At 62.9% G+C, this 226245-nt stretch carries 216 protein-coding genes, 4 tRNA genes and 3 pseudogenes (1 of these 223 running past the window's edge); 110 read left to right on the forward strand and 113 right to left on the reverse strand.

Features of this window, described 5'->3' with window-relative positions; all coding sequences use genetic code 11:
* A protein-coding gene (gene glmS / locus NATTI_RS0108730) for a glutamine--fructose-6-phosphate transaminase (isomerizing) (protein ID WP_006092607.1) crosses the window boundary here: on the forward strand, nt 1-1023 show its 3' portion. 852 nt of this gene lie to the left of the window's left edge; 1023 of the gene's 1875 nt are visible here — the last part of the coding sequence; the start codon falls outside the window, past its left edge; it ends in the stop codon at nt 1021-1023.
* A gap of 33 nt (nt 1024-1056) precedes the next feature.
* Here glmS and NATTI_RS27475 read toward each other — a convergent pair whose 3' ends face one another.
* From NATTI_RS27475 to NATTI_RS0108745, 3 genes are all read right to left on the reverse strand, one after another.
* Nucleotides 1057-1245, reverse strand: a complete 189-nt coding sequence (locus tag NATTI_RS27475) for a hypothetical protein (protein ID WP_006092606.1) — start codon at nt 1243-1245, stop codon at nt 1057-1059.
* Nucleotides 1246-1376: 131 nt separating this feature from the next.
* On the reverse strand, nt 1377-2486 hold the full coding sequence (wecB, locus tag NATTI_RS0108740; protein WP_006092605.1) for a non-hydrolyzing UDP-N-acetylglucosamine 2-epimerase: 1110 nt from the start codon (nt 2484-2486) through the stop codon (nt 1377-1379).
* Nucleotides 2486-3562, reverse strand: coding sequence for a DUF354 domain-containing protein (locus NATTI_RS0108745; RefSeq protein ID WP_006092604.1), 1077 nt, complete (start codon nt 3560-3562; stop codon nt 2486-2488). The genes wecB and NATTI_RS0108745 overlap by 1 nt, the downstream gene beginning before the upstream one ends.
* 798 nt (nt 3563-4360) lie before the next feature.
* On the opposite strand from NATTI_RS0108745, the gene NATTI_RS0108750 reads away from it, so the two are divergent.
* Nucleotides 4361-5146 carry a 23S rRNA (uridine(2552)-2'-O)-methyltransferase gene (locus tag NATTI_RS0108750; RefSeq protein WP_006092603.1) on the forward strand — a complete coding sequence of 262 codons (786 nt, stop codon included), beginning with the start codon at nt 4361-4363 and terminating at the stop codon, nt 5144-5146.
* A gap of 118 nt (nt 5147-5264) precedes the next feature.
* Here NATTI_RS0108750 and NATTI_RS0108755 read toward each other — a convergent pair whose 3' ends face one another.
* From NATTI_RS0108755 to NATTI_RS0108770, 3 genes are all read right to left on the reverse strand, one after another.
* Complete coding sequence (locus tag NATTI_RS0108755) at nt 5265-5534, reverse strand: hypothetical protein (RefSeq protein ID WP_006092602.1); 270 nt, start codon at nt 5532-5534, stop codon at nt 5265-5267.
* Between the two features lie 49 nt (nt 5535-5583).
* Nucleotides 5584-5766, reverse strand: coding sequence for a ribbon-helix-helix protein, CopG family (locus tag NATTI_RS0108760; RefSeq protein WP_006092601.1), 183 nt, complete (start codon nt 5764-5766; stop codon nt 5584-5586).
* A gap of 142 nt (nt 5767-5908) precedes the next feature.
* The gene (locus tag NATTI_RS0108770) at nt 5909-8242 is read right to left on the reverse strand and encodes a twin-arginine translocase subunit TatC (protein WP_006092600.1); all 2334 of its coding nucleotides are present in this window, start codon (nt 8240-8242) and stop codon (nt 5909-5911) included.
* 142 nt (nt 8243-8384) lie between these two features.
* Between NATTI_RS0108770 and NATTI_RS0108775 the strand changes: the two genes are divergently transcribed.
* Nucleotides 8385-9332, forward strand: coding sequence for a twin-arginine translocase subunit TatC (locus NATTI_RS0108775; protein WP_006092599.1), 948 nt, complete (start codon nt 8385-8387; stop codon nt 9330-9332).
* A gap of 491 nt (nt 9333-9823) precedes the next feature.
* On the forward strand, nt 9824-11968 hold the full coding sequence (nasA, locus tag NATTI_RS0108780) for an assimilatory nitrate reductase NasA (protein WP_049806282.1): 2145 nt from the start codon (nt 9824-9826) through the stop codon (nt 11966-11968).
* A 428-nt stretch (nt 11969-12396) separates the two neighbouring features.
* Here the strand turns inward: nasA and NATTI_RS26485 are convergent, their stop codons facing one another.
* The 5 genes from NATTI_RS26485 to NATTI_RS0108805 all read right to left on the reverse strand — a co-directional run bounded on the left by NATTI_RS26485 (nt 12397) and on the right by NATTI_RS0108805 (nt 14904).
* Nucleotides 12397-12534, reverse strand: coding sequence for a hypothetical protein (locus NATTI_RS26485; protein WP_019991758.1), 138 nt, complete (start codon nt 12532-12534; stop codon nt 12397-12399).
* A 229-nt stretch (nt 12535-12763) separates the two neighbouring features.
* The gene (locus NATTI_RS0108790; protein WP_006092597.1) at nt 12764-13120 is read right to left on the reverse strand and encodes a hypothetical protein; all 357 of its coding nucleotides are present in this window, start codon (nt 13118-13120) and stop codon (nt 12764-12766) included.
* A 251-nt stretch (nt 13121-13371) separates the two neighbouring features.
* Nucleotides 13372-14265, reverse strand: coding sequence for an ATP-dependent sacrificial sulfur transferase LarE (gene larE, locus NATTI_RS0108795; protein WP_006092596.1), 894 nt, complete (start codon nt 14263-14265; stop codon nt 13372-13374).
* A 53-nt stretch (nt 14266-14318) separates the two neighbouring features.
* Nucleotides 14319-14609 carry a hypothetical protein gene (locus tag NATTI_RS0108800; RefSeq protein ID WP_006092595.1) on the reverse strand — a complete coding sequence of 97 codons (291 nt, stop codon included), beginning with the start codon at nt 14607-14609 and terminating at the stop codon, nt 14319-14321.
* 88 nt (nt 14610-14697) lie between these two features.
* The gene (locus tag NATTI_RS0108805) at nt 14698-14904 is read right to left on the reverse strand and encodes a hypothetical protein (RefSeq protein WP_006092594.1); all 207 of its coding nucleotides are present in this window, start codon (nt 14902-14904) and stop codon (nt 14698-14700) included.
* 182 nt (nt 14905-15086) lie between these two features.
* Here NATTI_RS0108805 and NATTI_RS0108810 point away from each other — a divergent pair, with 182 nt between their 5' ends.
* Complete coding sequence (locus NATTI_RS0108810; protein ID WP_006092593.1) at nt 15087-15656, forward strand: DUF6789 family protein; 570 nt, start codon at nt 15087-15089, stop codon at nt 15654-15656.
* Nucleotides 15657-15793: 137 nt separating this feature from the next.
* Nucleotides 15794-16645 (forward strand): hypothetical protein, encoded by an 852-nt coding sequence (locus NATTI_RS0108815; protein WP_006092592.1) that lies wholly within the window; start codon nt 15794-15796, stop codon nt 16643-16645.
* Nucleotides 16646-16948: 303 nt separating this feature from the next.
* On the opposite strand, the gene NATTI_RS0108820 is transcribed toward NATTI_RS0108815, so the two are convergent.
* The 11 genes and pseudogenes from NATTI_RS0108820 to NATTI_RS0108870 all read right to left on the reverse strand — a co-directional run bounded on the left by NATTI_RS0108820 (nt 16949) and on the right by NATTI_RS0108870 (nt 28015).
* Entirely contained in the window at nt 16949-18046 is a 1098-nt protein-coding gene (locus NATTI_RS0108820) for a glutamate-cysteine ligase family protein (protein ID WP_006092591.1), read from the reverse strand.
* A 305-nt stretch (nt 18047-18351) separates the two neighbouring features.
* A complete protein-coding gene (locus tag NATTI_RS0108825) occupies nt 18352-18858 on the reverse strand; it encodes a YciE/YciF ferroxidase family protein (RefSeq protein ID WP_006092590.1) in 507 nt (168 codons plus the stop codon).
* 16 nt (nt 18859-18874) lie between these two features.
* On the reverse strand, nt 18875-19519 hold the full coding sequence (locus NATTI_RS0108830) for a YciE/YciF ferroxidase family protein (RefSeq protein ID WP_006092589.1): 645 nt from the start codon (nt 19517-19519) through the stop codon (nt 18875-18877).
* 26 nt (nt 19520-19545) lie between these two features.
* Nucleotides 19546-19872, reverse strand: a complete 327-nt coding sequence (locus tag NATTI_RS0108835) for a DUF5789 family protein (RefSeq protein ID WP_006092588.1) — start codon at nt 19870-19872, stop codon at nt 19546-19548.
* Between the two features lie 196 nt (nt 19873-20068).
* Nucleotides 20069-20743 carry a hypothetical protein gene (locus NATTI_RS0108840; protein ID WP_006092587.1) on the reverse strand — a complete coding sequence of 225 codons (675 nt, stop codon included), beginning with the start codon at nt 20741-20743 and terminating at the stop codon, nt 20069-20071.
* Nucleotides 20744-20767: 24 nt separating this feature from the next.
* Nucleotides 20768-22114: a glutamate-1-semialdehyde 2,1-aminomutase gene (gene hemL / locus NATTI_RS0108845; protein ID WP_006092586.1), complete on the reverse strand. Its 1347-nt coding sequence runs from the start codon at nt 22112-22114 to the stop codon at nt 20768-20770.
* 144 nt (nt 22115-22258) lie between these two features.
* Complete coding sequence (locus tag NATTI_RS0108850) at nt 22259-22843, reverse strand: PH domain-containing protein (protein ID WP_006092585.1); 585 nt, start codon at nt 22841-22843, stop codon at nt 22259-22261.
* Between the two features lie 118 nt (nt 22844-22961).
* Nucleotides 22962-23312: pseudogene (locus NATTI_RS24975) on the reverse strand (P-II family nitrogen regulator); the annotation flags it as partial.
* A gap of 399 nt (nt 23313-23711) precedes the next feature.
* Complete coding sequence (locus NATTI_RS0108860; protein ID WP_019991760.1) at nt 23712-25433, reverse strand: ammonium transporter; 1722 nt, start codon at nt 25431-25433, stop codon at nt 23712-23714.
* Between the two features lie 415 nt (nt 25434-25848).
* Nucleotides 25849-26880 (reverse strand): porphobilinogen synthase, encoded by a 1032-nt coding sequence (gene hemB, locus NATTI_RS0108865; protein WP_006092582.1) that lies wholly within the window; start codon nt 26878-26880, stop codon nt 25849-25851.
* Nucleotides 26881-26992: 112 nt separating this feature from the next.
* A complete protein-coding gene (locus NATTI_RS0108870) occupies nt 26993-28015 on the reverse strand; it encodes an asparaginase (protein ID WP_006092581.1) in 1023 nt (340 codons plus the stop codon).
* 210 nt (nt 28016-28225) lie between these two features.
* On the opposite strand from NATTI_RS0108870, the gene NATTI_RS0108875 reads away from it, so the two are divergent.
* Together NATTI_RS0108875 and NATTI_RS0108880 are read left to right on the forward strand one after the other, a co-directional pair.
* On the forward strand, nt 28226-29398 hold the full coding sequence (locus tag NATTI_RS0108875; protein ID WP_006092580.1) for an MFS transporter: 1173 nt from the start codon (nt 28226-28228) through the stop codon (nt 29396-29398).
* A 349-nt stretch (nt 29399-29747) separates the two neighbouring features.
* Nucleotides 29748-30071: a 4Fe-4S dicluster domain-containing protein gene (locus NATTI_RS0108880; RefSeq protein WP_006092579.1), complete on the forward strand. Its 324-nt coding sequence runs from the start codon at nt 29748-29750 to the stop codon at nt 30069-30071.
* Between the two features lie 59 nt (nt 30072-30130).
* Here the strand turns inward: NATTI_RS0108880 and NATTI_RS26490 are convergent, their stop codons facing one another.
* Both NATTI_RS26490 and NATTI_RS0108890 read right to left on the reverse strand, forming a co-directional pair.
* A complete protein-coding gene (locus NATTI_RS26490) occupies nt 30131-30295 on the reverse strand; it encodes a DUF6757 family protein (RefSeq protein WP_006092578.1) in 165 nt (54 codons plus the stop codon).
* A 61-nt stretch (nt 30296-30356) separates the two neighbouring features.
* On the reverse strand, nt 30357-31145 hold the full coding sequence (locus NATTI_RS0108890) for a PHP domain-containing protein (RefSeq protein WP_006092577.1): 789 nt from the start codon (nt 31143-31145) through the stop codon (nt 30357-30359).
* Nucleotides 31146-31313: 168 nt separating this feature from the next.
* Between NATTI_RS0108890 and NATTI_RS0108895 the strand changes: the two genes are divergently transcribed.
* The gene (locus tag NATTI_RS0108895; RefSeq protein ID WP_006092576.1) at nt 31314-31601 is read left to right on the forward strand and encodes a DUF5789 family protein; all 288 of its coding nucleotides are present in this window, start codon (nt 31314-31316) and stop codon (nt 31599-31601) included.
* A 177-nt stretch (nt 31602-31778) separates the two neighbouring features.
* Here the strand turns inward: NATTI_RS0108895 and NATTI_RS0108900 are convergent, their stop codons facing one another.
* The 3 genes from NATTI_RS0108900 to NATTI_RS0108910 all read right to left on the reverse strand — a co-directional run bounded on the left by NATTI_RS0108900 (nt 31779) and on the right by NATTI_RS0108910 (nt 35033).
* Nucleotides 31779-32732: a cupredoxin domain-containing protein gene (locus tag NATTI_RS0108900; protein ID WP_006092575.1), complete on the reverse strand. Its 954-nt coding sequence runs from the start codon at nt 32730-32732 to the stop codon at nt 31779-31781.
* 126 nt (nt 32733-32858) lie between these two features.
* Nucleotides 32859-33920 carry a zinc-dependent alcohol dehydrogenase family protein gene (locus NATTI_RS0108905; protein WP_006092574.1) on the reverse strand — a complete coding sequence of 354 codons (1062 nt, stop codon included), beginning with the start codon at nt 33918-33920 and terminating at the stop codon, nt 32859-32861.
* A 105-nt stretch (nt 33921-34025) separates the two neighbouring features.
* On the reverse strand, nt 34026-35033 hold the full coding sequence (locus NATTI_RS0108910; protein ID WP_006092573.1) for a DUF5784 family protein: 1008 nt from the start codon (nt 35031-35033) through the stop codon (nt 34026-34028).
* Nucleotides 35034-35170: 137 nt separating this feature from the next.
* Here NATTI_RS0108910 and NATTI_RS26495 point away from each other — a divergent pair, with 137 nt between their 5' ends.
* On the forward strand, nt 35171-35344 hold the full coding sequence (locus tag NATTI_RS26495; RefSeq protein ID WP_006092572.1) for a DUF5786 family protein: 174 nt from the start codon (nt 35171-35173) through the stop codon (nt 35342-35344).
* A 139-nt stretch (nt 35345-35483) separates the two neighbouring features.
* Here NATTI_RS26495 and NATTI_RS0108920 read toward each other — a convergent pair whose 3' ends face one another.
* The gene (locus NATTI_RS0108920; protein ID WP_006092571.1) at nt 35484-36521 is read right to left on the reverse strand and encodes a YkgJ family cysteine cluster protein; all 1038 of its coding nucleotides are present in this window, start codon (nt 36519-36521) and stop codon (nt 35484-35486) included.
* 92 nt (nt 36522-36613) lie between these two features.
* Between NATTI_RS0108920 and NATTI_RS0108925 the strand changes: the two genes are divergently transcribed.
* A complete protein-coding gene (locus NATTI_RS0108925) occupies nt 36614-36853 on the forward strand; it encodes a DUF7561 family protein (protein WP_006092570.1) in 240 nt (79 codons plus the stop codon).
* 418 nt (nt 36854-37271) lie between these two features.
* Nucleotides 37272-39113, forward strand: coding sequence for a helicase C-terminal domain-containing protein (locus NATTI_RS0108930; RefSeq protein ID WP_006092569.1), 1842 nt, complete (start codon nt 37272-37274; stop codon nt 39111-39113).
* A gap of 92 nt (nt 39114-39205) precedes the next feature.
* Here NATTI_RS0108930 and NATTI_RS27310 read toward each other — a convergent pair whose 3' ends face one another.
* The 5 genes from NATTI_RS27310 to NATTI_RS0108955 all read right to left on the reverse strand — a co-directional run bounded on the left by NATTI_RS27310 (nt 39206) and on the right by NATTI_RS0108955 (nt 46602).
* Entirely contained in the window at nt 39206-39328 is a 123-nt protein-coding gene (locus tag NATTI_RS27310) for a hypothetical protein (protein WP_275040252.1), read from the reverse strand.
* 136 nt (nt 39329-39464) lie between these two features.
* Entirely contained in the window at nt 39465-40352 is an 888-nt protein-coding gene (locus NATTI_RS0108940) for a hypothetical protein (RefSeq protein WP_006092568.1), read from the reverse strand.
* A gap of 86 nt (nt 40353-40438) precedes the next feature.
* Entirely contained in the window at nt 40439-43897 is a 3459-nt protein-coding gene (locus NATTI_RS0108945; RefSeq protein WP_020657236.1) for a S8 family serine peptidase, read from the reverse strand.
* A gap of 355 nt (nt 43898-44252) precedes the next feature.
* The gene (locus tag NATTI_RS0108950) at nt 44253-45470 is read right to left on the reverse strand and encodes a class I SAM-dependent methyltransferase (RefSeq protein ID WP_019991763.1); all 1218 of its coding nucleotides are present in this window, start codon (nt 45468-45470) and stop codon (nt 44253-44255) included.
* Nucleotides 45463-46602, reverse strand: coding sequence for a 60S ribosomal export protein NMD3 (locus NATTI_RS0108955; protein ID WP_006092565.1), 1140 nt, complete (start codon nt 46600-46602; stop codon nt 45463-45465). The genes NATTI_RS0108950 and NATTI_RS0108955 overlap by 8 nt, the downstream gene beginning before the upstream one ends.
* A 490-nt stretch (nt 46603-47092) precedes the next feature.
* On the opposite strand from NATTI_RS0108955, the gene htpX reads away from it, so the two are divergent.
* From htpX to radA, 4 genes are all read left to right on the forward strand, one after another.
* On the forward strand, nt 47093-47977 hold the full coding sequence (htpX, locus tag NATTI_RS0108960) for a zinc metalloprotease HtpX (protein WP_006092564.1): 885 nt from the start codon (nt 47093-47095) through the stop codon (nt 47975-47977).
* Between the two features lie 24 nt (nt 47978-48001).
* Nucleotides 48002-48607 (forward strand): PspA-associated protein PspAB, encoded by a 606-nt coding sequence (gene pspAB, locus NATTI_RS0108965; protein ID WP_006092563.1) that lies wholly within the window; start codon nt 48002-48004, stop codon nt 48605-48607.
* Between the two features lie 289 nt (nt 48608-48896).
* A complete protein-coding gene (locus NATTI_RS0108970; protein ID WP_006092562.1) occupies nt 48897-50084 on the forward strand; it encodes an outer membrane protein assembly factor BamB family protein in 1188 nt (395 codons plus the stop codon).
* Between the two features lie 185 nt (nt 50085-50269).
* Nucleotides 50270-51301 carry a DNA repair and recombination protein RadA gene (gene radA, locus NATTI_RS0108980; RefSeq protein WP_006092561.1) on the forward strand — a complete coding sequence of 344 codons (1032 nt, stop codon included), beginning with the start codon at nt 50270-50272 and terminating at the stop codon, nt 51299-51301.
* A 34-nt stretch (nt 51302-51335) separates the two neighbouring features.
* Here the strand turns inward: radA and NATTI_RS0108985 are convergent, their stop codons facing one another.
* The 6 genes from NATTI_RS0108985 to NATTI_RS0109010 form a co-directional block, all read right to left on the reverse strand.
* Nucleotides 51336-51611 (reverse strand): HalOD1 output domain-containing protein, encoded by a 276-nt coding sequence (locus NATTI_RS0108985; RefSeq protein WP_006092560.1) that lies wholly within the window; start codon nt 51609-51611, stop codon nt 51336-51338.
* A gap of 245 nt (nt 51612-51856) precedes the next feature.
* Nucleotides 51857-52276, reverse strand: coding sequence for an iron-sulfur cluster assembly scaffold protein (locus tag NATTI_RS0108990; protein ID WP_006092559.1), 420 nt, complete (start codon nt 52274-52276; stop codon nt 51857-51859).
* Between the two features lie 203 nt (nt 52277-52479).
* Entirely contained in the window at nt 52480-52725 is a 246-nt protein-coding gene (locus NATTI_RS0108995) for a hypothetical protein (protein WP_006092558.1), read from the reverse strand.
* A 141-nt stretch (nt 52726-52866) separates the two neighbouring features.
* Nucleotides 52867-53505 (reverse strand): HD domain-containing protein, encoded by a 639-nt coding sequence (locus tag NATTI_RS0109000; RefSeq protein WP_006092557.1) that lies wholly within the window; start codon nt 53503-53505, stop codon nt 52867-52869.
* Between the two features lie 158 nt (nt 53506-53663).
* Nucleotides 53664-54119, reverse strand: a complete 456-nt coding sequence (gene arsN2 / locus NATTI_RS0109005) for an arsenic resistance N-acetyltransferase ArsN2 (protein WP_006092556.1) — start codon at nt 54117-54119, stop codon at nt 53664-53666.
* A gap of 219 nt (nt 54120-54338) precedes the next feature.
* A complete protein-coding gene (locus NATTI_RS0109010; protein WP_006092555.1) occupies nt 54339-55583 on the reverse strand; it encodes an aminotransferase class V-fold PLP-dependent enzyme in 1245 nt (414 codons plus the stop codon).
* Nucleotides 55584-56038: 455 nt separating this feature from the next.
* Between NATTI_RS0109010 and NATTI_RS0109015 the strand changes: the two genes are divergently transcribed.
* Nucleotides 56039-57019, forward strand: coding sequence for an ABC transporter ATP-binding protein (locus NATTI_RS0109015; protein WP_006092554.1), 981 nt, complete (start codon nt 56039-56041; stop codon nt 57017-57019).
* On the forward strand, nt 57016-57891 hold the full coding sequence (locus NATTI_RS0109020; RefSeq protein ID WP_006092553.1) for an ABC transporter permease: 876 nt from the start codon (nt 57016-57018) through the stop codon (nt 57889-57891). Before NATTI_RS0109015 ends, NATTI_RS0109020 begins: the two co-directional genes overlap by 4 nt.
* Nucleotides 57892-57915: 24 nt before the next feature.
* On the opposite strand, the gene NATTI_RS0109025 is transcribed toward NATTI_RS0109020, so the two are convergent.
* The 3 genes from NATTI_RS0109025 to NATTI_RS0109035 form a co-directional block, all read right to left on the reverse strand.
* Nucleotides 57916-58206, reverse strand: a complete 291-nt coding sequence (locus NATTI_RS0109025) for a DUF424 domain-containing protein (protein ID WP_006092552.1) — start codon at nt 58204-58206, stop codon at nt 57916-57918.
* Between the two features lie 3 nt (nt 58207-58209).
* Nucleotides 58210-59100: a tetratricopeptide repeat protein gene (locus NATTI_RS0109030; RefSeq protein ID WP_006092551.1), complete on the reverse strand. Its 891-nt coding sequence runs from the start codon at nt 59098-59100 to the stop codon at nt 58210-58212.
* Nucleotides 59101-59181: 81 nt separating this feature from the next.
* Entirely contained in the window at nt 59182-60831 is a 1650-nt protein-coding gene (locus NATTI_RS0109035) for a hydroxysqualene dehydroxylase (RefSeq protein WP_006092550.1), read from the reverse strand.
* A 130-nt stretch (nt 60832-60961) separates the two neighbouring features.
* On the opposite strand from NATTI_RS0109035, the gene thpR reads away from it, so the two are divergent.
* From thpR to NATTI_RS0109065, 5 genes are all read left to right on the forward strand, one after another.
* Complete coding sequence (gene thpR / locus NATTI_RS0109045) at nt 60962-61519, forward strand: RNA 2',3'-cyclic phosphodiesterase (protein WP_006092549.1); 558 nt, start codon at nt 60962-60964, stop codon at nt 61517-61519.
* 252 nt (nt 61520-61771) lie between these two features.
* Nucleotides 61772-62677 carry a hypothetical protein gene (locus NATTI_RS0109050; protein ID WP_006092548.1) on the forward strand — a complete coding sequence of 302 codons (906 nt, stop codon included), beginning with the start codon at nt 61772-61774 and terminating at the stop codon, nt 62675-62677.
* A gap of 78 nt (nt 62678-62755) precedes the next feature.
* Entirely contained in the window at nt 62756-62908 is a 153-nt protein-coding gene (locus NATTI_RS0109055; RefSeq protein ID WP_006092547.1) for a 50S ribosomal protein L39e, read from the forward strand.
* Nucleotides 62909-62910: 2 nt separating this feature from the next.
* On the forward strand, nt 62911-63189 hold the full coding sequence (locus NATTI_RS0109060; RefSeq protein ID WP_006092546.1) for a 50S ribosomal protein L31e: 279 nt from the start codon (nt 62911-62913) through the stop codon (nt 63187-63189).
* Between the two features lie 2 nt (nt 63190-63191).
* Nucleotides 63192-63857 carry a translation initiation factor IF-6 gene (locus NATTI_RS0109065; protein WP_006092545.1) on the forward strand — a complete coding sequence of 222 codons (666 nt, stop codon included), beginning with the start codon at nt 63192-63194 and terminating at the stop codon, nt 63855-63857.
* Between the two features lie 254 nt (nt 63858-64111).
* Here the strand turns inward: NATTI_RS0109065 and NATTI_RS0109075 are convergent, their stop codons facing one another.
* Entirely contained in the window at nt 64112-64423 is a 312-nt protein-coding gene (locus NATTI_RS0109075) for an ASCH domain-containing protein (RefSeq protein ID WP_006092544.1), read from the reverse strand.
* Between the two features lie 110 nt (nt 64424-64533).
* Here NATTI_RS0109075 and NATTI_RS0109080 point away from each other — a divergent pair, with 110 nt between their 5' ends.
* From NATTI_RS0109080 to NATTI_RS0109105, 6 genes and pseudogenes are all read left to right on the forward strand, one after another.
* Nucleotides 64534-65487 (forward strand): DUF6159 family protein, encoded by a 954-nt coding sequence (locus tag NATTI_RS0109080; RefSeq protein ID WP_006092543.1) that lies wholly within the window; start codon nt 64534-64536, stop codon nt 65485-65487.
* An 87-nt stretch (nt 65488-65574) separates the two neighbouring features.
* On the forward strand, nt 65575-65751 hold the full coding sequence (gene rpl18a / locus NATTI_RS0109085; RefSeq protein WP_006092542.1) for a 50S ribosomal protein L18Ae: 177 nt from the start codon (nt 65575-65577) through the stop codon (nt 65749-65751).
* Nucleotides 65748-66203: a prefoldin subunit alpha gene (gene pfdA / locus NATTI_RS0109090; RefSeq protein WP_006092541.1), complete on the forward strand. Its 456-nt coding sequence runs from the start codon at nt 65748-65750 to the stop codon at nt 66201-66203. The genes rpl18a and pfdA overlap by 4 nt, the downstream gene beginning before the upstream one ends.
* Nucleotides 66204-66224: 21 nt before the next feature.
* Entirely contained in the window at nt 66225-67763 is a 1539-nt protein-coding gene (gene ftsY / locus NATTI_RS0109095) for a signal recognition particle-docking protein FtsY (RefSeq protein ID WP_006092540.1), read from the forward strand.
* 145 nt (nt 67764-67908) lie between these two features.
* Nucleotides 67909-68499 carry a hypothetical protein gene (locus tag NATTI_RS0109100; protein ID WP_019991768.1) on the forward strand — a complete coding sequence of 197 codons (591 nt, stop codon included), beginning with the start codon at nt 67909-67911 and terminating at the stop codon, nt 68497-68499.
* 177 nt (nt 68500-68676) lie between these two features.
* Nucleotides 68677-68856 (forward strand): annotated as a pseudogene (locus tag NATTI_RS0109105) (coenzyme F420 hydrogenase); the annotation flags it as partial.
* Nucleotides 68857-68940: 84 nt separating this feature from the next.
* Here NATTI_RS0109105 and NATTI_RS0109110 read toward each other — a convergent pair.
* Nucleotides 68941-69387, reverse strand: coding sequence for a hypothetical protein (locus tag NATTI_RS0109110; protein ID WP_006092537.1), 447 nt, complete (start codon nt 69385-69387; stop codon nt 68941-68943).
* A gap of 154 nt (nt 69388-69541) precedes the next feature.
* On the opposite strand from NATTI_RS0109110, the gene NATTI_RS0109115 reads away from it, so the two are divergent.
* The 5 genes from NATTI_RS0109115 to NATTI_RS0109140 all read left to right on the forward strand — a co-directional run bounded on the left by NATTI_RS0109115 (nt 69542) and on the right by NATTI_RS0109140 (nt 73469).
* Nucleotides 69542-70594 carry a phosphatase PAP2 family protein gene (locus NATTI_RS0109115; RefSeq protein ID WP_019991770.1) on the forward strand — a complete coding sequence of 351 codons (1053 nt, stop codon included), beginning with the start codon at nt 69542-69544 and terminating at the stop codon, nt 70592-70594.
* Between the two features lie 349 nt (nt 70595-70943).
* A complete protein-coding gene (locus NATTI_RS0109125; protein ID WP_006092535.1) occupies nt 70944-71543 on the forward strand; it encodes a GNAT family N-acetyltransferase in 600 nt (199 codons plus the stop codon).
* Nucleotides 71544-71614: 71 nt separating this feature from the next.
* Entirely contained in the window at nt 71615-72283 is a 669-nt protein-coding gene (gene thiE / locus NATTI_RS0109130; RefSeq protein ID WP_006092534.1) for a thiamine phosphate synthase, read from the forward strand.
* Nucleotides 72276-73115, forward strand: coding sequence for a hydroxyethylthiazole kinase (gene thiM / locus NATTI_RS0109135; protein ID WP_006092533.1), 840 nt, complete (start codon nt 72276-72278; stop codon nt 73113-73115). Before thiE ends, thiM begins: the two co-directional genes overlap by 8 nt.
* An 81-nt stretch (nt 73116-73196) precedes the next feature.
* On the forward strand, nt 73197-73469 hold the full coding sequence (locus NATTI_RS0109140; protein ID WP_006092532.1) for a DUF7553 family protein: 273 nt from the start codon (nt 73197-73199) through the stop codon (nt 73467-73469).
* Nucleotides 73470-73496: 27 nt separating this feature from the next.
* Here NATTI_RS0109140 and NATTI_RS0109145 read toward each other — a convergent pair whose 3' ends face one another.
* Nucleotides 73497-74132 (reverse strand): hypothetical protein, encoded by a 636-nt coding sequence (locus NATTI_RS0109145; RefSeq protein ID WP_006092531.1) that lies wholly within the window; start codon nt 74130-74132, stop codon nt 73497-73499.
* A 184-nt stretch (nt 74133-74316) separates the two neighbouring features.
* Between NATTI_RS0109145 and NATTI_RS0109155 the strand changes: the two genes are divergently transcribed.
* Both NATTI_RS0109155 and NATTI_RS0109160 read left to right on the forward strand, forming a co-directional pair.
* Nucleotides 74317-75519 carry a polysaccharide deacetylase family protein gene (locus NATTI_RS0109155; protein ID WP_006092530.1) on the forward strand — a complete coding sequence of 401 codons (1203 nt, stop codon included), beginning with the start codon at nt 74317-74319 and terminating at the stop codon, nt 75517-75519.
* A 150-nt stretch (nt 75520-75669) separates the two neighbouring features.
* Nucleotides 75670-76842: a sensor histidine kinase gene (locus NATTI_RS0109160; RefSeq protein WP_006092529.1), complete on the forward strand. Its 1173-nt coding sequence runs from the start codon at nt 75670-75672 to the stop codon at nt 76840-76842.
* A gap of 395 nt (nt 76843-77237) precedes the next feature.
* On the opposite strand, the gene NATTI_RS0109165 is transcribed toward NATTI_RS0109160, so the two are convergent.
* Nucleotides 77238-78101 (reverse strand): sulfurtransferase, encoded by an 864-nt coding sequence (locus NATTI_RS0109165; RefSeq protein WP_006092528.1) that lies wholly within the window; start codon nt 78099-78101, stop codon nt 77238-77240.
* A gap of 283 nt (nt 78102-78384) precedes the next feature.
* Here NATTI_RS0109165 and NATTI_RS0109170 point away from each other — a divergent pair, with 283 nt between their 5' ends.
* Entirely contained in the window at nt 78385-79182 is a 798-nt protein-coding gene (locus NATTI_RS0109170; RefSeq protein WP_006092527.1) for a sulfurtransferase, read from the forward strand.
* Nucleotides 79183-79374: 192 nt separating this feature from the next.
* Here the strand turns inward: NATTI_RS0109170 and NATTI_RS0109175 are convergent, their stop codons facing one another.
* From NATTI_RS0109175 to NATTI_RS0109185, 3 genes are all read right to left on the reverse strand, one after another.
* Entirely contained in the window at nt 79375-80955 is a 1581-nt protein-coding gene (locus NATTI_RS0109175) for a sensor histidine kinase (RefSeq protein ID WP_006092526.1), read from the reverse strand.
* 32 nt (nt 80956-80987) lie between these two features.
* Complete coding sequence (locus tag NATTI_RS0109180; protein WP_006092525.1) at nt 80988-82427, reverse strand: dihydrolipoyl dehydrogenase; 1440 nt, start codon at nt 82425-82427, stop codon at nt 80988-80990.
* Nucleotides 82428-82508: 81 nt separating this feature from the next.
* Complete coding sequence (locus tag NATTI_RS0109185; RefSeq protein ID WP_006092524.1) at nt 82509-82730, reverse strand: type II toxin-antitoxin system HicB family antitoxin; 222 nt, start codon at nt 82728-82730, stop codon at nt 82509-82511.
* Nucleotides 82731-83286: 556 nt separating this feature from the next.
* Here NATTI_RS0109185 and NATTI_RS0109190 point away from each other — a divergent pair.
* Together NATTI_RS0109190 and NATTI_RS0109195 are read left to right on the forward strand one after the other, a co-directional pair.
* A complete protein-coding gene (locus NATTI_RS0109190) occupies nt 83287-84684 on the forward strand; it encodes a signal recognition particle protein Srp54 (protein WP_006092523.1) in 1398 nt (465 codons plus the stop codon).
* A 116-nt stretch (nt 84685-84800) separates the two neighbouring features.
* Nucleotides 84801-85775, forward strand: coding sequence for a hypothetical protein (locus NATTI_RS0109195; protein WP_006092522.1), 975 nt, complete (start codon nt 84801-84803; stop codon nt 85773-85775).
* A 21-nt stretch (nt 85776-85796) separates the two neighbouring features.
* Here NATTI_RS0109195 and NATTI_RS0109200 read toward each other — a convergent pair whose 3' ends face one another.
* The 3 genes from NATTI_RS0109200 to NATTI_RS0109210 form a co-directional block, all read right to left on the reverse strand.
* Nucleotides 85797-86759, reverse strand: a complete 963-nt coding sequence (locus NATTI_RS0109200) for a CBS domain-containing protein (protein ID WP_006092521.1) — start codon at nt 86757-86759, stop codon at nt 85797-85799.
* Nucleotides 86760-86868: 109 nt separating this feature from the next.
* On the reverse strand, nt 86869-87282 hold the full coding sequence (locus tag NATTI_RS0109205) for an RNA-binding domain-containing protein (protein ID WP_006092520.1): 414 nt from the start codon (nt 87280-87282) through the stop codon (nt 86869-86871).
* Nucleotides 87279-87875 (reverse strand): AAA family ATPase, encoded by a 597-nt coding sequence (locus NATTI_RS0109210; protein WP_006092519.1) that lies wholly within the window; start codon nt 87873-87875, stop codon nt 87279-87281. The genes NATTI_RS0109205 and NATTI_RS0109210 overlap by 4 nt, the downstream gene beginning before the upstream one ends.
* 365 nt (nt 87876-88240) lie before the next feature.
* On the opposite strand from NATTI_RS0109210, the gene NATTI_RS0109215 reads away from it, so the two are divergent.
* The 4 genes from NATTI_RS0109215 (at nt 88241) to NATTI_RS0109230 (ending at nt 91664) form a co-directional block, all read left to right on the forward strand.
* Nucleotides 88241-88579 (forward strand): hypothetical protein, encoded by a 339-nt coding sequence (locus NATTI_RS0109215; protein WP_006092518.1) that lies wholly within the window; start codon nt 88241-88243, stop codon nt 88577-88579.
* A 204-nt stretch (nt 88580-88783) separates the two neighbouring features.
* A complete protein-coding gene (locus NATTI_RS0109220) occupies nt 88784-89161 on the forward strand; it encodes a YccF domain-containing protein (protein WP_027119105.1) in 378 nt (125 codons plus the stop codon).
* A gap of 52 nt (nt 89162-89213) precedes the next feature.
* Nucleotides 89214-89288: transfer RNA gene (locus NATTI_RS0109225), tRNA-Arg, on the forward strand.
* A 588-nt stretch (nt 89289-89876) separates the two neighbouring features.
* Nucleotides 89877-91664 (forward strand): BCCT family transporter, encoded by a 1788-nt coding sequence (locus NATTI_RS0109230; RefSeq protein WP_006092514.1) that lies wholly within the window; start codon nt 89877-89879, stop codon nt 91662-91664.
* A gap of 76 nt (nt 91665-91740) precedes the next feature.
* Here NATTI_RS0109230 and NATTI_RS0109235 read toward each other — a convergent pair whose 3' ends face one another.
* Both NATTI_RS0109235 and NATTI_RS0109245 read right to left on the reverse strand, forming a co-directional pair.
* The gene (locus NATTI_RS0109235) at nt 91741-92193 is read right to left on the reverse strand and encodes a universal stress protein (RefSeq protein WP_006092512.1); all 453 of its coding nucleotides are present in this window, start codon (nt 92191-92193) and stop codon (nt 91741-91743) included.
* A 1122-nt stretch (nt 92194-93315) separates the two neighbouring features.
* On the reverse strand, nt 93316-93627 hold the full coding sequence (locus tag NATTI_RS0109245) for a hypothetical protein (RefSeq protein ID WP_241434417.1): 312 nt from the start codon (nt 93625-93627) through the stop codon (nt 93316-93318).
* A gap of 1011 nt (nt 93628-94638) precedes the next feature.
* On the opposite strand from NATTI_RS0109245, the gene NATTI_RS0109250 reads away from it, so the two are divergent.
* Both NATTI_RS0109250 and NATTI_RS27615 read left to right on the forward strand, forming a co-directional pair.
* Nucleotides 94639-95868 (forward strand): C45 family autoproteolytic acyltransferase/hydolase, encoded by a 1230-nt coding sequence (locus NATTI_RS0109250; protein ID WP_006092508.1) that lies wholly within the window; start codon nt 94639-94641, stop codon nt 95866-95868.
* Between the two features lie 138 nt (nt 95869-96006).
* Nucleotides 96007-96384, forward strand: a complete 378-nt coding sequence (locus NATTI_RS27615) for a DUF7344 domain-containing protein (RefSeq protein WP_006092506.1) — start codon at nt 96007-96009, stop codon at nt 96382-96384.
* Between the two features lie 84 nt (nt 96385-96468).
* Here NATTI_RS27615 and NATTI_RS0109255 read toward each other — a convergent pair whose 3' ends face one another.
* Nucleotides 96469-97548, reverse strand: coding sequence for a glutamate-cysteine ligase family protein (locus tag NATTI_RS0109255; protein WP_006092505.1), 1080 nt, complete (start codon nt 97546-97548; stop codon nt 96469-96471).
* 375 nt (nt 97549-97923) lie between these two features.
* On the opposite strand from NATTI_RS0109255, the gene NATTI_RS0109260 reads away from it, so the two are divergent.
* The 4 genes from NATTI_RS0109260 to NATTI_RS0109275 all read left to right on the forward strand — a co-directional run bounded on the left by NATTI_RS0109260 (nt 97924) and on the right by NATTI_RS0109275 (nt 100473).
* A complete protein-coding gene (locus NATTI_RS0109260) occupies nt 97924-98544 on the forward strand; it encodes an FAD-dependent oxidoreductase (protein ID WP_006092503.1) in 621 nt (206 codons plus the stop codon).
* Between the two features lie 20 nt (nt 98545-98564).
* The gene (locus tag NATTI_RS0109265) at nt 98565-99185 is read left to right on the forward strand and encodes a VOC family protein (RefSeq protein WP_006092501.1); all 621 of its coding nucleotides are present in this window, start codon (nt 98565-98567) and stop codon (nt 99183-99185) included.
* Complete coding sequence (locus NATTI_RS0109270) at nt 99185-99850, forward strand: alpha/beta hydrolase (RefSeq protein ID WP_006092499.1); 666 nt, start codon at nt 99185-99187, stop codon at nt 99848-99850. The genes NATTI_RS0109265 and NATTI_RS0109270 overlap by 1 nt, the downstream gene beginning before the upstream one ends.
* A gap of 98 nt (nt 99851-99948) precedes the next feature.
* A complete protein-coding gene (locus NATTI_RS0109275; protein WP_006092497.1) occupies nt 99949-100473 on the forward strand; it encodes a hypothetical protein in 525 nt (174 codons plus the stop codon).
* A 28-nt stretch (nt 100474-100501) separates the two neighbouring features.
* Here NATTI_RS0109275 and NATTI_RS0109280 read toward each other — a convergent pair whose 3' ends face one another.
* The 3 genes from NATTI_RS0109280 to NATTI_RS0109290 all read right to left on the reverse strand — a co-directional run bounded on the left by NATTI_RS0109280 (nt 100502) and on the right by NATTI_RS0109290 (nt 102494).
* On the reverse strand, nt 100502-100918 hold the full coding sequence (locus NATTI_RS0109280) for a universal stress protein (RefSeq protein WP_006092495.1): 417 nt from the start codon (nt 100916-100918) through the stop codon (nt 100502-100504).
* 227 nt (nt 100919-101145) lie between these two features.
* Nucleotides 101146-102228: an aminopeptidase gene (locus NATTI_RS0109285; protein WP_006092493.1), complete on the reverse strand. Its 1083-nt coding sequence runs from the start codon at nt 102226-102228 to the stop codon at nt 101146-101148.
* Between the two features lie 56 nt (nt 102229-102284).
* Nucleotides 102285-102494, reverse strand: coding sequence for a hypothetical protein (locus NATTI_RS0109290; RefSeq protein ID WP_006092491.1), 210 nt, complete (start codon nt 102492-102494; stop codon nt 102285-102287).
* A 112-nt stretch (nt 102495-102606) separates the two neighbouring features.
* On the opposite strand from NATTI_RS0109290, the gene NATTI_RS0109295 reads away from it, so the two are divergent.
* Nucleotides 102607-103629 (forward strand): threonine aldolase family protein, encoded by a 1023-nt coding sequence (locus NATTI_RS0109295; protein ID WP_006092490.1) that lies wholly within the window; start codon nt 102607-102609, stop codon nt 103627-103629.
* 9 nt (nt 103630-103638) lie between these two features.
* Here the strand turns inward: NATTI_RS0109295 and NATTI_RS27315 are convergent, their stop codons facing one another.
* The 3 genes from NATTI_RS27315 to NATTI_RS0109310 form a co-directional block, all read right to left on the reverse strand.
* A complete protein-coding gene (locus NATTI_RS27315) occupies nt 103639-103767 on the reverse strand; it encodes a DUF7859 family protein (RefSeq protein WP_006092488.1) in 129 nt (42 codons plus the stop codon).
* Between the two features lie 428 nt (nt 103768-104195).
* Nucleotides 104196-104795 (reverse strand): metallophosphoesterase, encoded by a 600-nt coding sequence (locus NATTI_RS0109305; RefSeq protein ID WP_006092487.1) that lies wholly within the window; start codon nt 104793-104795, stop codon nt 104196-104198.
* Between the two features lie 83 nt (nt 104796-104878).
* Nucleotides 104879-105292 carry a hypothetical protein gene (locus NATTI_RS0109310; protein ID WP_006092485.1) on the reverse strand — a complete coding sequence of 138 codons (414 nt, stop codon included), beginning with the start codon at nt 105290-105292 and terminating at the stop codon, nt 104879-104881.
* Between the two features lie 195 nt (nt 105293-105487).
* Between NATTI_RS0109310 and NATTI_RS0109315 the strand changes: the two genes are divergently transcribed.
* The 3 genes from NATTI_RS0109315 (at nt 105488) to NATTI_RS0109325 (ending at nt 108424) form a co-directional block, all read left to right on the forward strand.
* Entirely contained in the window at nt 105488-107638 is a 2151-nt protein-coding gene (locus NATTI_RS0109315) for an ATP-dependent DNA helicase (protein WP_006092483.1), read from the forward strand.
* A 65-nt stretch (nt 107639-107703) separates the two neighbouring features.
* Nucleotides 107704-108021 (forward strand): toxin-antitoxin system TumE family protein, encoded by a 318-nt coding sequence (locus tag NATTI_RS26940; RefSeq protein ID WP_006092482.1) that lies wholly within the window; start codon nt 107704-107706, stop codon nt 108019-108021.
* A complete protein-coding gene (locus tag NATTI_RS0109325) occupies nt 108005-108424 on the forward strand; it encodes an HVO_A0114 family putative DNA-binding protein (protein ID WP_006092480.1) in 420 nt (139 codons plus the stop codon). The genes NATTI_RS26940 and NATTI_RS0109325 overlap by 17 nt, the downstream gene beginning before the upstream one ends.
* A 71-nt stretch (nt 108425-108495) precedes the next feature.
* On the opposite strand, the gene NATTI_RS0109330 is transcribed toward NATTI_RS0109325, so the two are convergent.
* From NATTI_RS0109330 to NATTI_RS0109340, 3 genes are all read right to left on the reverse strand, one after another.
* Entirely contained in the window at nt 108496-108843 is a 348-nt protein-coding gene (locus tag NATTI_RS0109330) for a hypothetical protein (RefSeq protein ID WP_006092479.1), read from the reverse strand.
* A gap of 93 nt (nt 108844-108936) precedes the next feature.
* The gene (locus NATTI_RS0109335) at nt 108937-109437 is read right to left on the reverse strand and encodes a 2'-5' RNA ligase family protein (protein WP_006092478.1); all 501 of its coding nucleotides are present in this window, start codon (nt 109435-109437) and stop codon (nt 108937-108939) included.
* A gap of 66 nt (nt 109438-109503) precedes the next feature.
* Nucleotides 109504-109689 (reverse strand): DUF7554 family protein, encoded by a 186-nt coding sequence (locus NATTI_RS0109340; RefSeq protein WP_006092476.1) that lies wholly within the window; start codon nt 109687-109689, stop codon nt 109504-109506.
* Nucleotides 109690-109777: 88 nt separating this feature from the next.
* Between NATTI_RS0109340 and NATTI_RS0109345 the strand changes: the two genes are divergently transcribed.
* From NATTI_RS0109345 to NATTI_RS0109405, 13 genes are all read left to right on the forward strand, one after another.
* Nucleotides 109778-110884 carry a DUF7343 domain-containing protein gene (locus NATTI_RS0109345; RefSeq protein ID WP_006092475.1) on the forward strand — a complete coding sequence of 369 codons (1107 nt, stop codon included), beginning with the start codon at nt 109778-109780 and terminating at the stop codon, nt 110882-110884.
* A 503-nt stretch (nt 110885-111387) separates the two neighbouring features.
* On the forward strand, nt 111388-112629 hold the full coding sequence (locus NATTI_RS0109350; RefSeq protein ID WP_006092474.1) for an argininosuccinate synthase: 1242 nt from the start codon (nt 111388-111390) through the stop codon (nt 112627-112629).
* A gap of 2 nt (nt 112630-112631) precedes the next feature.
* Entirely contained in the window at nt 112632-114128 is a 1497-nt protein-coding gene (gene argH, locus NATTI_RS0109355) for an argininosuccinate lyase (RefSeq protein ID WP_006092473.1), read from the forward strand.
* A 186-nt stretch (nt 114129-114314) separates the two neighbouring features.
* Complete coding sequence (lysW, locus tag NATTI_RS0109360; protein ID WP_005554620.1) at nt 114315-114479, forward strand: lysine biosynthesis protein LysW; 165 nt, start codon at nt 114315-114317, stop codon at nt 114477-114479.
* Nucleotides 114476-115360, forward strand: coding sequence for a lysine biosynthesis protein LysX (gene lysX / locus NATTI_RS0109365; RefSeq protein WP_006092471.1), 885 nt, complete (start codon nt 114476-114478; stop codon nt 115358-115360). Before lysW ends, lysX begins: the two co-directional genes overlap by 4 nt.
* Complete coding sequence (argC, locus tag NATTI_RS0109370) at nt 115360-116436, forward strand: N-acetyl-gamma-glutamyl-phosphate reductase (protein ID WP_006092470.1); 1077 nt, start codon at nt 115360-115362, stop codon at nt 116434-116436. The genes lysX and argC overlap by 1 nt, the downstream gene beginning before the upstream one ends.
* A complete protein-coding gene (locus NATTI_RS0109375) occupies nt 116437-117303 on the forward strand; it encodes an acetylglutamate/acetylaminoadipate kinase (RefSeq protein WP_019991776.1) in 867 nt (288 codons plus the stop codon). It abuts the gene before it with no gap.
* Nucleotides 117300-118454, forward strand: coding sequence for an aspartate aminotransferase family protein (locus tag NATTI_RS0109380; protein WP_006092458.1), 1155 nt, complete (start codon nt 117300-117302; stop codon nt 118452-118454). Before NATTI_RS0109375 ends, NATTI_RS0109380 begins: the two co-directional genes overlap by 4 nt.
* Nucleotides 118451-119560, forward strand: a complete 1110-nt coding sequence (locus NATTI_RS0109385; RefSeq protein ID WP_027119107.1) for a [LysW]-lysine hydrolase — start codon at nt 118451-118453, stop codon at nt 119558-119560. Before NATTI_RS0109380 ends, NATTI_RS0109385 begins: the two co-directional genes overlap by 4 nt.
* The gene (gene argF / locus NATTI_RS0109390) at nt 119560-120480 is read left to right on the forward strand and encodes an ornithine carbamoyltransferase (protein ID WP_006092455.1); all 921 of its coding nucleotides are present in this window, start codon (nt 119560-119562) and stop codon (nt 120478-120480) included. The genes NATTI_RS0109385 and argF overlap by 1 nt, the downstream gene beginning before the upstream one ends.
* 593 nt (nt 120481-121073) lie before the next feature.
* A complete protein-coding gene (thrC, locus tag NATTI_RS0109395) occupies nt 121074-122333 on the forward strand; it encodes a threonine synthase (protein ID WP_006092454.1) in 1260 nt (419 codons plus the stop codon).
* A gap of 153 nt (nt 122334-122486) precedes the next feature.
* Nucleotides 122487-122849, forward strand: coding sequence for a hypothetical protein (locus NATTI_RS0109400; RefSeq protein ID WP_027119108.1), 363 nt, complete (start codon nt 122487-122489; stop codon nt 122847-122849).
* Between the two features lie 217 nt (nt 122850-123066).
* The gene (locus NATTI_RS0109405) at nt 123067-123966 is read left to right on the forward strand and encodes a transcription initiation factor IIB (protein ID WP_006092451.1); all 900 of its coding nucleotides are present in this window, start codon (nt 123067-123069) and stop codon (nt 123964-123966) included.
* 98 nt (nt 123967-124064) lie between these two features.
* On the opposite strand, the gene NATTI_RS0109410 is transcribed toward NATTI_RS0109405, so the two are convergent.
* The 3 genes from NATTI_RS0109410 to NATTI_RS0109425 all read right to left on the reverse strand — a co-directional run bounded on the left by NATTI_RS0109410 (nt 124065) and on the right by NATTI_RS0109425 (nt 131772).
* A complete protein-coding gene (locus NATTI_RS0109410; RefSeq protein ID WP_006092449.1) occupies nt 124065-129509 on the reverse strand; it encodes an LAGLIDADG family homing endonuclease in 5445 nt (1814 codons plus the stop codon).
* 821 nt (nt 129510-130330) lie between these two features.
* Nucleotides 130331-130987: a DUF502 domain-containing protein gene (locus NATTI_RS0109420; protein ID WP_006092445.1), complete on the reverse strand. Its 657-nt coding sequence runs from the start codon at nt 130985-130987 to the stop codon at nt 130331-130333.
* A gap of 712 nt (nt 130988-131699) precedes the next feature.
* A tRNA-Pro gene (locus NATTI_RS0109425) sits at nt 131700-131772 on the reverse strand.
* Between the two features lie 85 nt (nt 131773-131857).
* Here NATTI_RS0109425 and NATTI_RS0109430 point away from each other — a divergent pair.
* Nucleotides 131858-132112: a pro-sigmaK processing inhibitor BofA family protein gene (locus tag NATTI_RS0109430; protein WP_006092444.1), complete on the forward strand. Its 255-nt coding sequence runs from the start codon at nt 131858-131860 to the stop codon at nt 132110-132112.
* Between the two features lie 48 nt (nt 132113-132160).
* Here NATTI_RS0109430 and NATTI_RS0109435 read toward each other — a convergent pair whose 3' ends face one another.
* The 7 genes from NATTI_RS0109435 to NATTI_RS0109465 form a co-directional block, all read right to left on the reverse strand.
* On the reverse strand, nt 132161-132859 hold the full coding sequence (locus NATTI_RS0109435; RefSeq protein WP_006092443.1) for a DUF7504 family protein: 699 nt from the start codon (nt 132857-132859) through the stop codon (nt 132161-132163).
* Between the two features lie 169 nt (nt 132860-133028).
* Nucleotides 133029-135095: a DEAD/DEAH box helicase gene (locus NATTI_RS0109440; RefSeq protein WP_006092441.1), complete on the reverse strand. Its 2067-nt coding sequence runs from the start codon at nt 135093-135095 to the stop codon at nt 133029-133031.
* Between the two features lie 171 nt (nt 135096-135266).
* Nucleotides 135267-136790 (reverse strand): NAD(P)H-dependent oxidoreductase, encoded by a 1524-nt coding sequence (locus tag NATTI_RS0109445; RefSeq protein WP_006092440.1) that lies wholly within the window; start codon nt 136788-136790, stop codon nt 135267-135269.
* Nucleotides 136791-136980: 190 nt separating this feature from the next.
* Nucleotides 136981-137364, reverse strand: a complete 384-nt coding sequence (locus NATTI_RS0109450; protein ID WP_006092438.1) for a cupin domain-containing protein — start codon at nt 137362-137364, stop codon at nt 136981-136983.
* Between the two features lie 119 nt (nt 137365-137483).
* Nucleotides 137484-137678, reverse strand: coding sequence for a cold-shock protein (locus NATTI_RS0109455; RefSeq protein WP_005554588.1), 195 nt, complete (start codon nt 137676-137678; stop codon nt 137484-137486).
* Between the two features lie 113 nt (nt 137679-137791).
* Nucleotides 137792-138010: a hypothetical protein gene (locus NATTI_RS0109460; protein WP_006092437.1), complete on the reverse strand. Its 219-nt coding sequence runs from the start codon at nt 138008-138010 to the stop codon at nt 137792-137794.
* A 95-nt stretch (nt 138011-138105) separates the two neighbouring features.
* Nucleotides 138106-138801, reverse strand: coding sequence for a carbonic anhydrase (locus NATTI_RS0109465; protein ID WP_006092435.1), 696 nt, complete (start codon nt 138799-138801; stop codon nt 138106-138108).
* A 197-nt stretch (nt 138802-138998) separates the two neighbouring features.
* Here NATTI_RS0109465 and NATTI_RS0109470 point away from each other — a divergent pair, with 197 nt between their 5' ends.
* Nucleotides 138999-140015, forward strand: coding sequence for an NADP-dependent oxidoreductase (locus tag NATTI_RS0109470; protein ID WP_006092433.1), 1017 nt, complete (start codon nt 138999-139001; stop codon nt 140013-140015).
* A 41-nt stretch (nt 140016-140056) separates the two neighbouring features.
* Here NATTI_RS0109470 and NATTI_RS0109475 read toward each other — a convergent pair whose 3' ends face one another.
* The 3 genes from NATTI_RS0109475 to NATTI_RS0109485 form a co-directional block, all read right to left on the reverse strand.
* Nucleotides 140057-140854 (reverse strand): ABC transporter permease, encoded by a 798-nt coding sequence (locus NATTI_RS0109475; protein WP_006092431.1) that lies wholly within the window; start codon nt 140852-140854, stop codon nt 140057-140059.
* Entirely contained in the window at nt 140854-141900 is a 1047-nt protein-coding gene (locus tag NATTI_RS0109480; protein WP_006092429.1) for an ABC transporter ATP-binding protein, read from the reverse strand. Before NATTI_RS0109480 ends, NATTI_RS0109475 begins: the two co-directional genes overlap by 1 nt.
* A gap of 111 nt (nt 141901-142011) precedes the next feature.
* Nucleotides 142012-143193, reverse strand: coding sequence for a CBS domain-containing protein (locus tag NATTI_RS0109485; protein WP_006092428.1), 1182 nt, complete (start codon nt 143191-143193; stop codon nt 142012-142014).
* A gap of 548 nt (nt 143194-143741) precedes the next feature.
* Between NATTI_RS0109485 and NATTI_RS0109490 the strand changes: the two genes are divergently transcribed.
* The 3 genes from NATTI_RS0109490 (at nt 143742) to NATTI_RS0109500 (ending at nt 146195) form a co-directional block, all read left to right on the forward strand.
* The gene (locus NATTI_RS0109490; protein WP_006092426.1) at nt 143742-143972 is read left to right on the forward strand and encodes a helix-turn-helix domain-containing protein; all 231 of its coding nucleotides are present in this window, start codon (nt 143742-143744) and stop codon (nt 143970-143972) included.
* 403 nt (nt 143973-144375) lie between these two features.
* Nucleotides 144376-144906, forward strand: coding sequence for a 50S ribosomal protein L16 (locus NATTI_RS0109495; RefSeq protein ID WP_006092425.1), 531 nt, complete (start codon nt 144376-144378; stop codon nt 144904-144906).
* Between the two features lie 413 nt (nt 144907-145319).
* A complete protein-coding gene (locus NATTI_RS0109500; protein WP_006092423.1) occupies nt 145320-146195 on the forward strand; it encodes an ATP-grasp domain-containing protein in 876 nt (291 codons plus the stop codon).
* A 47-nt stretch (nt 146196-146242) separates the two neighbouring features.
* Here NATTI_RS0109500 and NATTI_RS0109505 read toward each other — a convergent pair whose 3' ends face one another.
* Nucleotides 146243-146641, reverse strand: coding sequence for an Hsp20/alpha crystallin family protein (locus NATTI_RS0109505; RefSeq protein WP_006092421.1), 399 nt, complete (start codon nt 146639-146641; stop codon nt 146243-146245).
* Between the two features lie 118 nt (nt 146642-146759).
* The gene (locus tag NATTI_RS0109510; protein ID WP_006092419.1) at nt 146760-147773 is read right to left on the reverse strand and encodes a type II glyceraldehyde-3-phosphate dehydrogenase; all 1014 of its coding nucleotides are present in this window, start codon (nt 147771-147773) and stop codon (nt 146760-146762) included.
* 183 nt (nt 147774-147956) lie between these two features.
* Here NATTI_RS0109510 and NATTI_RS0109515 point away from each other — a divergent pair, with 183 nt between their 5' ends.
* Nucleotides 147957-148322 carry a DUF7857 domain-containing protein gene (locus tag NATTI_RS0109515; protein WP_006092417.1) on the forward strand — a complete coding sequence of 122 codons (366 nt, stop codon included), beginning with the start codon at nt 147957-147959 and terminating at the stop codon, nt 148320-148322.
* Complete coding sequence (locus tag NATTI_RS0109520) at nt 148319-149017, forward strand: MinD/ParA family ATP-binding protein (RefSeq protein WP_006092416.1); 699 nt, start codon at nt 148319-148321, stop codon at nt 149015-149017. The genes NATTI_RS0109515 and NATTI_RS0109520 overlap by 4 nt, the downstream gene beginning before the upstream one ends.
* Before the next feature lie 90 nt (nt 149018-149107).
* Here NATTI_RS0109520 and NATTI_RS0109525 read toward each other — a convergent pair whose 3' ends face one another.
* Together NATTI_RS0109525 and NATTI_RS0109530 are read right to left on the reverse strand one after the other, a co-directional pair.
* Nucleotides 149108-150400, reverse strand: a complete 1293-nt coding sequence (locus NATTI_RS0109525) for a DUF7125 family protein (RefSeq protein WP_019991779.1) — start codon at nt 150398-150400, stop codon at nt 149108-149110.
* Between the two features lie 98 nt (nt 150401-150498).
* Nucleotides 150499-151374 carry a transcription initiation factor IIB gene (locus NATTI_RS0109530; RefSeq protein WP_006087667.1) on the reverse strand — a complete coding sequence of 292 codons (876 nt, stop codon included), beginning with the start codon at nt 151372-151374 and terminating at the stop codon, nt 150499-150501.
* A 344-nt stretch (nt 151375-151718) separates the two neighbouring features.
* On the opposite strand from NATTI_RS0109530, the gene NATTI_RS0109535 reads away from it, so the two are divergent.
* Nucleotides 151719-152996, forward strand: a complete 1278-nt coding sequence (locus NATTI_RS0109535) for an RNA-guided endonuclease InsQ/TnpB family protein (RefSeq protein ID WP_006087669.1) — start codon at nt 151719-151721, stop codon at nt 152994-152996.
* 44 nt (nt 152997-153040) lie between these two features.
* Here the strand turns inward: NATTI_RS0109535 and NATTI_RS0109540 are convergent, their stop codons facing one another.
* From NATTI_RS0109540 to NATTI_RS0109560, 5 genes are all read right to left on the reverse strand, one after another.
* A complete protein-coding gene (locus tag NATTI_RS0109540; RefSeq protein WP_006087670.1) occupies nt 153041-154756 on the reverse strand; it encodes a hypothetical protein in 1716 nt (571 codons plus the stop codon).
* Nucleotides 154757-154759: 3 nt separating this feature from the next.
* The gene (locus NATTI_RS0109545; protein WP_006087671.1) at nt 154760-156688 is read right to left on the reverse strand and encodes a type II/IV secretion system ATPase subunit; all 1929 of its coding nucleotides are present in this window, start codon (nt 156686-156688) and stop codon (nt 154760-154762) included.
* A gap of 31 nt (nt 156689-156719) precedes the next feature.
* Entirely contained in the window at nt 156720-157184 is a 465-nt protein-coding gene (locus NATTI_RS0109550; RefSeq protein WP_006087672.1) for a DUF7311 family protein, read from the reverse strand.
* Nucleotides 157181-157975, reverse strand: a complete 795-nt coding sequence (locus NATTI_RS0109555) for a prefoldin subunit (protein WP_241434237.1) — start codon at nt 157973-157975, stop codon at nt 157181-157183. Before NATTI_RS0109555 ends, NATTI_RS0109550 begins: the two co-directional genes overlap by 4 nt.
* A gap of 80 nt (nt 157976-158055) precedes the next feature.
* Entirely contained in the window at nt 158056-159117 is a 1062-nt protein-coding gene (locus NATTI_RS0109560) for an ATP-binding protein (protein WP_019991780.1), read from the reverse strand.
* A 75-nt stretch (nt 159118-159192) separates the two neighbouring features.
* Here NATTI_RS0109560 and NATTI_RS0109565 point away from each other — a divergent pair, with 75 nt between their 5' ends.
* The 4 genes from NATTI_RS0109565 to NATTI_RS0109590 all read left to right on the forward strand — a co-directional run bounded on the left by NATTI_RS0109565 (nt 159193) and on the right by NATTI_RS0109590 (nt 164760).
* Nucleotides 159193-159738 (forward strand): DUF7382 domain-containing protein, encoded by a 546-nt coding sequence (locus NATTI_RS0109565; protein ID WP_006087675.1) that lies wholly within the window; start codon nt 159193-159195, stop codon nt 159736-159738.
* A 1010-nt stretch (nt 159739-160748) separates the two neighbouring features.
* Nucleotides 160749-162029 (forward strand): CARDB domain-containing protein, encoded by a 1281-nt coding sequence (locus NATTI_RS0109580; protein ID WP_006087677.1) that lies wholly within the window; start codon nt 160749-160751, stop codon nt 162027-162029.
* 186 nt (nt 162030-162215) lie between these two features.
* Complete coding sequence (locus tag NATTI_RS0109585) at nt 162216-163517, forward strand: hypothetical protein (protein WP_006087678.1); 1302 nt, start codon at nt 162216-162218, stop codon at nt 163515-163517.
* A gap of 1 nt (nt 163518) precedes the next feature.
* The gene (locus NATTI_RS0109590) at nt 163519-164760 is read left to right on the forward strand and encodes a TrkA C-terminal domain-containing protein (protein ID WP_006087679.1); all 1242 of its coding nucleotides are present in this window, start codon (nt 163519-163521) and stop codon (nt 164758-164760) included.
* Between the two features lie 78 nt (nt 164761-164838).
* Here the strand turns inward: NATTI_RS0109590 and NATTI_RS0109595 are convergent, their stop codons facing one another.
* On the reverse strand, nt 164839-165768 hold the full coding sequence (locus NATTI_RS0109595) for a phosphatase PAP2 family protein (RefSeq protein WP_006087680.1): 930 nt from the start codon (nt 165766-165768) through the stop codon (nt 164839-164841).
* Between the two features lie 100 nt (nt 165769-165868).
* On the opposite strand from NATTI_RS0109595, the gene NATTI_RS0109600 reads away from it, so the two are divergent.
* The 6 genes from NATTI_RS0109600 to NATTI_RS0109625 all read left to right on the forward strand — a co-directional run bounded on the left by NATTI_RS0109600 (nt 165869) and on the right by NATTI_RS0109625 (nt 171627).
* The gene (locus NATTI_RS0109600; protein ID WP_006087681.1) at nt 165869-166822 is read left to right on the forward strand and encodes an aminopeptidase; all 954 of its coding nucleotides are present in this window, start codon (nt 165869-165871) and stop codon (nt 166820-166822) included.
* Nucleotides 166823-166936: 114 nt separating this feature from the next.
* Nucleotides 166937-167851 carry a DUF7351 domain-containing protein gene (locus NATTI_RS0109605; protein ID WP_006087682.1) on the forward strand — a complete coding sequence of 305 codons (915 nt, stop codon included), beginning with the start codon at nt 166937-166939 and terminating at the stop codon, nt 167849-167851.
* 216 nt (nt 167852-168067) lie between these two features.
* Nucleotides 168068-169201, forward strand: coding sequence for a M23 family metallopeptidase (locus NATTI_RS0109610; RefSeq protein ID WP_006087683.1), 1134 nt, complete (start codon nt 168068-168070; stop codon nt 169199-169201).
* Between the two features lie 134 nt (nt 169202-169335).
* Complete coding sequence (locus tag NATTI_RS0109615; RefSeq protein WP_006087684.1) at nt 169336-169995, forward strand: HVO_0476 family zinc finger protein; 660 nt, start codon at nt 169336-169338, stop codon at nt 169993-169995.
* A gap of 167 nt (nt 169996-170162) precedes the next feature.
* Complete coding sequence (locus NATTI_RS0109620; protein ID WP_006087685.1) at nt 170163-170813, forward strand: protein-L-isoaspartate(D-aspartate) O-methyltransferase; 651 nt, start codon at nt 170163-170165, stop codon at nt 170811-170813.
* 64 nt (nt 170814-170877) lie between these two features.
* Entirely contained in the window at nt 170878-171627 is a 750-nt protein-coding gene (locus NATTI_RS0109625; protein WP_006087686.1) for a protein-L-isoaspartate O-methyltransferase family protein, read from the forward strand.
* Nucleotides 171628-172290: 663 nt separating this feature from the next.
* On the opposite strand, the gene NATTI_RS0109630 is transcribed toward NATTI_RS0109625, so the two are convergent.
* The 4 genes from NATTI_RS0109630 to NATTI_RS0109645 all read right to left on the reverse strand — a co-directional run bounded on the left by NATTI_RS0109630 (nt 172291) and on the right by NATTI_RS0109645 (nt 175782).
* Nucleotides 172291-174396: a bacterio-opsin activator domain-containing protein gene (locus NATTI_RS0109630; RefSeq protein WP_006087687.1), complete on the reverse strand. Its 2106-nt coding sequence runs from the start codon at nt 174394-174396 to the stop codon at nt 172291-172293.
* 104 nt (nt 174397-174500) lie between these two features.
* Nucleotides 174501-174914, reverse strand: a complete 414-nt coding sequence (locus tag NATTI_RS0109635; RefSeq protein ID WP_006087688.1) for a group I intron-associated PD-(D/E)XK endonuclease — start codon at nt 174912-174914, stop codon at nt 174501-174503.
* A gap of 339 nt (nt 174915-175253) precedes the next feature.
* A tRNA-Asp gene (locus tag NATTI_RS0109640) sits at nt 175254-175326 on the reverse strand.
* A 383-nt stretch (nt 175327-175709) separates the two neighbouring features.
* Nucleotides 175710-175782: transfer RNA gene (locus NATTI_RS0109645), tRNA-Asp, on the reverse strand.
* A 312-nt stretch (nt 175783-176094) separates the two neighbouring features.
* Between NATTI_RS0109645 and NATTI_RS0109650 the strand changes: the two genes are divergently transcribed.
* From NATTI_RS0109650 to NATTI_RS0109685, 8 genes are all read left to right on the forward strand, one after another.
* Complete coding sequence (locus tag NATTI_RS0109650; RefSeq protein ID WP_006087689.1) at nt 176095-176322, forward strand: DNA-directed RNA polymerase subunit H; 228 nt, start codon at nt 176095-176097, stop codon at nt 176320-176322.
* Complete coding sequence (locus NATTI_RS0109655; RefSeq protein WP_006087690.1) at nt 176323-177897, forward strand: DNA-directed RNA polymerase subunit B''; 1575 nt, start codon at nt 176323-176325, stop codon at nt 177895-177897.
* A gap of 6 nt (nt 177898-177903) precedes the next feature.
* The gene (gene rpoB, locus NATTI_RS0109660) at nt 177904-179733 is read left to right on the forward strand and encodes a DNA-directed RNA polymerase subunit B (protein WP_006087691.1); all 1830 of its coding nucleotides are present in this window, start codon (nt 177904-177906) and stop codon (nt 179731-179733) included.
* Nucleotides 179734-179742: 9 nt separating this feature from the next.
* Entirely contained in the window at nt 179743-182670 is a 2928-nt protein-coding gene (locus tag NATTI_RS0109665) for a DNA-directed RNA polymerase subunit A' (protein ID WP_006087692.1), read from the forward strand.
* Nucleotides 182663-183856: a DNA-directed RNA polymerase subunit A'' gene (gene rpoA2 / locus NATTI_RS0109670; protein ID WP_006087693.1), complete on the forward strand. Its 1194-nt coding sequence runs from the start codon at nt 182663-182665 to the stop codon at nt 183854-183856. The genes NATTI_RS0109665 and rpoA2 overlap by 8 nt, the downstream gene beginning before the upstream one ends.
* Before the next feature lie 3 nt (nt 183857-183859).
* Nucleotides 183860-184303, forward strand: coding sequence for a NusA-like transcription termination signal-binding factor (locus NATTI_RS0109675; RefSeq protein ID WP_006087694.1), 444 nt, complete (start codon nt 183860-183862; stop codon nt 184301-184303).
* Between the two features lie 185 nt (nt 184304-184488).
* Entirely contained in the window at nt 184489-184917 is a 429-nt protein-coding gene (locus NATTI_RS0109680; protein WP_004267302.1) for a 30S ribosomal protein S12, read from the forward strand.
* 2 nt (nt 184918-184919) lie between these two features.
* Nucleotides 184920-185528, forward strand: a complete 609-nt coding sequence (locus NATTI_RS0109685; protein WP_006087695.1) for a 30S ribosomal protein S7 — start codon at nt 184920-184922, stop codon at nt 185526-185528.
* Between the two features lie 73 nt (nt 185529-185601).
* Here the strand turns inward: NATTI_RS0109685 and NATTI_RS25295 are convergent, their stop codons facing one another.
* A complete protein-coding gene (locus NATTI_RS25295; RefSeq protein ID WP_081603628.1) occupies nt 185602-187560 on the reverse strand; it encodes a hypothetical protein in 1959 nt (652 codons plus the stop codon).
* Between the two features lie 251 nt (nt 187561-187811).
* Between NATTI_RS25295 and NATTI_RS0109695 the strand changes: the two genes are divergently transcribed.
* Complete coding sequence (locus NATTI_RS0109695) at nt 187812-188321, forward strand: HalX domain-containing protein (RefSeq protein ID WP_241434238.1); 510 nt, start codon at nt 187812-187814, stop codon at nt 188319-188321.
* Nucleotides 188322-188487: 166 nt separating this feature from the next.
* Nucleotides 188488-188610, forward strand: a complete 123-nt coding sequence (locus NATTI_RS27620) for a DUF7503 family protein (protein ID WP_449289285.1) — start codon at nt 188488-188490, stop codon at nt 188608-188610.
* Between the two features lie 3 nt (nt 188611-188613).
* Here the strand turns inward: NATTI_RS27620 and NATTI_RS25300 are convergent, their stop codons facing one another.
* The 4 genes from NATTI_RS25300 to NATTI_RS0109715 all read right to left on the reverse strand — a co-directional run bounded on the left by NATTI_RS25300 (nt 188614) and on the right by NATTI_RS0109715 (nt 192826).
* Nucleotides 188614-190674, reverse strand: coding sequence for a hypothetical protein (locus NATTI_RS25300; RefSeq protein WP_006087697.1), 2061 nt, complete (start codon nt 190672-190674; stop codon nt 188614-188616).
* An 82-nt stretch (nt 190675-190756) separates the two neighbouring features.
* Nucleotides 190757-191482, reverse strand: coding sequence for a DUF7504 family protein (locus tag NATTI_RS0109700; RefSeq protein WP_006087698.1), 726 nt, complete (start codon nt 191480-191482; stop codon nt 190757-190759).
* Between the two features lie 205 nt (nt 191483-191687).
* Nucleotides 191688-191933, reverse strand: a complete 246-nt coding sequence (locus tag NATTI_RS0109705; protein ID WP_241434239.1) for a hypothetical protein — start codon at nt 191931-191933, stop codon at nt 191688-191690.
* 128 nt (nt 191934-192061) lie between these two features.
* Nucleotides 192062-192826: a DUF5781 family protein gene (locus NATTI_RS0109715; RefSeq protein WP_006087700.1), complete on the reverse strand. Its 765-nt coding sequence runs from the start codon at nt 192824-192826 to the stop codon at nt 192062-192064.
* Between the two features lie 358 nt (nt 192827-193184).
* On the opposite strand from NATTI_RS0109715, the gene NATTI_RS0109725 reads away from it, so the two are divergent.
* Complete coding sequence (locus NATTI_RS0109725) at nt 193185-195371, forward strand: elongation factor EF-2 (RefSeq protein WP_006087701.1); 2187 nt, start codon at nt 193185-193187, stop codon at nt 195369-195371.
* Nucleotides 195372-195852: 481 nt separating this feature from the next.
* Nucleotides 195853-197520: a S8 family serine peptidase gene (locus NATTI_RS0109730; protein ID WP_027119110.1), complete on the forward strand. Its 1668-nt coding sequence runs from the start codon at nt 195853-195855 to the stop codon at nt 197518-197520.
* 45 nt (nt 197521-197565) lie between these two features.
* Here the strand turns inward: NATTI_RS0109730 and NATTI_RS0109735 are convergent, their stop codons facing one another.
* Both NATTI_RS0109735 and serS read right to left on the reverse strand, forming a co-directional pair.
* Entirely contained in the window at nt 197566-198822 is a 1257-nt protein-coding gene (locus NATTI_RS0109735; protein WP_006087703.1) for an RNA-guided endonuclease InsQ/TnpB family protein, read from the reverse strand.
* A 232-nt stretch (nt 198823-199054) separates the two neighbouring features.
* A complete protein-coding gene (gene serS, locus NATTI_RS0109740; RefSeq protein WP_006087704.1) occupies nt 199055-200434 on the reverse strand; it encodes a serine--tRNA ligase in 1380 nt (459 codons plus the stop codon).
* Nucleotides 200435-200577: 143 nt separating this feature from the next.
* Between serS and NATTI_RS0109745 the strand changes: the two genes are divergently transcribed.
* Nucleotides 200578-201786 carry a potassium channel family protein gene (locus tag NATTI_RS0109745; protein ID WP_006087705.1) on the forward strand — a complete coding sequence of 403 codons (1209 nt, stop codon included), beginning with the start codon at nt 200578-200580 and terminating at the stop codon, nt 201784-201786.
* A gap of 54 nt (nt 201787-201840) precedes the next feature.
* Here NATTI_RS0109745 and NATTI_RS26500 read toward each other — a convergent pair whose 3' ends face one another.
* From NATTI_RS26500 to NATTI_RS0109765, 4 genes are all read right to left on the reverse strand, one after another.
* Complete coding sequence (locus NATTI_RS26500; protein WP_019991787.1) at nt 201841-201978, reverse strand: hypothetical protein; 138 nt, start codon at nt 201976-201978, stop codon at nt 201841-201843.
* A gap of 272 nt (nt 201979-202250) precedes the next feature.
* The gene (locus NATTI_RS0109755; protein WP_027119111.1) at nt 202251-202529 is read right to left on the reverse strand and encodes a hypothetical protein; all 279 of its coding nucleotides are present in this window, start codon (nt 202527-202529) and stop codon (nt 202251-202253) included.
* A 62-nt stretch (nt 202530-202591) separates the two neighbouring features.
* Entirely contained in the window at nt 202592-203176 is a 585-nt protein-coding gene (locus NATTI_RS0109760) for a magnesium transporter (protein ID WP_006087708.1), read from the reverse strand.
* Nucleotides 203176-203745, reverse strand: a complete 570-nt coding sequence (locus tag NATTI_RS0109765; protein ID WP_006087709.1) for a magnesium transporter — start codon at nt 203743-203745, stop codon at nt 203176-203178. The genes NATTI_RS0109760 and NATTI_RS0109765 overlap by 1 nt, the downstream gene beginning before the upstream one ends.
* Nucleotides 203746-203811: 66 nt before the next feature.
* On the opposite strand from NATTI_RS0109765, the pseudogene NATTI_RS27480 reads away from it, so the two are divergent.
* From NATTI_RS27480 to NATTI_RS0109775, 3 genes and pseudogenes are all read left to right on the forward strand, one after another.
* Nucleotides 203812-203972 (forward strand): annotated as a pseudogene (locus NATTI_RS27480) (magnesium transporter); the annotation flags it as partial.
* A 101-nt stretch (nt 203973-204073) separates the two neighbouring features.
* Nucleotides 204074-204268 carry a cold-shock protein gene (locus tag NATTI_RS0109770; RefSeq protein WP_006087710.1) on the forward strand — a complete coding sequence of 65 codons (195 nt, stop codon included), beginning with the start codon at nt 204074-204076 and terminating at the stop codon, nt 204266-204268.
* A gap of 265 nt (nt 204269-204533) precedes the next feature.
* Entirely contained in the window at nt 204534-204974 is a 441-nt protein-coding gene (locus NATTI_RS0109775) for a universal stress protein (protein ID WP_006087711.1), read from the forward strand.
* Here the strand turns inward: NATTI_RS0109775 and NATTI_RS0109780 are convergent.
* Nucleotides 204971-205366 (reverse strand): fluoride efflux transporter FluC, encoded by a 396-nt coding sequence (locus NATTI_RS0109780; RefSeq protein ID WP_006087712.1) that lies wholly within the window; start codon nt 205364-205366, stop codon nt 204971-204973. The two genes, NATTI_RS0109775 and NATTI_RS0109780, sit on opposite strands and share 4 nt — an antisense overlap.
* Nucleotides 205363-205773 (reverse strand): fluoride efflux transporter FluC, encoded by a 411-nt coding sequence (locus tag NATTI_RS0109785; RefSeq protein ID WP_006087713.1) that lies wholly within the window; start codon nt 205771-205773, stop codon nt 205363-205365. The genes NATTI_RS0109780 and NATTI_RS0109785 overlap by 4 nt, the downstream gene beginning before the upstream one ends.
* 267 nt (nt 205774-206040) lie before the next feature.
* Between NATTI_RS0109785 and NATTI_RS0109790 the strand changes: the two genes are divergently transcribed.
* Together NATTI_RS0109790 and NATTI_RS0109795 are read left to right on the forward strand one after the other, a co-directional pair.
* Nucleotides 206041-206946 carry a cation diffusion facilitator family transporter gene (locus tag NATTI_RS0109790; protein ID WP_006087714.1) on the forward strand — a complete coding sequence of 302 codons (906 nt, stop codon included), beginning with the start codon at nt 206041-206043 and terminating at the stop codon, nt 206944-206946.
* Nucleotides 206947-207276: 330 nt separating this feature from the next.
* Nucleotides 207277-208557, forward strand: coding sequence for an RNA-guided endonuclease InsQ/TnpB family protein (locus NATTI_RS0109795; RefSeq protein ID WP_006087715.1), 1281 nt, complete (start codon nt 207277-207279; stop codon nt 208555-208557).
* A 54-nt stretch (nt 208558-208611) separates the two neighbouring features.
* On the opposite strand, the gene NATTI_RS0109800 is transcribed toward NATTI_RS0109795, so the two are convergent.
* Nucleotides 208612-209781: a sensor histidine kinase gene (locus tag NATTI_RS0109800; RefSeq protein WP_006087716.1), complete on the reverse strand. Its 1170-nt coding sequence runs from the start codon at nt 209779-209781 to the stop codon at nt 208612-208614.
* A 158-nt stretch (nt 209782-209939) separates the two neighbouring features.
* Between NATTI_RS0109800 and NATTI_RS0109805 the strand changes: the two genes are divergently transcribed.
* Nucleotides 209940-210866 (forward strand): MBL fold metallo-hydrolase, encoded by a 927-nt coding sequence (locus NATTI_RS0109805; RefSeq protein ID WP_006087717.1) that lies wholly within the window; start codon nt 209940-209942, stop codon nt 210864-210866.
* A 331-nt stretch (nt 210867-211197) separates the two neighbouring features.
* Entirely contained in the window at nt 211198-213156 is a 1959-nt protein-coding gene (locus tag NATTI_RS0109810) for an AMP-dependent synthetase/ligase (RefSeq protein ID WP_006087718.1), read from the forward strand.
* A gap of 99 nt (nt 213157-213255) precedes the next feature.
* Here NATTI_RS0109810 and NATTI_RS26765 read toward each other — a convergent pair whose 3' ends face one another.
* The 4 genes from NATTI_RS26765 to NATTI_RS0109830 all read right to left on the reverse strand — a co-directional run bounded on the left by NATTI_RS26765 (nt 213256) and on the right by NATTI_RS0109830 (nt 216315).
* On the reverse strand, nt 213256-213405 hold the full coding sequence (locus tag NATTI_RS26765; RefSeq protein WP_193787770.1) for a hypothetical protein: 150 nt from the start codon (nt 213403-213405) through the stop codon (nt 213256-213258).
* Nucleotides 213406-213507: 102 nt separating this feature from the next.
* The gene (locus NATTI_RS0109820; RefSeq protein WP_027119112.1) at nt 213508-214110 is read right to left on the reverse strand and encodes a magnesium transporter; all 603 of its coding nucleotides are present in this window, start codon (nt 214108-214110) and stop codon (nt 213508-213510) included.
* Between the two features lie 20 nt (nt 214111-214130).
* Nucleotides 214131-214703, reverse strand: coding sequence for a magnesium transporter (locus NATTI_RS0109825; RefSeq protein ID WP_027119113.1), 573 nt, complete (start codon nt 214701-214703; stop codon nt 214131-214133).
* 352 nt (nt 214704-215055) lie between these two features.
* Nucleotides 215056-216315 (reverse strand): magnesium transporter, encoded by a 1260-nt coding sequence (locus NATTI_RS0109830; protein ID WP_006087722.1) that lies wholly within the window; start codon nt 216313-216315, stop codon nt 215056-215058.
* A gap of 140 nt (nt 216316-216455) precedes the next feature.
* Between NATTI_RS0109830 and NATTI_RS0109835 the strand changes: the two genes are divergently transcribed.
* Nucleotides 216456-217652 carry a potassium channel family protein gene (locus tag NATTI_RS0109835; protein WP_006087723.1) on the forward strand — a complete coding sequence of 399 codons (1197 nt, stop codon included), beginning with the start codon at nt 216456-216458 and terminating at the stop codon, nt 217650-217652.
* Nucleotides 217653-217768: 116 nt separating this feature from the next.
* Nucleotides 217769-218041 carry a hypothetical protein gene (locus NATTI_RS0109840; protein WP_006087724.1) on the forward strand — a complete coding sequence of 91 codons (273 nt, stop codon included), beginning with the start codon at nt 217769-217771 and terminating at the stop codon, nt 218039-218041.
* Between the two features lie 411 nt (nt 218042-218452).
* Here the strand turns inward: NATTI_RS0109840 and NATTI_RS0109845 are convergent, their stop codons facing one another.
* A complete protein-coding gene (locus NATTI_RS0109845) occupies nt 218453-219022 on the reverse strand; it encodes a DUF2391 family protein (protein WP_006087725.1) in 570 nt (189 codons plus the stop codon).
* A 171-nt stretch (nt 219023-219193) separates the two neighbouring features.
* On the opposite strand from NATTI_RS0109845, the gene NATTI_RS0109850 reads away from it, so the two are divergent.
* Together NATTI_RS0109850 and NATTI_RS26505 are read left to right on the forward strand one after the other, a co-directional pair.
* Nucleotides 219194-220879, forward strand: a complete 1686-nt coding sequence (locus tag NATTI_RS0109850; RefSeq protein WP_027119114.1) for an aldehyde ferredoxin oxidoreductase family protein — start codon at nt 219194-219196, stop codon at nt 220877-220879.
* 277 nt (nt 220880-221156) lie between these two features.
* Nucleotides 221157-221327 (forward strand): hypothetical protein, encoded by a 171-nt coding sequence (locus NATTI_RS26505; RefSeq protein WP_006087727.1) that lies wholly within the window; start codon nt 221157-221159, stop codon nt 221325-221327.
* 31 nt (nt 221328-221358) lie between these two features.
* On the opposite strand, the gene NATTI_RS0109860 is transcribed toward NATTI_RS26505, so the two are convergent.
* Both NATTI_RS0109860 and NATTI_RS0109865 read right to left on the reverse strand, forming a co-directional pair.
* Entirely contained in the window at nt 221359-221769 is a 411-nt protein-coding gene (locus NATTI_RS0109860; RefSeq protein ID WP_006087728.1) for a hypothetical protein, read from the reverse strand.
* A 423-nt stretch (nt 221770-222192) separates the two neighbouring features.
* A complete protein-coding gene (locus tag NATTI_RS0109865; protein WP_027119115.1) occupies nt 222193-223329 on the reverse strand; it encodes a thiolase family protein in 1137 nt (378 codons plus the stop codon).
* Nucleotides 223330-223499: 170 nt separating this feature from the next.
* Between NATTI_RS0109865 and NATTI_RS0109875 the strand changes: the two genes are divergently transcribed.
* Together NATTI_RS0109875 and NATTI_RS0109880 are read left to right on the forward strand one after the other, a co-directional pair.
* Nucleotides 223500-224255, forward strand: coding sequence for a DUF5806 family protein (locus tag NATTI_RS0109875; protein WP_006087730.1), 756 nt, complete (start codon nt 223500-223502; stop codon nt 224253-224255).
* Between the two features lie 374 nt (nt 224256-224629).
* Nucleotides 224630-225604 (forward strand): hypothetical protein, encoded by a 975-nt coding sequence (locus NATTI_RS0109880; protein WP_006087731.1) that lies wholly within the window; start codon nt 224630-224632, stop codon nt 225602-225604.
* Between the two features lie 49 nt (nt 225605-225653).
* Here NATTI_RS0109880 and NATTI_RS0109885 read toward each other — a convergent pair whose 3' ends face one another.
* On the reverse strand, nt 225654-226151 hold the full coding sequence (locus NATTI_RS0109885) for a DUF7529 family protein (protein WP_006087732.1): 498 nt from the start codon (nt 226149-226151) through the stop codon (nt 225654-225656).
* Nucleotides 226152-226245 lie beyond the last annotated feature (94 nt).

Genomic DNA, 226245 nt, shown 5'->3' on the forward strand with positions numbered 1-226245 from the left:
GCGATTCGGGACTGTCTGCGCGGTCGCATCGAAGAGCTGGGTGCTACCGTCTCGCTTCCCGAACTCGAGGAACTCGAGAGCCCGTCGGCGGTCCAGTTCGTCGCCTGCGGAACGTCTTATCACGCGGGCCTGTTCGGCGAGCGGCTGCTCCAGCGCCGCGGGATCCCCGCCCAGACGTTCGTCGCGAGCGAGTACGACGCCGACCAGCTGCCCGTCGACGAGGAAACGCTCGTCGTCGGCGTCACCCAGAGCGGCGAGACGGCCGACACGATGCGCGCGCTTCGGGGGGCCAACCGCGCCGGTGCCACGACGCTCGCGCTGACCAACGTCGTCGCCAGCTCTGCCGCACGGGAGTGCGACCACGTGCTCTACATCCGGGCCGGCCCGGAGATCAGCGTCGCCGCGACGAAGTCCTTCGCCTCCCAACAGGTCACCCTCTCGTTGCTCGCGACCGCGCTTGCCGAGACCGCGGATCCCTCCTCGTCCGCCTCGCGCGAGCACCTTCGCGAACTCCGGCGGCTTCCAGATTACATCCAGTCCGTACTGGACGATTCGAACGCCCGATCAGTCGCCGAGGCGTTTCTCGAGTCCGACGCTTACTTCTTCATCGGCCGAGGGTACAACGCGCCGGTCGCGCTCGAGGGGGCGTTGAAGCTCAAGGAGATCACGTACCGACACGCCGAGGGGTTCCCGGCCGGCGAGTTGAAACACGGGCCGCTGGCGCTTGTCACGGAGGCAACGCCGGTGTTCGCGGTCGTCTCGAGCCGGGAGAAGACGTCGGCGACGATCGGGAACGTGACGGAGGTGCAGGCTCGCGGAGCGCCGGTCGTCGCGGTGACCGATTCGCCGGAGACGGTCGGCAGCCACGCCGATTTCGTCCTCGAGGTGCCCGAGACGCATCCGGCTGTGATGCCGATCGTTGCGAACGTCCAGCTCCAGCTGGTCGCCTACTGGCTGGCCGACGCGCTCGATCGACCGATCGACAAACCGCGGAACTTGGCAAAGAGCGTCACCGTCCTGTAGCTCATCGTTCGAACGACGAGACGGTGTATCGTCTCAATACTCGTCTACCTCGTCAAGGTGCGCCCGCCCGAGAATCACGACCCGCCTGTCGACGAGACCGAGGTCCGGTGGCCGGTGCTCGAAGCCGAACTCGTACGCGTCGACCCGTCCGTCGTCGTGCCGATTGGCAGTTTCGCGACGGTCGAGATCCTCGAGACGGACGAGACGATCACCGACCTGCACGGGACGGCCGACTCGTCAGACCGTCGTTCCACCCCGCGGCTGCGCTCTACGATCGGAGCAAGGCCGAGGCGATCGAATCGGCCTTCGGCACGGCGCTCGAGGACGCCTGACGGGCAGCTCGCCCGACGATATCAGTCCGACGCCAGCGACTCGACCGCCAACTCCGACTCGGCGGTGTCGACGTGTCGCTGGAGGATATCTGCGATCCGACGGCTGGCTTTCCCGTCGCCGTAGGGTTCGGGCGTCTCCTCGGGCGTCCGATCGCCCCGCAGCGCCTCGCGGATGGCGTCCGCGTCCGCCCCGACGAGTTCGTTCCAGCCGGCGTCGACGGTCTCCGTCCACTCCGTCTCCTCCCGCATGGTCACGCAGGGCGTCTCGAGGAAGAACGCCTCCTTCTGGACGCCGCCGGAGTCCGTCGCGATGCGTTCGGCGGTGTCGAGCAGCCGAACGAAGTCGAGGTAACCCAGCGGTTCGATGATCTCGAGTGCTTCTTCCGCTCGCTCCCGAAGCCCGTACTCCTCGAGTCGGTCGATCGTTCGGGGATGGGCCGGAAACACTACCGGCAACGGCGCATCTGACAGAGCGTCGAGAATGGACTCGAGGTTCGCCCGGGCGTCCGTATTGTGCTGGCGGTGGACCGTCGAGAGGATGAACTCGCCCGCCTCGAGTCCGAGGTCGTCGAGGACGTCCGACCGATCCGCGACCCGCTCGCGAACCTCGAGAATGCTGTCGTACATCACGTCGCCGGTCCAGTAGACGCCCTCGGTGATCCCCTCGGTCGCGAGTGCGTCGACAGCTTGCTCGCTCGGCGCGAAACGGAGATCCGAGGCGTGATCCGTCAGCACGCGGTTGATCTCCTCTGGCATCTCGCGGTTGTGACTGCGCAAGCCGGCTTCGACGTGTGCGACGACCACGTCGCATTTCGAGCCGACGATGGCTCCCGCGAGCGTCGAGTTCGTGTCGCCGTAGAGCAGGATGACATCTGGCTCGGTCTCCTCGACGACGGGTTCGATCTCGGCGATCATCTTCGCGGTCTGGCGGCCGTGGGTGTCCGACTTCACGCCGAGGTTGAAGTCCGGCTCCGGGATACCGAGTTCGTCGAAGAAGACGTCCGACATCTCCTCGTCGTAGTGCTGGCCGGTGTGAACTAACACCTCTTCGCCGACCGCCCGCAGCTCCCGCGAGACGACCGCGGCCTTAATGAACTGCGGCCGAGCGCCGACGATCGAACAGACCCGCATCAGCTCACCTCCGTGACCGGTTTGGCGGTCTGTTTCGGCTGCGTATCGCCGTAGGAGGTCGCGATGTTACAGATCAGCTCCGTCAGGTTGTCCATGTCTGCGACGTACTCGTCTCGCCGCCGTTCCCAGATTTCGGTCGTCGAGTCGTCAGCGAGCAGTTCCCGCGACTGCTCTAAGACCGCCTCGAACTCCTCGAGGTTTCTGATCAGGCCCGCCTCCTCGAGTTCGATGAAGTTCCCCATGTCCGCCTCGCCGACGAACGAGTTCGAACGGATGGCCGGCGTCCCGAGCAGCGCGGCCTCGGTGACCATCGTCTGGGTGTCCGCGACCAGCAGGTCGGCCGCCGCCAGCGCGTCGTGCATCTTCGCGGGATGGAGATCGAACCGCCGTGCCGGAAGGTCGTCGAAGTCGAGCTTGCCGCCCTCGTCGGAGACAAAGATGGTTGCGTGTTCGGAGAGCTCCGAGAGAAGCCGGCGGCGTTGCTCAAGCGAGAACCCCTTCTTCCCAACGTCGTGGTGGCCGTTGAACGCGTTGAGCCGAACGATGGCGTAGGGCTCGTCCGCCCCGACGCCGAGATCGTCCCGGATCGAGGGGTCCGGTTCGAAGACGTCCGGGTGGAGGTAGGCCGACTCCGCGACGCCCGAGAACTTGTAGTGTTTGCTCCCGAGGTCCTTTCGGAACGCACTCGGCGTCAGAATCGCCCGAACGAACGGGCGGGCGACGACGTGATCGAACGATGTCTCAGAATCCAGTACGGCGATCGACGGCGTTCGGGACATCAGGCCGGCAGCAGCCGCGTACGGTCCTTTGCCGAAGATGACGTCCGGGTCGAACTTCCGGACGCGGCGAGCGATGTTGTACAGGTGGGTCGGGAGTTCCCAGGCGAGCGACTGAAGCGATTCGCTTCGCTTGCCGTAGGTTTCGTAGGGGAGATCGTGATACGAGAGGAGCGTTTCGGTAAATTCGTCGCTTCTGGCGAAGACGAGGACGTCGTGGCCGCGGTCCTCGAGCCGTTGGACTGCGTGTTTGTACTGATGGACGTGAGCCGGTGTGTTATTGAAGATCAAACATTTCATTGATACTCACCGCTAGTGGCACTCGTATACCTTCTTTCGTGACACCTTGTTATGGCTGTTGTAAGGCGTGAATGTGTCCAAGATATGAGTTATATATGTGGGAGAAATACGCAGAAATGGTGGTGGAAGACTATCGATTTAGAACGCGTCCGCCTCTGCTCTAACGGACCTAATTAGGGGTTTCAGGGCGTATTAGCTGTGGTGCTGTTCCGGAGCAACCTGGCGAAAACCGGCTGGCGCACTGAGTTATTTCGGGATACTAATATTAAATCTGACAACTAGATGTGTCGGATCTGATTACTTTATTATCAGTATTAGTACTATATGCGGAACGTCGGGTACCGTAAACGAGCCGCTGTACTGTACCACTAAACGGGACGTTGACAGAGATAGTGGACGGTTGTTCGCTGTCGACGGACACTACAGTCCGTTACAGCGGCGGACGGTAACGGCTGCTGGCGTCGGGATCGGTCGACGACCGACCCGGACTCGTGGGAATTCATCGCATGGCTACCGCCGTCGGCGTCCGTTTGGCCCTGCTGTAGCGTGCCGTGTGCGATAGAACGCCGACCCAACTCGGCCGGGATTCGTCCACGCTCGAGAGTCCTCGGTGACAGACACGACTCGTAGCCGACGCGAATCGACTTGGGAATCCGGCGTTCGACGACCGAAGCCGATTGCTCGACGTCGGACGCTATTCGATGTACCTTTCCGGATCGACGGCGTATCTTCTACTATGACCGACAATTCGCCGACCGTTTCCACGCGAACCGTATTCACGGGATGTCTGAGGGAGCTATGACACGAAAAGACGACTACTACAACCGAGCGAAACAGCAGGGCTACCGCAGTCGCGCCGCGTACAAGCTCAAACAGCTCGACGACCTCGAGAACGTCATTGAGGGCCGAGACACGGTCGTCGACCTCGGTGCCGCCCCCGGCGGCTGGCTGCAGGTCGCCGCCGAAAAGGTCGGTCCCCAGGGGACCGTCATCGGGGTCGACCTCCAGCGGATCAAGGACCTCGAGGATCCGGCGCTGGTCGATCAGGTCGAAACCCTCCGCGGGGACATGACCGAGGAGAAAACTCGCGAGCGGGTCGTCGAGGCCGCGGGCGGCAAGGTCGATGCCGTCGTCTCGGACATGGCACCCAACATGTCCGGTGAGTACTCGCTCGACCAGGCTCGGTCGCTGTACCTCGCGCGACAGGCGTTCGAGACCGCTCTCGAACTGCTCGACACCGGCGGCAACTTCGTCGTCAAGGTCTTCGAGGGACCGGACGTCGACGAGTTCCGGGCGGACGTCGAGGAGGAGTTCCAGTACGTTCGCGTTACGTCGCCGAAAGCCAGCCGCGAGGAGTCCTCCGAGATCTTCTTCATCGCGAAGGGACGGCTCACCGCCCCGGTCGCGACGGGCGACGAACTCGAGGTCGAGATCATCGACGTCGGCAGCGAGGGCGACGGCATCGCAAGCGTCGAGGGCTACCGGCTGTTCGTCCCGTCGACCGAGAAGGGCGACGTCGTCACGGTCCGCGTCGAGGACGTTAAACCGAACTTCGGGTTCGCGGAGCCCCTCGAGGACGACTGAGACGGGCTGCTGTACCGTTTTTCCGAAGAACTGCAGGAGGGTCGCGGTTGCTCCGGAACTGACGTGCCGTCGTCCGAACGAGCGCCGAGCGTCGGATCGGAGATCCGACCGTCGCGTACTACTCTTGTTCTCGTTGCTCTGTGCGTTCGTACGTGAGTTCGAACTGCGAGAGCGACTCGTCGGCGGTCGCAACGTAGAGCGCCTCGAGGTGGGCGAACAGTTCGTCGGGCGGCGCGTCGCCGTCCTCGCACGCCTCGCAACTGATCGCGAGTTCGTCGTAACAGTGGCCGATCGCCTCGTGAAGCACGCGCTGGGTGGTCGGCGTGAGCGGCAACTCGACCGTCTGCGGGTCAGCGCCGTCTACTCGTCCGATCGCTGGTGATGTCATACGGGTACAGTCGCGTACCACCGTGTAATAGCTTCCCCAATGGTAATTTCTAGTCGCGTTCGTCGTCCTCGAGTCGATCGTGGCGTTCGTCGATCTCGTCCAAGATATCGAGCGTCTTCCGGATCGAGGCACGGATCGCGTCGCTGCGGTTGACGAACTTGCCGTCGTCGCCGACGTGGTCGTCGAGATCGTCGAGGAGTTCCTGCGGAACTTCGACGCTGATCTTTGGCATACGCGTTATCGTTGGGAACAGGGGTTCTTAACAGTCCGTGGCTGGATGTCGCTCGCGAAAAGTGTCGACGCGATCCCCACGAACGCGAGTTTCCGTCCGATCTCGAGTTCGAATCGCTCCTGTCTCCGTCTGTGACCCGCCGTCACTCCGCCGCGCCGGCATCCGATTCCGGTTCGGGTGCGCTCTTCCCGCCGCCACCGCCGAACAGCCGGCCACCGCCGGTGAGCACGTAGAGGACGGCCAGCCCCAGCATGTAGGTCAGGGCGATCGGAATCGCGACCAGCAACATCGTGAGGATGCCTTTCGGGCTAAGGAAGGCAGCGGCCGTGAAGATCCCGACGACGATCGGTCGCCAGCGCTTGAGCATCGTCCGGTAGCTGACGATGCCACCGATGTGGAACAGCGCCATCGTGACGATGATGTTGAACAGGAAGCCGACGCCGAGGGTGGTGTAGATCACCAGCCACGAGAAGCTGTTGATCCGGTAGGTGACGACCATCCCGTTCTGGACGGCGTCGGTGATGAGATACGAGATGACCATCGGGGCGATCCAGTAGAAGCCGAGGAACAGTCCGACGCCGAAGCCGGCGAAGAGCCCGCCGCCCCAGACGAGGAACACTCGCGGGTCGCCGCGAACGAGGCCACGCTCCTTGGCTGCTGGCCATCCCCAGTACATGATCATCGGGGCGATGGCGATGAAGGCCAGTATCGTACTCACCTTCACCATGAAGATCAGCACCTCGACGGGGTGTAAGGCGATGACCAACCCGAGTTCGCCGATCAGTTCAGGCGTTACCTCGCCCGTCTCGACCGATCCCTCGGTGACCTCGTCCAAAACCTCCGGCGGGACGCGGTCGACGAACTGGGCGAGGATGATACCGAACCCGCCCTGGTAGAGCGCGAGGAACGTGCCACCGAGGACGGCCATGAAGACGCCCACGATGTAGATCGTCTTCGAGGTCAGGCTGTCTACGATGAACGCGAGATCGTAGGCGTAGCCGCCGATATCCTCCTCGGTCGTCTCCTCCTCCGTAAAGGGATCGAGCATTCCGGCGGCCGTACTCGAGAAGAGGCTCTCTTCGTCCTCGCCACCGGACGCGGCCGCGCTTCCGCCCGCTGCGCCGGCCGCACCGTCCGCGCTGTCTCCCTCGCTGGCGTTCGCTTGCCGCTGTTCCTCGAGCCCGTCGTACCGATCGAGGATCGCCTGTGCCTTCTCCCGGTTGTCGTCGTACATCGCTTGCCGGGAGTACTCGAGGGCCGTCTCCTCGTCCATCGCGAGGAAGACCTGCGTCGGGACCTCGTCGATGTCTTCGGCCGCGAGCGTCTCGAAGTCGATGTCCTCGTGATCCTCTGCGCCCCTGATGTCTCCCTCTCGCGGGTAGACCGGGCCCTGTAGTACTTTTATTGTGTAGCCGACGAGGACGAGAAAGCCGACCGATGCGGCAACGATCCCGGCGACGGCAGCGTCACCGAGCAGTCCGTATTCGGCAGCCATAGACTCGAGCCCGAAGGTTCCCTCGGGCCGGAATCCGGACGGAAGCAGCGGATAGACGGACTCCTCGAGGTAGTCGAACCCGCCCTGATTGACGAACGCCGCTGCCGCGACGGCGACGAGCACCAGTCCGCCGCTGAACTGCAGGACTCGCCGTTTCATGAAGCCGGTGCCGGTGTCGAGTTCGGCCGCGCCGCGTCGGCGGATGTTGGCGACGACCTTCGCGAGTCCGAGGCTGAACACGTAGAGGGCGACGAGCGGAATCGCCCACATGATCAGCGTGAACGGATCCGGCGGGGAGAACATCGCGCCGAAGACCGTGATGGCGACGATCGCGTGACGCCACTTGTCTCGGAACGTCTCGTAGGAGACGATCTCGGTGTACGAGAGAACGCTCATCAGCAGCGGAAGCTGTGCGGCCAGCCCAAACGAGAGCGTCAGCAGGGCGATGAACTCGGTAAACTCGGTGATCCCCCAACTCGGGTTGACACCGGCGTCGTGGGCGACGGTTCCGAGGAAGTCGAAGGCGTAGGGGAAGAAGATTGCGTAAGCGTAGAAGAGACCGATACAGAACAGGGTAATCGAGGTCAACGCGAACCCAGCCACGTAACTCTTCGAGACCGGAACGACCGATTCGATACCGCGTTTACGGAGCGCGTCCCGCGAGAAATACAGCAGTGCCGGAATCGCGATGATTATCCCCACGAGCAAACCGATCTTCGCCTGCAAGAGAATAACCTCGAATGGGGTTCGCGTGATGATCTCCGTCGCCTCTGCGACGGTCGGATCCATCTCCGCTTTCGCCGTCGCCTCGAGAAAGCCCCAGATCCATATCCGGAGTGCGTAGAAGGAGCCGACGAAGCCGATGGTGAATACGATGAACACCTTCTGAAGATGGGTCTGCGCGCCAGACAACACTGCGCCGATGGTTTCACGGCCGGTGTTGATTGCTTTGGCCGTATCCTCTCCGACGGCAGAACTCATTTACTGCCTGTGGCTAACTGATATCCAGTTATCAACCTTTCGAGTGCTGGAACGGTAACTGCCGGTTTCGAGACCTTGTCGCTCTCGTGCGGTGTTCGTAAGAAAAAGGCCTATAACCGGTGGCCGTCTGATATTCCGATAGATGTCGGACGAGTCGGTGGACGACAGGGATGGTGAGGATCCCGTCGACGAAGCCGCGGAGCCACGGGAGGCGGACGACGAGCGCCCGCCTTCCGACGAGGATCACGATGGTGAGTCCGATCAACCGGTCGAAACCGACGGTGAGGGCATCGTCGATCGTCCCGACAGTATCGACGAACCCTCCTACCCCGATCCGGACGACGATGTCGGCGGCATCTCGACGCCGCCGGACGACGAGGAGATGCCGCTGGCCGACCACATCGAAGAGATGGTGCTCCGGTTCGCGGTCGTCTTGCTCGTCGGCGCGGCCGGGACCTCGATCGGACTGCTGTTCGCCTCGGACGCGATCAGCTACGTCTGGACGGATATCTTCCCCTACGCGTCCGAAGAGGTGCCGCCGCCGCACGTCTACCACCCGCTCGAGCTATGGCTGACCCGGATCAAGTTCTCGGCGCTGCTGGGGATTATGGTGGCGCTGCCGGTGTTCGTCTACCAATGTTACCTGTTCATGCGACCGGGGCTCTACCCCCACGAGCGCAAGTACTACCTCGCGGCGGTGCCGATGAGTGTCGTCCTCGCCGCGCTCGGAATGCTGTTTTCCTACGTGCTCGTGTTGCCGGTGCTCTTCCAGTACTTCACGTTCTACGCCGAGGGAAGCGCGAACATCGCGTACGCGCTCGGCGAGACGTTCGACCTGGTCATCACGCTGACCGGCTTCCTCGCGATCGTCTTCCAGATTCCGCTGTTCATCATGCTCGCGATCATGATGGGCGTGACGACCCGCCGCTGGCTGGCGCAGAAACGGCTGTACTTCTGGGCAGCCTTCTTCGGGCTCTCCTTTATGTTCACCATGGACCCGACGATGATGGCTCCCATCCTCGTCGCGCTCACCATGATCCTGCTGTTCGAGGGGACGCTGTTCGTCCTGAAGTGGGTCGGGCGGGAGTGACCGTCCGATCTCTCGGCGCGTTGCGTTCGACGTTCGATTGTGAGCCGTCGGTCCCGTTATTTCGGTCGACTCGAGCGGACGGGTTCTGGCGCCAGCTATCGGAGCCACTGAACGTCACTGCAGACTCGATTGCACGAGGGCGTTGCGATCAGTGTGTAATTCGTTTCAGTTGTTGCTGTATCAGCCACCTCTACCGACGAACCGTCTCGTGACGCGTGGACGCCCGTTCGGTCGACCGGCGTCGTCCGATACTCCACCGTCCTGATATTCCTCACATCCATCCGTATATTGTTACAATCCCTTCGTTATCGACTCAAAGAGTATCGTTTGTAAACGATCACCGTTTAGTAGATGCATACGTTCCCTATTTTTGTGAACGAGTGCATGATGTCGGGCCAAACTCTCGGTACTGGGTGTGATTATAAACCCCACACCGCGCGGTTCGAGAGCGGGAGGTGTCGTCCGTGACGGAGCTCGTCCCGACGACGTGTATGCGCTGTGCGGTCGGCTGCGGACACGTTCAGCGAGCCGTCGACCAGGGATACGGCCTTGACGTCGTCCGGGGCGACGGTGCCCACCCGACGAACAACGGACTCGCCTGCCAGCGCGGCATCAGTGAGACCGTCGCTCCCGGCGGCGAGTGGCTGACGCGGCCGCTCGTTCGCCGGGACGGCGAACTGGCCCCGACGACCTGGGAGACTGCCCTCGAGCGCGCCGCAGAGGGGCTCGATACGGCACTCGAGGACGGCCCGGACAGCGTCTCCGTGCTCGGCAGCGGCCAGCAGACCAACGAAGCGGCCTACGCACTCGGCAAACTCGCCCGCGGCGGGTTCGGCACTCGGTACTACGACGCCAACACGACGCTCTGTATGGCGTCGGCCGTCACCGCCTACTACGACGCCTTCGGCAGCGACGCGCCGCCGCCGACCTACGACGATATTCCCGAAGCGAAAACGCACCTCGTCTGGGGAGCCAACCCCGCGGCCGCCCACCCGGTCATGTTCCGGTGGATAAATCACTCGGCCCAACAGGACGGCTCCGAACTGATCGTGGTCGACCCCGTCGGGAGTGTGACCAGCAAGGTTGCCGACCACCACGTCCCCGTCGAACCGGGCGGCGACCTCGACCTCGCCCGCGCGGTCCTCGCCCGCGTCGTCGACACCGACCGCGTCGACGAGGCGTTCGTGGCCGAGGCGACGGAGGGATTCGACGAACTGCGAGCGCAACTTCCCGACGCCGAGACGGCCGCCGAAGCCGCCGGGGTCTCCCTCGCGGACGTCGACCGGATCGCTGACGCGCTCGAGGATCCCACGCTCATCTACTGGGGGATGGGGATCAATCAGAGCGTCAACGGGACGGCGGCGTCGGGCGCGTTAATCGATCTCTGTCTCGCGACGGGAAACCTCCGCCCCGGCTCCGGTCCGTTCTCGTTGACCGGGCAGGCGAACTCGATGGGCACTCGCATCTGCTCGTCGAAGGGAAGCTGGCCAGGCCAGCGCCCCTTCACCGACCCCGAACACCGCGAGGTCGTCGCGGACGCCTGGGACGTTCCCGTCTCGCGACTCCCGGACGATACCGGCCCCGGTCCGGTCGGCATCGTCGACGCGATCGGCGACGATGTCTCGGCCGTCTACGCCGTTGCGACCAATCCCGTCGCTGGCATGCCCGACGCGACGCAGGTTCGCGAGCGACTCGAGGACGCCTTCCTCGTCGTCCAGGACGCCTTCCGGAGCGAAACGGCCGAGTTCGCCGATGTCGTCCTGCCGGCAGCGACGTGGGGCGAATCCGAGGGGACGACGACCAACATGGAACGGACCGTCTCACGCGTGCGCGCTGCGACGGAGACGCCGTCGGGGATCAAGACGGACCTCGAGTTGATCGGCCAGCTCGCCGATCGACTCGTCCCCGACCTGTTCGACGAACCGCTCGAGCCGAAATCGACCTTCGAGGAGTTGGCGGCGCTGACTGCCGGGACGCCCGCCGACCTCTCGGGAATCGACTACGAACGTCTCGAGGCCGAGGTCGCGGTTCGGTGGCCGGTTCCCGAGCCGGACGTCTCGGCCGGCTATCGCTACTACGAGGGACCGCTGGCCGACGGCGGCGAGAGGACTGACGATGCTGGTACCGGTGCTGGCGAGGCCGACGAATCGTGGTCGTTTCCGACCCCTTCCGGCCGCGCGCAGTTCTCGACGGGCGAGGCTCGGCCGCTCCCGGAGCCGACCGACGAGCAGTTCCCGCTGACGCTGACGACGGGGCGGCGACCGGACGCCTACAACACGGGCGTTCGCACTCGCGAGGACGACCCGCCGACGGCGCGCGTCAGTCCCGCGACCGCCGCGGCGCTCACGGACGAACTCGACGACTGGGAGTCGGCCGCGGACGAGGACGGGGCCGACGACGCCGCGAAGTACACGCAGGTTGTCTCCCGCCGAGCCTCGGTCACGGCCCGCGTCGAGGCCGACGAGTCGATTCCCGACGGCGTCGTCTGGCTTCCGATCCACCACCCCGCCGTCAACGATCTCACCGTTTCGGACGTCGATCCGCGATCGAAGGAGCCGAACTTCAAACAGTGTGCGGTGCGACTCGAGGGGTCTCACGAGCGGGAGACCAGGGCCGTCACCGAAGTCAGCACCTGACGGTCCCGCCAACCACGTTGTCTCTGCTCGTATCTCGCGTCGTCTTCGTCGACTAGCGTCTCCGACAGACCACCCGTAGCTCGCCGATTATCGAATTGCAGACCGTTCGGTGGCTGCTTAACTCCAGAGGTGTCTCGAGAGGACGGCGACGCCGTCCGGGGCCAGACGTTCCGCCAGTGGGTGGCTCTTCGCGGAGAGCGAATCCGCGGCCGCTGCGATGGGCGAAGAATCCGCCGCGCCGTCCGACGACTAGCCGACACTATTTTCGATCGATTCGCGCCGTCGCTGTTGCTCTGGTGTAGTATTCCAGCGCTGTTGCTCGCCGATTCGGTACGTCGGTACGGCGGTCGCTACTCCGTGTGGGTAGCGTCTCCGCTGAAAATTGGGTGTTCTCGTCTCCGGTTCGCAACTGCCAGCGCCGTTTCGGCTTACCGGGAGAGTTTGCTGACGAGTCGCTCGAGGGCGGTCGTGAACCCGAGTGTCGGGGTTCCGGGCATGTAGACCGGGACATCGGACTGTTCGGCTGGCTCGGCGACCGTCGGTTCGGTTGGGTCTCTCGTGCTCATACATCCACTTGGTGCCGGGGGTATTTACGTTCTCGCAAATTTACTTTTCGAATCAGAAATCATCAATCGTTATCGAGTAATATTCACACGGTATTGGGTACGTTGGTACGCCGACACTCGGCCGGTCCGAATCGATGGTGACAACGCCGACTGATCGCTCTCGCGGCGGGCGATCCATCGCTCGCTCGAGACGGGCGGAAACGGTCGACGACCGAACCGCGCTCGCTCGTTACCGGTGCTCGCGCGTTCGCTGGTAGGCGTACTCGAGGGCGTCCTCGAGCGATCCCGGGCCGTCGTAACTGGCCGAAAAGAGGTCCATGAACTGGGCTGCGATCCGATCGCAGCGGTTGAAGGTGAGTACGGTTCGGACACGAATCGTTTCGGAGAGGTCGAGACCGGGGTAGGTCGTCGCCGTCAGGGCGTAGCCGGGGTGGTCCTCCCCGTCCAGCGACGCCGGTGCAACCTTCAGCCGCAGGTCACCAGATTCGTGACGATAGGTCCGATACTGCATTTCCCGGTCGATGTCGGCCGGGGTGTACGTCCGACACTCTTCCGCGTTCCACTCGAGCGGCACGTCAGCGTCCATCATCTAATGGTAGCCGTCCTAGTGCCACGTCCGTGTCGAAATACGCAATATTCCCGGACGTTGGTGAAGTAATACCACTACTGGTGGGTTTTCTACGGAGAAGACGATTATATTCTGGAGAACTGTTGGACGAACTCTATCAATTCCGTACGATATCGAAATCGGTTCCGAAAGCAGCGGCGGAACCGTGAGGGAACGCTCACGAATTCGGACGGATCCGCGGGTGAGCAACCGATGATTCGAGGGCCGGCTCAGTCGTCCGTCCGCGACTCCGCGGCGAAGACGTCGTCGACGAGTGGCTCGTCCGTCGCGGACTCGCCATCGCTGTCGGCGGTGTCGGCCGCCGGACTCACGCTTCCAGTCCGGTAGCCGTGGAGGTCCAGCGTCACGTGGTCGAACCCAAGCCCTTCGAGTTCGTCGCGAACCGTTTCGACGAACTCCATCTGGAGCGCCCGCTCGAGTTCGTCGGGAGCGACCTCGATACGCGCGAGGCCGTCGTGGTCGCGGACGCGGAACTGGTCGAATCCCCACTGCCGGAGCAGCGCTTCGGCGCGCTCGACGCGGGTGAGTCGCTCCTCGGTCACCTCGAGCCCCGTGGGAATGCGCGAGGAGAGACAGGCCATCGAGGGTTTGTCGGCGACCGACAGGCCGTACTGCTCGGCGATCGCGCGTACCTCACCCTTCGAGATGTCGTGTGCCAGCAGCGGCGAGTGAACCTCGAGTTCGTCGACCGCCTGGAGTCCGGGTCGGTGGCCCGCGCCGGGATCGTCCGCATTGGTGCCGTCGCAGACGGTCTCGATGTCGAACTCGCGGGCCGTCTCGAGCATCTCACCGAGGCGCATCGTCCGGCAGTGATAGCAGCGATCGTCGTCGTTCTCGACGAAGGCGTCGCTCTCGAGTTCGGAGAAGGCGACGATCTCGTGGCGGATGCCGATTTCCTCGGCGACCCGTCTGGCGTCCTCGAGTTCGGCCTCGGGGAGCGTCTCGCTCCTTGCGGTACAGGCGACCGCGTTCTCACCGAGGGCGTCGTGAGCGAGTGCGGCCACGACGCTCGAGTCCACTCCGCCGGAGAAGGCGACGAGTACCCCGTCCCGATCCGCGAGATCCGCGCGGGCGGACTCGAGTTTCGCCTCGACCGTTGTCATGACCCGTGGTTCGCACTGGACGGGCAAAAGCGCGTTGTCGTCGGATCGCCGAGCTAGACGTTCTGTTCGTGGACTCGATCGAGAATACCGGCATCGGTGATTTCGACGACGCCGGCGTCGTCCAGCACCGCCTGAAACTCGACCGACTCGAAGTACGTGAGCGCCTCCTCGAGGCGGTCGTCTTCGAGCTCTTGAATCACGAGCAGCGTCGTCGGATCGGCCCGCTTTCGGAAGACCTGGGTGCCACACGAGCCGTGGGCCGCGCGGGCGTCGGCGTTCGCTTCGTGGTGGGTTTCCCACCGGTCGTAGTCCTCGATGACATGTTCGGCGTAGAGGTGGACCATCGACCGTCCCTACGGCTACCGGACGGAAAAGACCCGCTCGCGGCGCAGTACTCGCTACTCGCTTACCCGTCGTCGACCGCGTTCGATCTCAGTCGCGTCTGCTCGAGCCGTCGATCGCCGCCTCGAGCGCGTCACGAGCAGCGGCCGGCACCTCGTCGGCGGCCATCCGTTCGTCGAACCGCCAGCGGCGAACACTGGCACCGCGAGCAGTCGACGACGCCCGAACGCGACCCCACAGTTCCGGTCGGACGCCGAGTGTGAGCGTGACGGCTATTGCAAGGAGCCCACAGCTCACGGACAGTCCGGTTCCGTCGACACCCGCGACCGTTCCGGCGAGGTATCGAAGGTAGCCGACGTAGACGCAATAAACACGTTTTGGTCGGATCGTCTCGAGTCGCGTTCCCTCTCGAGCGACCCGTCTACTGCACGCCGGACTGTTAAGTCACTGTTCGTGGTAGAACGCCGCCCGAGAACACCATGTCGCTATCAAATCGATTACGACGGCTGCGGTCGACGAGCGAGTCCAAGGAGGGCCCGGAATCGATGGCCGAGCAGTCGCGAGCGGAACACGCCACCTACGCGGCGATTCGCGGGCTCCAGGCGGGGTTCGTCGCGACGATCATCATGACGGCCTTTCGGCTCCCGATCCTGCGGTCGCTGCCCCCGTCGGCGAACTTCTACTCGCAGTACGTCTCCGGCGGCGACCCGGAGGACCATCCGGTCGCCGGACTGCTCTTGCACTTCGCCTACGGGATTCAGGCGGGGGCCCTCTTTGGCGGGCTGTTCGCGCTTCAGGACGCTGAACGCTCGATCGAACCCGAACAGCGCGGCATCGTCTGGGGATCGATCTACGGAATGGCCCTCTCCGCGTTTGGCTCACAGATCATGCTGAAGGAGGTACTGGATATTCGACTCGAGGCCGACGAACTCGCGCTGTTCCACGCCGGTCACCTCATCTACGGACTCTCCCTCGGCGCGTGGGTCGGCTCCCGCACCGAGGGCGTCGAAGACCCGAAGGAGGACTACGAGTACGACGACGGCAACTGAGTTCACAACCGTTCGCAATCTATCGTGCTTTCTCTAGCAGTTCGGTTCCTCGTCTTACCAACGATTAGCAGTCGTATTACGATGACCCGATTCGGGTCATAACAACCTGTAAACCTCGAAAGCGATGCAGTTCCGGTATGGAAATTGGGGTCGTTCTCGGCGTCATCGCGATCGGGTTCATCCACGGGGTGTTGCCGGACCACGGGTGGCCGATCGCGGCGACGTACGCGCTCGACAAGCAGCGTCGGTGGCTCTACGGTTTCCTCGCGGCGCTGATTCTCGGGGTGGGCCACCTCGTCAGTAGCGTCGTTCTCGTCCTGGCGTACTTTTGGTTCAGTTCCTTCGCCGACTTCGCCGACGGCCCGTGGCTCGGCGTCGTCGCCGGAACCCTGCTGATCCTGCTCGGCATCCACGAGTATCGCCACGGCGGACACGGACTGGACGATCACGAGCACGCACACGGCGGGCACGATCACAGTCACGACGGACACGAGCACGCACACGAAGAGCACGCTCACGACGGGCACAGCCATCACACCGACGGCGGGAGCGAAGCGCACTCGGACCACGGGTACGCACCCAGTGCTCACGACAGCCACGGACACCACGATCACGACGACGACCGGAGCCTCCTCGAGCGCATCCGAAGCGCCCTCCCGGGCGGCGGCGGCCACCAGCACCTCACGGAGAAACACGCCGAGCGCGGACTCCTCGCGCTCGGAACGACCGCACTCGTGCTCGGCTTCGCCCACGAAGAACCGATTCAGATTCTGGCGATCTGTAGCGGCGCCGGGACGGAGCTCTGCCTCGAGTTGATGCTCATCTACTCGCTGGCGGTCATCGTCGCGATCATCCTGCCGACGCTGCTGTTGATCGCGGGGTACGAACACCACCGCAAGCGTATCGAGCGATATACGCCCTATTTGCCGACGATTACGGCCGTCGTGCTGATCGGGATGGGGCTGGCGTTTATTGTCGGCTTCATTTGAGGTTTCTCCCCCGTTCGAGGTGACTCCTACTCAGTTGTCGGAAACCCGACCACGGTTCGAATCGAAGACGAGACACCGTTCTCCAGTTTGCACACCCTGTGTGCCAACCTTTTGCTCTGCGCTCCCTCGCTGTCGCTCGGTCGCTCGGCAAAACGTTGATGAAAAGCACTCCTCCCTCCCCTACGGGTCGGTCGTCGGCCCGCGCGCTTCCTTCGGTCGCTCGCGGTGAGTGCACACTCCTTGCCCTATACTGATCGCAACGCTCACGACTAACCCGAACAGCAAAATCGCACTCCCGTCCCGTTACACCTCGAGCGACTGCACGAGGCGGTCGACGTCCTCTTCGAGCAGACTCGCGTACTCTAATCGCAGGTCGCGGGCGTCACTTTTGGGGACGAACTGCCGGCCGTCGATTCGCGTCGAGATGGGGTGGTAGTCGTCGACGGAAAAGCCCATCCGGTCGAGGTATCTCGTGACCTCGGTCGAGTCGAGCCCGTCGTGCATCGCGGTTTCGGCGAGGTCGCAGGCGGTGTCGAACTCGGGGAGGCTGATGCCGTCGCTCGTGACGTGACCGGTGTTTCTGGGGTCGCTGTCGCGTTCGATTTCCACGGTTGTGTGGTGCAGTTGCTCCATCACGGACTGGAGTTCGTCGGCCAATCGAAGGAGTTGACTCGGCAGCGCGGCGTCCGGCGAGCGCCACTCGACCGTCGGCATCGCCTCGCGCAGACGGATCGGCGTCCAGACGACGTCGTCGGGCGAGAAGTGTTCCTCGACTTCAGATTCGTCGATCCCTTCCTCGAGGGCGGCCTGCTTGAACTCGTCGTAGCGGTTCTCGAGGCGACGGTGCCACTCGCCGACGCTCTCGACGTAGTGCCAGAGCTGGCCGTGTTTGGGGAACTCCTCGTAGCTCTTCTTCCGGTAGCAGTAGGCGCGGGCGCTGCTGGCGATCCGTTCGCCCTGGAAGTACGGCGAGGAGTTGACCAGCGCGAGCGCGGCGTCCAGCGCGATGAGCGTGTTGAGCTGGTCGGTGACGTTTCGCTTCTCGACGTGGATGTGCGTGCCGGCGCAGTACTTCGCGTAGTCGAAGTTCTCGCCGACGACTTCCTTCTGGATCCGGCCGCGTTCGTCGGGTCGGCGCTCGATTTCGTCGCTGTTGATCGGCGTCCCCAGCGGGACGAGCCGTTTGTCAACTCGCCTCGCTCTCGAGAGGACGTCGTCGAGTTCCACGACGAACGTCCGCTGCAGCTCGTCGATCGTCTCACACGGGGGCGTTTTCAGCTCGAACAGCGGCTCGACGAACTCGCGTTCAGTCTGGTCGGAAATCTCCGCCAGTGCGCCCGGGGACGTGAGTTCTCCGTCGGTGTCGATCACCCAGTACTCGACTTCGATGCTCGTATTCATACTCGAGGTGGAATCTGGTCGGCTATCACGGTGTTTCGGCGGCTGCTCTCGTCGCAGGTCAGTTGCACCATTCTGGGGTCGTAGCGGGGGTCGCTACCGTCGGGTTTTCACATAGTTGTACGCGTTTCGTTGAAGTGACGGTGCCTGCAGCCGCTTGCCGTTTCTCCCAGTCGGTACGCCCGCCCGTCGAATCGGTTCGCGGGCCGTCTCGGCTGTCAGCTACTGGCCGTCGTTGCTATAGTAACAACTGAAACGATTTACACACTGATCGCATAGCCGTCATGCGATCAGGTGTGCATTGACTTTCAGTGGCTACTATACGTCTCGTCGGCGGCGACCAGTTCCAGCACCGAGCGCTCGGTTTCGATCGCTTCGAGCGCGTCGAGGGTGGCTCGCTCCTCCTCGAGAATCGCCTCGAGCGGTTCGACGATATCCTCGGCGTAAGCGAGTCGACCGGCGAGGGTGAGCAGCGACTCGTAGGTCCTGATCTCGAGGCGCTCCGAGATGAGGGCGATCTCGAGGGCGGTCGGGATGGCCTCCGGCGACTCCTCGTGCTGTCGCCACGATTCAGCCACGCCGTCGGCGGTTCGCGTTCGACTCGCGCGTGGCTGTCGGCCGAGCGCCTCGAAGAGGCCCTCGAGCCGGACGACGTGCTCTTCGGTCTGCTCGCGGTGGGTCGCGAGCCGGTCGGCGAGGTCGTCGTCAGACGTATTCGCCGCCATTTCGGCCAGCAGTTCGACCTGCGTTCGTTCGACGTAGTACGCGCGCTGGAGCTGATAGCCGAACAGATCTTCGAGCGTTTCGACGTTCATGGATTGGGGTCTCGGATTACGATTGGTCACGCCAGGAGCGGTCGAGCGTTTCCCGCGAAGTGTTGTCGACCGGATGCGCCTCGAGCAGCGTTTCCACGGCCTCGCCGTCGAGCAGCGACTCGAGTTCGCTCCGGACCTGTCGCTCGTCGTCGTAGCTGTCCTGCAGCGCGTCGACGACCTCGCTGGCGCCCTCGATCGCGTTGTCGCCGGTTCGAGACGTCTTCGACGCTCCGCTGGCCTCGAGTTCGGTCGCCAGCGCCATCGTCGTCTCGTAGACCGTACACTCGATCGCCTCGAGTTGCAGGACCGTCTGGATGTAGTACAGCGGTCGAATCGCGTCGTTCAACACGACGTTGTTGAACGCCTCCTTGTCGGCGATCAGGCCGTCGAGTTCCGGAACTGGTCGGCTGTCGGGCTCCGTGTCGAGGGCGTCGAAGGCCCGTTCGATCCGCTCGAGGTGGACCTCGGTGTCCTCGCGGTGGCCGTCGATCACGTACTGGAGTTGCTCGCGACACTCCAGTTCGCGTATGTCGTCGAGCGAGTCGACCGCGACGTCGGTCGAGAGCGTTTTGAGCGCGGACTGTAACGTCTGCTCGATGTAGTACAGCCGTTCTAACTGGGCGACGAGCGCGTCGTGTGGGGTCGTCGATGCGGTACTCATATGCAGGTGGTGTCGACGCTTCGTTCTCAGAACGACTGTTGCATCCGAACCTCGTCGGTATCGTGGGGGCTGTCGCCCCGGTCGCTGTAGCGCGGCCGACCGACGGCGTCGCGCCGGACGCCGTTCAGGATCGCCAACTCGAGTTCGTTCCGGCTCTCGTAGGTCTCGTGACCGGAGGTCTCGAGGACCGTCTCTAGCGTATCCGACTGGTGGGGGTAACTGATCTCGACATCGGCGAACTCCGCCAGCACCTCGTCCGTCGTCAGCGGGAACGTCGTGTCACCGAACAGCTGGCTGACGGCCCCAAGCTCGATCGATCTGGCCTCGTCGCCGGTGTCATCGGTGTGGCTCATCGGCACTCCCTATCAGGATCGATAGTAAAATCCTACAGCCTGCAATCGACTGCGCCGGCCTCGATGTGGCCGACCGGATGGCCGGAACGGGAGTATGCGACGCCACGTCTGGAATAGCCAAACCTCTCTGGACGGCTCGAGCCCGTTACGATCGATGTTGGCTCCGTACCGGGGTTCGTGGTGTCGGTCCCCGTTCTCACGGCAGTTCCATCTCCCGTCGCCGTCGGGTGAGATAGTAGCCCGCGACGACGGGCTGCAACGGCGGAACGAACAGGCTGAGAAACGCGATCCCGAGGTAGAATCCCGGGTTCGGTCGCCACGAGTCTCCGTCGGTACAGACGTAGGCCGCGTCCTGATGGATCGCGATCGGGAACGCGCCGAACGCGATCGCCCCCGCGAGCCCGACGGCGGCCACGAGCAGCCCCGGAATCGTCAGGATGATCGCGATCGTCGCGGCGACGATCCCGAACAGCGTCGTCGCGAGCGAGACCGCCACGACGAGCCACCAGCCCGACCAGCCCGACCGCGTGCCGAACCGTCTGTGCCGACGCGCGAGGTAGACGACGCCCGCGAGCGGCGCCGAGACGAGCGCGAAGGCGGCGTTGAGCCACGGGTTCGGATGCCAGTTCCCGCTCGCCCGCGGCAGCCGGCGGATCCGCCGCGCGTCGAAGAAGATCGCCACGAGCAGTCCGAGCGTCAGAAAGGTGTAGCCGAAGCTACTGACCAGGAGCAAGCCGTACTGCAGCCCGGGAACGCCGGGCTCCGTCTCCCGGATCACGCCGATCAGGCCGACCCCGATCACCGGCGGGAACAGATATAGCAACCGCTCGATGAACCGTGCCCAGTCGATCTCGTCGACGTGCGTTCTCATCTATTTGCCGGCAGGCCGACGGCCTCACAGCGCGTGCTTGTACGCCTCGAGGGTCTCCTCGACGTCGTCTTCGGTGTGCCCGTAGCTGACGAACTGGCACTCGAACTGGTTCTGGGAGAGGAAGACGTTCTGTGCCTTCATCTTCCCCCAGAAGACCCGCCGCCAGCGCTCGGTTTCGGCGTTCTTGACGTCGGCCGCGTTTTTCGGACAGGAGTCATAACGCGGACAGGTAGGGTTCTGCCGGCAGCCCGCCGAACACTGTTCCTCGAGCGAGTCCCGTCCTGGCCCGTCGCGCGTGAAGATCACCTTGAACATACTCGCGGTCCCCGTCACTGTATAGCTCGGGGCCTGATCGGCGAGAACCTCGCTCAGCCCGCTGCGGAGTTGCTCGCCGAGTCCGTCGACGTGCTCGTAGACGTCGTTCTCGGCAGCGAACTGGAGCGTCTCGAGGCCGGCGGCCATCGTCACGGGATGGCCGGAGAAGGTGCCGGCCTGGAAGACGTCGCCCGACGGGGCGAAATGTTCGATAATTTCGGCGCGGCCGCCGATAGCGCCGACGGGGAAGCCGCCGCCGATGATCTTTCCGAACGTCGTCAGGTCGGGCGTCACGCCGAACTCGCTCTGGGCACAGCCCAGACCGCCGACGCGGAAGCCCGTAATCACCTCGTCGAAGATCAACAGGGAGCCGTGTTCGTCCGTAATCTCGCGGAGGAACTCGTGGTAACCTTCCTCGGGATAGACGATACCGTAGTTGCCCAGAATGGGTTCCGTGAGGACGGCTGCGATGTCGTCACCGTGCTCTTCGAACACCTTGCGGATCGCCTCCTCGTCGTTGAACGGCACCGGGAGGGTGTGTTCGGAGAACGACTGCGGAATACCCGCGGAGGAGGGCTGGGGGGTCTCGGCGTCGCCCTCAACCAGCGTCGACTCCTGTGCGCCGTGGTAGCCGCCCTGCATGACGACGATCTTGTTCCGGCCGGTGTAGCCGCGTGCGAGGCGGACGGCGGACGTGGTCGCTTCGGTTCCCGAATTCACGAACCGGATCTTCTCGACGCTCGGGACGTGGCGGACGACGAACTCCGCGAGGTCGACTTCGACTTCCGTTGGCGTCCCGTACATCGGCCCCTCGCTTGCCTTTTGCTGAATGCTCGCCTGCACGGGGTCGGGAAGGTCGTGACCCAGCAGGAGCGGTCCGAGACCCATTACCCAGTCGACGTACCGGTTGCCGTCGGCGTCGATAACGTGTCCGCCGTCGCCCTTCTGGACGAAGAACGGATAGGGTTCGATCGCCGCACGAACCGCCGAGTTCACCCCACCGGGCATAACCGACAGGGCCCGGTCGTACAGGTCGCGTGAGTTGTCGTCGTTCATAGCCGAGCCTAGGCAACGAGACGGGAAAGTAGTACCGAGGTTCGGTCGACGAACGGTGCCGAGACGGTAGTTCAGTATAGTAACAACTGAAACTATTTACACACTGATCGCACAGCTGTCGTGCGATCAGGTGTGCATTGACTTTCAGTGGCTACTATAGTCGCCGGCCTTCCGCTCGGACTGTCGCTGCCGGATCGTGTTCGCTACGTCGTCGTAGTTCGGTACGCCCGAAAGCGACAGCGCATTCGTTCGGCCGAACCCCTGCGGGATCACCGCGTGCGAGACGGCGATCGTCCCGAACCCTCGTCCGCGGCTGAAGGCCGTCGTACTCGTCTGTAGTCCGCGAATGTCTTCCATCCACGTCTCGGTCGTCTTCCTGGCGGTGAATCCCGCGATCACGATGATCCGCCGATCGGTGACGAGGTAGCGGACTCGGTTCCGTCGATACCAGACGTATCCCCCGATCACGAGTCCGGTAACGAGTCCGAGCAACGCCGCCGCTGCGCTCCCACCCGCGATGCCGGCCAACCCGACCAGTCCGGCCAGTCCGCCGACAGCGGCGTGGGCGATCCAGTTCCACCACGTCGGCTGCGCGTCGACGAGGACTTCCTCGCCCTCGAGCAGCGTGAGCGCTCCCGGCGATTCGGACCAATCTGAACGATCCGGGTCGCGGTCGCCCGTCTCGGCTTCGTCGTACGCTAACTCCGATTTATCGCGTTTCCGACTCATTCACTCCTCGTCTCGGAGCCAGATTCAATAAACGTACTGGCAGGTCTGCTCGAGCGTCCCGTCTGACGAACGAAGGGGAGCAAGCACAGTGATCGACGAAGCGGGGATGTGAAGGCGATCAGACGGCGTCCGATCCAGTCTTTCCGGTCCGAACCTGATAGGCGTCGTCGACGGGCAGCACGAAAATTTTCCCGTCGCCCGGTTCGCCGGTGTTCGCGGCCTCGCCGATGGCCTCGACGACCTCTTCGGCGGGGATGTCGGCGACGACGCACTCGATTTTGACCTTCTGGTGGAGGTCGACCGTGTACTCCTCGCCGCGCCACTGCCCTTTTTTCGCGGGTTGGGAGCCGCGACCGGAGACGTTCGTAACCGTCAGCGACGGGGCCCCGACTTCGGCGAGCGCCTCCTTGACCGCACCGAGGCGGTCGGGGCGGATGATCGCGGTGATCAGCTTGAGTTCGCCGTCGTTCGACTCGGTCACCTCGAGACCCCTCCACTCGTCGTCACGTTGCCGTACACTGTGGGATAGCTGTCCGTACGACGCCGTTGCTTGACTCGAGTTATCCGTACAGTCACATCTAGGTCCGACGCCCCATTCCCACGTAAGGGTTCGCGTCGACATTCGGCTGCGACCACGGCTAACTCGGTGCAAACGGTCGACACCCGCTGGATTACCGTCTGAATAAGACGCCAGTGCCGTCCTTTCACAATCGTGGAAGTTCGGGGCTCGTTCCAACCCGTGAGCGCCCGATTGCAGGGGAAACGCTGTCGCTTACAGCCCGTCTCGGTAGTCACTACGGGGATTCTGGGACGCCCACAAAAAGGCGACTGCAAAAGAAACGGCTCTCTGACGACCTCGTTGTCCCGTTCAGACGGCGTCCTGTCCGGTGTTTCCGGTCCGGACCTGGTAGGCGTCGTCGACGGGCAGCACGAAGATTTTGCCGTCACCCGGCTCGCCGGTGTTGGCGGATTCGCCGATGGCCTCGACGACCTCTTCGGCGGGGATGTCGGCGACGACGCACTCGATTTTGACCTTCTGGTGGAGGTCGACCGTGTACTCTTCGCCGCGCCACTGGCCTTTCTTTGCGGGCTGGGAGCCGCGACCGGAGACGTTCGTAACGGTCAGCGACGGCGCGCCGGTCTCAGCGAGGGCCTTCTTGACCGCACCGAGGCGGTCGGGACGGATGATCGCCGTGATCAGCTTGAGTTCGCCGTCGTTCGGCTCGCCACCATCGGTACGGATGATCTTATCGTTACCACCGTCGGTTGCGACGTCAGGCCCACCGAATTCGGGGTAGGTGTCGACGCCGTGTTCGGCGAGGTCGAGTCCGTCGCGTTCGTGGTCGGGCGTGACGCGTGCCTGACCGATTGCCTTGAACGCGCCCCAGACGGCTGCGGTCGCCACGACCGTCCAGATCGTGATGACCGCGACGCCGATGATCTGGGGAGCGAACGCGCTCGCTTCGATAGAGAGGATGCCGCCGGCGATGACGCCGCCGCCGATGGCGGATCCCTCGAGCGACCAGAGCGGGTAGATGATCAGGCCGAGCATTCCCGCGGTCCCGTGGACCGGGAACACTGCACAGACGTCGTCAATTTTGAGCGTCTCGTCGACGAACTTGAAGACGATGGGGAGCTGTGCGCCGGCGAGGAAGCCGATCGCGATCGCACCCATCGGGGTGATGAGGTCCGTCGGACCAGTGACGCCGACGAGTCCGGCGAGCATGCCGTTCGCGACGTAGAGCGTGTCGACTTTCCCGTTCATGAACAGCGAGACGGACGACGCACCGAGCGCGCCGAGCCCCATCCCGAGGGAGGTGACCATCGCAATGCTCCCGACGTAGTCGAAGTCAGCCAGTTCGAACGTTTCGGGGTTGATGACCGTCGCGGCCGTTCCGACGTTGAAGCCGAACCAGCCGAAACAGAGTATCAGCGTCCCCAACACGGCGAACGTCATCGAGTGGCCGGGAATGATGTTGACGCTGCCGTCGTCGTTGTACTTGTCCATACGAGCGCCGAGGATCCAGGCGGCCGTCAGGCCGGCGACGCCGCCGACACCGTGGACGACCATGCCACCCGCGAAGTCAGCGAAGCCGAGATCGGCGAGGATCGGCGTGCCCTCGGGGGCGTACCAGACCATCGCCGCGACGACCGGGTAGATGACTGCGGCGAGCAGAAAGGTGTACGTCACGTACGCGCGGAGTTTCGCGCGACCGGCGACAGCACCGGACACGATCGTGGCGGCGGTCATCGCGAACACCGCGCTGAACAGCCACATCACCCAGTCGAACGATTCCTGTCCGAACATCGTCCAGTCGCTGGATTCGCCGCCACCGAGCGCCGCACCGACGTTGTTCGACAGTCCCATCCCGATGATAAAGAAGACGAAGATGCCGACCGCCCAGGTCAGCATGTTCTTCGTCAACTGGTTCGCGACGTTCTTCGAGCGGACCTGCCCCGCCTCGAGCATCGCGAACCCCGCGTGCATGAAGAAGATCAGGAACGTCACCGTCAACGCCCACATCAGGTTCATCCCCGTCGCAATCGACTCGAGATCAGCCGTCTCCTGAAGCGGTACTGCCTCGATCATGCCTGCCCCTCCATCGATTCTGCCTTACTGTCGCCGTTTTGTAGACGCATGTCCACGTCAGATCTGTTCTGGCTCATGGTTGTCTTCTGAATCACGTCTGATGCGGATGGACTAGCTTCATATAAGGGTTAGCGTTAGCATTTGGCCAATTACCTGGGGGTAATAGGGACAGACGAGAAAATCTAGAGGTGATTTAATGTGTATAAGGCGATACGATTTGGCGATTTTTTCGAGCCATGGTTATATATTCGAGCTTTGTACACCGTGAAAAACTCGAGGCCACTGTCGAGTCGTCGATGACGGTCCGATACGGGGCTTCGCAAGGGAGATTTCGCTCGCGCGCGGCAGATGTTGCCACGCACTCGGCCGAATGTCGACAGGTTGGACGTTCGTCAGAATGCTGACTGAGACGAGGCTACCGATTCCTCGACAGCCCCTGGGCGACGTCCTCCGCGAAGTACGTCAGGATCAGGTCCGCACCCGCGCGTTTGATCGACAGCAGCGACTCGAGCGCTACTTCCTCGAGATCCAGCCACCCCTTCTCGGCGGCGGCGTGGAGCATGGCGTACTCGCCGGAGACGTTGTAGGCGGCGACGGGGTGGTCGAACTCTCGGCGGATGTCCGAGACGATGTCCAGATACGGCAGCGCGGGTTTGACCATCAGCACGTCCGCGCCCTGCTCGACGTCGAGGCGAACCTCGCGCATGGCCTCGCGCGCGTTCGCGGGATCCATCTGGTAGTGTCGTCGGTTACCGAAGGAGGGCGCTCCGTCCGCGGCGTCCCGGAACGGGCCGTAGAACGCGCTCTCGTACTTTGCGGCGTAGCTCATGATCGGCACGTGTTCGAATCCTTCGCGGTCGAGCCCTGCCCGAATCGCACCGACCATCCCGTCCATCATCCCGCTTGGCGCGATCATGTCCGCCCCCGCCGCCGCGTGGGAGACGGCGATCCGATCGAGTGACTCGAGCGTCGCGTCGTTGTCGACGGTCAGGTCTGCGCCGTGGCCGTGTGCGCAGCGTTCGCCGTGCTCGCGGCCCTCGCTGCGGAGTTCCTCCTCGAGCGGGCCGCAGTGGCCGTGGTCCGTGTACTCGCAGAGACAGACGTCGGTGATGACGTACGCGTCGGTTTCGGCGGTGATCTGCCGCGTTGCCTCCTGAATCACGCCGTCGTCGGCCCAGGCGCGGGTCCCCTCGGCGTCTTTCGACTCCGGAATCCCGAAGAGCATGACGGCTTCGACGCCGGTCTCGAGCACCTCCTCGACGCGGGCGACGCTCTCCTCGATCGGGACGCGCTCGTGGCCGGGCATCGAATCGATAGGGAGTCGCTCGTCGCTCGTCGCGTCGACGAAGATAGGGGCGATAAGGTCTGAGGGTTCGAGACTCGTCTCGCTGACGAGTCCGCGAACCCGGTCCTGGCGAAGCCGCCGAGGACGGTGTGTGAGATCCATACGCGAGTATTCGTCGGTGGCTGCAAAAGCGATGCGCTCGACGGGCGAGACGGATGGACATGTTGACGGCGGCCCGACAGACCGTCGTGTAGACGCCTGTAGGACGACCGAATCACGCGATCGAGTCGACGTCCTCGAACGCAGCCCGAACCTGTTCGGTCGGGTTCGATGCCTCGTCGTCAGTCACCGATACTGCAAGTGCGGCCCTGACTCTGGCTTTCCAGGCGGGGAGATCCCCACCCCGGATCGCGCCCGCCTCGAGCAGTGTCTTCGCACCGCCGGGGCCGCCGTACAGTCCGGCCGTCGTTCCGGCGTAACAGCGCGAGGTGAGCACGACGGGCACGCCGCGGTCGATCGCCGTCTCGAGTGCCGCGCCGAGTTCGCCGGTCGTGTTTCCGAGTCCGGTTCCCGCGACGACGATCGCATCGACGCTCGAATTCGACTCGAGTGCGCCTTCGATCTGTCGGCCGTCGACGCCCATCGCGTTCGTCACGAGTTCGACGCGAACGTCGGGATCGACGCGCGCGCCCGGAATGCGTGCCGAGTAGCGTCCCGGTTCGCGCAGGAACCGAACCCCGTTCGGCGTGCGTTCCGCGATCGGGCCTGTACTGGGCGAGTCGAAGGTCTCGAGTTTGCTCGTGTGTCCCTTGACGACCCACCGAGCGGCGTGGACGCTGTCGTTGAACGCGAGATAGCTCCCGCCGGTCTCCCGAAACCGGTCGTGTGCCGCGGCTCGAACGGCCGTCAGCAGGTTCGTCGATCCGTCCGTGCCCAACTGGTCGAACGGCCGCTGTGCGCCCGTAAAGACGACCGGGATTTCGGCGTCGACGACGACGTCGGTGTAGTAGGCGGACTCGGCCATCGTGTCGGTACCGTGGGTGACGACGACGCCGGCGGCGCCCTCGCTTGCGGCGCGTTCGACCGCGTCGACGATTTCCCCCGCGTTCTCGAAGGTCACTTGGAATCCGGAGACCTGACAGACGTCGTCAACGTCGATCTCGGCGTGGTTGGCGATTTCCGGGACTGCGTCGACCAGGTCGTCACCGGATACCGAGGGCGTCTTTCCGGCGTCGTCCCCGCTCGAGGTGCTCGCGATCGTTCCGCCAGTGCTGACGATCCTCACGTGTGGCTGCATACTCGTTCGTGAACGCGACCGAAGAAGTGTCTGTCCGGTTCGATCGACTGCCCGTCTGCGCGACGCTGCTAACGGACGGGTGGGAGCCGCCCCCGATCTCGAGGCGGCCGCTGCCGGAAGCAGTACGCTCATTGACCGCGACTGGTGACGAGTAAACGACTGCACTCACCCGTAGGTGATGCCGACAACGATGGTGATCGAACTCGACTGATGCGCTGGCGATACCGAGACACCGTGCTGGCGCTGTGTACGCTCGCGTTCTTCGCGACGATGGTCGGCCGACTGGTGATCAGTCCCGTCGTTCCGATCATCATCGACGAGTTCGCCGTCTCGAACTCGGTGGTCGGGGTTGCCCTCACGGGGATGTGGATGGCCTACTTCGCCTCGCAGTTTCCCAGCGGGATCCTCGCCGATCGGTTCGGCGAGCGTCCCATCATCCTCGTCGCCATCGGTGGCACGGCCGTCGCGAGCGTGTTCCTCGCGCTCGCGCCGGTCTTCGCCCTCTTCGTGGTCGGCACCGTCGTCCTCGGTGGGGTCGCGGGTCTCCATTACAGCGTCGCGACGACGTTATTGACGCGCACGTACGACGAGATCGGTACCGCAATCGGCGTCCACAACAGCGGCGGTCCCGCGGCCGGGTTGATTGCCCCGCCGATCGCGGCGTGGATCGGCGTCCGGTACGGCTGGCGACCCGCCGTCGCCATCGGGGCCGCGATGGCCGTCCCGGTGTTCGTCCTCTTCGCGTGGCGCGTTCGCCCGACGGAACCACGCCGGCCCGACCAGCCGATGAGCGAACGGCTACAACTCGAGGCCGTGCTCGAACTCCTCTCGCGGCCCCAGATCGCCTTCCCGATTTGTCTGGCCATTGCGGGGGCGTTCGTCTGGCAGGCGACGGCCTCGTTCCTGCCGACGTTTCTCGTCGAACACCGCGGGCAGTCGACCGAACTCGCCGGACTGGTCTTCGGGGGCTACTTCGTGGTGCAGGCGATCACGCAGGTCGGCGTCGGCGCGGCATCGGATCGGTACGGACGCGACGTCGCCACGGCGGGCTGTATGGTCCTCGCGGCGGCCGGCTTCGCGCTCCTGATCGCCGTTCCCGGAACCGTCGCCATCGTCGCCGCTGTGCTATTGGTCGGCACCGGTCTCGGCTGGGGTGCGGCGTTGTTGCCCCGATTCATGGACGTCCTCTCGGAGACCGAACGCGGGGCGGGCTTCGGGCTGATCAGGACCGTTTACGGCTTCATCGGCGCGCTCGGTTCCGTCGCGACCGGACTCCTCGCCGACCTCTTCGGTTGGGGATTCGCTTTCGGCGTTCTCGCCGGATTGCTCGTGCTGGTGTTCGTCGCGCTCGTGGCGAACTGGGTGCTCTCGCTCGGCTACTGATACTGCCGGATAGAAATCAATGAGAAGATCAGTCGCGAAAATCCCGCCATCGGCGCGCCGATGGCGGCGGGACTGTGGCTGATCTTCGAATAGTTCTATCCGGCAGTATGACTCGCGGTTCTCCTCTCGAGGACGGGCCAGGACTGTTGTTACGAGGAAAGTACGTTCCCATCCACTTCACACGAACACGCAATCTGCCTATCCGATCTAACGGAGTAGGCCGGGGATGGTATCGCAGTGACGGTGGACGGAGCGGTGTGAATGCTGTGGCAGGACGTCAGCCTGCCCTTCTTGACGCCCAGCAGGTGTATACTTTTAAGTGTGAGCCGCTCGTTTCAGTCTGCTAGCAATGGCCATAGACCCACAGTTTACCGAGAATCGCGACAAAGTCGACGAACACAACGGGCACGCCGTCTGGGGTCCCGTCGACGAACCGGAGGAACTCGGCATCCACGGCACCCACGTCGCGGTCGATTTCGACCTCTGTATCGCCGACGGTGCCTGTCTCGAGGACTGTCCCGTCGACGTCTTCGAGTGGGTCGACACCCCGGGCCACCCCGAGAGCGAGGAGAAGGCCGATCCCGCGAAGGAGGCCCAGTGTATCGATTGTATGCTCTGCGTAGATGTCTGTCCGGTCGATGCGATCGACGTGGACGCCGGTCGAACGGCCTGAGTCGACCGCGTTGTCCGGTTCGACGAACTACTGCGAACCGTCTGTGAGAGGAGGGTGCGTTATTCGGCTCGATCGACGTCGACTTTCTCCTTCAACGTCTCGAGACCGTCGGCTTCGGCGAGTTCCTGGAGGCGCTCGCGGAAGTGATCCTCACAGAGACCGACCTTGAGGCCTTCGGATTCGGCAGCGAAGGCGGCCTCGCGGTCACAGTAGTGACAGTTCATACTCGCGCTTTGGCACCACGATGCATTGAACCCTCCGCTATCGGCCAAGGCTGTATCAAACTCATTGTATGTCTAGCGCCAGTTGCTCGTACTCTCGTCGCGAGAGACCGGCGATCCCGAGTTCGTGGTCGTGTGCGTCGGTTCCACCGGTCACCAGCAGTTCGTTACGTTCGATCGCCCGCTCGACGAGACGCAGATCGAGGTCGGTGTGCCCGTAGGGGTAGTGTAACTCGACGGCCTCGAGGTCGGGATCGGCCGTCAGCGCGAGCGCGGCGTCGGGGTCGCGATACCGTAACGGATGGGCCAGCGAGACGAGCCGACACGACGCGGTGAGCGCCGCTAACCCCTGCTCGAAGGTGGGCACGTCTCGCGGCACGAAACAGGGGTCGCCGTAGCCGATGAGGCGATCAAACGCGTCCTCGTAGTCGTACTCGACGTCGGGGTGGTCGTCGACCGCCCGGGCGACGTGGGGCCGTCCGAACCCGTCGCCGACGGTGAGACCGAGGTCGACGCCGAGTCGCGTCTCGACGCAGTCGACGATCGCCTGCCCGCGCTCGATTCGATTCGTCTGGATTCGGTCGACGAGGCCCTCGAGATCGCCGGTCGACTCGACGCCGTACCCCAGCAGGTCGACGCGCTCGCCGTGGGGCGTCTCGACGCGGAGTTCGATTCCGCTGACGAGCGTCACGCCCTCGCGCTCGACCATCGGCCCGTCGAGCGGCTGCACCCGATCGTGGTCCGTCAGTGCGACGACATCTACGCCCGCTCGGTTGGCGGCGGCCGGTACGTCCTCGAGTTCGAGGCCCCCGTCCGAGCGCGTCGTGTGGACGTGTAAATCGGCGTACGGCATATCATTCGAGTCGAAGGCCGGCGCTCGTAAAGTCGTTTCTTCCGCTCGTCTTCGAGGGAGGGCAGCCCATGATCTATAATGATCATCTAGGACTCCTAGGTCTACGGTGGAACTAGAAAACGTATATGGACAATGTTTATAATTATCGTTCACGGTAGTTAGCGTGTAATGCTGCTCAATGGCACCGGCGACGTCATCGACGACCACGAGTATCCCGCTACGACCGAGGAAATGATCGAACAGTACGGCGATCGGACCCTCGAACTCCCAAACGGGTCTGAGACGGTCGCGGATGTACTCGCCCGCCTCGAGTCCGAAACCTTCGAGTCCCCGGAGGAGGCCCGATTCGCCGTCTACGGCGCCGTGAGCGACAAGGCCGTCGGCCGCGTCGGCTACAGCGACCGCGACCCGACGCCGGTCGGTAGCCCGTACGCGCCCGACGCCGTTTCGTTCTAACGACCGACGATTTTTCGCGCCGGCTTCTCGCTCACCTCTCACGTACAGTCCCACCTCTCCGTATCAGTCGGCGAAAAACGGAACGTGTCGTATTGCTCGCACACGATTCGACGTGTTCCGTGCGTGACCTCGCTCGGTTCGTGTGCGAGCTAACGGGCTCTGCCGCTCGTACCGATTTCAGAGTTCGAGCTGTTTGTTCGCGTCGTCGATCTCCTCCCAAGAGACCGCCTCCTCCTCGATGATTCGCTCGGGCTCGAGCGCCGAGTCGCCGAGGACGGTCAGCGCGGCACCGACCGGCGGTCGGAGTTCGGGTTCCGCGTCGGGTGGCATCTCCTCGTCGTTCTCGTCGGGCTCTGCTTCGTCCCCGTTCGGTCCGTTCCCGTGGCCGTCGTCGTGTGGTCCGTTCCTGTGGCCGTCGTCGTGTGGTCCGTTCCCACGGCCGTTCGGGTCGTCGTCACGATTTTCGCCGCGTTCGTGGGGCCCATTGCCGTCGTTCGGCATCTCCGCATCGTCGCCGTCCGGTTCGGCCATCGCCTCGGGCTCCGGAACCGGCTCCGCACCGGGCCCCGTCGCCTCACCCGCGACGATCCGCATCACGTGGCCGAAAATCTCGTGCGGACCGCAGTGCATGTCGTACACGCCCGGCTGCTCGAACGTGTAGAGCCAGTAAGCGTTCACCGGCAACACGGGCGAGGAAAACGGCGGAACGTCGTCCGGAACTCGCGGTAACTGTCCCTGTGCGGGGTGGTACGCTGTCACGGAGTGGTGGGGCGTGACGAGTCTGAACTGGACGGTGTCGCCCGGTTCGACGTACAGCCCCGTCGGCTCGAAGAAGAACTCCGGAATCTCGCGGTCTTCGCGGGGTTGAATCATCGCGTCGACGACGTGGTCCGGGTCGACCAGCGGATCGACGTCCATCGCGAGCGCCGAGAAGCCGAACGTGGGGTGGATTCCGTCACCGGACTGGTCCGGCGGAATCTCGTCTTGCTGCAGTGTCGGACCGGCAGCGACCGCGTTCGTTCCCAGCGTCACGGCTGCGCCCGCACCGAGGACTTGCAACAGCCGTCGTCGATCGAGTACCGAGGCAGTCGGTGTCGAATCGCCGTCTGTGGGGTCGTATTCTCCCTTCATGGGGAGTATCACTTCGCCGGGTGTGGAGATAAACATGCCACATGGTACCACGTGACTGTCAGGAACGGAGATAGCTGCGATTGCCCCGTCCGCCGGTCTCCCTCAAGCGGGACGACCGCCCGCCGCTCAGAACTCGTCGATGACCGGAATACCGACCGTCTCGTAGTCGGTCATCGCGGCGAGTTTGTCGCTGACGTCCTCGAGTCCGATCGTCTCCGAGACGACCTTTTCGGGCTCGAGTTTCCCCGTCGAAACCATCCGGAAGATCTCGTCGTAGCGCGTCGGCGGCATGCCCAGCGAGCCGATAAACTCGATCTCCTGCATCGTCATCGCGTCGGTGGGGAGGTGGATCATCCCCTGTTCGTCCTGCGTCGTCAGGCCGACCTGAATGTGCTGGCCGTGGGCGTCGAGGCTGAGCACGGAGTTCTGGCAGGTCGTCGCGATGCCGAGGGCGTCCATCGAAACCTGCGCGCCGCCGTCCGTGATCGCCTGCACTTCGCCGGGCACGTCTTCGATGTCGGCGGCATTGACGCCCTCGACGGCCCCGAGTTCGCGGGCCTTCTCGAGTTTGTCGTCCGTCAGGTCGACGGCGACGACGTTCGCGCCGAGCGCGTCGGCGATGTGGACTGCCGAGAGGCCGACGCCGCCGCAGCCGTGGATCGAGACCCAGTCCCCGGCGCCGATATCCGCACGGTGTGCCAGCGCGTGGAACGAGGTCATGAACCGGCAGCCGAGCCCGGCCATGTCGACCGACGAAACGCCGTCGGGTAGTTCGACGAGATTGTGGTCCGCGGTGGGGACGTGGAGCTGTTCGGCGAACGCCCCTTGCGCTTGCTCGATGAACCCCAGGGGCATCACGTTCTCACAGATATTGGAGTGGCCGCGCTGACACCGCGGACAGGCGCCGTCGCCGAGATTGAACGGGACCGCGACGTGATCGCCCTCGCTGACGCTGTCGACCTCGTCGCCGACGGCGACGACGCGGCCGGCGGGTTCGTGGCCGAGAATCTGTCCCGGCTGCGTCTCGAGATCGAGCCATCCCCAGTCGCCCTGCCAGCCGTGCCAGTCGCTCCGACAGACGCCACAGGCTTCGACTTCGACGACTGCTCCTTCGGGAGCTGGATCTGGGGCGTCGACGTCTTCGATCGAAAGCGGTTCGCCGTGTTCCTCGAGTACTGCGGCTCGCATATCCTGATTGTTGATACCACACACTATATACGTGTCTCTACACTCACAGATCGATGAGACTCGTACTCGAGAGAATGCTCGGAACGAATCGAACTGCAGTCCGCATCAGTTCAACAGGTCGATCGCGTCCTCGAGTTCGAGCGGGACCGATCCCTTCTGGTAGCCTTCGATGTGCCCGTTCGGACGGGCGCGATAGACGACGGCGGGACGGTGACGGACGTCAGGTTGCTCGCCGCGAACGGCGTTCCAGGCGTCGTCGCGGAAACTCGAGCAGTCGACGAAGAGGACGGCGCCACCGCCGTGTTCGGCGAGTTGGCCGTTGGTCTTGGTCTCGGCGGTGTCGCGAACGGCGGCGACGGGACCCGAGGCAGCCCGGTTCGCCGGCGGCTGCGGTCGGGTTACCTCGACGAGGACGTTGGTCTTCGGGTCTTTCGCCCGGAAATCCAGCGAGTGCCCGGTCGTGACTTCGATCTCAGGGACGACGTCGTAGCCGGCGTCGCTGAGGATCTTCGCGGCGATGAACTCGCCCATCGAGGCGCTCATGCGGACGCGATCCACGTGATCGCTGGTCCCCAACTTGCCGGACATGACGTGTCGGTACTCGTCGAGCACGCCGGTCTTGAAGAAGTCCTCGAAGAAACGCGTCGTCTCGCGTCGTCCGGCGTCGGGGAAGCCGGCGGCGTGTTCGCGGAAGAAGGCCCGCGTCGACTCGCGACCATCCTTCGACATAAAGACGGGCAGAAAGTACCACGAGAGATGCGGGTAGTCAGCGAGCCACGGGTCCTCCTCGTGGAGCGTCGCGAGCAGTTCGCGCTGGGTCCATCGGGCGACGTGATAGGGAACCTCCCGCCAGCCGAACTTGTCGGTCCGCCACAGCGAGGAGGGCGTTTCGGTGTTGCCCATCCAGTAGGCCTCCGTATCGTTTCGCGCGAAGAGGGCGATGTCGCCGTTTTGCATCTCGAAGCGATGCGTCTCCCAGTCGGCGCCGATCTCGAATCGCGGTGGGACTGCACGCGCTCCGATGTTCGATCGAAGCGGCTGCAGAATATCCTGTCGGACTTTCTGTTCGCTCCACGCCGAGGGCGAATACCGAAAGCGAAGCGGCCGTGCCACACCCTCACTTCGGTGTGGGAGTCCATACGTGTTACGTGTCCGTGCAGAATTCGAGCGGGGATCGTCTTCCCCGAAGAGAGGGGGGTGAGGGACCGTTACATTAATGTATGTCAGCCACCAACATGAGTGTACTTACCATGTCAATGGGTGCCTATGACGAAGATGAGCACGAGCGCCGCGAGCAGCAAGCCTCGAAGGTCGACACCGATTTCGACGACGAGCGGACGATCTATCACGGCAAAGTCGAGTACGATTCCGGCGAGTCGGCCGAGGAACTGCTCGATCAGTTCGAACGGATGAAGTCGGACTGACGCTGCGGCGCTCGTTCTCCCCGTTCTCATCGGTCACGAGCGACGGCCATCCCACAGCTATCGCGCAAGCCGGCCGCAGGGAGCCGAGAGTCCGGCCCCGCCGTGTCACTCGAGGGCAGCCCAGCGCGGGTCCATCGTGTCACTCGAGTGCGTCCCAGCCCGGCGTCTCCGGTGCTCCGCGAGTTGTTTCGACGTCGGCGGCAACTGCCGGTGAGGGAACCGTTCCGTCCGCGTCTCGACGTCGCCGTTCCCACTCTCGGATCGCCGGACCGACCCACGATTCGGCGCGGCTCTCGTCGACTTCGTCGGCCGAACTGCGCTTGTCGTCGGAGCCGTCGGCCGAACTGCGCTTGTCGCCGGATTCTTCTGCGGGATTGCCGTCAGCACTTGCTGTCTCGAGCGCTCGCGCTTTTCCCCACTCGTAGTGATAATCGGAGGTCACGAGCGTGCCGGGGCTCGAGGCCGCGGCGACGGCGAGACACTCCGCGCGGTCCTCGCTCGTCAGTTCTCCGGTGGCCGTTCGATCGATGACGCCCTCGAGCGTCTCGGGTCGGGGGTGGGCGAAGAGCTTCGCGCCGAGGGCCTGCGTGCCGAGCAGCAGTCCGTCGAGGGCCGCGGGTGCGTCATCCTCGATCAGGCGCTGGCCCTCGAACGCGGCTTCGACGCGCTCGCATTCGGTCTCCTGCTCGAGCGCGAGGTTGTGCGCCGGATAGGAACCACACTCGTCGGGGAACTGCTCGTCGCCGTGGATGCGACACTGCAGCGTTTCCGGGTCGAGGAAGACACAGGCCGGGAGCCACGCGGGCTCCTCGCGGTCGAAGGGATCGACCGGCTTCGGCGGTTTTCGAAGGCCGACGAAAAAGACCGGGCGACCGGCGACGGCGGCGACGCTGTAACCGTCGATCTCGACGCTCTCGCCCGCGTCTCGAGCGCGCCAGAATCGCGGCGTCAGCGCGGGGGCCATTCCCGCCTCGAGAAACCCGCGGACCTCGTCCCGAGTCAACGCGACGAAGTTCGTGTCGTCGTCGAGGGGGGCTCGACTCCCCACGGCGTCGGCGTCGCCGTCGGTATCGAGTCGTGCGCGTCGGTGTCGACGGGCTGTCCCGTCCGTCTCGGCGTCGTGAAACGGCCGCCAGTTCAGACAGCAGCCGGCACAGCCCTCGCAGTTCACCTCCATGTTCGACGGTACCACGACGTGACGTATATACTGTTCACCGGCACGAGACCGGTGGGGGAACGACTTTCACCGTTCGGCACCCAGCTGTGGGTATGGCACGGGACTCCTGTGACGGCTGCGGCCGCACGGTCACGGTCGCCGGCGGCATCGCCAACCTCTGGACGTTCGGCGACGGTGGCGAGGGGACGGCGATGACACTCGAGCTCGCGGACGGAACGGCACACCTGCTCTGTTACCCCTGTATCGAGGTGATCCCCGACGAGCCGACCGCCGAAGACGTCGACCGACTCGAGCAGGTCGACGAGGAGACCTCGCGGCTTCGCGCCGCGTAGTTGTGACTGCAGGTCGGGAGATCGGCCAAAAAATCGTGTGGAGTCGCGGCCGGCCGGCGCTGGTACGTGTGATATGAGCGCGACGCAGAGCCCCGCGAGCGGAGCCGTTCGCCAGCCGACCGCACCTGTCGCGTGAGCCACGACCACTGCGCCATCGGCTGGCGCACGCGGAAGGTGGGAGTCGAACGCCACGAGCGAAGCGCCGTTGGGGCCGAGTGACCGCGACGCGCCTCGCGAACCGATCTTCCGTACCCCATTCGAGGTGCGACATCGTATTCGTAATCGTCCAGCTATCGGCCGGTAGGCACTCCTTTCTCGGTCCGTCTCGAGCCTTCCTTTCGTCTTCGCCCAGACGCCCGTCGTCGATTCGCGAAACGGTTCGGTGCCTTTAGGACGCGGCCGGTCCGTGAGTCGAACGGTGAATCCCGAGCGGATCTTCGAGGAGTTCCCCGCGCCGAGCTACCGCGGGACTCAGGAGCAAGCCCTCCGAGACATTCGCGACGCGTTTGAGGCCGGCAACGACGTCGTGTTGGTGCGTGCGCCGACGGGCAGCGGCAAGTCCCTGCTCGCGCGAGCCGTCGCCGGCTGTGCCCGAAAGATCGACGACGCCGACCCCAGCGACGCGACGGGGGCCTACTACACGACGCCGCAGGTCTCGCAGTTAGACGACGTCGCGGCCGACGATCTGTTGTCGGACCTGAACGTCATCCGCGGGAAATCGAACTACAGCTGTATTCTCCCGGACGAACGCAACACGCCGGTCAATCAGGCCCCCTGTGTCCGCGAGCGGGGCTACGACTGCTCCGTCAAACATCGTTGCCCGTACTTTTCCGACCGAGCGATCGCTTCGAACCGGGATATCGCGGCGATGACGCTCGCCTATTTCATGCAAACCGCCGGCAGCGAAGTGTTCCGTACGCGTGACGTCGTGGTCATCGACGAGGCCCACGGGCTCGCCCAGTGGGCCGAGATGTACGCGACTATCCAACTGGGACCGCGGACCGTCCCGTTCTGGGACGATCTCCGCGTCCCCGAGATCGACTCCCTCGACCGTGCGGTGCGCTATGCGGAGAACCTTGCACAGATCTGCGGCCGCCGGAAAGACGATCTGCTGGCCCAGGACTCGCTGTCGCTCTCGGAGGTGCGCGAACGCGACCGCCTCCAGGAACTCATCGGCGAACTCGACTGGTTCGTCTCGGACTACCGCGACCCGGAGAGTCCGACGACGTGGCTGGTCGATCAGTCCGAGCCCTCGAGCGCCCGCGTCGAGAGCCGCGCCGACGGCGACGAACCCGCGGGCGGCCCCCTCACGATCAAGCCGATGAGTCCCGAGAAGTACCTCAAACACACGGTCTGGGACCGCGGCAACAAGTTCGCGCTGCTGTCGGCGACGATTTTGAACAAGGACGCCTTTTGCCGGCAGGTCGGGCTGAATCCGGAGAACGTCGCACTGGTCGACGTCGAGCACACGTTCCCGGTCGAAAACCGGCCGCTGTACGACGTTACCCAGGGGAAGATGACCTACGAGCACCGATCGGAGACGACGCCGAAGATCGCCCGCACGATCGTTCGGCTCATGCAACACCATCCCGACGAGAAGGGGCTGGTTCACGCCCACTCCTACGACATTCAGGAGCGACTCGCGGACATGCTCTCCGACTTCGGCGTCGGCGATCGCGTCCGGACCCACGACCGCGACGGTCGCGACGCCGCCCTCGACGCCTGGAAGGCCAGCGACGATCCCGACGTCTTCCTCTCGGTGAAGATGGAGGAAGCGCTCGACCTCAAAGGCGACCTCTGTCGGTGGCAGGTCCTCTGTAAGGCACCCTTCCTCAACACGGGCGACTCCCGGGTCGCCCACCGACTCGAGGAGGGCCAGTGGGCTTGGTACTACCGCACCGCCTTGCGAACCATTATCCAGGGCTGTGGTCGCGTCGTCCGCGCGCCCGACGACTACGGCGCGACGTATCTGGCGGACTCGAGCCTGCTCGACCTCTTCGAGCGCGCACGCACGGACATGCCCGACTGGTTCGAAGAACAGGTCGATCGGCTGTCGGAACCCGATCTACCCGAGTTCCAGCCGCAGGCGGCGCTCGCCGACAGCGATGGTGCTGGCGGGGGTAACACAACGTCGAAAACGAGCGAGAACGGCACGTCGACGGCGGACGAACGCTCGCGGAACCGCTCGCGTTCCAGACGGTCGGGACGGTCGTCGTCCGGCTCGAGTCCGCTGGCCGATGTCTGGGATACGGACGGGTGAAAATAGGCGTTCATCGCTCGAGAACTGAACGCCGTTTCGAGTCACACTCTCGCATCGAGCGCCCTCTCGAGTGCGAGGCGAACGCGATGCACTCAGAATGCGGCGAGTGCGCCCCACGCGATCATGGAGGTGATCATGAGGAACGCGAAGCCGAGCGCGATGAACTGGTTCTTGTCCATACGTAGTTCAATTCTCCCCGTCGTTATGAATGTCACGCCCCGCGTCGGCCGAGGAGCGGTCTGAACCCGACGAGAGGGGGGGTAGGCGATTCATACGGTTTGCTGTACCGATGTACCAGTGGGACCGCAGGACGGTCGCGGTCCCTCTGGAAATGACTCACAGTAGACAGTATCAGCGACGGGTCTGACGGACGGTTACACCGACTCCCAGCACGGCGAGTACCGCGACAATCGTGAGAGCGATACCGAATCCTGCCAGTCCGTCACTATCGTCCGTGTCGTTTCCGTCGTCTGCGTTCTCTCCATCGTCGTCGCCGTTGTCGTCACTGCTGTCCGTGTCGTCATCGGTGCCGTCGATGTCGTCGTCCGTGCCGTCAGTGTCATCCGCGCCACCTCCATCGTCGGTGTCCGTCTCACCGTCTCCATCGGTATCGTCGATACCGTTTTCATCCCCGTCTGCTGTGTCATTCCCCTCAGTTTCGGTCGTATTCGTGTGATCGTCGGCTCCGCCGCCGACACCGCTGCTTCCGCCGCTACCCGGGGCCGTCCCACCCGCCGATGACTCGTCGGTTTCGCCGACGACTTCGCCGGCACTGTCCGTTACCAACGAATCGCCGTCGACGAACTCGAGTCCCGAGAGCCCGTCGTCACCGACGGTCATCGTCACCGTCGCGAGCGTCGGTTCGTCGACGCTCTCTGCGCCGACGTTCGACTGGGTCAGGAACACGTGCCCGGTGTCGGCGTCGTGGCTGTGATAACTGACACCACCTAACTCTTCGAACTCGACGCTCTCGACGCTCGCGTCGGTCGGTGTGTAGCTCAGGTTCGCCTGAAAGCCAGCGGTGTCCGCCGCGGTCGACGACACCGTGACGGTAACGATGTCGTCGCTCGAGTCGGTCACCTCGAGCGCCAGCGTCCCGTCCGCACCGGTCGTCGTCAGTTCGCCGTGTGAGTCGCTTTCGGCGGTCGTTGCGTGTGCGCCAGCCGCCATCGCCGTCGTCGCGAGGACGACCACCATGGCGAGGACGAGGAGTCGCTTCGTCGATCTCGTAGTTGTCATTATGTTGATTTGGTGTGTAAATCGGTTCTGTTCAATACTATCCAACACAAAAATCGCCTCACGGCGAGGGGAGAGTGTTTCGCTGGCTATGCCTCGAGTGCGTCTGCGCCGTGGGTAGCGACGATTTCTTCGAGGATGAGCGTGACGTCACCGGCATCGACCTGCCCGTTTCCGTTCATGTCGGCGATCGACTCGTGGAACGTGTCGGTCGGTTCGTCACCGGCGAGATACTGCTGGGTGAGCGTCACGTCGTAGGCGTTGACTGCCCCGTCGGCGTTGACGTCGCCGGGCCAGGCCGTCGAAATCGTGCCGTCGATCGGCAGGATGTCGAGCTCACCGTGTTCGTCGTTAAGGTAGGTGTTCGCCTCGTCGAACGCCAGCGTGGACTGGCCGTCGCTTTCGTTGACGAATTCGAACTCGACCTCGGCGAGCGTCGGGGTCGATTCGTCGCTGGCTTGTGCCTGCGCGATCGAGAACGTCCCGTTGTCGTTGTCGATGTTCGTCACGGGGTCTGCGAAGTCGCCGCCCTCGATTTCGGTGACCTGGACGATGTCCGGATCGAAGTGAACCTGCGTCTCGTATCCAGCGACGGCATCGGCGGACGTGTTGATATCGACGGTCGTCGTGTCGCCGACGGTCCCGATGTGATCTCCATCACCGAACGTCAGCAGGCCGTCCGGCTGTTCGATAATCGTTACGTTGCTGGAGGCGGCGTCATCGTCGCTTGCAACCGTAACGGGAGCCGTTCCGGCGTCACTGACGTTGGTCTCCCACGTCAGCGTGATCGGCATCGTTTCACTCTCCTCGAGTTCGACCGTCGTACTGTCGACCTCGTTGCCTTCGAAGTCGGAGAGCGTCACGGTTTGCGTCTCGTTCTCGGCGCCGACGTTGCTCACGGTGGCGTCGACAATCAGTTCGTCGCCTTCGATCACCGGCTCGTTGGTCTCCGCGATGTCAACCTGGAAACCGGTTCCGAGATCAGTCTGGAGGTATTCGACGGCGTTCGCCAGAATCGTATCGGCGTCGTCGGTGTAGTCGTCGTCACCGACGAACGTGGTGTACCCCAGGTTCGATGCCAGCACCGTGGCACTCTGTTCGTCGACGGCGAACCCGTCGCCGACCGTCGTGTCAGTTTCGGGTATGGCGGTCTCCGCCAGCACGTCGAACTCGGTGTCGTCGAACCAGGTGTGGTCACCGAACGCCGCAGTGTGGAGGTCGACGCTGTCGCCCTCCTCGCCGACACCGTCGAAGATGTCGTGCGTCGCCGTCAGTTCGTAGCCGACCGGCGGCGTGACGAAGTCGTCCTGGAACGTGGTGCCTGGCTCACCCGCGACCTCGGAGTGGACCGGAATCGCGTTACTCTCCTCGCCCCACTGGTCGAGGTAGACGACACCGGTAGCCGCGTCGTCGGTCGCGTCGATGAACGCCTCTGCGTTCGCCTCGTCTATCTGCTGGACGACGATGGCGTCGTAGCCGTTCGTCGCCTCTTCGGCGTCGACGACGGTCGGAGCGTACATCGGCGGTAGCGACTCCTCGAGGGTCGCTGCGATGTCGGCACCGTGCGCGTCGTTGTCGTCGACGACGGCGACGGGAACGTACTCCTCGAACACCATCGTCGGACCGGTGGTGATGACTGCCTCGTCGTCGAGTCCCGTGACGGTGTGCTCGAGCGAGAACTCGCCGTCGGTGTCCGCGGTCGTTTCGACGGTGATCGTCAGTTCGTCGGTGACGGGACCGTCGAGATCGACCGACTCGCCGAACTCGACTTCCTCGCCCTCGACGAACAGGGTCGCGTCGTCGGTTTCGTACTCGCCAGCGATATCGACGGTTACCGTCTCGCCGTTCGCGACATCGAGGGTTACGTCGACCGCATCACCGCCTTCGATGCCGTCGGGTTGTCCGTCGATCAGTTCGGCGTCGAGTCCGTCGGCGAGTTCGAAGTTCTGAACGGTGACTTCTTCCGCTTCGACCGACACGTCGGTACTCGAACTCTCGTAGCCGAACGCGTCGGCGGTCACGGTGTACTCGCCTTCGGCGGCGATCAGGCTGTACTGGCCGTCCGCATCGGTCGTGGTGCTCCCGCCGTCGTCGAGATCGACGGTTGCGCCCTCGATCGGAACGCCGTCGTCGTCGGTGACGGTGCCGTTGACGCCGCTATCGAGGGCGACCAGGTCGGTCGCGGCAGCGACGTCGATGATCCCGTGTCCGTACTCGGTGTTCGGCTCCTCGTCGGGAGCGTGATCCGGCTGCCAGGCGGTTTCTTCCATCGCATCGTACAGCAGTTCGCGGTCGGCGTCACCGCCGGAGGCGGCGCCCATCAGTGCGAAGGCACCGGCTTTGTGTGGCGCAGACATCGACGTTCCGGAGTAGGTGCCGTCGTAGCCACCGCCGGGGACCGCGCTCAGCACGTCGACACCGGGTGCCGCTGCGTCCGGCACGACGTACTCGTCGGGCCAGTAGTCCGGTGCGTCCGGATACGCGCTATCCGTCTCGATGAGTTCGCCGCTGGAGAACGATGCGACCTGTGCGTCTTCGTCGACGGCACCGCTCGCGAAGTTAGGATAGACGTTCCCGGGTGCTCCGCTGACTCCCTGACCGCTGTTTCCGATCGACGAAACCAGCACGACGCCGGCATCTCGAGCGTTTTCGGAGGGCTCGACCATCTCGTTGTCGTAGCCGTCCACGCCGAGACTCATCGTGACGATGTCGGCGTCGGTGTCGTCGACGGCCCACTCCATCCCGGCGATGATTTGAGCGAACGTTCCGCCGCCGGCGTCGTCGAGAACCTTTCCGTGGTGGAGTTCGGCGCCGGGAGCGACACCGTAGGCGGGAACGTCACCGTCGGGATCGTCCGGTCCGACGACGGTTCCGCTCACGTGCGTCCCGTGTCCGTTTCCGTCGTTGGGGTCGCTGTCGATCGGCTCGCCGCTCCCGTCGAACTCGATCCAGTTCCCGTCGTCGATCTCGAGGTCGGGATGGTCGGTGTCGACGCCCGTATCGAGGACTGCCACACCCGCGCCCTCACCCTGGGTCCCGTGTTGGTCCCAGACCTCGGTCGCGTTGATCATGTCGAGCCCGTACGTGACGCTTTCGTTCGTCGGCTCTACCGCCGGCTCATCCGCCGACTCGGCGTCCGTACTGGCGTCGGTATCGCCGTTCTCACCCGTCGTTTCCACGTCGAAGTTCGCGTGGATCGACTCGCCACCGGTGTACCGCAGCACTTCCTCGGGTGACACCTGCGTGGTATCGACCTCGAGGAGGACCGCGTTCGCGATCCAGAACCGGTTGACGTGTTCGACACCGTCCGTCTCTGCGGCCCACCGGACTGTGTCGGTCTGCGTCGCTTGTGCGTGTTGTTGTAACTCGCCGATGGCGTCCGCCGTACTTGCCGAGGCGGCGACGTCGGCGCTCTCGAACCGAACCACCATCTCCGTGGTTCCGTCTGCCTCGTGCAGCGCCTCATCGATTCGGTCTCCTGTGAGTTCGACATCGTCGAGTTTGTCGTCGGCTGCCGATTCCCCGTCGAGCGTCCCGGCTCCTGCCATTGCCGGGAGTGACGTGACCATTAATAGCGCAAATACTACCACTATGCTCCGTCGGAGCGTCGATTTCGATCGTTGTCTGCTCATATGTTAGCTAGTGACTCTATCATTGAATATGATAAGTCACAGTCTTAATCTGAGCCTAACATTAATAAGTAAAAGCTACTGCTATCTGATGGAGAATAACGTCACAAGATTAATTACAATATTATAACTACAATGAACTTAGTAGGGTAGCAAGTCCAAGTACGGCCGAGCCCGGCGTCGAGTATGGCCAGTCGATCGTCGACGATCGCTCTCGAGGCAGATCATCCCTCGTCAAAACGCCGTTTAGAACTAGCTTTGATGTCGACTACCGCTATTCGATCCGGACGTCGAGCACGACGTGTTCGACCCCCGCACTGTGGCTCTTCACGCGCCGCCGGTTGCGTACGTCGAACGTTCGTCCGGCGTCGGTGACCGCCGCCTCGAGTCGCTCCATTGGACGGTCCCACAGTCGCGCGGTCGGCGTCGCCTCGTGATAGTGGACGACGCCGCCGGGGACGAGGGCCTCGAGAGCCGTCGGAAGGAACTCGTGGGCCTCGTCGGTTCGTGTCCCGTGGTCGTCGGCGTCGTCGTCCGCGACAGCCGCGTCCGCGTCGGCGCTTCCGTAGTATCCCATCACGACTCGGTCGGCGTCGATCTCGGTCGCGAGGTCCCGGCAGTCGGTCATGTAGGCGTCGACTCGATCACCGACATCGTTCAGCACGGCGTTCTCGAGCAGGTAGCGAAACGCGGTCGGGTTGATCTCGGTCGCCGTCACCCGCGCCCCGGCGCGGGCCATTGGGAGGGTGAAGTAGCCGATGCCGGCGAACATGTCGAAGACGCACTCGTTGGCCTCGACGATGTCTCCCATTCGGGCGCGTTCAGCTTGATTTCCGGGCGAGAACATCACCGTTGCGGGGTCGAGCCCGTAGCTGGTCCCGTGCTCGGTGTGGATCGTCTCGGTGTCGCGTGCGCCCGCCAGCAGGCGCGTTCGCGGCTCGCGGTGGGTGCCCGCCTCGCCGTTGTTCGCAATCCCCTCGTCGGCCAGCACGCTGTCGGCCTCGCCGTGAAGTTCGAGCAGCGCCTCGCCGAGGGCTTGCTCGTCGGGACAGCCCTCAGGAACGGTCACGAGGATCACCGAGCCGATCACGGCCCACGAGCCCGGCACCGTCTCGAGGTCCGCGTCGCTCCAGCCACGGTCCGCGAGCAGGTCCTCGAGGTTCTGATTGCGGGGTTCGGGCTCGAGCTGGCGAACCACCTCGAGTACGCTGGTTTCTGCCGGCGGCTCGGTGACAGGGAGTGCGACCGTGTCGGGCCCGTCCCCGCGCTCACGGGTCGTTTCACTCCCCATTTTATTCGAGGGGGCCGCTCCGCTTCGCCCTCGCTCTTCGCGCACGCGCCTCGAGTCGTCGTAGACGCCTTCGGCTCGAAGCGACTCGATGGCGGTTTCGGCGCGCGGTTTTTCGACGATGGCGGCGAGGGGCGCGTCGGCTTGCGCCCGCTCGAGGACGTCTTCCGGCGTCGGCTCCGCCGGCGCTTCCTCGTCACTCATCGTCGTCGGGGAGGATGTGCAGTCCGGCGCGACTCTTTAGTACGGGGACGGTCTCCGCGTCCGCATCGAAGTAATTCGGTCGGGCGACCGTTTTCGCCTGATAGGTCTCGGGGTCGAGCACCTGCACGGCGTTCTCGTCCTCGATGGTGACCACCGTGGTTTCGACGGCGTTCTCGAGGTCGCCGAGCCTTCGTGCGTCGGGGGAGTTCCCCTCCTCATAGCTCGCTTCGTAGCGCTCGCCGGTGGTCGCGCGGATGCCCTTGAGGTTGCCGCGGGCGCTGCGGACGATCACCGGCCCCTCATCGTCCTCGTCGAGATCGATGACTTCGCCGGGTCTGTACGGCGGCAGTCGGACGGCGAACGTGACTCGGTAGACCTCGTTGCCGTCGGAGTCTTCCGTGACGAGCGTCTCGGCGTCGTTGACGGTGCCGCCGAACTCCTCGACCATCTTGTTCGAGATCTTCTTCCCGATCTTGTTGGTCGAGACCTTGATGTTCAGGCCGTCGTCGGTCTCGCTCGTCTCCGTGACGAAGGCGTTGCGGTCTCCCGTCTCTTCCATGTCGGCGACGATCTGGTTTGCGATCGCCTTCGCTCGCTCGATCTCTTCGTTCGTCGGCGTACGGTCCTCGGCGCGGATCTGGACGATGCTGGCGTAGTAGTCGCCGGCGATGCGCCCGCAGCGAGTACAGGTCTGGCGGGCGATTCTGACCGGCACCGTCACCTGCTCTTCGACCGGGGTTCCGCGCACCACGCCCGTGAAGTAACAGTGCATCCGGATCGTGTTCGGATCGATCTGCTCGGGTTCGACTTGCCAGGCGACGTCGTCGACGTCGACGTGAACGGCGAGGGCCTCGCTGACTTCTTCGATGGCGACGTCGGTATAATCCTGTGCACCCACGTCGACCCACCGGTTTCCGCGGTAGACGGCCCCGCAGGTGGCACAGACCCGGACGTCGATCCGATCCGGCACGTCCACGAAGTCGAAATCGTCGAAGTAACAGGCGTCACAGAGCTCTACCTCCGCACCCGGCCGAAGCGGATCCGCGGCGTCGGTCTCGCCGTCCGCGTCGCTCGCCGACCGCTCGGGCACCGGATCCCCACAGCGGGGACAGAACGCGCGCGACTCACTCATTGCCGCGATTTGGGGAGTCAGGGAGTTAAACGACGCGCTCTCGTCGCGTCCGTCGATCGGTTCTCCGCCAGCCGGTCGACTGGTTCTCCGCCAGCCGGTCCGCTACCGTTCGTTTCAGCTTTTCTCACGTTCTGCAAACTCCAGACGAAACGAGGGGGTTTGCGGGCGACTACGCGTTTCGGATCGGCTTCGAGAACGCCACTCGAGGCCGTTCGTCCGAATCACCTCGGTCACGATGGAGACGACCCCTCGAGTCGAGAGCCAGGACCGACGCTCAGGCAGGCTGTCAGACACCCGTCAGACGCCGGTCTGTTCCGCCGTGTCAGACGTCGTCACGTCCCAGGGTTTCCATGCGAAACGAGGGGGTTCGCGTAACGATCACAAAATCCGTCATTTCGGAGAGATGTCCGGTCGCTCGAGGATGGTAACCGTTCCATCGATCGAGGGAATCGTCACGGCACTTATTGTATCGGCCCCCTTCAGTGTCTGTATGAACTGGCAGGCGGACTGGGGGTTACGGTTTCGGATGTTCCTGACGATGTTTCTGCTCTTCGCGCTGTACATCGTCTTCGCGGGCGTGATCACCGCCTACATGGGCGGAGGACTCCTCGTCTTCGCGATGCTATTCGGCGGGATGTCGCTGGTCCAGTACTACTACAGCGACACGCTCACCCTCCGCAGCATGGGCGCGAAGACGGTTTCGGCCGAGGAGTACCCCCAACTCCACGGCTCCGTCGAACGCCTCTCCCAGCAGGCCGACCTCCCGAAACCGAAGGTCGCGGTGATGGACTCGAACGTGCCCAACGCCTTCGCGACGGGACGCAACCAGAAGAACGCCGCCGTCGCGGTGACGACGGGACTCATGCGAACGCTCGATCAAGACGAACTCGACGGCGTCATCGCGCACGAACTCGCCCACGTCAAGAACAGGGACATGATGGTGATGACGTTCGCCTCGCTGCTCGCGACGATCGCGTTCATGATCGTCCGCTGGGGGGCCTTCTTCGGCGGCGGCCAGAGCCGCGGCGGCAAGGGCGGCGGCGGGATCATGGTCGCCATCCTCGTCTCCCTGATCGTCTGGATCATCAGCTACCTGCTCATTCGCGCGCTCTCGCGGTACCGCGAGTACTCCGCCGACCGCGGCGCGGCCGCGATCACGGGCAACCCCTCCGCGCTCGCTTCCGCGCTCATGAAAATCTCCGGCGAGATGGACAACGTCCCCAAAAACGACATGCGCGAGGAGGCCGAGATGAACGCGTTCTTCATCATCCCCATCAAGTCCGGCATCGTCGGCCGACTGTTCAGCACGCACCCGCCGACGGAGAACCGCATCGAACAGCTCCGAAGCCTCGAGCAAGAGATGCAATCCTTCTAAGGGTACGCCCCCCTCACACGAGATATGGGACTTCTGGACGGACTCCGTGCCGTACTCGGGCTGCGCGCCGAGACGGACGCCCGACGCGACGCCGACCCCGACGACCTCTTCGGGATGAGCACCGCCTACCTCACGATGGAGGCCGACCTCGGCTACGACTCCCTCGACGTCGGCGCGCTCTGTTTCTCCGGTGTCGACTCGAGTAGCTTTCGCGACGCCGTCGACGAAGTCGAGGCGATCTTAGAGGCCGGCCGCGAGGATACCGGTACCGAATTCGCGGTCACCAGCGACGACCACGGCTACCACTGGGTCGTCCTTGAGGACTCGAACCCCGAGGATCTGATCACGAGCATGCACTTCGCCGCGGACACGTTCATCGAACACGGCTACGGCTCGCGGCTGCTGGCAGCGGTGTTCGCGTACAAAAACCTCGGTGGGACGGCCTACTGGATCTACTCCTTCCGCCGTGGTGCGTTCTACCCCTTCGCTCCCCGTTCCGGACGGGAGCGCGACTCGAGCGCGGAGTTCAAACTCGAGGCGGCCTTAGACGGCGAACTCGAGATCGAACGCGAAAAGGAGTACTGGTACCCGCTGTGGCCGAGTTCGAGCGGCATGCATCCCTGGGAGTAAGTCGAGCAACACCGTTCGTACTGCCCTATCGATCCGTTTGCAATCCGATACCAAACGATGTTGGCATCACCGATATTAGTCTCGCACTCATCCATCGAAGTACGGCAGGAACCTACCACCACATCATCACCAACTGCGCCATACACCAGTTGTTGCCCCTTTTCCTGCCGCCCTTTCACGACCGCCCAGCCGCGGCTCGATTGATCCGATGTGGGGCGATCGAACGGCAGATTCCTCTCGTCGATCGGTGTCGCATCCATTATGTCGGCCCGCTCGGTAGGCCCAGCCAGTGAGCCACTGGAATCAGTTCAAGGGAGACCCGCGACACGCCGGGGTTCGACGCGACCTCGAGGGGCCGGAGCGCGTGACTGAGGCCTGGACGGCGGATCTCGCCGGTTCGGTCGGATCGCCGGTACTCGACCGCGACACCGTCTTCGTCGGGACGAGCGAGGGGAACTGTTACGCCCTCGAGCGCGAGCACGGCCGCGAACGCTGGCGATTCGAGACGACCGCCGCGACCGACGTGGCGCCGGTCGTCACTCACGAGTTGCTGTATTTCGGTGCCGGCGACGTCGTCTACGCACTCGATCCCGCGACCGGTGAGCAGGTCTGGGTGTCGGAGCTGCCAGACGCGACCGAGTCCTCGCTGGCGCTTGCCGGCGGTGTTCTGTTTGTCGGACACGCCGCATGCGTCTCGGCGCTCGAGGCCGACACTGGAGAACTCGTCTGGACTCACGAGACCGACGCGGCGGTTGTCGGCGCGCCGGCGGTCGACAGCGCACGGGACCGGACCAGCAAGCAGGGCTGGGGACAGGGGCCGGACGAGGAGGAGCTGGATCTGTTGTCGCTCGAGGACGCGCAAATGGCCGACGACGCACAACCTCACGACCAGGACCGCGTCTACGTCGGGACCGACGACGAGACGGTGCTCGCGCTCGAGGCCGAGACGGGCGAGGAGCTCTGGGATGCCCCGACCGATGGCGTGATCGTCGACGGACCGACGGTAGTCGACGAGCGCGTCTACGTCGCCGACGAGAGCGGCACGCTCGTCGCGTTGCACGCCGACAGCGGCCAGTCGTGGTTTACCTACCAGATTCAGGAGTCGTTCACCTCGACGCCGACAGTTCTCCCCGAGCTCGATACGACGTTCGTCGGCGCGTCGGACGGCTACCTTCACGTCACCGACACGACGTTCGGCCGGCGCAAACTCCGCGGCTGGCTGTTCGCGAAGAAGGGGGTCGCACTCGACGGCGAGGTCTCCTCGAGTCCCGTCGTCGCCGGCGATATCTGCTGTGTCGGCGACTCCACCGGCTCGCTGTACGGGGTCGATCTCTCCGACGACTGTGACCTCTGCTGGCACTTCGGTCTCGAGGGACCGATCAGGGCGACGCCCGCACTCGCCGAGAACCGGCTGTTCGTCGGCGGTGGCGACCAACTGTACTGCCTCGAGTGGGATCCCGACGAACGGAGACTGTGATCGTCACTGGACGCTCGATCGTTCGGATCACTCGCCCGTCTCCTCGCGTGTCTCGGTCTCGTTCGGTTCGCCTTTTCGGATAAATTTGGTGTCGTGATGACTTTTCACCCCGACGCCACCCGGCACTTTCACTTTCACTTCCCTGTTAACGAGGGTTTATGAGGGGTCCGGCACAAGCACGGAGTATGCCAACAGCAGATCTCGAGACACTCCCTGGCGTCGGACCGGCAACCGCGGAAAAGCTCAGCGAAGCTGGATTCGAGTCCTTCCAGAGTCTCGCCGTCGCGTCTCCCTCCGAACTCTCGAACACGGCCGACGTCGGCGAGTCCACGGCCGCGGACATCGTTCGCGCCGCGCGTGACGCAGCCGACATCGGCGGTTTCGAGACCGGGACCACTGTTCTGGAACGACGGAACGAAATCGGCAAACTGAGCTGGCACATCGACGAGGTCGACGACCTGCTCGGCGGCGGCATCGAAACCCAGTCGATCACCGAAGTCTACGGCGAGTTCGGCTCCGGGAAATCGCAGGTCACCCACCAGATGGCCGTCAACGTCCAGCTTCCCAAGGAGGTCGGCGGGCTCCACGGGAGCGCGATCTTCGTAGACTCCGAGGACACGTTCCGACCCGAGCGGATCGACGACATGGTCCGCGGACTGTCGGACGAAGCCATCAACGCGGCGCTCGAGGACCGAGAGATCGAAGGCTCGGCCGACGACAAGGATGCCGTCGACGAACTTATCGACGACGTCCTCGACAAGATCCATGTCGCGAAGGCGTTCAACTCCAACCACCAGATGCTGCTGGCCGAGAAGGCCAAGGAGTTGGCCAGCGAGCACGAGGACTCGGAGTACCCCGTCCGCCTGCTGGCGGTCGACTCCCTGACGGCCCACTTCCGCGCGGAGTACGTCGGTCGTGGCCAGCTCGCGGACCGACAGCAGAAGCTCAACAAGCACCTGCACGACCTCGACAAGGTCGGAAACCTCTACAACGCCGCCGTGATCGTCACGAACCAGGTCGCCTCGAACCCCGACTCGTTCTTCGGTGACCCGACCCAGCCGATCGGTGGTAACATCCTCGGTCACAAGTCCACGTTCCGGATCTATCTCCGCAAGTCCAAGGGTGACAAGCGGATCGTTCGACTCGTCGACGCGCCGAACCTCGCCGACGGCGAAGGTGTCATGCGCGTCCAGGGCGACGGGCTGAAGCCGGAGTAAGCGACGTCGCTTCGGCGTCGACGGCTGTAGTTCGCTATGCGACTGGTTCTATCGAAACCGTCACCGTCGTTTCGGTGGTGACGTCGACCGTAATCTCGTATCCTACGTAGGCGAAACTCACGCGCCCCGCTCGCGGCTGTCCACCTCGTGTAGGTTCGAACAACGCATCTAACGCTTCCGGATCGATCACGTTCCACAGCGGCGGCAGCGTCAGCGGATCACAGTCCTCGGCCTCGCTCACGGCGTCGACGATCGTTTCGGTAACGGAGGGGGATGCGGGTCGATCTTCGGACAGTGAGTGGACAATCATCGAAATTCGTACGCCGCCGACTAGTAAATAGCTATCTGTAGTCGGCACTTTGCTGGAGATATCGAAATAGTGACTGCCCATGGATGCTTCTGGGAGAGATCAGTTGTCGATCACTGGCTGCCGTCGTTGGGTCGGCAGTCGGCACGAACGTTGCGAAGTTCCGGCACGACGAAAACACGACACTACTGGGTACGAACGGCGCAATTAGACTGTTCGGCCGAACCTCGGCTCCTGGGATCGCGGACTCAGTCCTCAGTCGTCGTCTTCTCGACATCGAGTTCGCCCTGATAGATCTCCGCGCCGTCCTGTGCGACCTTCTCGGCGAGGACGGCACACTTGATCCGCATCGGCGAGATGTCGACGCCGAGCATATCGACCACGTCGTCGCGGTCCATCTCGAGTAGCTCATCGACCGTCGTGCCCGGGAGTTTCGTCGAGAGCATGCTTGCGGAGGCCTGACTGATCGCACAGCCGTCGCCGGAGAACGCGACGCGTTTGATCGTCTCCTCGTCGTCCTCGAGGACGACGTCCATGCGAATCTCGTCGCCACACATCGGGTTCTCGCCGATGTGTGTAAACGTCGGATCCTCGATCTCCCCGTAGTTGCGGGGGTTCTTGTAGTGGTCGAGGATCTGCTGTCTGTACATATCGGAGCCCAGTCCCATTGTTGTGTCCGATTAGACGCGAGAGTTGTAAAAGGGTTCCGGGGACGCGGACGATATCATTCGGCAGTTCCGTCGCGAGACCGTCTGTGTGTACGCGACCGGCGTGAAAACGGTTGCTGGTCGATGCGCCTATCGTCGCAACTGAAACGATTTACACACCCGATCGCAGGATGCGCTCGGTGTGTATTGACGTTCAGTGGCTACTACGAGCCCTGATCGACCGGCGGGTTCCAGTAGCAGGCGTCGACGACGACGGCCACGCCGACGACTGCGGCGACGAGCATCGCCTGGACGAGCGAAACGCTCGAGATGCTCGCCGCGACCAGTGCAACCGCGAACGCAACCGGAACGACCAGCAGCAAGATATCGTACCGGTCGGCCGCGGCGAGAACGCCGATCAGGGTCTCGAATGGATCCCGTTCGGGACGGCCGATCGTATTCTCGTACATCGTTCTCACCTCGGCACCGGCCAATACGACTGCCGGCCAAAAAAATTTGTCGCGGGTTTGTTATTTATAAGGAGACACCAATAGCGGTCTCGAGCCAGATACTTCTCGATCGCCCGGGGTACACCGCGGATCGCTCCCTGCTCACCGCTCGCCGGCGAGTTCCGCGTCGAACTGCGCGACGTACTCGCGAACGAACGCCGCGCGCTCGTCGGCGATCTGGCTACCGACGGTGGTGTACATGCGCTCGGGGAGGTCGAGAATTTTCTTGTGGAGGTGATTGTACTGAGCCCTGCCATCGGCCGTCTCGTCGTCGGCGACCGGCACCGCGGGATCGTAAATCGGCGAGCCGACCTCGCCGCCGTAGGCGAAGACGCGAGCGATGCCGAGTGCCCCAAGGGCGTCGAGGTTGTCCGCATCGCTTACGATCCGTGCCTCGAGCGTTTCGGGTTCGATCGCGTTCGAGTACCGATGCGCGCGAACGCAGTGCTGGACGCGCTCGATCGTCGCCGCGTCGGCCCCGACATCTTCGAGGATCCGGCCGGCTTCCGCGGCCCCCCACGTCGCGTGATCGTCGATCTCGCCGCGATCCTCTCGCTCCCGCCCGATATCGTGGAGGAGGACGGCGAGGCTCACGATTCGGTTGTCGATCGACGCCGGCTCCGGGTGGCGGTCGATCAGCGTCTCCGCGAGCGTCTCGACCCGCTGGACGTGGTGCCAGTCGTGGGCAGGCGGGGCGTCCTCGAAGTACGGGCGGGCGCGGCTTCGGACGGTCTCGAGCATGCCGTCCGTGTTTCGACGAGGCGGGGATAAACGTACAGATCTCGAGCGGTCGCTCGACTGTACTCGAGCGTTGGACTCGTCGAGACTATCTGGCGCGTCGTCGACTGGTCGAACAGTTCGACTCACCGAACGGGACCTCACGTCGTCAACCGGTCCCGTCAGCACTGCTCCGAGAGGTATTTTCGCATACACGTCGCCGACGCGGGGCAGAGATCGTCGAACTGAGTCGTCTCGCGTATTGCGTCCGGCGCGTCGGCTCGCTCGAGTTCCGCGTAGCCGCGCTCCGCGAAGAAGTCGGTGGCGGTCGTCGTGAGCAGATACAGCGTCTCGACGCCGTCGGCTCGAGTCCGCCGTTCCAGCGCGTCACAGAGCGCCGTTCCGAACCCGTTCCCGCGTGCCGACCGTTCCACGACGACCGATCGGAGGAGTCCGTCGGTCCCGCAGGACTCGAGTCCCCCGACACCGACCCGTTCGTCTCCGGCGTAGCCGACGTAGAACCGGGCGGGCGAGGTCCGAACGTCAGCCGACGGCAACTCGTTCGCGTCCAGCAGGGATTCGACGTAGGCGAGTTCACGTTTGTCGGCCCGCCGGAGCGTGAGTGTCGCACCGCTCATAGCAGTCACAACGACGTACCAAAACTAATACCTTCGGCGGAGCCACCGTTCGGTTACTCGCGAACCCGTCGTTCAGGCCCTCTTCTCGCGATCGGCGCTCGCCTACGCGAACAGCTGACGCGCCTGGCGAGAACGAAGTTCTCGCTGGCCTTCGCTCGTTCACTTCGTTCACTCACGAAGACGTCGTCTAACGCGGTTCTCCTCGCGGACAGCGTTCGCTTACGCGAACAGCTGACGCGCGTCGTCGAGGGCGGCGACCAGCTTGTCGACTTCCTCCCGCGTATTGTAGACGTAGAACGACGCTCGAGCCGACGCCGCCACACCAAGTTTGTCGTGCAGCGGCTGCGTACAGTGGTCGCCGGCCCGGACCGCGACCGTGTGGTCGTTCATGATCGAAGCGAGGTCGTGGGCGTGGACGCCCTCGATGTTGAAGCTGACCAGCCCGCCGCGGTCGGGGCCGCCTTCGGGGCCGTAGATCTCGACGTCGCCTTCCGCCTCGAGTTGGTCGTAGGCGTAGGCGGCGAGTTCCTCCTCGTGGGCCCGGATACGGTCCATGCCGATGTTCTCGAGCCAGTCGACCGCCGCGTGGAGGCCGACGGCTTCGGCGATCGGCGGCGTGCCGGGTTCGAACTTCCAGGGGAGGTCGCCCCAGGTGGAGTCCTCGAAGGTGACCTTGCGGATCATGCCGCCACCGTAGAGGTAGGGCTGTAGCTCCTCGAGCAACTCCTGCTTGCCGTAGAGGACGCCGATACCGGTGGGACCGGCCATCTTGTGTCCCGAGAAGGCGTAGAAGTCGGCGTCGATCTCCTCGACATCGACGGGGCGGTTGGGGACGGCCTGGGCGCCGTCGATGAAGGACAGCGCGCCGTGCTCGTGGGCGAGGTCGGTGAGTTCGGAGACGGGGTTGACCGTGCCCAGCGTGTTCGAGACGTGGACGGCGGAGACGATGGCCGCGTCGTCGTCGATCAGTTCCCGGGCGTGATCCATGTCGAGCCGACCGGTGTCGTCGACCCGGATGTACTCGACATCGGCCCCGGTCCGATGGGCGATTTGCTGCCAGGTGACCAGCGAGGCGTGGTGTTCCATCTCCGTCAGAACGACCCGGTCGCCGGGCTCGAGTTCGTTCAGCCCCCACGAGTAGGCCACGAGATTCTCGCTCTCGGTCGTGTTCTTGGTGAAGATGACCTCCTCGCGGCCATCGGCGTTGATGAACTCCGCGACGCGGTCGTGGGCCTCCTCGTAGAGGATCGAGGCCTCCTGGCTGAGATGGTGAATCCCCCGGTGGACGTTGGAATTGGACTCCCGGTAGTAGTCGCTCATCGCGTCGACGACCGCGTCGGGGGTCTGGGTCGTCGCTGCGTTGTCGAGGTAGACGACCTGCTGGCCGTCGAACTCCCGCTCGAGGATGGGAAACTCCTCGCGGATGGCCTCGACGTCGAGCGCCTCGAGATTCTGCTGACTCATTGATTACTAGCAGGAACCCCAGACAAAACACTCCTTCGGTCCGGCGGCACTCGTATCGGTCGAACCGGGTTCGCACGAACCTGTCTCGCCGGATCTGGACCGTTCGAATCCGACGATTTCACCGGACGATTGCGGGGGCGACGAGTGCGTATGCAGTCGGCAAACGGAGGTAGCGACGAGACCGCAAGAGGGGAAACAGGGCGAATGGTTGGTGGGTGGGTGCCTCGGCAGGGAACGTGGCCCGGTCGGTCAAGTGGTCCAGTATCGGTGCCCCGCCGGTTACACTGTCTTCTGGCAACCGACATATCAGTACCTCCAAACTAGTTTGGGACGACGAGGCCGTCGACGAGACGACCGAGTCGGGAGCCCCCTGTCCGTTCTCGAGTCGTCGCGTGTTCTCACCCTGAAATCGTGCCCCCGAAATTAAATACTCGTTCTGTGTGTTATCCAACAAAATGGCTGCGATCGAAACGATCGGACTGACGAAGGAGTACGGTGAGCTTACGGCCGTCAACGATCTCGCCCTCACGGTCGAGGAGGGCGAGGTGTTCGGATTTTTAGGGCCGAACGGCGCGGGGAAGTCGACGACGATCAACATGCTGCTCGATTTTACCCGTCCGAGCGCGGGGTCGGCGACGGTGCTCGGTTACGATGCCCAGCGCGAGGCCGACGACATCAGCCCCCGGGTCGGTGTCCTGCCGGAGGGGTTCGACATCTACCCGCGCCTCTCGGGTCGCCGGCACATCGAGTTCGCGATCGAGACGAAAGACGCCGCCGACGACCCCGATGCACTCCTCGAGCGCGTGGGACTCTCGGCTGACGACGCTGTACGCCCTGCCGGGGACTACTCCAAGGGGATGCGCCAGCGACTCGCGACCGGGATGGCGCTGGTTGGCGATCCCGACGTGTTGATCATGGACGAACCCTCGAGCGGGCTCGATCCCCACGGCATCCGCGAGATGCAAGAACTCGTCCGCTCGGAGGCCGAAGCGGGGACGACCGTCTTCTTCTCGAGTCACATCTTAGAACACGTCGAGGCCGTCTGCGACCGGATCGGCGTGCTAAACGAGGGCGAACTCGTCGCCGTCGATACCATCGAGGGGCTCCGCGAGTCGGTCGGTGGCGGCGGGACGATGGAACTGGTGCTCGCCGATTCCGCCGGCAACTTCCGTGACGCGGTCCGTGCCGTCGACGGGATCAGTGAGGTTACCGCGTCCGGCCGCAGCCTCGAGTGCTCGGTCACCGACCCGGCGGCGAAAGCCGACGCCGTGATCGCACTCGATCGAGCGGGGACGACGGTTCGGGATATGCGGATCGAGGACGTCTCGCTCGAGTCGCTGTTCACGACGCTGACGAACGGCGGCGGCGAGACCGAGGACCGGAGCGCCGACGAACCGGCGAGTTCCGTGGCCGCGAAACCGGAGGCGGCCGAATGACCCAACACATCACCACTGTCGCGCGAAAGGAGTTCGAAGACGCCGGCCGCTCGAAACTGCTCTGGGCGCTGACCGCCCTGCTCGTCGGCCTCGTCACCGTCGGCTACGTCGCGATCTGGTACACGGCAGACGACGTGACGGCCGCCGAGGTGCTCGGTTTCATCGCGCTCCCGCTGCAGACGATCATCCCGATCGCCGCGCTCATCGTCGGTTACATGGCCGTCGTCGGAGAGCGTCGATCGGGCAGCATCAAACTCCTGCTCGGCTTGCCGCCCAACCGGACCGACATCGTGTTCGGGAAACTGCTCGGTCGGATGGCGGTCGTCGCGACGGCCGTCTTCCTCGCGTTCGTCGTCGCGCTGGTTCTGGGCGCGGTGCTGTTCGGTTCTGTCCCGTTCGTCGACTGGCTCGCGTTCGGTGCCATCTCGATACTGTTCGGCGTGTCGTTTGCGGGGCTGGCCGTCGGCGTCTCCGCCGGCGTCTCGACGCGGGGGAAGTCGATGGCAATCGTCGTCGGACTCTACATGCTCGTCCTCGCGCTGTGGGAGCTCGTCACGGCCGGCCCGTACTACCTCATCTACGGCGAGGGACCGCCGGTCGAGGCCGAAGCGTGGTACCTGTTCGTCGGTCAGTTCAACCCGATCACCACCTACACCACGCTGGTCGGCAACGTCGTCGAGGGCGAGGTCTTCCCCTTCATGTTCCAGTACGGACTCGAGGACTTCGAGGCCGCCGGAATGACGCCCGCCGAACGGTACGCGGGCGACGCGCCGTTTTACCTGCAGGACTGGTTCGGCCTCGTCGTCCTGCTGTGCTGGCTGGTCGTGCCCGTCGCGATCGGCTACTATCGGTTCCAGAAGACGGATCTGTAGGCTCCCACCGGCGAGCCTACATGCCTACATTCGCAACAACTGCGCGTGCAGCGTCGACCCCACCTCGAGGACGTTCGCCTCGTCGATAAAGCCCTCCGCGATGGCGAGTTCGACGGCCTCTCGACCGACAATGTTGGCGACGTCCGCTCGAGCGAGGCTGTCGACGACGGCTCCCTCGTCGGCCCCGTCGCCGCCGTAGAACTCCTCCGTGACGGTCAGCGAAATCTCCTCGGTCTCGAACGTCTCGCCGAGGACGTCCTCGTCGCAGACGGCGACCAGCAGCCCTTCCGGCGTCTCTCGTTCGTTGACGATCATTCGTTACTCGAGCCGCCACTCCTCGTCGTCTCGGTCGGAGGCGCGGCCGGGGTCGGTGATGTCGGTCCCGGTTCCGTCTCTGGGACCCTGCTGGCCCGAGCGCCCGTCCGGAACGCCCGCCGAATCGGGCGTGTGGCCCTGTGTCTCTCTGCGCTCGTCTACCATCTCCTGTTCGGCTCGCTCGAGCATCTCGTTTGCCTCCTCGGCGATCTCCTCGGCCTCGTCGTATTCGCCCAGATCCTCGAGGATCTCGGCTTTTTCCTCGAGCACCTTGGCGTTGCGCAGCCCCAGTCGGATCGCGTTGTCGATGCAGTGTAAGGCCTCCTCGGCCAGCCCGCGCTCCGAGAGGAAAAAGGCCCGGTTGAACCAGCCCTCGGCGAAGCGCTCGTCGACCTCGACGGCGCGTTCGGCGTGTTCTAAGGCCTGTGCGGTCTCGCCGAACTCCCAGAGCGCGTAGGCGAGGTTCGTCTCGGCGGTCGCGGCGTGTTCGCTCTCCTCGTCGATTCGGAGCGCTTCTCGGTGGGAGCCGATCGCCTCGTCGTACTCCTCGAGTTCGGCGTGAGCGACGCCCTTGTTGACCCAGGCCTCCTGGGTCGTGCGGTCGTCGTCGGCGAACTGGGCGGCCCGCTCGAAGGCGTCGGTCGCCTGCTCGTAGCGGTTGATCTGCATGTAGTTCAGCCCGACGTCGAGTAGCTCGTCCGCGTCAACGTCGTCGCTGCCGATGTTGTGTTTGTCGAGCGTGTCGGTCACGACCCGCGAATCGACGGGGTCGACCTTCGAGGGGTCGACGCCCAGCTCCGGCGGGTCCAGATCGAACTCGTCGTAGGCGTCGCTGAACCCCTCTCCCTCGGAGAAGCGGTGGTTTCGATCGTCGTCGCCCTCTCGATCAGTCATTGCCGTAGTTGTGGCGGCGACGACTGTTAAGGCCTGCGACACGGCTACCGACTGCCGGCGAAGCGTTGGTCGATGGTCTCCTCAGAGTCGCTTGCTGAGGCGTCTGGTCGCCGTCCGGATCGACTGCGTCGTCGCTGCGGGGTGGGGCAGACCGAGTCGGTATCGGAACTGATCCTGTCGCTTGAACGGCTCGAAGACGGCCGGCTCCTGGAGTTCCCAGCACTGCGGCCTCGATCCCCGATACCGGGCTCGATCGAGGATCGCACTCGCCGCGCGACGCCCGGCTTCGTTGGCGGACTCCATCGAGGCCAGATCGGCGTTCGTTCGCACGTAGTCGCCGGCCAGCGTGAGGTTCCGGACGGCCGTGTCCGCCGCCGGCCGGTTTCGGAGCGAGCCGACGGTGTTGATCAACAGTGGGGATCGGTTCGCAACGCCGTCGTCCGTTTCGACGATCGCCGGATCGAGGAACCAGTCGACCAGCATTTCGTCTGTGAGTCGCGTCCCGGGGCCGGTCAGGTGATCGTCCGACGCGTTCAGGTGCGCTTTCAGCTGCGCCCAGATCTCCTCGGCGATCTCCTCGCGCGTACACGCTCTGGCTGGCTTCTCGTGGACGATTCCGGGCGTCTCCCAGTCGGAGGCGATCACCGAGAGGACGCCCTCGACCGCGTCGGGGCCCCGACTTTCGAGATCGTAGTCGGTCCAGAACTGTCGCTGGGAGATCGACGTCAGCGCCCAGGGGGCGTCGGCGTACACCTGATGGCCTCGCGTCAGTTCGACGTCCTCGCTCAGATAGAACTGGATGCCGTTCATCCAGGCCGTCTCGAGTCGCTCGATGCGGCCCAGTTCCGGCGCGGCCCGGCGCAGTTCGGGCGTGACGAAATTTGGTGCGACGTCGACCGGCACGGCCAGGACGTACTCGTCGGCCGCGATCGTCCGGCCGTCGGCCAGCGCGACGCCGGTGATTCGCCTCCCGTCGAACTCGAGGCCGCGAGCTGGCGCGTTTCGCTGCACGTCGACGCCGAGCGTCTCGAGGTACCGAACCCACGGATCGATCCAGGCGTTGTTCGTCGGCGCGTTCAGGATGCGCTCGGTCGGCCGGCTCGCGTCGAGCTGCCCGAACAGGAGCTGGAGGTAGATGGTCCCGATCGTCCGGGCGCTGCCGACCTCCGGACGAAGCGCCACCAGCGACTGCGTCGCGTACGCGAGTCGGTCGCGGAACTCCTGGGAGCGGTTCTCGGCGTCGATGAACGTCCACCAGGAGACGTCGTCGAGTTCGCCCTCGCGTCGATCGTCGCACGCGGTCAGCAGGTACAGCAGCCGCTCGAGCAGGAATCGAACGTCCGCAGCGGGGAGATCCTCGACGAACGCCGGACGCAGCGCCTCGAGCCACTCGCGAAGCGAGTCGGGGGCGGTGGTAGAGGCGATCCGGTCAACGTCGTCGACCCCCGCGATGAGCGTCGCTTCGGTCTCGACGAGGTTGTCCGCGACGGTCCCGGTACCGTCGGGGATTCGCTCCATCGTATCGACGACGTGCCGGTAGAACGCCGGGAAGAACCGGAAGCCGTGCTCGCCGTGGAGCGGCGCCGGCCCGTCCGCGATCGGCATCGACCGGGCCTTCCCGCCGAACCGGTCGTTCGCCTCGAGGACGGTTACGTCGAACCCGCGCTCAGCGAGTTCGTGGGCCGTCGTGAGTCCCCCGATTCCGCCACCGACGACGGCGATTGCTGTCATTGCCCCAGTGTACGGTTTCTACGCAAATAGCCCGCGTCCCTAACAACGTCAGTCGGCGACGACGGGAAACCGAGCGTCGTCGTGGCCCGGCCTAGCTTCAATACTCGGACGGCCGAACGTTCCCGTGAGCATGCGACTTTTCGTCAGCGTCGACCTGCCCGACGACCTCGCGGAACCGGTTGCCGACCTCCAGACCGAGTTTGGCGACGCGAGCGGCCTGAGTTTCACCGATCCCGAACAAGCCCACCTCACCATGAAGTTCCTCGGCGAGGTCGACGAGGACCGACTCCCGGCCCTCGAGCGCGAACTCGAGGCCGCCGTCGAGGACGCCGACGTCACTCGCTTCACCGCCCGATTCGGCGGGCTGGGGGTTTTCCCGAGTCTCGACTACATCAGCGTCATCTGGCTCGGCGTCGAACGCGGCGGCGAGGAACTCATTCGGCTCCACGAGACGATCGAGGAGCGAACGACCGCGATGGGATTCGAACCGGAGTCTCACGACTTCACACCCCACGTCACGCTCGCGCGCATGGAGCACGCGGGTGGGAAGGATCGCGTCCAGGAACTGGTTCGAGAGCGCGATCCGACGGTCGGGGAAATGACGGTCGACGAAGTCCGGCTGACCGAGAGCACGCTCACCGACGAGGGGCCGATGTACTCGACGCTTGAGTCGTTCCCGCTCGAGTAGCGCCGGTCGTTCCCGCTCGAGACCGTCGAATCTCTCTCGAACGTGGCGCGTACCGACGACCTACGCGCGGCTAGACCGTTCGTACACCGGTCCGGCTGAACAATGCAGGAGGCCCGCTCATAACACCGACCGGTGTAGCGGTTCGTAGACGATGGTGGCTTTCGCCGGTGATCGGCCCTGACTCCTTCGGTTCCCTCGTCCGCGCGACTTCCCGCGAGCACGGACGGGCGACTCGTCTCCCGACGGGAGCTATTGGTCTCGCTCGGCGGGGCGGCCGCCGTCTCGAGCGTCCGTGCCGACCCGCTGAGCGGGCTCGCCAGCGACGATGACGCGCCGCTACACGTCCGCGTCTATCCCCGGCCGGTGCCGCTGTGGGCCTGGACCCGGTACGGTTTCGACGGCGTTCGGGAGGACTGGCCGCCGCCGTTTCGGGACGCGCTTTCGGCCATCGAGGACGCGTTCGAACAGATACTCGCGTACGCCAACGGACGCTCGCGCCTCGAGGGACATGAGGCGGCCGTCGAACGCGGCGACCTCGTTCGGCTGCTGTTTCCGTCGGTCGCCGATCCGTCCGAGGCGGTGGTTCCCTCGCTCGAGACGGTGCTCGAGGGCTTTCGCACGCGACTCGACGAGCGCGACGCGCTGACGGGTTCGACCTGTCACGCCCTGCTGTGCTGGGCTCCGCTGAACCATCGCGTCGGCTACGGCGGGACACTCTCTCCGAACGCGTGGACGGGTAACGTGACGGGACAACCGACCGACACCGGCGACTCGCTGACCGTTGCGAACCTCGGTGCGACCGAGCTCTGGGACTCGCGGGCGGTCACGCGGAACATGGCGATCCACGAGGTCTTGCACACGTTTCTCTCGACCGATGTCGTCGAATCTGTCGTCGGCTCGAGTTGCGATCACGACCTCGGAACCGCGGTGCGGGTCGACGACGAGACGATGCAGGTCTCCCCGATGGCGACCGCCTACGCCGGGCCGGACGAGATCGGCGGCGGCACCCGATTCCACGGCACCGGCTGCTACGATCACGAGGAGTTCCACCGTCACGACGGGTTCGAGGGTGTCGAGAACTGGACGTACACGACCGAACTCAGCGAGGCGACGCTCGAGGCCGTGACGCGCTATCTCGAGACCGGTATCGACGGATAACTGGGCTGAACGGCCCGCTGGACGCGCGTCTCCAAGATGGACAAGATTTTATGCCAGCGTAGGCTACCTGTGGCTACTATGGGTAAGAAAACGAAGGGCAAGAAAAAGCGTCTTGCCAAACTCGAGAACCAGAACAGCCGCGTTCCGGCCTGGGTCATGATGAAGACCGACATGGAAGTGCAGCGAAACCCGAAGCGACGCAACTGGCGGCGCAACGACACTGACGAGTAACGATGAGTGCAAGTGATTTCGAGGAACGCGTCGTTACCGTTCCACTGCGCGATGTCAAGAAGGGCGCGAACCACGAGGCCGCCGACTACGCGATGCGACTCGTTCGCGAACACCTCGCGAAACACTTCGCGGTCGACGAAGAGGCCATCCGACTGGACCCCTCGATCAACGAGGAAATCTGGTCGAACGGCCGTTCAAACCCGCCGCGAAAGCTCCGCGTCCGCGCGGCCCGCTTCGACGAAGAGGGTGAGGCCGTCGTCGAGGCCGAGGTCGCCGAGTAAATTTGCAACGACTCGCCTTTGTTGGGTCGTCGTACATCGGGGTCTTCGCCCGGGCGACCGACTCGTGCGTGCTCGTTCGCCCGGACGTCGACGACGACGTCATCGACGACCTGACCGACGAACTCGAGGTGCCCGCGGTCCCGACGACCGTGGGTGGCTCCTCGACGGTCGGTGCGTTAGCGACGGGTAACGAGAACGGACTCCTCGTCAGTTCGCGCGTCCTCGAGTACGAACGCGAACGACTCGAGGAGGAAGTCGATCTCCCCGTCGCGGAACTGCCGGGGAACATCAACGCCGCGGGGAACGTCGTGCTGGCGAACGACTACGGCGCGTACGTCCACCCCGACCTTCCGCGGGAGACGATCCAGATCGTCAAGGACACCCTCGAGGTGCCCGTCGAACGCGGCGACCTCGCGGGCGTTCGAACCGTTGGGACGGCCGCGGTCACGACGAACACTGGGGTGCTCTGTCACCCGAAATCGACCGACGAGGAACTCGACACGCTCGAGGAAGTCCTCGACGTCCGGGCCGATGTCGGTACCGTCAACTACGGCGCGCCGCTGCTCGGATCGGGCCTGCTCGCCAACGAGTCCGGCTACGTCGTCGGACAGGATACAACCGGACCCGAACTCGGCCGGATCGAGGACGCGCTGGGCTATCTCGAGTAGTTCATTTCGGTCGATATTCGACCGGTTTCGCCATCTCCGTTCCGTTCTCGTCTGGAGTGCTGAGAGTGTCAGGAGCGCCAGTCGTCTCGGACATCTAGTCCAGCCTCGACCGCTCGCTACCGTGGCAACGAGGATCTCCACACCCTCCCCAACCGATTCACTCAGTCACTCCGTTCTTTCGTTCATCCCTCGCGCGATTTCGAGACGCAGTTCGCGGTCGCTCACTGCGTCTCAGCACACGCCATCGCATCGGGCTATTGCTGTTCGAACTGATGCCGGACGATTTCGCTGTCGTCGTCCCACTCGAAGTTGTCGTGGGCGCGCTCGAGCAGGTTGCGATAGCCCTCGAGATCGTCCATCCCTTCGGCCTGGGCGTCTTCGTCGGTCAGATCCCCGAGCGTGCGCTCGGTGATATCGGTTACCTCGAACGTGGTGTCTTCGATCGTGAACGTATCGCCGGGGTCGGCGTACTGATGGCCGCGGTGGATCTGTGTCACATCGCCCTCGAGGGCCTGCGTTTGCATTCGTTCGCTGGGCAGTAGCTCGCCGGGATCGAGTTCGCTCATGTGACTTCGTTCGGCGGCCGCGGTAAAACCGTTTGGCACCGCCCGTGTGACTGTGTCACCGCGTTGCTCTATCGGGAATGTTTATATTGAACGACGGACACGATCCGCGTATGGTCCTCCAATCAGTGTTCGCCCGGTTTCGAACCGGGTTTCGTATCGCGAAGGCGTCGTTCGGCGTGCTTCGCCGCGAGAAGTGGTTGCTCGTCTTTCCGCTGCTGTATGGGCTCACCTGGACGGTGGGACTGGCCCTCCTCGTCGCCGGACTGTTCGTCGCCCTGATCGGCGTGGGGTTCGGGTTAGGTTCCCTAGAGCAGATCGCGTCGGTCTCGGACGGCACGGTCGACGGCGTCGCACAAGTTGCGATGCTCGTACTGTCGTTTCTCGTGATGTTCGTCGCGACGGCCGTCGCGACCTTCTTCAGCGCCGCGTTAGTCCACTCGGTCGGCAGCCTGTTTCACGGCGAACCAACGAGCCTCCGGGCCGGGTTCGCCGGTGCCTGGGAATCCAGGCGGACGATCCTCACGTGGGGTGTCGTCGGTGCGGTCGTCGGCCTCATTTTTCAGGCCCTCGAGAGTCAGGAGGGGTGGGGTGCCCAGATCGTCAGAGCGATCGCCGGCGCGGCGTGGTTCATGATGACGTTCTTTATCGTCCCCGTCATCGTCTTCCAGGGCGGCGGCGTCCGGGAATCGTTGCGCGACAGCGTCAGCCTGTTCCGCGAGACCTGGGGCGAAGCCGGCGGGGTCAGCCTCGGTGTCGGACTCGTAACGGTAACGCTCGGCGTGTTCGTCGTTGCCGCCGGGATCGGTCTGCCGCTGTTGCTGGTCGCGAATCCGGGTTCGGTGCTCGTCTACACGGTCGTCCCGACCGTGCTGTTGCTCGGTGCGCTCGCCGTCGTTCACATCGCCGCGACGGCCATCGCGAAGACCGCGCTCTACCAGTACGCGACCGACGGCGAACTGCCACCGGAGTTCGAGGGCATCGATCCCGACGCGATCGTGCGGCGGAAACGCGACTCGAGCGGACTGACGGGCGGAACCTCGGGACAACAGCCCGGACAGATCTGAACGACGCCGCTTATTCCGGTTCCGTCGGCGGATCGCTGACTCCGACGGAAGGGAAGATTCTTCCGACTGCCTGCCGGAGTGGTAGCCATGAGTCAATTTACGGTCACCGGCCGGTTCAAGAACCGCGACGGATTCGCGGAGTTCGAAACAACGATCGACGCCCAGAACGAGAACGTCGCTCGCGAACACGCACTCTCCCAGCTTGGGAGCCAGCACCGACTCAAGCGGACCGAGATCGACCTCGAGGAGGTCGTCGAACAATGAGTCAGCAGCAACTTCAGCAGCTCTCCCAGGAGCTTCAGGAGATCGAACAGGAGATCGAAGCGCTCGAGGAGAGCGTCGAAGCGATCCAGCAGCAGAAGTCCGAAGCCGACGAAGCGATCGAGGCCCTCGAGACGCTTGAGACCGACTCGACGGTGCAGGTGCCGATCGGCGGCGGCGCGTACCTCCGTGCGGACATCCAGGACATCGACGAAGTGATCGTCGAACTGGGCGCAGACTACGCTGCCGAGTTCGAGCAGGACGGTGCCGTCGACGCCCTCGAGAGCAAGCAGGAAAACCTCGACGATCGCATCGACGAGGTCAACTCCGATATCGCCGAACTCGAGTCCGAGAGCAGCGAACTCGAGCAGCAGGCCCAGCAGATCCAACAGCAGGCGATGCAACAGCAGATGCAGCAGATGCAGGGCCAGCAGGGCCAGGGCCCCGACGAATAACGTCGGCACACCATCCGTACCATGTTCGACAACCTGAAGAAGAAACTCGGGAGCTTCCGCAAAGACGCCGAAGCGGCCGCCGAAGAGAACGTCGAGGAGGTCGACGAAGACGAACTCGAGGAAACGGAGCTCGAAACCGATGCACTCGAGGAGGGTGACGCCGCCGAAGCGGAGAGCACTGCGGCCGAACCTGTCCCGACCGAGAGCGCCGAGTCGGCACCCGAAGACAACGAACTCGAGGACGCCGTCTCTTCAGAAGCCGAGGCCGAACCGTCCGAAGCCGAGGCCGAACCGTCCGAAGCCGAGGTTGACACCGACGGCACGACACCCGAAACGGAGGCGGAAGCCCCAGATGCTACCGACGAGACGGTCGACGACGTCGGCGAACCCGAGCGCGAACTCGAGGCAGAGACCGAACAGCCGACCGAGTCGGTGGACGAGAGCGTCGAGTCGGACCCCGAATCAGTTCCCGAGACAAGCGACACCCAGGACTCGTCCGAGACGGTCGAGTCGTGGGTGACGCAACCGGTTCCGGACGCCGACGAGTCGTCCGACGCCGATCTTGCGGGCGACACCGAGCGAGAATCGGTGGCGATCGACGCGAGTATCGCCACGGACGCGGATGACGACGCATCCGCGGCCGAAGATGCCGATCTCGAGGACGACGGCTCGACCGGGTTCGGAAGCAAGGCGCGCTCGCTCGTCAAGGGGAAGTTCGTCATCGAGGAAGAAGACCTCGAGGGCCCGCTGCACGAACTCGAGATGGCGTTGCTCTCGAGCGACGTGGAGATGGGCGTCGCCGAGGAAATCCTCGACAACATCCGCGACGAACTGGTCGGCGAGACGCGGACGTTCACCACCTCGACGGGCGACGTCGTCGAGGAGGCGTTGAGCGACGCGATCTACGACGTGATCAGCGTCGGGCAGTTCGACTTCGACGAGCGGATCGCCGTCGAGGACAAGCCCGTGACGCTCGTCTTTACCGGCGTCAACGGCGTCGGAAAGACGACCTCGATCGCCAAACTCAGCCGGTACTTCGAGGAGCGAGGCTACTCGACGGTGATGGCCAACGGCGACACCTACCGCGCCGGCGCGAACGAGCAGATTCAGGAGCACGCTGACGCACTCGAGACGAACCTCATCAGCCACCAGCAGGGTGGCGACCCCGCCGCGGTGCTGTACGATGCCGTCGAGTACGCCGAGGCGAACGACATCGACATCGTGCTCGGCGACACAGCGGGTCGGCTCCACACCGACGAAGGGCTGATGGATCAACTCGAGAAGATCGACCGCGTTGTCGATCCGGACATGACGCTGTTCGTCGACGAAGCGGTGGCGGGTCAGGACGCGGTCAACCGTGCCCGCGAGTTCAACGAGGCCGCGGCGATCGATGGCGCGATCCTGACGAAAGCAGACGCCGACTCCAACGGCGGGGCGGCGATTTCGATCGCTCACGTCACCGGCAAGCCGATTCTGTTCCTCGGCGTCGGGCAGGGATACGACGATCTCGTCCGGTTCGATCCCGACGACATGATCGATCGACTGCTCGGTGGCGAGTAGTCGTAGCCGCCGAACGGGGTCCGTTCCCGTCGCAACTCCGGCCCGACCGATCTTCGCTGACACCTACTACTGATTGTGAAAACTCCACACGAGATCCGGGGGCTCAATACGAAACATACATATAATGTATCGCTGACATCTATGTATGCGCACACCCCGATCCCGGCGTGCCCTCCTCTCGGCGGTGCTGCCGTTTACGATGGCATTTGCGGGCTGCTTCGAGGGGCAATTTACGAGCGCAGACAACCCCGAGTCGGAGTTCGTCTCCGAAGACGAGTACGACTGCGCCGATATCGACCGTCCGGGGCCTGACGAGCAAGTTCATACTCACGGCCTCGAGTCGATGCCGTATCCGTCGCCGTCGGATCCGTTGGCCGACGCCGAGGCGTTCGCTCGCGAGTTCGAGGAAGCGTATCGGCACAACAGCTTTCTCGAGGAGTACGGTTCGGCGACGCGAGCGATCGACTTCTCGATCGGGAGTAGTGAACTGGAACGGATCGAGTCGAATCTGGAGTCGGAGTTGGAGCTAGAAGCCGTGCTGGTTTCGATCGTTTACGATCTCTCTACAGAAACCCAGCGGGGACGGTCGACGAACGAGCGCGGCTCCCGCGTCTCCTACTACGTCGACGAACACGTCGCGCTTCGGTCACGGTATCAACACGGAATCGCGAGCGAGCCCGATCCGTTCGACCCAGACCCTCGAGATGCGGGTACTGCCGTCGTCTGTTTCGACTGACTGAACTCGGTCCGAGATCCCGAATCGAGGATACCGGTCGGTGCCAGTGACGTTGGTCGCTCGGCCGCCTCGAGCACTGGGACAACCTATCGAAGACTATTGCTGCTACCGGTGACCTAACACTATCTCGCTGAGTGTACGAAGAACTGCAACGACTACAGTCTCATGGGCGAGCAACCCGACTACCACGATCTCGAGGACAAGTCCGCGGTCGGCAAACCCCAGAGTTGGGACGAGAAGAAGGCCTTCGAGAGCTTAGAGCGACCGTTCGACCCCGACGCGCCGCGCTTTATCGACTACACCGACCACGCCGAGAACTACGGCACGGCGCTGAATCCCCACAATCGGGGGCACTGAACCGACTCTCGTTTCCGTTCTTCGCCCGCGTTCCTCGCTTGGTTTCGTGACCGTGTGCCGGTGGCGACACCGTCTGACGCGACTCTACAGCTCGATCGAGTACGCCGTAATCTCGTCGGCCGACTCGTCGACGGTGACCGTGACCTCCTGACCCTCCGGCTCGAGGAGATCGTTCACCGCGGCTTCCGGCCGCGGTGCGAGCTCGGTCGGGAAAACGAACTCCACCGTCCCGTCATCGGCATCGTGTCGCTCGGCGGTCGCCTGAACGACCTCCTCGTCGCCGAAGTGGATCGTCACCGCGAGGTCCGGTCTGGTCTCGCCCGCCGCAGCGTCCGGCTCGTCCGCGAACGACACGGCCCGAACGCCGTCGCCGCGTTCGAACGCACTCGGACCGTCGGTCGGCACCGATTCGCCGTGTTCGTCGGCGAGGTACGCCTCGAGTCGACCGAAGTACTCGGTCTCGAGGGCTTTCGCTGCGAGCGTGTCGGCCTCCTCGCCGGTCAGTTCCATCAGTTGCGACTGGTCGTCCATATCACACGCGACCACAACCGCCGGGAAAAGAATGGGTGTCGTTACGGTGGCCATGAGGGGGAGATCTGTCCCGTCGGCGCTCGAATCCGAAGTCCCGACCGCCAAGGACGGTACGAGCGACACCGCTTAGTGTCCCATGTCCGTACGGACTGATATGTCCAGAGGAATCGGCGAGTTCGAACCGATACAGGAGGCCATTCCAGAGTGGGCGGCGATCCTGGTCGCCCTCCTCACCCAGTTGGGTGATGTCTGGTTTCTCGCCTTGCTCGTCGGCGTTCTCTACTGGTTCCACCGGCAGAAACGCGAGGACGCGGCCGTCATCATCGGATTGACGATGGCCGGCCTCTCGTTGATCACCGGACTGAAACACGTCTTTAGCTTACCCCGTCCGAGCCAGCCACTCGTCGCGCTCGAGTCCCTGCCCGGTCTGCTCCAGCCGCTGTACGAAGCCACCGCGATGGCCAGCGGCTACGGCTTCCCGAGCGGCCACGCGCTCATGACGACCATCGTCTACTTCTCTCTCGCCAACCGGCTCTCGATCAGCACGCCCCGGCGACGGTTCGCCGGTGCTGCGACCGTCGTCGCGCTCGTCGGCCTCTCTCGAGTCGCGCTGGGTCTCCACTATCTCGTCGACATCGTCGCCGGCGTCGCCGTCGGGCTGACGTTCCTGTTCGTCGCGGAGCGCCTGCTGGCTCGCTACCCGGCCGAACAGGGGACGCTCGCGTTCTCGCTCGCGGTCGTCTCGAGTACGTTCGCACTCGTCGCGAGCAGCCTCGAGCCGGACGCCGTCCTCCTGCTCGGCGCGTCGCTCGGCACGTTCGGCGGCTGGCAGCTCATCAAGCTCGGCCAGGACGTCTTCGCGGTCGATCGTCCTTCGGAAGCGGCCCGACCGGTCGCGTTTAGAGTCGCGCTCGCGGGTGCCGCGTTCGCGCCGTTGGTCGCCGCCCTCGAGTACTTCTATCTCTTTTCCTTGCCCGTCGCGGGCGGGGCGCTCGGGCTGGCACTGGGCGTATTCGTCACGATTCCCGTGTTGACTCACTCCGAGCGCGCCAGCCGGGTCTGGACGGCGCTGGTCTTCTGGCTCACGATGGCTCTGCTCGGACTCCGATATCTGCTTCGACCCTCGACCTGGCGGCGGGGCTACGCCGGCGGTCGACAGGTCGCGGGTCGGGTGCGTCGCTGGATTCGGACGCAAACGTCGAAGTGAGTGGTCGGAAACAGGGTGGTCGAATCGACAGAGAGGCGATGACGGAGGCGAAATCCGTTCGCGTAACGACGCCTACGAAGACGCGCGTTCTGCAGTTGCTGGCGGCAGTGTTGCCACGTCCTCCCCAACCGATTCGCTCACTCACATCGTTCGATCGCTCATCCCTCGCACGACTTCGAGCAGTGGTTCGCTTCTCGAGGCCTCACGGCGTTCGGTCTCGTACCGCTCACCACGGCTCAGCGCGCGCCACTGCGCGTGGTTCGGTTGCACCGAAGCAATAGCGCTGTGACTGACGGCTCTCGAGTCCCGGCTTCGGCGCGTTTATCAATAATCGCCGAAATCCTCTCCCATGGAATCCGACCCTCGTATCCGGATCGCGCGGCCGGCGGACGCGGCCGCCGTTCGGGACATCTACGCGCCGTTCTGCGAATCGTCGGCGGTCACGTTCGAGGAAAGCCCGCCGACCGAATCCGAGATGGCCGACCGAATCGAGTCCACTCTCGAGACCTACCCCTGGCTCGTCTGCGAACTCGAGGGGAGGGTCGCCGGCTACGCCTACGCGGGGACACTTCGCAAGCGCCGAGCCTACCAGTGGACGGTCGAACTCTCGGTGTACGTCGCCGAAAGCGCCCGCGGAGCTGGCGTCGGTCGCGCGCTCTACGAGTCCCTGCTCGCGATCCTCGAGCGCCAGGGCGTCTGCGACGCCTACGCCGTCACGACGGTGCCGAATCCCGAGACCGAACGGTTCCACGAGCGGCTCGGCTTCGAGCGGGTGGTCGACTTCCCCGCGATGGGGTACACGGAGGGTGGTTGGCACGACGTCGCCTGGTGGCGATACTCGGTCGCCGAGAAGCCGGCCGATCCGGAACCGATCGTCCTGCTGCCCGACGTTCGCGACGCTCCGAACTGGGAGTCGCTGGTTCGGCGCGGCGAGACGCGACTCGAGTAGGTGGCTCGAGTGCGACCGTCTCGGTCCGTTCGACCGAAGTCGATTAGTGGTCGAGAACCGCCAGTTCACTCATGAACCCGTCGAACTACGGCACCTACCTCGTCACCCAGCAATCGGTCTCGGAGGGGCGTTCGACCCCCGAAATAGTGCGGGCGGCGATCGACGGCGGCGTCGACGTCGTCCAGCTTCGTGAGAAAGAGACCGAGGCCCGATTCCGGTACGAGCTCGGCCTCGAACTCCGCGAACTGACCGCCGAGGCGGGCGTCGACCTGATCGTCAACGATCGGATTGACATCGCGCAGGCCATCGACGCCGACGGGGTCCACGTGGGCCAGTCGGATCTCCCGGTGACCGTCGCGCGCGATCTGTTCGGACCCGACGCGGTCGTCGGCTGTTCGACCTCGACGGTCGAGGAGGCGCTCGAGGCGGAAGCCGCGGGCGCGGACTACCTCGGTATCGGCGCGGTCTACGGCACGTCCTCGAAGGACGTCGCGGCCGAAGAGAACGGTGTCGGGCCCGAGCGAATTGCCGCCATCGCCGAGGCGGTCTCGATTCCGGTCGTCGGTATCGGCGGCATCACGACCGACAACGCCGCCCCGGTCGTCGAGGCCGGGGCGGTCGGCGTCTCCGTCATCTCCGAAATCACCACGGCCGAGGATCCGCAGGGTACGACCGCCGCGCTCGCGGAAACCGTCGAAACTGCGAAGGGGGTGGCGAACGGATCGACACCCGATGAGTGAGTCACTACCCACTGATACCACCGGCGACGACCTCGCGAACTCCCTGCGGGCGATCGCCGACGGATCGCCGCTCGTCCAGCACCTGACCAACGAAGTGACGATGAACGACGTCGCAAACCTCACGCTCCACTGGGACGCGCTCCCGGTGATGGCCGACTCGCCGGGCGACGCCGGCGAGATGGCCAACGGCGCGTCCGCGATCCTGCTCAACACGGGGCAGGTCCCGGAGACCAAAGTCGAGGCCATGCACGAGGCCGCCGAGACTGCGGCCGAACGCGACGTTCCCATTATCCTGGATCCCGTCGGCGTGGGTGCGACGCCGACTCGAGAAGGGGTCGCCGAGGAGTTGCTCGAGGCCGTCGACTTTTCCGTCATCAAGGGCAACTACGGCGAGATCAGTGCGCTCGCGGGCGTCGAAGCCGAAGTGAAAGGCGTCGAATCCGTCGGCGAGTACGAGGAGATCGAGGACGCGGCTCAGTCGCTCGCCGAATCGACCGGCGCGACGGTCGTCACGAGCGGCGTCGAGGACGTCGTCGCAACCGCGAACGGTGCAGTTCGGCTCTCTGTCGGCCACGAAATGCTCGGCGAGGTCGTCGGCACCGGCTGTATGCTCGGCGCGACCATCGCGTCGTTCCGCGGGGCACTCGAGGACGCCGAGACGGCAGCCGTCCACGGCACGCTCGCCTTCGGCATCGCGGGCGAACTCGCGGCCGAGATGCCCCACGAGGGGCCGGCGAGCTACCGGACGAACTTCCACGACGCCGTGGCCGGCTTCTCGGCCACACAGGCGGCGGAACTGGACCTCGCAGGGCGGGTCGAGCGCGTCGCCTGAGGCGTCCGCACGCGAGGACCGTTTTTCCGCACAGTCGAAACGACTGAAACGGTTTTATCGGCCGCCGGCGAACCACGACGCGTGACCCGACCTGAACTCGAGAACGCCGCTGCAACGCTCCAGGACGCCGCCGAGTCCGCGTCGGACGACGAGACCCGGGACCGGCTGGAAAATCAGGCACAGCAGTTCGAGACGCTGGCCGAGGCCGACCGCGGACCGGACCACGGCAAACTCGCGCGTCACGAACACGTCCTCACCGAGATCGCGGACGACGAGGGCGGCGCGGTCGCCAACCTCGTCACGGAGGCGCTCGAGTCGATCAGCGCCTACCGGGAGACAGTCGACGGCGTGTAGCCCCGTCAATTTCGCTCCTTCAGTCGGTCAGCAGACTGGCTTCGGATTCGCACCCATCGACTCGAGGGTCTCGACGTACTCGCCGTAGGCGGCCTCGATCGCCCCGTTCGCGGCCTCTTGTGCGCGCTCGCGGTCCTCCTCGCTCTCACAGACGGTCTCGAGCAACTCCTCGGCGCGCTCGAGTTGCACGTCCAGGTCGTCGCCGAACTCGCGGAAGACGCTGGCGGTCTGGGGATCGGCGTCGCCGACGAAGTAGCCGACGACCTGCTCCTTCGAACGCTTGCTCGCGAGAACCCGGCCGACGAAGGCGCCGACGCGTTCGACCGTCGACTCGAGACCGCGCAGGTACTCGTGGAGTGCGGGGATCTCGCGCGGTTCGTACGCCTCGTCCTCGAGGTGGTCGAGGACGGTCTCGTAGTGGTCCCGTTCTTCCCCAGCGGTGGCTTCGAACGCCTCGCGCGCTTCCTCGTGGGGCTCGCTGTCGGCCCACTCGAGGAACGTCTCCCAGGCGGCGTGTTCGGCGTCGGCGGTCGCGCGGAGGACGGGTTCGGTGTCGATGTCGCCGCCGGTGTCGGCGTACAGCGACTTCGACGACCCGAGTCGGGAGAGTGCAGTCTGGTTGTCTTCGCGGACGGCTTCGAAGAAGGCATCGGCGTCGGTCATACTGGATCGTTCGACCGGACTCGAGTTAGTAGTGTCGTGATCGTCGGTTCTTCGCTGTCCCCGCCGGAGCCGGAATCGTCGGGCAGTAGTTGGTCCATTCGGACCGATAGGCACCGACTACTCACGAGATTCGAACACTAACGTAGCCATAACAATCACTTGCAAACGACTGTCTCCAATCGTAATGAAACGACGAACGTATCTCGCAACCGCGACCGCTGCGGCGGCTACCGTCGCCGGCTGCTCCGCCCTGACTGGGTCAGAAACTAGCGACGGAGAAAACGGCGACGACGGCGAAAACGGCAACGGCAACGGGTCGCCGGATCCGGTCAACGAGGATCCCGGCTCGTTCGACGAGTTCGAGGATCTCTCGAAGTGGACGGTCGAAGAGGGATCGCTCACCGCGGATGAAGACCGCGTCTACGCGGGGACACAGTCCGCTCGGATGGACGCCGACGGCTCGACCGAACGGATCATGATCAAGCGGGAGTTCGAGACTCCGCGCGACCTCTCCGATGAGTTCCCCGCGCTGGCGTTTGCGAGCGATCACGACGTTAGCCCGACCGTCCAGCTTACGGACACCGACGGCGATCGCCTGCTACTCCAGTGTGCCGTGCGCGAAGACGGCCCGTTCGTCCACCACGATCTGGGCGTTCTCGACACCGATGGCGACCCCGACCTGGGCTCGATCGAACACACCAAGATCTCCGTCTGGGCCGGCGACCGCGAGCTATCCCTCTGGTGTGACGACTACCACTTCGTCGGGCGACCCGAAACCGGGAAGGTGCTGTTACAGTTCCCCGAGAGTACTCCCGACGTCGCCAACGGGGCCGGGCCGCTCCTCGCGGAGTACGACGTCCCCGGAACGGCCTTCGTGAGCACCGACTACGTCGGCTCTTCCGGCTACCTCTCCCACTCCGACCTCGAGTCCCTCCAGGACGACGGCTGGACCGTCGCCAGCGGCGGTGCCAGGGGGACCGACCTCACCCAGCACGGCGAGAGCCGACAGGAGGAGGAGTTCAGCCGCGCTGCGGAATGGCTCGACGACAACGGCTTCGACAGCGCCTACTTCTCCTACGGGCTCAACCGCTACGACGAGTCGTCGCTCGAACTCGCGAAAGAATACTCCGAGGTCGCGTTCGTCGGCGGCTACGCGGGCCACGGCAACCTCAGCAACCCGCACCTGGCCCCCCGTGCGACCAACCCCGATCCCGCTGACGCCGCGCAACTCCTCGAATGGACCGCCGACTACCGGCTGATCACGACGCTCTCCTACCGGAACGTCGGCGAGTCGCTCGACGAACTCGAAGCCGTCCTCTCGGCGCTCGACGATCACGACGTCGATGTCGTTACCCCCGACGACGTCGCCGCCGACAACCTCCACTGATCACGCCGTTCGCTCATCGCTTCCCGTGGACCGTTTTTTCGTGCCTGTTTCGGCCTCGATCGCGCTGCTCAGCCGTCACGATCGTATCCGTCGTAACGACCGCTGACCGATCCACACCCCTCATATATCACTGTGACGTACGAGTCTCGAATGCTGTCTCGTTCGCACTCCATCTCGGTACTGGGTGTCCTCTTTATCATGATCGCAGTAGGACAGTCGGCCTTCGAGATTGCTCAGGGGAACCCGCTTTCGGAAACGGGTATCGACTTCGTTCTAATCAGTCTCCCGGGGATGCTGTTACTGTACGTAGGGCGGTGGTTGTCGACCATCGACGTCGATCGAGCGCTGTATCTCCGTATCGCCGGGTGGTGTCTCGGCGGTATCGGTGTGATGCTCGTCTTTCTCTTTCTCCGAGCCATTCACCCGGGAGTCGCCACCTCCTTTACGTTCGGAGAGCGAGCGATCGCGGTCGCACTCGGCTCCGTCGCGGGCCTGGCAATCGGTATTCACGACGCACGGGCGATCATCAGGGAACACGAAGCGAAACGGCGAAACGATCAGTTGGAACGGGCACGAGCGGAACTCGACCGACGTAACGACGAACTGAGGGCGGTCCGCGACGAACTCGAGGAGACGGTCGACGAGGTAAAGCGCTCGAACGAGCGATTGGACCACTTCGCGTCGATCGCGTCCCACGATCTGCGAGAACCGCTCCGGATGATCTCGAGCTATCTGGATCTCATAGAAGACAGACACGCTGACGACCTCGATTCGGACGGCAAGGAGTTTCTCGAATACGCTATCGATGGTGCCGAACGCATGACGGAGATGATCGACGGACTGCTCGCGTACTCGCGGATCGAGACGCAGGGTGATCCGTTCGAACCGGTCGATCTGGACGCCGTCCTCGCGGCCGTTCGCGACGATCTGCAGTTCAGAATCGACGAATACGACGCCGAGATCACGACCGAATCGCTCCCTCACGTTCGCGGCGACGCGACTCAACTTCGACAGCTGTTTCAGAACCTGCTCTCGAACGCGATCGAGTACAGCGACGACCCGCCTCGAGTGGACGTGACCGCCGCGGAGCGGGACTCCGAATGGGCCATCCTGGTCCGGGACGAGGGCGTCGGTATCGATCCCGACGATCAGGAACGCGTCTTCGAGCTCTTCCAGCGTCTCCACACAGTCGACGAATCCCCCGGCTCGGGAATCGGACTGGCGTTTTGCCGCCGAATCGTCGACCGCCACGGCGGGACGATTCGGGTCGACTCCGAACCCGGCGAGGGCTCGACGTTTTCGGTCACGTTCCCGAAAGCGTAGCGGCGTCTCGAATCGGTTCTCGAGGATGCGTTCGCTCGCGATACCGAAGCCGACTCTTTCACTTCGTCGCTCGCGGTTTCACCGCTCGCCGTTCGGAGATTCTTGCTGCGGTCGAATCACCCGTCAGTCGTCGGCTTCGCCTGTTCCGCAGGTCACTTGCTTCCCCGCTCCACCACGAGGCCTCGTTTTATTCGGCCTCGCCCTGCTCCGCGGGTCGGCTTCGCCTCCCCGCTCCACTACGAAGCTTCGTTCGCTCCGCTCACTCAGCTTCGCCTGTTCCGCGGTTCGCCTACCGGCTCACCGCTTCACTTCGAGGCCTCGTTTTACTCGGCCTTGCCCTGCTCCGCGGGTCGGCTACGCCTCCCCGCTTCGCCTCGAGGCGGAGTTCGCTTTGCTCACTCCGCCTCGCCTTTCTCAATAGGCGCGTTGACCAAATTCCCCCACTCGGTCCAGGAGCCGTCGTAGTTGACGGTGTCCTCGTAGCCGAGCAGTTCGTGGAGCGCGAACCAGGCGACCGACGATCGCTCGCCGATGCGGCAGTAGGCGACGGTCGTCTCGTCCCCGTCGATGTCCTCGTCGGCGTAGAGCTCCTCGAGTTCGTCGTACTCTTTGAACGTCCCGTCGTCGTTGGTCACGGCGGCCCACGAGATGTTCTTCGCGCCGGGGATGTGGCCGCCGCGCTGGGCGGTCTCCTGCAGGCCTGGCGGGGCGAGAATCTCGCCGCTGAACTCCTCGGGCGAGCGAACGTCGACGAGCGGCACGCCGCGGTCGATCGCGTTCTCGACGTCCTCGCGGTAAGCGCGGATGCTCTCGCGCGGGCCGGCGGCGTCGTACTCGACGGCCGAGAAGTCGGGCTCCTCGCCCGTCGTCGGATAGTCGTTCTCGAGCCAGTACTCGCGACCGCCGTCTAACAGGTAGACGTCCTCGTGGCCGTAGTACTTGAACTGCCAGTAGGTGTAGGCGGCGAACCAGTTCGAGTTGTCGCCGTAGAGGACGACGGTGGAGTCCTCGCTGATGCCGTGGGAGCCGAGGAGGTCCTCGAAGGCGTCCTTGGTGAGGACGTCTCGAGTGGTCTGATCCTGGAGTTGGGTCTCCCAGTTGAATCCGATCGCGCCGGGTGCGTGGGCCTCTTCGTAGGCTTCCGTGTCGACGTCGACTTCGACCAGCCGGAGGTCGTCGTCGTCGCTCTGGAAGTCGTCGAGTCGCTCTTCGACCCAATCAGCCGTGACGAGTACGTCGTTGGCGTAGTCTGTTGCCATACCAGAACCAACGGCTGGGACGGTCTTAGTGGCACTCGAAGCGGATAATTCGGACACGGGTCGACTGTGACGGTGACTGTTGCCGCTATCTCGAACGGCCGATATCGCGTCGATTCGGCGCTGGAGTCCACTGCCAGTGAGTTATAGCATCGGCCGACATACGACGAGGTTCAGCGACTCGACAACTCGCCAATCGGCGGAGATACTTGCCGGGAGCTCGGTACCCAGGGGAGTGGTGCCGGGATCGGTGTGTTCTCGGGGGTGACCCGACAACCCCCCGCCAATGGACGAATCCGTCGTCGTCACCCCGGACTGGCTCGCAGCGCATCTTGAGGACCCGCAGGTATGCGTCGTCGACGTTCGCGATCCGTGGGAGTACGACGGGATCGGACACGTTCCCGGCGCCGTCAGTATCCCCTTCGACAGCTATCGCGACGAAACGGACGTCGACCGCGGGACGCTGCCCGGCGCCGATGCCTTCGCCGAACTGCTCTCCGAGGCCGGCATTGCTCCCGCCGATACTATCGTTGCCTACGACGACACCCACGGCGTGTTCGCCGCGCGGTTCGTGCTGACCGCGCTCGAGTATGGCCACGACGACGTGCGTCTGCTTGACGGCGACTACAGCGCCTGGAACCGCGACCACGAGACGACGAGCGACGCGCCGGATATCGAGCCGACGACGTACGATCCCGACCCGCTCTCGCGCGAGGAGAGTCCGTTAGTCGGTTTCGAGGCCGTCGAGGCGGCCCTCGAGCGCGACGCGGTCTTCGTCGACACGCGTGAGGTCGACGAGTTCGAGGAGGCCAGACTGCCGGGTGCGGTCCGGTTCGACTGGCGCGAGGTCGTCGACGACGAGACGCGGCGGCTGAAGCCGAGAGACGACCTCGAGGCCCTGTTGGCCGAGTACGGCATCACGTCGGATCGCGAGATCGTCCTCTACTGTAACACCGCACGCCGGATCAGCCACACCTACGTCGTCCTCCGGGCGCTGGGCTACGAGGATGTCGCCTTCTACGAGGGCAGTCTCACGGAGTGGCTGGCCAACGACGGCGAGGTCGAGCGAGGCGCGGTCGACTGAGTACGGCGAAAGCGACCTCGAGACAGGGCTCGCTGACGACGTTTCCCGGGAGCGTCGAGGACGAGGATGAGGGAAGCGAGGCCGACCGGTAAAACAACGCGAGACTGGCGGAGCGCACGCTCGAAACGCGAGGACCGTTGACGACCTCTTGAGACGTGAGGGCCCCGAGTCGGAACACCGAAACGCCTGCTCTCACCGGTTTGCCGTCTCTGCTGCGGGAAGCGTAAACAGAAACGTCGTCCCGTCTCCCGGCTCGGAGTCGACCCAGATCTCGCCGCCGTGGCGCTCGACGATCCGTTCACAGAGCGCGAGCCCGATCCCCGTTCCGGCGTGTTCCTCGTGGCTGTGGAGTCGCTCGAAGACGTCGAAGATCCGCTCCTGATCGTCGGGGTCGATTCCGATCCCCGCGTCGCTGACCGAGATGGTCCACTCGCCGCCCGTCCGCTCGGCGTCGACGTAAATCCGCGGCGTCTCGTCCCCGCTGTAGGTCAGGGCATTGGTCAGGAGGTTCTGAAACACCTGCCGTAACTGCTCGCCGTCACCATGAACGCGCGGCAACGACGCCGCCGAGAGATCCGCGCCGGCTTCCTCGATCCTGAACTGCAGATCGTCGCGGACGGCCGCGAGCACGGCGTTCAGATCGACCGGTTCGAACGGATCGCCCCGGGTTTCGATCCGCGAGTAGGCGAGCAAGCCGTCGATCATGTCGCGCATTCGCTCGGCGCCGTCGACGGCGTACTCGAGGAACTCCTCGCCGTCCGCGTCGAGCTCATCTCCGTACTGTCGTTCGATGAGCCCGAGATAGCTCGAGACCATCCGCAGGGGTTCTTGCAGGTCGTGGGAGGCGGTGTAGGCGAACTGCTCGAGTCGTTCGTTGGATGCCTCGAGTTTCCGCTGATAGCGTTCGCGCTCGAGTTCGTAGCTCACCCAGTTGCCGAGCAGTTCGACGAACGTCACCTCCCAGTCGGTGAACGCCTCGCTTCGGGCCTCCATATCATAGAAACAGAAGGTGCCGTACACCTCGCCGTCGACGGTGATTGGCGTTCCGAGATAACAGGAGATGCCCCACTCGGCGGTGGCCGCTCGATCGGCCAACTCCGGTGTGTCCGTCTCGATGTCCCGCAGCACGAGCGTCTCCTCGCTACTGACGGCGCGCTCGCAGCTCGTCTGCGACAGCGGAGCGGTATCTCCCGCCTCGATGTCGGCGTCGGTTGGCGTGTCGACCGCCTCGAAGATGTATTCGTCGGCGTCCTCGTGAACGCGCGACAGCGTCGCGTACTCCGTCCCGATCGTCCGGCGAACGACAGCCAGCAGACCGTCGATCTGGTCGCGAAACGCTCGTTGGGGATCCGCGATGACCTCGTAGGCGTCGTGCAGCGCCTGCTCGCGTTTCTGGAGTCGCTCCTTCCGCAGAATCCGCTCCGTGATATCCCGGAAGTAGACCGTCAGTCCCGTCTCGGAGGGGTAAGCGCGGATCTCGAGCCAGATCCCGAGCGATTCGGAGAACTCCTGGAACGTGACCGGTTCCTGTGCCGCCATCGCGCGCTCGTACTCTCGCTGGAACATCGAGTCGACCGCGTCGGGAAACGCGCCCCAGATGGCCGTTCCGAGCAGTTCCGTCTCGGATCGCTCGAGGACCTGCTCGGCCTGCGCGTTGAGAAAGGTAAATTGCCACTCTTCGTCGAGCGCGAAGACGGCATCGGTGATGCGTTCGTACACTGTCGACGCTGCGTCACCGTCCTGTGAGTTGGATCGCTCCGATCCGTCGGCCATTGGAGACAGTTGAGGTACGTCGTCCGTATAAACTATCTGCCAACGTCCGACCAGTTTGGGGCCGTCGAGTACGCACTCGAGGACAACTCGTCGAACGCGGCGTACACGGCTTCCGAGAGCGCCGGATGCACGTGCACCGGGTCGGCGACGTCGTCGACGGTCCCCGACCCGCTGTCCATCGCGACGACGACCTCCTGAATCAGCGTCGAGGCCTGCGGACCGACGATATGGCAGCCCAGGATCTCACCGTCGGGGCTCGCGAGTACCTTCACGAACCCGTCGTCGGCCTCGAGGATCATCCCCAGCGGCGCGGCGTCGAAGGGGACTGTTGCGGACTCGTACTCCGTGCCCGCCTCCTCGAGTGCTTCCTCCGTCCGTCCCACGCTCGCGACCTGCGGGCTGGTGAAAATGGCGTGGGGCATTGCGTGGTAGTCGACCTCGCGCCCGGCGTCGTCGAGTACGTTTGCCGTAACGATTCGCGTCTCGTAGTCCGCCGCGTGTTTGAACGGCTGCTCGCCGACGATATCGCCGAGGGCCCAGACGTCGTCGCAAGTCGTCTCGAGACGGTCGTCCACTTCGACGTAATCGTCGTCGTCGGTTTCGACGCCCGTAGCCCCGAGGTTCAGCGTATCCGTGTTCGGCCGTCGCCCGGTTGCGAGCAGGAGGGCAGCGGCCTCGAGGTCGATCGCGTCGTCGCCGGCTTCGTTGTCGCTCGATTCGGCGGTGACTCCGACACCAGTATCGCGCTCCTCGACCGACGCGGCCTCGTACCCGGCGTAGACGTCGCAGTAGCGCTCGAGCGAGTTCGTCACGACCTCGCTCACGTCGTCGTCCTCGCGCGGGACGAGCGTCTCGCTACGCCCGATCATCGTCACGTCGGTTCCCAGTGCGCCGAAGAAATAGCCCAGTTCGGCTCCGATGTAGCCGCCGCCGACGATCGCGAGGGAATCGGGCTGGTCGTCGAGAAAGAGCGCGTCGTCGCTCGTGAGGAAGTCGACGTCCTCGAGGCTGTCGATCGGCGGGATCATCGGTCGACCCCCGACCGCGAGAACGACGGTCTCGCCGCGGATCTCGACGTTGTCAGCGTCGCGGTCGTTCGGCTCGACCTCGAGCGTGCGCTCGTCGACGAACCGACCCTCGCCGCGGTAGAGCGTGAGGCTCTCGCTCTCCTCGAAGCTCGACTCCTGGTTCTCCGCCTTCTCGTAGACCGTGTCGTGAATCGAGGACGTGATCTCGCCGTAGTCGACGTCGCCCAGTTCGGCCGCGATTCCAAACTCCGGCGCGCGTCGAACCTCCTCGACCACGTCGGCCCGGTGGATCAGCGCCTTCGAGGGGATACAACCCCGTGTGATGCAGGCCCCGCCGAGCGGGCCGCGTTCGATCACGGCGGCCTCGAGTCCCCGTTCGGCGGCCGCAGTTGCGACCTGGCTGCCGGAGCCGCCACCGACCACGACGATATCGTACTCGTCCATGGAGCCTTCCCACCACGAACGGGGTCGTAAAACCGGCGCGTGCTCTGGCCGGTGTCACCGTAACGGCCGATTCGTTCCCGTTTAGAGCCAGTCGTCGCCCGGATCGTCGTCCGTCGCCTCCCTGTACGATTTGACCGCCTCCGCGAGGTTCTCGAGCGCCGCCTCGGGCGTCTGGCCCTGACTCGAGACCCCCGTCACCTCGTCGTCGGCGATGTGAAGTCCGTGCTCGTTCTCGCGCATGGTGACGTCCGCGTCCTCGAGCCCCTCGTACTCCGAGGGATCTGCGTCTGCATCGGAACTCATACGCGTTCGTTGTTCGGGTCGGCTGAAATACGCATCGACGCTGCTCGACTTTCTGTTGTCGAACGATGGATGAGTATTGGAAAACCGTCTCGACAACTCAACGATGGACACACGAAACGTCCTGCTACGCTGGCAACGAGGATATCCACGTTGCTCACGGGTCACTTCGTTCCCCGTTCGCATCCTCGAGGCGCTCACTTCGTGTCGCGCGGTTTCACCGCGCGACCAGTTCGCGGGACCGGAGATCCCGCGCAGCTCGCGCCTCGCCCTCCCCAACCGATTTCTGCGAACGGGTGCATAGCACCCGTTCGCATGGTTCGCGGAACCTGTGGTTCCGCGCCAACACTCGCTCACTGCGTTCGCTCGTTCATCCACCGGAAGACGCTTCGCGCCTTCCGAGCCATCACTCACTGCGTTCGCGACGACCTCGCGATTTTGAGTCGCGGTTCGTTCGTACTCACCGCGACTCAGCGCGCCAGTGTACATACCTACGCTCCGCGGACACTGGTGAACTGTAGAAAAAGCCTTTAACACCGTCGCCCCGTAGACGAAGCAAATGGTACTCGACGATCTCGGCAGTTCTCTGCGGGGAACTTTAGACAAACTCCGCGGGAAGTCACGACTCAGCGAGGAGGACATCGAGGAGATCGTCAAGGAGATTCAGCGCTCCTTGCTTTCGGCCGACGTCGACGTCTCGCTCGTGATGGAGCTGTCGGACAACATCAAAGAGCGGTCGCTCGAGGAAGAGCCCCCCGCCGGCACGCCGGCGCGGGACTTCGTCCTCCGCATCGTCTACGAGGAACTGGTCGACCTGATCGGCGAATCGACCGAACTGCCCCTCGAGGAACAGACCATCCTGCTGGCGGGGCTCCAGGGGTCCGGTAAAACGACCTCCGCCGCGAAAATGGCCTGGTGGTTCTCGACGAAGGGACTCCGTCCGGCCGTGATCCAGACGGACACGTTCCGGCCCGGCGCCTACGAACAGGCCGAGGAGATGGCCGGCCGCGCCGAGGTCGACTACTACGGGAATCCCGACAGCGAGGATCCCGTCGAAATCGCCCGAAAAGGACTCGAGGAGACCAGCGAGGCCGACGTCCACATCGTGGACACGGCGGGCCGTCACGCGCTCGAGGAGGACCTGATCGACGAGATCGAACAGATCGAGGGCGTCGTCGAACCAGACACCTCCCTGCTCGTGCTCGACGCGGCGATCGGGCAAGGGGCGAAAGATCAGGCCCAGCAGTTCGACGAGTCGATCGGCATCGATGGCGTCGTCATCACGAAACTGGATGGTACCGCGAAGGGTGGTGGTGCCCTCACCGCCGTGGATCAGACCGACTCCTCGATCGCCTTCCTCGGGACCGGTGAGGAGGTCCAGGACATCGAGCGCTTCGAGCCCGACGGCTTCATCTCCCGACTGCTCGGCATGGGTGACCTCGGCCAGCTCGCCGAGCGCGTCGAGCGCGCGATGGAGCAGACCGAGATGGAGGAAGACGACTGGGACCCCGAGGACATGCTGCAGGGCCAGTTTACCCTGAACGACATGCAAAAGCAGATGGAGGCGATGAACAACATGGGGCCGCTCGACCAGGTGATGGACATGATCCCCGGCTTCGGCGGCGGGATCAAGGATCAGCTCCCCGACGACGCGATGGACGTCACTCAAGAGCGGATGCACACCTTCAGCGTCATCATGGACTCGATGACCGAGGCCGAAAAGGAGTACCCCAAAGCCATCGGCGCGAGCCAGATCGAACGTATCGCTCGCGGCTCGGGCACCGAGGAGGAGAACGTCCGAGAGCTGCTTCAGCAGTACAAGATGATGGAGAAGACGATCAAGCAGTTCCAGGGTATGGGATCCGAAAAGGAGATGCAGCGGATGATGCAACAGATGCAACAGGGCGGCGGCGGTGGCGGTGGCGGCGGGATGGGCGGCATGGGGCCGTTCGGATAACCGTTTCGACGCTCTCCGGACCGCAGCACGCGTTTTTCGCCGTGGATATTCCCGTTCTATCGATTGACGCGCTTGCCACTACGTTCATAGGTCTCTAGACGAATCTCTGCGTATCAATGAACCGTCGACAGTATCTTACTCGAGCCGGCGCGGGCGTTGGAACGCTAGCGCTGGCCCCGCTCGCCGGCTGTCTCGGCGAACTCTCCGGCAGCGAGTCGACCACCAGCGCCGAGGACCGAACCGGCGAACGCGAACTCAGCCGAGCGGCTGGAACCCTGAACGAAGCCGCACTCGCGCTCGAGATCGAGGACGGCGGGATGGACGACGGCGAAGTCGCGTTCGACGCCGACGAGCCTAACGGACTGATCGCGGACGCGCGAGCCCACCTCGAGACCGCCGCGGCCGAACTGGACGACGATCGAGCGCCCGATATCGAGACGCTCCGAACGTACGCGGATATCCTTGAGGCGCTGGTCGTCGTCACCGAGACGATCACCGACGAGGAACTCGAGTCGGACGCCGACGCCGTCTTCGATGCCACTGGCGAGGACGGTGAGTTCGAGGACGCGTCCGCGACCGTCGACCGATGGATGGACGAACTCGAGGCGGCCGAGGCACGCCACGTTGGGGCCGTCAGCGATTACGAGGCCCTCGACGGCGATCGATTCGAGGATCTGGCGCGGATCGATCCCGTAGATCTCGAGGACGGTATCGAGTCGCTCGGGGACGTCCTCGAGTCGCTCGTGACGCTCGTCGGCGGCTTCGATTCGATGGTGGAGGGGTACGAGGCGCTCGAACGCGGACACGAACACGTCGAAGACGAGGCCTACGAGCGGGCCGAGTCCGCGTTCGGTGACGCAAAATCGGCTTTCGAAGCGGCACGTGAGACGTTCGAAGAGGACAAAAATCCACCGGACAGACTGGCCGATCACTTCGACACGGCACGCTGTCAGAGCGGTCACTTGACGGAGGCAGCCGAGGCGTTCGAGGAGGCCGCGGTTGCGGCGGGATCCGGTGATCTTCTCACCGCGAACCAGCGCGACCGGGACGCGGAACGGTCGCTCGAGGCTGCCGACGACTGTACGGCGTAACCGACCTCTCTTCCGTCTTCGTCAGTCGGCAGTTGCCGCGTCGCCCTCGAGTGCGGGATCCGGCGGCAGCTCGTCGATGAGGACGACGGCATCGCCCTCGAGCACTGTCGTCTCGTCGCCGTCGGAGACCGTTGTCTCGATCCGAAACTTGTCGTCGCCGAGATCGTCGACGATTTCACAGGTGGCCGTCACCTGTTCGCCGATCGATAGCGGGGCGAGGAAGCTACTTTCCTGGGAGAGATAGATCGTCAGTCCGGGCAGGCGGGCGAGTGCCGCACTGATCAGCCCGTTCGCGAGGATTCCGTGGACGATCCGCTCGCCGAACCGGGTCTCGCCGGCGTAGGCTTCGTCGAGGTGGACGCGATTCGTGTCGCCGGTGATCTCGGCGAACGCCTCGACATCGTCGTCAGAGATCGCCTTCGAGAAGCGGGCGACGTCGCCGACGGAGACGGTCGACTCGTCCTCACCGCGGTAGTCGAACGTCCAGTCGTCGCGCTCGTACAGAGTGTCGGTCCGGACCTGTCGTTGCGGGCGGTGGTGCTCGCGATCACTCGTTCGATGGGCCAGATGCGGGACGTAGTAGGATAGCTCCGTCGTCGTGAGGATGCCGACGAGCGTGCCGGATTCGCCGACGCCGTCGGTCGCGTCCGCTTCGTGGCCACGTTCGACGACCGGCAGGTGCTCGAGTCCGTTCCCGCGCAGGACGGCCACCGCGTCGACGATGGAGGTGTCGGGTGCGATCGTCTCCAATGGAGACGCCATCACGGTCTCGAGGTCGACCCTACCGAGGTCCGCCCGCTCACAGAGGTGGCTCACAAAGTCGCCTTCGGTGACGATCCCGACGGGCGAGCTGTCGCGAACGACGATGACCGAACTGACGTGTTCGTCGCGCATCAGGGTCGCAGCGTGGCTCGCGCTCGCGTCGGGCGGAGCGGTGACGACGTCGGTGACCATGATCTCGGAGACGGGAATCGTGTCGTGCATCTCGTCGACGTACGTGTTGCTTCACTTTCACTGCTGGCCCTGCCGGTGACTCGAGTCGTGAGATCCTCGAGCCGCGGAAAAATCGGTTCGGCTGCCGGAACGTGTGCGCTCAGTCTTCAATCGGCCGCCCGTCTTCCGTCGGCGGCGCGATGTGGTCGACGTACTCTTCGAGCGTCGGCGCTTCGACGCGGACCCGAACGGCAATCTCGCCGAGTTCGTCGGATTCGCCGACCGAGAAGTTGACGCGGTCCTCGAAGGCCGCCTGTTTCTTGAGCGCGAAGCTGAAGGTGTCTCCCTCCCGGTTCGCGAAGAACTCGCCGCGGGCGGTGTCCAGAATCTCCTGTCGGTGGAGCAGTTCCGAGAAGTGGTCCATCGCATGTGCTTCGGCCCTGATTTCGCCGAACGCTTCCTCGAGGTCGGCGTTCGGGAAGATGTTCGCGACGGCGTCGGCGACGCGGCTGGTAACTTCGGTGTCATAGACGGGGGCCGTGATCTCGACGTCGACGCGGTAGATATCGGTCATGGTTGGTGAACCTCCGTGTTGCTCCCCGTAGTCGCTTCGGAATCGCTCGTCCCTCGTTCGATGATCGACTGTATCCGGTCGTGAAACGCCTCGAGTGTGGCCGTGTTCTCGACGACGATGTCCGCTCGTTCCATCGCGTCGTCCATCCCGAAGCCGCGTTCGCGCTCGTCGCGGGCGGCGAGTCCCTCCCCGCCCTCGTCCTCGCCGATGTCGCGGCCGCGGTCGTCGATACGCTCGGCTCTGACCTCGAAGGGGGCTTCGATACTGACTAGCGTGAAAGCGCTCTCGAAGCGCTCCGCGAAGACGTTGACCTCGGTTCCGGAGCGAATGCCGTCGACGAGGACGGTGTCGTGGTTCTCGAGGCGGTTCTCGATCATCGGCAGCGAGCGCTCTGCGATCGCCGCCGGTCCGTTCTCGTCGCGCAGCGCCTGGGCGACCTTGCCGTGATCTTTCGCGGGGTCGAGCCCGCGGTCGGCGGTCTCCTGGCGGACGACATCACCCATCGTCACGACCGGGATTCCGTTCTCGCGTGCGACGGTGGCGGCCTCGCCTTTCCCGCTTCCGGGGAGTCCCACCGTTCCGATGACGTGCATCGAGGGGAGATACAGGCGAGGCTCGCATAAGGGCTGTGTTCGTCGCCCGGCAGCACTCGCCGCTCCACCCTATTCGATCTTCACAGTTGCAGTCGCTGAAACGTCGCGTGTTTTGGTGTGGCGCCTCGAGTCCTCGAGCCGGCGCCACCGAGTCGTTGTGGCCGGTTCCGTCGCGAATTGTCGCTCGGTTACTCTCGGCGTAGCGTTCGTCTACCGGTCTGTTGTACGACTCGAAACAGCGGCGATAGCTGCAACCGTTTCCTGTCGAGACGGTAAAAATCGCCAATCCGTTTGAATCCGAGACCATCCTCTCCAACGGACTCTCCCCATTATTTGGCAGTCGGGCATCGGCTCAGATGCGCACTATGAACGCACCAACCCTCGACAGACGACGATTCACACAGGCACTCGGCGTCGGTATAGTCGCCGCCGTGGCTGGCTGTGCGGACGACGACGAAGCGGACCCTGAAAACGGCGACGAGATGGACGATGGACTCGACGACGGGATGGATGACGAAGAGGAAAACGGGCTCGGTGACGACGAAGACGACGAGAACGGCCTCGACGACGACGAGGATGACGAAAACGGCCTCGATGACGACGAGGATGACGAGAACGGACTCGATGACGACGAAGACGATGAAAACGGCCTCGACGACGAGGACGACGACTTAGGTGACGAAGACGACGACGAAGACGCGTAAGTACGCTGTTCGACGGTCTGGCCTGACGCCCACTCTTTTTCGAGCGTAACATCGCACTCGAGAGTCGTGTCTCCTGCGAACGCTCGCGTTGTAGCCGAGCCGCGGTCAATTGCACCGGACGACGACGGCATGTACGATTCGATCGTCGGGGGATCGATAGCGACGATCGGTGCGGTTATGCCCTCGTCCGCCCCACTCACGACCGTGACGCAGCGATCTCTCTTCGTACGGGCGCTCTGGTTTCTGGTCATCGGCTGGTGGGCGACGCCGATCGTGGTCAACGTTGCGTGGTTCCTGAACGTGACTATCGTGCTGGCACCGATCGGAATCAAACTGGTTAACCTCGTGCCGACGGTGCTGACGCTGGCCGAACCGCGGTCGTTCACGAACCCCGAGTTGGCTCGAGGTCAGCACTCGCTGGTGGTGCGTGCGCTCTACTTCGTCTTCGTCGGCTGGTGGCTCAGCTTCTTCTGGGCCAACCTCGCGGCGTTTCTGGCGGTGACGATCATCGGGCTTCCGGTCGCGATTTGGCTGGCCAACCGGCTGCCGTTCGTCACGTCTCTGTATCGATTTCACGGCTGAGAGAGCAGAAATCCACACTGCTTATGGCAGTTGGTCGTTGATTCGTACTTGAGGGCGCGTAGCTCAGTCCGGAAAGAGCGTCGGACTTCTAATCCGACGGTCGTGGGTTCAAATCCCATCGCGCCCGTGATTTTCCAACGAACGGACGTGAGGAGGAAAGCACGAATGGCGATGGGTTTGAATCAGGGAGCAGCTTGCTGCGACCGTGGTTCAAATCCCATCGCGCCCGTACAGCGAGATTTGAGCCAGACGGCGGCGAGCGGTGCGCGGTTCGGAACGAAGTGAGAACCGCGATGCGAGCGGTGAAACCGTGAGCGTACCGAGCCGACGGCGTGGTTCAAATCCCATCGCGAGCGCCACTGTTGCCGCTGTGGCGGCGATATCCGCGGTGACAAGACGGTGTGTCCCCACTGTGAGTCGATCCGCGGGATACGGGCTACCGGATAGCGACCGGGATCGGCTGATTCCTCTTCCAGTAACTGTGTTACTACGAATAATACGAACAGTCCAGCGGAAGAGTCTTTAATTACGTCCAGTATGAACTAACTCGAATTTTCGTTCTGGGGAAACAATAAAGCCACTCCGTCGGGTCCGTCCCGTGTGGTATGTTGGACACACAGACGCAGGTCTGATGGCGTTGAACGGCTGGCCGTTCGTACACCACTGACCATGATCAGACGACGATTCACTGAACGGGTCGACGGAGGTGGTAGATATGGTAGATGACAGCAAGCCAGGGGGCGATCGGTTGACTGATGGCTGGTTCGAGGCGGATACTGAGGTGGAACCGGGCGATACGAACATACAGGTGGCCGGGCTGGATGTCCAGCCTCACGTCTTTTTCATCTCGATCGGCGTCATCATCGCGTTTGTTCTGGTGACATTGTTCTACCCGGGTGAGCTGATGGCAAACGCCTTCGGCGAGACGTTCGCCTCTGCAGAGGGGGCCTTTGGCTGGATACAGGGCGGTATCGTCGGAAGTTTTAGCTGGCTGTACATTCTCGCAGTAAACCTGTTTATTATTGTGGCACTGTTCTTTGCGCTCAGCAGGTTCGGAAAGATTAGAATCGGCGGTGTCGGCGCGGAAAAAGAATTCAGCGATCTCTCATGGGTCGCCATGCTGTTTAGCGCAGGGATGGGGATCGGACTCATGTTCTGGAGCGTCGGCGAACCGCTGTTTCACTTCGCCGATCCGTTGTTCGGGGCTGAAGGCGAGACGGCTGCTGGAGCTGAAGTCGGCATGGCCACCACCTACTTCCACTGGGGATTTCACCCGTGGGCGATCTACGGACTGGTCGGGCTCGGCCTCGCCTTTTTCTCGTTCAACCGTGGGCTCCCGCTGACGTTCCGATCGGTGTTCTGGCCAATTCTGGGCGATCGGATCTACGGTTGGCCGGGCCACGTAATCGACATCCTGACCGTCTTCGCGACGTTGTTCGGGATCGCGACATCGCTCGGGCTCGGCGCGCTCCAGATCTCGGCTGGGCTCTCGTTTATGGGCAACGAGGTCGTCGGGACAGCAGTCCCCACGGGGACGGGGATGCAAGTCGGTATCATCGCGGTTATTACGGCGATCGCACTCGTGTCAGTTGGCGCCGGACTGGACAAAGGCATTCGCCGACTCAGTACTCTCAACGTCGGCTTGATGCTCGCAATCATGGTTACGGTTCTGCTCGTCGGGCCGACAGTGTTCGTCCTCGGACTGTTCCCCCAAGCACTGGGAACATATCTGTCGAACTTTCCTGAGTTGGCACTGTGGTCTGATAGCTTCGATAGCGCTCCGTACGCGGGCTGGATGAACGACTGGACCATCTTCTACTGGGGCTGGTGGATCGCGTGGTCGCCGTTTGTCGGTCTGTTTATCGCCCGCATTTCCCGTGGTCGAACGGTCCGTGAGTTCATCGGCGGCGTCCTGATTATCCCAGCAGTCTTCTCTTTTTTCTGGATGTCAGTCTTCGGAGGCACGGCACTGCATTTCGAACTGTTCACCGAGCAGGGCATTATGGAAACGGTCTTTGACGCCGGTGAGGAAGTCGCTATGTTCGAACTGTTTACCTTGCTACCGTTTACGATTCTCCTCTCCACACTGGCGATCATCCTGGTAACGACGTTCTTCGTGACGTCGTCTGACTCAGGTTCGCTGGTCCTTGGGCACCTGTCCTCGGGCGGGAAACACGACGCCCCCCGAAAACAGCGGATCGCCTGGGCACTGGCCGAAGGGATCGTCGCATCCGTGCTCCTGATCGGTGGCGGTCTCGGTGCGTTACAGACGGCGGTGATCACGGCCGGGCTCCCGTTCGCGCTTGTCCTCGTTTTCCTGTGTTATAGCCTCTATCTGGGGCTCTCGAAGGAGTATCGGACGCTCGAATCCGACGAGTTCGCCGAGTGGATCGAGGAGATCAAGGACGAACAAGACGTCGTCGTCAAAAAATCCGGTTCTGGCGTGGTAACGAACATTCGAGATACCGGGAGCAAACGGGGTGGGGCCGCCGAAGACGACTAGTAACGTCCCACGCCTGTACTGACGCGTCGAACCGGTTTGCGGGTGTCGGTTCGACGGAACGGATCGCTGTGTTCGATTATCGTTCGATCGGCTCGTTTTCACGGTGACGCGTCGTCGTCACCGGCACGTTCGCCGTCCGAACGACTTTTTCGGTCGTACTCCCGACGAGATAGTCGTCGATCCCGCTCCGTCCCTGTGCACCCATGACGATACCGTCGATGTCGTTGTCGTCTGCGTAGCTGACGATCTCCTGTGCGACGCTACCGGTCCTGACTGCACCTTCGCCGTCGAGTCCGTTCTCGACGGCCTTGTTGACGACGCGCTCGACGAGCTCCTTGCCGTAGGTGCGGTACTCGTCCATTTCCCCGGGGTCGTGTCCCGCAGCTGTGAAAACGTAGTGGGCTTTGGTCTCGATCACGTAGAGAGCGTGGACGGTCGCATCGAACGCGGTAGCAAGTTCGATGCCGTGGTCGACAGCCTTCCGCGCCGGCGTGCTCCCGTCAGTCGGAATGAGAATTGTCTCGTACATCCTCGGTCTCAGAACGAGTATTCGCCCGGCAACTGCAAGTAATTTATTATATTTTACAGTTGTTTCCAGTTTTGCTGACGATCCGTGACTACGTTCGTGTTTCTCTGAAATATAGACTGAAGCTCACGAACAGAAAACTCGTCCTCACGAGCATGTGTCGCCCCGTCGCAAATGCCCAGGGCGCGACGATCGCCAGCCCGCAGGCGATGGCCAGCGCGATCACGCCAGTTCCCGGCAGTGACGCTCGCGATGGTGACTCACAACGTCGTTTGAGCTGCCGATCGACGTACCGAAAACAGTGTCTGAGACGGACTGTTGGCCGTTGGTACCGCTTATCGGCCCAGGCAGTTACCGATCCGTTCGGTCGGATCGCTGATCGGCTCGAATCCCGCCCCGGCGGCGAAAGAGCGAGGCGAGGGTCTTCCCAATTCGACCGAGCTGTTTGGCTGTCGGGGCTGTCGCTGGTAGGTAGAAATCCGGGATATGTGGATCGCCGGTCTTCGATCGGTCCGAGCTCATATCGTGTGGTTGCCCCCGATAGTATAAAAATTCCGGCATGGGGTGTGTAGCATAAGAAATATAGGTATTATTCTAATATCTCGTGGCTACGAACGTTTGCGATCGCTCACACAACCTAGTCCTATCGAGTCACTCCCGGTCGTCGTCGAGAAGAACGTCCTCGATGAGTCGAGCGGCAGCCTGTCGCTCGGGTAGCAGTTCCAGACCGGCTTCGGATAACGGTCGTGGGTGAGCCGACGCAGTCGGCGAATTACGTTGTGGTTCTGAAATTTTGTGTCAGGTTCTCAGCTGTGGTTCAAATCCCATCGCGCCCGTACAGCGAGGAACGAAGTGACGAGCGAACCGGCACGTGGGATTTGAGCTAGACGACGGCGAGCGGTGCGCGGTTCGGAACGAAGTGAGAACCGCGATGCGAGCGGTGAAACCGTGAGCAAAGCGAGCCGACGGCGTGGTTCAAATCCCATCGCGCCCGTGCAACGAGTCGCGTAGCAGTGAGCGAACCGGCACGAGGGAGTTGAATTAGACGAGCTTCTGCGCGAAACGCGGGCTTTCAGGCGTAGCTCAAACCCCATCGGACTCAACGTTGTTAGAAGCGCTGACGGATCAGTTACAGACCTCCTCCTCGTATTCGAATTCGATCTCCACCGATACGTCCCACATCCCTGAATTGATCAGGGCTTCGTTGTGGAACCTGACGTAGTAGCGACCGTCCTGACTCACGTCGATCTCTCTCCGTATTCGCTCCGACGGGTCGTTGTCGGCGATGATATTGCCGTCCGGGTCTTCGATCTCTACTGCCGGCCTCGCTTCCCCTCCCACTTTTCGAGCTTCGACGATGATCGTCTCTCCCTCCTCGCGGTCACCGTGAAACACCCAGTCTGCTCCGGCGCTGACCGACTCGGTTTCGTCTGCCACCTGTTGTACATCAGTTCGGGTTTCCATCCGACAGTTCGAGCCGTCGTCCCCGTTACCAGCCGACGTTGTTCCCGAATTACCACTCGAGTTCTCCCCATCCAAACAACCGGCGACCGCTGCCGTTCCACATCCTGCCACCATCGCCACCAGGCTCCGCCTTCGAATATCCATTCTGCATAGATATTATTACCGTTTGATATAAACCCGTCGGCAGATGCTGCTACCGAGAACTGTGTGTCGTGTCCCTTTTGACCGCGCCTACTCTCGAGTGAAGATGGGACACTCATAATCTCCATCTCATAGCTGTCGATTAGACGACCGTCTCTTCGAGACGGACGTGATCACTCAATCGGGCGTAGACGCTGGTCTCGTCGCCGAATGAACGTCGACCACTCGAGCCACTCGCTCGCCTACACTGTTCGCTCCGATAACGTAATGATCGTTGACACCGTTAGTAGCCTACGTCGGCAGAGCCGGTCGACGGCATCACAATGGGGATAGGGGGGAAATCACCGATCATCGCGATACGCGACGATCACCATCCCCGCTGCCGACGTGCGTACACCCTTTCGAAACTAGTATTCGGCCGTTGACCATATTGAACACAGCTGAACGCAAGCATACAAAGATTCATACGCTCCAACAAATCATCTGAATGTATGGTTGCAATCGGAATCGGGGCTCCGATCTACGTAATTATCCAAGCAGTTATCGCGCGCTTCGTCTACCGTGAAGCTTCGGCTCACAATCGACGATCACCGCTTGTAGTTGCCGTAAGCGTATTCGTCCTCAGCATTATGGCGGTGTTCGTCATCCATATCCTTCTTATTTTGCTCGCCCAATCAGTCGTTATCGCACTGTACCGACTTGGTACCTCACGGAACCAGCCAGCGCCTCAATAGCCCACTTCTGAACAGGTGTTCCACTAGTGTCAGCTGTCGACTGTTGTCAACTTCCACAGCATACCTTTTCAGGCCGACGATACAACCCCATCGAGTCCAACGTCACTCCATGGACGATACAGCCGTCGACACGACCGCCTACACCGATCTTGTCGCCGGGTCTACTAGTTTTCCCGAGCAGGCACGCCGCCGCGGCGACACCGAACGCGAGGCCGTCGAGTGGGCGATCGACGAACTCGAGTCGATCGTCGACGAGCAGGGGGGTAACTTAGAGCCGCTGCTCGAGTACGCCCGACGGAGCCGCGAGAGTCTCCCCGAGCGCCACCTGCGCGCCTACGAGGCGATGGCCGAGACGTTCGACGTCGATCCCGAGGTCTACGATGTCTACGTCTTCGCCTATTCGGAACTCTGCGAGGAACTGGCCGACGGATCAGGCCGCTCCGAGAAGAACCCGAAGGGGTGTACGAACGCGCTCGCCGCGCCGCCGAAAGTCGAGTCCGACGGCGGCTTCGACACCGATAGCGCCGAGACGACCGCCGACCCGTGCGCCAGCGATGCCGGGCCGCTCGTGCTCAAAAACCGAGATATCGCGGGCCGCGGAACCCGTCCGAAGTCGATCATCGAACAGCCGCCGATCGACGACTACTACGGCTTCCTGACGGTCGATACCTGCGGGACGATTTCGACCTTCAAAGGCGTCAACGATCAGGGCCTGGTCGCGGCCAACACGTTCATCGACAGCAAACGCGACGACGTCGATCCGGAAGACCAACTCCGAAACGGGACCGTCATCCGGATGATTCTCGAGGAGTGTGCCACCGTCGACGAGGCTCGAGAACTGCTCGAGTCCCACCCGACGCGTCATCTCTGCGGCCAGACGCTGTTTCTCGTGGACGCGACCGACACCTCCCTGCTCGAGGTCGACCCGGTGGCCGAGCGAATCGTCGTCGACGACGATCCCGTCGTGACCAGAACGAACCACTTCGTGAACGGCGAGTCGACGCAGACGGAGAGTTCGACGGAGCGACGCGAACGGTCGCTCGAGTTGCTCGAGGGCGCGGACCGACTCGACCGTGACGACCTGTGGAACTTCGCGCAGGATCACGCGAACGGCCCCGGCGACGACTCGATCTGTCGCCATCCGGAGCTCGAGACGGACGAACCGCACGCGTTCGGGCAGTTGACGACGGCGAGCACGGCGATATTCGAGGGTGGCTCGCCGGTGATTGAGGTTGCGATGGGCAACCCCTGCAAGACGGAGCGCACGCGGTGTGCGTTCGGCGACAAAGTCCCAACCGACCTTCGGACCGGCCACCGGTGCCTCGATCGGCTGCACTGACGGTCGGTTCTCGATTACTCGCTCGGTGAACTGAACGGGGCAGGCTTAGTCACCCAGTTAATCAAAATAGCAGTGGACTGTGAAAATGATGCGTATTTAACGGCATGAGGAGCCATAGCTAAAGCCGAGGGATATGGAATGGTCAATCATGATGACGTATTTGACGCACTGGCGGCCAGCCACCGACGACAGTTACTAGTAGAGCTACTCTCCAGCCCCCAACACGTCCCAGAACCGTCTGGTATTTCCCGAGAGGTTGCAGAAGCGGACGAAAACCTCCTTCAGAGATATCTATCCAGTTCTCGAACGATTGCAAAAGTGGACGAATATTCGGTCAGTATGCACCATATTCACCTTCCTAAATTGGCAGAGTATGGATTCATCGGGTGGGATTTAGATCACAATCTCGTAGCACAAGGACCCCGTTTTGACGAGATAAAACCTCATCTCAGACTATTGGCTGAACACGAGGATGGTCGCCGCACAAACGGTCCCGTCGTAACCCATCGTAGGTGAGGGTTGGTTGAGACAGAAGACTCTATTCAGTATTTTCCTGTACTGATCGAATCGGCTCCGTTCCCTGCAAAATGAAAGACGAATTCAGGCTCGAGCGGACTGGGTCGCGAGGTCGGCCTCGAGTCCCCTCGCCGCCTCGAGCCGCAGCCGTTTCGCCTGGCGCTTCGTGAGCCGCGAGTCGGGGAGTCGATTCGCGAGCGGGTCGTACGTCGACGGCGTGAATCCGAGATTCTGCAGGTAGCTGCGGACGTTCGAGTCACTCAAACCGTCGTAGATTGCGCTGTCGGTGATCTCCTGGACCGTCTCGAAGGCGGGAAGTGGCACTTCGCCGCCCGCGTTTGCCGCGTCGTCCTCGCCGACGACGGTCCCGCGGGCGTCGGCGTGCGTGACGATCGAGCGGACCTCCTCGGCGAGGTGGAGGATCTGACTCGGTAGCGCCGCGTCGGGCGAGCGCCATTCGACCGTCGGCATCGCCTTGCGCAGTCGAACGGGCGTCCAGACCGCGTCGTAGGGGTCGAACTCGTCGTCGAAATCGGCCGGATCGACGCCGCGCTCGAGTGCGCGCTCGCGGAAGCAGTCGTAGGCGTCCTCGAGGTTGGTCTCCCACTCCTCCACGCTGTCGACGTAAGGCCAGAGCTGGCCCTGTTCGGGACAGGCCTCGTAACACGAGCGTCGGTAGAGGAACGGGCGGGCACACTCGACGAGGCGTTCGCCGCGATAGTGTGAGGAACTGTTGACGAGCGCGAACGCGGGGTCGAGCGCCGTCAGCGTGTTCAGCTGGTCGACGACGTTCGACTGTTCGAAGTGGATGTGCGTGCCGGCACAGACGCGGGCGTCCTCGAACGCCGGGCCGACGATCCGACGCTGGAGGGCAGTCCCCTGTTTGTCGCGGTAGGGAACCTCTTCCGGGCCGGCGTGTAGCGGGGTTGACAGCGGGACGAGCCGTTTGCCCTGTTCGCGTGCCGCGTCGACGGTGGTACTGATGAGGCCGCGGAACTCCGCGCGGAGTTCGGCCATCGACTGGCACGGGGTTGTCTTGATCTCGAGCATCGGCTCGACGAACTCGGGGTCGATCTGTTCGGAAACGTCGAGCAGTGATTCGGGTGAAACCAGGTCGCCGTCGTCGTCGATGACCCAGTACTCCACCTCGAGGCTGGTTTTCATGGATGGCTCCGTTGGGGGTTTGGGGTTGCTGTGGCCCTCGAGCGAGCCGTCACCGGGCCAGCACGGTCTCCTGAACGGCGAACACCGAACCCAAACGCGACGGACATGTTCGGTGCCGTCCAGTGATTCTCTCCTGCTAGTAGCCCGGTAGGCCGCTACTACGTGAAGGGGTTGAGCCTGCGCACGCAGGGAATAAATCGCGGGTGTAAAACCGCACTTCTTCCACGTAGCGTGTGGTAGGATACCCATACACACCACCAACCTGGGTCCTGCGCGAATCGCGTCGCTCGAGAAAACTCCACTAACACGAGTGTTACGTGGTTGCTCTCACGTCTCTGCTGGGTTCATACCCGTGCAGTAACATTGTGTAACTAGATGAGCAACGAGACGACTGGAGACGACAGCGGAACTGACGCGTCGGTAATCATCGTCGGCGGCGGCGCCGCCGGCCTGAGCGCGGCGCTTTTCACGGCGAAAAACGGGCTCGAGACCACGGTGTTCGACACGGACGAGACGTGGATGCACAAGGCCCACCTGTTCAACTATCTCGGCATTGGCTCGGTCGGGGGCAGTGAGTTCCTGGCGACCGCACGCCAGCAGGTCGACGACTTCGGCGCTGACCGCCATCAGGACGAACCGGTGACTGCGGTTAACGAGACGGACGACGGCTTCGCTGTCGAAACCGACGACGGCCACTACGAAGCCGACTACGTCGTCCTCGCGACGGGTGCCAACCGCAACCTCGCCGAGGAGGCCGGCTGCGAGTTCACCGACGCGGACGTCGTCGACGTCGGCGTCGAGATGGAGACGAGCGTGTCGGGACTGTACGCGACGGGTGCGATGGTTCGGCCGGAGGAGTGGCAGGCGGCGATCGCGGTTGGCGACGGCGCCGCCGCAGCACTCAACATCCTCTCGAGCGTCAAGAGCGAACACTACCACGACTTCGACGTTCCCGCCGACGCGGCGCGCGTCTTCGGCGAACAGCTCGCAGAATAACCCCCGCGAACGTATTTACCATGTCCAACGAGACCCAGAACCCAGTCACGCCCGAGCTACCCGACAGCCCCGTCCACATGACGGGCACCGACCACGTCACCATCTGGGGGAGCAACGAGGCCGACACCGTCGAGTTCTACCGCGACCTCCTCGGGATGCCCCTCGTTCTCCGCCAGCCAAACCTCGACGACCCCTCCCAGACGCACCTGTTCTTCGACACGGGCGACGGTCGCATCCTCACCTTCTTCGTTAGCGACGATCGCCCGTCGAACCAGCAAGGCCAGCGCGGCGGCGTCGGCGCCGTCCACCACCTCTGTTTCAGCGTCGATCCCGACGAGTACGAGGAGACGATGCAGGCGCTCGAGGACGCGGGCCACCGCTACAACGTCTTCGACCGCGGCATCTTCCACTCGATCTACACCACGGACAACAACGGGCTGGTCATCGAACTCTCGGCCGACAAGTACGAGATTCCCAACGACCGCCGCGGCGAGATCCTGGCGAAAGCCCAGGAGCTCCGGGAAGACGACGGTGCCGACTACGCCAAGGACGAACACCTTCGCGGCGCGATCGAGGCGCTCGGCCTCGAGGTCGTCGAACACGACCTCCCCGACGCCAGCGCGGGTACCGGTGGTCTCTGATGGACGCCGAGTACGACGTCGACGGCCCGCACCAGGACCAGCCGCTCGTCACCGGCGGCACGGCCCTCGAGGACGCGTCCGCCGCGATCGTACTCACCCACGGGCGCGGCGCGACCGCGCGGAGCATCGTCCAGATGGGTGAAGAGGTCCACCGAGACGGCGTTGCACTCCTCGCGCCCCAGGCCGCGCGTAACACCTGGTATCCGAACTCGTTTCTCGCCCCCGTCGAGCGGAACGAACCCGGACGAACGTCGGGTCTACGAGCCATCTCGGCGGCGATCGAGCGGGCGAACGACGCCGGCATCCCCGCAGAGCGCGTCATGCTCGTCGGCTTCTCACAGGGGGCTTGCCTCGCCAGCGAGTTCGTCGCCCGCAACCCCCGACGGTACGGCGGGCTCGCGGCCCTGAGCGGTGGACTCATCGGCGAGTCGGTCGACCTCGACGACTACGCGACCACGGACGCGGATCTCGAGGAGACCCCCGTCTTCCTCGGCTGTAGCGACGTCGACCCGCACATCCCGGAGGAGCGAGTTCACGAGACGGCCGACGTGCTCGAAGCCATGAACGCCGACGTGACCAAACGCCTCTACGAGGGGATGGGCCACGGCGTCAACGAGGACGAACTCGAGTTCGTCTCCGGGATGGTCGCGGCGCTGGTCGACTGAACTCGCCGCGGATTCGTCGGCAGCAAACTGTCTCCCCGCGACGACCGTTCACCTCGAGCGAACTGCGACTTATTCCGTTCACGCGCGTAGTACCGATAATGGCTCCCTACAGCACGGACCGGCGGACGCTCCTCTCGGGAGTGGCTGGGACCCTTGCAACTGTCTCCATCGCCGGCTGTCTGGGGACGGACTCGAGCGACGATGGCGGAGATGACGAACCCGAACCCGTCGTCGACGAAGCCGAGTCCGTCGAGGGTGACACCGATCCGGACGCCTGGCGGGACGTCGAGGCGATCCGATTCGACGGCCACGTCGGCGGCTGGGTCGGCGTCGAACCGGCCGCCATCGACCGCGTCGAGAACCCGACGCTCGTGCTCGAGATGGGCCGGGAGTACGAACTCACCTGGGAGAACATGGACGGCGTCCACCACAACATCGCGTTCTGGGACGGTGACCGCGAGGTCGTCGACGGCTACTCGACCGACGGTAACGACGTCGTCGGCGAGCGCGAGATGCTCGCGTTCGAAGCGACCCCCGAGATGGCGACCTACCGCTGTGAGTACCAGCCGGAAGGACAGGTCGGTGACGTCGTGGTTCTCGAGGATGCAGACGACACTTCGTAGCTGCGCTCACGAGACCCACTAGTATCGATCACCGAACGACCGTCACCGATATCGGGGCCCGGCGGACGACCTGCTCGGCCACGCTGCCCAACAGCGCTCGAGACGCGCCGGATCGGCCGTGGTTGCCGATGATGATGTGGTCGATATCGTTCGACTCGGCGTAGCTGACGATCTCTCGAGCGGGGTTGCCGGTCGCGACCTCCGTTCGGTAGTCGACGTCGGCGTCGTCGACGAACTCCGGAAGCTCCTCCTCCAGTTTCTCGACGGTCGTCTCCCGTCGCTCGCGAAGCAAGTCGTGAACGGCCTTGATCGTTGCCTCCGTGTAGCTGTCCGCGACCTCGACGACGCGAAAGAGGACGACCTCCTCGTCGGGGTACTCCTCGAACGCGCGTCGTACTGCCTTCTGTGCCGGTTCCGAGCCGTCGTAGGCGACGAGGACTGTCATACTCGCCGATAGCGGGGCCCGAAATATAAACCCGCTTACTGTCCGTCAATTGTCGGGTACGTTGTGGATTTGACTCGAATGGCCGTCGCGGTCTACGCTTCGAACCCGTCCTCAAACCGGAACGTCCCTGTCTGAACTTTTTCCGCTCGGGTAGCTCACTTCGTTCGTACCACTCACGCAAAAACTTCGATGAAAAAGCCGCTCGCTCCCGTCGGTCGCTCGCGGACCTATTCCTCGAACACGAACGTCCCGTCTTCCTGTACCACTTCCCCGTCGACCTCGATGATCGAGTCTTCGCTCATATCGACGATCATGTCTACGTGGACCGCGGAGTCGTTGGCTTCGTTGTCCTCGCCGACGGTGTCGTCGTAGGCCCGGCCGACGGCCATGTGGACCGTATCGCCCATCTTCTCGTCGAACAGCATGTTGTAGGTGAACCGGTCGATGTCGCGGTTCATGCCGATGCCGAGTTCGCCCAGTCGACGCGCGCCGTCGTCGGTGTTGAGTACCTCGGTCAGGACCGCCTCGTTTTTCGCCGCCGAGTGGTCGACCACTTCGCCGCCCTCGAACTCGAGGTAGACGTCCGTAATCTCCCGGCCCTGATGATAGAGCGGCATGTCGAACAGCACCTCGCCCTCGACGCTGTCGGGCTGGGGAGCGGTGAAGACCTCGCCGCCGGGGAGGTTGTGCTCGCCGTAGTCGTTGAGCGTCGGGTTGCCGTCGATCGACATCGTGACGTCGGTCGTCTCGCCGCTCTTGATGCGAATCTCCGAGGCGGGATCCATGATCTCGACCATGTTCGCCTGGTGCTCGCGCTGCTCGTCCCAGTCCTTGTTGACAGCGTCCCAGACGAAGCCCTCGTAGCCCTCCGTCGACATTTCCGCGAGCTGGGCGTTCGCCGGCGCGGGGTACTGCGTGAGACACCAGCGCGTCGAGAGCCGTTCCTCGAGAATGGGCCGGTGGGCCTGCTGGTAGGCCGCGCTGGTCTCGGGATCGACGTCCGCGGTCTGGGTGACGTTGTCGCTCGCCCGGATCGCGATGTAGACGTCCGTATTCTGGATGAGCGCGAGTTCGTGCTCGGGCGTGTCGTACTCATCATCGCCGGCCCGCAAAAAGGCGCGTCGCTGACGGGCTCCCGTTCGCTGGCTGACCGTCACCGGGTTCGCGCCGGCGTCGCCGATCACGTCGTGGAGGGCGACGACCAGGTCCTCAGCGACGGGGTGGGCGTCGACGACGACGTTGTCTCCTTCCTGCAGATCGACCGAGTGATTCGCGATGATCTCAGCGTGTTCGCGGATACGCGGGTCCATGTGCCAGACGTCTCCCGACGCCGGGATACCGTTTTCGAATCGAAATAGTGCAAAACTCAGTCCCTGTTCGCCAGAAAGATCCCGAGGTAGATCGATACGATCGCACAGGCGACGCCCAGCCCGAAGGCGAGCGTGAACGGCGACTCGAGGGTCACCTCCCCGCCGTCGTCGAGCACCCAGCCGGAAAAGCCGAGCGCGAGCAACCCGATCGCCGCGAGCCGGAGCGCCGAAACGAGGTGGGTACCGGGACCGGTTGGTTCGCCCATACGATGAGTGCCGTTCGAGACCGTAGAAAACGTTGGGATTTCAATGCGTTCGACACCGTCGCGGAGCCGACACGCCGTCGACTATTTCTACCCGCACTACGCACCTCGAGTCATGATCGATCTGCGCTCGGATACGGTGACGAAACCGGACGACGTGATGCGCGAGGCGGCCAGCACGGCGACCGTGGGCGACGATGTCTACGGCGAGGACCCGACGGTGAACGACCTCGAGGCCCGCGCGGCCGAACTGGTCGGAACGGAGGCCGCGCTCTACGTTCCCTCGGGGACGATGGGTAACCAGATCGCGGCCCGGGTCCACACCGAACGCGGTCAGGAAGTGCTCGCGGACCGCAAGAGCCACGTCGTGAAGTACGAACTCGGCGGGCTGGCTCAGCACGCCGATCTGCAGGTCAGGATGCTCGAGACTGAACGCGGGGTGCCATCGCCCGACCAGATCGCCGGCGAGTACGTCGCGGAGGACCTCCACCGGCCCGGCACTGGACTCCTCTGCCTCGAGAATACCCACAACGCACGGGGCGGACTCGCTATCGCACCCGAGAAGATCGCCGCGGCGGCCGACGCGGCCCGCGAGCGCGACGTGCCGGTTCATCTCGACGGGGCGAGACTGTTCAACGCCGCGACGGCGCTGACTGTCCCTGCCAGCGAACTCACCGACCCCGTCGACTCGGTCATGTTCTGTCTCTCGAAGGGACTCGGCGCGCCTGTCGGCTCGATGCTGGCAGGCAGCGAGGACTTCGTCGAGCGGGCCCGCCGCACCCGCAAACTGCTCGGCGGCGGGATGCGCCAGGCCGGGATCATCGCTGCGCCCGGTCTGCAAGCGCTCGAGAACGTCTCCGACCTCGAGACCGACCACGAACACGCTCGGCTACTGGCCGACGGACTGGCCGAGATTTCGGGGTTCGACGTCCAAGAGCCGGAGACGAACATCGTGCTCGTCGATGTCGCGGGGACGGGTCTCGAGACGGAGGCAGTGCTCGAGCGACTCGAGGAACGCGACGTACTGGCGACGCCGTTCGGGCCGACGACGATCCGCTTTTGCACCCACCGAGACGCCTCGCGGGAGCATATCCAAACGGCACTGGAGACCGTCAAAAATACGTTCGAAGCGGTCTGAAACTCCCGATTAGCGACCCATGCCTTCGCGGAACTCGAGGATGGTCTTGCGCAGGAGCAGGTACGAGAAGAAGACCAGCGACAGGAGGATCAACACGATCACGATGATAACGGGATCGTCGGGGAGGAAGCCCAGCATACGAGAGCGTTACCGTGTCGGAGTGCAAAACCGTTTCGACCTCGTTCACGTATTCTCGAGTTGCCACGTTGCGATCGCAAAACGGTTGACGACTGGTTGTCCGACGGTCTGTACGCCGACCGTACAGTAGCTAAAACCGTATTTTCACCTTACGCTGGGTATATGGGTTCGGCTCGCGTAGCTATCGATGCGTCTCGATCGACGGCCCTATCTGATCGAGACCACCCGCCCGTTCGATCACCCTCACACCAGCCTCCGTCGACGTCCGACCGCCAGTTCGGACCGAACGGGCGATTTTCGGGCCGGGACGGCCGGCCCGAGCGTTCCCGCTGCAGTCGCACACCGAGCGTGTTCTCGGCACCACGACACCCCGCTGACGCCTGGTTCCCCTGACGCAACGGCTTCGTACGTCGATACTCGTCCGTCGATTACTCCTCTGGAGCGTCCGCTCCCGTCACCCTCAGCTCGAACGACGTTACTTTCGTCCCGTCCGGTTCACGGATCTCGCCCTCGAACGCTTTTCGTCCGTCGTCCGCCACCTCACCCTGTTCGGACTCCGTTTCGTTCTGTTCGCTCACCTTGCCGTCCGATCGCGGCTCGAGGACGGCGAACCCCGGCCGGTTCCCACGCGGATCGGCGTGGCTGCCGGGATTCAACAGGAGGACGTCCTCGGTTTCGACGACCGTCGGTCGGTGGCTGTGACCCGAGACGACAATGTCGGCGTCCCGGGAGCGACCGAACATCACCAGCCCCATCTCTCCGCCGTCCCGACGGTGGGTCACGCCGAACCGGACGCCCGCCGCCTCGACGACGCGAGCCGTCGGTAACCGCTCGCGGACGGCCGCGCTGTCGGCGTTGCCGTGGACTGGAAAGAACACCTCACACTCCTCCTGGAACGCCTCGAGTGCGGCCTCGCTCGTGAAATCGCCGGCGTGGATCACGACGTCGGCCTCGCGGGCCGCTCGCAGGGCTGCGCCCTCGAGTTCGTGTCCACTGACGCTGTGCGTATCCGAGAAAATCGCGATCATAGTGTCGTTACGGGCTACGGGGTGACGTTCTTTTCGTCACGAGAGTTGCCGAGCGAACTGGGCTTCCCTTCGACACGTTCACGCTACTGCACTTCTCGACCGTCGTCGCTGTCGTCGTAGCCCGCCACGACCGTCGACCCCGCCGGTCGGTCGTTCAGGGTCGCCGTCACCGTCGTCTCCTCGAGATCGACCGTCGACTCGAGGGGGTCCCAGCCGTCCCCGCCCTCGACGGCGACGGCGACGTCGGTCGGACTCGCGCCGGGCGGCAGTTTCGAAGGATCGTAGACGAGCGCGATTCGGACCGCCTCGACGGCCTTCAATTCGTCGAGACCGACAAGTTCGATCGGATCCGCAAGCGCGTCCACCGGCGGATCGTCGGCGCTCTTCTCGAGGCCGAACTCGTCGGGGACGACGCCCGCGACGACGGCGACGCGGGCGCCCGCGTGCTCGAGTGTGAACTCTGCGACGTTGCTCGAATCGTACCCGGGAATGGCCATACTCGTGGCGACGGCCCAGAGACATATGGCCCTGTAGCGTGCGTTCGCCGGCCGGCGGGTACGCAATTTGCCAGACGGCCAGCCACCACTCACCGTTCGCCGCCGATTCGCGTTTACGTGCGTGCGTCGAACCGAGACGAACGCTTTTATCGCAGCGGGAACCAATTATCCACCGTGTCCGAAACAGCCGGGTACATGCGCTTTTTCCCGTACGATCAGCCGTACGAGAATCAGCGCGAGGCGATGGACCGCATCCACAACTCGCTGCAGCGAGGCCAGGACGTGCTCTTCGAAGGGGCCTGCGGGACCGGCAAGACGCTCTCGTCGCTCGTCCCCGCCCTCGAGGTGGCCCGCGAGCACGACAAGACGGTCGTCATCACGACCAACGTCCACCAGCAGATGCGCCAGTTCGTCGCCGAGGCCCGGGCGATCACCCGCGAAGAGGACATTCGGGCGATCGTCTTCAAGGGAAAATCGTCGATGTGTCACATCGACGTCGGCTACGAGGAGTGTCAGGCCCTGCGGGACAACACCCGCGCGGTCGTCGACACCGAACGCGACAAGCGGCAACTCGAGCGTCGCCAGCGCGAACTCTTGTCCGAGAGCCAGGAGGGCGACGGCGGCGCGGCGGACGCTCGCAGCGCCGTCATGGACGAACTCGAGAACATCGAAGAGCGACTCGACGATCTCGAGGAGCAGAACGTCTGTGACTACTACCGGAACAACCTGACCGAGGATACGGACGACTTCTTCGCGTGGCTCTTCGAAGATGTCCGCACCCCCGACGAGATCTACGAGCACGCAGAAAATCAGGAGTTCTGTGGCTACGAACTGCTCAAGGAGGGGATCGAGGGGGTCGATCTGGTCGTCTGTAACTACCACCACCTGCTCGATTCCACGATACGGGAACAGTTCTTCCGCTGGCTGGGCCGAGAGCCCGAGGACGTCATCGCCGTCTTCGACGAGGCTCACAACGTCGAGGATGCCGCTCGCGAGCACGCCACGCGAACGTGTTCCGAGCGGACCTTCGACTCCGCGCTCGACGAACTCGCCGACGCCGACGATCCGCGCTCGGAGGACGCGGCGAACGCCCTCTCGGCGTTCCACCGCGCGCTCGTCGAGACCTACGAGGACTCCTTCGGCTTCGGCGACCGCGAGGCGATCGACGAGAACTGGACGGACGTCTCCATCGCCAACGAGAATCGAAAGGACGACCTCACGCTCGAGTTCCTCCAGCGCTACTCGGGTCGGGGCATCCAGGACGACCTGGAGGCCGCGATGAAACTCGGCCAGGAACTCGATGAGGAGTACGAGGAAGCCTACCGCGAGGGCGAAACGGCGACTCGGACGGAGTGTCAGACCCTACAGGCTGCGGCGTTCGTCAGCGCGTGGATGAACGAGGGCTCGAAGGAGGGGCTCTACCCCGTCGTCACCGTCACCCGCGACGCCGGCACCGACGAGGTGTACGGCCGCGCGGAACTGTACTCCTGTCTGCCGCGACAGGTGACCGGCCGGCTGTTCGACGAGGTGTACGCGACCGTTCTGATGAGCGCGACGCTTCAGCCGTTCGACGTCACCGAGAGCGTGCTGGGGCTCGAGGACCCGGTGACGATGGCCTACGGGCTGCAGTTCCCCGAGGACCGGCGGCGAACGTACGCGGTCGAGACACCGGCGCTGTTCTCCTCGGATCGGGACGATCCCGCCGTCCAAAAGGAGGTCGCCGAGACGATTCACGACACCGTCCGGATGACGCCCGGCAACACGCTCGCCTTCTTCCCCAACTACGGCGAGGCGAGTCGGTACGCCGAGCGAGTCGACGATCGCTCCGAGAAGACGGTCTATCTCGACGAGCCGGGGACGTCGGTCGAGGAGCTGCGCCGGAAGTTCGTCGCGGACGACGGCGCGGTGCTGTGTACGTCGCTCTGGGGCACCCTCGCGGAGGGGGTCAGCTTCGACGGCGACGACGCCCACACGGTCCTCGTCGTCGGCGTTCCCTACCCGCACCTGGACGACCGAGCGGAGGCGGTCCAGGAAGCTTACGACGCCGCCTTCGAGGGGACCGAGACCGGCTGGCGCTACGCCGTCGAGATTCCGACGGTTCGCAAAACGAGACAGGCGCTGGGCCGGGTCATCCGGTCGCCGGAGGACGTCGGCGTCCGCGCCTTACTCGACCGGCGCTACTCGCGGTCGGCCAAATCGGATCTCGGCAGATACAGCGTCAACAGCACCTTCCCGCACGAAGAACGCGAGGAACTGATCGACATCGCACCGGAGAAACTCAAGTTCGCGATGCTCAACTTCTACGGCGATTTCGACGCCTACGACGGCGAGACGCCCGCGCCGTAGGGCTTGCAGCCATGTGTTGTGGCCCACCACAACAATTATTCTGTTGGAGGAAGTAACAACGAACGATGTGCGGGAGCGCTGACGACGAAGCTTCACCGGTGATTCGGGTCACAAAGGACTTCGGCGAAACGTATGCCGAAGTCCGAGCGTGGGATGTTCCGGAGTCGGAACGATATCCCGACGGTCTAAAGTACTCGATGCAGTACGGAACGGCTGACGGTGAGACGATCGTTCGATACGACAACTTCCCGGATCATCCGGATGCGGCTCCCCATCACAAACATCAGTCCGATGGAACGGTCGAAGATGTCGAATTTGTGGGTCTCGAACCGCTATTCGAACGATCTCAAAACGAGGTGCGTGATTATGGCGAACACTGGTAACTCCACCGACGGCGACCGAACGATGTACGTCCGCTTTCAACAGGGCGACGAAGACGGGCTTAGAGACGCTCTTAGTGACCTTGACCGAGGTGAAACGACCTCCCCTCACTTCGAGGTCGTCTTCGATGACCCCGACGATATCCATCGCGTTACGCGACCGAAGAACCTCGAGTTGCTTCGGACGATCGCCCAATACGAACCCGAAAGTATTCGAGAGACGGCACGTCTCGTCGATCGAGACGTCCGACAGGTCCACACGAATCTCGAGGAACTGGCGGCGCTCCACTTGATCGAATTCGAGCAAGATGGACGACGAAAGCGCCCGACCGTCTGGTACGAGACGATAGAGGTCGATCTTCCGCTTTCTGAGTCCGATGTGAGTCGCGACAGAGCTAATGCATAAGGAAATTTCGACGCCGACGACGGCAAGACGCTCGCGCCGTAGCCCACCCTCGAGAACCACTCACACCCGTCTCACTCGACCGGTTCGACCGTCACGTCGGCGGCGCCGTTCGTCACCGTGACGACGTGAGTGCCGTCGGACTTGACCGTCACGTCGTAGCTGTCGCTCTCTTCGACCGATCGCGCGTCGAGGGGACCCTCGCCGACTTCGGCGAGCTGTACGCTGACTGCGCTTCCCTCACTGACTTCTCGTACGTCGACCGAGACGGTGAGTTCTTCACCTGCCTCGGCGCTGAACTCGGTCGGCTCCTCGTCTTGGAGGGTGTCGTCGACGTAGCCGCCGTCCATCAGGCCGGTCACTTCGCTGCAGCCTGCCAGTAACACCGCCGTCGGCCCCGCGAGAACTGCCCGTCGGTACATGGCTCGAGCTACCGACACTGTCGAGTAATAGCTCCTGGACGACTCACGGTTCGATTCCGACGATGAGTCTGCGTCGGGTTCTGTCGAGTTCGATCAGGCCGGCAACGAGACGCGGCTCACCGGCAATTTGTACGTACCGTCCCAGAACTCGAGTTCGCTGACGGTCCACCGGATCGGCTCGAGTTCCCGCTCGGCGAGGCGTTTCGCGGTCGCGATGTCGCCCCCGCGGGCCAGCGTGACGTGGGGGACGTAATCGGTTCCCTCGAGGCCCTCGACGGTGTCGAAGGCATCGGTGAGGGTCGCGTGGATCGACTCGAGGCCGGGACTCTCGACGGCGAGATAGACCACGGGTGCGGAGCCGAGCGGCGGATCTTCGAAGCAGTCGATGCCCGTAATCTGGGCTTCGACGGCGGGAGCGCCCTCGAGGGCGCGGTGGGCGCGGTGTTGTAACTGGGCAACGTGGTCGGCGTCGCCGAGACGTTTGAGCAGACAGGAGTGATCCTCGCGGACGCTGTCGAAGCCGACGAGTTCCGGGTAGAGCTCGTTGGCGATGGTCCGGACGCGTCCGGGAACCGGGACGTTGACGCTGTACACTACGGCAGTCGTAGGGTCGAGTGACCTATCAGTGTGACGCTCCCCGCGGCGTCGGGACCGCCGGTCTCAGAGCCGATCGAGCAGCCACAGGACGATCACAGCGAGGATTGCCACGATGAGCAGTGGGCGGAGAATCGCGAGGAAGCCGCTGATGATCACGCTCACGACCTCGATGAGCAATAGGACGGCGACCAGAGCGAGGACGATTTTCAGGAGGGTTTCGACCTCGAGTTTGCCACGAGTTCCGTGCATATACAGTCCGCTACAGAGGAACGTTTCAAAAATACATCGCTGTCGTCGTCGGAAAGACCTATCTGGACGGCTACGACAGTTCATGGTAATGGATTCGAAGGGGCTTTCGGCCCTGCTCTGGGTGCTCGTGGTCGTCGGGTGTGCGGTCGCGTTGCTGCCGGTTGCGTCGGTCGGCGCGGTCGCCGACGCTGGAGCCACAGGAGCGACGGTTCAGGACGACGAGGAGCTGGTCGAGCGCGAAGAACTGGACGAGGCGGACGCGGTGCACATCGACGTCTCTCTCTCCGAGAACGGTTCGGCGACGTTCGAAGTCGACTATCGGTACCATCTCGAGAACGAGAACAACACCGAAGCGGAGTGGGACGACCTCGTCGAGGATATCGAAGCGGATCCGGAGGCGTTCGCCGCCGCGGAGATGGACGACTGGGACGCGATTCGTGCCGACGGAGAGAACGCGACCGAACGGGAGATGAATCTCTCGAACGCCACCGTCTCGATCGACGAGAGTCCCGCACCGCGGAGTATCGGTCACGTTCAGTTCACGTTCGAGTGGTCGTCGTTCGCCAGCGTCGTGATGAACGAGATCACGGCGGGCGACGCGCTCTCGGGCTTTACGCTCGTCGATGACACGACGCTACAGATTACCGGTCCCGAGGACTACGTCGTCCACGAGCACGAACCGACGGCCGACAACACGGAGCCGAACGCGGTCTACTGGGACAGTGATGGAACCGAGTTCAACGACGAACAGCCGCGCGTCGTCTTCATCGAGAACGGCGATTCGGGCGCGGAGGCGACTGAACCGGAAGAGGGACCGCCGACGACGTGGCTCGCGGTGGCGGCTGCACTCGGCTTGCTCGCGACCGGTGCGATGATCGGCTGGTGGCTCAGACACGGCCGATCCGACGGACCGGCTCCGGCTAGTGACGACATCGCTCCGTCGGGAGCCGATACCTCGCCCGCCTCCGGCGACGCGGCGGGACCACCGCCCGAACTTCTCAGCAACGAGGAACGCGTCCTGCGGCTGCTCGAGGAGCGCGGCGGCCGAATCAAACAGCAGGAAGTAGTCGCCGAACTCGACTGGACCGAGGCCAAGACGAGTCAGGTCGTCGGGAGCCTGCGAGAGGACGACGAGATCGAAGTCTTCCGGATCGGCCGGGAGAACGTGCTCTCGCTTCCCGAGGACGACGAGTAGCCGCCGGTGGGTGCGTCGCCGTCGTCTCCTATTTCCGTCGCTGATCGGTGCGTCGGCCGTCATCTCCGTTTTCCGTCGCACTCGTTGCAGCCCTTCGGCATCGTCTTCGTGGCCGCATCATCGTCCGTTGCACCCGTTTCGAAGCCATTCATTTCTTGTGTGTTGCTAGTACTGGATGACCGTTCTGACGGGTTGAATGCCGCAATACTTGCTATTCAGCAGGATTTAATACCGGTGGCGCTCTTAGAGCCACCAATGAGTCCCGTCGTCGGTACCACGCTCGCCGCGTTCGGTACCGACGGGACCGTCTCCCCGCGGCGACCGCGACGGCGGCGGCCGGGCCTTTGAGCCCGACTACTACTTTACCCCTCGACCCCCGTCCGTGTCAACGTTTCACCGATCCCGAAACTCCACAATTCTCGGTTAGCAGGTGCTCTACCGTTAATTTACGCGCACAAAATCAATGTACTTAAGTCGCTCCTGCCGTTTTCCTCGAGTACGATATGACACGCGTTGCACTCGCATTCTCGGGTGGGCTGGACACGACCGTCTGTGTCCCGCTGCTCGAGGAAGAATACGGATACGACGACGTCATCGGCGTCACGGTCGACGTCGGTCAGCCGGCTTCCGAATTCGAGGAAGCTGAAGAAACTGCAGAAGCGCTCGGTCTCGAGCACTACGTCGTCGACGCAAAGGAGGAATTTGCACAACTCTGTCTCGACAGCGTCCGCGCGAACGCGACGTACCAGGGCTATCCGCTCGGTACCGCACTCGCTCGTCCCGTGATCGCTGAGGCGATCCTCGAGGTCGCGGAGGAACAGGGCTGTACCGGCATCGCCCACGGCTGTACGGGTAAGGGGAACGACCAGCTCCGTTTCGAAGCCGTCTGGCGCGACTCGGATCTCGAGGTCATCGCCCCCGTGCGCGAACTCGGGCTCACCCGCGAGTGGGAAAACGAGTACGCCGCGGAGAAGGACCTGCCCGTCGAGGGCGGCGGCGGCGGGAAATGGTCGGTCGACACCAACCTCTGGAGTCGCTCCGTCGAGGGCTCCGAACTCGAGGATCCGAACTACGTCCCCGGCGAGGAGATCTACAACTGGACGCAGGCCCCAACCGGCGAGACCCAGGAGATCGAGATCTCCTTCGAGAAGGGTTATCCCGTCGCCGTCGACGGCGTCGAGTACGACCCGATCGAGCTTATCGAGCACTTAAACGGCGTGGCGGGCGCGTACGGCGTCGGCCGCACCGACTCGATGGAAGATCGCATGCTCGGCCTGAAGGTTCGCGAGAACTACGAGCACCCGGCCGCGACGACGCTGCTCAACGCCCACGAAGCGCTCGAGGGCCTCGTCCTCACCCAGGAGGAACGCGAGTTCAAGCAGCTGATCGACCAGCGCTGGTCGAAGAAGGGCTACGAGGGCCTGATCGACGCGCCGCTCGTGAAGGCACTCGAGGCCTTCATCGACGAGACCCAACAGCGCGTCACCGGAACAGTCACGATCCGCTTCGAGGGCGGCCAGGCCCGCGCAGTGGGTCGCGACAGCAAGTACGCCGCCTACTCTGCCGAGCACGCCTCCTTCGACACCGAGACGGTCGGCAAGATCGATCAGGAGGACGCCACGGGCGTCGCGAAGTACCACGGCTTCCAGCGCCGTCTCGCAAACTCGGTGACGGACGCCGAGGACGCTGAAGACGAGGGAGTCGAACTCGCGACCGACGGCAGCGGAGCTGACGAGGACGAATAACCATGACCGAGGAGAGTGCTTCCGACGGCGGCGACGTGCCCGAACTCGCAACCGACGGCAGCGGCGAGGGCGTCGTCCGGCGGGACCGCTTCAGCGGCGGCCCCGCCCGGAGCTTCCTCTCCTCGCTCGAGGCCGATCGGCGGATCTTCGAGGCCGATCTCGAGGTCGACCGCGCACACGTCCTGATGCTCGCCGAGCAGGGGATCATCGAGGACGACGTCGCGGGCGACATTCTGACGGCGATCGACGCCATCGAGGTCGACGGCCACGGCTCCTTGCCCGACGGCGAGGACGTCCACGAGGCCATCGAGACGGCGGTCATCCAACGCATCGGCGAGGAGGGCGGCAAGATGCACACCGCGCGCTCGCGTAACGACGAGGTCGCGGCCTGCATTCGCTACCGCCTGCGCGAGGACGTTCTCGAGGCCCTCGAGACGACGCTCGCGCTGCGCGAGGCGCTGGTGGGGGTCGCCGAGGCGAACGCGGAGACGATCATGCCCGGCTACACCCACCTCCAGCCCGCCCAGCCGATCACCGTCGGCCACTGGGCGTGCTCCTACGAGGGAGCCGTCCGCCGCGATACGGAACGCCTGTTCGAGGCCTATCAACGGATCAACCAGTCGCCGCTGGGTGGCGCCGCGTTCGCCGGCACGACGTTTGATATCGACCGCGAGCGCACGGCCGAACTGCTCGGCTTCGAAGGTGTGGTGGAGAACTCGATGGACGCCTCCTCGAGCCGGGACTTCTTGCTCGAGACGACGCAGGTGCTGTCGACGCACGCGACGACGCTGTCGGGGCTCGCGGAAGATCTGATCATCTTCGCGAACCGCGGCTTCGTCGATCTCGCGGACGACTACTCCTCGACGTCGTCGATCATGCCCCAAAAGAAGAATCCCGACACGCTCGAACTCGTTCGCGCGGTCGCGGGCGACGCTGCAGGGTCGGTCCAGGGGCTGACGACGACGCTCAAGGGACTGCCCCGCGCGTACAACCGCGACCTTCAGCGGGCGACGACTCACGCCTGGGAGACCGTCGACGCCGTGACGGACGCGAGCGAGGTCGCAGCGGGGGCCGTCGCGACGGCCGACTGGAACGAGGAGGCGCTGGCGGCGGAAGCCGACGCGGGCTTCTCGACGGCGACCGGCGTCGCGGACCTGCTCGCGGCGAACGGACTGCCGTTCCGGACGGCCCACGAGATGGTTGCCCACGCTGCGGAACACGGTGGTGACTACGACGCGATCGAGTCGGCTGCCCAGGAGGTACTGGGCGAACCGCTCGAGTCGTTCGTCGACCCCACGGCCGTCGAGGCCGCGCTCGACCCCGTCGAAAGCGTCGCGAGTCGCGACTCGCAGGGTGGGCCCGCCCCCGAGGCGGTTGCGGACCAACTCGAGGCGGCCCGCGAGGCGCTGTCGGCCGACGAGGAGACGCTCGCGAAGATGGACGACGCGCTCGAGGTGGCCCACGAGGTGCTCCGCGAGGAGGTGAACGGCTATGTCTGAGGCAGAATACCCGCGGCCGGCACCGCGACCGTCCCCGCGAGGGGACAATACACCGACTACATGATATGTCAGACAAAATTTGCCGTGAATTCGCCTTTTCATCCGCTTAGCGGACAGTCTGTGTAGTGTAATTCTGCTGTTAAGTTCGAAGGCTTTAAGGGTCATCGGCTCTCAGTTGCAGGTACAATGACCGAATGCGTCGAGTGTGGGGCTGAGGTGTCCCTGCATGACGATCTGGAAGTTGGAGAGATCGTTGACTGTACGACCTGTGGAGCAGAGCTAGAAGTCGTTGACACCGAGCCGCCAGTCCTCGAGCGAGCCCCGGAGCTCGAAGAGGACTGGGGTGAGTGACCTTGCAAATAGGAATACTCTACTCCAGAATCCGCAAAGACGAGAAGCTCCTCCTCAACGAGCTACGCGAGCGCGATCACGAGATCGTGAAGATCGACGTTCGCAAACAGACGTTCGATATTAGCGAGGCTCCCGAGGCGTTCGCGGACCTCGATATCGTCGTCGATCGCTGTCTCGCCACGAGTCGGAGCCTGTACGCCACGCAGTTCTTCGAGGCCTACGGCATCCCCGTCGTCAACAGCCACGAGACCGCCGACATCTGTGCGGACAAAGTGAAGAACAGCTTAGCGCTCGAGCAGGCGGGCGTTCCCACGCCCGCGACGAAGGTCGCCTTTACGAAGGAGACCGCGATGGAGGCTATCGAGGACTTCGGCTATCCGTGCGTCCTCAAACCCGTCGTCGGCTCGTGGGGCCGCCTGATGGCCAAGATCGACTCGCCCGACGCTGCAGAGGCGATTCTCGAGCACAAGGCGACGCTGGGCCACTATGAGCACAAGGTGTTCTACGTCCAGGAGTTCGTCGACAAACCCGGCCGCGACATTCGCGTACTCGCAACCGACGGCGAACCGATCGCCGGCATGGTCCGCTCCTCGGACCACTGGATCACGAACGCCGCCAAGGGGGCCGAAACGAACGTCTTCGAGCCCGACGAGGAAGCGAAAGAACTCGTGAAGAAGGCCAGCGACGCCGTCGGCGGCGGGCTGCTCGGTATCGACCTCATGGAGACTGACGACGGCTATACCGTCCACGAGGTCAACCACACTGTCGAGTTCAAAGCACTCGACGGCGCGGTCGACACCGATATCGCCGGCACCGTCGTCGACTGGCTCGAGGAGAAAGCTGCGGCCGAAGCCGGCGAGGAACTCGAGGTGACCGTCTGATGGCGGTCGGCACCGAGACCGGTGCAGCGGCAGACGCCGAGACGGTCACCGCGAGCGTCATCGGCGGTAGCGGGTTCACGGGCGGCGAACTCCTGCGACTGCTCGCCGGCCACCCGAATTTCGCGATCACGGAGGTCACCAGCCGCTCGAAGGCCGGCAAGAGCGTCGGCTCCGTCCACCCGCCGCTGCGGGGGACTGACCTGCGCTTTACCGAACCCAAGGATCTCGAGTCCGTCGACGTCCTGTTCGCCGCGACGCCACACGGCGTCTCGATGGGACAGATCGACGAGTTCTTCGAGATCGCCGACACCGTCGTCGACCTCTCGGCGGACTTCCGCCTGAACAGCGAGGAGCAGTACGACGAGTGGTACGACGGCCACGACGCGCCCGAGTACCTCGAAAAGGCCGAGTACGCCCTGCCCGAGATCAACCGCGAGAACCTCTCCGGTGCGGGCCTGATCGCCGGTGGCGGCTGTAACGCCACCGCGACGATTCTGGGACTGTACCCGCTGTTCGAGCACGGTATTCTCGAGGGAGGGGAACAGGTCGTCGTCGATGTCAAAGTCGGCTCCTCGGAGGGAGGTGCCGGCGGCGGCGAGGCCTCGAGCCACCCCGAGCGCTCGGGCGTCGTCCGTCCGTACGCGCCGACGGGCCACCGCCACGAGGCCGAGATCGAGCAGTTCCTCGGCACGAGCGTCGCGTTCACCTGCCACGCCGTAGATATGATTCGCGGCGCCAGCGCGACGAACCACGTCTTCCCGTCGGGACCGGTCTCGAAGGGCGACCTCTGGAAGGCCTACCGCGGCTGTTACGAGGACGAGCCGTTCGTCCGCATGGCCGCCGGCGGCTCCGGGGTCTACCGCTACCCCGAACCGAAGGCCGTTGCGGGGACGAACCTCGCAGAGGTCGGCTTCGAACTCGACCCTTCGAACAAGCGCATCGTCGTCTTCTCGGCCATCGACAACATGATGAAAGGCTCCGCGGGACAGGCGGTTCACGCCGCCAACATCGCGCTGGGGCTCGAGGAGACGGCCGGACTCGAGTTTACGGGACTCCACCCCGTGGGGGCGCCCTAAATGACGACTGTCGTCAAAATCGGTGGCGCGCGCGCCGTCGACCCCGAAGGGGCACTCGCGGACGTCGCGAGCCTCGTCGAAGACGGCGAGGACGTCGTCCTCACCCACGGCGGCTCGACCGCCGTCGACGAGACCTTGGAAGACCTCGGCGAGGAACCGACCTACGTCGAGACCCCCGGCGGCGTCGTCGGGCGATTCACCGACGAGGACACGATGGACGTCTTCAAGATGGTAATGCCCGGCAAGCTCAACACCGATCTGGTAGAGAGCTTGCAGAACCTCGAGGTGAACGCGGTCGGGCTCTCGGGTACCGACGGAAAGCTGCTCGAAGGGAAACGCAAGTCCGCCGTTCGCGTCAAGGAAGACGGCAAAAAGAAGATCAAGCGCGGCGACCACTCGGGGAAGATCGAGTCGGTCAACGCCGACCTGCTCGAGACCGTCCTCGCGGGTGGCTACACGCCCGTCGTCTCCGTTCCGATGCTCGGGAAGGAGAAAGGCGGCGGCTACACGGCGGTCAACGCCGACGCCGACCGCGCGGCCGCTGCGATTGCGGGCGCACTCGATGCGGACCTTGTGCTTCTCACGGACGTTTCGGGGATCTACGAGAACCCTGACGACGAGTCGACGAAGATCGATTCGGCGTCGACGCCCGAGGAGTTTTCCGCGGTCAAATCCGCTGCAGAAGGCTTCATGATCAAGAAGGTCATGGCCGCCGAGGAGGCGCTCGAGGGCGGCGCGTCGTCCGTTATCGTTGCGACCGCCAACGCCGACAAACCGATCACGAGCGCGCTCGCGGGCGAGGGGACGACCCTCGAACCCGGCGTGCTCGAGGCGGAGAACGAAACGGCACAGGAGGCCGCAAAATGAGCGACCACGACTTCATCTCCGGCAGCAAGCCGATCGGTATCGAACGCGGCGAGGGCCCGTACCTCTACACCGCAGACGGCACGGAATACCTCGACGCCGGTGCGAGCTACGCCTGTACGCCGCTGGGTCACAGCCACCCCGCGGTCGTCGAGGCGGTCCAGGAGCAGGTCGGCAAGCTAACGTTCGTCGACTCCTCCTACCCTGTCCAGTCCCGAGAGGACGCCTACGCCGCGCTCGTCGCGGCGACGCCGGACGGACTCGAGTCCGCCTGGTTCTGTAACTCCGGGACCGAGGCCAACGAGGCTGCCTTGAAGTTCGCCCGCTCGGCGACCGGCGAGTCGAAGATTATCGCGGCGACCCGGTCGTTCCACGGCCGAACGATGGGCTCGCTCGCGGCGACCTGGAAGGACAAGTACAAGGAGCCGTTCGAACCCCTCGCCGGCGATGTGGAGTTCGTCCCCTACGGCGACGACGAGGAACTCGCGGCCGCCGTGGACGACGAGACCGCGGCCGTGATCTTAGAGCCGATTCAGGGCGAGGGTGGGATCAACGTTCCGCCCGCGGGCTACCTCGAGAACGCCCGCGAACTGACCGACGAGGCCGGTGCGGCGCTCGTCTTCGACGAGGTCCAGACCGGCATGGGGCGCACGGGAGAGATGTGGGCCTGCCAACGTGCGGGCGTCACGCCCGACGTGCTCACGACGGCGAAGGGCCTGGGCAACGGCCTCCCCGTGGGCGGACTCGCCGTTCGCGACTGGATCGCCGACGGCGCGGCCTCGCACAACGCTACGTTCAGCGGCGGTCCCGTCGTCTCCGCGGCGGTTCACGCGACCGTCTCGACGCTGGTCGAAGAGGAGTGGCCCGCCCACGCTGCCGAGATGGGCGACTATCTCGTCTCCGAACTCGAGGCTGCGTTGGGCGACGAGGTGCGCGAGGTCCGCGGTGACGGCCTGCTAATCGGTGTCGAGTTGAAACGCGGCGCAAACCGCGTTGCTCGCGACCTCGCGATGGACCACCAGATCCTGGCGCTCCCCGCGGGTCGGACCGTGTTGCGTCTGCTGCCGCCGCTCGTGATCGACCAGGCGGAGGCGGATCAACTCGTTGATGCACTCACCGAGATTGTCGCCCCCGAGGCGAGTGCCGAATCATGAGTGCAGCCATGGAAGATACGACCGACGTTTCGCTCGAGGACGCTCGCGAACTGCTGATCGACCTCGTGTCGATCCCCTCGCCCTCGGGCGACGAGGTGGAGGCCGCGGAGCGACTCGTCGACTTCTTCGACGCTTACGGCCGCGAGGCGTGGATCGACGAGGTCGGTAACGTTCGCGCACCCGCGGACGACGTCGTCCTCCTGACCTCTCACATCGATACCGTTCCCGGCGAGATTCCGGTCGAGGTAACGTCGGCCGACGAGACCGATGTCGAGCGGGAGATCGCCGAAGAGACCGGCGAGGATATTCTCTGGGGCCGCGGCAGCGTCGACGCCACCGGCCCGCTGGCCGCGATGGCCGCCGCCGCCGTCCGCACGGGCGTCTCCTTCGTCGGCGTCGTCGGCGAGGAGACGAACTCGCGCGGCGCGCGCTATCTCGTCGAGGATCGCGAGGAACCCGGTGCCGTCGTCAACGGCGAGCCAAGCGGTGCGACGGGCATCACGCTCGGCTACCGCGGGTTTCTGGCAGGGACCTACGTCGCGACCAGCGAGTCCGGCCACACCTCGCGTCCAGAACCGAACGCGATCCAGCACGCGACCAACTGGTGGACGGGCGTCGAAGCCGCCTTCGAGGACGACGAGTACACGGCCGTCTTCGAGCGCGTCACCGCCAAACCCGTCGACATGAACGGCGGGATCAGCGACGACGGCCTCTCGGTCGAGGCCACGCTCGACGTGCAACTGCGGATCCCGCCGTCGCTGGACGCCGAATCGGTCCGCGAGACCGCCGAAGCCGGTCTCGAGATCGGCACCGTCACCTGGGCCGAGCCGATTCCGCCGGTGATGGAGAGCCCTCGAACCGAGGTCGCCCGCGCGTTTCGTGCGGCGATCCGAAAGGAAGGGAGCGATCCGCGACTCCTGCGCAAGACTGGCACCAGCGACATGAACCTCTACGCCGGCGTCTGGGACTGCCCGATGGTCACCTACGGGCCCGGCAACTCCGACCTCGATCACGCGCCGGACGAACGCCTCTCTCTCGTCGAGTTCGATCGCTCGGTCGAGATCTTAGAACGCGTCGCGACGACGCTGCACGGAGGTGACGACTGATGTCGGGCGACGCCGACGTTCGTCACTTCCTCGAGATCGACGATCTCTCGCCGGCCGAACTCGAGACGGTCCTCGACCGTGCGGAGACGTACAAACAGGCCCAGCAGCAAGGCGAGGAACATCCCGATCTGGACGGCCAGACGCTGGGGATGATCTTCCAGAAGCCGAGCACGCGAACCCGCGTCTCCTTCGAGACCGGGATGACCCAACTCGGCGGTCACGCCGTCTTCCTCGGCGAAGACGATATCCAACTGGGTCGCGGTGAGCCGCTAAAAGACACCTCGCGGACGCTCTCGCGGTACGTCGACGCCGTGATGGCTCGCGTCTTCAAACACGAGAACATCGAGGTGTTCGCGGAGTACGCGTCGGTCCCGGTCGTCAACGGGCTCACCGACGACGCCCACCCCTGCCAGACGCTCGCTGATCTGCTGACGATCCGCGAGGAAGAGGGCGGGTTCGAAGACGTTTCCGCGGCCTGGATCGGCGACGGGAACAACGTCGCCCAGTCGTTCGTCCTCGGCTGTGCCATCGCGGGAATCGACCTGACGGTCGCCACGCCAGAGGGGTACGGGATCGACGATGACGTACTGGCGGGCGCTCGAGAACTCGGCGGCGATCCGACGGTCACGACCGACCCGGTCGAGGCCGCCTCCGACGCCGATGTCATCTACACCGACGTCTGGACCAGCATGGGCCAGGAGGACGAGTACGACGTCCGAATGGAGGCCTTCGAGGGCTTTCAGGTTCGCTCGGAGCTGCTCGAGCACGCGCCCGACGCGTCGGTTATGCACTGTCTGCCCGCCCACCGCGGCGAGGAGATTACGGACGACGTCATCGAGAGCGACCGATCGATCGTCTTCGATCAGGCCGAAAATCGGCTCCACGCCCAGAAGGCGCTGTTGAGCTGGCTGCTCGAGTGAACTTTCGATCACGAACGGAGTGAGTGATCGGATTTTTTGGTCCAGATTTTTTGCGTGAGTGGTCGGCGAAGCCGACCCGAGCGGAAAAAAGGTGGCCACGAAGGCGTTGTTGAGCTGGCTGCTCGAGTAATCGTCGGTATCAACTTTTTCCCGGTCACCCTCACTACTATTTGAGTCGCGTACGCGAAGTCGTCACACTGGCGGTCGTCGTCGACGCTTGTCGGCCACCCTCTGGGTCGGTACGCCTCCCCTTCCGGTCGATAACCCGAACATTACCCGAGTAAATACAGAATTGTCACCCGACAGGATAGATGGCGGATATGAACTATCTTTTGCGCTTATATGTAGCGTTCAAATCGTTCCGACCGGGAGATGTCGTTCAGAGTACTGCTCGCCACGCTGATCATGCTGCTCGGGCCCGCGGCCCTGTTGGCACTGCATCTGTCGTGAACGAGTCCGGGGGATGGTGAACAGGCGATAGACTGTGCGGAGCAACCGAACCGCTCGTTTTTGGCCGTTCCATCGATGGGTTCGGAGTGTCGGGACCGCCGAACCCACGTGCTTTTTCTCCCTCGCCCCCCTCTCGGCCGATAATGAGTCTCAGTCTCTCCGCGGATCAGCCTGCAGTACCCGACGACGCCGACGACGGCGTCTGGCTCGAGTGCATCGAGTGCGGTGAAACGTTCGCTCCGTTCGACGACATCCGCTACACCTGCGACGAGTGTGACGGCCTGCTCGAGGTTCGCTACGCCGAGTTGCCGACGTTCGACGACTTCGAAGGCCACGGTGTCTGGCGCTACGCCGATGCCCTGCCGTTCGACTCCGGAGTCACGATTCAGGAGGGCGCAACGCCGCTGTACGAGGTGCCCAGCCTCGAGGACGATATCGGCGTCGAGGCGCTGCGGATCAAACACGAGGGGATGAACCCGACCGGCTCGTTCAAGGATCGCGGGATGACCGTCGGCGTCAGAGTCGCCACGGAACTCGGCGTCGACCGACTGGCGTGTGCCTCGACGGGGAACACGAGTGCAGCCCTCGCGGCCTACGGCTCCCGTGGCGGGATCGAGACGCTCGTGCTCCTCCCCGCAGGGAAGGTCGCGGCGGGCAAGATCGCACAGGCTAGCCTCCACGGCGCCCGCATCCTCGAGGTCGACGGTAACTTCGATGCCTGCCTCGACATCGTCCAGGAACTGGCCGGCCAGGGCGAAGCCTACCTGCTGAACTCGCTGAACCCGTTCCGGCTCGAGGGTCAGAAGACGATCGGGCTCGAGATTCTCGAGGGCTTCCTCGCCGACTACGACACGGTTCCGGACCGAATCGTGCTGCCGGTCGGCAACGCTGGAAACACCTCGGCGCTGTACAAGGCCTTCCGCGAACTCGTCCAGGCGGGCGAACTCGCGGAGGGCGACGTGCCCAAACTGACGGGCGTCCAGGCCGAGGGCGCGGCTCCGATGGTCGAAGCGATCGAAAACGGCGCGGACGAAGTGATGCGCTGGGAGGAAGTCGAGACGCGCGCGACGGCGATCCGGATCGGGAACCCGGTCAACGCACCCAAAGCGTTGCCCGGAATCCGCGAGACCGGCGGGACCGCAGTTGCCGTCTCCGACGAGGAGATCACCGAGGCCCAGCGGGATGTCGCCGGCGAAGGGATCGGCGTCGAACCCGCCTCAGCCGCCTCTATTGCAGGTCTGCGCAAGCTCCGACGCGAGGGGATCGTCGGTGACGACGAACGCGTCGCCTGCCTGACGACCGGGCACTTGCTCAAGGACCCCGACGCCGCGGCAGCAGCAGGTGCCGATCCAGAATCGGTGCCGAACGATCTCGACGGCGTGCTCGAGCATCTCAGCGAGTGAAGGCTCGTCGGAGCGGTAGATCCAGCGATCCGACGATGTACTCGAGCAGGTTCGCGGGTGAGTGCCTGTGTCATTCAGGTGCACGACCCGCGTCAGACACGTCTGACAGCCGACTGACTGAGCTTTTTCCGGACTGCGTGCGAACCTGTATCCATGTCCGTCGAGCAACGACCTCCCGCCGGAACGTCCCCCACTGACGAACTCGTGGCAACGCGAAGACGAACGCGTTCCGAGCGAACGGCCGATTCCGCGTCCACTTACTCCTCGAGCATGGTGCGAGCTGATCACACGACGCCCGCGGAGCCACCCCTCCACGCTCGGATCGAACGAACACAGTTGCGGCTGCAGGTCACAGCACTCGAGCGCGCACTCGAGACGAGCGAGCGCCGTCGACAAACCGTCATCGACCGATACGAGCACCTTCTCGCGGAGCGCGAGGCGGCCACCAACGAGTCGTCGACGTCCGAGGGCCAACCTGAATCGTCCCTGAAACGGCTTCTCGGTCTGTCGCACTGAGCCTCGAGGAGTTTCCTTTCAGCTGGCCTCTCCCGAACTCACTCCGGAATCGATCCCCCGCCGCTTTGCCGTGGGCTCCGACCGTGCTGTCTGTCGCCGTCTTTTCCGCTGTCTCGACCCATCGACCGAACGCCGCTCGCGCATTTATTCCTTTTCCTCATCCTACATTTTAAATACTATCACGACCCTCAAATTAGACACGGGAAGGTAATAACCAATGGTGGACGCCGATTCAGCTGTTGTCTGTCCCGAATGTGGCGGCAGAGTACGAACGAGAGAAACTGAGACGATCTGTGAGGACTGCGGACTCGTCTCTGCGGAGGATTCGATCGACCGCGGCCCCGAGTGGCGGTCGTTCGACGAGGAGGAGACTGATCGTCGGCGGACTGGTGCTCCATTGACTCGCTCGAGACACGACCGCGGACTCTCGACGGAGATTGGCTACGGCTCCGGCTCGAACGCCGACTACCGATCTCGACTCACCGGTCGGAAACGACGCCAGATCACCCGGCTTCGCCGAGAACACAATCGCGCTCGAATCTCCTCGAAGGCCAAACGCAATCAGGTGTACGGGTTCTCCGAAATCCGACGGGTCAACGTCTCGCTGTCGCTTCCCGACTCGGTCAGAGAGCAGGCGTGTGTCCTGTTCGAGTCGGCCCAATCCGAGGGTCTCTTTCCGGGGCGGTCACTCGAGGGCTTTGCCGCCGCGTCGGTGTACGCGACCTGTCGAACGCAGTCGAATCCGCGAACGATCGCCGAGGTGACGACCGTTGCTCGCGCCAGCGACGACGAACTCACCGTCGCCTACGATGCGCTCAACCGCGAACTCGGTCTGCCCACCGGACCGATCGATCCGACACAATATCTCCCGCGGTACGCCTCGAAACTCGACCTCGGGACGGCCGTCGAGCGCCGCGCCCACGAGTTTGCGTCCACGTTACTGCAAAACGGGGCGATCGGTGGGCGCAACCCCAGCGGCGTCGCGGCAGCCTGTCTCTACAAGGCGGCCGGCGAACGCGAGGAGTGGCCGACGGTCACGCAGGCCGCCGCAGGCGACGTCGCCGACGTTTCGCCGGCGACGATTCGATCGACCGTACAAACGCTCCGAGAGCTGTGACTCGTCGTCGAACACTACGCCGGAACAATTGATTCGAATCGGTTCGGTCGTCCTCGAACGCTATCAGTAACTGCCGATGTCGTTTACAGTCGGGGCGATCACGTCGTCCGCAGGTTATCCATACTCGGCTCGTAGACCTCGCCTTTCTGCTTGAGCTTCTCGATCTCGTGTTCGGCCTTGGACTGATCCATCCCGATCTCTTCGGCCCGCTCCATGACAATATCGACCGGGGCCCCGTCGTCGTACTCCTCTTCGATGTCGCTGATGAGCTGTTTGAGGTTCTTGATCCGATCCCGCTGGGACTTCGAGGTGCCCGCCTCGACGATGTCCGCGTCGAACTCGCCCGTCTCGGGATCGACCCCGATATCCTGTAGACACGAGCGAACGATCTCGATGACGCGGTTCGCGTCCGACTCTTCGACCGTATCCGAGAGCCGCACGCGAGCACTGGCCTCCGAGAGGCGGACGAGCGCCTCGAGTTTCCGTGCCGTCACCGGGATCGGCGCGTCGTCGTCGGTCCCCTTCGACCGCAGGTCGACGTAGAAATCCCGGATCGCGTTGCGGGCTACCTCCGTCATCCGCGGATGGCAGTTCTGCTTCGAGTAGGCGATGTACTTCCGCAGGAGGTCGGCGTCGATCTCGGGGTCGACCTTCTCGGTCATCTCCTCGATCTCCTCGCTCGAGACGTCCATCGTGTTCATCTCCTTCTGTTGGGTCGTCAACTCGCCCGCGTAGTTGGTGTTGATGATGTGTTCGGCGAGATTTCGGTCTTTTTCCTCGTCTGGCTCGTCAGTGACGGTGAAGATCAGATCGAATCGGGAGATGAGCGCCGGCTCGAGGTCGATCTGCTCGCTGATCGGCTCGTAGTGGTCGAAGCGGCCGTACTTGGGGTTCGCTGCGCCGAGAAGTGAGCAGCGGGACTTGAGCGTCGCGTTGATCCCTGCCTTGGAGACCGAGATCTTCTGTTGCTCTAAGGCCTCGTGCATGGCACTGCGGTCTTCCGAGTTGTGGACGACCATTCCGTTCGCGATGAAGTTGTGCGTTCCTTCGACGGTGAGGTCGTACACGCGAGGCAGATCCCGACGTTCGATTTCCTCGAGAAGTTCCGAGATACTCTGTCGTTTCTCGTTGAGTAATGCTGTGCAGACAGATCGGACAGTTTCGAAGTTGTTGACTTCAACGGCACCCGAGAACCACCGTGAGACCGTCGAGCCTGCAACCTCCATCTCATTGGCAACTTGCTGGAACGAAATTCCGTACGCTTCGAGTCGGCCACGGAGTTCATCCCACGTTTCAGCCGGTTCGTCCGTCTCGAGCAAGGACCGTGCTCGCTCTCGAATAGAATTGACGGTGGAGGTACCGAGTTCGTCAGCAAGTTGTTGTTCAAGAACCCGAACTCTGGTGTCGGTGTGTTCCCGGGAGTCTACCGAGTCTACTGTCTTTACGCGACGCCATTTCACATCGTTCTCAACCAGCGTTCGGAGCGGCTCGAGATTGACCGAAGCAGGCGTTGTAAGTTGCTCACGAAGTCGGTTCCGAACTCGCTCTCGGAGGTCGGTATCAGTTCCCCATCGAGCGGATAACTGCTGCTGAGAAAGCGACATTTCGGCGGCCAATTCTCGCTGTGAGACGTGGTACTGCTCTCGAAGTTCTGCAAGCCGCTCCCAAGATGTCTCAGAAGCGAGTTCTTTGTGATGGTCGCCGGCCGCCGCTTTTCGCTCCTCGAACGTTTCGAGTATCGTTTTCGAGAGTCGGAGCGATGCGTTTGCATCCCCGTTTTCGAAGTTGCAGTAGGTCGCATCGCTCTCGAGACCGCACTCGGATTGATGCAATCGGAGTGCACCGCGGGCCTGTTCAAATAACTCGCCGCACTCGGGCAATACGTCTAAGATAGTTCGGGTGCCCGTCGTCCGTTCGCAAGCCCGTTCCAGAGCATGCTGCTTTCGGCCGAGAGTAAATCCGATGTGTCGCTCGAACGCGTTGAGTGATTGGTCGGACGTAATGGCGAGAATGAATAAATCCCGCTTCTCATCGTGATTCCGGGTCTGGATCTGACTCGAGATACCAAACTCGAGCAGGAGCATCTTCGTTCCGAGGAGCAGTTCATAGCTCGAGGAATGGATTTTGACGGCTCGTTCATCGACGGTTCCTTCGGAATCTGCGAGAGCACGAACAAACGCCGCTTTCGTCTCTCGGGATGCGTTCGTTATCGTTCCGGGGAGTCGTTTTCCGTCATACGTCTCGAGGTTCGCTCCCGACTCGAGAAGGTCGTCGACGTACTGTTTCCCGTGGACACGGACTGTTTCGACACCGTCACTCCGTTGCTCGCTGGGGTGACGGACGGCTTCCGTATTGAACGCCACCTCGCAGGCCTCTTCGAAGTCGGTTAGAAGTTCTTCCTCTTTGTTCGTAAAGCGGAACCCATAGCTACCGCCCTTTCGATCGTAGAAGATGTTCCCGTCACCAGCGATATAGCCCAAAATCGCCCCGTGAGCGGCAGTTATGTGATCGACCTCTGGTTCTGCATCGTAGGCTGGTAGTATACTGACTCCGCCGTCTGTAATCTCCGCTGGAATCTTCTCAGGGACATATACCCAGTCGCCTTCGTGAAGATGCTGTGCTTGACGTTCTTTACGCTCTCCGTCTTCCAAGATGAAGAACGGATGGTCTGCAGTAGTTGTTAGCTGTTCTCCACTCTCTAACTCGACTCTCCGGAGTTCTTCTGGTGCGTCGTACTCGTGGATCGCGAGAACGTCACGTTTGACCACGTTTCCGTTCTCAGCCATGGTCCATACGTCCACGTCGACATCTCGGATCGTCCGGCCGTTCTCGTACTCTTCGATCGAACCGTCAGCTATCGCTTCGTGTGCGAGTTCACGAACTGGTTTGATTCCGTTATAAGTATGGACTAGTGTGTCCCCTGTGACACACCTCATCTTGTCGAGTTCGTCTACTGCTGCAATACCTCGGTCGGCGAGAACTAATGCGCCAGCCTCGAGCGTCCACTGCTGTCCATCGCCGAAGTCGTCGCGAACTGCGGCGGCCGTGAGACCTGCCGAGGAGGAACCTTTACCAGACGTATAGACGGCTCGGGGGGCGATATTCTTGATGTAGCCGATCATCTGAGAGTTGTGAGAGATGACCCCGTTCGAGATGTAGTTGTGAGTGCCCTCGATCTCGAGGTCGTATACCCAGTCGTAGTCGGTTTGGACTGTCTCGATACTCTCGATGCGTTCCCAGCAAACCTCTCCTTCGACGAACTGCTCGAGTGCAGAGATACTCGTTTTCACCGACCCACCATCAGCTACAGCAGTCTCCTCGCTTTGGCTCTCCTCCGGCGGTAGCGCGTTTTTGAAAGCTGTGACGACCTTCCGAAGGCTCTCTCGGCTCGGGTTTCTCGAGCCGCGCTCGTAGTGTTGATACGTCGACCGAGGGAGCCCACAATCAGCCTGTGCAAGTGCTAGTGACTCTCGAATTTGCCGGAGTTCTGAGCCGATGTTCGGGATAATATCGAGGTTCGTATTCCCAGCTGTACCAGTATGCTGCGCTGCAGCCTCCTGCTTTCGACGGGTAATAAACCCGATTTCGGAGACGTACGTCTCAAATTCGTTTCCGCTTATTCTGAGTCGGTAGCTTCCGTTCTGTCGCTCGTGAAGCTGTGAACGGATGCCGACTGAGAGAAGCAACGTTCTCACATTCTCAAGCAGGTCTCGACTCATCGAAGCGGCAGTGATCTCCCGCTGGGACTCCGAAACGTGACCTTCTCCTTCGATGAACGCTTTGAGGAACTCTGATTTGGTATCCGCAGAAGCCCTCGAAATGCAGTCTGGGACTCGTTGTTCATCAGACGAGCGAAGAATACGCGGCTCGAGTGTCTTGAGGAAGCTCACGAACTCTCCTGCTGAACAGAGTAGTTCGCGTGCGTCCTTCGATTCGTGAGGTTCTCGCTCTGTCGTGTTGAGCCCTAGTTTCTCCAGTGCGCTGGCCGCGTCGTCCAGTACTTCTCTATCGTTGTTCGTAATCGAAACGTATCCTGTGCTGTCATCCCGTTGTTCGACATAGCCCTCTGCAACGATGTAGCCGATCAATCGCGCTAGCGACGGTGTCCATTCGGCGGGCAGATCAAGCTGAACTGCATTTCGTGATTTAGATTGTCGGTAATCAATATCGAGTGTGTCGTCTGCTTCCGTCGAAAGGCTTCGAGGAGCAGCAACAAACTGCCCTTCAGCGAGTTCGTCTGCAACAACCGGTTTAAATTGGCCGTTATCTTGGACGAACAGCGGATGCGATGGCGTCACCTCGAGTTCCCGTCCGCTCGAGGTCCGAACCCGGTACATCTGATCGGGTGCGTCTCGTTTCCAGACTTTCGTCGCCCGCTGTTGTGCGATGGATCCGTCGTCCTGCAGTGACGGGACCTCGAGATCGATCTCATCGTACCAGCCGTCGTCGATCGGTTTCGGGTCCTCGAGATTTGACTCGACGAGATCGCGAATCGGAACATCTCGCCCGTCTGCAAGAGTAATCTTCGTATCTCCGCGGACGCATTTACCGGTACCCGGATCACCGATAAGCAGCATATGCAGGTCGCCGCGGATCCTCGAGCCGTCGGGCAACTGCTTCGTCACGCCCGAGAACAACTGCAAGATCATCGCGAGTTTCTCCTGTTCGTAGCCGTAGATCGAGGGCGCGATGGAGGCGACCATCTGCTCGTAGACATCGTCCTGGTTGGAGATTTCGTAGATCGCCTTCTTGTCCTCGTCGGTGATGTCCATGTCCTCGAACTGCTCTTCGTCGACGTCGACGGACATCCCCTCCATGTAGAAGTCGAAGACGGGCGACTTCTCCTGTTGGTCGCCCTGTTGCTCGAGTCGCAACACGCCGGTCGCGGAGACGTGGTCGCCGGGGGTGACCTCGCCGGTGATGTCGTCTTCGATGTGTACGTCGAGCGACTGCGGGGTTTCTCCGCCGCGTAAGCCTTCGGGACTCTCCTGCATCCGGAGCTTCTGGGAATCGACGAACTCCGACTGGTCGAAGTTCACCTTGAACGGTCCCTGTCGTTCACAGCCTTGACACTCGTGTGGCTCCTGGAAGTCGCCGCTGGACTGGGGAATTCGCGTCAGCGTGCCACAAAGCTGGCACTCGAAGGCAGCTTCCTCGATCTTCGGGCGAACGTCGGTGGCTTTCCGGATAATGCCGTGGACCTGTACGAGAGAGTTCATATCCCGCGCGCGGATCTCCCGGATTTCGGGAGCCTCCGTCTCGGGGAGCCCTCGTATTCTGACGTGGGCCTGCCCGAGGCTGACGTCGATCGGCAGGTCGTACAGCCGCAGCGCCTCCTCGGCATAGCGCTGAAGCTGTTCGGGCTGGTTGAGATAGTCGTCCGCGAGATCCGGATCGTATCGGTAGAGGTCCTGCCAGTCGATATGAAGCGAGCGCTGCTCGTTGGGGTATCGCTGCGCAAGCTGCTTGATTTCGTTGTCGTAGTAGTTGCGGAAGAACTGCTCGAATGCGTCGACGAGTTCCGTATTTCCCGCTTGCGCCATTGGACACTCTTAGGAGCGCCATCGGGTATAAATGGTGGCAAAGCGGAGCGAAACTGATCGGCCACGTCTCGAGTCGTCTCGATCGAATCGTCTGCGGGCATCTCGGTTCGCGTGTTCGACGCCCCTCTCGTTCCGAACAGCGTTCGCTCACCTCGAGTGTGGAGCGACCGGCAAAACTGAGTTTCCCTCCGAGGCGCGACACCGCGTCCGATAATCGCCGCCAGCAAGCTACTGGGGGCGCACACGCCGCATTCCTGTATTCCCGTGGGCCGTTGCGGCCACACATACGTTTTCGACTACTGGGTTATGTAGGTGCGGCCAATCTGTTTTGGTCATCACCGATGATAGTCGGATTGCCGATCGTTTTACAGGAGGCACAGCGCAATGCCACGGCCTTCAGGCCGTGGATACGCGCGTAAGCCTGATGAATCCACATCTCGTAGTTAGTAACACCGGAGTTCCCACGTTGAGAAATGCCGTCTTCGACGGCACCACGACTTTGTCGTGACTTCTCGCGTGGTAACAAATCCGACTGACTCAGTCCGCCACGTCCCGGCCAACTGGTCGGACGCCAATGGCGGTACCCAGCAGGCTGAACACCCTGTCGCTGAACGGAACGCGGTGTTCCGTGTTGAAGCGCCCAGCGCGTCCGGGTGGGAAGGCCCCATTGACAGGGCTGTACGCGCTGCAACGCACGTCCTTGGTCACAACTGGACGGCGACTGTCGAAGGGAGGACGCGAAAGCGTACTTCACTCCCGAGGAAACGCGCAACCTTGAACTCCGCTTCGCGGATTCCCGCGACTTCAGGCGCGGGAGGATGTCAATCGTGTTCCGCTTCGCCGAGTTCGGTGGAGGCGACGCCGAGCGTCGCGATCGAGCGGATGGCCTCTTCGACGGTAATATCGACATCGTAGACGTGCTCGGTGGGCATATGCATCACGAACCCGTTGGTTGTCGGATTCGGCCCCAGCGGAACCATGACGGTCACCATCGTGCCGTCGTCGACGCGTTCTTCAACCACTTGCGGGGTATCCGCGGTGAGAAAAGCCAGCATGTAGGCGTCCCGATGGGGAAACTCGACGAGTTTCACGTCCTTGAACTGCTCCGTATCGTCGTCGAGCAACATGGTACTGGCCCGGCGGACGCTCTCGTAGACCGTGCTGATTCCGGGGATGGTCTCCATCGTCGCGTGAACGCGTTTCGAGATGTACCGACCGGGTGTGTACTCCGCGACGATGCCGATCACGACGAAGAACGCGATCAACGAGAGGAGCGTCACCAACTGGACGACCGCCGTCGGCGGATCGTTCGGCAGAACGTAGATGATTCCCTGGACGATCGGCGAGAGCACGCCGAGGATGAAATCGACGACGACGAGCAACACCAGGAGCGTAATCACCAGCGGAATCGCGATCGCGATCCCGTTGATGAGCCAGCGCTTGAAGAGGGCGTTCGGGCCGCCTCGAGGCTCCGGCATGGGTTCTGGGTAAACAGGTGTGGTTACGAAGTCGTTCGGCTTGCAGGGACCGTCGCGTTGGGTGATGGATCCGGATCACGGGACGGTTTCGGCTGCATCGAGGTCTTCTCTCCGTCGCTCGAGTACTCGCGACCGTTCTCGATACCCAATCGGTGCGCCGAGCTTATCTGATGTGTAAAACGAGTACAATTCCACACAGACTGTAAACTATCCAGAACTGACCCAAACGAAAGACGGGTACAAAGGGGCTGGATCGGTCAGTATCGGTACGGTATGTGCGGCGACGAACCGCGGCGGGCGGTAGCCCAGTGCGTCGCTTGTGATGCGGTTTTCGCGGCCAGTATTGCCCCGGATGGCTCGATTCGAAGTATCGCCCCGACGGCTGTAGCTGTGGTGGACGGGAGTTCGTTCTGTTATTCGAGTGGGTGGTGTACTCGAGGCCTGCTGATGGTTGCATACGGGTGACTCGAGCGAGAGACAGTCCTCTCCCGTCGCTACGTGGGTGGTACTCTCAGAAGGGTTTCGTCGACGGACCAGGGACGGTCACGGATTCACCGCTCACGAGCTTGTTCGCGGCAGTAATATGGGATCGCCCGGATTTTCACCAACGGAAAACGCTCGCTCTCGCTTCGCTCGAGCGCTGCGACTTCCGAGGTTCAAATCGGGCTCTTTCAGATTCCTGCTGCTCGCGAGTTTGTTCGCGGCAGTAATATGGGATCGCCCGGATTTGAACCGGGGTCACGGGCACCCAAGGCCCGAAGTATACCAAGCTAACCCACGATCCCGTACCTCCCTCTAACTGGTGCACTGCATAAAGGGTTTCGTTACGCACCGAACGGTTTTACCGGTCGAGGTGATACCGCCGAGCAGATGACTGGTCCCGAAATCCTCCTCCTCGTCCTCGTTCTCGTGGGTGTACTCCTCGCGGCGACGATCGTCCGCGCGATTAGCCCCTTCATCGTCAATGCGGTCGTCGGCTTGCTCGTTCTGTTCCTCGCCAACGCGGTGTTCGCGCTCCCCATCGCAGTAACGCCGGTCGTCCTCTTGATCGTCGCCCTGGGCGGCGTTCTCGGTGCGATCGCCGTGATCGTCCTCGCGCTGTTCGGCATCGCGTTCGTCCCCTAAAACGAGTCTCGCACGCGTCAGTAGCTCTCCGTCGAATCTGTCGCGTCGTCACTTCTCCAGAATCCGAGCAATCTCTTCGTCGGTCGCCTCGGCCGTCGGCGTCGGCTCGAGTTCGATCGTCCCCGCCGCGCCGTCGTTCCACTCCGCGAGCAGATCGGCGACCTCCTCGTCGGTCGCCTCCGGGAGCGAGTCTTCAGCGTCCTCGTCGGCGACGACGGCATCGAAGACCGTTCCGAACGTGGAGACGACCCGATCCTCGTGGCGCGTCGGATCGAAGTGGAAGTGCGCGGAGGCGTCGACGCTCGCGAGTCGGTTCGTGAGCACGTGTGCAAACTGGAAGACGCGCTTGGGAGCGGAACTACACAGGAGCGCGTCCAGCGAGTCGAAACAGACCGTGATCTGTTCGTCCGTATCCTCCCAGTGTTTGCAGAACCGACTGATTGCGACGCCGATTTCTCCGAGATCGGTCGGGTCGCAGACGGAGTCGACGACGACAGTGTCAGTGAAGTCGGGATCCGCGTCGCCGGTGTTGTGCAACAGGTTCCCGACTCGCAGCAGTCCGACCGTTCCCTCGACGTTGCCTGAATCCGGTTCGGCCGGCTGGTCGTCGCCGAACGTCACTTTGAGTTCGGCTGTGGGGCCGTGGTCGTGACGGAGTTCGGCGCAGGCGTCGGACTTGCTGTGGGTCGAGTGAACGAGCAAGACGTTCGCCTGCGGGTCGATCTCGGCGAGGGGGTCGGGCTCCATTGATCTCGTCGGGGGTGCTCCCCGTGCTGATAGCTGCATGGGCACTCTCGTTCTTTACCGTTCCGGCCGCTGATACGTTCCTCAAAAGGGTTCCGGCCGGCCTCGCGTGGGTGTGACTCTCGGACGTGGTCAGGAACCGAATCGGTTCGACGGCGCACTCGAGGTCGCCCTACAGATCGTCGTCTCGGAGCTCGAGGTCGGCGACGAGTTCGTAGGGGTGGGCGTCCTTCCGAATGCCGTCGAGCAGCGCGAACGCGTCGCCGGGGTCGAGGAAGTGTCTCGTGATGACTCGTCCAAGCGGCGTGGGTTCGAAGCCGTCGATGAAGTCGTACTGTAGCAGCTTCCCGATGGCGTGTTTCGTCGGAACGTCACCGAGCATGCGATCGTTGAGCGCCTTCGCGGCTTTCCCGCCGACCGTAATGTTCGCGAGCGTCTCCTCGACGGCTGCGCCCTCGTCGTAGTGGGTCATCACCGATTCCATGTCTCCCTTTAACAGTTTGAAGGCGACCTCGTCTTCGCTCATTTCCATTGAGTTGTGGTACGCGCAGTCGGGTTCGACGAGGATGTACACCGTCCCCTCGTCGTGATAGTCCGGCCGACCCGCGCGGCCGAGCATCTGGTGGAACTCCTGTACTGAGAGCCACTCGATCCCCATCGCCAGCGAGTCGAAGATGACCTGGGAGGCCGGGAAGTCGACCCCCGCCGCGAGGGCTGCGGTCGTGACGACCGCGGACAACTCCTGCTCGCCGAACTGGCGTTCGACCTGCTTTCGCTTTCGGTAGTCCAGCCCCGCGTGGTACGGCGCGGCGGAGTACTCGAGCTTTCGCGAGATTTCGTGACACCGTCGCCGGGAGTTCGTGAAGATGATCGTCTGCCCGCGATACCCCTTCGAGGACTCGGTGTCGAACGCGCGTTTGACGAGTTTGTTCTCGATACGAACCTTCTCCTGGCCGTCGGCGAACGTGACGTGGCGCTCGATCGGCACCGGGCGCTCCTCGAACTCGATGAGTTTCGCCTCGAGCGCCGTCGCTAACTGCTCGGGGTTGCCGACGGTCGCGGAGAGGTAGACCCACTGTGCGCCGTCGTAGCTATCACGCCGCTTCGCTCGCTGTTCGCAGGTGTACTTCAACCGCGAGATGAGGCCGTCCAGTCGATGCCCCCGTTCTTCCTCTTTGAGCGTGTGCACCTCGTCGATGACGACGGTCCCGATGTCGCCCATGTCTTTGCCCGTCCGCAGGGCGTGGTCGATCCCCTCGTAGGTGCCGACGATGACGTCGGCGTTGGGATCGAACTGGTTGCCGTTGTCCGAAATCCGACTCGCGCCCACGCGAATCGAGACGTCGACAAGGTGGCCGTACTCGTCCTGGAAATCCTCGTACTTCTGGTTCGCCAGTGCAACGAGCGGGACGAGAAAGAGCATCTTGCCTTTCCCCTCGAGCACGCGGTCGATCCCGGACATCTCGCCGACGAGCGTCTTCCCGGTTGCCGTCGCCGAGACCACCATCTGATCGTCACCGTCGAGCAGTCCGTGATCCACCGCGAGGCTCTGGACGGGCAACAGCGTCTCGAACCGGTCCTCGAGCAGGTTCTGGACGCCGGGATGCAGGTTCATCGAGTCCACCCGGACGGGGTCGACCTCGTCGGTCGTCGCCGAGATGGTATCGAATTTCGTCAGGTCGGGGTCGAGTTGCCCTTTCAGCAGGTTGACGATCCGTTCTAAGTCCTGGACCTCCATCATGAGATCCTCGAGGCGGTCCTTCGCCGCTCCCGTCACTTCGCCGCCGCCGGCGTAGCTCAACTGCCGTTCGAGCTGCTCGCGCGCACAGTCCTTGCAGATCCAGTCGTTGTCGTCCTTGATCGCGGTTTCCGTCGTAATCGGCGAGTAGCGGCCCGCGGAAGCGCAGTACCGGCAGGTACGGACGGTCTTGGTTTTGTCCTCGAGCTGGTAGCCGCCGAACATCTCGGTGAGTTCCTGGCGGCCCGTTCGCGAGGTCTGTTCCGAGATACGGATCCGTTTCGCTCGGCGAGCGAGTTCGACGAACTCGTCTGGCTGGCGGGGCTCCTCGCTCGAGCCATCTTTCAGTCGGAACTTCGCGGGGCGGGGGCCAGCCGAGGTTTCCGACAGCCCGAGCTTCGCCCGGAACAGCCGCTGTCCGTCACGTTCGACGACGATGAGATAGTCGTTGCCGATCTCGTGACAAAAGATCGTCTCGACCTCCTGGACCTGCTTCGACACGACAACAGATAGTCGCGTGGCGTACTTGAGCGATTCGGACTTTCTGTGCCGCCTGATAACACGGCCCGTTGGACTGTCTCGAGACGGGCGAAAATCGGTGCCCGAAGCGAACGGTCGCGGAGTCTACAGGCGGAGCAGGCCGAGTGCCTCGGGGCTTGACCCCGAGGCGGTTCACAGCAGTCCGTACAGCGGGACGACAGCGAACCACGCGATGTAGCTCAGTGATGCGATCATCAACCCGTCGATGCGCTGTGCGCCCGCCGCCTCGTCCAGTCGACGGCGGAGCAACCAGCAGATCCCCAGCGCATGGGGGACAGAAAGGACGATCGCCGGTCCGTACGCGTCGGGGACCAGCCCCGTGAGGTACCAGCCGACTGCAATCAGGGCGGCCAGCACCGCCGTCCCCATCGCGACCGCGCCGGCGCCGCCGATCCCGAACCGGACGGCGATCGTTCGCTTACCGACGGCTCGATCGGCCGCGTAGTCGGGCACCCCCGCAAGCGTGATCGACGGGAAGACGGCCAGCAGGAACGGGACGCCGAGCAGCCACGGCTCCGGCTCCCGCCACGAGCCGCCGAGGACGAGGAACCCGATCAACAGCACGCCGATGCTGTGGGTCCAGGCGACGGTCACCTCGCCGAGCGTTCGATACGACAGTTCCAGTGGCGGGGCGGTGTAACCGAGCGACAGCACCGCGAGCACGGCCACCGCACTCGCCGTCGCGACCGTCGAGCCAGCGCCGGCGGCTACCGCAATTATACCGAACCCGGTCGCGAGCACCAGCGTCACACCGATCCCGGTCCGAAGTTCGCGAACCGAGAGCGCGTCGTCGACCAGCACCTGCGACCCGCCCGTGAACGGCCCGGCGAACGTGTTCTGTCGATCAGTCTCGTAATCGTAGTACTCGTTGCTCAACACCGTCGCCGCCTCGAGGAAGAACAAGAACCCAAATCCCAGCCAGTACACCCCCGAATCAAAGACGTCGCTCGAGTTGCCCGCAGCCAGCGCGCCGATCGTGTAGGCGAGGCAGGCCATCGGGTAGAACTGCAGTCGGAGCGCGCCGAGCCACGTCTTCGCTTTGCGTGTCGCTCGGGCCGTTCGGGACTCCGGGCCCGTTGCCAGAGTTCGTCCCCGCTCTCTGGCCCGTTCCAGCCAGCCCTCGCGCTCCTCGAGCGTCGAGGACTCGATCGGCCCCAGTTCCGTCACCCGCGTCGTTCGCACGCCGGCGTAGCCCAGCGTGGCGCGTTTGACGGCGTTGGTCCCCGGTTGGCGGTAGATCCAGCGATAGACCCACGGCGGCATATCCATCGTGACGAGCAACTCGGCCGTCTTGTCGTCGAGCAACTCGGCGTGACCCGCGCCCTCGCCCTCGTCGTACTCCGCGAAGGCGAAGCCGGGTTCGAAGACGCGGTCGAAAAAGCCCTTGAGTCGGGCGGGCATCGTCCCCCACCAGTTCGGGTAGACGAAGGCGAGGTGGTCCGCCCACCCGATCAGCCGCTGGGCGGCCCGCAGGTCGTCCTCCAGGTGCTGGTCGGTCGGGCTCTCGGCCCGGACGTCAGGATCGAACTCGAGATCGGCGACGGCGAGAGATCGAACCTCGACGCCGGCCTCTTCGGCCCCCTCACGGTAGGCGTCCGCCAGCGCGCCACAGAAGCTCTCGGTCCGGGGATGGCCCAGAATACAGAGGACGTTCACTGCGTTGCCGACGATTCAACGATCCGAGTAATATAGTTGATCCGTCGTTGCCGGCTGCGAAGCCGCGGTCGTCGCCGAGTCGCCGTCTCAGAGGGATTATCGTAGATGTTTACAGTTTCCCGGCGAAGAACCGAGACGCGGTACAGAAGAACGGGTTCCGAGATCGCCGGTTGGCTACGATACCCCCCTTTCAGTCGACCAGTTCGATCGCGTCGTCACCGTTCGGCACGGCACAGAGGAACGCTCCGGGCTCGTCGCCTTCGTTTCGGTACCAGTGGACGGTCCCGCCGGGGATAAGCAGCGAGTCGCCCGCGGCGACCTCGTACTCCTCGTTGCCGATACCTACTGTGTACTCGCCCTCGAGGACGTACTGTTCGTGTTCGACCTCGTTCGTGTGTTCGGGCACTTCGGCCCCGGCCTCGAGGACGAACCGTCGGATCGCGAAGTTCGGCGCGCCGTGGTCGTCGCTGATCAGGACGCCCTTCTCGAGGCCGTCGGCGGCGCTCACGGATTCGTAGTCGATGTCGTTGCTGCGGCGGATTACCGGCTCGGGTTCGGCTGTCGATTCGGCCATGCCCGTCAGTGGGCGCTGGAGCCACTAAACGTTCACCGGGTCCGCTACCGCGGGAGGGCGCTGTCGCTTGTCGGTGTAAAATACTGTTCTGAAGTGCCGATACCTCCGCGAATTCCGATTTACAGGCGCTCGACGTTCGTCGCGCGCGGGCCCTTGGGGGCCTGCTCGATGTCGAACTCGAGTTCCTGTCCTTCCTCAAGGTCCGGGCCGCCGATGTCTTCCATGTGGAAGAACACGTCGTCGTCCGCGTCCTCAGTCTCGATGAATCCGTAGCCGCCAGTGTCGTTGAAGAAATCAACGGTTCCTTTCGCCATTGCTTCTAAAGAGAGTGCTCCGATATGCATAAAGGCTGCGACTCAATGTATTCGTCCGGTATGCCCCCTGTACTGGGCACATACTTCCTGTTTGGCAAACTCCTTTCGGTCACTCACAGCTCGTTTCGCTCCTCGAGTCGGTGGACCGCCACGGAGACGAAAAACACCAGCATGAACACGAAAAAGCCGACGACGAGTCCGCCGAGTTCAATCGCGCCGATGCCGCTCGGGTTGACCATCGCGAGGACTGCTAGCGCCAGGAGGAAGACGAGGATCGTAAAGACGCCGACGGCGTAGTAGAAGCCGGTGTCCGACTCGAGGAGCTCCCGCATAGGAGAGCGTTCCACCGCGGCCGGGAAAACGCTACCGGCAGCGGATCGCCCGACTAACTACGGTTCGAAGCGTCGATCGACGACTCCAACCGCCCTCAGTAGAGCAGACTGCGCGTCGCTTCCGCGTACTCGTCCGGGATCTCTGCAGCGATCGCCTCGGGGTTCGTCTCGCCGTTGACGTTGACCAGATACGCACGCCCGTGTTCGTCGCCGTAGATCCCCTGGAAGTCGTAGACGAAGCCGTAGACATCGATGTCGTCCGGGACGTCGTCGGACTCGCGGAGGAACGTCGCCTGATAGTCGACGTTGTACTCGACGAGCTGGTTGATTACGGTCTCCTCGTCGGCGTCGGTGTCGATCAGGTCGCTCTCGAGGGCGTCCTCGACCACGGGGCGGAGCATCTCGACCCACTTGTCGACGCCTCGTGGACCGGGGAGCTCACCACCAGTTGCAGCGTGGTACGCGGCGGTAACGGCCCCGCAGCCGGTGTGACCGACGACGGCGGCGACGTCGGTGTCGGCGTGGTGGATCGGGTACAGCAGGCCGCCGTCGACGATTCGCTCGCCGTCGTCCTCGTCCCAGACCTGGTTGCCGATGTTGCTCGGGGTGAACACCGTTCCCGGGTCGTCGACGCCCCACATCCGTTCTTGTGGGACTCGCGAGTCCGAACAGCAGACGGTGACGACGTCGGGATGTTGTCCCGCCTGTACCGCGTCGAAGTACGTGCCGGGCAGGCCGTCGACGTGACGCTCGTTTCCGGCTAGCAACTCGTTGAGAACGTCGTGATCCATACTGTACTGATGACGGATAACCGCCAAAACGTTTCCTTTCGGGTCGGGATTTGTGAGGGTCCCAAAAGGGGCCGGTTCCCCATTATCGAAATCTGGTCGCGGTTCGAGTCGTGTACTCGAGTCCGAATCTAACGAACGAAACGTCCGACCGGTTCCGGGACACCAATATTAACCTACCGTCCCCACCCATTGGGGGTATGGCAGAAACCAGACAGTGGCAGCTCGCGAGCCGTCCGGTCGGCGAACCGACCCACGACAACTTCGAACTCGTCACCGTCGACCGGCCCGAACCCGGCCCGAACGAGGTACTGATCAAGACGCTCTACCAGTCCGTCGACCCCTACATGCGCGGCCGGATGCGCGACGCGGAGTCTTACGCAGAGCCGTGGGACGTCGGCGATCCGATGCAGGCCAGCGTCGTCGGGAAGGTCCTCGAGTCCAACAGCAGTCGGTTCGCAGAGGGCGATTTCGTCACCGGCGATCTCCTGTGGGCGGAACACATCGTGGCGGACGCGGGCGAACTCCAGCGCGTAAATCCGGATCACGGCCCGATTTCGACGGCCCTCGGCGTGCTCGGGATGCCCGGCGTAACGGCCTACTGGGGCACCACCGACGTCGCCGACCCCAACCCCGGCGACACGGTCGTCGTCTCCGCCGCCGCGGGCGCGGTCGGCTCCGTCGTTGGCCAGCTCGCGAAACTCTCGGGCGCACGTGTAGTCGGTACCGCCGGCAGCGAGGCGAAAGTCGAGTGGCTCACCGAGGAGCTCGGCTTCGACGCCGCGATCAACTACAAGGAGACCGACGACCTCTCCGGCGCGGTCGACGAGAGCTGTCCGAGCGGCGTCGACGTCTACTTCGACAACGTCGGCGGTCCAATCACGGACGCCGTCTGGCCCCGGCTGAACGTCGACGCCCGCGTCGCGGTCTGCGGCCAGATCGCGCTGTACAACGAGACACAGGTGCCGACCGGCCCGCGAAAGCTCGCCAAACTCATCGAGACGCGAGCGACGGTCGAAGGGCTGCTCGTCAGCGACTACCAGCCCCGCTGGGGCGAGGCGCTCCAGCGCCTCTCGCAGTTCGTCCAGAGCGGCGATATCCAGTACCGCGAGAACGTCGTCGAAGGCTTCGAGAACGCTCCCGACGCGTTCCTCGGGCTGTTCGAGGGCGAGAACATCGGGAAACAGGTGGTCAAAGTCGCGGACCGCGAGGAGTAGCGGAGTAGCCGCTCGAGGCGAACCGCCGCGCGTCGGCCGCCTCAGTCCGTCAGCCCGTAGCCGATTTTAAACAGGTAGACGTCTATCGCGATGACGACGACGGTGAGCAGCGTCAGAATACCCAGCGAGGCGTACGGCGCGAACTCGGCGTAGGCCGCCGGCGCGACCTCGAGCAGATCCGAGTAGCCCAGCAAGCCGTACCGGACGCTGTCGACCATGTAGACCATCGGATTGAACAGCGAGACATACTGCCAGACGGGGTCCAGCATGGTCAGCGAGTAGAAGACCGCGCCGAAGAACACCAGCGGCCGCAGGATGAACTGGTTCATGACGGTGAGATCGTCGAAGTCACGCGCGACCAGGCCGCCGATGATCCCCAGGCCGGCGAAGAGCGCGGCGATGACGACCATCGTGGTGACGAGGAACAGGACGTTCTCGACCGAGAGCGGGACGAACAGTGCGCCGATGATCGCGACGATGACCCCGACGATCAGCCCTCGCACGGCGCTCGCGCCGACGTAGGCGACGACCATCTCCGCGTAGGACAGCGGCGAGGTGAGCGTCTCGTGGATGTACTCGTTCCAGCGCCCGTGGAAGATCGAGAACGAGGCGTTCTCGAAGGCGTTCGAGATGACGCCGAGCACGACGAGACCTGGGATGAGAAAGAGGATGTAGCCGATCCCCTCGACCGGTTCCTCGATCCGCCCGCCCAGAATAACGCCGAAGACGGCGAAGTAGAGGACGTTCGTGATCGCCGGCGGCATGAACGTGTTCTTCGGTCGCCGGATGAATCGCAGCAGTTCGCGCCGGAAGAGCGCCCGGAAGCCGACCGACAGCATCAGGCGACCCCCTCCTGTTCGCGTTCGCGCTCGCGTTCGGCGTCGCGTTTCTCCTCGGCGTTCTCCTCTGCGCCATCGTCCGCGGACGACGCACTGGAGCGGGTCACCGTCCGATCCTCGCTCCGCGTCAGGTCGACGAAGATCTCCTCGAGCGACGTTCTGGAGATCTCGAGATCGACGATCTCGTAGCCCATCGCCTCGAGGTCGTTGAGCAACTGCGGCGCGGTCGAGCCGCCGTCGTCGACGCGAACCTCGAGGCGGTCGCCGGCCGCGGAAACCTCGTGGGCGTACGCGCCGAGATCAGTCTCGAGGTCGGCCGTCGCGCTCGAGGAAACCGGGGACTCGAGTCGGACCGAAATCGTGTCCGTGCCGCGGGTCTTCAGTTCGTCCGGCGTCGCGACGGTCACCTTCTGACCCTCGTTCATGATCGCGACGCGGTCACAGAGGCGTTCGGCTTCCTCGATGTAGTGGGTGGTCAGCAGGATGGTCGTCCCCTCCTCGTTGAGTTCGGTGACGAGTTCCCAGAGGTCGTGGCGCAACTGGACGTCAACGCCGGCCGTCGGCTCGTCCAGAATCAACAGATCCGGATCGGTAACGAGCGCACGCGCGAGCAGGAGTCGGCGTTTCATCCCGCCGGAGAGCCAGTCGAACCGTTCGTTGCGCTTGTCGTAGATCCCGACTCGCTTCAGCACCTCGTCGGCCCGCTTGGCGGCTTCCTCCTCTGAAACGCCGTGGTAGCCGGCCTTGTGCTCGAGGACTTCCCGGATGGGGAAGAAGCGATCGACGTTGAACTCCTGGGGTGCCAGCCCGATCGCGTCGCGGGCCTGCCGGTAGTCGTCTTCGACGTCGTGGCCGAAGACGCGCGCGTCGCCGCCGGTCTTGCGGACCAGGCCGACCAGCGTGTTGATGAACGTCGTCTTGCCCGCGCCGTTGGGGCCGAGCAGGCCGAAGAACTCGCCCTCCTCGACGGTGAGCGACAGCTCCTGTAGGGCGCGCAAGTCGCCGTACTCCTTCACGAGGTCCGTCGTCTCGATGGCCGGTGGCATCGCCGAGGAGTCGGCCCCGGTTGCGGTTAAGAATGTTGATAGCGGCGCTCGAGACGGTCGAAACGGCTTTTTTTGCCGCTTCACCGCTCGATTACGTCGACAGTCCGTCGCTCAGTCTGCAGTTCGCGGCTGCCGGTTCGGGCTCACCGAGCCGCTCTTTTGGACGATGTCGAAGGCGGTCATCACGTCCGAACGTGAGATGAGACCGATGAGGTCGCCGTCGTCGACGACGAGCAGGCGACCGATGTTGTTCTCGCGCATCCGTTCGATCGCCGTCATCGCGTCCGACTCGGGTGAAATCGTCTTCAGGTCGGTCGTCATCACCTCTTCGACGGTGAACGCGTCGCGCTCGACGGGGTCGATTTCGCGGGCGTCGCTCAACGTGACGAGGCCGACGAGTCGTTCGCCCTCGAAGCCGCTGCGGTCGATCACGGGATAGCCGGTGTGGCGCTCGGTGAACATCCGCTGGATCAACGCTGCGACCGACGTCGCGGGGCCGACGGTGTGGAGATCCTTCGCGGGCGTCATGATGTCGCCGACGGTGACGTCCTGGAAGGCGGCTTTCATCGTCACCTGCTGGGCCTCGCTCGAGGCGGCGATGTAGATGAAGAAGGCCAGCGCGATGAAAATCACGTTGAACTGGAGAATCCCGAACAGCCCCATCAGGATCGCGAACAGTTTACCGACGCTGGCGGCCTGCTGGGTCGCCTTCGCGTAGGGAGTGTTGCGGGCGAGCAACGCCCGGAGGACGCGACCGCCGTCCATCGGGAACGCGGGGATCATGTTGAAGCCGGCGAGGACGATGTTCAACACCGCGAGATAGCCCAGGACGAACCGCGCGCCGTCGAAGCTCTCCGGCGTGAGGAGAAAGAGCGCGTAGGAGCCGATACCGACGAGTATGGAGACGATGGGGCCGGCGATAGCGATGTTCAGTTCCTGTCGCCAGTCCTCGGGCATCTCCGAGAGCGCGGCGATCCCGCCGAGCAGCCAGAGCGTGATCGAGTCGATCGGGAAGCCGTAGCGCTGGGCCGTCAGCGAGTGGCCGAGTTCGTGCAGGACGACGCCGACGAACAGGCCGATCGCGGCGACCAGTCCGATGAGGTAGGGCAGCCACCACTCGGTGGTGAGCGCGTCGACATCGATCCCCGCACCCATGGACGCGTTGAGGATATCGACGACGGGTTCGATCTGGACGCCGATGAGATACGCGAACAGCGGCAACACCAGTAAGAACGTGAGATCCAACTTGATCGGAATCCCGAACAGGGACCCGATCCGGAAACTCTTCATCATGTGTCACACTATCGGCGGAGGCGCCTTAAAAACGCCGCCATCGCGACGTTTCGTTGATCGCGCCGACGGAGGTGTGCGATCAATGCGGACGCCCTCGCTCACGGCTCGAGTCACTCACGAATACTCGTGCGTGAGCGATGCCGAGGCCGGAACCGTTCGCCTGACGGTTCCACTCGAGGCCCGTTCACTCGGCCGGCGGCCGTCGCGGACTGTCCAATATTAATATTCCTTATATGGTAGCGGAGGGCCGAACTATAACAACCGTTTATTTTATTTGCTACTGTCAGTTAGAGTGACTTCGGCAATGCAAATCGAATCGAGTCGAACTGAGTCGAATCAACGTCGGGAACTATTTCGAGACGAGATAGTCGTCTGATCCTGTTTGTAGGGTTGCAGTCTGCCGTGTGCGGAACAATAGCATTCATCGCATCTCGATAGCTTCCCCTGTCGCTCCGTATCAATAGATATAATCACAATAATACTCGTTAGCCAATATGCATTATCTCCACCATAGCTTTATACAGGAGTTCGTCGTTGGTGTTGATACGATGATAGAACAGACTCACCCCAGCCCCGAAATCAGTCAGTTGCCGACCGAGGTCGAGTCCCCACAGGGCAAGCTCGTCTACCTTTACATCGACGCGACGGGCGGTGCCACCGCCGACGAGATGGGGCAGATCCTCTCGATGAAGAAAATCGGAATCCTGAGCGTCCTCAACTCACTCTCGAGTGCGGGCCTCGTCGAGAAGCGCGACGATCGATACGTCCTCGCCAACTGAGCCGATTGTTTTGTCGCCGCGCGTGTCGTGCTGTCGGTGTCGTCACAGTAGTGACGGCTACTCATACTGTCGGATAGAAGTCGATGAAGAGCATTCGCCGGACGGGTGCGGCGAATTTTCACAATAGTTCTGTCCGACAGTACCAACCTTGCCCGGAGTTCAGACTCCCGTTCCTTCGAGTGGTCCCTCGGCCTCGAGGGCTGTAAACGCCGCTCTCGACCCTACGACCCGTCGGCTCCTCGCCTCGAATCGGCTCGCTCGCCCGCCCGTTCGTACTGGTTTCGACGTCGACGCGATCGGTTGGTGGCCCCTCGTCCGCTTGCCGTCCGACTCTCGCCCCCAGCGCGTGGTTCGAAGCCTTTATCCGCACGGTAGGCCTGCGTTTTCGTAAGTAATCACAGCCATGTCAGACAAACCTGCCTCAATGTACCGGGAAATCGATAAGCCGGCCTACACGCGCCGCGAATACATCACCGGCATCCCGGGCTCGAAAATCGCACAGCACAAGATGGGCGACGTCAGCGCCGACCCTGACGAGTACCCCGTCCAGATCAGTCTCATCACCGAGGAGGAAGTGCAGATCCGTCACGGGAGCCTCGAGGCCTCGCGCCTCTCGGCCAACCGTCACATGCTGAAAAACGCCGGTGAGCACAACTACAAGATGATTCTCCGGAAGTTCCCCCACCAGGTCATCCGAGAGAACAAGCAGGCGACGGGTGCGGGTGCGGACCGTGTTTCCGACGGGATGCGACAGTCCTTCGGGAAGATCGTCGGCACCGCCGCGCGAATGGGCTCCGGCGAGCGCATCTTTACGATCTGGTGTGACGTCGACGACGCCGAGTTCGCCAAGGACGCGCTCCGACGCGCCTACAACAAGATCTCGCCGCCGTGCCGAGTCGTCGTCGAACGGGGCGAAGAGCAGCTGATTGCCTAAGAACGAAGTTTTGCTCTGCGGGCCGCCGTTGGCGGCCCTCGGCAAAATCTTCAAAAGAGCGCGAAGCGCTCTTTTGGACCTCGCGGAGCTTCGCTCCGATCAGATTCGATTAAAAGCAACGGAAGACGTTCCTGCTCGCTATCGCTCGCGGGCTGCGACTTCCGAGCCTTCGTTCGCTTCGCTCACGAAGACACTCCTCCTTCCGTTCACTCGTTCCTATTAGTCACTCGCTCACATCAGTTGTCGGCCCGCTCGTCCGCTTCGCTCCCTCGCGGTAACTGCCGGTGAGTTGCCTGCCCTCCCCCGAGTCGCGCGTCTCTCGCGTCTGCTCGAGACGCGCTCCTGACCACTAATCGGAGTCCCGACCGAGTGTCTCGAGCACCTTTTTACCTCTTTACTCCCGACGTTCCCGTATGATCGATCTCGCGGTCGCCAACGATCAGGAGACGTTCCAGCGGATGCGAGAGCCGCTGGCCGAGCGAGGCATTCGGGTTCATCACGTGCCCGTGAGCGAGCGCGTGGTCCCGCTCGGGGAGGACGCGCCGTGGTCGCCCGACGAGTACGACGCCGGCTACGTCTATCCTGGCCGACTGATGGAGGGTGGGGTCGCCGACGCCCTGCTCGAGGTGCCGTGGCTCAACGACCACGAGACGGTGTTGACCTCGCGGAACAAAGCCGAGGTGATCGCGCGTCTCGGTCGGGCCGACCTCCCGGTGCCGGAGTCGGTCTACGTCTCGAACGACGTCTCGGAGTCCGGACTCGCCGAGGTCTTCGAGCGGTTCGAGCCGCCAGTCGTCGTCAAACCGAACTCGACGACCCGCGGGGTCGGCGTCGCGAAAGCTCACGACCTCGACTCGTTTCTGGGGATCTGTGACTACCTCTCGCTGGTCCACGACTACCGCGCGACCGGCGACCGCTCCTTTCTCGTCCAGGAGTACCTCCCCGACGCGACCGACTACCGGGTGATGGTCCTCGAGGGCGAGTGCGTCGGCGCGGTCGAGCGTCGCCTGCCCGACGAGGCGGTCGCGGAGGGCCAGTGGAAACACAACGTCCACCGCGGGGCGGAAGCGACCGGCGTCGACCTGCCCGAACCGTGGCGCGAATTGGCTGAATCCGTCGCTCGCGAACTCGAGATTCCGTTCCTTGGCGTCGATCTGCTCGAGACCGACGATGGCGTGGTAGTCAACGAGACGAACGCGCGACCGACGATCGACGAGGAGACGAAGTACGAACCGGGCTTTTATGACCGACTCGCGGCTGCGATTCGAAAGACGGCCGACCGAGAATAAGCGAAACGCGACTGCGACGTCGCTGTGACTGCGACCGCGAGGACCGCCTACTCGAGACTGATTCCCGACGACTGCTCCGCGAGGTCGAAGACAACCTCGAGGACGCCGTTGTTGTAGGTCGCGGAGGCCGTGTGCTCGTTGACGCGCTGGGGCAGCGAGACGCGTTCGTCGTACTCGCGGTGGTCGCTCGAGGCGGAGATGGTCAGCGTCTTGCCGTCGCACTCGAGTTCGATGTTGTCCTTCTCGACGCCGGGGAGGTCCGCGACGACACGGATCTCTTCGTCGGTTTCGTGGATGTCGACGTGGGTGTCCATCCCGAAGCCGTTGTCGACGCCCGAGGAGTCGAAGTCGACGTTCGCGTCGGCTCCGTTCATCATTTCGTTCATCATGCGTTCAATCTCGCGGAACAGATCGTCGAAGGGTTCGTCGCGGTCGTCTCGGCGCATGCGAACCCGTAGTAGACCGCGGGGCAAAAACTTTCTGTCGTCACTAGTTGTTTGGGGTGATCGAAATCGAAGAAAGCGAGGGAGCGTCGTGTCCGGATCGCCCCTCGAGACGATCGATCTACAGACCGACGCCCATCGTCTCGTTCGTCGTCTCAATACTCTCCTCGGCGTCGGCTGCGCCGAGTACCGCTCGAATGGCGTCGACGTTCTCGGGTACGACGTCGCTCTCCTGGTGGATCCCCTGGAAGAGATAGAGGTCGTTACCGACCGTCGAGATGGACTCCTCCCAGATGCAGTTCTCCCAGATGTCGCCGCGCGGGCGGCCCGCGTCCATCGCGTACTCCTTGAGTTTCCCGCTGCCGTCGATATCCATTCGCTCGGGGATCAGGAACAGTCGGGACTCGTCGACGAACAGGTCTCGAACCTCGCTCGCGTCGACCTCCTCTGCCAGCGTCACGTTCAGGCTGTGCATGTGCATCAGCGTCGCGGGCACCTTCATCCCGAGCGTGTCGATGTCGAGGTCGTCGAAGATCGTCTCGACGTCGGGCCCGTGGTGGGAGGGGATCGTAACCGGGTTCGGCAGGATGTCGTTGATCGGCCCGCGGGAGGTCTGGCCGGGGTCGCCGCCCCGACGGACGAGCGTCGCGCGAACCTTCTCGACGCCGTAGGCCTCGCGAAGCGGTGCGAGAACTCGCGAGAGTCCGGTCGTATTGCAGGAGACGACACGGACGTGGTCGGCGTCGACGGCGTCCTCGAAGTTCGAGCGCGCGTTGAAGCTGACGTCGACGAGGTCGGCGTCCTCGCCACCCTGATAGAGCGCCGGCGTGTCGTACTCCTCGTACATCGACTTGTTCTCCGCGCCGATTCCCGAAGGCGTCGCGTCGACGACGACGTCGGCCTCGTCGACCAGGTCCTCGACGGGACCGGCGATCTCGAGACCGGCCTCCGCGAACTGGTCTGCGCGCTCTTCGATGGCGGCGTAGAGCGGGAACCCCTTTTCGAGGGCCGTCTCGGCCTCGAAGTTCGGCCGCGTCTTGGCGACGCCGACGACCTCCATATCCGGCTGTTCTCGCACGGCGTCTGCGACGCGTTTCCCGATGGTGCCGTAGCCGTTAACCGCGACCTGAATCATGTGTCCGGGAGTCCACTACCGAGGGGGATAACCGTTTCGAGGCTTTTCGACCGATTGTAACTCAGAACCGAGTTTTACACGGGTTTCGGTGAGTATTTCGAGCGCTCTGCTGTCGCGAACCGATCGGCGACGCCACCCTAATCGTGTAGAACTTTATACGATAGCGCGCTCGAAAATACGGGCATGGTCGAGGTCGACTGGGAAACTGATCGCCGGGAGGGTGTGACGTTCGTGACTGCAATCGTCGCGAACACGCAGACGACCCCGCAGACGGTCCGTCTCGAGAATCGCCTCGACGGGCCGACGTGGTCGCCGCGTCGAAACGGCATCACGGCACCCGAGTGGGACGGGGACGTCTGGGAGGGCACTGTCGAACCGGGACGCCGCCGCGGCGTCGGCTTCGCCAGTCCGAGCCCGCCGACTGAGCCGCCGCTCGAGGTCCTCGAGGTATCGCGCGTCTCCGACGCAACGACCGCGACGGCGGACGAGGTGCTCGCCGAACTGGACGGCTGGGCGCCGACCCCCGATGTTCTCACACGGGACCCATGATCGTCGCGGTCAGCGGCGGAAAAGGTGGCGTCGGCAAATCGACCGTCTCGCTGAATCTCGCCCGGGAACTCGACGCCGTCGTCGTCGACGCGGATCTCGCGACGGCGGATCTCCCCCGCGGGAGCGGCGCCGACTTGCACGACGTCCTCGCGGGACGCGCCGATCCGCTCGAGGCGGTCGACTCGTTCGGCTCGATTCGAATCCTCCCTTGTGGCCGGACGCTCGCTGGTGCTCGCGCGTCGAACGTGAGCGAACTCGAACGGGTGGTGGACCGACTCGAGCGGGAGTGCAGCCGCGTCGTCATCGACTGTCCGGCGGGGCTGGCCCGCGACGTCGGCACGCAGCTCAAGTGTGCCCACGTCGCTGTGCTAGTCACCACGCCGACCGAAGCGGCGCTCGTGGACGCGCTTCGAACGCGGGAGATCGCACTCGAACTCGACACGCCGATCGCGTCGATCGTCTGCAACCGAGCCGCAGCCGACGATTCCGAACAGCTCACGGCTCGCGTCGAGCGGGAACTCGGTGCACCAACTGCGGTAATCGAGGAGTGCTCGGCAGTCGACGACGCAATGGCGCGGTGGCAGCCGGTTCGTGACGCCCATCCCGACTGCGACGCGGTCGATGCCTTCGAAGCCGTCGCTCACTCGATCGAACGCTGCGAGAAGCGCCTCTCCGGCCGTATCGGGGTTCTCTGAGCCGAACTCGTTCACTCCTCGTTCGTGCCGAATCGATCCGGGTCCGTGGCCGAGCATTCGGACCGGTCAACGGATTTCGTTTTCGTACGCTCAATCGACGTCCTGCTTCGTCTCGAGCGTCATCGCCGCCACGCCGTCGAACTCGAGTTCGATCGTCTCGGTGAACGTGCTCTCGGGTCGGAACTTGGGGACCGACAGGTAGTGGTCGACGGCCGTTTCGACGCCTGACTCGGTCGTCCGTAGATCGAAGACGGCGTCGACCGCGTGGATCGTCGCCGTTCGATTCTCCGGTCGGCCGGGTCCGTCGAGACAGTGTAACACGGCAACGCCGTCGGTCTCGACCATCCGATCCTTCAGATCGTTCAGGAACGAGACGTACGCCCGTCGATCGTGTCGTTCTAGGACGTCTGTGAGATCGACGACGAGCGTGGCGCCGTCGGGCAGCTTCCCGATAATCTCGCTGGCTTCCTCGAGGACCGTCGTCCCCTCGACGTGGCGGATCGTCGGATTCCCGGTCTCGACGGACGTGGTCTCGATCGCCCGGCGGACGTTCGCCGCCGACCGCTCGGTCGTGAGATACAGCGTGCCACGGGGTGCCGTCGCCTCGTAGAGCAGTTGCTCGGACTGACTGGCCGGCTCGGCGGTCAGCGCCACCACGGAGCCAGGTGCCAGCCCACCACCGAGTCGCCGGTCGAGGGTGTCGATGCCCGTCGGCAGCAGTTCGTCGTCGTACGCCGGTGGCGTCCGGTCGGTCGCGTTTCGCAGCTGTAACGTCTCGACGATTTCCTCGTAGGCGGCCGTGGTGTCCTCGTCCGTCAGCGGCGACTCCACCTCCGGAACGACGCCCAGTACCGGCACGTCGACCCACGATTCGACCTCGGTGGGGACCTCCTCGCACCTGTTCACCACCGTCCCGAGCACGCACACGCCGAGCCGGCGAGCCATTTTGACCGTCGTCTCGGCGGCCGTGAGACTCCGCTCGCTGTCCGTCGTGACAACGATCACGCCGTCGGCCGCCGACAGCGGTTCGACGACGTCGGGTCCCGCCCCGGAGGGACAGTCGACGACCGTCTGTATCGAGTCGGTCTCGAGTCGACCGAGCACCGACTCGAAGTCCAGTTTATCGGACGGCTCTGGAGCGGGAACGATGCCGGCACGCGACGTCCGCGGACTCACCTGTGCGACCGATCGGATGTCGGACTCCGACGTGAGTGCCGCGAGCGTCGGCTCGCGGTCGACGCCGCCGGTCACGTGTACGTTCGGGAGCTGGCGATCGGCGTCGATCGCGATAGCTGGCGTTCCGCTTCGCGCAAAGCCCTCAGTGAGACCGAGCGTCGTTATCGTCTTCCCGCAGCCGCCTTTCGCACCGGCGATAGCAATCATATCGGGATTGGTGCGTCCTCCTTTTTCAACCTGTACACCGTCTTTGGGGTCGCACTCGAGAACCTATCTGAACGCAAACGGATGTTCCCGGATCGATGTCACCCGTACTGTTTCAGCTCGGTGGCCGTCGACCGAATCGTCATCCGCGAGACGTTCGCCAGTTCGGCGACTTCGGTTTGCGTGACATCGACGCCGTGGTCGTAGGCCGCCCGGTAGAGACAGGCGGCTGCGACACCGCTGGGGTTCTTCCCGCCGATCCGGCCATGCTCGCCCAGCCACGTCGCGTACTCTCGGGCACGGCTCTCGATATCCGCCTGCAGTTCGAGTTCGGAGGTGTACCGCGGCAGATACTCGATCGGCGAAATCGGGCCGACCGGTAGGCCGAGCTCTCGGTTGAGCGCGTCGTAGGCCGCCTTGAGTTCGCTCTTGCTCGCACGCGCCTGCGTGACGACCTCGTCCATCGTCCGCGCGATCGACTGGACGCGACAGGTCGCGTACACCGTCGCTGCAGAAAACCCCTCGAGCGAGCGCCCACAGAGCAGATCTTCGTGCTGGGCCGACTCGAACAGCGTACACGACTGTTCACGGACCGGCGTCGGCAACGACAGCGAGGAGACGAGTCGACGGATCTCGGTAAAGCCGTAGGCCTTGTTCCGCTCGGCTTTCGACGAGAATCGGGCTCGGTTGTGTTGCCGACGCATGCGAACCAGTTGGCGCTGACGCTTGCCCGTTACCTCCGCCCCCGTCCCAAAGCCGATTCTGGTCGACAGCCCCCTGTCGTGGCGCGAGCGCTCGAGCGGCGCGCCGGTTCGGCGTCGGCTGTCGCCGTTCTCGAGTGTCCGCCACTCCGGGCCGCGATCGATACTGTCTTCGCCGACCACGAGCCCACAGTCCTCGCAGACCACTTCGTTTTCCGTCGTTCGAAGACGGCCACCACACTCCTCACAGCTCTCCATCTGGGTTGCGCGTTTCATTCAGTCCCCACCGACACAAATCGTGTCTACACCATATTATATTAAAACCTCTGAACAATACGAAAATCAAGAACTTTATAAATTACAGAGGTGAACGGACAAAGATACGGCCGATATCTGATAGCAGTTCTACGAGTTCATAAGTGTTGGACATCCGAACAAAAACTGCTGAGGCTATGATCCTCCAAATACCGAAATCGACGGACTTCACAGGCGGTACAAGGCGGATGCCCCGACCCTTGAGGTCGGGGAGGAAGCCGACAACCGATGGCACAAACTACGTTACGATGGCAGGCCGACTCCCCCAACGTGTAAGTAACATCAACTGTGTATGTGAAAATACAGTGGAGTACCGTCGTACCGCCGTCATCAAACTCGACACGCCCGAAGGAGCCGACCCGCTCCTCCGAGAGACTGTCGAGCAGTTCAAACACTGCGCCAACACCGCAAGCGAGTGGTGCTGGCACGGGCGTCGCCAGATTCCAGAGGAATCTGGCCGCCAACCAGAAACGCCGCGCGTTTCTGGTGACGACGACGGATACCACGTCACTTCCAAAGCCAAAGCCGAACGCGCCCTCTACGACCAACTCCGCGACGAAACCAACCTCACCGCGAATCTCGTCCAGAAAGGGATTCGCAGAGCGGTCGAAGCCGTCAAAAGCGGAGTCGAACGACTCAAACGTGGAGAAAGCACATCACAACCGTACTTTTCTGCCGATAGCGCGGTGTACGACAAGCGGAGTGCGACCTTCCACCGCGACCACGTTTCCCTCTCGACTGTTGGCGGGCGCGTTGAGTGTGACTACACCCTCCCCGACGACTCGGAGACACCGCCGACCAAGTACGTTTCCGACGAGGATTTTGAGTTTCGGATGGCCCACTTACAGTACCGCGACGGTGACTGGTATCTCCATGCTTCGATGCGGAAAGTCGAAGCAGACGAAGAATCGTCTGAATCCGAGTCCAAGCACAGAACAGTCCTTGGTGTGGATTTGGGCGTGAACAACTTCGCCGTCGCTTCGACGGGGCGATTCTGGTCGGCAGACGAGTTCAACCACTGGCGTCGAGAATACGAGAAACGGCGTGGCTCGCTTCAGCAGTGTGGTTCTCGCCATGCCCATGAAAACATTGAGGCAGTCGGTCAGAAAGAGTACGGGCGGTTCGAGATATACCTGCATACGGTGGCGAACGAACTTATCAAGGAGGCCGTTGAGAACGACTGTTCGTACCTCGTGTTCGAGGACTTGACCCACATTCGGGAGAACATTCTCGAGGCGACGTGGCAACACGTCTGGGCGTTCCGACGCCTCTACGAGTACGTCGAATACAAGGCGGAAGAACACGGTGTCGAAGCCGTGCAGGTTGACCCTCGAAATACGTCGAAACGTTGCTCGACGTGTGGGTTTACCTACGACGACAACCGATCGGACGAATCGTTCGAGTGTCAGCAGTCCGGATACGAGAACCACGCTGACTACAACGCTTCCAAGAATATCGGTTTGCAGTATCTCCGTCGCAGGCAAAACGCAGGCGACGGAGGCGCACCCGTAGATGTGCGCTTAAATCGCGGGACGCTGAACGTGAGTGGGGAGTACGTTCCCCCTGCCTCTACCGAGGCATAGAACGGGAGTCCACGCGAAAGCCTCGGGCTTGACCCCGAGGCAATTTACAGCGCCATCTCGATGACGGTGACGGAAAACCCGTACAGGACCATCGAGGCGACGAGCGCTCGGCCGATGTGATAGCCGAAGAGGGCGCGATCTAACCCGTACCGAAGGGCGATCGAGAGCGGAACCAGGATGAAACACAGCGTGAGGAGATAGACGCCGACGACGATGGCGAGCGATTCGGCGGGAAAGGCGGCCGCGTCGAGATCCGCCGTCCCGACCATGTCCTCACTGGACATCATGGCAGCCATCGCGACCGTCGCGCCGGCCACCAGCGGTCCGAAATAGGCCGCCGTGTTGTCGAGCGTCCCCGTCACTTGCTCGAGACTCCGCTTCGTCTTGGCCTCGACCTCGTCGAGTTCCTCCAGATGGTCGGCCATCGAGACGATCGCCCGACCCGCGGGCTTTCCCTCGTCGGCGGCGATCGCGAGCAGCGCGGCCGTCCCGCGGGCTCGCGGGCTCGGGACGTCTCTGAGCGCCCCGTACTCGCCGAGGAAGGCGGCTTCGACGCCCGTGTGCAGGCGTCGCTGGACGCCCGAAGCATGCTCGAAGACCTCGCCCGTTTCGGCGGGGACTCGCTCCGCCGCGAGTTCGACCGCCGACTCGACGGACTCCCCTTCGGCGACCTGGCGGCCGACGATGTAGAGCGCGTCGGTGAGGTGTTCCTCAACGTCGCGGACGTAGTTTCGCACCTCGAGGATCGGCCCGAAGATCGCGAGCAGGCCGGCACCGAGACCGAGACCGAGCCCGATGACCGGCGCCAGATGGGCGGGACCGAACGTCACGGTGATCGCGTACCCGCTCGCGCCCGCGATGACGCCCCACAGCCCCCGCAGCCAGAGCCGGTCGGGAACGTCGGGGTGGTCGTGGCTGACTTTCGGCGGCGGGAACGCGACCGGGCGGCGGACGAGCAGCCAGAGACTCGCCGCGACGAGACACGCGGGGAGGACGACGTTGTACAGCAACACGATGATCCAGATGTTGACCGAGAAGCCGACCATCGGCACGGCCGGGACGAGCGCGATCAGCGCCAGCGGGATCATGATCCCGAAGGCGAACAGCGCGGTCGTCGGCGCGCGAATCGAGGCGGTGAAATCCGCCATCTGGTTCCGGGTACCGGTGAGCACTGCCGAGAGCGCTCGGTCGAGCGTTCGCGCTCGCTCGCCCTCCGGCGCGTCCTGGGCGGTCGCAAGCAGGTGTGAAGAGCGGCGTAACGCGGGGAACCACTCGGCCCACTCCTCCGCGAACGACAGCAGTCCCGTGTCCGCGGTCCCCATCGAGCGGTCGACGTGGCCGTTGAGACTGGCCGCCAGCGGCCCTCGCCCGGTCTCTGCGGCGAATCGGACGGCGCTCTCGAGTGCCGGCTGAACCTGCATTCGTAACACGGCGCGGCCGACGAGGTTCGGCGTGTCGCCGAGCGCTTCGGTCCGTCGGAACGCCGCCTGCAGATGCGGCAACGAGTGGATCGCGTGGATCGCCGCGACGGGCGTTACGAGGACGAAAAAGAGGACGAACGTGAGCGGTGCTGAGGTTACTAACAGCGGTAACGGGATGAGCGCGCCGACGATGCCGGCTCCGTATCCAGCGCGAATGACCGTTTCGTCGTCGTGTGGCGCGTCGATGAACGAGAGCGAGTCGACAAGATCGTCGCTCCCATCGACGTCGTAGGGGTACAGCGCGGCCAGGTTCCGAATGAGCGTCGCCGACAGCGTCATCGATCACTCCCTCCCCCGGTCGGCGTACGCTGCGGCTACTTCGCGCGGACTCGTCCGTCCGTCGGCGGCGAGTCGGTCGAGTAACTCCGTCCGCTCCGAAATCGCCTGCCGAACCGATGCGTACTCCTCGGCCGGACCAGTGAGTCGATCGACAATTCGGCTCTCACCGCGGTCGATCCGCCCGCTCGAGACGGTTCGTCCGTCGTCGTCGAGTTCGTACAGCGGCTCGAACCAGATGTCGTCGCCGCTGGTGATGACCTCCTCGATTCTGGCGACGCGACGGTCGCGGCCGTTCGGCGTCCGGTACGCCTGGACGGTCACGACGAGATCCGTCGCGCCGAACGAGGAGGGTTCGACCTTGAGGTCGGAGACAACGCGTTCGTAGACGTCATCGGCCCCGTCGCCGTGGATCGTCCCGAGCACGGCGTTCGCGTTCGCACCGACCCGCATCGCCTCGTAGAGCACGCGGGCCTCCTCGCCCCGGATCTCACCGACGACGAGGGCACCGTCTCCGAGTCGGAGTGCCGTCTTGAGCGCCTGCTCGGGCGATATTTCGGGCCCATCACCGGTGCCCGTCCGGAGGGCCTGGACGTCTCGATCGACCGACTGGAGCGGATCGACCGGGAGTTCGGGCGTGTCTTCGATCAGCACGGTTCGGGTGTCCGGCGTCAGTTCGTACAGCAAGGTTCCGAGAAGGGTCGTCTTCCCCGACCCTCGGGTACCGGCGATCAGTGCGGCCGCGTTGCGTTCGATGGCGACCGAGAGAAAGGCGGCAACCTCGGCCGGCATCGTGCCGTTTGCGACGAGACCGGGGAGCGTGAACTTGTCATCGGCCCCCTCGCGGAAGGCGAAGGCGACTCCCTCCGCAACCGGGTCGGTGACGCCGGCGACGCGGACGCTGGTTCCGTTCTCGAGGGCGGCCATCGCGTCAACCGTCGGGTTCGCTCGCGAGAACGCCCGTCCGCTGGTTCGACGGACGCGTGACGCGAGTGCCCGCGCGCCGTCGACCGTCAGGTGGACATTCGTCGTCATCGACTCTCCGTCGACGACCAGTCGAATGGGGTTCTGGGCGACCGGCGATGTCACGTAGATATCCGTCACCCGCTCGTCCGCGAACAGGTCCTCGAGGATGCCGTAGCCGCTCGTGTGTTTCGAGAGCACCCTCGTCAGCAACGGATCGGCCGGCTCGTCGGTCGCGTACTCGATCGCACGCGAGGCTGCCCGATCGCCCTCGACGTACCCCTCAGCGATGGCCTCGTAGCCCTCGATGAGGTGCTCTCGTTCCGTTTCGGAGAGCGTTCTGTCGACGACGTCGAGGACGTACAGCGGGACGCCGTCCGACCGCGTGTAGACCCGCGCTTCGCTCCCGGTCTCGAGTGTCTTGACGTCCTCGAGACGCGCGCCGTCGTCGATCCGCTGGTCGACGAAATAGTGTCCGATGGTGAGTCCGACGGTCGAGGTCAGCACCGAGTCGTAGCCGTCGATTCCGATTGCGGCGTCGGTGAGTCCGGACTCGACGGCGATGTCCGCGACCGGTCCGATCTGGGTCTCGAGTTCCGCAGCGACCTCGAGCGGGTTGCGCGCGGCGGCCTCGGCGAGTCGCTCGTCCCGCTCGCCGAGCAGTTCGACGAAGCGACCGGCCGCGCCGAGCAGTTCGACGCCCCGATCACCGTACTGTCGTTCGATCCCGCTCGATCTGGTGAGGATGCCCGTCGCCTCACGGCCGGTGAGCGCGTCGACGACCGTCCGTCGACACGCCGGTGCGCTCGCGAGGTCGCCGTCGCAGTCGCTCGCGTCGACCACCAACAACTCGTTTTCGAAGGAGGTACTGCACGTACACGCCCCCGTCGGCTCGCCACCTCCGAGCAGCGATCCGAGCCCGAGTTCGTCGAGCACGGATCGAAGGGCGTTCGCGAACCCATCCTGTGACATGTCGATACTGGCAGCCTGTTCTGGTTTAAAATTATACATGCCGGGAGACGATTGTCGCCTCTCCGTTCTCGTCTTCCAGCAACACGAGCGCGAGGCGTTGGTCGCCGGTCCCACCCAACTCGGTCGGTTCGGTCCCGTCGGGATCGTTCCAGACGATTTTCTCGCTGATGACCTCCTCTCGCGTGGTGCCGTCCTCGAGAACGTATCGGGCGTGGGTGTAGCTCCCGTTCTCGTGGGGTACCAGTTCGAAGTGGTCGACTCCCTCGCTGGTCAGCGTGCTCCGCGGGAGCGTCACCTCGACGACGCGCTGGGGATCGGGGTGGCCGTCGGGGGTCGTCTCCTCGTTTTCGATCAGCGAGGTCGCCTCGTCGTCGATCTCTGCCAGACTCGCATCGACCTGTCGCTCGCTGTTCATCGTCGCTCCCTTGTCGATAGCGGGGATCGAAATGGCGAGGAGTGCGATCGCCAGTATGACGGCGAGAACGTATCGGATCACGAGAGTTTAGCGCGGAGTGAGGTGAATAGACCGCTCGATTCGTCGCCTTCGTCGTCCGACGACTCAGCCGATTGGTCGTCGTCCGAGCCGAATGCGCTATCCGAACTGGACGCTCCAACTGAACCGGACCCATCGGCCGCGTCGTCCGATCCGGACAGCCGCCGCTCGATCGCCTCTTGGACGGCGAGTCCGCCGGACGAAGCGCCGTCACCGTCGTCCGCTTCCACCTCGTCCGCCGGTGGCTCGAGGAGCGTTTCAGCCGTCGCTTCCACGTTGCTGGACTCTCCCAACGGAGCGTCGGTCGCCGACCGCTCCCTCGCCACGAGACCTGTCGAGCCGGACTCGTTCGCGCTGGTTCCCGACATGTGTCCCGATCTGGACGGCTGCTCGTCGCCACCAGCGGTCTCCAGCGCAGGTGCCACCGTTCCCGCCTGGCCACCGGTACCGTCGTCGAGCTCTCGACCGTCACCCTGTCGCTCCCGCTTCGCGAGTGACCGCTCGAGTTCGTCGATTCGATACTCGAGCCGATCGACGGCGGCGATAGCCGCGTCGGCCTGGCGCTCGACGTCCTCGTTGACCGTCTCGACGTTTCCGACGAGACCGTGGACCGCGTCGACGGTGCCCTCCAGCTCCGCGAGTCGCCGCTCGTGTTCCTCGAGTCTGGTCTCGAGGCGTTCGACGTCCTCGATGACCGCGGCGAGATCGGCGACCCGGTCGAGTTCGACATCGCCGTCGACGACCGCGCGCTCGACCGCGGACAGTCGCTGATCGATACGATCGATATCGCTCATGTCGCTCTTGGCCGACTCATGGTATTTAAACATCAACTTCGATTGAAGTATTCGGTCTCCGTGCTGATCGTCGACTCGCGTCAGTTGTCCGCGACGACGTCACTCGCTCGCGGACTGTCACCGCCGTGTGGGGTGTCGCGCGGACGGACCTGCGCCGAGTGGATCGTCTCCGTCGCGTCGTCGACGATGACGACCTCGCCAGGGGCCTCCGGGAGTCGGTCCGCGTCCGACAGCGAGAAGTTCATGTACGTCGGCTGGGCGGCCTGGAGGGCGTCGAGGTCCGCCTGGGAGGTCAGCCGGTGGGAGATCAGGACGTCCGACTGGGAGATCCCGACTTCGGGGACGGCACTCGGCCGCTGGGTCGCCGAGACGAGACTCACGCCGGGGGCGCGCCCGCGAGTCAGAATCGTCCGGAGGGCCGGTTCCGCCACGCCGTCAAAAAACGTGTGGGCCTCGTCGAGGAGCAGCCACGGGAGCCGATCGATCGTCTCGGTAACGCGCGCACGATACAGCGCTTCCGCGACACCGCGGCAGACGGCGTTCATCGGCGCGGACTCGAGTCCCGAGACGTCGACGATCGTCGCCTCGGAACTGCCGAGTTCGTCGGCATCGATCCCGTCGGGGTCGAAGACCTCCCACGCGTCGGCGAGTCGGAGGTGGTTGCTCGCCGCTCGTTTGTCGGCGACCGGCGCGTCGGTCGCTTCGACGTGGGCTTTCATCTCCTCGAGCGTCGACGCCGCCTGTGCGGCCTGCCAGACGAGTCCACCCGCACCACTCTCCGGTGAGAGTCCAAGCAGTACACACCACGAACTGGGATCGAGCGAGGTCGGCGTGACGGCCGGCTCGTCGATTACCGTCGCGGGGACGCCCGCACCGGGGGTCGACTCCGCGAGCGTGTCGAAGACGCCCATGGGATCGACGATCACCGGTGCGACGCCGTCGGCTCGAGCGAGCCCTTCCGCGAGGACGCCCATCGTGTAGGACTTCCCGTAGCCGCGCTTGCCCACGATCAACATCGCGTGCGGGCCGTCGAAGTCGAGATGCAGCGTCGCCCCCTCGCTTCCGTCTCGAGCCCGGTAGGCACCCAACCGTCCGACGGGCCCGTCCTCGAGGTCGTTATCGCGTCCGATTACGAAACTCACAGCGGGCTTTGTTCCCTCTTCTCTTTTGAACTTTCGGTCCAACATTTAAGTCGGAAGGCGCGACCAAGAGAGGGTATGCTACCGGACACCCTGTTGTCGGACCGCTCCGACGGGTTGGATCGGTCCGACCGGTCGAACCGTTCTCGCTCGTCGTTCGCTCGAGACGACCGGGCAATCGAGGGCCTGCCGATCCGACTCGTGATCGCGCTGGTCGTCGGTGTGGCGGCGCTCGCGTTGATGTTGAATATGCTCGGTGGGATTGGTGACGTTGGGGATACTGAGGTGACCGTTGATATCCCTGATTCGGATCATCAAATGATTCCACCAGAAACAGACGGTGAAATTGAGGTTCACGTTATTGATGAGGACGGTGGTACCGTTGAAGATGCAACTGTAATCGTGACGGCAGGCTCAGCCCAGCTATCTGAGCCGGTGGATGCTGAAACTAATAGTGGCACAAATGTTGCGGAAATAGACTTTGATGAGGAACCAGATCTTCGCTCAGATCAAGACATCGGGACGTTGGAACTTGATGTAATCCCTCCGGCAGATAGTAACTACATCGACGAACAGCCGAACCCTGAAATTCGTGTTGCACAGGGTGCTGACGATCCTAGCTAATATCTTAGAAATAGACAATGATACATAAACAGAAAATGTCGCTTATATTTGTTGTACTCGCCGTTAGCGTGTTTTTTGTTGGTTCTGCAGTTGCTGACGAGTCTATTCTGAACGATATGGATGGTGATGGGACGGAGGACAATCCGTACGTTATCACAAACGCTGAGGAGTTGCAGGCAATGGATGAAGACCTCGGGGCACACTATATTCTCGAGAACGATATCGACGCGAGTGAAACAGCAACGTGGAATGGGGGTGCTGGATTTGAGCCGGTCGGTGATCAGAAGATCTCGTACACTGCTGAGGAACCTTTCACAGGGTCACTTGATGGGCAAGGACACACAGTTGAGGGACTCACAATTGATCGGCCAAATGATGGATATGTTGCACTCTTCGACAGCCTTCACGGTTCGGTTGAATCCGTTTCTTTTGAAAATGCAGATATTAGTGGTGATAGAGCCGCAACGCTGGCCGGATACCTAGAAGGTGATGTTTCCTCCGTATACGCAAGCGGTGAAGTCAAGGGGGACCGAGACGCTGGCGGCTTAGTTGCAAGTAATGGCCGTGATTCTGGTGCAACACTGGATCAATCTGGTTCTACCGTTGAGGTTACGGGCGGAGATGGATCGACTGGTGGTTTAATCGGATATGGTGGAGGGATTCAGATCACCTCATCCTATGTGACTGGCGATGTAGAGGGTACTGATGGAGACACAGGTAATATAGCAGGTCGCCTGCTTAGGTTCTCTGAAATTCGGAATTCATACGCTACTGGAGATATTGAGGGTGAAGATGTTCTTGGAGGACTTGTCGGCCATAACAGTGGATCTATTGTTGAATCGTATTCGACAGGTGGGTTATCTGGCGGTGAGTCAGTTGATGGAATTGCCTGGACCGACCGAGGTAGCGTGAGTGCTGGCTACTGGAATGTCCAAGTAAGCAGCTATTCAGATGGAGAAGGTACCAGTCTTCGGTCTACAGATATGACTGGTGAATCTGCTGAAACAGGTATGGCTGAACTTGACTTCGACAACTTCTGGACGCTCACCGACGACTACCCAGTCCTCGAGTGGCAAGTCCAAGACCTCTCTACCGCCCTCGACGACTCAACGGTCGGCGAAGGCCAGCAGACCGACGTAACGGTCACACTCACGCTCGACGACGGCTCGACGGTCACCGCCTCCGAAGTCGCCGACTACGACGCTGGCGGTATCGTCGACGTCGATAGCGGCGTCGTCGACGCCAATCAGCAGGGTACGACCGAGATCGCGGCCACCGTTGCCGACCAGAGCGACAGTGTCGAACTCGAGGTCGTCGAACCACCGAACATCGAACTCGAGGAGAGCGACCTCGATGCGAACGCCGTCGTCGAAGGAAGCCCGCTCACCGCCACGGCCACCTACGAGAACGACGGCGGACCGGGCAGCCACACCGCCGAGCTGACGGCCGACGGCGAGGTCGTCGATACGCAAACCGTCTCGCTCGAGGCCGACGACGAGACCGAGGTCGACTTCGAGTGGACACCAGATGGTCCCGTCGGAACCGAGGACGACGTCTCGGTCGACGGGACTGACCTCGGTTCGGTCGCGGTCGTCGAATCCGGCACGGTTTCGCTCGCGGATATTTCGGTCCCCGAGGAGGTCGGCTCCGGGGCACCCTACGAGTTCACGGTCGAGCTCGAGAACGCGGACGACGAGACGGTGGTCGATACGGTCGCGTACGAACTCGAGGGCCAGACCGTCATCACGGAACCGGTCGCCGTCGACCCGGACGGCTCGACTGCGACCCTCCGCTACGAGACGGATGTCGATAGCGGACTCACCGTCGTACACGGGTTGACGGTGGACGACGAGTCGCTCGAAGAGACGAGCCAGGTCACCGAACCGCCGTCGTTCGATGTCACTGACCTCGAGACGCCCGAGGATGTCGAACCCGGCGACGAGTTCGATGTTTCGGTGACCGTCGAGAACACCGGCGGCGTCGAGGGGACGCAGTCGGTCACCGTCTCGGACAACGACAGCGAAGTCGCGACCGAAGAACTGACGCTCGAGGCAGACTCGAGCGAGACCGTCTCACTGCCTGTCTCTGAGGACGCAGCGGGCGAGTACGAGTACACGGTCGCGACCGACGACGACGAGACGGCCGCCACGGTCACGGTCTCGGCGGAGGCCGGTGACGACGGTGCTGACGACTCGGACGGTTCGGACGGGCTGCCCGGATTCGGGGCGGCCGTCGCGGCTGGTGCACTCGCGGTTGCGATGACAGTTGCGGCACTGCGACGCCGAAACTAGGGCTGCCGAGACGGCTATTGGGACGATTGCAACGAGACATTCACGATCAGCTATGAACGACAGACGCACGATTCAGTGGTATCTGGGTAACGGGAGTGAGACGGCTCCGAGCGGACGGAGAGCTTCGCGAATAACGCCCTCGAGAGCGGGCGAACACCGATCTCGAGACCGACGTACAGGGTGTCGATGATCCCGCTGTTCGTGACGCCCGTCGAGATTCTCACGGGCGTCTCCGTCGCTCTCCTGTTCGGCACCGTTTGTGCCGCAGTCGTCGGCTGTGCAACCGTCGTGATCGGCTACGTCGCAGACGAGACGGTCCCGTCAGTCGTGGGCGGTGTGGCGACCGTCGCGATCACTGGCGCGGGCCTGTACGCCGCGGCCGTCTTCGACGGGAGTACGATCCAGCCCGGCCTGCTTCTCGGCGTCGGACTGTGCTTCGTCCTCGGGCTGTACGGGACGAGCTGGGGATCTCAACTCGCTGCCGACCTGCCGCGGACTACCGCCGGCTCGACCGAACGAACGCAACCGCTCGCAGCGGATGCGGTCGACGCGGTCGACGCGATGGGTCAGGTGACGATTCGCTCGAGCGGCGGCGTCGGCGAGTTCGAGGGGTACCCGCCGCTGGGTCCGGGGCTCCGAGCGACACTCGAGGACGGTGCCTGGCGACTTCCTGCAGACTGCCCGATCGCTGAACTCGAGACGCGCCTCGAGGATCGGCTGCGGACGAGCTACGACCTCGAAGCAGTGTCCGTCTCCGTTGACGGCCGCGGCCGGGCGACGATCACTGCGGCGCCGCCCGCCAACGGCGTCGCGAAGCGAGTGCCGGAGGGGTGGCGCGCCGTGTCGACTCGAGCGCTCCTTCCGACGGGACTGGCGCCGGGCGACGACATCCTGGTCGCCACCGAGTCGACGACCGTCTCCGGAACGGTGCTCAGCGCGACCGTCACCCCGGTTGCGGATGGTGGTTACACCAGTCCGAACACGGCTCCAACCGTCGATACCTCGAGCGACAACCGATCCAAGCGGGACGGTAGTTCACTCTTGTCCGAGGCCGAAGCGTGCGGGGGCGACGGATACGTGACCGTCGCCGTTCCGACGACTGATGCGGATGTAGTTCTGGAGACCGAACGGGTCAGAATCGTCGTCAGGCCGTCTGGCTCCACCCACGAATTCGACGCGGTTTCGTTGCTCGAGCGGGGTGGAACGTCGATTCGACGGGTGACGGTCACCGACGCGGTGCTGGACGCCGTCTCCGACGACGAGACCGAACTCGACGTGTTCGCAATCCGAAACGGTGAGGCGAGCACCGGCGGGCCGGCGGTCGAGTACGAGTGGCGGTTCGAACCCGATTCGGGCGCACTGGAGGTCGGCACTGAGGCGTTCCTCCTCGGTCCCGGTGCGGCCGCCTTCGGATCCGAATCGGCCGAACGGGACGAATCGAACGCGTTGGGCGAACAGGAACCGGCGGCTCCCGGGGTGAGTCACTGAGATGACGATCGTACTCGGACTTGAGGCGGTTACTGCGGTGTACCCGCTGCAGACCGGTGGGGAGTTCGGCGGAGGCACAACGCTCGAGTGGACGCAAACCGCACTGCTCGGCATACTCGGCTACGGACTGCTGGCGGGCGTCGGAGCGCTCGTGGTCGCGTTTGGCTATCGAGCCCTGACCGTTCGCGAACTCCCGATCGGACCGGCAGTCCTCGTCGGGACCGCCCTGCCGGCGGGCTGGTTGACGGTGGAGGCGATTCGCCACGGCGAGGTCGTCGCTGACTCGCCGCTGGTTCACTACACCTCCGGAACGTTCCTTCTCGGCGTGTTGTTCGTCGGCTGTGTCACCGCGTTCGGGGGTCATCGGCTCGGTGATCACCTCGCCTGTGGCGTCTACGGGATTACGCCGATCGAGACTAGCGGTCCGGTCGCCACGCTCGTCCAGTCGGCCGGCCTCGCGAGCGTCGTGCAGTTGCCTGCCTCGATCGACGACGCCGAAGGCTACCCACCCGTCGACGACGACCGCAAGCGAGCGCTCGCGGATCGGGAGTTCCTGTTCCCGAGCGGACTATCGATCCCGGAGCGTCGGTCCCGACTGGAATCTCGTATCGAGTCGGATTTCGGCGTCGGCTACGTTCGCGCCGACCTCACCGATGCAGGTGCCGTGACATCGATCGCCGTCGGCGACCGACGAGTTGGGGTGAGTTCGACGCTGGGGCCGGACCGGTTCGCCGTCGCGATCGCAGGCGACCCGTCACCGCGAGCGAGTGCCGGCGATCCGATCGAGGTATGGACGGCCGGTGAGGACTCGAGCCGGCTCGTCACGACCGGAACGCTACGGGCGAGTGCCGGATCGGTCACGACCGTGATCGTCGACGCGGACGACGCGGACGCGTTCGAACCGGATGGCCGCTACCAGCTCACGACGCGACCGGAGACGCCGAGTGACGGACGTGCGCTCGTCTCCGCGATCCGGGCTGGTGACGAGACAGTCACGGCGATCACTATCGAGGATGACGGCCCGCTCGCGAGCGAGTTCGCCGGCTGGATTCCTGGGACCGTCCTCGCGGTCGACCGGGGCGAAGAGATCCTCTCGCTGCCGGCTGACAAGGAGCCGCTGCAGCCCGACGACACGGTGTACGTCTTCGGGACGCCGACGGAACTCAAGGCGCTTGCAACCGAACTCGAGCCATCCCCGGCACCGGAGACGCGGACCGAACGGACCCACGCTGCGGAGTCATAGACACGGTTCGTCAGCGGGTTACCGGCCGGATATGCGCTCGCTTCCGTATGAATAACCGTCTCGATCGATGCTCCGCGCTCAGTCTTCCGATGCGAACGGTGCGTGATTGAAATCGATCGTTCGGCCGCTGAACGGCAACCGTTGCTGGAGCCACTCGACGGGTGGCCACTCGTTCATCCGCTCGGCAACGATCGGGACGACCAATATCGAGCCGGTCACGGCCGCGTAGCCGACAATTTCGACAGCGTCGAGGAGCGCGTGATCCGGCCAAAAAACGGGTAGCGCACGAACGGCAAGAATCACCGGGATACAGAGATACGCTAACAGCAAGATTGCCGCACCACGAGGCTGTGCTGGCCGCGATTTAACGTACTGCCAGGAGACGGTCGCGCCGAGTGCGGCACCGATCGTCATCGTCGTGAACTCCCGTGAACCCAGGCCGAACGCCAGGATCGCGATGATGCCCGAAAGGACGAATATTGAGCCCGGTTCGGCGGTTTTGCCGCGGAACACGATTGCGACGAAGACGAGCCCGATACCGACGCCCACGAGCACGTCGCCGACGAAATGAACGCCGATGACGATCCGCGAGAGCGCGATCAGGAAGATGATCGAGCCAGCGGCAACGTACCGTTGGAGTCGCGTGCCGGTGTCTGCGACCACTGCGAGCGCGCCGTAGAAGGTGGCCGCCCCCATCGCGTGTGCGCTCGGAAAGCTGTACCCACCGTAGCCACCCGACAGTTCCGGACGAGGACGGACGAATATCCCCTTCATCCCGGCGCTGATCGCGAGCGCACCGAGTCCGATCGCGATTACGAGCGTGCGTTGCTCACGGCGAGATTCGGTGCCGAACCAGTAGAGCAGCGTCGCGAGGACGATCAACACCGCGCCGTCGCCGAGGTGTGTGATGTACTCGAAAAACGTAATCGCGGTTTCCGGGAGTGCGCTCCTGATCGTTTCGTTCGTCGATTCGTCGAAGAAGACGCCCTCGAGCGTCGTCGTCACCATGCGTTCGGTAAACAGTCGTATGCCTATCTCAAAACGGTATCGCCCGAGGGGGCGGCCGGTAAAGCCAACAGCTTTCGGGGTCGTTGCGTAGATATACGTTATGTCCGAACTCCGTGCAGCCGCCGAGACTGCTGTTCATCAGTGTTTGGCCCTCGAGAGCGACGAATCGTGTGCGATCGTTACCGACGACAAACGCGAGCCGATCGGGAACGTACTGTACGAGGTCGCCAGCGAGGTGACCGACGAGACGGTGATCGTTCGCTATCCGCCGGGAGAGACACACGGCAGTGAGCCGCCTGCACCCGTCGCAGCGGCGATGGCCGGCGCGGATGTCGTGCTCGCACCGACGACGAAGAGTCTGAGCCATACCCGCGCTCGCACCGAGGCCAACGACGCTGGCGCTCGAGTCGCGACGCTTCCGGGGATCACCGAGGACGTTTTCACGACGGGGCTGGACGCCGACTACGAGTCCATCGCGGCTCACTGCGATGACGTGCTCGAGCAGGTCGCCGGCGCGGACGAGATTCGGGTCACGACGCCGGCCGGTACCGACATCAGCTTCGGGATCGGTGACCGGGAGTGGCTCGCAGACACCGGTATCGTCCACGAGCCCGGCATCATGTCGAACCTGCCGGCGGGCGAGGTGTTCGTCAGTCCCGAAACGGCGACCGGGACGTTCGTCGTCGACGGGACGATGCGCCCACACGGGCTGCTCGAGGCGGACCGCCAGCTGACGTTCGAGGTCGAAGACGGTCTCGTCACGCATATTTCGGACGACGAGATTCATGGAACGGTCGAGGGCGCGGCCGAAGCGGTCGGAGATGCGGCGTACAACCTCGCGGAGCTGGGGATCGGGACGAACGTGGCGGTTACCGAACTCGTCGGCTCCGTCTTGCTGGACGAAAAGGCCGCTGGAACCGTCCACATCGCGATCGGTGACAACGCGGGAATCGGCGGCGAGACTGAAGCACCGATCCACCTCGACGGGATCTTGCGGGAGCCGACAGTGTATGCGGATGGGGAGGTCGTAGACCTCCCGAAAAGCGAGCGGTGAAACCGCGAGCAGGCGCGGAAGTTTCACTTCCGCGGGCAGAGTGAGCGGCGCGAGCCGCGAACAGGCGAACTCGAACGGTAAAGATACTCGAGCCGGTCTACTACCCTAGACCGAATGGACGACGCCGAGATCCCACCCGACGGAGACGAAGCCCGTGCCGTCGAGGACGTCGATCCCGCAGACGCCTTCGCCGCGCTCGGAAACTCGACACGCGTCGAAATTCTCCAGGCGTTCCGCGAGCACCATCTGGCGAACCCGACGGTGTCAGCAGCCGCGTTTTCGACGCTCCGAAAGGCCGTCGGAATGAAGGATTCGGGTCAGTTCCGGTACCACCTCGAGCAGCTTCGGGGGACGTTCGTCGAGAAGTGCGACGAGGGCTATCGGCTCACCTACGCCGGCTCGAAGGTGATCGACGCGATTATTGCGGGTACATACACCGGTCGGACGCGACTCGGCCCGGTCGCCCTCGACAGCAGCTGTAGTCGTTGCGGGACGGCTGCTCGTGCGCACTACCGGGACGGCGTTCTCGAGGTGACCTGCGAGCACGATCATCCCCTATTTTATTGGTCGGTACCGCCGAACGCTGCGGTCGAGCCTTCGCTCGAGGAATTGGTCGAACTGGCGACGACGCTGGCCGTGCAGTCCTACGAACTGGTCGCCAACGGCACCTGTTCGGAGTGTTACTCCGGCGTCGAGCCGACGGTCCGAACGGTCGAAACCGACGATGGCGACCGATCGGTTCGGTTTCACGCCCGATGTGGTGCCTGTGCCGCTGGCTGGGATGCGCCGGTCGGTTTTGTCTTGCTCGGCCATCCTGAAGTTGAGTCGCTCTATCAGCGGCAGGGGCGACCGATCAGCGACCGGTACTGGTGGGAGCTTGAGGTCGTTGATCGAACCGAAATCGAGATTCTCGAGGAGGACCCGCTTCGCGTTCGACTCTCGGTTACGGTCGGCGAGACGCCCGTCCGGGCGATGGTCGACGAGTCGGCCCGGGTCCTCGATATCGACTGCCCGGCGAACGTGGGCTGAGCTGCGAAAACGTGACAGAGCTGTCCGTTCGTCGTTGTTTCGATGGCCTATCGATTGGTGGTACATCGGCTCGGTACGTACCGACTGGACTGACGACGGACGAACGCGAGCGGCCTCGAATCGCCTCGAATCGCCCGCCCGTCGGGTACTGATAGATTGTTTATAGAAAATGCCTTCGCCAAACGTTGATCCGTTCCAATGCGCATTCGAGAGAGTATGACAGTCCACCATCCGATCGATCCGGAGACCGAATCCGAGGCCGAATCGGGGTATCTGGCGGCGATCCGTCACCGGTTTCCCGATCCGATGTACGTATTCCTGCTGGGATTTCTCTCGATCCCCGGCTATTTGTTCGACTCGCTCGCGAGCCTCCGACTGTTCGCGCTGTGCTTTCTCGCTGGTCTGTGGCCGTTGGTCGTCGCCATCGTCGGAACGGTTCTCGGATTGGGGACCGACGACGATGCGGACGAGATCGTGCCGACGGATTGGATCGACATGGGTGACCGGGCCACCAACGTCCGCGCGCTCGTCGCAATGCTTGCCCTCCAGTTTCAGCCGGTCATCTTCGTCACGGGGGTGTTCCAGATGGGCGGCCACATTCCCATCCTCGCGCGCCACCGCGGGAGTCCGCCTTCGCCGGCGAACTTCGAAAGCCACGTTGACTATCGGCTACCCTTTGAGGGGACCTGGACCGTCGTCAACGGTAGTCCGGATCGCGACTACTCCCACTCGTGGGGAATACTCACCCAGCGATACGCCTACGACTTCGTCATCACCGACGACGACGGGCGGACCCACGAGGGCGAGCGCGGGCCGCCCGAGGGCTACTACTGCTTCGGCGAACCGATCCTCGCGCCCGCGGACGGCGTCGTCGTGAGCGTTCGAAACGACCATCGCGACTACCACCGGACCGACGGCCGAATGGATCCGCTCCAGCGGAGCATCCTCGGAAACAATGTGATCATCAAACACGCCGACGACGAGTACAGCGTGCTGGCTCATCTCGAGCGAGGCAGCGTTGCCGTCGACCCAGGCGACCGAGTCGAACGCGGCCAGCAGATCGCCCGCTGTGGTAACTCCGGGAACACGACGGAACCCCACCTCCACTTCCACGTCCAGGATCGCCCGAACTTCTTCCTCGGGGCCGGAGTCCCGGTTCGGTTCGAACGGCTCGAGACCGACCATCCGCGGACCGGGCCGGAACGACACGACGAGACGTACGTCCACGCGGGTCAGCGCGGGAGACACGTCGGCGGTCGTGAAATCGTTTCCAACGATGGTGCCGCCACCGAAACCGCCCCCAACGCGGGCGGACGCTCCGACGCGGAATCCGAGCGCACTGACTGCTGATTCGATCGCTTCGACTCGCGTCTCGAGCGAACCGACGTGCGACTCGAGATCACTCCGCTGGACTCCGACCCGCAGTTCAGTAGACCCAGCCCGCAGTTCAGTTCGCTTTTAGGTGCGCGGCGTCTACGACGGTTATGAACGATATTCCGGACCGGGTTCCGACGAACTGCCCGTCCTGTTCGCCGGACCTCGAGACGGTCCACGAAGTCCTGACGGTGACGGAAGGCGGCGGGACCGTGACCGTCCGCTGTAGCGAGTGCGCTCATGTCCACAAGATTCAGCCCGAACAGGAGAGCGAAGTGACCCTCGACGTCGTCGTCTCCCAAGAGGGCGAGTCCTTCACGGCGAACGTGACAACACCAGAAGGCGAGACCATCGAGACGGGCGACGAGTTCATCCTCGAGACGGACGAAGTGCTCTCGACGGTTCGCGTCACGAGCCTCGAACTCGACGGCCAGAAGCGCCGCGAGGAGGCCGTCGTCGACGACGTCGAAACCGTCTGGACCCGCGAGGTCGACAACGTCGCCGTCAACGTCACCGTCCATCCCCAGGACGGGTCGCGAAACGACAGTCGGTCCATTACGGTCCACGTCCCCGGCGACTACGAGTTCACCGTCGGCGAGACGGAGGAGTTCGGCGACGACGAGTTCGAGATCGACGCCTTCGTCGTCCGCAAGGACTCCTCGGGCTACCACCGAGATCGGTACGAGGAGCGCGGCGATACCATCCTCGCGAAGGACGCGAAACGAGTCTACGCCTACGATGAGCAGACCAGCGCCTGGTCTGCCTGGTAGTCGACTCCACTCTCGATTCCATTTCTGACCGTCGGTCCGGGCGCCGGGCCGACCGAGAGTCCCGCAAAACCCCTTCTTTCAGTCTCTCGACGGCATTTCGCACTACGCACACGTCCGAGGTGTACTGGCGCCCCACAGCCTATTGACGGCGAGCGTGTAGTCTCGATATGTTCGATCGATTCAGCTCTGACGACCCTGGCGACGACGCCCGCGAGCGAATGGTTCGAACCGTGGCCTCGCGCGTCGACGACGAGCGCGTTCTCGAGGCGCTCGAATCCGTTCCCCGGCACGCTTTCGTCCCGCCGAATCGCCGGGACAGCGCCTACGAGGACCGACCGCTGCCGATTGGCGACGGCCAGACGATCAGCGCGCCGCACATGGTCGCGATCATGGCCGATCGGCTCGACCTCGAGTCGGGAACGGAGATCCTCGAGATCGGGACCGGCTGTGGCTACCACGCCGCGGTGACGGCCGAAATCGTCGGCGAAGAGCACGTCTACAGTGTCGAGTACGGCGACGAACTGGCCGAACAGGCTCGCGACCAGCTCGCGCAGGTCGGCTACGGAGGTGTCTCCGTCCGAACCGGCGACGGCCGCGAAGGGTGGCCCGAGCACGCGCCGTTCGACGCGGCGTACTTCACGTGTGCGGCCCCGTCGTTCCCCGATCCGGTCGTCGCACAGGTCCGTCCCGGAGGACAACTCCTCGCACCGATCGGCACCCGGTTCCAGTCGCTTGTCGAAGCGACGAAACGCGAGGACGGACGCCTCGAGCGCACCGAACACGGCGGCGTTCGATTCGTCGAGATGCGCGGCGGGTAACACCGCCTTACTCGCCCAGTCGCGCAAGCGCGTCTTTGATTACTGACCGAGCGATACTCCCAGTATGGACCCCGCGGTACTGCGAGAGGATATGGTCGATGGTCTCGAGTCCGACGCCAAGGGCGTCCTCCACGACGAGACCGTCGCCGTCGCGATGCGCGACGTTCCCCGCCACGAGTTTCTCGAGGACGATCGGACGGCCTACGCGGACCGAGAACTCGAGGTTCTCGGCACTCGCGTTCTCGCACCGAGTACGGTCGCCCGACTGTTGCAACCGCTCGATCTCGAGGACGGTCACGACGTGTTGCTCGTCGGGGCCGGCGTCGGCTACACGGCCGCCGTCGTGGCCGAAATCGTCGGCGAGACGAACGTCCACGCGGTCGACATCTCCCGGCCGCTCGTCATCGAGGCCCGACAGAACCTCGCTCGAGCGGGCTACGGCGGCGTGCTCGTCGACTGTCGCGACGGGGCGAACGGGTTCCCCGAGTACGCGCCGTTCGATCGCATTCTGCTCGAGGCTGCCGCCGTCGACCCGCCGCGAGCGTTGCTCGAACAACTGACCGACAGCGGCCGAATCGTCTTTCCATGCGGGACGCAGCGACAGCGTCTCGAGGCCGTCTCCGCCGACAGTGAGCGAGAGGCGTTTGCGGCCGTTTCGTTCGATCCGCTGCTGGTCGAGGGCGAACAGTCGGGTGCCGTCGAACGGAATCGAATGACTCGCGAGGACCGCGAGCACGCGACGCGTCGAGCCGAATCGCGCCGCGGCTGGGAACAGGAGTGGATCGAGTGGGAGGAATCGGTCGGCCCGCAGTGACGACGATCCTGCACCGTGACCCCACGATAGATGCGGACGACTGATCTCGTCCGTGAGTGTTCTGCTGGCCCGGCGAAGAGCCGACGCAGTAGTCAGTCGCTACGTCGGGTACGGCTTCCCTTTCGTCTCAAGAGTGATTCGGCTGCGGACGAATCGAGAGGATACAACGAGCGCTCGTCGTCCGATATCCGGTCTGGCAAAAGTGGGGGGTGGGGGGATTGGGGGTGGCGACAGATACCGCAGATCGCCAGTAACTGGTACGGTCGGCCGAGGGTTAACTATGATTCCTAATTAATTAGTACAGCACAGTGGTAAGCCACTAATAGATTAGTATGACAACGGACCGGACTGATCTAGCAGCCGATCGTCTGCTCCCACTCGATTTGCCCGACGCGGGTAAATTTCACGCTGTGTCGGTCTAGTAAACGAGCGACCGGCAACGACGATCTCGACGTGACGCCGAATCCCTCGGTAAGTCGGGTCGAAATTACCGGGGACGAGCACGCTGTGGACGTCTCTCAGGAGCAGTAGTTCGGGGGAAAGTTGGGGGGTGGGGGATTGGGGGTGGCGATAGACTATCGCAGATCGCCAACGTAACGTATGAACTGATGGAAAGTAAGTATACTTTCTAATCAGTTAGTGGGAAGCGAATACTGATACTAATCACCTAGATTTCCCGTCGAGTGCCAGCGTGACGAGCTTTCGCTCGGCCGCTCGCAAGTGGTAATGGTACGTTGGCGGTGACACGTCGAGAGCGTCTGCGAGCTCTTCGCCGGTGCTCTCGCGCGGCCACTCGAAGAACCCGCTGTAGTGAGCCGCCTGTAGCGCCTCGAGCTGTTTGGCCGTGAGCCGTTCCTCGAGATGCGTATCGAGCTGGCGCGCCGAGCGCATACTGGTCGTCTCGCGTCGGGCCTCGAGTTCCGTCTCCGGATACCCCTCCCTGATCGCCTCGACCAGCGACCGAGGCTCGACCTGTTGTGGCACGTCGAGGACGAGGGTCGTCGTGCCGTTTTTGGCTATCGCGGTCTGCAGGTGGACGTCGTAGGTGCGTAGGATGTCCAGAATCGGAGAGGAGGTGACTCGCAGTTCGAACAGCGTCTCGTCGTCGCCGTCGGAGACGACCGAGAGGGTGTCGATCGACGCCCACTGATCCAGCGGTTCGAGGTCCGCCGATGTCGGGGTGCTGACGAACACGACGGTCTCGTCGTCCCGGTAAATCACCCCCTCGATGGCGACTGTTCCGTCGACTCGCTCGGCGACGCGATTCAACAGCAGTCGTGAGTCGTGAATCGCGAGTTCGAGTTCGATCCGGCTATCGGTTAACATCGCGCGCGTGCGCTCGACTGATCGAATCGCGTGGCTGATCGTCTCGCCGAGTTCGCCAAGCACCTCCCGCTCGCTGTCGCCGAGCGAGTCGACGCCCGCAACGTGGACGAGTAACACGCCGTACTGACGCTCGGTGTCGGCGAGCGGAACCGCGAGAATCGTCTGATAGCCGTACGTTAGCGCCTCCTTCCGACGTCGATCCCAGCCGTCGGCCTCGAGAACGTTTCGGACGAGTTGCACGCGCTCGGTCTCGAGGCTCTCCCTGACCAGATCGAGTTCCGGGGCTCGATCGCCGTCGTCACGGACCCGATCGACGAAGGCCGCATCGACGCCGGCCCAGGCGGTCGGCTCGGGGGGGTCGTCGTCGGCCGAGGCGATCCAGGCGAAACAGTAGCGTTCGGTGTCGGCCAGTCGATCACACACCGTCGTCTCGATCTCCGTTCGCGTCGAAGCCTGCGCGACGCCGTGGTTGATTTCTCTGACGATCTCGTTCGTGTGATTGAGTCGCGTCAGTTCCTCGTTCTGTCTGGTGAGCGTTCGATCGTGCTCCCGAAGCAGTTGCTCGCGTTCCGCACGGTCCAGCGCCGCTTCGGTGTTCGCCGCCAGAATGTGCAGCAGCTCTGTCATCGTTTCGTCGAACCCGTCGATGTCCTCGGTCCCCGCAACCAACACACCGTGGGTTCCGAGCGGAACGATCAGTTCGCTTCGACTCAGCGCCTTGGCGTTTGCACCCTCTCGCGTCGCATCCTCGTAGTAGGTGCTCTCTCCCTCCGAAAACACATCCCAGACGTGGCCCTCGCCTTGTTCGAACTGCATCTCCGGATCGACGAGTTCTCGCGACTCTCGGGTCGATGCCGCGTGCTCGAGGAGTCCCGCCGTCGGTTCGAACGTGTACGCCGCGGCGACGGGCACGTCAAGGATCTCCCGCGCGGTGTCGACTGCTGACTGATAGATCTCGCGTTTCGTCCCCGCTCGCATCAGATCCCGGGTCGTCTCGTGAAGTGTCGTCAACGTCCGTTCGTATCGGCGCTCGCTCTCGCGCAACTCCGTTTCGGTCCGATACTGGGAGACGGCGTTCGTGATCTGGTTCGCGAGCAGCGCGTACTGCTCCTTGCCGGACTCCTTCTGGAGGTACTGCGTCACACCCGCGGCGATCGCCTCGCTGGCGATCTCCTCCGAGCCGCGACCGGTAAAGAGGATAAACGGAAGATCAGGATCGTCTTCGCGCACGCGCTCGAGCAACTCGAGTCCTGTCAGCGTCGGCATCTCGTAGTCGCTGACGATACAATCGATCGAGCGTTCCTCGAGGATCTCGAGTGCCTCCTCGGCGTTCGTCGCCGCTTCGGCGACGATCGCATCGCGTTCGCGTTCGACCATTTCGCCGGCCAAGTTGGCGAATCCCGGTTCGTTGTCGACGATGAGGACGGTGATCGGGTTCGTCATTGGTGAGCGTCGACGGGCATCGCTGCAGCCGTCATAGGGTGGAAAGATGGCGCGGATACTAAATGATTAGTGTTCCACACGGTATCGGTCCCGTTATCCCTCGATCAGGAAAGTCGCTGGTCAAAGCGGTACGTTTCGGCCATCTTGACGTCAGGGTGATCGATTTTTGGTTCCGTTATCCGCAAGTACGTGCTTTTCTTTCCCGCATCCTCGATCGGAACCCAGTAGAGTGCGTCTGTATCTTTGCATCTTACTGCGAAGGCATCGATAGTACCGTCGTAATCATTCATCGTTGCTACGCCGTCGACAGTGGTCTTGCTGGCAGTTTTGAATCGGATGACCCCGTCTTCGATCCAGCCCGTTTTGCACTGGACACGGAGTAACTCATCACCGGTGTCCAATACGAGATCGTATCTGTCGTTGTCACCAAACGGAACGGCAGTAGAGTATCCTGCTTCGATTAGCGCGGCGATTATTCGTGCCTCGGTTTCGTCACCTGTCTGTTTCGTGTTCGTCACAGTCTTGACACATCCAGGCTATCGCTCGGATTCCTATATAAATTCGAGTGCAACTCGGAGGAAATCGCATTCCATGTCTCTGCACTCGCTCGAAAGGATGGCTCTCCGTTGTGTCTGTTGTCTCGATTATCAACTAGTCAATTGTTTATAACGCGAAGAGCTAGCTGCTCGCGAGTGTAAATTTCGAGAGAAGCGCCCGGAGCGGGATTTGAACCGCGGTCGTTTCGCTCACTTCGTTCGCTTCACTCCCTAATTCAAATCCCTAGTGACCGTCTTTTCCGCTCACGGATGACGAGCACACGCTACGCGATGCTCGTCGAAATAGTTCGCGGAAGAAGACGCCCGGAGCGGGATTTGAACCCGCGTCACGACCGTGACAGGGTCGTATGATGGGCCACTACACCATCCGGGCAACCTGCATCCCTTGATTTCCCGGTGAAACTCTTAAGGGTTGTGTTCCGAAGATCACTCAATCAGATTACCACACAGGGTTGGCATACTATCGACGGTATCTGTCTCGATACACTCTGCTCAGTAGAGCTAGTTCAGGGGGTAGACTACCGACTTCAAGTTCCGGATCAGTGTTTCGTTGACGCCGCTGTTCGTCCGTTTCTACACTCCTCGTTCACGAATTAGCGTCAGCAGAAAGCGCCCGGAGCGGGATTTGAACCGCGGTCGTTTCGCTCACTTCGTTCGCTTCACTCCCTGATTCAAATCCCTAGTGATCGTCTTTTCCGTTCACGGATGACGAACACACGCTACGCGGTGCTCGTCGAAATAGTTCGCGGAAGAAGACGCCCGGAGCGGGATTTGAACCCGCGTCACGACCGTGACAGGGTCGTATGATGGGCCACTACACCATCCGGGCTTACAACACATCATTTCCCGGTGACGGTATTAAGACTTTCCAATCGATCACCGTGTGGTACGTGGAATCGAGCCACGGGAGTGGCCTCGAGTCCGCTCTTTGCTACACAGTTCCATGCTCCACAAGGAATTTAACTGATACTGGGGTACTGTCGCATGTGATCGGCTCCTCCGATCAGGGCTGCCGCGGTCGGATAGCTGTTGCTCCCGGTCGAGTTAGTAACCGTTAAATGCGTCCCGCCGGTACTTGCCTGTAGTATCTCGTGACAGCCGCTTCTCTCCCGATAGCCGACACGCACATCAATCCCAACACATGGTAGACGTAAGCCAACACGAACTCGTACCGGAGCACACCGTTCTCGAGGAGGATGTCCTCGAGGAGGTCCTCACCGAGTACAACATCGATCGTACAGACCTGCCGAAAATCAAACGCAACGATTCCGCCCTGCCCGACGAGGCGGAGATCGGCGATGTCATCAAAATCGTTCGGGACTCACGGACAACCGACCAGGCAGTCGTATACCGACTCGTGGTGGAATAAATGGCAACAGAACTGAACAGATCCAAACGACGCGACATTTCGCGCGAATACTTCTCGAAGGAACGACTCGCCGAACACCACTACCGCTCGTTCAACGCCTTCCTCGGCCGAGGGATGCAGGAGGTCGTCGACGAGAAGGCGACGATCGATACGGACATCGGCGACAAGGAAGGCGAGGAGCCGGTCCACGTCGAACTCGGCGACGTGCGCGTCGTCACACCCCGCGTTCGGGAGGCCGACGGTTCCGAAGAACTGCTGTACCCACAGGAGGCCCGCCTCCGAAACATCACCTACTCCGCACCCGTCTTCATGGAGATGTCGATCGTCAAGGGCGAGGAGGGCGACGAGCGCGTCGTCGATTCGACCGAGACGAAGATTGGTCGGATGCCGATCATGGTCGGCTCCGAGAAGTGTAACATCGCCGGCTTCTCCGACCAGGAGCTGATCGAGATCGGTGAGGATCCGGCCGACCCCGGCGGCTACTTCATCGTCAACGGCTCCGAGCGCGTGCTGATGACAAGCGAGGACCTCGCGCCGAACAAGATCCTCGCGGAGTACGATACCAAGTACGGCGACGAGATTCAGGTCGCCAAGACGTTCTCCCAGCGCCGTGGTTACCGCGCCCTCGTGCTCTGTGAACGAACCCGTGACGGCCTGCTCGAGGTATCCTTCCCCTCGGTGTCGGGTTCGATCAACTTCGTCACGCTCGTCCGCGCACTGGGACTCGAATCGGACGAGGAGATCGTCCACAAAGTCTCGAACGACCCCGAGGTCGTCAAGTACATGCTCGAAAATCTGGAGGAAGCGGACGTCCAGACCGAGGAAGAGGCGATCGAGACTCTCGGGAAACGCGTCGCCTCCGGTCAGGGCAAGAACTACCAGCTCAAGCGGGCCAACTACGTCATCGACCGCTACCTTCTGCCACACCTTCACGAGGAGGGCGTCGAGGAGGAGGACGTTCGGATCAACAAGGCCCACTACCTCTGTCGGATGGCCGAAGCCTGTTTCGAACTCGCATTGGGCCGACGCGACTCCGACGACAAGGACCACTACGCGAATAAGCGCCTGAAGGTCAGCGGCGACCTGATGAAAGATCTGTTCCGGACCGCGTTGAATAAACTGGCCCGGGACGTCAAATACCAGCTCGAGCGCGCCAACATGCGGAATCGGAACCTCTCCGTGTCGACGGTCGTGCGCTCCGACGTGCTCACCGAGCGCCTCGAGCACCCGATCGCCACGGGGAACTGGGTCGGCGGCCGTTCCGGGGTCTCCCAACTGGTGGACCGAACGGACTTCATGGGCGTTCTCTCTCACCTGCGCAGACTCCGCTCGCCCCTCAGCCGCTCGCAGCCTCATTTCGAGGCGCGGGACTTACACGCGACCCAGTGGGGTCGAATCTGTCCCTCCGAGACGCCGGAGGGACCGAACTGTGGGCTGGTGAAGAACTTCGCGCAGGCGATGGAGCTCTCCCAGAACGTCGAGGACGAACAGGGACTCAAACGTGAACTTGCATCGATGGGTGTCGAGGGGATTCCGGGCCTCGAGGGCATCGAACGATCGACTGCGGACGACTAATCAACAATGAGCAGCCAAGAGCGAGAAGCGAAAGTCTACGTCAACGGGTCGCTGGTGGGGACACACCCCGATCCGCACGAGTTAGCCGCACAGATCCGCGAAGCGCGTCGTATCGGCGACGTCAGCGAGATGGTCAACGTCTCGGTCAAAGAGCGCACCCGCGAAGTAATCGTCAACGCCGACGCCGGCCGGGCGCGACGCCCGCTCCTGGTCGTCGAAGGCGGCGAACCCCGCATCTCCGATCAGGAGATCGAGGCGCTGCAGGACGGCGACCTCGAGTTCGAGGATCTCGTCGAGCACGGCTACATCGAGTTCATCGACGCCGAGGAGGAAGAGGACATCCTCGTCGCCGTCGACGAGGACGATCTGAGCGAAAAACATACCCATCTCGAGATCGATCCGTCGCTGATCTTCGGGATCGGTGCGGGGATGATTCCCTATCCCGAGCACAACGCCTCTCCGCGTATTACGATGGGGGCGGGGATGGTCAAGCAGTCGCTCGGACTGCCGAGCGCGAACTACCGGATTCGCCCGGACACGCGCCAGCACCTGCTGCACTACCCGCAGCTGTCGATGGTCAAGACCCAGACGACCGAGCAGATCGGCTTCGACGATCGGCCGGCCGCACAGAACTTCGTCGTCGCCGTGATGAGCTACGAGGGGTTCAACATCGAGGACGCGCTGGTCATGAACAAGGCCAGCGTCGAGCGCGCGCTCGCGCGCTCGCACTTCTTCCGGACCTACGAGGGCGAGGAACGCCGCTACCCCGGCGGTCAGGAAGATCGTTTCGAGATCCCGTCTCAGGACGTCCGCGGCGCACGCGGCGAGGAAGCGTACGCACACCTCGACGAGGACGGCCTCGTCAATCCGGAGACGACGGTCGACGAGAACAGCGTCCTGCTCGGGAAGACGAGCCCGCCGCGCTTCTTAGAGGAGCCCGACGACATGGGCGGTCTCTCGCCCCAGAAACGCCGCGAAACGTCCGTCACCATGCGTTCGGGCGAGTCCGGTGTCGTCGACACCGTCACGCTCATGGAGGGTGAGGACGGCTCGAAGCTCTCGAAGGTCTCCGTGCGCGACGAGCGAATCCCCGAACTCGGGGACAAGTTCGCCAGCCGGCACGGCCAGAAGGGGGTCGTCGGCCACCTCGCACCCCAGGAGGACATGCCGTTCACCGAGGAGGGGGTCGTTCCCGACCTCGTCCTCAACCCGCACGCGCTGCCCTCCCGGATGACCGTCGGCCACATCCTCGAGATGATCGGCGGCAAACTCGGCGCGATGGAGGGACGCCGCGTCGACGGGACGCCGTTCCTCGGCGAGGACGAGGACGAACTTCGCGGCGGCCTCGAGGACGCCGGCTTCAACTCCGCGGGCAAGGAGACGATGTACTCCGGCGTCACCGGGGAGAAGATCGAGGCCGAGATCTTCGTGGGGATCATCTTTTATCAGAAGCTCTACCACATGGTCTCGAACAAGCTGCACGCCCGTTCGCGCGGACCGGTGCAGGTTCTCACCCGCCAGCCGACCGAGGGACGGGCTCGCGAAGGTGGGCTCCGTATCGGGGAGATGGAACGGGACGTGTTCATCGGCCACGGGGCGGCGATGACGCTGAAAGAACGACTGCTCGACGAGTCCGACCGCGAGTTCATCCACATCTGCGGCCAGTGTGGAATGAGTGCGGTCGAAAACGTCGAACAACGGCGTGTCTACTGCCCGAACTGCGACGAGGAGACCGATATCCACGAGATCGAGATGAGCTACGCGTTCAAGCTCCTCCTGGACGAGATGAAGGCGCTGGGTATCGCGCCGCGACTCGAACTGGCAGACGCCGTCTAAGCAACCACCATGCAACACAGCACACCAAAAGACATCGGATCGATCAACTTCGGGCTCATGGAGCCCGAGGAGTATCGGGAGATGAGCGCGACGAAGATCATCACCGCCGACACGTACGACGACGACGGCTTCCCCATCGACATGGGGCTGATGGACCCCCGACTGGGCGTCATCGACCCCGGCCTCGAGTGCAAGACCTGCGGGAAGCACTCGGGTTCGTGTAACGGCCACTTCGGCCACATCGAACTCGCCGCCCCCGTCATCCACGTCGGCTTTACGAAGCTCATTCGGCGACTCCTGCGCGGGACCTGCCGGGAGTGTTCGCGACTCCTCCTGACAGAGGACGAGCGCGACGAGTTCCGCGCCGACATCACGGAATCCCGAAAGCTTGGTCGGGACCTCAACGACGTGACCAAGGCGGCGATCCGCCAGGCGCGAAAGAAAGATCGATGTCCACACTGTGGCGAGATTCAGTACGACATCGACCACGAGAAGCCGACCACCTACTACGAGGTCCAGCAGGTCCTCACCAGCGAGTACTCCCAGCGCATCGCGGCCGCGATGCAGGGCGACGAGGAGGAAGGCATCGAGCGAACCTCTCCGGACGAACTCGCCGGAGAGACGGAGATTGAACTCACTCGAGTCAACGAGATCCTCTCGGGTTCGTTCCGCCCGCGCGAGAGCCAGCGCAAGGCCATCGAGAAGGCCTTAGATATCGACCTCACCGAGGAGGACACGAACAAGCTGATGCCGAGTGACATCCGGGACTGGTTCGAGAACATCCCGGACGAGGACATCGAAGTGCTCGGGATCGACTCCGACCGCTCCCGGCCGGAGTGGATGATCCTAACCGTCCTTCCAGTACCGCCGGTCACCGCACGACCGTCGATCACCCTCGACAACGGCCAACGCTCCGAGGACGACCTCACGCACAAGCTGGTCGACATCATCCGGATCAATCAGCGGTTCATGGAGAACCGAGAGGCAGGAGCACCGCAGCTGATCATCGAGGACCTCTGGGAACTGCTCCAGTACCACGTCACCACCTTCATGGACAACGAGATCTCGGGGACACCGCCGGCCCGACACCGTTCGGGACGGCCGCTCAAGACCCTCTCTCAGCGGCTGAAGGGCAAGGAAGGGCGTTTCCGTGGCTCCCTATCCGGGAAGCGTGTGAACTTCTCCGCCCGGACCGTCATCTCGCCGGACCCGACGCTCTCGCTCAACGAGGTCGGCGTTCCGGACCGGGTCGCAAAGGAGATGACCCAGACGATGAACGTCACCGAGCGAAACCTCGAGGACGCCCGACGGTTCGTGTCCAACGGACCGGAAGGCCACCCCGGTGCGAACTACGTCCGACGACCGGACGGCCGCCGGCTGAAGGTGACCGAGAAGAACTGCGAACAGCTCGCGGAGAAGGTCGAGGCCGGTTGGGAGGTCAACCGACATCTCATCGACGGCGACATCGTTATTTTCAACCGCCAGCCGTCGCTCCACCGGATGTCGATCATGGCCCACGAGGTCGTGGTCATGCCGTACAAGACGTTCCGACTCAACACCGTCGTCTGTCCGCCGTACAACGCCGACTTCGACGGCGACGAGATGAACATGCACGCCCTCCAGAACGAGGAGGCCCGTGCCGAGGCCCGCGTCCTCATGCGCGTCCAGGAGCAGATCCTCTCCCCGCGCTTCGGTGAGAACATCATCGGGGCCATTCAGGACCACATCTCGGGCACCTACCTGCTCACCCACGACAACCCGCGGTTCAACGAGACCCAGGCGCTCGACCTGCTTCGGGCGACCCGGATCGACGAACTGCCCGAACCCAGCGGGATCGACGACGAGGACGAGCCGTTCTGGACCGGCCACGACGTCTTTTCCGAACTCCTGCCGGACGACCTCAACCTCGAGTTCACCGGCACCGTCGGCGACCAGGTTGTCGTCGAGGACGGCCAACTCCTCGAGGGAACCATCGCCGAGGACGAGGTTGGCGAGTTCGGCGGCGAGATCGTCGACACCATCACGAAGGTCTACGGCAACACACGCTCGCGGATCTTCATCAACGAGGTCTCGACGCTTGCGATGCGTGCGATCATGCACTTCGGGTTCTCGATCGGGATCGACGACGAGACGATTCCCGGCGAAGCTCAGGACCGCATCGACGAGACCATCACCGACGCCAACGACCGCGTCGAGGAACTCATCGAAGCCTACGAGAACGGCGAACTCGAGAGTCTCCCGGGTCGAACGATCGACGAGACGCTCGAGATGAAGATCATGCAAACGCTCTCGCGTGCGCGTGACAACGCGGGGACCATCGCGGACGAGCACTTCCAGGACGACAACCCGGCCGTGGTCATGGCCAACTCCGGTGCGCGTGGTTCGATGCTGAACCTCACGCAGATGGCCGGCGCCGTCGGCCAGCAGGCAGTTCGAGGGGAGCGAATCAATCGCGGCTACGAGGACCGCACCCTCAGCCACTACGAGCCCAACGACCTCTCGGCGGAGGCCCACGGTTTCGTCGAGAACTCCTACACGAGCGGGCTGACCCCGCGGGAGTTCTTCTTCCACGCGATGGGTGGTCGCGAAGGGCTGGTCGACACGGCAGTCCGGACCTCGAAGTCCGGTTACCTCCAGCGCCGACTGATCAACGCGCTTTCGGAACTCGAGAGCCAGTACGACGGCACCGTCCGGGACACCTCGGACACCATCGTCCAGTTCGAGTTCGGTGAGGACGGCACCTCGCCGGTCAAGGTGTCCTCGGGCGACGAAAACGACGTTGACGTCGAGGCGATTGCGGACCGCGTACTCGACTCGGAATTCGAGTCCGAAGCCGACCGAGAGGAGTTCTTCGGCACGAAACGAGAGGTGACGAACCTTTCCGAACACGCCGACGAGCGCCTCGCCGAGGGAACGGAGGTGACCTCCGATGACTGAAGTCCACTACGAGGTCGACGACGATACGATCGCCGTCGTCGAGGACACCAACCTTCCGCGACGACTCAAAGACGAGGTCTACGAGACCCTCGAAGACCGCGGTGACGCGACCGTCGAGGACGCCGACGAACTCTCGAAGGCGGTCGAGGCCCGTTACATGGACACGCGCGTCGATCCGCTCGACCCCGTCGGCACCGTCAGCGCACAATCGATCGGCGAACCCGGAACGCAGCTGACGATGAACACGTTCCACTACGCCGGTGTCGCAGAGATCGACGTGACCCAGGGGTTGCCCCGACTCATCGAACTCGTCGACGCCCGGAAGACCCCCGACACGCCGATGATGACGGTCTACCTCGAGGACGAGTACGCCACCGAACGCGAGAAAGCCCACGAGGTCGTCTGGAACCTCGAGGCGACGAAGATTCTCGCACTCGGTGACGTCTCGACGAACGTCGCGGACATGCGCGTCCAGATCTCGCTCAACAAGGATACCCTAGAAGAGCGGATGATCACGGCCGAGGAAGTCGCCGAGATCATCGAGGACAACCTCGGCGTGAGCACGGTTCAACAGGGCACCGAAATCCAGTTCGGTCCTGAGGAACCGTCCTACCGCGACCTGCTCCAACTGGTCGAGGAACTCCGCGATATCACGTTCAAGGGAATCGAGGAGGTCTCTCGAGTCGTCATCCGCCGCGAGGAACTCGACGAGGGCGAGCAGTTCGTCCTCTACACCGAGGGATCTGCCTTCGGTGACGCGCTCGAGATCGACGGCGTCGACGCCTCGCGAACGACGTGTAACAACCTTCACGAGATCCACCGTAACCTCGGCATCGAGGCTGCACGCGAAACGATCATCGAGGAGACGCACAACACGCTTGCCGAGCAGGGGTTGGACGACGTGAACGTCCGCCACCTGATGCTGGTCTCGGACATGATGACGAACCGCGGCGAGATCGAGTCGATCGGTCGCCACGGCATCTCGGGCTCGAAGCAGTCCGTCCTCGCCCGCGCGGCGTTCGAGGTGACGGTCAACCACCTGCTCAACGCCGCGATCCACGGCGAGATCGACGATCTCGACGGTGTCACGGAGAACGTCATCGTCGGCAAACCGATCAAGCTCGGGACCGGCGACGTCGACCTCCGGATGGGATCGACCGACTCCGGCGGCAGCCAAGCCGACTGATCGATGGGTGTTACCCTCGACGACGACGCCCGTCAGTACCTCGCCGCATTCGAAGAGGTCACGGGTGTGAGCGGACAGGACTGCCTGGTCACCGACGCGATCGATACCGAGTCCGCTGACGACCGACTCGTCGTCGTCGTCTCGAGCGGCCGAATGAGCGAGGCGATCGGTCCCGGCGGCCGAACCGTTAGGAAGTACGAAGAGCGCGTCGGGAAGCCGGTACGACTCGTCGAAGACGCCGACGATCCCGAGGCGTTCGTCGCGAACACGCTCGCCCCGGCGGCGGTATACAACGTCACGATCAGCGAGAACGAGGATACCGTCGCCTACGTCGAGGTCGCAAACGACGACCGCGGCGTCGCCATCGGCACCGGTGGCCAAACGATCGAGGCTGCGCGGGAACTCGCCGATCGGCACTTCGGGATCGACGACGTACAACTGATCTAACGTTCGCTCCGATTTTCCGTTCGGCGACCTCACGCCCGCCGAGGCACGCTACGCCATTCTCCGTCCGTAACTCGACTCAACGAAACGCGCTCAGATTCGACGAGCGGGGTACCTCGAGCGTTCTCGAGCCGTAACGGCGCCTTCGAAACGGGTCGCTTAAGTGCCTTCAACGGATATCGCTTCCCATGGCAAACGGCAAGTACGCCGCGCGCAAGCTCAAGAAGGACCGCCAGAACCAGCGGTGGTCCGACTCTGACTACGCGCGCCGCGCCCGTGGACTTCGCGAGAAGTCCGACCCGCTCGAGGGCGCTCCACAGGCTCGAGGTATCGTACTCGAAAAGGTCGGCATCGAAGCAAAACAGCCCAACTCGGCAATTCGAAAGTGTGTCCGAGTCCAGCTGATCAAAAACGGCAAGCAGGTCACCGCGTTCTGTCCCGGTGACGGTGCCATCTCGTTCATCGACGAACACGACGAAGTCACCATCGCCGGTATCGGTGGGGCGAAGGGTCGTGCGATGGGTGACCTTTCCGGTGTCAACTACAAGGTCGACAAGGTCAACGGCGTCGCCCTGAAGGAACTGGTTCGCGGAAACGCAGAGAAACCGGTGCGATAATCATGGCGGCAGAAGACCAACCCGACCCGGACGCCCCTGCAGGTGGCGCAGACGTCGGCGCGAAGCTGTTCGGCACGTGGGAGATCGACGAAATCGCGTACAACGATCCGTCCACCGAACGCTACATTACGGTGACGCCGGTCGCACACACCGCCGGCCGTCACGCCGGCAAGCAGTTCAAGAAGTCCCAGATCTCGATCGTCGAGCGGTTCATCAACCGCCTCATGCAAACCGAGGAGAACACGGGCAAGAAACAGCAGTCGCTCAACCACGTCCGTGACGCGTTCGAACTCATCCACGAGCGCACCGAGGAGAACCCGATCCAGGTGCTCGTGACGGCAGTCGAGAACGCGGCGCCGCGCGAGGAGACCGTCCGCCTGAAGTACGGTGGCATTTCGGTCCCCAAGGCCGTTGACGTCGCGCCTCAGCGTCGTGTCGACCAGTCTCTAAAGTTCCTCGCCGAAGGTGTCTACAACGAGTCGTTCAAGACGCCGACGCCTGTTTCGGAGGCTATCGCACGGCAGCTGATCGGTGCGTCGAACTACGACGTCCAGACGTACGCGGTTAGCCAGAAAGAAGAGAAAGAGCGCGTCGCAGCAGCTGCACGTTAAGCGTCTCGCTCGTTTTTGATTGTTTTGCTTGAGGAGTGGAACAGATAGTGTTTAATGTATTTACACTGCTCAATCATAGCTCATTCACTGAAATTTCGTCGCTCCACCGCAATTCATCATTTAGCAGAACGGGGATATTTTCTAGTTCGAGAAATTCTAGTAGCTCTGGTTTCGTCACTGAAAGTGGCCCGAACTTTTTTGGAACCAGATGGTGTGTATCTATTGACTGGATATAAGGATAAAAAATCCCTCCTATATCCATGTTGGGGATAGATAAGTATTCATACAACTCTAAAGTTAGATTTCCGCGTGGTTTGCTAATCGAACACATATTGGGGGCCCCATTGTTTGTTTGTGCTATTACTGACAATCCATCTCCAACAACATGGTATTGATGTCCAATATCGGTTACTTTTCGTAGGATGTCGATAGCCCCATATAGTGGGAACCCCTGATTCAGCAATCGAGCAATCACGCTTCCTGCGTGAACAGCATCGCTGTTTTGGACATCGCTTGATGTAACAACCCCACCAACACTTCCCGATTCTATTAACTGAATTCCTTGGTTATTTGACTGACACGCATTGAGGAAAAACGATTTTGCATTTACTGAATTGAGAGTTGCCACGTCAAGTCGTCCATCTGAACAGCGAACACCATTGCTGTCAATATGCCCAATATAGTGAATGAAATCACTCTCCTGTACCAAAACCTTCCCAAGTTCTGCTTTGGTAAGTCTGTGATGTATTGTCACATCAATTGGGAAATCATCACGGTCGCTGTAGGTGCTGTAAACACTTGTGAGCTCGCTATTCATGCTGGAGTCATTACATATAACTTCAATCCTGATCGATTCCTCTGTTGGTGTTTGAGTAATACTGTTGGTGTACGCTGATATCGGGGTGGGACTTTCGAATTTTGATCCTTCTCTGGAGGACCAAAACTGCTTGATTGTTGGATTCGGTAACTGACTAGTTTTCTCCCGAACCTCAACGATAGCGAGATTATTAGCAATGAAGGGCAGAAACGGAATGTGCTCTGGAGTCTTCTCCAGTTGTACCTTGAGTCGCCACTCAGGGAGAAATGGTTCAGTGAGAGAAAATGAACTTTCAAGATATGTCTCAAGTTGCTTGGAAAGCGATTGTTCGTATAATACTGAAGGATCGAATCGGAGATTCGATTCAATCATTTCTCGCTCGTGAAGGGGGAGTGGTGTTATCCCCTCGGTCCGTACAATACAATCCAAAAAAAACACATGCTTCAATACCCGTTCAACTGTTGTCTCAAATTCTTCTCTTAAATCGAGTGAATAGGAGAAACCACTACCAGTGATCAACTGAGGCTTCGCTTTAGGAATGATTTTAGCACCGAGGTAGTATGCTAGTGGTGTAATAGTGAATACATGCTTGAGTGTTGGAGGTACCGCGAGTTTGATATCCGTCTTTGGTTGTTTAATCTCTTTCGGGATGCTTAGTTTGTCATTTATTTCAATTGCCGGAGGGTGTCCACGTGCTGTCGGAAAAGAACGTTCCGCTGTCGTTGTTTTTAAAGCAGACCCAAACGCTGATACCGCTTTCATTAGATCAGATGGGGCAGCTGTGGTTTCAATTGTTCTTGCTGGGCGTGTGTGATATGATCGTGCCCCAATAACTATTCGCCTGTGTTTATCTAGCTTAATATGAGTTCTATCTCTGTCAGAGTATATTTCGACATTACTATCCAGAATAAGGTATACTTTAATAGAAGATGATATATCGAGTGCATGTTTATTTTGCGACAAAATCACCCGCTCGTCTGGCTGGACCTCAGTTGTTATTGATTTATCCTTCCCACGGACATAGACGGAATTGACCTCTGGCAATGAAATCCGGTCCGTTGTGATCTCTACTGCTGTGCCAATTGGGTAGGGAACTTGATTTTCATCAACAGACTGTGGTGTAACTGGTTCGTGTGTAATAAGACGGTCCCGGTGCCTCTCGATTGGATCAATGATCTCTAGACCGTCTTGTGTCGATTCGAATTTGGGTTTCATCGGCAGCGAAGGTTGGGTAAGACGTTGCTCATAACCACAACTTCCCTTATCAAAATGAATGGCTATCTATGGAATATACGTTATGGCCCTTCAATATGTCTTGGCAGGGACATTGCTAACAAACTAACCAATACTCGATTCTTTCCGGACCATATTTAATAGTATCTGCTCAAGCAGTATTAGTAGAAGCTGTGTTGCTGAAATCTACATCTCAGTTGTTCATAGTTCACCACACCCTTCTTCTCACTGATATGGACGCAGAGCGGACTCGAGTCGCTGCTGAAGTCAGCAGAGCTGACTTCAACCATTCGATTCTTGAGCAAATCGATGAACGCTACGATCTGCTCGTTCTGGACTGGGGTCTGCAGACACCAGATGCCCGCGGCGTCCTTGATGCGTTTCGACAGATTTCTCCAAAGACCCAGATTCTTGTACTCGCTAGTGACGTACCCTCGGCTGACCCAGTTGACCGCGGCGCCGACGAACTTCTCATTGATCCTGTTTCAGACGAGGAGTTGCAGTTGACGGTTGAACGATTGCTTCTGCAGAAGGAATATGAGGCGGCGATGGACGAGTTCTTCAGGTTATCAACCGAGCGTGCATTGCTCGAAAGCGAACTGCAGTCTGGTCTTGATGTCGTCGACCGGTACCAATCTGTTGTCTCTAATCTTTACGATTATCGCAAGTGGGCAGCTACGATTCGAGACGAATTTTCAAATGATGAGTTCAATTATGTCCTTCGGAAGTTACTTGATGAGTAAAACAGTTCTTGAGTCCTCCTTTTGCGCCGGTTATCGATTCCCTATATAGTAGATCAGATGGGCGTTACCTTTTCACACAGTTGGTCTATGCGATAACACTACCATTTATTTATATGATTTATTAAGATAAATTTATATCTGGCTGACCCATCATCTAAGATGTACCATGGAAGACCTAACCCAATACCTAAAGAATCACCCACGAATGATCGGCGTCCTGTTCACAATCTCACTAATTCTGTCTCAGGCAGGTACCGTCGCAGCTGGCGGAGTTTACACCGGCCCTTAGAGACTATAAATCGTCAATATTGATGCCTCTGCTCCATTGAACAGATCCGTCTATTATCACGGGAATATCCTCTAGATCAAAGAACTCCTCAATTTGACTTTTCGTAACCACTATTTTCCCGGTCTTTCCTGGTGTTAAATAATACTCGTCTGCTGGTTCCACATATGGTGTAAATAAACTCCCTTTTCTCACAGATGATGATTCATATATGTGAACTTCGATAATAAAATCATCATTTTTCTGTGATAGCATGCAAACACTTGGTACGCCATTTTTTGACTGTGCAATTGTTGTTACTCCATCTCCAACTACCCGATATTGTTCCCCAACGACACTTTCACCTCTTGCGATGTCTAATGCAGCGTAAAGTGGGAAGCCCTGGTTCAATAAACCAGCAATGGTACTACCTACACTAATTGCGCCTTTATTGACTATCTCGTTTAGAGTGACTATGCCACCAATGCTTCCAGCTTCTACCAAATGTAGTCCTTGGTTATATGACTGGCATGCATTGAGTAAGAACGCTTTCACTCCTACTTTGGTTATTTTTGACGCGTCTAATTTCCCATCCAAGCATTGAAAGCCATCGCTATCAATATGTCCAATATAATGGAGAAAGTCACTTTCGCTAGTTAGAACCTCTTGAAGCTTTCCTGTTCTAATGTTGTGGTATAATGTAACGTCAAATGGGAAGTCTTCTTGTGAATTATACACTTCATTCACTGTCTCTAGTTCTTCTTGCATATTCGGGTCATTGCAAATAACATCTATCTCGATAGGGTCTTCTTTTGGAGATCTGCCAATGTTGTTATAAAATGCAGACAAGGGTGTTGTGCTTACTATTGTAGATGAATCCTCGCTCTCCCACGATTGTTGCACTATTGACTCATCTGTTGGGATACCATCATTCTGATTGCTCTTCTCTACTTTTCCACGAACTATACTCATACTGCCTCGTGAAAACTCTTTGATAGCGCTTGTTTGTGCCTTTGATGATGTTTTCTCAACAGTGTCGTGTATGCTAACTGGCGATAATCTATTTGCAATAAAAGGGAGGAACTCTATACTCTCTTCATTCGGTCTGAGCTGTGTTGTGAGCCGCCATTCTGGAAGATAGGGACTAACCTTATGAAACGGAATATCGAGGTATGATTTGATCTGGCTTGCAAGTGGCTGGTGATACATTTTCCCAATATCAAAACCGATATCTGATTCAGACAACCCCCGTTGATGAAGTGGTAATGGTGTGAGTCCTTCTGTTCGGACCACACAATCTAGGAAGAATATTTTCTTTAGTAGCCGTCTCACTCTCGTGTCAAAATGAAATTCATTCCCCATGTCATATGAGTATCCATCCACGGTTGTTATTTTGGCGTCCTCATTAGGGGCTATGTCTGCACCTAAATAATAAGCGAGAGGCGTAATGGTGAATATGTGATGGAAGTCTGCAGGAATCTCTATTCGGATGCCTGTTTCTGGCTTCTCAAACGAATTTGGTATTTCTAACTCATCGCAGAGTTTGATAGCTGGCGGATGACCCCGTAGTGTTGGATAGGATCGTTCAGCAGTTGTTGTTTTTAGTGCCGATCCGAAAGCGGATACTGCCCGCATTATATCTAGCGGATCTTTTGTGGTTTTAATTGTGTCTGCTGGACGCGTATGATATGATCGAGCACCAATTGTGAGAGGTATTGTATCCCCAAAAATTACGTGTGTCTGATCGTTATCCGCATAAATACTGACCTCCCCATCGAATTTGATGTATATTTTAAGCGGGACCGATATGTCAAGAGTGTATTTTCCCTTTGGCAAGGATATTGGTTGACTTGGACTAGCTTCTGCAACCATAGAGCCGTCCCGATTGCGAATATAGATGGTTGCATTTGCTGGAAGTGAAATCATTTCAGCCGTAAACTCAACCGCTTTATCTACCGGATACTGTAGCTGAGTCGATCCTACTTCTTTAAGTGAAATTGGCTTGTGCGTAACGACCCGATGCCGGTGTCTTTCGATTGGATCAATAATTTCAAAGCCATTTTTTGTCGGCTCAAATTTCGGTTTCATGGGGACAAGGGATGAACGAGGTAGCTGTTAACAACTAGTCGTCGGGCAAGGCAATAGATATAATTCTCGAGCAAGCATAGCCCTACGACTGATCGATCGAGATCCAGCCGGAACTCTGATCGCCGTCGTTGATCGACCATCGTTCCTGAAAGTCGCCGCTCTGTTCCCGCAACTCGACAACGATGTCGAACAACGGTTCCAAGACGGAGACGACGTCCGAATTACGGTCCATCGGGAGGTGGTAGTGGATCATGCCATCGGCGTCTCGAGTCCGACCGTTCGTCAGATGAACGAATTTGAAGACGCGTTCGACACCGTACTCCTCGAGGAGTGGTACCAGCGAGTTGATGCCGACGCGGAGTTCTGCGGGGGCGAAACCGTTCGCTTCGGACTCGAGTTCTTCGATGGCGCTTGAGATAGCGATACCGAGATCGGCAAGGGCAGTGGTCGTCGTCGGTGACGCCTCGAGCGATGGTGCGTCGGCTTCGATCGTGTCCGAACTAGTGTCGCTTGCGGCGGTGCTGCGGGCCTGTGTGGCGTAGCTAACGAGCTTGAGCGTATCGGAGGTGTTGATGTCCGCGTCGACCAGGTGTGAGACGTCGTGCAAATCGCCGGTGGTCGAAACCAGCACGCGACGACGTGGCTGGACGGTTGCCTGTCCCAGCAGTCGTCGACAGACGTTCCGCCGTTGATCAGCTCGAACGGAGCCGACGACCAGAACGCTTGCGCCCTCACGTTTCAGTCGGGATAGCGTTTTGGTAAACTGCTCGCCGTCCGACCCGCTCCCCCAGTCCTTGCGCGAAAACATCAATATATGTTAGGCTATTTGTCGGATCAAACATTAAATGTTCGGGTTGAAGCGAAGCCGTATACTTGGGTCTTATGGCTAACGCGCTAGAATCGGCGTTCTAGACTTATCTCTGTACGCGATCTCGCGACGTCCGTTCAGCGAAGAGACGGCTGCTGTTTCGACTCGATTCACACCGGGTTCTCACGACCCGGTTCGGTGGGTGTCACTCGCCGTTTACGGTGTCGTCAGTTTTGTTGTCATCGGTATCCACGCTGTCGTCGTCCGAGATTGCTTCGGTGCCGTCAGCGGCGGCCTCGAGGATGGACGTCCCAGCGTTGACCTGCTCGACGGGTCGAGCGGCCGCAACGAAGGTGGTTTCTCCGCCGTCGTAAACCTCGACTCGTTCGTCGAACTGGAGGGGATACAGCGTCTCCAGAAATCTGTGATTTCTGGTTTGCGAACGGGACACCTTGTTGTCGCCGGTCACTATCGCTGGAGGAATTCGAACTCGGTGACCGAAAGGTCGCGTTCGGGTAGCTCCCGCTCTTCTTGGCGAACGTACGAGCGTCGACTCAGTCCGATAGCAGTCAGCAACGGTCAGTCCGCCGCGGGCCTCTCACGTCCGTCCGCACCGACGTACGCACGGGTCGCGTCGACAAGCACCTGGCGATACGTACTCGAGTCGGGATCGCAAGCGAGTTCGCGAAAGCGGCGTTTGAATCCCTCGAAGTCGACGTGCGGGGCGTCCATCGCGGCCGCGTACGCGAGATCGTACAGCCGGTGGTCGTCGTCGACGAGGTCGTGGCGTTCGGCGAGTGCGAGCGCGAACGCAGCGTTGACCGCCGTGATATCCGGATCGGAACTCGCCGAGAGGCGCTCGAATCCCGGACGGGACGGTGTTTCGGGGCGGTCGGCGATCGCCATCGCGAGACTCGACTCGAGGAAGGAGAGCAGTTTCTCGCCGGGACCGACGGCGAGTGTGATGTCATCGGCGTAGATGTCTTTCATGTGGTTGGCGATCTGGTAGCAGTGGGCCAGCTTGCGCCGTTCGACGCTCTTGCCGGCGAGCGCGAGGTAGAGCACTTCTTCCGTCGACTGTGTGTGTGAGGGATGTTCCTGTTCGTGTCTGGCCATGTGGGCGAACTCGTGGAGGGCCAGTTCGCGAGCCATGGCACTCGAGGCGGCCTGCCTGGAGATGTTCAGCACGTGGCGGTCGTCGTGGTGGCCAGCCCAGGTCCGTTCGTCGGGGTCGTCTCGGAGTTGGACGTGGACCGGTAACGAGAGGTCGTGTTCGGTCTCGAACAGATCTCGAGCACCGAGGAACGGAGAGGTGGGACCGGCACCCTGCACGCGGAGATCCATGTGTATCAGTACCAAGTTCCGGCGGCCTATGTCTCTTGCGCCCGATTTCGATGGACGAAGGTCGCCGCGGTTCGCGACAACCGACGGTTGCCGAGCAGGATTCGGCTGTTGGATTCTCGTTCTATCGAGTTCGTAACCGGTTGTCGCGCCGGACGTGACAGCCGACCGCTTTCGTCGACATCGCGCTCTCACTCAGCGTCCGCTTCGACGGCGAGTTCGGCGCTGGATCCGCCGCGTTGGTTGTGTGGTATTCACTCACCTAAACTGGAAATTTCGGCGCGAAAACCGGGAAATTCGACGGATTCCGACGGCGACGAAACACTACCCTTTTGACCCCGCTACCGGTAACAGGGTGTATATGGGCCGACGCAAGAAGATCGTCCAAGAGTGTGAACGGCTGATGGACGAACCGGAGAACATCCGGAACATCGCCATCGCCGCTCACGTCGACCACGGAAAAACGACCCTTTCTGACAACCTCCTCGCGGGTGCGGGCATGATCTCTGACGAGACTGCCGGCGAACAGCTCGCGATGGACACGGAGGAAGACGAGCAGGAACGCGGGATCACCATCGACGCGGCGAACGTTTCGATGACCCACGAGTACGAGGATACCAACCACCTCATCAACCTCATCGACACGCCGGGCCACGTCGACTTCGGTGGCGACGTCACCCGTGCGATGCGCGCCGTCGACGGTGCGCTCGTCGTCGTCGACGCCGTCGAAGGGGCCATGCCCCAGACGGAGACGGTGCTACGACAGGCGCTCCGCGAGGGCGTCAAGCCGACCCTGTTCATCAATAAGGTCGACCGTCTCATCTCGGAGCTACAGGAAGGTCCTGAAGAGATGCAACAGCGTCTCGTCTCGGTCATCCACGACGTCAACGAACTCATCCGTGGCATGACCCAGGATATGGACGACATCGAGGACTGGACCGTCTCCGTCGAAGAGGGGACCGTCGGCTTCGGATCCGCCCTCTACAAATGGGGTGTTTCGATGCCGTCGATGCAGCGCACCGGGATGGACTTCGGCGAGATCATGGAACTCGAGCGCAACGACAACCGTCAGGAACTCCACGAGCGGACGCCGCTGTCGGACGTCGTGCTCGACATGGTCTGTGAGCACTTCCCGAACCCCGTCGACGCCCAGCCGATGCGCATCCCGCGCATCTGGCGCGGTGACGACGAGTCCGACCTCGCGGACACGATGCGCCTCGTCGATGAGGATGGCGAGGTCGTTTTCATGGTTACCGACATCGCAATGGACCCACACGCAGGCGAAGTCGCCTCCGGTCGCGTTTTCTCGGGTAGCCTCGAGAAGGGTCAGGAGCTGTACGTCTCCGGGACTGCGGGCAAAAACCGCGTTCAGTCCGTCGGGATCTACATGGGTGGCGAACGTGAGGAAGTGGACCACGTTCCAGCAGGGAACATCGCCGCCGTCACCGGTCTCCGAGACGCCATCGCCGGTTCGACCGTCTCCTCTATCGAGATGACGCCGTTCGAGTCGATCGAGCACATCTCGGAGCCGGTCATTACGAAGAGCGTCGAGGCCCAGACTATGGACGACCTGCCGAAGCTCATCGAGACGCTGCGCCAGGTCTCCAAGGAGGACCCGACGATCCAGATTACGATCAACGAGGACACCGGCGAGCACCTGATCTCCGGGCAGGGTGAGCTTCACCTCGAGGTTATCACTCAGCGTATCGAGAAGAACCAGGGCATTCCGGTCAACACCGGTGAGCCGATCGTCGTCTACCGCGAGCAGCCCCAGCAGCCGAGCGACGAGATCGAGGGTATCTCGCCAAACCGTCACAACCGCTTCTACGTCTCGATCGAGCCGATGCCGGACGAACTGGTCGACGTGATCAAGATGGGCGAGGCCTCGATGGACATGCCAGAGCAGGAACGTCGTGAGGCCCTGCAGGAGGCCGGCATGGACAAAGACGACTCCCAGGAAGTCGAACACATCCACGGGACGAATATCCTCGTCGACGATACCAAGGGGATTCAGCACCTGAACGAGACGATGGAACTCGTGATCGAAGGATTCGAGGACGCCCTCGACAACGGCCCGCTCGCGAACGAGCCGGTCCAGGGGACGCTCATCCGATTGCACGACGCCCGACTCCACGAGGACACCATCCACCGCGGCCCAGCACAGGTCATCCCGGCAACCCGAAACGCGCTCCACAAGGCGCTGATCGACGGGAAGATCAAGCTGCTCGAGCCGATGCAGGACGCTCGGATCGACGTGCCAAACGACCACATGGGTGCCGCCTCCGGCGAGATTCAGGGTCGTCGCGGCCGCGTCGACGACATGTACCAGGAGGGTGACCTCATGGTCGTCGAGGGTATCGCGCCCGTCGACGAGATGATCGGCTTCGCAAGCGACATCCGCTCCGCGACCGAGGGTCGCGCCGCCTGGAACACCGAGAACGCCGGCTTCGAGGTCATGTCCGACTCCCTCCAGCGCGAGAAGATTATGGAGATTCGCGAGCGCAAGGGCATGAAGCTCGAGCTGCCGCCGAGCATCGACTACATCTAAGCCACCACGGTTCCGTTTCCTCGATTCCGTTCTTTTTCCCGTTTCACTGTTCCCACGCGCCGCTGGCTGCTTGTCCTCGAGTCGTTTCGCCCGCCACAGATGGGGGCGTTCGCGTCTCGTCGGACAACCGGACAGCAATACACCGCACGGTCCTCGAACGGGTTGGGTCGTACGGATTGATCCCTCTCGCGCCTGAAGACGCGGGAATCAGTCCCGACGCGAGCCAGAACGGTGGAATCGAACCATCGTGGCGAGACACTGACGACGTACTTGAAGACCGTTCGTCGCCCGACGAATAGTTTCTAGAAACTCCTCTAAAATTTACTCTGCAATCTTATTGATTACCTCCTAGTAGCTGCACTGAGATTCGCATGCATGAGTGACTATGACAACATATCGAAATTGATATCTTAGTATTTTATTAAAATTCGATTAGTTTGGAAAGTTTTTAAGTACGGAAGGTAATGGTATCTGCCGGAGTATGACAGAAGAAAACACACACAAGCTCGACAGACGGTCAGTGTTACAAGCAGCCGGAGCACTCGGTGCCCTGTTCGGCATCAGTGGCGTCGCATCGGCTACGCCGGGACGCGAACCGGGGCCGAAAAAGAACGAGATCGTCGTCGGTGTCGGGCCGTCGGTTTCGAGTCCGAAGCAAGCTGTCGACCCCCAGATACCGAACTCTGCGGAGATCGTCCACACCAACGAAACGCTCGGTTACGTGGCCGTCGAGTTCCCCGACAGTGCCGCGGAAACGGCGAAAACGAACTTCAAAAAGAACGTTCTCGAGGGCGAGGGCATCGAGTACGCCGAAGACAACGTCACCTTCGAGACGCTCGAGATGGAGGCTCTCGAGAGCGACGACGACGCTGCAGGAACGGAAGACGTCGACGCGAGCGTCGTCGACGACCCGCTGTACGACAGCCAGTACGCGCCACAGCAGGTCAACTGTCCCGAAGCCTGGGAGGAGACGCTGGGTGACTCGGACGTGACGATCTCGATCGTCGACCAGGGGATCCAGTACGATCACGAGAACCTCGCGGAGAACATGGACGACAGCGTCTCGAACTACGGCTACGACTTCGTCGATGGGAACGACGATCCCTACCCCGTTAGCGCCGGCGAGGACCACGGGACGCACGTGGGCGGTATCGCAGCCGGCGGTACCGACAACGGCGAGGGACACGCCGGCATCTCGAACTGTTCGATGCTGTCGGCTCGAGCACTGGGCGACGGCGGCGGCGGGTCCCTGACGGATATCGCCGACGCGATCCAGTGGTCTGCCGACCAGGGTGCCGACGTCATCAACATGTCGCTGGGAGGCGGCGGATACACGGAACTGATGGACGACGCGTGTGCCTACGCCCAGAACGAGGGATCGCTGCTCGTCGCTGCGGCTGGCAACGACTCCGGTGGGAGCGTCTCGTACCCGGCCGCCTACGACGCGGTCGTGGCCGTGTCGTCGCTGGACGAAGGCGAAACCCTGTCGTCGTTCTCGAACGTCGGGCCGGAGATCGAACTGGCCGCTCCCGGGGGCGACGTTCTGTCGACGGTCAACTGGGACGATTACGACTCGTATTCGGGGACGTCGATGGCGTCACCCGTCGCCGCGGGCGTTGCGGGCCTCGCACTCTCGGCGTGGCCGTCGCTCTCGAACGAGGAACTTCGAAGTCACCTCCACGAAACGGCCGTCGACATCGGTCTCTCGGGCGATGAACAGGGATACGGCCGCGTGGATGCGGGCAACGCAGTAACGACGGAGCCGGGAACAGATCCGGATCCTGATCCTGATCCAGATCCCGACCCGGGCGAGTGCGGCGACGAAGAAAACACTGTCAGCGCCGAGGGATCACTCAGCGACGGCTGGTGGGGCAACCCGAGCGACAGCTACAGCTACGAACTCGAGACGGAGAACCCGTGTAGCGCTACCGTGACGCTGGAGGGGCCCTCGGACGCGACGTTCGATCTGTACCTGACCCTCGATGGGCGCCAGCCATCGACCAGCGACTACGACGAGGCGTCGGCCGACTGGGGCGCCGACGAGGAGATCGAAGTCGACCTCGACGGCGACGAGGAGTTCGGCATCCTGGTCGATCGGTACAGTGGGAGCGGATCCTACACGATCACGGTCGAAGAACTCGGAAATTGACATCCTCACCCGCCTGAAGACGGGTGAATCCCAAGCGTTGGGATATTAGGGTTTGCAGTCTCCCTGCTCTCTCGGTGTGAACCGTCCGCTCTCGCGGTCGAACAGGAACACTCTGGGCTGTGCCAACCAGCCGTTACTCATATCCCCCGTCGGGGGACTCTGGGTTATCTTTCTGCGAATATTCACTGCACCATTCACGTCTGCGTTCATCGTCGTTCCGCACGACTCACAGACGTACAGCCCGCGCTCCACACGGTTGCTGTCCCGAATCTGCCCACAACACGAACACGTCTTACTCGTGTTCGCTTCGTCAACGCGATCGACGAGGATGCCGTGTTCCTCGGCTTTGTATTCGAGCAGGTTCGTGAACCGGTCGAACTCCCATCCGTGCAACTTCTTGTTGCCAGATTGCCCCCAGTTCCGCGAGTCGGCGTTCTCGTCTTCGCGGATCTCGCTGAGGTCGCCAACCGCTATTTTCTCCACGCCTTCTTCGACACACCGTTGGACGATGTGTTTTGAGAGCGTGTGGAGAAAGTGGTCTTTGCGCCGGGAAAGTTTCTGCCGGGCCTTCAACGCACGCTTCGACGGGCCGTTCTCGCCTTCAGTCTGATACTCGTCGCGGGTGAAGTAGTGTTTGTCTTCTTTCAGCGTGTTCCCCGGATACAACTCTGAAGACCCGTCCTCGTAGTCGATTGCGAGGTAGTTACTAATTCCGAGGTCGATGCCCGCCGTGTTGTTGCCGGGGGCGTCTTCGACTGCAATCTGTTTCTTGCAGACGAGGTGAAGTTCCCACTCGTCTCCGTTCCAGACGGCACGCACTTGCTGGATGTTCTCGACTTCTACATCGGGCCGAGTTTCGTATTCGGCAAGGATGAAGTCCGACCGTCCGTCTTTCAGATTCCAGCCTTTCGAAAGGCGAAGCTGACCGTGTTTGTCGTCGTGTTTGATACCCTTCTGTTTCCACGTCACGGTGGAGCGTGGGTGTCGGTCGCCACGTTTCCGGTAGCCCGGTGGGTTGTTACCATCGTCGGAGTTGTACCAGCCAGTGAACGCCTCAGCAAGTTCTTCAAGAACTCGCTGACTTGACTGAGAATGCAGGTCACTGTAGCGCTCGTGGTCTTTCAACTCAGATTTCATCTCGGCTTCGTCGGGTATCTCACCGTCCTCATCCCACCGGCCTTGGATGTAGTAGCGTCCAACATTCCACAGTTTGGATGCTGCGAACCCGCACTGGTCGAGGTCGTCACGAACTTGACTGTAGTTCGTGATGCGTGCGACGTAGGTGCGGGTTGTCTCCAACATCGTACTGTCTTCATAACCAGTTATGGAATAAAGTATATTAAAGAATATGTTTGACGTGGAATATTCCAGCCTTGTCTGAGTCGGTGGAACGTATCACTGAGTGACGGCGCGTATCCACGGCCTGAAGACCGAGGTATTGCGCCTGTTCAGCGTATAACCCGAACAGCCACAGGATCAAATCGCTTTTTTCGCCGGTAGGAACGGCCGAAACGACGCACGAGGGACGTGGCTGTTACTCTCGTTCGCCCGCACCCAACGCCGACTCGCCGACCTTCTCGTGGCCCTTGATGACCTCTTGGCCGCCCATGTACGGCTGCAGAGCCTCGGGAATCTCGACCGTACCGTCCTCGTTCTGATAGTACTCGAGGATCGCCACCATCACGCGCGGAATCGCGAGCCCCGAGGCGTTCAGGGTGTGGAGGTACTCGGCCGACTCGTGGCGTTCGGGTCGGTAGCGCAGGCCGGCGCGTCGGGCCTGGAACTCCTCGAAGTTCGAGGCCGATGAGACCTCGAGCCAGCGGCCGCCGTCCTCGGGACCGTCGTCCATGTCGTCGCCGGGCGCCCAGACCTCGATATCGTAGGTCTTCGCGCTCGCGAAGGTCAGATCGCCGGTACAGAGCTCGAGGATACGGTAGGGAAGGCCGAGCTGGCGGAGCACTTCCTCGGCTTCGTCGAGCAGGGCCTCGAGGCGGTCGTAGCTCTCCTCGGGTTCGACGAAGTTGACGAGTTCGACCTTGTTGAACTGGTGGACGCGGACGATCCCGCGGGTTTCGGTGCCGTGCTCGCCGGCTTCACGACGGAAGTTCGGGGTGTAGGCCTGGTGTTTGAGCGGGAGGTCGTCCTTAAGCAGGATCTCGTCGGCGTACATGTTGGTGACCGGCACCTCTGCAGTGGGACAGAGCCAGAGGTCGTCATCGTCGTACTCCTCCTCGTTGCTCCCGCCGAGTCGGTACGCGTCGTCGGCGAACTTGGGAAGTTGGCCGGTGCCTCGCATCGACTCGCTCGTGACGGGAACCGGCGGGAAGACGTCGACGTACTCCTGCTCGCGGTGGAGATCCAGCATGAACTGAATCAGCGCGTGCTCGAGTCGCGCGCCGTCGCCTTTGAGGAAATAAAAGCCCGAGCCGGTGGTCTTGGCCCCGCGGGCCTCGTCGATGATGTCCAGGTCCTCGCCGAGGTCGTAGTGTGGCGTGATCTCGTCGGCGTCGACGCGGAGGTCGTCGAACCCCCAGCGCCGGTCCTCGACGTTGTGGCGTTCATCGACGCCCTTCGGAACGCTCTCGTGAGGGAGCTGTGGCACCTCGAGCAGGCGCTCCTCGAGTTCGTCCTGCAGTTCGGTGGCCTCGCTCTCTACCTCTTCGATATCGGCTTTGAGCTCCTTCGACTGGGCGATCGCCTCGTCCTTTTCCTCCTGTTTGCCCTCGGCGACCAGTTCGCCGATCTGCTGGGTGACCTGGTTGCGCTCGTGACGGAGTTCGTCGCCGCGAGCTTTCAGTTCCCGCCAGCGTTCGTCGATCTCGAGGAGTTCGTCGAGATCGATGTCGGCACCTCGAGCCTCGAGGCCGTCGCGCACCGCCTCGGGGTTGTCGCGTAGATAGGTCCGGTCGAGCATTGCTCGTGCGTTCTTTGCGCCCGGGCAAAACCGTGTCGGAAGCCAGCGTCGGGCGATCACCGGGATCAGCGGGGCTAACCAACGGCTCGTTGGCCCGGTCCTCGCGGGAAACGCTTTTTTCGACGGGCGACCGAGTTCGACCTATGGACCCGCTCGAGGGCGAAGCGTCGTCGGTATCGGTGGAGTACGAACCGGTCAGCGTCAAGGACGTGCTCATCGAGATGAAAGACACCGCGGAGTTGCTCATCGACCTCTCGTACTCGGCGGTCCTCCACCGCAACGTGGATCTCGCACAGGAAGTACTTCGGCTCGAAGAGCGGATGAACGTCCTCGAGCTCCGCGCGCGGATGAGTCTCATGATGGCCGTCCGCAAGCCGGCCGACGCGGAGGAGCTCGCGCCCGTGCTGGGCATCGTCGCCGCCGCCGATGCGATCAGCGATGCGGCGGGCGACATCGCGAAGATCGTTCTCGAGGAGATGGGGCTTCCGGAAGCCATGCGCGCCGCCCTGCCCGAAGCCGCCGAGGTGCTCGTTCGGGGCGTCGTCGATTCCGACTCCGAGTACGCCGATCGCACGCTGGAGGATATCGACCTCGAGTCCGAGACCGGCGTGCGCGTGATCGCGCTCCGACGCGGTGAGGACTGGCTGTTGAATCCCGGGCCGACGACGACCGTCTCGAGCGGCGACGTCGCGCTCCTTCGCGGTCCCGATACGGCCATCGGCGACGTCTGCGAGGTGTTGACCGGCGACGTTTACGAGACGCCGACCGTCGACGATCCGGGCATTCCAGATCTCGAGCGGGCCGTGGACACGATCATCCACATGAAGAACCTCTCGGAGCTGGCGGTCGATCTGGCCTACAGCAGCGTGCTGTTCGACAGCGCGGAGCTGGCCGAGGAGGTCCGAAATTTGGAGGTCGAGGTCGACGCCATGCAGTCGCGCTTCGAGGCCTGGACGCTCCGGGCGGCCGCCGACGCGGAGGATCCGGTCGTACTGCGGGGACTCATCAGGCTGGGAACTAGCACGGAGGTCATCAGCGACGCGGCGATCGACATCAGCGAGGGCGTGCTCCGGGATATCGACGTCCACCCGGTGGTTCAGCTGGCGGTTCAGGAGAGCGACGAGATCATCACCCGCGTCGAGGTCGAACCGGGCAGCGACCTCGACGGCACGACGGTCACCTCGGGGGTCCCCGAGGTCGAGTCGACGATGTCGGTGATCGCCATCCGTCGGCCGGGAGACGGCTGGCTGCTGGTGACTGACGCCGACGCAGAACTCCGGGGCGGCGACGTCTTGATTTCGAAGGGAACCCGAACAGCCGCGGAGGCGTTCGAGGAACTCGCTCGAGCCTGATCGAGTCGTCGATTTTCCGTCCCGGTTCGGCTTCGCCGTCTCGCGTAGACGGCGCTATCCGGCGTACGCGATCAGCATCGAGACCAACTCGAGGTAGACGAGCGCGCCGAGGACGGCGACGACGACGGCGAGGGTAAGCGGCACGAGTGTCGGCGGCTGTTTCTGAAACCGGATCGTTCGAAGCAGCCCCATCATTGGTCGGCTCGCCTCCGGTCTGCGGGCTCTCGGTGAGGGGAGTGTCGAGTTCGGCCGCGTCGGATCGGGTGGGTGACCATACAGATGAGCCCACATCGTCACACTTGAAACTCAGTCAGACGCCCGACGGACGGGCAGCGGACAGCAGTTTCACGAGTTCGCGGGCACCTTCCCGTAGCGCCTCTCTACGCCCCGATGGCCCGCGATTCGGTCGTTTCTCGCTACCGGTGTACTCGTCGAAATCGGTGGACGGCTCGAATGGATCGCCGTTACTCGTCTCGAAGCGCGCTCGCGACCGCCTCGAGTTCCGACTTTCGCAGTGGACGCTCGGCACGCTCCGGATCGTCGTCCTCGAGGATGCCGTTTTTCCAGAGAATCCCCGCACGCATCTGGGGTTTCGAGGGGAGGCCGTTCGTCCCGATATCGTAGTCGACGGCGTCGCAGATCGCAGCGAGCGCTTCTTTGGTAAAGGCGGTCGACTCCATGCGCTCGTACCGACCCACGGCCTGTCGGATTTCGTTTCGGAGGTCGTCGACAGTTGGAGACACGCGTCTCCAAACGGACGGATCGCCCGTGTAGATTCCGGTCACGTCCCGAAGCGCTCAGCGGGTCAGAAACCGAGGACCAGCGCCGAGACGCCGATGAAAATGACCATTCCGAAGACGTCGACGACGTTCGTGACGATCGGGATCGTCGTGTCGTCGGGGTCGATTCCCAGCCGGTAGGAGCCGTAGGTCGCCGCGAAGCTGAAGACGATCGCGATGACGGCCACCGACATCCCACTGACGAGCGAGATCAGAAGCAGCGTGCCGAAGCCGATGACTCCGCCGAAGACGATCACATCGATCGCCGCGGCACCGATCGCCAGTGCCGTGAAAATCGTCGCCGCGAGCGCGAGAATAGCCGCCACGTCCGCCCAGAGCTCCCGATCGCGCGGGTCGAGTTCGGTCGTCCCCAGGTGAAAGCGCGTCGACAGCCGCGAGCTCAAGATTGCGCCGAGGTTGCCGCCCATGTCGACCATCGTCGGCACCATCACCGCGAGGACGGCGAACTCCTCTAACATCTCCTCGGCACCCTCGAGCGTGATCCCGGCCCAGAGGACGATGATCGAGAGCACGACGAGCAGCGGGAACATGTTGCTCACGATGCGCTTCCAGTTCCACGTGCCGAGCGAGCCGCCGGCGGGGACGACCATCAGACGAGCACCTCCACGAGGCCGATCGCGAACAGCATGAACAGCATGCCGAAGATGTCACCGAGGGTCGTCACGATCGGGCCAACGAGGTTGTCGGGATCGTAGCCGTGTTTGTACCCCAAAAAAATCAGCGCGAGCAGGCCGAAGATGAGGACGATCGAGGTCAGGACGCCGGCGACGAGCATGATGCCGACGAGTTCGTACAGCGCGGCGACCTCCCAGCCGATCACCAGCAGCGCTCCCCACGTGACCACGCCGATAACGATCGAGATCCCGATTCCGTTGACGAACGAGGCGATGACGGCGTTGACCAGTCGATCGTTCCACTCGAACCGCGGTTCGATGAGCCCCTGGTGGAGCCCGCTCGAGATGCGCCCACCCAGCGCGCCGTAGACGTTCCCTCGCGTCGCCAGAAAGACGGGCACCATCACGAGCAGCCCCGGAAAGCGGTCGACGCTCTCGAGGATCCCCTCGAGCACCAATCCGGCGAAGAGCCCACCGCCCAGTGCGATCAACAGGATAGGGAGCGCCTCCCGGTAGATGGACCAGAAGTCGCCGCGAACGCTCATATCAGCAAATCACTGAGTCCGATGTTAAACGTACCGGGACGGGAGCGCCGGTAGCCGCGGTGGCGGTCCGTCGTCGGCTACAGCATCCCCGAAATATGAACAGGCTCGGCTTCGATCCGGCAGCCGCGTCGGAGCCGCTGATCACGACGGTCACGGACGCGAGGGCACTATTGCGCTCCTTCGGAGCGGCAGCCTCTGTTCCGGGAACTGTCGTGACTCGCCGATAACGCGGCTCGGGGGATATTTTCGGTTCCCTTTTTACGCACGAAAGCGTGGTACCACGACCCTCACAAGGGTTATCCGTGGCCCGGCACTACATTTGTTCGTAATGGCAAACGGTAACGTTGATTTCTTCAACGACACAGGCGGCTACGGTTTCATTTCGACGGACGACGCGGACGATGACGTATTCTTCCACATGGAAGACGTCGGCGGCCCGGACCTCGAAGAAGGCACCGAGATCGAATTCGACATCGAACAGGCCCCCAAGGGTCCCCGCGCGACGAACGTCGTCCGCAACTAATTTCTGCGTTCACCGTCGCCTGACGGCGATATTGAACGACGATTTCACATTTCGCACAGTTATCGTAGCCACTGCAACGGTTTACGCACAAATCGCCGACCCGACTGGCGATCAGGTGTGCACTGACTTGCAGTGGCTACTATACATCTCGAGCCACCGCCGACGGGACTGAGTGCGCTCGGTCAGCGGACGATGCTCCACGGCTCGAATCACGACCCGATCCGCGACCGGTATTTCTTTTTGAACACTCCTCCGTTACAATGGTATGGACCACCACGTTCTCGTCCCCGTGGACGGCTCGAGACCCGCGCGTTCGGCCATCGAGTACGCCCTCGAGACGTTCCCGGACGCTCGACTGACGCTGCTGTACGTCGTCGACCCCGCGGTCGACTACAGCCGCCGCCAGTCGTATCCGGGCTACACGGCCGACGACGAACACGGGACCGAACGCCAGAAGGGGGAGGCCGTCCTCGAGTCGCTCCGCGAGGGCGTCCCGAACGACCGGACCGTCGAGACGACACTCGAGGTCGGCCGGCCGGCGAGAACGATCGTCGACCACGCCGACGAGCACGGTTTCGACGGAATCGTCCTCGGCAGCCACGGACGGGAGGGGACGGCGCGCTATCTGCTCGGAAGTGTCGCAGAACAGGTCGTTCGACGTGCCGGCGTCCCCGTCACGGTCATCCGCGACACGAGTAACGACTAGAACAGCCCCAGCGCGACGAGTCCCCACGCGAGTCCGATCGCCAGAAGCGAGAGCGCGAGGTTCCCGCCGGCGTTGACGACGGCGAGCAGTCGGTCGCCCCGTTCGTACAGTTGGACGGTCTCGACGGAGAACGAGGAGAACGTCGTGAACGCGCCGCAGATACCGATTCCGACGAACTGGAGCGTCGACTCGCCCGCGCCGGCGAACATCGCGAGTCCGAAGACGAAACTGCCGATCACGTTTACCGCGAGCGTCGGCCACGGGAACCGATCGCTCGAGAACTCCAGGTAGACCCAGTGGCGCAACACGGCCCCGATTGCACCGCCGGTGCCGACGACGTGTGCGGGTTCGGGGTCGAAGGTAACGAACCCGGGAACTGTGCTTTCGATCACGCTGTCTCACCTCCGGCGGAGGGAGTGGCGTCGTCGCGAAGCCGGCGTGCAAGTACCCGACTCGCGAGGACGGCGGTAAAGCCGAGTCCGTAGTTGCCGGCGACGATGGCGACGAGCAGGAGGGGGTCGGCCGAAAGCGCCGATTGAATCGCAAACGTGCTGTAGGTCGTCAACGACGAGAGAAAGCCGGTGGTGAAGACGGTTCGCGATCTCCTGGCGACGAGTCCCGAGTACTCAGCCTCGTAGACCAGGAATCCGAGCGCGAAACAGCCCAGCACGTTGACCAGCAACACGGCCTGGACGTCCGAGAACAGGCCGAGTGCGAAGTACCGGAGGTTCGAACCGGCGAAGCCGCCGATACCGATCAGTGCGAGCGTCTCGAGTCGAACGATGGGGTGGTCTGCCATGGCTGATACGTTGACAGGGACCGTCAGCCGCCCTCGCGGCCGGACGCGACCGTCGATTTCACAACGGCGGACGCCGCCTGCGAGCGTTCGGCAGTTGGGTCGGGCGGGCCCCATCGCCCGGATACGGCGGTGTACTCACAGGGTCGTCTTGAGAATTGCGGAACATCGGCTCGAGGATCGACGTCGATCCCGACCGCCGTGCGATACGGTCACAGCGTCGACCGCAGAAGGAAAAGACCCAAGTTTAGACTCCTTCTAATCCCTGCAATGACCGACGCCGAGGCGGACCGACGCGGGTTCACGCGAGCCTCGTGGGCGAACGTCCTCGGCAACGCGGCGAAGATCATCGTCGAAGGGGCAGCGGGGCTTGCGTTCGGCAGCGTCGCGCTGGTCGCCGACGCAGCCCACTCGGTCGCGGATCTGGTCGCGAGCATCGTAGTGCTGATCTGGGGCCGGAGTTCCTACGACGAACCCGACGACACGCATCCGCACGGACACGACCGGATCGAACCGCTGACGGCGCTGTTCGTCGGCGCGATCATCGCCGTGCTCGGACTGTTGTTGCTCTCGGAGTCTATCCAGGGGCTCCTCGAGCAGGACCCGCCGGACGCGAACCTGCTGTTGCTCGCCGCGCTGGCCTTTGCGATCGTCGATATGTATCTCGTCTACTGGTACACGACGCGAGTCAACGAGGACCTCGACTCGACCGCGCTGAAGGCGCTCGCGACGGACTGTCTGAACGATATTTACACCACCTTCGCGGCCGTCGTCGGGGTCCTCGGCGTTCTGCTCGGATTTCCGCTGCTCGATCCCATCGCCGGCGGTCTCGTCAGCCTGCTCGTCGTCTACCAGGGCGTCGAGATCGGCCGCGAGAACGTCGATTACCTCATCGGAGCCGCACCGGACCCCGAAAAGCGCGCGGAGATCACCGAGAGTCTGCACAGTCACCCCAACGTTCGGGGCGTCCACGATCTGACCGTCTTCTACGACGGCACCGTCCTCGAGGTCGAGGTCCACGTCGAGGTCGACGGCAACATGCCGTTCCGACAGGCCCACGACATCGAGTCGGAGCTGGTTGATCGGCTCCGGGGGCTCGAGGACGTCGGTGACGCACACGTCCACCTCGATCCGTCGGGGATCGGCGAGTGGAAAGACTGCCTCGAAGAGCGCTAAGCTGCCGTCGGTGGGCGGTCGACGATCTCCTCGGTCGCGACCGATCGTGACCGCTTCGGTCGGAAACGAGCGACGACCGATTCGCGGCCGGCATCTCGAGACGCCAGTTTAGGGACGTCCCGTCCCCGTTTCCCCGTCGTTCGACCCCGAACCCGTGCTCGAGACCGGTTCGGTCTCCGCGTGTTACGGAGAATCAAGGAGAAAGCCCCGCCCTTTAGGGCGGGGATGAATCCGACATAACCCTTCACAACCTACTGACGATAGTGTGACTGGATATTCCACGCTGCGTCAATACACACCTTCAAGTAGGTTTGTCTACATAGGTTATGTATGGCGAAAAAGGTCGTCACCCGCACTTACACTGCTTCCATTCGGAATCAGTCACGGGTGTCTGATGACCTCGATTCGCTCGGGTTCGCAGCCTCGAAGCTGTGGAACGTCGGACGGTGGACGTGTGGCCGTGTGTGGTCGGAAATCGGCCATATACCCGGTCACGCCGAACTCACCGCGTACCTGAAGTCGCACGAACGCTACGATGACCTGCATTCTCAGTCAAGTCAGCGAGTCCTCCAAGAACTCGCTGAGGCGTTCAACGGCTGGTACGGCAAACGACGCAACGGAGACACGAGAGCGAACCCGCCCGGCTACCGCAAACACGGCGACGAACACCCGCGTTCGACGGTCACCTTCAAAGCTGCTGGCTTCAAACTCGACACCCAGTACAACCGTGTCCGACTCTCCAAAGGGTCGAATCTCAAGGGGTATTGGTCGGATTTCATCCTCTGTGAGTACCAGACTCGACCCGACGTTGACCTCTCCACCGTGGAGAACGTCCAACAAGTACGGGCCGTCTGGACAGGTGAGGAGTGGGAACTACAGTTCGTCTGTAAAGTCGAGATCGACGTGGCTGAAACGCCCGGTGAGAAAACCGTGGGTGTTGATCTCGGTATCAACAACTTCGCCGCGCTCGCCTACGAAGATGGCCACAGCGAGTTGTACCCGCTCAACTGCTTGAAGCAGGACGACTACTACTTCAGCAAACGACTCGCCCAGTGTGACGACTCGGATTCCGAGCAGGCCACGCGACTGAACCAAAAGAAGTCTGCTCGCCGCACTCACTACTTCCATGTACTCTCCAAGCACATCGTCCGGCGGTGTGTTGATGAAGGCGTTGGAACCATCGTAGTTGGTGACCTCTCCGGCATCCGTGAGGACGAGGAGAACGATGAGTCAAAAAACTGGGGGAAACACGGTAATCTCGACTTGCATTCGTGGGCGTTCGACCGCTTCACTGACCTGCTCGAATACAAAGCCGAGATGGGAGGAATCGCCGTCGAAGAAGTGTCCGAGCGAGACACGTCGAAGTCGTGTTCGTGTTGTGACCGCAAGCGGGATGCAAACCGTGTCGAACGTGGGTTGTACGTGTGCGACAGCTGTGGGACGGTAGCGAACGCGGACGTGAACGGTGCTGAGAACATTCGGCAAAAAGTATCTCCGAGTTCACCGACTCTCTCGGTGAATAGGAGTAACGGCTGGTTGGCACAGCCATCGACGTACCTGTTTGACAAGGAAACTGGCGCATTCGCGCCTCAAGAACGGGCCATGTCGTAAACCACAATATCCCAACGCGGTCGGGAATCCTCGCCCTTCAGGGCGGGGAGGATGTCAAGCTGTTGCCGTCTCCGACACGTCTTCGTCCGTACCCGGAGTGCGTGCCGCTTCTCGATCGGTATCGTCCGGATCGTGCGCTCGAGGCAGTGTGACGGTGAACACGCTCCCGTCGGGTCCGGTCTCCGTCAGTTCGACGGCTCCGCCGTATCGGTGCACCAGGATCCGGACGAGATACAGCCCCAACCCGTGGTTCTCCGACTTTCGCTCGAACAGCGTCTCGCGCGTTTCGGGCGGAATACCCGGCCCATCGTCCGCGATTTCGACGGCCACCGTCTCGGGCCGTGTTGCGACGGTTGCCGCGACCCGCGGCGGCTCGCTGTCGTTGTGCTCGACGGCGTTCTCGAGTACGTTCGCGAAGACCCATCTGACCCCCTCGTTTCCCTCGACGAACACGTCGTCAGGGATGTCGGCGTCGATCTCGAGTTCCTCGGCCCGATCGTCGAGCGCCGTCAGTTCGGACTCCAGCAGGTCGCCGAGATCGATCGTCCCGGTTACCACCGGCTTCCGACTCGCGTTCAACATCGCCCGGACGTCGTCGATCACGTCGGTGAGCGCATCGCTTTCGCGATCGATCGTCTCGAGGTGGGTTCGCGATCGGTCGTCGGCGTCCTCGAGGAGCAACGAGGCGTGGCCGCCGATGATCTGGGCGCTGTTCAGCACCTCGTGTCGCAGGAGGTCGTTCAGGTAGGTGAGAACCTCCCGTTCCTCCGCCAGTCGCTCGGCGCGAACGGTGGCCGCCGTCGCCTCGACCTCGCGCTGGATCGCTCGGGCTTCGACGTAGCCGACGGTGAGTCCGGCCACGGCGCCCACGTTCAGCGAGAACTGCGCCCAGGAGACGTTACCGGAGGTCGAGTGCCAGGGAAAGAAGATCATTATGAGGCCGTTGACTGCCAGAAAGCCGACTCCGCAGCCGAAACACCACTGGGCGAGACGACGGTAGCGGTCGACGCCGATCGTGCTCCGCTCGAGTCGATAGCCGCCCCAGACCAGGCCGAGCGCGGGGATGCCGACCGTCGTGAACCCGAGGACGACGGCCGTCGCGTCGAGCACTGACGCGAACCAGAGACTCCACCCGAGAAAGAAAGCGAACGAGAGCGCGCCGAGGCCGCCGACGAGCCAGGGAACTGTCGCGTCGGTCGGTCGCCGAACAGCGGCGCGGCTCATGGTAGTCTCGTCGATGCCGACGCGGTGTGCTCCCCCATACAGGGTAGCAACGGACTCCCGTGGTAATGGGTGTAACGGCCACGGTCGACGCCGGGTCCGGCAGTCGTCCATTCGGCCGCGACGCCAGCTTTTATCCTGTACGGCGACAGGCTACGGGTATGGGACCGGATATCGGCGACGTTCACGAGGTGACGGCCGGCGACTGTACGGACTGTTACTACATCGACACCGGCATGTACGACACGCCCGAGTACGGTGCGGCCTACATTCTCGACGATGAGCGACCCGCAGTCGTCGAGACGGGACTCGGCACCAACCACGAACTGATCCTCGAGGCGCTCGACGAACTCGGCATCGAGCGCGAGGACCTCGAGGTCATTGCGGTGACGCACATTCACCTCGATCACGCCGGCGGGGCGGGTTTTCTCGCAGAGGCGTGCCCCAACGCGGATGTCTACGTCCCGGCCGCCGGTGCGGGGCTGCTTATCGATCCCGAGCGACTCGTCGCCGGAACGAAAGCCGCTGTCGGCGAGCAATGGGAGTACTACGTCGAGCCGCGGCCGCTCGACGAGGAGCGCGTCGTCGAGATCGAAGACGGCGACGTCGTCGACCTCGGCGACCACGAACTGCACGTCCACGCGACGCCGGGCCACGCGTTCCACCAGGTCGTCTTCGAAGATCCGGCGAACGACGCCGTCTTCACCGGCGACGCGGCGGGGATCTGGGTGCCAAGCACCGAGGAGATCCGAGAGACGTCGCCACCGTCGGACTTCCACCTCGAGCAGTGTCTCGAGGACTGTGAGACGCTGAAATCGATCGATCCGGACGTGCTTTGTTACACGCACTTCGGCCCGCGGGAGGTCGGCGACGACGTCGACCGGGCGCTCGAGGAGTACGCGACCGTCCTCGGCGAGTGGGTCGATGCCGTCGAGACGAAACGCGCGGAACTCGCGGACGACGACGCCGTGATCGAGCACTTCGCGACCTCGAGCGAGATGGTCGACGTCTGGGGCGAGGAGAAGGCCACCGCCGAGGCGGCGATGAACACGCGAGGGGTCCTCGGCTACCTCGACCAGCGCGACTGAGCGTCGGGACGAATTCGTCGAGAGTGAGTCGTGGCTCTGCCGTTCTCGAGTGCGGATCGACCGCGATGCTCCTGACGGAACTATACGGGCGTCCGCTTTGTCCGGACTGCTCGATCGAGTTCCGCTGTCAGCGTTGCTTCCCGGCGTAATTGTGCCTGTTGTTACCATAAACCTCTGAACAGTGGGAAAATGGAACCGGTATTTCCTCCATATCGGCCGATTTCGACCGATATCGCCCCTCTGACTCGGCCTTCGGAACGCAAATAAACGCGACCACAGATGAGTTCCGTTTCATCACGTTTTATCGCGCGGGAGGTACTGTCACACGTATATGAACTGGCGGGATGCCGAACGAGAGTACGAGGACGAGGTAATCGGGGAGACGACGCTCGCACGAATGTTCGAGGAGTCCGCCGAACGGAACGCGAACCGTCCGGCACAGAAGTACAAGGGCGGGATCTACGATCGATCGCTGACCGACTCGGTGCTTCCGGCCGCGACGCCCGGCGAGTTCCGGACCATCTCCTACACCGAGATGCGCGACATCGTCCGCAAGCTCTCGGCGGGCTTTCACGATCTCGGCGTCGAGCAGGGGGATCGCGTGGGAATCTTCGCCGACACACGAATGGAGTGGGCGCAGTCTGACTTCGCCCTGCTCGGTGCCGGAGCCGCCGTCACGACGGTCTACACGAGTTCCTCGCCGAATCAGGTCGAGTACCTGCTCGACGACCCCGGTGCGTCCGCCGTCGTCGTCGAGAACGAGGAGCTACTGGCGAACGTCCTCGAGGTCGAGGACGAACTCGACCTCGAGTTCATCGTCTCGATGGACGAGATTTCCGGATACGACGACCGCGACGACATCTACACCTTAGACGAGGTCTACGACCGCGGCGAGGAGACGTTCGACCTCGAGGCCTACCAGAAGCGCGTCGACGCGCCGGACCTGGACGATCTGGCGAGTCTGATCTACACGAGCGGGACGACGGGCCAGCCGAAGGGCGTCCAACTGACCCACTGGAACTTTCGATCGAACGTAAACGCGGTGCGAAAGCGGTTCGCGCCGCGGCCGGACAAACCCGACGACGTGCCGGCGCTCGACGAGGAGTCTCAAGCGGTCTCCTACCTGCCGCTGGCGCACGTCTTCGAGCGGACGGCGGGTCACTTCGTCCTCTTCGCAACGGGCGCGTGTGTGGCCTACGCGGAGAGTTCGGAGACGCTGCAGGAGGACTTCAGCCTCGTCCAGCCGACGACGGCGACGAGCGTCCCGCGGGTCTACGAGAAGATCTACGACGCGATCCGCGAGCAGGCCAGCGAGTCGTCGGTCAAAGAGCGGATCTTCGAGTGGGCGACCGACGTCGGCGTCGAGTACCAGCGGGCCGACTCGCCCGGCCCGATCCTGAACGCCAAGCGGTCGCTGGCGGACAAACTGGTGTTCTCGACGGTCCGCGAGGCGCTTGGCGGCGAGATCGAACTGCTGATCAGCGGCGGCGGCAGCCTCTCGCCGGAGCTCTGCCAGCTCTACCACGCGATGGGGCTTCCCATCTACGAGGGGTACGGACTGACCGAGACCTCGCCGGTCGTCACGACGAACCCGCCGGAGGCGGTGAAGATCGGAACGATCGGTCCGGCGCTTCCGGGGGTCGATCTGCGAATCGACGAGACCGTCGTCGATCAGGAGACGTTCACCGACGATCCCGGCGAAGTCGGCGAACTCCTCGTCAAGGGGCCGAACGTCACCCAGGGCTACTGGAACAAGCCCGGCGCGACCCGGAGCGCGTTTACCGAGGACGAAGACGGCGACCGGTGGTTCCGAACCGGCGATATCGTCCATCTGCGCCCCGACGGCTACCTCGAGTTCCGCGACCGTGCCAAACAGATCATCGTCCTTTCGACGGGGAAAAACGTCGCACCGGGGCCGCTCGAGGACGCGTTCGCCGCGAGCGAGATCATCGAGCAGGCGATGGTCGTCGGCGACGGCGAGAAGTTCATCGGTGCGCTGCTGGTGCCGAACACGGAGCACGTTCGTGACTGGGCCTCCGAGGAAGGGATCGACCTTCCCGACGACCCCGAAGCGATGTGTGACGACGAGCGCGTTCGGGAGTACATCCAGCAGGAGGTCGACCGGGTCAACGAGGACTTCGAGAAACACGAGACGATCAAGCAGTTCGAACTCGTGCCCCGGGAGTTCACCGAGGAGAACAAGATGCTGACGCCGTCGATGAAGAAGAAACGGCGCGTCATCTTGGACGAGTTCCAGGACCGCGTCGATCGGATCTACGCGGACGACTAGGCGGTCGACTCTCCGACGTTTTCGGCTTCCTACCGGCACGGATGTCGCGTTCACGTCCGATCACGCTGTGATCAACGGGCCGCTCGAGACGGTCGATCGTTACCCGTGGTCCTCCCGCACGTCCCGATTATCGTCGTCGAAAAACCGTTTCAACGCTACCGTCGTTCCGACGTAGGATGCGGCTACGACGCCGACAAGGAACAGGATGGCGACGAATACCGAGACACTCAGCAGTACTTGGACGACCATAGTCCACGCTTACAGACCACTGTCAAAAACGTGATGATCGTTCGACTCGTTCGTCGTGGCCGATCGACGAATCGGATGCAAAAACGGTGACTCTCGTGTGGCTTAGAGCACGATCCAGACCACGCCGAAGAGGATCAACACACCGGTGATGTCACAGACGTTCGTGACCACGGGAATCGTCGTGTCATCGGGATCGTAGCCGAGTTTGTAGGAGCCGTAGACCGAGAGGGTGCTAACGACGACGACCCAGCCCGCGAGCAACATCCCGCTGACGATCGTGATGAACAGGAGCGTGCCGAGACCGAGCGTCCCGCCGAGCGCGCGACCGATCCCCCACGAGGCGATGCCGAGCAGGACGAAGACGGTCGCCGCCAGTCCGAAGACCGCCCCGATGTTCGCCCGAATGTCGGGATTGTCCCGCGAGAACTCGAGCGTTCCCAGGTGCAACTGCGTCGAGAGCCGCGAGCACATGATCGAGCCCAGGTTCCCCGCGGTCCCGATCATCACCGGCACCAACACGAGCAGGGAGGGGTTCTCGAGCAACTGGTCTTCGAACGTCTCGAGGACGGTGCCCGAGACCATCTGCAGGATCGAGAGCGCGATCAGGAGGGGGACGAGCGTCGAGACGATGTTGCCGACGGTCCAGTCGGCCAGCAGGTCGTCTTCCAGATCCTCGCCCTGCAGGAGGTCGCTGCCGACGCTCAACGGATCTCGGTCACTGCTGCTCACAGGATCACCCCGGCGACGGCGATACCGACGAGCAGGAAGGCGACGCCGAAGACGTCACCCACGGTCGTCACGACAGGGCCGATGACGTTGTCCGGGTCGAGTCCTCGACGGTAGCCCTTGAAGATCACGGTGAGCAACACCCCGAGCATCGCGAACGCGCTCAACAGTGCGGCGACGAACAGGATGATGACGAGTTCGATCAGGCTGCCGCCTCGACCGAGCGCGAGCAAGATGGCCCACGCCAGCACCGCGATGAAGACGGAGACGATCAGCCCGTTCAGGAACGAGGCGACGACGGCGTTGCGCAGGCGGTCGTTCCACTCGAAGTGGGGATCGATCAGTCCCTGGTGGAGTCCGCTCGAGAGGCGCGCGCCGAGGGAGCCGTAGACGCCACCGCGCGTGGCGAGAAACGCAGGGAGCAAGAGCAAGATTCCGGGGACGCTCTCGATCCCGTCGCGCATGGTTTCGGTCCCGAGCAGCGTGCCAGCGAATAGTCCTGCCACGAGGCTAACGAGGATGACCGGCAACGCCTGTCTGTAGACGTCGGCGGCGGAGTCGTGGCCTACCATCTGTCCGTACGTGACGCTGCGGTACATTAGTTTTCGCGATTGTATCTGCACGAGTGAGGAAGTATCGCTTTAGTCCGTACACTTGCCGTCGAGCGTCCGTCTCGGCGGTTTCCGAACTCGTTCGAATCGGTACGGACGACCACGACGGACGTTCGTTTGTGGCTGTCCCGTCGACTGCCAACGTTGAACGTTCGATTCGGTTCCCCGGTCGTTCAGTTCGCCTGGCGTCTCGACAGCGAGGTATCCGTTTGAGTGGCTGTCAGCGATCGCCGATCACTCGATTGCGGAGCCGAACGACGATCGGAAGTTCACCGAAGCGAACGATGTACCGACTCCCGCCGCGATACAGCGGTTACAGGAGCACTGCCTGGGCCAGTCCGAGGAAGACAAAAAAGCCCAGCACGTCGGTCGCGGTGGTGATGAAAATCGTCGCGGAGGTGGCTGGATCGTAGCCGAGTCGATCGAGCAACAGCGGGGTAATCGCCCCGAAGAAGCCCGCGATCACTAGGTTTGCAACCATCGAGATACCGATAACGGCGCCGAGCAGGACGCCGAACTCGCCGAAGGAGAACGCGATCGCGATGACGGCGACGAGCGCACCCGTAATGAGTCCGTTCGCGGCGCCGGCGATGACTTCGTTGGCGACGACGCGCTTGCCAGTCTTGAGCGACACCTGGTCCAGAGAGATGCCCCGGACGGTGACCGCCATCGCCTGCGTTCCGGCGTTGCCTCCCATTCCGGCGACGACCGGCATGTAGGCGGCCAGAATCGCCACGGCGGCGATCGTCGACTCGAACAGCCCGACGACCGCGGCGGCCATAAACGCCGTTCCGAGGTTGAGGATCAGCCATTTGTATCGCCGCCGAACCTTTTTCCCCGGCCCGTCAAGGACGCTCTCCTCCTCGGCGACGCCGGTGAACTCGTAGAGGGTTTCGCCGGCGGCCTCCTCGATCATCATCAGCAGGTCGGCGGCGTGGATGACGCCGAGAATATCCTCGTCCTCGTCGAGCACTGCGACGTTCCGCTCGCGGTTCTGTCGGAACACCTCGAGGACGTCTTCGTCGTCTCGGTCGTACCGGATGTGTGGCGTCTCCTGGACGTAGTCTGCGATCGTCTCCGTCTCTCGGTCGGCCACCGAGAGCGCCGCCCCCGGGAGTTCACCCAGGAGTTCGTCTTCGTCGGTGACGAAGATCGTCGGCACCTGTCCCGTTCGATCCTCGAAGCGTCGAATGCGCTCGACCACTGCGGCGAAATCCCGGGTTTTGTCGACGGTAACGTAATCGAGGCTCATCAGCCCGGCCGCGCTCTCGGGGTTGAACGACAGCAGAAAGTCAACCTTCTCGCGGCGCTCGCTATCGAGCGTCGCGAGGACGGCATCGCGGGTCTCTTTGTTGGCGTATCCGAGAACGTCGGTCACTTCGTCCGGATCGAGTCGATCGATGAAGTTCTCCAACTCCGAGCGGTTCAGCTCCGCAACGAGCGGTTCCCGCACGTTCTCCGGCAGCGCGAAGAACACATCGCGCCACTCGTCCCGCGGTAACGATGTAAACGGATCCGATGGATCGGGAGACATCGCGATCGTTTCCTGTACGTCCCGTAGCTGACTGCTCATACGCTGGGACTATAGAGTGGGTACTAAACGATACCGGAGCCGGTACTGGATTTTGCCCGCGCGCGTCGGCTCTCGGCTCCCGGCCGGTTCATCGAGTCCGTGTCCCAATCCTGATTAGTCAGCCCCCCAGATCAGGAGTCATGCGCGAAATCTCCTACGAGCCCCGGAACGTCCGGGAGACGCTCGTCGAACTCAAAGACACCTCGGAGCTCGCGGTCGATCTCGCCTACTCTGCCGTGCGCTATGACGACGCCGATCTCGCCGACGAAGTCGTCGAACTCGAGGCCCGGGTGAACTACCTACAGTACCACAGCCGGATCGCCCTGATGCTCGCCGCGAAACGCGCCGAGGAGGCCGAGCGCCTCGTCGGGCTCTTTCAGGTGGCCTCGAGCGCCGTCCGGATCACCGAGGCCGCGGGCGACGTCGCCCGGATCGTCCTCGAGGAGGACGGCGTTCCGGCCGCGTTCGAACACGCCTTCCCGGACGCTGACGAGCGACTCGTTCGGGCGACCGTCGGCGAGGACTCCGACTTCGCCGGAAGCCGATTGCGGGAACTCGAACTCGACCTCAAGGAGGGCGTTCGACTCATCGCGATCCGACGCGCCGGCGAGTGGTCGTTTGCTCCCGACGGCGACGACCGTCTGCAGGTAGGCGACGTCGTCGTCGGCCGCGGTCCCCGAGACGGGATCGAGTCGGTCTATCGGCGGGCGACCGGCGAGGCGTTTCCGGCCCCGACCGAGCCGCCGGAGACGACGGCCGACCTCGAGCGCGCGGCCGACGCCGTCGTCGAACTCAAGGACATGGCCGAACTCGCCGTCGGGCTGGCCTACGGCGCGGCGCGGTTCGACAGCGACGAACTCGCGCGGGAGGTCATCTCGCTCGAGGAGCAGTCCGACGTTCGAAAGGCCGACCTCGAGACCTGGGTCATCGAGACCGGCGGCGACTGGAACGCCGACGAACTCCGGGGGCTGCTCCACCTCGCAGCCGCTTCGGAGGCGATCTGTGACGCCGCCGTCGACATCGCCGAGGTCGTCCTGCGGGATGTCGAACTGCCGCCGGTGTTCGGCGCGGCGCTCGAGGACAGCGAGGAGGTTATCGCGGCCGTGACGGTCATCGCCGAAAGCGATCTGGACGGGACGACGATCGCCGACCTCGAGTTCGAGGAGGGCGCGGGCGTGGTCGTCCTCGCGATCCGTCGGAGTGGCGGCAACGCGTGGACGTTCGACCCGACAGGGGATCTGGTCTGTGCAGCCGGCGACTCGTTGCTCGTTCGGGGCCCGCCCGTCGGCGTCGATCACCTGCGCGAACTCGCCGGTAACGGAGACGGGCTCGCGTAATCGGCTTCGATCGAGCGTCTGGTCGTCGTCTGTGTGTGCTTTCGCTATCGTGTCTCTCGGCGTGGCTCCGAGCTGTGCTCCACAAAAGATATAGTCCCCTCGGGAAGTGCTCGCGTATGGACTTCCCCCGTCCGTTGCCCCTCCGAACGACCGCCGCGGCCCTCTTTCCCGGTACGACCGTCCACTACTCCTACCGAACCGGCGACTCCCTCGCGACCGTCGTCGAACGTACCGAGCGCTTCGTGACGTTCGTCGGCGCGGAGTGCGACGGTCGGTTCACCCATGAGCAGATCGATCGCTTGATCGAGGACGGGCGACTCGAGGTCGTACTGGACGACGAGCTGCACGTTCCGGACCACGAGATTCCGAAACTGCAGTCGACGGAGTGAGGTTTTCTCGATCGATCCACGTTTCGATATCGTCTACTCAGACGATTTCACTGACGAACTGGCCGTACTGCCCACACTGGCGGCGAGGATTTCCACGTCCTCCCCAACCGATTTCTTCTCACGGGCGCTTTGCGCCCGTTCGAATGGTTCGCGGAACCGGGGGTTCCGCGCTACGCTCACTTCGTTCGCTCATCCATAGGAAGACACTTTGTGTCTTCCACGCAGTCGCTCGTTTCACTCGCGACGACCTCGCGCGCCTTCGAGCCGCGATTCACTGTTCGTTCGTCGCGGCTCACGGGTTGCTATGCTCCCCGTTCGCTCTCGAGGCGCTCCCGCTGGTCGCGCCTCGCAGCCGGCGCGCGCCACCGCACGTGGTTCGATCGGTCCGGAGCGAGATGGGCAGGAAGTCGATCAGTCCTCGCCGGGCAGAATGTCGCCCAGCGAGCCGCCGATCGCCATCGCGGTGAAGACCACGGACACCTGACAGAGGTTGATCCACGGCTCGTCCCAGGTGACTCGGCCCCACAGTGTCATCATCGCCGTCGCCGTCACGAATGCGATGCCAAGGACCCACACCGGTCGGCGCGGCACGAGGCCGAAGTAGGGGTTGTGGATCTGCACCTCGCGGAAGTCGGCGACGTAGAGGATACCGACGACCAGCGAGACAGCGAGTGCGATGTTGACGGCGAAAAACGCCGGGGTCGTCGCGAGGAACGCGCCGATGTCGATGACGCCGTCCTCGACGAGCATCGGGAGTCCGATGATGACGCTGCCGACGAACGCCTCCGCCTTGTCCTTCCCGGTGAACTGCGTGATCACCCGGTTGACCATCCCGTTGTGGGAGAGTCGGTCGGCCAGTCGCATGGTCCGCCGGACTTCCGTTCGCTCGGCGGGGTCGTCGACCGTCTCCGCCAGGGTCTCGAGTTGCTCGTAGAGATCGTCCAGCGTCGGGTCGTCGGGTGGACCCTCCGATCGTGACATTGTCGAGTGCTCTCACCAAGACGGCTAAAGTACGTCGGACTGTGCATCTGCGTGATGGATGGGGAACCGGTTTCGAACGAGGGGTGCTCCTATCGACCACCGATCGCGACCTTGTGTCCGGGTAACAGGAACCGGTACCATTTTGCAGTCGGAGAGGGGATGATCCTGTATATGAAACACGTACAGGGGCCACTGTGTACGGTCGACGTCGGAGCACGAACGAGCGAGACCGAGGACATCGACGACGTCCTCGAGTCGTTCCTCGGCGGGCGCGCGCTCGGTACGAAACTGGCGCACGATCGGATCCCGTTCGATGTCGACCCGCTGGGGGACGAGAACCGCCTCTACTTCGCAACGGGGCCGCTCCAGCACTCGACGATGAGCTTCACCGGCCGGATGTCGGCGACGAGCGTCTCGCCGCTGACCGACGGCCTGCTCTCCTCGAACGCCGGCGGGTTCCTCTCGCGGAACTTCACCGGAACGGGCTACAGCGCCGTCGAGATCACCGGCGCAAGCGATGATCTCGTCATCGTCCACGTCACCGACGAGGGCGTCGAGTTCGAGGAGGTGCCCGACCTCGAGGAGGCGACCGTCCCCGAAACCTGCGACTACATCGAGGACGAACACGGCCTCGAGAACGAACACACGGTCGTCGTCGGCCCCGCGGGCGAGAACCAGGTCCGCTTCGCCTCGATCATGACCTCCGAGGAGCGCGCGTTCGGCCGCGGCGGCCTCGGCGCTGTCCTCGGTTCGAAGAACGTCAAGGCGATCACCTTCGACGGCGACTCGACTCACGAAATCGAGATCCCGCCGCTCCAGATGGAGATCCACGGCGAGGCCGCACAGGTCGAGCATCCGATGAAACAGCAGGGGACCACCTCGGTCGCAGAGTACGCGAACATGGTCGAGGCCTTGCCGAGCTACTACTTCTCGGAGCTCTCTTTCGAGGGAATCGACGGCATCAGCGGCGACCGCGTGGAAGAAAAGAAGTACAAGAAAGGCACCTGCTCGGCCTGTGCCTTTGCCTGCAAACTCCCGACCCGAGACGAGGAGTCCGGACTCGAGACCGAGGGGCCGGAGTACGAAACGCTCATGGCCTTTGGCTCGAACTCCGGCATCGACGACATCGTCGATCTGATGAAATCGAACAAGCTCTGTGACGAGTACGGCCTGGACACGATTTCGGCCGGCGATACCGTCGCCGCCTACCTCGCAAGCGAAGACGAGTTCGGCAACGCGGATCTCATTCACGACCTGGTCGAGAAGATCGCCCACCGTGAGGGCATCGGCGACACGCTCGCCGAGGGCGTCGACCGCATCCACGACGAACTGGGCGTCGAGAACTGGTCCGTCAAGGGCATGGAGTTTGCCGCCCACGACGGCCGGACTCTGAACGGGCAGGGACTCGCTTTCGCCACCTCGAACCGCGGTGCCGACCACATGTACGCCGAGTTCTACCCCTACGAGTACCCGCTGGTCGACGCCGACGACGCTTTCGACAAGGAGGGCCTCGAGGGCAAACCGCCGAAGGTCGTCGAACTCGAGAACATTAACGCGATCAAAGACAGCGCGGTCCTCTGCAAGTTCTCGCGAGACTTCGTGACTCCCGAGCGCATGGAGACGCTGCTCGACACCGACTACGAAGACCTGCTCGACCTCGGCGGCGAGGTCGTCACCCTCGAGCGCCACTTCAACAACCAACGCGGCTTCGACCGGGGCGACGACACGCTCCCCTACGAGATTCCCGACTTCGAGCAGGGGCTCGCGGAGTACTACGAAGAACGCGGCTGGAACGACGACGGCACGGTGCCCGACGGCCAGTTCGGCGGCGACGCGGCCGCGCCGGCCGACGACTGAGACGGGTTCCTGTACCGATTTGACGGCCCGACCGGAGGGCGGCGGCTCGCGGTCCACCAGAAATGGCTTCCAGCAGGCCGATGAGCACGGGGGGCCGGACGCCGACTCGAGGCGTTGAGACGCCGATCGACTCGCTTTTGTTCGCGATTTCGCGCCGACCAGTCCGAACTGAACTAGAACCCAAACGAACGCGGGGTCGAACGCGACGAGGGCTCTCCGGTGAATCCGAACGCGACGCGACCAGTAGCCGCGCCGCCACGCGAGCGTCGATTGGTACGTGCTACCAAACTGTGACGCCGGTTCCCGGTGTACTGGCGATCAGTCGTGTCACGTCTATCCAAACTACGAACTCGTCGCCGGTGACGGGGACTCCCTCGTCGTCGGCGAGCCGATGTCGAGCGGCGAGAGCGTTCCCGTCGTGATGAAGACGCTGGCGGTCGGGGAGTAACGTTGGTATTCGCCGTCCGGATGAGCGTACTCTACCGACTCTCCCGCTCGTCGTCGCCGTCGTCTCGGCTCCCCCAGTCGCCCTTGCGACCGCCCCACTCCTCCCCGTTCGTCTCGTCCCAGTCGTCGGTGCCATCCCAGTCGGCGTCCTTGGGGTCGGGTCGGTCGTCGCCGCGGGATCGCAGCGGCGCGTCGTCAGCTCTCGAGGGGTGGATGTTGAAGTTGTGCCCACGGTAGGGGTCCTCCTCCGGCTTGTAATCGAGTTCGCTGCGCTCGAAGAGGTAGATGAAGAAGCCGAAGATGGGGATGCAGAACGTGATCGCGACCCACTTTTTCGGCGGCTCGAGGCCGACCTTTTTGGAATCGTAGTAGACGAACGCGGTGAGGGCGAGGTGCCAGGCGAGCGGGATGCCGACGATCGCTGCCAGTAGGAGGTTGCTCATGCGTGTACTGTCGGGATCGAGCTATCTAAATTCACGGTCATCTCGGGGTTCCGGTGAGTTTCGGTCCTCGAGTCGTCGTTCTCGGTCGCTCACTCTTCCACGCAGTCGCTCGTGATATCTTCTCACGGGTGCTGCGAGACGGCTCCGCCGTCGTCTCACGGGTGCTACGCACTCGTTCGACTGCTCGCGGAACCTTCGGTTCCGCGCTCGTCTCGACAGTCGCGACGCGTAGCGCCGCGCACTGTTCGTTCGCATGGTTTGCGGGATCGAAGATCCCGCACTACCCGCGACGACCTCGCGCAATTTTGAGCTTCGGCGAGCGAACAGCGAGCCGAAGCCCAGCGCGCGCCACCGTACGCGGATTGCCCTCGCTACTCGCCGTTCGATACTTTCAGAAAGAATACGGAATTCGTGCGGGCTAGCTCAGTTGACGTCGAATTCGATCGCTGCACCCTGTCCGAAGCCGACACAGAGCGTCGCGAGTCCGAGGCCGCCGCCGCGCTTCTGGAGTTCGTGAATCAGCGTGACGGGGAGACGCGCACCGGAGGCACCCAGCGGGTGGCCGATGGCGATGGCACCGCCGTTGACGTTGAAGATTTCGGGATCGATACCGAGTTCGTCGCGCGAGTAGACCGACTGGCTCGCGAACGCCTCGTTGAGTTCGACCAGATCGTACTCGTCGATATCGCGGCCGTTGCGCTCGAGCAGCCCCTCGGTTGCCGGCACCGGGCCGATCCCCATCACGGTCGGGTCGACGCCGGCGACGTTGTTCATGCCGACTTCGGCCATGATCTCGAGGTCGTGCTCCTCGGCGAACGCCTCGCTCGTGACGAGCAGCGCGGAGGCGCCGTCGGAGATCTGCGAGGCATTACCCGGCGTGACGGTGCCGTCGGATTTGAAGACGGTCGGCAGCCCCGCGAGTTTCTCGGCGGTCGTGCCGGGACGGATGCCTTCGTCTTCGGTGACGGTGCCGTCCTCGGTCTCGATCGGGACGATCTCGTCGTCGAAGCGACCTTCCTCGGTCGCTTCCTCGGCGTTCTGTTGGCTGCGGGCGGCGTACTCGTCCTGTTCCTCGCGGCTGACGCCGTACTCCTCGGCGACCTTCTCGGCGGTCATCCCCATCTGGAGTTCACCGATGTTGTACATCTCGGCGAGTCGCGGGTTGACCTCCATCGAGTTCTCGCCCATCGGGACGCGGGACATGCTCTCGACACCGCCGGCGATGACGGCGTCGCGGTTGCCCGCCGCGATAGCGTCGGAGGCGGAGATAACCGCCTGCATGGAGGAGGCACACCAGCGGTTGATCGTCGTCGCCGGGACGCCCTCGCCGAGTTCCGAGAGGAGGGCGATGACGCGAGCGACGTTGTTGTCCTGTTCGCCGCGCTGCTGGGCGCAACCCCACATGAGGTCGTCGACCTCCTCGCCGGAGAGACCAGTCTCGGCGAGGATCTCGTCGATCAGCGGCACCGAGAGGTCCTCGCTGCGGACGTCGGCGTACACGCCGTCTTCTTTCCCCTGCGGAGTTCGTACTGCCTTCACCACGACTGGTGTCTGTGACATATCGTAGCGAACATCCCTCACGAACTTAAATCCGGTAGAACTCCTGTACACACAGCAACTGTTTACGATGGCGACGTCCCTCCTCGAGACAGATCTGAAACGAGGGCCTCTCCGCCGCCGACACACTCTCGAGAACAATGCTTATCCCGAGTTGCTCGCAATACGCGGCCATGGACGACGACGGACTGAACGCCGCTCGAGTCGACGCCGAACGCGAACCGGCGTCCGACGCAGATCAGGACGCCCAATCTCCCTCCGATTCGGACCCTTCCCCTGAATCGAACGCTCCTCCTGAATCGGACTCTCGGTCCGGAACGCCCGAAACGACTCCCGACGAGGGTGACAGCGAGGCGAGCAACGACGGTGCCGACGAGGCGAGTAGCGACGGCCCGATGCCGAACGTCCCGGATCCCGAACCGGAGGAATCTGATGTCCCGGAGGACGTCCAGAAGTACGCCCGGTTCACGAAAATGGACGGCGCGCAGTACGACCGGGTCAACGAGTTCCTGCGCGACAGAACCTACATCACCGCCCGCGAGTGGGCCATCGCCCGCCTCTGTTCGGACTTCCGCACCGAGACCGGCGTCGAGATGACCAAGATCGGCGAGAACCTGCCCGAACTCGTCCCGTTCATGACCGACACCTACACGCCACAGGCGGTCAACCAGGCCCGATCCTCCTTCGAGGACAAGGTCCGGACGGCCGGCGCGACCTTCCTCTACGGCGCGATGTGTGATTTCTTCACCGCCGAGGAACTCGACGACGTGATGTACGAGTCGACCGAGGTCGCCAAGTTCCTGCTGGAAGTGGAGGGCGTCGACCTCTCCGTCGAGGACGAACTCGAGGCCGAAGAGCGAATCTCGAGTGTCATGCGTGAAGTTCGTGCAGCCAGCGAGGAACTGCGGGAACAGGAAGACGAGGAGTAACTCGTCCCGCGTTCGGCCGCGGCTCGAGGGCGAACCGATACGGACGAATCGCCCGGTTACCGCGTATAAGGGGGTCCCTGTCCACTGTTGTTCGTGAGCGAACGATCGATTTCGTCGGTAGGTCGTCGTTCTCGCGGCGAACGCCGGTCGGCTCGACGCCCACTATGCGAGTCGTTCACGCTGCAGGCGTCGAACGACGCGTGGCTATTGCCATTCGTTGCGGATCGACACCGCCCGTAGACCCAATGGGTGGAGTAGTCACGGCCCTACGACTATCTCGCGTTCGGCAACGGTTAGTGCAGTTACGTGATCGGACTCCCCGTTTTTCGTAGTAAATTCGATACAAATAGTGTCTGTCATCAATAGCGAGTTGGATGTCTACGAATACGACGGATACGGAACCCCGTGCGGCTGACGACCCTCGCAGTGACGAATCGAACGAGCAATCGACCGGTAGCGGTCTAACCCGACGCCGGACGCTGCAGCTTGGAACCCTCGCCGGGGCCGGCAGTCTGCTCGGTGTGACCGGTCTCGGAACCGATGCTGCGGCTGCGAGCTGTGACCGACCGGATTCGATCGTCCACCTCGACTACGACGACTACGGGAACTGGGAAGAGCTCTACTGCGTGTCGAACGGCGACCCCGACAACATGACGATCGTTTCCGACCCGACGGCGTCCGGAGAGAGCGCTTTGCAACTCCGGATCCGCGAAGACGACCACTGGGGCGTGAGTACGCACTACGACTTCGAGGACGGACTGTTCGAACTCAACGGGCGCGTCACCTTCGCACTCAACACCAACTGGACGATGGGCGGCCGCAACGCGCCATCGAACTGTCGGCTCTGGAACTGTGCGATCGCCCGCGGCGAAGGGAGTGCCGGGGGCGGTATCCCCGACGGCACTAACGGCTGGAGTAATCGCCTGTACGTGACCGATAGAGGCACTGACCCGAACGGTCCGTTCCACCTCCTCTCGAACACGTACCACATGGGCAACGGCGACGGCACCGGGGATCACGATTACCTCCTCGATGGCGAGAAATACGCGCGGGGATCGCCCGAGATCGAATCTGGCGTGTGGTACGATTTCGAGTACTACGTGTGCACAAATACGATCACCAACGACGAGGCGAACGCCGACGGAATTGTTCGATACTGGCTCGACGACGAACTCGTTTTCGAACGTGAGAACTTCCAATTCACAACGGACCACGCCGATAACATCATCGACACGAACGGCCCCGTCGGCCACTACGGCGGGCGATACACCGCGCCACAAACCCTCTATGCGTACTACGACGACCACTCGATGGCGCTCAACGGCGAGTTCGAGTTCGATTCGTGCTGAACAGTTCCGGCTGGCCGGAATAACCGCCGGTCGAGCGGAAGACGTCCCCTTACTGACTCCACTCCCGGACGTCGGATTCCTCGAGAAACAGCGACGGATCGTCGTGCGAGAAGCTGACCCAGCCGTCGTCCGCCGGCGTGGCGGTCGTCACGTGAAGGAGGAGTTCCTCCGCCCGCAGCGCCGTCTCGAAGACGGCTCTCGAGTCGTCGAGATCGTATTTCAAGGGGACGAACACGGCCGTCTCCGTTTCGTCGTCGCGCTCGACCGCGAGGGCGACCCGCTGCTCGGTGTCGCTCTCGGGCGGGCGGTAGTAGACGTCCGCCGTCGTGACGGTGACCTCGCTGCTCTCGATGAGCCGCTCGAGGAACTCGTACTCGTCGGGCGACACCTCCACGTCGAACCCGGTCCGTTCCTCGCCGTCGACCGGCGAGACGGCGTCGGGCTCGAGGACGATCGCGTCCCAGCCGTTCTCCTGGTACTCCTCGGCGATCGCCGTCGCGTCCTCGAGGACGGCCGTCCACTGCGAGTCGGCCGCGTCCGTCGTCATCGTCCTCCCTCCGCGGTTGGTCGGGCTCGAGTCATACTCGTCTCCGACGGTACCGAGAGGAAAAACCTTGTCTCATCGCCACGACGGCGCGCCG

Origin of the sequence: Natronorubrum tibetense GA33, assembly GCF_000383975.1 — an archaeon.
GTDB lineage: Archaea > Halobacteriota > Halobacteria > Halobacteriales > Natrialbaceae > Natronorubrum > Natronorubrum tibetense.

Bases quoted from the DNA above. Each gene is read 5' to 3' on its own strand.
- wecB (WP_006092605.1), bottom strand. From the start codon at position 2,486: ATGCGGGTCTGTTCGATCGTCGGCGCTCGGCCGCAGTTCATTAAGGCC.
- NATTI_RS0108745 (WP_006092604.1), bottom strand. From the start codon at position 3,562: ATGAAATGTTTGATCTTCAATAACACACCGGCTCACGTCCATCAGTAC.
- NATTI_RS0108750 (WP_006092603.1), top strand. From the start codon at position 4,361: ATGACACGAAAAGACGACTACTACAACCGAGCGAAACAGCAGGGCTAC.
- NATTI_RS0108755 (WP_006092602.1), bottom strand. From the start codon at position 5,534: ATGACATCACCAGCGATCGGACGAGTAGACGGCGCTGACCCGCAGACG.
- NATTI_RS0108760 (WP_006092601.1), bottom strand. From the start codon at position 5,766: ATGCCAAAGATCAGCGTCGAAGTTCCGCAGGAACTCCTCGACGATCTC.
- NATTI_RS0108770 (WP_006092600.1), bottom strand. From the start codon at position 8,242: ATGAGTTCTGCCGTCGGAGAGGATACGGCCAAAGCAATCAACACCGGC.
- NATTI_RS0108775 (WP_006092599.1), top strand. From the start codon at position 8,385: ATGTCGGACGAGTCGGTGGACGACAGGGATGGTGAGGATCCCGTCGAC.
- nasA (WP_049806282.1), top strand. From the start codon at position 9,824: ATGCGCTGTGCGGTCGGCTGCGGACACGTTCAGCGAGCCGTCGACCAG.
- NATTI_RS26485 (WP_019991758.1), bottom strand. From the start codon at position 12,534: ATGAGCACGAGAGACCCAACCGAACCGACGGTCGCCGAGCCAGCCGAA.
- NATTI_RS0108790 (WP_006092597.1), bottom strand. From the start codon at position 13,120: ATGGACGCTGACGTGCCGCTCGAGTGGAACGCGGAAGAGTGTCGGACG.
- larE (WP_006092596.1), bottom strand. From the start codon at position 14,265: ATGACAACGGTCGAGGCGAAACTCGAGTCCGCCCGCGCGGATCTCGCG.
- NATTI_RS0108800 (WP_006092595.1), bottom strand. From the start codon at position 14,609: ATGGTCCACCTCTACGCCGAACATGTCATCGAGGACTACGACCGGTGG.
- NATTI_RS0108810 (WP_006092593.1), top strand. From the start codon at position 15,087: ATGTCGCTATCAAATCGATTACGACGGCTGCGGTCGACGAGCGAGTCC.
- NATTI_RS0108815 (WP_006092592.1), top strand. From the start codon at position 15,794: ATGGAAATTGGGGTCGTTCTCGGCGTCATCGCGATCGGGTTCATCCAC.
- NATTI_RS0108820 (WP_006092591.1), bottom strand. From the start codon at position 18,046: ATGAATACGAGCATCGAAGTCGAGTACTGGGTGATCGACACCGACGGA.
- NATTI_RS0108825 (WP_006092590.1), bottom strand. From the start codon at position 18,858: ATGAACGTCGAAACGCTCGAAGATCTGTTCGGCTATCAGCTCCAGCGC.
- NATTI_RS0108830 (WP_006092589.1), bottom strand. From the start codon at position 19,519: ATGAGTACCGCATCGACGACCCCACACGACGCGCTCGTCGCCCAGTTA.
- NATTI_RS0108835 (WP_006092588.1), bottom strand. From the start codon at position 19,872: ATGAGCCACACCGATGACACCGGCGACGAGGCCAGATCGATCGAGCTT.
- NATTI_RS0108840 (WP_006092587.1), bottom strand. From the start codon at position 20,743: ATGAGAACGCACGTCGACGAGATCGACTGGGCACGGTTCATCGAGCGG.
- hemL (WP_006092586.1), bottom strand. From the start codon at position 22,114: ATGAACGACGACAACTCACGCGACCTGTACGACCGGGCCCTGTCGGTT.
- NATTI_RS0108850 (WP_006092585.1), bottom strand. From the start codon at position 22,843: ATGAGTCGGAAACGCGATAAATCGGAGTTAGCGTACGACGAAGCCGAG.
- NATTI_RS0108860 (WP_019991760.1), bottom strand. From the start codon at position 25,433: ATGATCGAGGCAGTACCGCTTCAGGAGACGGCTGATCTCGAGTCGATT.
- hemB (WP_006092582.1), bottom strand. From the start codon at position 26,880: ATGGATCTCACACACCGTCCTCGGCGGCTTCGCCAGGACCGGGTTCGC.
- NATTI_RS0108870 (WP_006092581.1), bottom strand. From the start codon at position 28,015: ATGCAGCCACACGTGAGGATCGTCAGCACTGGCGGAACGATCGCGAGC.
- NATTI_RS0108875 (WP_006092580.1), top strand. From the start codon at position 28,226: ATGCGCTGGCGATACCGAGACACCGTGCTGGCGCTGTGTACGCTCGCG.
- NATTI_RS0108880 (WP_006092579.1), top strand. From the start codon at position 29,748: ATGGCCATAGACCCACAGTTTACCGAGAATCGCGACAAAGTCGACGAA.
- NATTI_RS26490 (WP_006092578.1), bottom strand. From the start codon at position 30,295: ATGAACTGTCACTACTGTGACCGCGAGGCCGCCTTCGCTGCCGAATCC.
- NATTI_RS0108890 (WP_006092577.1), bottom strand. From the start codon at position 31,145: ATGCCGTACGCCGATTTACACGTCCACACGACGCGCTCGGACGGGGGC.
- NATTI_RS0108895 (WP_006092576.1), top strand. From the start codon at position 31,314: ATGCTGCTCAATGGCACCGGCGACGTCATCGACGACCACGAGTATCCC.
- NATTI_RS0108900 (WP_006092575.1), bottom strand. From the start codon at position 32,732: ATGAAGGGAGAATACGACCCCACAGACGGCGATTCGACACCGACTGCC.
- NATTI_RS0108905 (WP_006092574.1), bottom strand. From the start codon at position 33,920: ATGCGAGCCGCAGTACTCGAGGAACACGGCGAACCGCTTTCGATCGAA.
- NATTI_RS26495 (WP_006092572.1), top strand. From the start codon at position 35,171: ATGTCAATGGGTGCCTATGACGAAGATGAGCACGAGCGCCGCGAGCAG.
- NATTI_RS0108920 (WP_006092571.1), bottom strand. From the start codon at position 36,521: ATGGAGGTGAACTGCGAGGGCTGTGCCGGCTGCTGTCTGAACTGGCGG.
- NATTI_RS0108925 (WP_006092570.1), top strand. From the start codon at position 36,614: ATGGCACGGGACTCCTGTGACGGCTGCGGCCGCACGGTCACGGTCGCC.
- NATTI_RS0108940 (WP_006092568.1), bottom strand. From the start codon at position 40,352: ATGACAACTACGAGATCGACGAAGCGACTCCTCGTCCTCGCCATGGTG.
- NATTI_RS0108945 (WP_020657236.1), bottom strand. From the start codon at position 43,897: ATGGCAGGAGCCGGGACGCTCGACGGGGAATCGGCAGCCGACGACAAA.
- NATTI_RS0108950 (WP_019991763.1), bottom strand. From the start codon at position 45,470: ATGAGTGACGAGGAAGCGCCGGCGGAGCCGACGCCGGAAGACGTCCTC.
- NATTI_RS0108955 (WP_006092565.1), bottom strand. From the start codon at position 46,602: ATGAGTGAGTCGCGCGCGTTCTGTCCCCGCTGTGGGGATCCGGTGCCC.
- htpX (WP_006092564.1), top strand. From the start codon at position 47,093: ATGAACTGGCAGGCGGACTGGGGGTTACGGTTTCGGATGTTCCTGACG.
- pspAB (WP_006092563.1), top strand. From the start codon at position 48,002: ATGGGACTTCTGGACGGACTCCGTGCCGTACTCGGGCTGCGCGCCGAG.
- radA (WP_006092561.1), top strand. From the start codon at position 50,270: ATGCCAACAGCAGATCTCGAGACACTCCCTGGCGTCGGACCGGCAACC.
- NATTI_RS0108985 (WP_006092560.1), bottom strand. From the start codon at position 51,611: ATGATTGTCCACTCACTGTCCGAAGATCGACCCGCATCCCCCTCCGTT.
- NATTI_RS0108990 (WP_006092559.1), bottom strand. From the start codon at position 52,276: ATGGGACTGGGCTCCGATATGTACAGACAGCAGATCCTCGACCACTAC.
- NATTI_RS0108995 (WP_006092558.1), bottom strand. From the start codon at position 52,725: ATGTACGAGAATACGATCGGCCGTCCCGAACGGGATCCATTCGAGACC.
- NATTI_RS0109000 (WP_006092557.1), bottom strand. From the start codon at position 53,505: ATGCTCGAGACCGTCCGAAGCCGCGCCCGCCCGTACTTCGAGGACGCC.
- arsN2 (WP_006092556.1), bottom strand. From the start codon at position 54,119: ATGAGCGGTGCGACACTCACGCTCCGGCGGGCCGACAAACGTGAACTC.
- NATTI_RS0109010 (WP_006092555.1), bottom strand. From the start codon at position 55,583: ATGAGTCAGCAGAATCTCGAGGCGCTCGACGTCGAGGCCATCCGCGAG.
- NATTI_RS0109015 (WP_006092554.1), top strand. From the start codon at position 56,039: ATGGCTGCGATCGAAACGATCGGACTGACGAAGGAGTACGGTGAGCTT.
- NATTI_RS0109020 (WP_006092553.1), top strand. From the start codon at position 57,016: ATGACCCAACACATCACCACTGTCGCGCGAAAGGAGTTCGAAGACGCC.
- NATTI_RS0109025 (WP_006092552.1), bottom strand. From the start codon at position 58,206: ATGATCGTCAACGAACGAGAGACGCCGGAAGGGCTGCTGGTCGCCGTC.
- NATTI_RS0109030 (WP_006092551.1), bottom strand. From the start codon at position 59,100: ATGACTGATCGAGAGGGCGACGACGATCGAAACCACCGCTTCTCCGAG.
- NATTI_RS0109035 (WP_006092550.1), bottom strand. From the start codon at position 60,831: ATGACAGCAATCGCCGTCGTCGGTGGCGGAATCGGGGGACTCACGACG.
- thpR (WP_006092549.1), top strand. From the start codon at position 60,962: ATGCGACTTTTCGTCAGCGTCGACCTGCCCGACGACCTCGCGGAACCG.
- NATTI_RS0109055 (WP_006092547.1), top strand. From the start codon at position 62,756: ATGGGTAAGAAAACGAAGGGCAAGAAAAAGCGTCTTGCCAAACTCGAG.
- NATTI_RS0109060 (WP_006092546.1), top strand. From the start codon at position 62,911: ATGAGTGCAAGTGATTTCGAGGAACGCGTCGTTACCGTTCCACTGCGC.
- NATTI_RS0109075 (WP_006092544.1), bottom strand. From the start codon at position 64,423: ATGAGCGAACTCGATCCCGGCGAGCTACTGCCCAGCGAACGAATGCAA.
- NATTI_RS0109080 (WP_006092543.1), top strand. From the start codon at position 64,534: ATGGTCCTCCAATCAGTGTTCGCCCGGTTTCGAACCGGGTTTCGTATC.
- rpl18a (WP_006092542.1), top strand. From the start codon at position 65,575: ATGAGTCAATTTACGGTCACCGGCCGGTTCAAGAACCGCGACGGATTC.
- pfdA (WP_006092541.1), top strand. From the start codon at position 65,748: ATGAGTCAGCAGCAACTTCAGCAGCTCTCCCAGGAGCTTCAGGAGATC.
- ftsY (WP_006092540.1), top strand. From the start codon at position 66,225: ATGTTCGACAACCTGAAGAAGAAACTCGGGAGCTTCCGCAAAGACGCC.
- NATTI_RS0109100 (WP_019991768.1), top strand. From the start codon at position 67,909: ATGCGCACACCCCGATCCCGGCGTGCCCTCCTCTCGGCGGTGCTGCCG.
- NATTI_RS0109110 (WP_006092537.1), bottom strand. From the start codon at position 69,387: ATGGACGACCAGTCGCAACTGATGGAACTGACCGGCGAGGAGGCCGAC.
- NATTI_RS0109115 (WP_019991770.1), top strand. From the start codon at position 69,542: ATGTCCAGAGGAATCGGCGAGTTCGAACCGATACAGGAGGCCATTCCA.
- NATTI_RS0109125 (WP_006092535.1), top strand. From the start codon at position 70,944: ATGGAATCCGACCCTCGTATCCGGATCGCGCGGCCGGCGGACGCGGCC.
- thiE (WP_006092534.1), top strand. From the start codon at position 71,615: ATGAACCCGTCGAACTACGGCACCTACCTCGTCACCCAGCAATCGGTC.
- thiM (WP_006092533.1), top strand. From the start codon at position 72,276: ATGAGTGAGTCACTACCCACTGATACCACCGGCGACGACCTCGCGAAC.
- NATTI_RS0109145 (WP_006092531.1), bottom strand. From the start codon at position 74,132: ATGACCGACGCCGATGCCTTCTTCGAAGCCGTCCGCGAAGACAACCAG.
- NATTI_RS0109155 (WP_006092530.1), top strand. From the start codon at position 74,317: ATGAAACGACGAACGTATCTCGCAACCGCGACCGCTGCGGCGGCTACC.
- NATTI_RS0109160 (WP_006092529.1), top strand. From the start codon at position 75,670: ATGCTGTCTCGTTCGCACTCCATCTCGGTACTGGGTGTCCTCTTTATC.
- NATTI_RS0109165 (WP_006092528.1), bottom strand. From the start codon at position 78,101: ATGGCAACAGACTACGCCAACGACGTACTCGTCACGGCTGATTGGGTC.
- NATTI_RS0109170 (WP_006092527.1), top strand. From the start codon at position 78,385: ATGGACGAATCCGTCGTCGTCACCCCGGACTGGCTCGCAGCGCATCTT.
- NATTI_RS0109175 (WP_006092526.1), bottom strand. From the start codon at position 80,955: ATGGCCGACGGATCGGAGCGATCCAACTCACAGGACGGTGACGCAGCG.
- NATTI_RS0109180 (WP_006092525.1), bottom strand. From the start codon at position 82,427: ATGGACGAGTACGATATCGTCGTGGTCGGTGGCGGCTCCGGCAGCCAG.
- NATTI_RS0109185 (WP_006092524.1), bottom strand. From the start codon at position 82,730: ATGAGTTCCGATGCAGACGCAGATCCCTCGGAGTACGAGGGGCTCGAG.
- NATTI_RS0109190 (WP_006092523.1), top strand. From the start codon at position 83,287: ATGGTACTCGACGATCTCGGCAGTTCTCTGCGGGGAACTTTAGACAAA.
- NATTI_RS0109195 (WP_006092522.1), top strand. From the start codon at position 84,801: ATGAACCGTCGACAGTATCTTACTCGAGCCGGCGCGGGCGTTGGAACG.
- NATTI_RS0109200 (WP_006092521.1), bottom strand. From the start codon at position 86,759: ATGCACGACACGATTCCCGTCTCCGAGATCATGGTCACCGACGTCGTC.
- NATTI_RS0109205 (WP_006092520.1), bottom strand. From the start codon at position 87,282: ATGACCGATATCTACCGCGTCGACGTCGAGATCACGGCCCCCGTCTAT.
- NATTI_RS0109210 (WP_006092519.1), bottom strand. From the start codon at position 87,875: ATGCACGTCATCGGAACGGTGGGACTCCCCGGAAGCGGGAAAGGCGAG.
- NATTI_RS0109215 (WP_006092518.1), top strand. From the start codon at position 88,241: ATGAACGCACCAACCCTCGACAGACGACGATTCACACAGGCACTCGGC.
- NATTI_RS0109230 (WP_006092514.1), top strand. From the start codon at position 89,877: ATGGTAGATGACAGCAAGCCAGGGGGCGATCGGTTGACTGATGGCTGG.
- NATTI_RS0109235 (WP_006092512.1), bottom strand. From the start codon at position 92,193: ATGTACGAGACAATTCTCATTCCGACTGACGGGAGCACGCCGGCGCGG.
- NATTI_RS0109250 (WP_006092508.1), top strand. From the start codon at position 94,639: ATGGACGATACAGCCGTCGACACGACCGCCTACACCGATCTTGTCGCC.
- NATTI_RS27615 (WP_006092506.1), top strand. From the start codon at position 96,007: ATGGTCAATCATGATGACGTATTTGACGCACTGGCGGCCAGCCACCGA.
- NATTI_RS0109255 (WP_006092505.1), bottom strand. From the start codon at position 97,548: ATGAAAACCAGCCTCGAGGTGGAGTACTGGGTCATCGACGACGACGGC.
- NATTI_RS0109260 (WP_006092503.1), top strand. From the start codon at position 97,924: ATGAGCAACGAGACGACTGGAGACGACAGCGGAACTGACGCGTCGGTA.
- NATTI_RS0109265 (WP_006092501.1), top strand. From the start codon at position 98,565: ATGTCCAACGAGACCCAGAACCCAGTCACGCCCGAGCTACCCGACAGC.
- NATTI_RS0109270 (WP_006092499.1), top strand. From the start codon at position 99,185: ATGGACGCCGAGTACGACGTCGACGGCCCGCACCAGGACCAGCCGCTC.
- NATTI_RS0109275 (WP_006092497.1), top strand. From the start codon at position 99,949: ATGGCTCCCTACAGCACGGACCGGCGGACGCTCCTCTCGGGAGTGGCT.
- NATTI_RS0109280 (WP_006092495.1), bottom strand. From the start codon at position 100,918: ATGACAGTCCTCGTCGCCTACGACGGCTCGGAACCGGCACAGAAGGCA.
- NATTI_RS0109285 (WP_006092493.1), bottom strand. From the start codon at position 102,228: ATGGACCCGCGTATCCGCGAACACGCTGAGATCATCGCGAATCACTCG.
- NATTI_RS0109290 (WP_006092491.1), bottom strand. From the start codon at position 102,494: ATGGGCGAACCAACCGGTCCCGGTACCCACCTCGTTTCGGCGCTCCGG.
- NATTI_RS0109295 (WP_006092490.1), top strand. From the start codon at position 102,607: ATGATCGATCTGCGCTCGGATACGGTGACGAAACCGGACGACGTGATG.
- NATTI_RS27315 (WP_006092488.1), bottom strand. From the start codon at position 103,767: ATGCTGGGCTTCCTCCCCGACGATCCCGTTATCATCGTGATCGTGTTG.
- NATTI_RS0109305 (WP_006092487.1), bottom strand. From the start codon at position 104,795: ATGATCGCGATTTTCTCGGATACGCACAGCGTCAGTGGACACGAACTC.
- NATTI_RS0109310 (WP_006092485.1), bottom strand. From the start codon at position 105,292: ATGGCCATTCCCGGGTACGATTCGAGCAACGTCGCAGAGTTCACACTC.
- NATTI_RS0109315 (WP_006092483.1), top strand. From the start codon at position 105,488: ATGCGCTTTTTCCCGTACGATCAGCCGTACGAGAATCAGCGCGAGGCG.
- NATTI_RS26940 (WP_006092482.1), top strand. From the start codon at position 107,704: ATGTGCGGGAGCGCTGACGACGAAGCTTCACCGGTGATTCGGGTCACA.
- NATTI_RS0109325 (WP_006092480.1), top strand. From the start codon at position 108,005: ATGGCGAACACTGGTAACTCCACCGACGGCGACCGAACGATGTACGTC.
- NATTI_RS0109330 (WP_006092479.1), bottom strand. From the start codon at position 108,843: ATGTACCGACGGGCAGTTCTCGCGGGGCCGACGGCGGTGTTACTGGCA.
- NATTI_RS0109340 (WP_006092476.1), bottom strand. From the start codon at position 109,689: ATGCACGGAACTCGTGGCAAACTCGAGGTCGAAACCCTCCTGAAAATC.
- NATTI_RS0109345 (WP_006092475.1), top strand. From the start codon at position 109,778: ATGGATTCGAAGGGGCTTTCGGCCCTGCTCTGGGTGCTCGTGGTCGTC.
- NATTI_RS0109350 (WP_006092474.1), top strand. From the start codon at position 111,388: ATGACACGCGTTGCACTCGCATTCTCGGGTGGGCTGGACACGACCGTC.
- argH (WP_006092473.1), top strand. From the start codon at position 112,632: ATGACCGAGGAGAGTGCTTCCGACGGCGGCGACGTGCCCGAACTCGCA.
- lysW (WP_005554620.1), top strand. From the start codon at position 114,315: ATGACCGAATGCGTCGAGTGTGGGGCTGAGGTGTCCCTGCATGACGAT.
- argC (WP_006092470.1), top strand. From the start codon at position 115,360: ATGGCGGTCGGCACCGAGACCGGTGCAGCGGCAGACGCCGAGACGGTC.
- NATTI_RS0109375 (WP_019991776.1), top strand. From the start codon at position 116,437: ATGACGACTGTCGTCAAAATCGGTGGCGCGCGCGCCGTCGACCCCGAA.
- NATTI_RS0109380 (WP_006092458.1), top strand. From the start codon at position 117,300: ATGAGCGACCACGACTTCATCTCCGGCAGCAAGCCGATCGGTATCGAA.
- NATTI_RS0109385 (WP_027119107.1), top strand. From the start codon at position 118,451: ATGAGTGCAGCCATGGAAGATACGACCGACGTTTCGCTCGAGGACGCT.
- argF (WP_006092455.1), top strand. From the start codon at position 119,560: ATGTCGGGCGACGCCGACGTTCGTCACTTCCTCGAGATCGACGATCTC.
- thrC (WP_006092454.1), top strand. From the start codon at position 121,074: ATGAGTCTCAGTCTCTCCGCGGATCAGCCTGCAGTACCCGACGACGCC.
- NATTI_RS0109400 (WP_027119108.1), top strand. From the start codon at position 122,487: ATGTCCGTCGAGCAACGACCTCCCGCCGGAACGTCCCCCACTGACGAA.
- NATTI_RS0109405 (WP_006092451.1), top strand. From the start codon at position 123,067: ATGGTGGACGCCGATTCAGCTGTTGTCTGTCCCGAATGTGGCGGCAGA.
- NATTI_RS0109410 (WP_006092449.1), bottom strand. From the start codon at position 129,509: ATGGCGCAAGCGGGAAATACGGAACTCGTCGACGCATTCGAGCAGTTC.
- NATTI_RS0109420 (WP_006092445.1), bottom strand. From the start codon at position 130,987: ATGCCGGAGCCTCGAGGCGGCCCGAACGCCCTCTTCAAGCGCTGGCTC.
- NATTI_RS0109430 (WP_006092444.1), top strand. From the start codon at position 131,858: ATGACTGGTCCCGAAATCCTCCTCCTCGTCCTCGTTCTCGTGGGTGTA.
- NATTI_RS0109435 (WP_006092443.1), bottom strand. From the start codon at position 132,859: ATGGAGCCCGACCCCCTCGCCGAGATCGACCCGCAGGCGAACGTCTTG.
- NATTI_RS0109450 (WP_006092438.1), bottom strand. From the start codon at position 137,364: ATGGCCGAATCGACAGCCGAACCCGAGCCGGTAATCCGCCGCAGCAAC.
- NATTI_RS0109455 (WP_005554588.1), bottom strand. From the start codon at position 137,678: ATGGCGAAAGGAACCGTTGATTTCTTCAACGACACTGGCGGCTACGGA.
- NATTI_RS0109460 (WP_006092437.1), bottom strand. From the start codon at position 138,010: ATGCGGGAGCTCCTCGAGTCGGACACCGGCTTCTACTACGCCGTCGGC.
- NATTI_RS0109465 (WP_006092435.1), bottom strand. From the start codon at position 138,801: ATGGATCACGACGTTCTCAACGAGTTGCTAGCCGGAAACGAGCGTCAC.
- NATTI_RS0109470 (WP_006092433.1), top strand. From the start codon at position 138,999: ATGGCAGAAACCAGACAGTGGCAGCTCGCGAGCCGTCCGGTCGGCGAA.
- NATTI_RS0109475 (WP_006092431.1), bottom strand. From the start codon at position 140,854: ATGCTGTCGGTCGGCTTCCGGGCGCTCTTCCGGCGCGAACTGCTGCGA.
- NATTI_RS0109480 (WP_006092429.1), bottom strand. From the start codon at position 141,900: ATGCCACCGGCCATCGAGACGACGGACCTCGTGAAGGAGTACGGCGAC.
- NATTI_RS0109485 (WP_006092428.1), bottom strand. From the start codon at position 143,193: ATGATGAAGAGTTTCCGGATCGGGTCCCTGTTCGGGATTCCGATCAAG.
- NATTI_RS0109490 (WP_006092426.1), top strand. From the start codon at position 143,742: ATGATAGAACAGACTCACCCCAGCCCCGAAATCAGTCAGTTGCCGACC.
- NATTI_RS0109495 (WP_006092425.1), top strand. From the start codon at position 144,376: ATGTCAGACAAACCTGCCTCAATGTACCGGGAAATCGATAAGCCGGCC.
- NATTI_RS0109500 (WP_006092423.1), top strand. From the start codon at position 145,320: ATGATCGATCTCGCGGTCGCCAACGATCAGGAGACGTTCCAGCGGATG.
- NATTI_RS0109505 (WP_006092421.1), bottom strand. From the start codon at position 146,641: ATGCGCCGAGACGACCGCGACGAACCCTTCGACGATCTGTTCCGCGAG.
- NATTI_RS0109510 (WP_006092419.1), bottom strand. From the start codon at position 147,773: ATGATTCAGGTCGCGGTTAACGGCTACGGCACCATCGGGAAACGCGTC.
- NATTI_RS0109515 (WP_006092417.1), top strand. From the start codon at position 147,957: ATGGTCGAGGTCGACTGGGAAACTGATCGCCGGGAGGGTGTGACGTTC.
- NATTI_RS0109520 (WP_006092416.1), top strand. From the start codon at position 148,319: ATGATCGTCGCGGTCAGCGGCGGAAAAGGTGGCGTCGGCAAATCGACC.
- NATTI_RS0109525 (WP_019991779.1), bottom strand. From the start codon at position 150,400: ATGATTGCTATCGCCGGTGCGAAAGGCGGCTGCGGGAAGACGATAACG.
- NATTI_RS0109530 (WP_006087667.1), bottom strand. From the start codon at position 151,374: ATGAAACGCGCAACCCAGATGGAGAGCTGTGAGGAGTGTGGTGGCCGT.
- NATTI_RS0109540 (WP_006087670.1), bottom strand. From the start codon at position 154,756: ATGACGCTGTCGGCGACGCTCATTCGGAACCTGGCCGCGCTGTACCCC.
- NATTI_RS0109545 (WP_006087671.1), bottom strand. From the start codon at position 156,688: ATGTCACAGGATGGGTTCGCGAACGCCCTTCGATCCGTGCTCGACGAA.
- NATTI_RS0109555 (WP_241434237.1), bottom strand. From the start codon at position 157,975: ATGAGCGATATCGATCGTATCGATCAGCGACTGTCCGCGGTCGAGCGC.
- NATTI_RS0109565 (WP_006087675.1), top strand. From the start codon at position 159,193: ATGCTACCGGACACCCTGTTGTCGGACCGCTCCGACGGGTTGGATCGG.
- NATTI_RS0109580 (WP_006087677.1), top strand. From the start codon at position 160,749: ATGGCTGAACTTGACTTCGACAACTTCTGGACGCTCACCGACGACTAC.
- NATTI_RS0109585 (WP_006087678.1), top strand. From the start codon at position 162,216: ATGATCCCGCTGTTCGTGACGCCCGTCGAGATTCTCACGGGCGTCTCC.
- NATTI_RS0109590 (WP_006087679.1), top strand. From the start codon at position 163,519: ATGACGATCGTACTCGGACTTGAGGCGGTTACTGCGGTGTACCCGCTG.
- NATTI_RS0109595 (WP_006087680.1), bottom strand. From the start codon at position 165,768: ATGGTGACGACGACGCTCGAGGGCGTCTTCTTCGACGAATCGACGAAC.
- NATTI_RS0109600 (WP_006087681.1), top strand. From the start codon at position 165,869: ATGTCCGAACTCCGTGCAGCCGCCGAGACTGCTGTTCATCAGTGTTTG.
- NATTI_RS0109605 (WP_006087682.1), top strand. From the start codon at position 166,937: ATGGACGACGCCGAGATCCCACCCGACGGAGACGAAGCCCGTGCCGTC.
- NATTI_RS0109610 (WP_006087683.1), top strand. From the start codon at position 168,068: ATGACAGTCCACCATCCGATCGATCCGGAGACCGAATCCGAGGCCGAA.
- NATTI_RS0109615 (WP_006087684.1), top strand. From the start codon at position 169,336: ATGAACGATATTCCGGACCGGGTTCCGACGAACTGCCCGTCCTGTTCG.
- NATTI_RS0109620 (WP_006087685.1), top strand. From the start codon at position 170,163: ATGTTCGATCGATTCAGCTCTGACGACCCTGGCGACGACGCCCGCGAG.
- NATTI_RS0109625 (WP_006087686.1), top strand. From the start codon at position 170,878: ATGGACCCCGCGGTACTGCGAGAGGATATGGTCGATGGTCTCGAGTCC.
- NATTI_RS0109630 (WP_006087687.1), bottom strand. From the start codon at position 174,396: ATGACGAACCCGATCACCGTCCTCATCGTCGACAACGAACCGGGATTC.
- NATTI_RS0109650 (WP_006087689.1), top strand. From the start codon at position 176,095: ATGGTAGACGTAAGCCAACACGAACTCGTACCGGAGCACACCGTTCTC.
- NATTI_RS0109655 (WP_006087690.1), top strand. From the start codon at position 176,323: ATGGCAACAGAACTGAACAGATCCAAACGACGCGACATTTCGCGCGAA.
- rpoB (WP_006087691.1), top strand. From the start codon at position 177,904: ATGAGCAGCCAAGAGCGAGAAGCGAAAGTCTACGTCAACGGGTCGCTG.
- NATTI_RS0109665 (WP_006087692.1), top strand. From the start codon at position 179,743: ATGCAACACAGCACACCAAAAGACATCGGATCGATCAACTTCGGGCTC.
- rpoA2 (WP_006087693.1), top strand. From the start codon at position 182,663: ATGACTGAAGTCCACTACGAGGTCGACGACGATACGATCGCCGTCGTC.
- NATTI_RS0109675 (WP_006087694.1), top strand. From the start codon at position 183,860: ATGGGTGTTACCCTCGACGACGACGCCCGTCAGTACCTCGCCGCATTC.
- NATTI_RS0109680 (WP_004267302.1), top strand. From the start codon at position 184,489: ATGGCAAACGGCAAGTACGCCGCGCGCAAGCTCAAGAAGGACCGCCAG.
- NATTI_RS0109685 (WP_006087695.1), top strand. From the start codon at position 184,920: ATGGCGGCAGAAGACCAACCCGACCCGGACGCCCCTGCAGGTGGCGCA.
- NATTI_RS25295 (WP_081603628.1), bottom strand. From the start codon at position 187,560: ATGAAACCCAAATTCGAATCGACACAAGACGGTCTAGAGATCATTGAT.
- NATTI_RS0109695 (WP_241434238.1), top strand. From the start codon at position 187,812: ATGGACGCAGAGCGGACTCGAGTCGCTGCTGAAGTCAGCAGAGCTGAC.
- NATTI_RS27620 (WP_449289285.1), top strand. From the start codon at position 188,488: ATGGAAGACCTAACCCAATACCTAAAGAATCACCCACGAATGATCGGC.
- NATTI_RS25300 (WP_006087697.1), bottom strand. From the start codon at position 190,674: ATGAAACCGAAATTTGAGCCGACAAAAAATGGCTTTGAAATTATTGAT.
- NATTI_RS0109700 (WP_006087698.1), bottom strand. From the start codon at position 191,482: ATGTTTTCGCGCAAGGACTGGGGGAGCGGGTCGGACGGCGAGCAGTTT.
- NATTI_RS0109715 (WP_006087700.1), bottom strand. From the start codon at position 192,826: ATGGATCTCCGCGTGCAGGGTGCCGGTCCCACCTCTCCGTTCCTCGGT.
- NATTI_RS0109725 (WP_006087701.1), top strand. From the start codon at position 193,185: ATGGGCCGACGCAAGAAGATCGTCCAAGAGTGTGAACGGCTGATGGAC.
- NATTI_RS0109730 (WP_027119110.1), top strand. From the start codon at position 195,853: ATGACAGAAGAAAACACACACAAGCTCGACAGACGGTCAGTGTTACAA.
- NATTI_RS0109735 (WP_006087703.1), bottom strand. From the start codon at position 198,822: ATGTTGGAGACAACCCGCACCTACGTCGCACGCATCACGAACTACAGT.
- serS (WP_006087704.1), bottom strand. From the start codon at position 200,434: ATGCTCGACCGGACCTATCTACGCGACAACCCCGAGGCGGTGCGCGAC.
- NATTI_RS0109745 (WP_006087705.1), top strand. From the start codon at position 200,578: ATGGACCCGCTCGAGGGCGAAGCGTCGTCGGTATCGGTGGAGTACGAA.
- NATTI_RS26500 (WP_019991787.1), bottom strand. From the start codon at position 201,978: ATGGGGCTGCTTCGAACGATCCGGTTTCAGAAACAGCCGCCGACACTC.
- NATTI_RS0109760 (WP_006087708.1), bottom strand. From the start codon at position 203,176: ATGGTCGTCCCCGCCGGCGGCTCGCTCGGCACGTGGAACTGGAAGCGC.
- NATTI_RS0109765 (WP_006087709.1), bottom strand. From the start codon at position 203,745: ATGAGCGTTCGCGGCGACTTCTGGTCCATCTACCGGGAGGCGCTCCCT.
- NATTI_RS0109770 (WP_006087710.1), top strand. From the start codon at position 204,074: ATGGCAAACGGTAACGTTGATTTCTTCAACGACACAGGCGGCTACGGT.
- NATTI_RS0109775 (WP_006087711.1), top strand. From the start codon at position 204,534: ATGGACCACCACGTTCTCGTCCCCGTGGACGGCTCGAGACCCGCGCGT.
- NATTI_RS0109785 (WP_006087713.1), bottom strand. From the start codon at position 205,773: ATGGCAGACCACCCCATCGTTCGACTCGAGACGCTCGCACTGATCGGT.
- NATTI_RS0109790 (WP_006087714.1), top strand. From the start codon at position 206,041: ATGACCGACGCCGAGGCGGACCGACGCGGGTTCACGCGAGCCTCGTGG.
- NATTI_RS0109795 (WP_006087715.1), top strand. From the start codon at position 207,277: ATGGCGAAAAAGGTCGTCACCCGCACTTACACTGCTTCCATTCGGAAT.
- NATTI_RS0109800 (WP_006087716.1), bottom strand. From the start codon at position 209,781: ATGAGCCGCGCCGCTGTTCGGCGACCGACCGACGCGACAGTTCCCTGG.
- NATTI_RS0109805 (WP_006087717.1), top strand. From the start codon at position 209,940: ATGGGACCGGATATCGGCGACGTTCACGAGGTGACGGCCGGCGACTGT.
- NATTI_RS0109810 (WP_006087718.1), top strand. From the start codon at position 211,198: ATGAACTGGCGGGATGCCGAACGAGAGTACGAGGACGAGGTAATCGGG.
- NATTI_RS26765 (WP_193787770.1), bottom strand. From the start codon at position 213,405: ATGGTCGTCCAAGTACTGCTGAGTGTCTCGGTATTCGTCGCCATCCTG.
- NATTI_RS0109825 (WP_027119113.1), bottom strand. From the start codon at position 214,703: ATGGTAGGCCACGACTCCGCCGCCGACGTCTACAGACAGGCGTTGCCG.
- NATTI_RS0109830 (WP_006087722.1), bottom strand. From the start codon at position 216,315: ATGAGCAGTCAGCTACGGGACGTACAGGAAACGATCGCGATGTCTCCC.
- NATTI_RS0109835 (WP_006087723.1), top strand. From the start codon at position 216,456: ATGCGCGAAATCTCCTACGAGCCCCGGAACGTCCGGGAGACGCTCGTC.
- NATTI_RS0109840 (WP_006087724.1), top strand. From the start codon at position 217,769: ATGGACTTCCCCCGTCCGTTGCCCCTCCGAACGACCGCCGCGGCCCTC.
- NATTI_RS0109845 (WP_006087725.1), bottom strand. From the start codon at position 219,022: ATGTCACGATCGGAGGGTCCACCCGACGACCCGACGCTGGACGATCTC.
- NATTI_RS0109850 (WP_027119114.1), top strand. From the start codon at position 219,194: ATGAAACACGTACAGGGGCCACTGTGTACGGTCGACGTCGGAGCACGA.
- NATTI_RS0109860 (WP_006087728.1), bottom strand. From the start codon at position 221,769: ATGAGCAACCTCCTACTGGCAGCGATCGTCGGCATCCCGCTCGCCTGG.
- NATTI_RS0109865 (WP_027119115.1), bottom strand. From the start codon at position 223,329: ATGTCACAGACACCAGTCGTGGTGAAGGCAGTACGAACTCCGCAGGGG.
- NATTI_RS0109875 (WP_006087730.1), top strand. From the start codon at position 223,500: ATGGACGACGACGGACTGAACGCCGCTCGAGTCGACGCCGAACGCGAA.
- NATTI_RS0109880 (WP_006087731.1), top strand. From the start codon at position 224,630: ATGTCTACGAATACGACGGATACGGAACCCCGTGCGGCTGACGACCCT.
- NATTI_RS0109885 (WP_006087732.1), bottom strand. From the start codon at position 226,151: ATGACGACGGACGCGGCCGACTCGCAGTGGACGGCCGTCCTCGAGGAC.